The organism is Cronobacter turicensis, from assembly GCF_041222865.1.
GTDB lineage: Bacteria > Pseudomonadota > Gammaproteobacteria > Enterobacterales > Enterobacteriaceae > Cronobacter > Cronobacter turicensis.
This window is the reverse complement of sequence record NZ_CP165997.1, coordinates 4,004,169-4,234,854: the sequence shown is the minus strand read 5'-3', so window position 1 is coordinate 4,234,854 and position 230,686 is coordinate 4,004,169. Positions and strand designations below refer to the sequence as shown.

Below are 230,686 nucleotides of genomic sequence, written 5' to 3'. Positions count from 1 at the left end.
CGCGGTTGCCGCGCCTTTAGACTGCGCTTTCATATCCTGCATGCGACGGGTCGCGGCATCGATATCGTCTTCTTCTTTCACTTTGCTGGTTTTCAGCAGGATAGCGGCCACCACGAAGGAGACGGCCATCGCGGCGAAAATCGCCACCAGGTTTGCGAAGTACGCGCCTTTCGGCGTCATCGCCAGCACCGCCAGGATAGAGCCCGGAGACGCCGGAGAAACCAGGCCGCCGTTCAGTACGGTCAGGCAGAATACGCCGGTCATACCGCCCAGGATAACAGCGAGGATCAGACGCGGATTCATCAGCACATACGGGAAGTAGATTTCGTGGATACCGCCCAGGAAGTGGATGATAGCCGCGCCGCCCGCAGACTGTTTGGCGCTGCCGCGACCAAAGAACATGTACGCCAGCAGAATACCCATACCCGGGCCCGGGTTGGCTTCAATCAGGAAGAAGATCGATTTGCCCAGTTCATGCGACTGCTGAATGCCCAGCGGCGAGAAGATGCCGTGGTTGATGGCGTTGTTGAGGAACAGGATTTTCGCTGGTTCAACGAAAATCGACGCCAGCGGCAGCATGTCGTGAACCACCATGAAGTTCACGCCCGCGGCCAGCACTTTCGAGAGCACTTCTACCGCCGGGCCAATGCCGAGGAACGCCAGAATCGCGAGGATCATACCGATGATGCCCGCGGAGAAGTTGTTCACCAGCATTTCAAAGCCGGATTTGATTTTGCCGTCGACCGAGGCGTCGAATTTCTTGATGCAGAAGCCGCCCAGCGGGCCTGCAATCATCGCGCCCAGGAACATCGGGATGTCCGCGCCGACGATAACGCCCATGGTGGTAATCGCGCCCACCACGCCGCCACGCTCGCCGCCGACCAGCTTACCGCCGGTATAGCCGATAAGCAGCGGCAGCAGGTAGGTGATCATCGGACCAACCAGCTTCGCCAGCGTCTCGTTTGGCCACCACCCTGTGGGAATAAATAACGCGGTGATAATACCCCAGGCGATAAACGCGCCGATGTTAGGCATTACCATATTGCTGAGAAAGCGACCAAAGCTTTGCACTTTGATCTTGATATCGGATGACATAGAACACCCCTTCTTATGTTTACGCGCAGGCTTGCGGCCCGAGGTTTATTGTTAACGTGGCGGCAGAGGTAGCCGGACCCATGCTCTGATGACGCGAAATCTGGCACTGAATCGCGATGGTGTCCAGACAGACCCGTTAAGTGTGATCGTGATCACGTGATGTCGGGGTGATCAGGGTGTTGTGGCGTGATTTGAATCACAAAAAAGACGTGTAAAAAAAAGACAATGCGCAAAATGTCACCGTCACAACCTCTTAAATGTGAAGAGAATCACACTTTCATTCGGCATCTTTGTTATTCATTTGTGATGTGAATCACAAAATATTTCCCAGGAATAATCCGATCGGGCGTCGTACATTTTTCACTCACGTTAACAAGGATAGTCTGTAAGAAAGTTACAGCAGAGAAATGACGAAAAAAGGCGGCGGCCAGGCGCGTCTCGCCGTGCGTTTTAGCGCGCCGCCGCGCGTCCTTTTGGCGTATCCTGACCCATACTTATCTTTCTCTGGCGTTAACGTAAAAGGACCCGGCATGAAACTTATCGGTAGTTACACCAGCCCGTTTGTACGCAAAATCTCTGTGATGCTGCTCGAAAAAGGCATCGTGTTTGAGTTCGTAAATGAATCGCCCTATGCCGAACAGAACGGCATGGCGCAGTACAACCCGCTGGGGAAAGTGCCGGCGCTGGTGACCGATGAGGGCGAGACCTGGTTTGATTCGCCCATCATCGCGCAGTATATCGAGCTGCTGGATGCCCAACCGGCGCTGGTGCCGCAAGCGCCGCGCGCGGCGTTGAAAGTGCGCCAGCTGGAGGCGCTCGCCGACGGCATTATGGACGCGGCGCTGGTTTCGGTACGCGAGCAGGCGCGCCCGGCGGAGCAGCAGTCGGAAAGTGAACTGCTGCGCCAGCGGGAGAAAATCAACCGCGGCCTCGACGCGCTGGAAGGATATGTGGCTGACGGCACGCTGAAGGCCGACGAACTGACGCTCGCCACTATCGCAACGGCCTGCGCTATTGGCTATCTCAATTTCCGTCGCGTGGCGCCGGGCTGGTGCGCGCAGCGTCCGCATCTGGTGAAACTGGTGGAAGCGCTCTTTACCCGCGACAGCTTCGCGCGTACCGAGCCGCCCAGCGCCTGACCGGGCGCGAACCGCCCTTTATTGCGCTGACCGTGCGCGGGGACTGAACTGCCCCGCGTTTCCTGCTAAATTATCGCCACGTTTTATCCAGGTTTATTCACGTCATGACGACCGATTCCCGTCTGCTTTACAGCCAGCTTCCCGCTACCGACCGCCTGCTGCGCGACAGCGCGTTCCAGCCGTTGCTGGACACCTACGGCCATACTCGCGTGGTCAACACGCTTCGCGCGATGCAGGAGGAGGCGCGGCTTGCCATTCGCGAACGCCAGGCATTGCCGACGTGGTGCGACGACTGGGCCGCGGCGGCGGCTGACAGGCTGGCGCGCGGTTCGCAAAGCGCGCTGCGCCCGGTTTTTAACCTTACCGGGACGGTGCTGCACACCAACCTTGGCCGCGCGTTGCAGGCGGAAGAGGCCGTTGAGGCGGTCGCCCGCGCCATGCGCTCGCCGGTGACGCTGGAGTATGACGCCGACGGCGGCGAGCGCGGCCACCGCGACCGCGCGCTGGCGGCGCTACTCTGTGAACTCACCGGCGCGGAAGACGCCTGTATCGTCAATAACAACGCTGCGGCGGTGCTGCTGATGCTGGCGGCGCTGGGCGCAGGCAAAGAGGTAATTGTGTCGCGCGGCGAACTGGTGGAGATTGGCGGCGCGTTTCGCATTCCGGATGTGATGCGCCAGGCGGGCTGTCAGCTGGTGGAAGTGGGTACGACCAACCGCACGCACCTGCGCGATTATCTTGAGGCGACTGGCGAGCAGACCGCGCTGCTGATGAAAGTGCATACCAGTAATTATCAGATTGAAGGCTTTACCAAAACCGTTGACGCTGCCGAACTGGCGCAGGCGTCGTCTGTCCCGGTGATTGTCGATCTCGGCAGCGGTTCGCTTATCGATCTCAGCCAGTATGGCCTGCCGAAAGAGCCGATGCCGCAGGAGGCGCTGGCCGCCGGGGCGAGTCTCGTGAGCTTTTCCGGCGATAAACTGCCGGGCGGGCCGCAGGCGGGGATTATCGTCGGCAAAAAGGCGCTCATCGCAAAGCTTCAGAAACACCCGCTCAAGCGCGCCCTGCGCGCCGACAAAATGACGCTGGCGGCGCTCGACGCCACGCTGCGTCTCTACCTGCACCCGGAAAAACTTGCTGAGCGGCTGCCGACGCTGCGGCTGCTGACGCGTCAGGCGTCCGACATCAGCGAGCAGGCGCAGCGCCTGCGTCCTGCGCTGGAATCCCGCTACGGCGACGAATTTCAGATAGACGTAGCGCCCTGCCTGTCGCAGATTGGCAGCGGCTCGCTGCCGGTCGACCGGCTACCAGGTGCTGCGCTCACGTTCACTCCGCGCGACGGGCGCGGCAGCCGTCTTGAGGCGCTCGCCGCCCGCTGGCGCCGTCTGCCGGTGCCGGTTATCGGGCGCGTGGGCGACGGGCGGTTATGGCTCGATTTACGCTGCCTTGAAGATGAGGCAGGACTGATGGAGATGTTGTTGCAATGATTATCGCCACCGCCGGGCATGTGGACCACGGCAAAACCACGCTGCTTGAAGCGCTCACCGGTATTAACGCCGACCGTCTGCCGGAAGAGAAAAAACGCGGCATGACTATCGATCTCGGTTACGCCTACTGGCCGCAGCCGGACGGGCGCGTGATCGGTTTTATCGACGTGCCGGGCCATGAGAAATTCCTCGCCAATATGCTGGCGGGCGTGGGCGGCATCGATCATGCGCTGCTGATGGTGGCGTGCGATGACGGCGTGATGGCCCAGACCCGCGAGCACCTGGCGATTCTGCGCCTGACCGGCCAGCCGACGCTCACCGTGGCGCTCACCAAAGCCGACCGGGTGGATGAGGCGCGACTGGCGCAGGTGAAAGCAGATGTCCAGGCAACACTGAGCGACTATGGCTGGCACGACGCCACGCTGTTTGTGACGGCGGCCACCGAAGGCGTGGGCATTGAGGCGCTGCGCGACCACTTGCGCACGTTGCCCGAACGCACGCATCCCGCCGGGCAGCGCTTTCGCCTGGCGGTCGATCGCGCGTTTACCGTGAAAGGCGCGGGCCTGGTAGTGACCGGCACGGCGCTCTCCGGCGAGGTGAACGTCGGCGATACGCTCTACCTGACCGGCGCGAATACGCCGATGCGCGTGCGCGGCCTGCACGCGCAGAACCAGCCGACGGAGCGGGCGTTCGCCGGTCAGCGCATCGCGCTGAACATTAGCGGCGATGCGCAGAAAGCGGATATCCGACGCGGCGACTGGCTGCTCAGCGACGCGCCGCCGCAGGCCGCGGAGCGGGTCATCGTCACGCTCGACCGCCAGGCGCCGCTGCAACAGTGGCAGCCGCTGCATATTCATCATGCGGCAAGCCACGTCACCGGGCGCGTCTCGCTGCTGGAAGATAATCTGGCGGAGCTGGTGTTCGACACGCCGCTCTTCCTGGCCGATAACGACCGTCTGGTGCTGCGCGACATCAGCGCGCGCCAGACGCTGGCAGGCGCGCGCGTCGTCACGCTGGAAGCCCCGCGGCGCGGCAAACGCCAGCCGGAATTTCTCGCGTTTCTCACCGAACTTGCCGGCGCTAAAACCGACGCCGAAGCGCTGCGGCTTCACGCCTCGCGCGGCGCGGTCGCGCTCGTGACGTTTGGCTGGGCGCGCCAGCTCTCCACGGCGGCGCTCGACACGCTGGCGGGCGGCGAGGAGTTTCTGCAGGCGAACGGTTATCTGTTAAGCAGCAGTCTTGCGGCGCGCTGGCAGGAGAAACTGCTCGCCACGCTCGCCCGCTACCATGAAACGCACAGCGAAGAGCCCGGCCCTGGCCGCGAACGCCTGCGGCGCATGGCGCTCCCTTCCGAGCCAGAGCCGCTGGTGCTGGCGCTTATCGAACGGATGCGGCGCGACGGGCAGCTCGCGAGCCGCGAAGGCTGGCTGCATCTGCCGGGCCATAAGGCCGGTTTCAGCGAGCCTCAGCAGGCGCTGTGGGAGAAAATCCAGGGGCTGTTTGGCGACGAGCCCTGGTGGGTGCGCGATCTGGCGCGCGAAGCGGGCGAAGAAGAACAGGCGATGCGCCAACTGTTGCGGCTCGCCGCGCAGCAGGGCTTTATCACGGCGATCGTCAAAGATCGCTACTACCGTCACGATCGCATCGTGGCGTTCGCCGATCTGATCCGCACGCTCGATCGCGAAAAAGGCGCGACCGTCGCCGCTGATTTTCGCGACAGCCTGAACGTGGGCCGCAAGCTGGCGATTCAGATTCTGGAATATTTCGACCGCATCGGCTTTACCCGCCGTCGCGGTAATGAACATCTGCTGCGCGACAGCGCGCTGTTTAATTCCGCGCTGTAAAAACGATATCGAAACCGGGGAATATATATTGAGGAAATATATATTCCCCGTGTTTTAATTACCTCATGAATAATTCCAGGTGATTACGCTAACTGTTTTATTTTATGGTGCTTTCTGGGAACCAATTCGCCGTAATTCGCGGCATCTCGCTTTTTTACTCTGCCATGCGGTGTATTTTCTGAAGCTCATTTGATTCATTAAGGATAATGAGTATGACCGCGTCTGTTTTTTATATTCCCTCTATTAATATGATTGGCATGAATAGTCTCGACGAGGCGCTGAAAACGGCCTGTGAATATGGTTATCGCAACGCGCTGATTGTGACGGACGGTATGTTGTCAGCGCTGGGTATGGCGGGCCAGCTCAAGGAAATGCTGGCGCAGAAAGGCATGCAGAGCGTGATCTTCGACGGCACGCACCCGAACCCGACGACAGAAAATGTAGAAGCCGGATTAAGTATGTTGCGCGCTCACCGCTGCGACTGCGTGATTTCGCTGGGCGGCGGCTCGCCGCACGACTGCGCCAAGGGTATCGCGCTGGTGGCCGCCAACGGCGGCGATATCCGCGATTACGAAGGCGTCGACCGCTCCCGTAAACCGCAACTGCCAATGATCGCCATCAATACCACGGCGGGGACGGCGTCCGAGATGACGCGCTTTTGCATCATCACCGACCAGGAGCGGCACGTGAAAATGGCGATTGTCGATAAACACGTGACGCCGGTGATGTCGGTTAACGATCCGGCGCTGATGGTGGGGATGCCGAAATCGCTGACCGCCGCGACAGGCATGGATGCGCTGACGCACGCCATTGAAGCGTATGTCTCGACGGCCGCCACGCCGGTGACCGACGCCTGCGCGCTGAAAGCCATCGCCATGATTACGCGCTCGCTGCCGCAGGCGGTGGAAGAGGGGGATAACGTCGCGGCGCGCGAGGCGATGGCCTGGGCGCAGTTTATGGCGGGGATGGCGTTTAACAACGCCTCGCTCGGCTATGTTCATGCGATGGCGCATCAGCTGGGCGGCTTCTATGACCTGCCGCACGGCGTCTGTAACGCCATCCTGCTGCCGCATGTGCAGCGCTTTAACAGCGCCGTAGCGGCGCACCGCTTGCGCGACTGCGCGCAGGCGATGGGCGTGGATGTCAGCGCCATGAATGACGCCGAAGGGGCGGATGCCTGCATCGCCGCCATTTGCGCGCTGGCCCGCCGGGTGCATATTCCTGCAGGGTTGCGGGAGCTGAGAGTGCGTGACGAGGACATCTCTACACTTGCTGATAACGCGCTTAAAGACGCCTGCGGGTTTACCAATCCGGTGCAGGCAAACCACGCGGAAATCATGGCGATTTATCGCGCGGCGATGTAATGCGTAAGCCCCGTTGCGGCGGGGCTACTGTTTTTGTTTCGCGAGCCACACCGCGCCCAGCCGTCCGGCCTGGTTGCCGAGCTGGCACGGCTGAATGGGCACCTGCAACGCATCCCAGAAGTTATATTTTTCGAGGCTGCGCTCAAGCATCGGGTAGAGTTCTTTCTGCTGGCTGATTCCGCCGCCAATCAGCACCACCTGCGGATCGTAGAGCGACACCACGCTGTAAACGCCGCGCGCCAGATAACCGACCCAGCGCTCGACCACTTCACGCAGATGCACGTCGCCACCCATACGCTCAAAGATTTCTTTGCCATGCAGCGGGGCGTCGGACGGCAGCGACAGCGCCCGGCGGCTGGCTTCTACCAGCCCGCGCGCGGAGGCAATCTGGTGCATGTTTTCGCCGTTGTCGCCGACCGGGATCACCCCAAATTCGCCCGCACGGAAGTGCGCGCCGCGCATCAGCTCACGGTTGAGGATCAGGCCGCCGCCAATGCCGGTGCCGATGGTCATACAGATGAAGGAATCGTAGCGCTGCCCGGCGCCGCGCCACATCTCGCCAAGCGCCGCGCAGTTAGCGTCGTTCTCTACCGTGACCGGCAGCGAGGTCAGTTCGCCAAACAGCTCCAGCAGATTACAGCCGTCGAGGAATTCCAGCGCGCCCGCTTTTGGCACATGGCCGGTGCCGGGATTGATATAGCCCGGGAAACTGACGCCGATGCCCGCTATTTCGTCATTGTTCTGGTAACGCTCAACCGCCTCGCGCCAGGCGTTTTTGAACTCGTCGGGATCGTAGTGGGTGTCATATTCGTCGCTGGAAAGCTCCTCGCCTTCTTCGGTGATCAGGCCGTGTTTGATATGGGTGCCGCCAATGTCAAAGCCGATAAACTTACGCATGATCCTTCCTTCTGTGACAAACCGTGTTCCGCCTTTGAGTATGGCGCACCTGCGCAAACCCAACGTAAAGGAAGGTAATCCGCCGTCATTTCTGGTGAATACCGCGCGCGCCGTGATTGTGGTTAAGTAACGGCTGATATGAACAGAGGCGGCGGCGTGGATATTTCAGGTTTTATGCTGGCGATCGCGCCGGTGGCGCTCTCTCCCGGCGCCAGCTTTACGCTTGCGATGAATAACGTTATCCACCGTGGCATTACGGGCGTGTTCAGCGTTATCGCAGGCACGCTCATCGGGATTTATATTCACGCCTCGCTGGTGGGGCTTGGCGTCACGCAGCTGCTGGCGCGCTACCCGCCGGTGATGAAAACCTTACAGCTGACGGGCACGCTCTATTTGCTCTGGCTGGCGCTGCGGCTTGTCGCAAGCGGCATTCAGGCCTGGCGGCGTCCGCAGCAAAACACAGGCCACGGCGCGGGTATAAAAGAGGCGCTGCTGGCGAACCTTTTTAATATCAAAGCGATCCTGCTCTGGCTGACGGTGGCGCCCGCGTTCGCCGGAACGGCGTTCATGCACTATCTGCTGCTCGCCAGCATCCATGTCGCCATCATGGCATCGTGGTTGCTACTGTGCGGCGGCGCTATCGTGCTGACCACGCGCCGCTTTTCGGTGCGCTGGCTGAAAGTCGTCGTCGATACCGGCGGCGGGCTGTTCCTGTTTATCCTGACGCTCTCATCCGCCCTGGCGATGCTGAAATAAGCGTGGCCAACCACAGGCGCTGCGCCCCTCAATATTTATCCCGTTGATGTAATTGTATAAATGATTACGGAAGGGGGCTCGCAGAAGGGAAAAGTTCATTGATGCGGGCATTCTCGCTTCTGCCGACGGATGGTAATCTTGGCCTGTGCTGTTCTGTTTTTAGCCATTGTGAATTTATCAGGAGGATAGAAACTATGGTGATTAAGGAGATTGTTATGGACAGAATTTCTCATGAGCTGCCCGCTGAGCTGGTTCGTCGTCCTGAAGAGCGTAACATGTTACGGACGCTCCACGGATGCGACGCGGCGAAACTCTCTTCCAGCCTGCAAAACGTGGATATACTGCGCGACGCGCTGGGTCTGTGGGGCATTAACGCTGAGGATGGCCTGCGGTATGAACGCAGACTGCGTCGCGAGTGGTGACAGATGGGCGTGCTCGCTGTTTTTGACACCAATATCCTGATCGATCTTTTCAGGGGCCACGAGAAAGCGCGACAAACGCTGGCACGATTCCCGGAAAAGCGGGCCATTAGTCTGATTACCTGGATTGAAGTGATGGTCGGGGCGCGTAAGTATCATCAGGAAGCGCGAAAGCGTGAGGTTCTCGGCGCATTTACGGTTCTGCCGGTATCTCTATCCGTCGCGGAACGCAGCGTAGAGATTCGTCAGCAATGCGGAATGAAATTACCTGACGCCATCATTCTTGCCACTGCGCAGGTGCATTCACGCACGCTGCTCACTCGTAACAGCAAGGATTTTGGTGGAATAGCCGGGGCTGAGATACCTTATGTTCTGAATTAGCCCGCCCTGAACGAGCGGGCTACAGACAAGGTTTACTCACCCTCTCCCGGGAACAGGAACGGGTTGATGGAGCTTCTGGCAAAGCCTTCCTGCTCCATGCGGGCGTCGAGCACCAGCGAGGCGAGGTCATCCGCCACCGGCTCCACGTTCGGGTCTTTTTCCTGATACAGGATCTTCAGGTAAGTCCCGCAGTCGCCGCAGCTTTCAGCTTTGACTGGCGCCTGTTCGCTCTCCAGCGACCAGTAGTGCAAATCGCGCGTCTGCTCGCAGTTGCTGCATTTAATGCGCACCACATGCCACTCGGTTTCGCACAGGTTGCAGTGCAGGTAGCGCAGCCCCTGTTTTGAGCCGATATGCACCATGCTGGAGACCGGAATGCTGCCGCAGACCGGGCAGAACTGGCGCGATTCGCCATATTCCGCACGCGCCTTGCCGGGGATCAGGCTCGCCATCTGCGCCCAGTAGAGCGACAGCGCAGCCCAGATAAATGGCGCTTTATCGCTGCTCACCGCGCTGAAATCGGCGCTGAACAGGGCGCTTGCCATGGTTTCCAGCTCCTGCGCCGAGGCTTTTTCGAGATTCTCGATAACCGCCAGCGCCGGGCCGCTCATCTCCGGCTTCAGCTCGGCAATCAGCGATTGCAGGAGCTTCTGCCAGTGACCATCGCGCGGCATCACGTGGATATCCAGCGGGGGCTTGCCCTGTTCCGCCGCCTCTTTGATGCGGGCTGTTAAATCCATCTCCAGCGGGTGGTCATACAGCACCACTTCCTGAGCATGCGCGATAAGCGCGGCAAAACGCAGGAAATCGCCCAGCGGATTATTTTCAGCCAGCTCGCGCAGGCGTGCGGCGCGGCGGTTATAGAGGTTTTTCAGTCTGGGGAACAATAACGGCGGAATCACTTCCGCCGTACGTTTATCGCTCTTCTCCAGCTGGTCTTGCGGGATGATGCGAATACTCATTCAGATGATTTTTCCTGTTTCTCGCGCACTTCGCGATACCAGCGCGGGTGGTGTTTCTTCGCCCAGGTTTTGGTAACCCAGCCTTCCACCATGGCGGTAATGGTGCCTTTGACCCACAGGGCCGCGTAAATATGCACCATGATAACCACAATTAACGCCACTGCGGCAAATGAATGCGCCAGCAGCGCCAGGCGAATAACCGGGATGGGGAACATCGGCGCGAACCATGGACGCCAGATCACCACGCCGCTTGCCAGTAACAGCAGCAGCAGCAGGATAGCCGCCCAGAAGACGCACTTCTGACCAAAATTATAGCGTCCGGTGTCGCCCACTTCCTCGTTCATGGCGATTTTGTGGATATTTTTTGCCCACAGGATATCGTCACGGTTAATGAGGTTGTGGTGCCAGTAACGGAAAAACATCAGCATGAACGAGACGAACATCACCACCCCAACGAAGGGGTGGAGGATGCGCGCCAGCTGCGGCGTGCCGAGAATGTTCATCAGCCAGTTGAAGGAGGGGAAAAAGAACCCCAGCCCGCTCACCGCCGCCAGCACGAAGGCGAAGGCGGTGATCCAGTGGTTGATTCGCTCTGGCGCGCTGTAGCGCACGATGGTGTCACGTCTTTTCATTTACGCACCTCATCATCGTCATGGTGCAGATTGTCTTCATCTTCCTCGGCGCGGTTTGGACCGATACCGACGTAGTGGAAGACGCTGGCTGCGAAGGTCGCCGCAAAGCCGATAGCGGCGAGCGGTTTCCAGATGCCTTTCCAGAACTTAACGGCTTCGCTGATTTCCGGGTTCTCCGGCAGGCCGTGATACAGGTTCGGCTTGTCGTTGTGGTGCAGCACGTACATCACGTGCGTACCGCCAACGCCTGCCGGATCGTACAGGCCCGCGTTTTCGTAACCACGGGTTTTCAGCTCCGCCACACGCTCGCCAGCCAGCTGTTTCATATCCTCTTTGGAGCCAAAGTGGATAGCGCCGGTCGGACAGGTCTTCACGCACGCCGGCTCCTGGCCCACGGTCACGCGATCCACGCACAGGGTGCATTTGTAGACGCGGTTATCTTCCGGGTTCAGGCGCGGGACGTCGAACGGACAGCCCGCGATGCAGTAGCCGCAGCCGATGCATTGCTCAGACTGAAAATCGACGATGCCGTTGGCATACTGAATGATAGCGCCTTCCGACGGGCACGCTTTCAGGCAGCCCGGATCGGCGCAGTGCATACAGCCATCCTTGCGGATAAGCCATTCCAGTTTGTCGTTCTGCTCCACTTCCGAGAAGCGCATCACGGTCCACGACTTGGCGGTCAAATCCGCCGGGTTGTCATACACCCCGACGTTATGACCGACCTCATCACGCAGATCGTTCCACTCGGAACAGGCCACCTGACAGGCTTTACAGCCGATACAGGTGGTCACGTCGATAAGCTTCGCCACTTCCTGCTGGTGGTCCCGCGCCTGAGGCGCGGGCGTGAAACCGTTAGTCGCGGAACGACGGATAATGTCTTGCGATTGATAAGCCATAAGTCGTCTCCGTTACACCTTTTCCACGTTCACCAGGAACGCCTTAAATTCCGGCGTCTGGGTGTTGGCGTCGCCCACGAACGGCGTCAGCGTGTTGGCGATAAAGCCTTTTTTCGCGACTCCTTCGTAGCCCCAGTGGATTGGAATACCGATGGTATCCACTTGTTTGCCGTCCACGTTGAGCGTGCGAATACGCTTGGTCACCACCGCCTTGGCTTTGATATAGCCGCGGTTGGAGGAGACTTTCACGGTATCGCCCTGCGCGATGCCAAGCTTGCCGGCGAGTTTCTCGCCGATCTCCACAAACTGTTCCGGCTGCGCGATGGCGTTTAACAGCGCGTGTTTGGTCCAGTAGTGGAAATGCTCGGTCAGACGGTACGTGGTGCCGACATACGGGAACTTATCCGCTTTGCCCATCGCTTCCAGATCGCCTTTGAACACGCGCGCCGCCGGGTTAGACACCACGTTCGGGTGCAGCGGGTTGGTGCCAATCGGCGTCTCGAACGGCTCGTAGTGTTCCGGGAACGGGCCTTCCGCCATTTTGTCGATGGCGAACAGACGGCCCATGCCTTCCGGCTGCATGATAAACGGACCGACATCGCTGCCCGGAGGCGCGGTGTTGTAATCCGGAATATCGGCGCCGACCCACTTGCCGTTGGCGTAAGACAGAAGCTGACGTTTCGGGTCCCACGGTTTGCCCTGCGGATCCGCGGAGGCGCGGTTATACAGGATGCGGCGGTTCAACGGCCATGCCCATGCCCAGCCCAGCGTATTGCCAAGGCCCGACGGGTCGGCGTTGTCGCGACGCGCCATCTGGTTGCCGTTCGGCGTCCAGCTACCGGCGAAGATCCAGCAGCCGCTCGACGTGGTGCCGTCGTCGCGCAGGTGCGCGAAGGTGCTCAGCTGATCGCCTTTCTTCGCCAGCACGTTGCCGGTCACCGGATCGATGATATCCGCCAGCGCTTTCCCGTTGCTCTCCATGGCCACTTCTTCCGACGACGGGTTTTCCGGCGTCGAGTAATTCCAGGTCATATTGAGCACCTGTTCCGGGCACGCGCCGCCCTGCTCGGCGTACATTTTACGCAGGCGCAGGAAGATACCGGCCAGGATTTCGCCGTCGTTCAGCGCTTCGCCCGGCGCGTCCTGACCTTTCCAGTGCCACTGCAGCCAGCGGCCGGAGTTCACGATGGAGCCATTTTCTTCGGCAAAGCAGGTGGACGGCAGGCGGAACACTTCGGTCTGAATGCTCGCCGGATCAACATCGTTCTGCTCGCCGTGGTTCTGCCAGAAGGTAGAAGTTTCGGTGTTGAGCGGATCGATAGTCACCAGGAACTTCAGTTTGGACAGAGAAGCGACCACTTTGTTTTTATTCGGGAACGAGGCGACCGGGTTAAAGCCCTGGCAGATATAGCCGTTGACTTTGCCCTGGTGCATCATCTCGAAATATTGCAGGACGTCGTAGCCTTTATCCCATTTCGGCAGCCAGTCGAAGCCCCAGTTATTCTCCGCCGTCGCGTTATCGCCATAGAAGGCTTTCATCAGCGAGACGAAGAATTTCGGGTAGTTGCCCCAGTAGTTTACCTGGCCTTCCAGCAGCGGTTTCGGCGTGTTGGCCGTCAGGTACGTTTGCAGATCGGCTTGTTTTTCGCTTGGCAGCGTCATGTAGCCGGTCAGGCTCTGGGTCAGCAGGCCGAGGTCGGTCAGGCCCTGAATGTTGGAGTGTCCGCGCAGGGCGTTTACGCCGCCGCCCGCCATACCCATGTTGCCCAGCAGCAGCTGGATCATGGCCATGGTACGGATGTTCTGGGCGCCGACGGAATGCTGCGTCCAGCCGAGCGCATACAGGAACGACGCGGTTTTGTCGTGTACGCTGGTTTCGGCGATGTACTCGCACACCTTCAGGAAATCGGCTTTCGGCGTACCACAGATGTTCTCCACTACGTCCGGCGTGTAGCGGGAAACGTGCGTTTTCAGCAGGTTCCAGACGCAGCGCGGGTGAGAAAGCGTGGTATCGCGTTTCGCGAAGCCTTTTTCGTCCAGCTCATAGTGCCAGCTGGTTTTGTCATATTTGCGTTTGTCCGCATCGTAGCCGGTGAACAGGCCGTCATCGAAACCGTAATCTTCACGCACGATCAGGCTGGCGTTGGTGTAGGCCTCGACATACTCGCGGTTAAACTTGTTGTTGTTCAGCAGGTACAGCAGTACGCCTGACAGGAAAGCGATGTCAGTACCGGAACGGATAGGCGTATAGAAATCGGCCACCGACGCCGTGCGCGTAAAGCGCGGGTCAATCACGATAAGTTTCGCGCCATTGTGGATCTTGGCTTCCATCGCCCAGCGGAAACCCACCGGATGCGCTTCTGCCGCGTTCCCACCCATCACAACGATGAGGTTGGCGTTCTTCATATCAACCCAGTGGTTGGTCATCGCACCGCGACCAAATGTTGGAGCAAGACTTGCTACCGTTGGTCCGTGTCAGACACGCGCCTGGTTATCCACGGCTAACATGCCGAGGGCGCGGGTAAATTTCTGGGTTAAATAGCCGGTTTCGTTACTTGACGCGGAGGCGCACAGCATACCGGTGGAGAGCCAGCGGTTAACGGTAGTGCCTTCAGCATTTTGCGCGATGTAGTTAGCGTCGCGGTCTTCTTTCATCAGCTTCGCGATGCGATCGAACGCGTCTTCCCAGCTGATGCGCTGCCATTTATCGGAGCCTGGCGCGCGGTATTCAGGGTACTTAAGACGCGATTCGGAGTGGATGAAATCCACCAGACCTGCGCCTTTCGGGCAAAGCGCTCCGCGGTTAACCGGATGATCCGGGTCCCCTTCGATATGGAAAATCGAAGATTTCGCGTTTTTCGCGCCGTCGCCGAGGCTATACATCAACAGCCCACAGCCGACGGAGCAGTACGTACAGGTATTACGGGTTTCGCGGGCGCGCAGCAGTTTGTATTGCCGTGTTTCCGCCAGCGCGACGCCGGGAGCAAATCCCAGTGCGGCTGCCGTGGTGCCTGCCATACCGCCAGCGCAGATCTTAAAGAACTGCCTTCTGCTGACCTGCATGGATTGCTCCTTGTTCAGACATTGTCACAAAGTAAGTCGTATGGTTTTTCTTTTGCGGATGCCGCCGCAACGGTTCACAATCGTAATTCCCTTCTTTGCAAGGAGGGATTAGGCGCAACAGAATACCACAATGTTGCTGAGGCTGTTTCAGACGGTTAATAAAAAGTGAATAAGAACCATCCAGAACTGTTGCAAAACGTGAGCGACGTCACTGCCGCTCGTTCCCTTCCGCTCTGGAAAAGAGAGAATCTGACCACCACTGAGCCGGACTGGCTGGCGGAAGAAGTGCCGGTAGCGCTGGTCTACAACGGTATATCTCACGTCGTGATGATGGCGTCTCCCAAAGATTTGGAAATCTTCGCCCTTGGGTTTTCTTTATCGGAAGGAATTGTCGAATCTTCACACGAAATTTACGGCATGGATATTATCCATGGGTGTAATGGTATCGAAATTCAGGTGGAACTTTCCAGTCGTCGCTTCATGGGGCTTAAAGAGCGCCGTCGTAATCTGGCCGGGCGTACCGGTTGCGGCGTCTGCGGCGTGGAACAGCTTAACGACATCGTGCGTCCACTGGTCCCGCTGCCGTTCACGCAAACTTTCGCGCTCGCTAATCTCGACGGCGCGCTGCGTCAACTCGCTAGCGTACAGCCAGTCGGCGAACTCACCGGCTGCACGCACGCCGCCGCCTGGCTGACCCCGCAGGGCGATATCGCGGGCGGGCATGAAGATGTCGGACGTCACGTCGCGCTCGATAAACTGCTGGGCCGACGCGCGCGCGAAGCGTGGCAGCAGGGCGCGGTGCTGGTCTCCAGCCGCGCCAGTTATGAAATGGTGCAGAAAGCCGCGACCTGTGGCGTTGAGATCCTCTTTGCGGTTTCCGCCGCCACCACGCTCGCGGTGGAAGTGGCGGAGCGGTGCAACCTGACGCTGGTGGGCTTCTCGCGCCCCGGCCGCGCGACGATTTATACGCATCCGCAGCGCCTGATCGCAGGCGATACGAACGCATAATTATCGTTCAGTTTTTCTGACAAAGAATGGCAAATCCTTCCGCTTTTGGTTTGCGGTGTGCAGGTCTAGTATTACACACATCGAAGGCAGTGCGCCTTCTCACTTAAACCAGACCTGAAGGAATATTGCCATGAACACTATCAAATCTTTTGTTGCTGTTATGACCCTTGCCACCGCTTTCGGCGCTTTCGCTGGCCAGTCCGTGACCGCGACTGACACCACGCTCTCCGGCGCGGAAGCCAAAATCGCCGCACAGGCAGAACAGCTGGGCGCGACCTACACTATCACCGAAGCGTTCACCGGCAATCAGGTCCACATGACCGCCGAACTGAACAAATAAGCCAGACATTGTCGAAAGAGCGCCTGCGGGCGCTTTTTTTATGGCATACCCGCCAGACGCAGCAGCGCGGTGACGACCGCCGCCGCAAAAATCACCACGATCAACGGCGCCTTGCGCCAGGCCAGAAAGAGCGCGAACGCGACACCCAGCACCCTCGCCATACCCGCAAAATGCTCACCTTCGTAAAACGTCGCCGCCAGCGCCACGGCAAACAGCAACGTGGTTGCCGCATCGGAGAGTAGCGCCTGCGCGCGTTCGCTCAGCGCCAGCTTGTTACCGAGCTTCGCTCCGCCAAAGCGCATCAGATATGTGCCGACAGAGAGCACGCCGATCCCGGCAAGAATCATCATGGTGCTCGCCATTATTTCTTCCTCGTGAATAAGCCCGCCAGAGAGAGCAGCACCGGCAGCCCGACCGGCGCGAACGGTACGGCGGCAAGGGAGAGCGCCGCGCCGCTGCCCGCGCGAATCAGCGTGGTTTTATTTTTCAGGGCAGGCAGCACCAGCGCGAGCAAAATCGCCGGGAACACGGCGTCGAGACCGATGGTTTCCGGGGCGGGCAGCAGCGAGCCCATCGCCACGCCGATAACGACGCCAAGCGGCCAGCACAGCGCCACGCCAAGCCCACACAGCCAGTAGGCCGCTTTACGCGTCTCGGGCGTCGCCTGGGATAACCCAAACACCACACTCTCGTCGTTCATGATGTGCGAACCCAGCAGCCTTTTCGCGCCCCGGCCCACCAGATCCCGTACCGTGATGCCAAACGGCAAATGACGCGCGTTAACCAGCAGCCCCGCCGCCGCGGCGGCAAGCGGGCTACCGCCGCTCGCGACGATGCCGATAAAAATAAACTCCGACGCGCCCGCCAGCACTGCGATGGATAGCAGCAGCGGCACCCAGATCGCGAAGCCGTAAGCCATCGCCAGCGTGCCATAAGAAATACCCACTACGCCGACGGCCAGACAGACCAGCACAATAGCCTTTATAATGTCGCCTTTAAGACAGGCGAACCGGTGCAGAATCATACGTTTTTACCCATAACGAACGAATGAACATTATAATGAACAGGCCGCTGCCTATTTTCAACACGAACGTTCGTTCATTTTAACGAACCAGGGAACCCGACATGACACAGCCCATTACCGTGATCGCCAAAAGCCTGGTGCGTGAACGCACGCGCGCCGGGTTATCGCTGGCCGAAGTGGCCCGTCGCGCGGGGATCGCTAAATCCACGCTGTCCCAGCTGGAAGCCGGTAACGGCAATCCGAGTCTGGAGACGCTCTGGGCGTTATGCGTGGCGCTTGATATTCCTTTCGCCCGCCTGATGGAGCCGCAGGCCAATAAAACGCAGGTGATCCGCCGGGGCGAAGGGCCGAAAGTTGTGGCGGAACTCGCCAATTATCAGGCGATTTTGCTGGCGACCTGCCCGCCGGGCGCGCGTCGCGATATCTACTTACTGTTAACGCAGCCCGAAGGCGAGCGGCTGTCGCAGCCGCACCCGACGGGCTCAGTTGAACATATTATCGTGACGCAGGGCCGCGCGCTGGTGGGGCTCGCCGAGGCGCCGGAGGAACTGTGCGCCGGGGATTACATCTGCTACCCGGGCGAGCAGGCGCATATTTTCCGCGCGCTGGAGCCTGATACTCAGGCGATTCTGGTGGCGGAACAAAATTAAGCCTTACAGAATCTGTGGACGCCTGTAACACCTCAGGCGACACTCTCACGTATCAGGTAATCAGGCACTTCATTTATGTCGCTTAAAGCAATCGCTGCACAACTTGGCCTCTCCGTTACCACCGTCAGCCGCGCGCTGAACGGTTATGACGACGTTTCTCAGGAGACCCGCGCGCGGGTGGAGGCCGAGGCGGCGCGGCGCGGCTACCGGCCCAATACATTCGCGCGTCGCCTGAAAATGGGCAAAATCGACGCGGTCGGGCTGGTCTTCCCGGTACACCCGGTGCCGCTTAACAACAGCGTCTTTATGGAGATGGTGGGCGAGATAAGCCGCGAACTGGCGCAACATGAGGTCGATTTGCTGCTGATTGCCGATGACGATCTGGCGGACAGCCATAGCTATATGCGTCTGGTGCAAAGCCGCCGTGTGGATGCGCTGATCGTGGCGCACACGCTGGATAACGATCCGCGGCTGCAGCAGCTCCAGACGATGAATTTTCCTTTCCTGGCGCTCGGGCGCAGCCGGTTGCCGCAGCCCTACGCGTGGTTTGATTTTGACAACTATGCCGGTACGCATCAGGCCACCGCGCGGTTAATCGGGCTTGGCCACCGGCGCATCGCGATGCTTGGCGAGCACAACAGCCAGGCGTTTATCACCCAGCGCCGCGAAGGCTGGCGCGACGCGCTGAAAGCGCATCAGCTGGATGACAGCGGCCTGCGGATGCTGCCGCCCACCCGCCGCGCGGGCTACAAAGCCGTGCTTGAACTGATGGCGCAGTCCTCGCCGCCGACAGCCATTGTGACCGACTGCAACTCGCTCGGCGACGGCGCCGCCATGGCGCTGCAAACGCTTAATCGCTTGCAGGGCGATCGGGCGGTTTCTCTGGTGGTGTATGACGGCCTGCCGCCTGACAGCATTGTGGAGATGAACGTGGCTGCGGTAATTCAGTCCACCCGCGAAGGCGTAGGACGGCAAATCGTGGACATGGTGCAGCGCCTCATCGCGGGCGAACCCGCAGCGCAGCTTCAGGTCCTCTGGCAGCCCGATTTTCTCGAAGGCGACACGCTGCACCCCGCGGGCTAAAACCAGGCGTTTTCTTAAGCAAAATTCCGTACAGATCACACATCCGAAACGTTTTGGTTGGCATCCGAAACGTTTCGGATCAACAGTAAAAGCATTCTTTTTACCGGAGATGCTTTTATGGAAACCCGCCTTTATCGTCTGACCAGCCCCACAACCGATGTTGTTATCAAAACCCAGCCATTCGCCGAAATTCTCTACTGGGGGCCGCATCTTGCCCATTTTTCGCCGCAGGATTGCGCGAGCCTTATCCGCCCGGTCGCTAACGGCCGACTGGACGGCGATTCGCCCGTCACGCTGATGGCGGAGAACGGTCACGGGCTTTTCGGCGCACCGGGGCTGGAAGGGCACCGTAACGGGTTTGATGCCTCGCCGGTGTTCGCCACGCGGGAAGTGAGCCAGAACGGGCAAACGCTGGTGATCACCAGTGAAGACGCCACCGCCGGGTTGCGGCTTGTGAGCGAACTGGCGCTCAGCGACAGCGGCGTGCTGAAAGTGCGTCACGGGCTTACCAACCTGCGCGACGGGGCCTGGCAGGTGGATCGTTTCGCGGTCACGCTGCCGGTGGCGGAGCGGGCGTTTGAAGTGATGGCGTTTCATGGTCGCTGGACGCGCGAGTTCCAGCCGCACCGCGTGACGTTAAGCCATGATGGCTTTGTGCTGGAGAACCGCCGCGGGCGCACCTCGCACGAGCATTTTCCGGCGCTTATCGCCGGTACGCCGGGGTTTGGCGAGCAGCACGGCGACGTCTGGGGCGTGCATCTCGGCTGGAGCGGCAACCACCGGCTGAAGTGCGAAGCGAAAACCGACGGGCGGCGCTATCTCCAGGCCGAGGCGCTCTATCTGCCGGGCGAAATGGCGCTGGCGACCGGCGAGACGCTGCACACGCCCTGGCTCTACGCGAGCCATTCCTCGCGCGGCCTCAATGGCATGAGCCAGCAGTTCCACCGCTTTCTGCGCGATGAAATCATCCGTTTCCCCGGCAATAAACCGCGCCCGGTGCATCTCAACACCTGGGAGGGGATCTACTTCGACCACCAGCCGGAATACATCATGCGGATGGCGACCGAGGCTGCGGCGCTCGGCGTGGAGCGCTTTATCATCGACGACGGCTGGTTTAAGGGCCGCAACGACGATCACGCGGCGCTCGGCGACTGGTATCTCGATGAACAGAAATACCCGGACGGCCTGATGCCGGTGATCCACCACGTAAAAAACCTCGGCATGGAATTCGGCATCTGGGTGGAGCCGGAGATGATCAACCCCGATTCCGATCTTTACCGCGCGCACCCGGACTGGGTACTGGCGCTGCCGGGCTACCCGAAGACCACCGGGCGACATCAGTGGGTGCTCAACCTGAACATGCCTGACGCATTCGATTATCTGCTGGAACGCATGAGCTGGCTTTTGGGCGAGCATCCTGTCGATTACGTGAAGTGGGACATGAACCGCGAGCTGGTGCAGCCGGGCCACGCAGGCAAAGCGGCGGCGGACGCCCAGACGCGCCAGTTCTATCGTCTGCTGGATGTGCTGCGCGCGCGCTTCCCGAACGTCGAGTTTGAATCCTGCGCGTCCGGCGGCGGGCGTATCGATTTCGAGGTGCTGACGCGCACGCACCGCTTCTGGGCCTCCGACAACAACGACGCGCTGGAGCGCAATACTATCCAGCGCGGCATGAGCTACTTCTTCCCGCCGGAAGTGATGGGCGCGCATATCGGCAACCCGCGCTGCCACGCCACGTTCCGCCAGCACAGCATTGAATTTCGCGGCCTGACGGCGCTGTTCGGTCACATGGGGCTGGAGCTGGACCCGGTCAGCGCCGGGGCGCAGGAGGCCGCGGGATATCAGCGCTATGCCGCGCTCTATAAGGAATGGCGCGAGCTTATCCATACCGGCGACCTGTGGCGCGTGGAGATGCCGGACGCCGCCACGCAGGTGCAGGGCGTCGTCAGCCAGGACAAGACACAGGGGCTGTTTCTGGTAAGCCAGCTGGCGATGCCAGACTACACGCTGCCGGGCGCGCTGCGCGTGCCGGGGCTGGATCCGCAGGCCCGTTACCAGGTGCGTCTCGTGGATCATCCGAATATTCAGCTGACCGGCGCGGGCGGCCACACCATGCGCCAGTTGCCCGGCTGGATGAACGAGCCTGTCAGCGCCAGCGGCGAATGGCTGACGCAGGCGGGGCTGCAACTGCCGGTGCTTGATCCGGAAACCGCGATACTTATCGCGTTTGAGCGCGTGTAACAGAACGGCGCCGCGCAGGCGGCGCCTTAATGGGCTGGTCTTATAAGGGCGACAATAATGAATAATACCGTCTGTACCTACAAAAATAACCCGAACTTCTGGATCTTTGGTCTCTTCTTCTTTTTCTACTTCTTCATCATGGCCACCTGCTTTCCGTTTTTGCCTATCTGGCTGTCGGATGTGATTGGCCTGAACAAAACCGATACCGGTATCGTCTTCTCCTGCATGTCGCTGTTCGCGATCGCGTTTCAGCCGGTGCTGGGCGTGATTTCCGACAAGCTGGGCTTAAAGAAACATCTGCTGTGGATTATCACTACCTTGCTGGTGTTGTTCGCGCCGTTCTTCCTGTGGGTATTTGGGCCGCTTCTGAAGGTGAATATCTGGCTCGGCGCGCTGGCGGGCGGGCTGTATATCGGCTTTTGTTTCTCTTCAGGCGCCGGGGCGATTGAGGCTTATATTGAGCGCGTGAGCCGCAGCAGCGCCTTTGAATATGGTAAAGCGCGGATGTTCGGCTGTCTGGGCTGGGGGCTGTGCGCCTCAACGGCAGGCATGTTGTTTAACGTTAACCCGGCTATCGTGTTCTGGATGGGCTCCTGCGCGGCGCTGGTATTGATGGGGCTGTTGCTGGTGGCGCGTCCTCGCGCGAATCAGACGGCGCAGGTGATGAACGCGCTCGGCGCCAACCAGCCGCAGGTGACGGCCAAAATGGCGCTGGGCCTGTTCCGTCTGCCGAAGCTGTGGATGTTTATTCTCTATGTGGTGGGCGTGGCGTGCGTGTATGACGTGTTTGATCAGCAGTTCGCCACGTTTTTTAAATCGTTCTTCCCGACGCCGCAGGCGGGTACCCAGGCGTTTGGCTTCGCCACCACGGCGGGGGAGCTGTGTAACGCCATTATTATGTTCTGCTCGCCATGGATCATTAACCGCATCGGCGCGAAGAATACGCTGTTGATTGCGGGCACGATTATGGCCACGCGCATTATCGGCTCGGCGTTCGCCACGACCGTGTACGAAGTGGTGGCGCTGAAAATGCTGCACGCGCTGGAAGTGCCGTTCCTGCTGGTGGGCGCGTTTAAATACATTACCGGCGTGTTCGATACGCGCCTGTCGGCGACCATTTATCTGATTGGTTTCCAGTTTGCCAAGCAGATGGCGGCGATTTTCCTCTCCGCCTTCGCCGGTACGATGTATGACCGGATAGGGTTCCAGGATACCTATCTGATCCTCGGCAGTTTTGTGCTGGCGATAACGGTGGTATCGGCGTTTACGCTCTCCAGCCAGCGACAGGGCGTGGCGTTAAAAGCGACGGTGAAGGTTTAAGGCTGGCGTTTATCATTTATAACCGTAATTACGGCGGGTGCGCTTTGCTTACCCGCCCTACGTTTAACGGAAGGCTCTGTGTTATCCAGGGCGGGTAAGCAAAGCGCACCCGCCATTCATCCAACCCCACGTTCACTCCAGATAAAACACGCTTTTCAGCTCCTGACTCACCGGGCTGTTATCCGGGTTGGACGGCATAACCTCGCGCATATGCTTCCACCAGCGCTGGCACACCTCGGTTTGCGCCACGGCGTTCCAGCGCGCCTCGCTCTCTATCTCGACCGTGGCGAACAACAGGTGGCGCTGCGCATCAAGCCAGATAGCGTAATGGTGCGCGCCGTGCTGTTTCAGCACCGCCTCCAGCTCCGGCCAGATGGGCGAATGGCGGCGATGATATTCGTCGTGCGCGTCGGGGTTAACCTGCATCACAAACGCTTTGCGGATCATAATGCCTCCAGATAGAGCTCGCGGACCTCGTCGCGCGAGGCGACGCGCGGATTGCACGGCGCGCAGGGGTCAGCCAGCGCCTTATCCAGCCAGCCTTCGATATCCGCTTTCGTCACGCCAAGCTGGCTAAAACCGGAAGGAATGCCGACGCGGGCCGACAGCGCGCGGATAGCATTGATAGCTTCATGGCTCGCCTGTTCGTCGCTCATGTCGCGGGTATCGACGCCCATCGCCTGCGCCACGCGGGCGAACCGCTTCACGGCGCGCGGGCGGTTAAAATTTTCGATAACCGGCAGCAGGATAGCGTTGCAGACCCCGTGCGGCAGGTTATGGGTCGCGCCCGGTTGATGCGCCAGCGCGTGCACCAGGCCTAAGCCCGCGCTGTTAAACGCCATGCCCGCCAGATACTGACCGCACGCCATCTGCTCGCGCGCTTCCAGGTGGCGCCCGTCTTCCACCGCTTTCGGCAGCCACAGGTTAATCAGGCGAATCGCCTCCAGCGCGTTGGCGTCGGTCAGCGGATGCGCGCCCACCGAGACAAACGCTTCGACCGCGTGGGTCAGCGCGTCCATGCCGGTCGCGGCGGTAATGGTGGGCGGAATATCCAGCATCACGCTCGCGTCATCCACGGCGATATCCGGGATCAGATTGGGGTCAATAATCACCTCTTTGACCCGCCGTGCTTCGTTAGTGATAACCGCATTGCTGGTCATCTCCGCCGCGGTACCGGCCGTGGTGTTAATCGCCACCAGCGGCGCGCCGGGGTGTTTGACGTGGCCTACGCCCGCGTAATCGGTGGACGCGCCCGGATTGGCGGTAAGAATTTTAATCGCTTTGGCGGTATCGATGGGGCTGCCGCCGCCGAAGGCGATCAGGTAGTCGCACTGCGCGTTGCGCCAGGCCGTAAAGCCGCGCTGTACCAGCGCTTCGGTGGGGTTAGGGAAGACCTCGTCAAAAAGTTCGTAAGACATTTCCTGCGCATCGAGCGCGGCAAAGAGGCTATCAAGCAGGCCGAGTTTGACCAGTTGCCCGTCGGTGACGATCAGCGCCTTGCCCCAGTTTTTGTTCGCTACCAGCTTCACCATGTCTTCGATAGCGCCCGCGCCGTGCAGGCTGATTTTGGGTAGTGCCAGCATAAAGCTCATGCAGCTTCTCCTTGCTTTTACGGTAATGGCGGGTGCGCGTTGCTTACCCGCCCTACGGTTGTATTCACGCTGGCGGGTGCGCGTTGCTTACCCGCCTTACATTGAGGATGGGTAGGGTGGGTAAGCGCAGCGCACCCACCGTCTGTCTCCACGCGCGCGCCCGTTTAAAGCGCGATCGCGCCCGCGTGCGGCGTTACGCCAAAACGCTCGCCGAGCGCGATCAACTCCTCGCGCGTTATGGTCTGCTTCATGCCGCCCATCGACAGCACCTTGACCAGGATCTCGGCCGATTTCTCGGCGGTATCGATAAGCCCGAACGCCTCATCAAGCGTCGGCCCGGTGCCGAAAATGCCGTGATGCGGCCACAGCACCAGCGTGTGGGTTTTCATCTGCTCCGATGTGGCGCTGCCGATGCCGTCGGTACCCGGCACCATCCATGGCACGATGCCGATGCCGTCCGGGAATACCACCAGACACTCGGTGCTGCCTTCCCACAACAGGCGCGTAAAGCGCGCTTCATCGAGCTCCAGCACGAAACTCAGCGCAATCAGGTTGGTGGCGTGGCAGTGCATGATCACCCGGTCCTTGTCGGCGGAGACGGCTTTGCGCACCGCGTGCGACTGAAAATGCGACGCCAGCTCAGACGTCGGCAGGCCGCCATTGGCGAGCCCCCAGTGAATGTGGTACGCCATACCGTCATCGGTGATTTGCAGCAGCACCAGCGTGTCTGCCGGGTCGAGCTGCACGTTGCGGAAAAACTTCCCGGAACCGGTCACGAGAAACCAGCATCCCGCGAGCTCTGTACGCGGCTGGCTCAGCTCCACGCTGCGCGGCGCTGGGTAGAATTCGTCGCGGTAAGGCTCCACGTCGGCCGCGTCAAGGCGCAGGCTCACGTTGCCGCCGTTACGTTCGTCCCAGCCTTTCAGCCACATATCGCTGGTGGCTTTAACCATTCCCTGAACAAACCAGGAAGAAAGAATGCGTTGCATGAGTGCTCCTTAGCGCGTGCTTAAAACGTGTTGTTCATAATGACGGACGGCGGAGAGCCACGCCGCGTTGGCCGGGGTGTCGTGGCGCTCGCAGTACATTTCCCAGACGGCCTGCCACGGCAGCGATTTCTGCTCTTCGAGCAGCGCCAGACGGGCGGTGTAATCGCCGTCAAGCTCCAGCTGACGCAGTTGCGCGGTCGGTTCCAGCAGCGCGCGCAGCAGCGCTTTTTTCATGTTGCGGGTGCCAATCACCCACGCCGCGATGCGGTTGATGGAGGCATCGAAGAAATCGAGGCCGATATGCACGCGGTCAAACAGATCGTGGCGAATGATCTCCCCGGCGATGGCCTGCGTTTCATCATCCAGCAGTACGACATGATCGCTGTCCCAGCGCACCGGACGGCTCACATGCAGCAGCAGACGCGGCACGTAAAGTATCGCGGCGGAGATTTTGTCGGAGATAACTTCGGTCGGGTGGAAATGCCCGGCGTCGAGGCACAGCGCGGTCTGGCGACTGGCGGCATAGCCCAGGTAAAACTCGTTAGAGCCGACGGTGTAACTCTCAGCGCCAATGCCGAACAACTTGCTTTCTACCGCGTCGATATGGTGCGCCGGGTTGAGTTTCTCGCGGATAACGTCATCCAGCGCGGCGAGCAGGCGGCGTCGCGGCGCCAGACGGTCCACCGGCGTATCTTTCATGCCGTCCGGGATCCAGATGTTCATCACCGACGGCGTGCCGAGCTGTTCGCCGAACGACGCCGACACGCGGCGGCTTGCCTGACAGTGTTCAATCCAGAACTGGCGAATTTCCGGGTTAGGGTGCGAGAGCGTAAAGCCGTCGGCGCTCAGCGGGTGCGAGAAGCAGGACGGGTTAAAATCGAGCCCCAGCTGGCGCTCGCGCGCCCACGTTACCCAGTTTGCGAAGTGCGCCGGTTTGATTTCATTGCGGGCGACCGGCGTGTCGGATTCCAGATAGATGGCGTGCAGGTTGAGGCGTTTGGGGCCGGGGATCAGGCGCAGCGCCTGGTCGAGATCGGCGCGCAACTCTTCGGCGTTGCGCGCCTTGCCCGGATAGTTGCCGGTCGCCTGAATGCCGCCGGTAAGTTGCCCCTGCGGGTTTTCAAACCCGGCCACATCGTCGCCCTGCCAGCAGTGCATGGAAACCGGCAGGCGATCAAGCTGGCGCAGCGCGGCTTCGGCATCGACGCCAACGGCGGCGAAGCGTTGCTTCGCCAGTTCCCATGCCTGGTGAATGTGAGTGGTCATGCGTAAAGCTCCTTCCTGGTTTGACGACCCGGCGATAACCGCGCCGCCTGGCGCGCTATCTCGCTGTCAGTCTGAGGGTGAAAAGGGGTCAGCGTCTGGCTGGCGGTCACGACGCTGCGAAACGCGTCGACATCGGCAATCTCATCCAGCGCCATTAACTGGCAGCCGATGTTGCCGAGCGTGGAGGCTTCCACCGGGCCCGCCAGTACCGGGATGCCGCAGGCATCGGCGCAGAGCTGGTTCAACAGCGGGTTCTGGCTGCCGCCGCCGACGATATGCAGCACCGTAAACGGACGCCCGCGCAGGGCGGTCAGCTCTTCCAGCACGCGGGCGTAAAGCAGCGCCAGGCTGTCAAAGATGCAGCGCGCCAGTTCTGCCGCGCTTTGCGGCGCAGGCTGGCCGCGCTCAAGGCAGGCGGCCTGAATTTCGCGGCTCATGTTTTCGGGGTTGATAAAACGGTCATCGTTGGGGTTCACGACAAAGCGGCAGGGCGCAAGCGCGCGCGCCTCGTCGATAAGCGTGGGCAGGTCGTTAATCTGTTGCTCCTGGCAGACGCGCTGCAACAGCCACAGGCCCATGATGTTCTTCAGCACCCGGTATCGCCCTTCGGCGCCGCCTTCGTTAGTGATATTGGCCGCGAGCGCGCGGTCGTCGGTGTACGGCGTTTTGCTCTCAAAACCCATCAGCGACCAGGTGCCGGAGGAGAGCCAGGCCGCGTCCGGCGTCGCCAGCGGCGCGGCGATCACGGCGCTGGCGGTGTCGTGGGTCGCCACGGATACCACCGGCACCTCCACGCCCTGCGCGCTGCGCCAGCGGCCGATGACGTTGCCCGGATGCGTCGGCGCGCCGAGCCAGTGGCGCGGCACGCCCGCCCAGTCGAGCAGCGTCTCGTCCCAGTTATCGGTGTTGATGTTGATAAGCTGCGTGGTGGTCGCGTTGGTGTAATCCCAGTTCAGCGCGCCGGTCAGCCGGTAGCAGAGGTAATCGGGGATGAGCAGCGCGTGCGCCACGCGCCCGACCAGCTCCGGCTGCTGTTCCACCAGCGCGCGAAACTGATAGAGGGTATTGAACGGCAGGAACTGGATGCCGGTGCGGCGGTAAATCGCCTCGCGGCCCACCTGTTGCTCTGCGCGGGCCATGATGCCGTCGGTGCGGCTGTCGCGGTACGACACCGGCAGGCCGACGCGCTCGCCGCGTGCGTCCAGCAACACATAATCGACGCCCCAGGTGTCGATGCCGATGCTGTCGATAGCGACGCCGCGCGCGCAGGCTTTTTCAAGGCCCGCGCGCACTTCACGCTCCAGCGCGTCCACATCCCAGGTGTCGAAGCCGTCCACGCGGCGCAGGCCGTTGGCGAAACGGTGGATTTCTTCAAGCGTCAGGCGCTGTCCGTGGCTGTCGTAGCGGGCCAGCATTACGCGGCCGCTGGAGGCGCCCAGATCGACCGCGACGCTATGGCGAATAGTCATGGTTAGGGTCCTGTTGGAATCTCTGACGCCAGTCTAGGGAGCGGCACGGCGGCGCACCTTCACTCCACGGACAGCGTGTTCACCGCGCTGGCAAGGAAGCAAAGATGAACGTGAGGAAGTTCACAAAATGGCGTCTGGCCGCCCGGCAGGCAGGGGTGTGAGCCGCGCCGCATTTCCAGAAATTTCACGGTGTTTCTTAAAAAACCGACGGGCTTTGCGCGTTTTGGCGTCGAAAATTTAAGGTCTGAGTGAGAACCGTTATCTACTATCAGACAGGTTTTACAGAATGCGGGGGCGATGATGACGGTACTACAGGGCATTGATTTTTTCCCATCCGGCGCGGCGTCGGTCACTATTGAACCGCGTCTGCCGCAGGCAGCCTTTCCTGAGCATCATCATGATTTCTGGGAGATTGTTATCGTCGAGCACGGCACCGGCACGCATGTGTTTAATGGCCAGCCGTATACGCTCAGCGGCGGCTCCGTCTGTTTTGTGCGCGACCACGATCGCCATCTCTATGAGCACACCGAGAACCTCTGTCTGACCAATGTGCTGTATCGCTCTCCGCAGGCGTTCAGTTTCCTGTCGGGGCTTGAAAAGCTCCTGCCGCAGGAGCAGGACGGCCACTATCCGTCGCACTGGCGCGTCAGCCAGCAGACGCTGCATCAGGCCAGCCCGCTGGTGGAGAGGCTGGAAGCGCTGCGCGAATGCAGCGACGTACACGCCGTCGCCAGCATGGAGATGCTCTTTATGCAGCTGTTGATTTTGCTGCGAAGCGGCAGTCAGATGCAGGGTGGCGGCCATGCCGATGAGCGGCTGAACCAGCTTATCGCCTGGCTTGAGGATCACTACGCGGAAGAGGTCTGCTGGGAGCAGCTCGCCGACAAACACATGCTGTCGTTGCGCACGTTACACCGGCAGCTTAAGCAGCGCACCGGCCTGACGCCGCAGCGTTACCTTAACCGCCTGCGCCTCATGAAAGCGCGCTATCTGCTGCGCCATAGCGAAGAGAGCGTTACGGATATCGCCTACCAGTGCGGCTTTGGCGACAGCAACCATTTCTCCACGCTGTTCCGGCGTGAATTTTCGTGGTCGCCGCGCGACATTCGCCAGGGGCGCGACGAACAGATGCAGTAACGCGAAGGGAATCACCGTTTTCTGCGGCAAAAAAGGGGATACTTTGCAGCTATTTGCCCCGGAGATACGCTGTGGCCTCTCAGTTAATGCTCAGGAAAGCGGATTTCTTCGCGACACCTGCCCAGCCGGTCGTCGTGGCGGATCGCTACCCTCAGAATGTCTTTGCCGAGCATACCCACGAGTTCTGCGAACTGGTGCTGGTGTGGCGCGGCAACGGGCTGCATGTGCTGAATGACCGCCCGTATCGCATCACCTGCGGCGATCTCTTTTATATCCGCGCCGAAGACCGCCACAGTTATCAGTCGGTCAACGATCTGGTGCTGCACAACATCATCTATTGTCCTGAACGACTGCAACTGAACGTTAACTGGCGCGATCTGCTGGAAAACCCGCGCGGTGTGAACGGCGACCCGCGCTGGCGGCTCAGCAGCCAGGGTATGGTGCAGGCGCGTCAGGTCATCGACCAGCTGGAGCATGAGAGCCCGAAGCACGACGCGCTCTCGCACTGTTTAGCCGAAAGCCTCTTTTTACAACTGGCGATTACGCTGCGCCGTCATCGTTATCAGCCATCGGGCGGCACGGGGCCGGGCGAGGGCGAAACGCTGGATCTGCTGATGGCGGCGCTGGGCAACAGCCTTGAAGTGCCGTTTGATTTGCAGCACTTTTGCAGCCATTACCAGATTGCCGAACGCCCGCTGCGCCAGCTGTTCCGCCAGCAGACGGGCATGAGCATCAGCCAGTATCTGCGCCAGCTGCGCATCTGCCAGGCGCAGTACCTGCTGCGTCACTCCTCGTTGCTGATTAGCGATATCGCCGCGCGCTGCGGCTTTGAGGACAGTAACTATTTCTCGGTGGTGTTTACCCGTGAAACGGGCGTGACGCCACGGGTGTGGCGTCAGCAGTGGGGCGCAATGACAGGTTAGTTCGCCGCCATGCCCAGCCCGACGATATTCGCCGCCACGATAATCACCACGCAGCCCAGGCTCAGCACGCTGACCGGGCGACGCCCGGCGGCTTTCCACTCGCGCAGCACCAGCCCGACGATCCCGCCGCACAGCACGTAAAAGCTCATGTGCAGCATCCAGCTGATGTAGTCATACTGCGCCGGGATGCGCGCATGTCCCCAGGCGTAGAAGAAAAACTGCAAATACCACATCAGCCCGCCCAGCGCCGAGAGCAGCACGTTGCTGATAAGCAGCGGTTTCGCCAGCGAGAAATCGGCTTTCAGCGACAGCGTTTTCACCTTCGCGAGGCGAATAAAACAGAAGCCGAGGTTGATGAGCGCGCCGCCGCCCATGATAACGACATAGCTCGGCAGGCCGACATACAGCGGGTCGACGCCCAGCGCCGCGGCGGCTTCATGCATCGGTTTTGCGGCGTCCATCGCAAACGACATGCCCGCCGAGAACACGCCGCACATCACCGCCAGCACCAGCCCTTTCTTGAGGTTAAACTCTTCGGCCCTGATACCCATCTGGCGCTCTTTCAACTGGCCCGCGCGGGTGACGATGGCGACGCCAATCAGGGCGACGAACACGCCAAGCAGCGTCATCCGCCCGCCGGGTGTGCCGATGAGCAGCCCGAATTTACCGTTCAGCATCGGCGTCATTAGCGTGCCGACAATCAGCGTAATGCCAATCGCGATGCCGATGCCCATCGACATGCCGAGATAGCGCATGGTCAGGCCGTAGTTAATGTTGCCGATGCCCCACATCGCGCCGAATAAAAACACCGGCAGCAGCGTGGCGGCGCTGAACGAGCGGTAATAGGCCCAGAAATCGGGCAGCAGCAGAGCGCTGACTACCCACGGTAAAATCAGCCACGACACCACGCCGCCTACTGACCACATGGTTTCCCAGGACCAGTGCCGCACCTTCTTAAACGGCGCATAAAAGCAGGCGGCGCTCGCGGCGCCAATCAAATGCCACAGTATTCCCATGGTTATTGCGTTACTCATGCTGTCGTCCTCGTTTCCGTCATAAGGCCAGACGGGAGCGAAAGCCGCCCCCTAACCGAAACGAGTCTATTGAGGCGCTCAATCTTTCACCTTCGGGGCGCTGCCGCGAAGCGCAGGCGGATGGCAAAAAACAGGGGGTAAGCCGAACGGGGATCACACTTTGTGGTGAATTCAGACGATGCCTAAGACATGGAAATCTGTGTAAAAATCAGCGCCAGGTGTCCATTTTCAGCCATTATTGCGTTAAGTTATAACCATATAAAAACTGCGGCATTGATAAACATTTTCAATATCATTTAATTAACTATAATGAACCCACTGCTTACGCGGCGTTAACACCTCTGCCGCCCGATAATAATGGAGATGATGAATATGAGTTATACACTGCCATCCCTGCCGTACGCCTATGACGCGCTTGAACCGCATTTCGACAAGCAGACGATGGAAATCCATCACACCAAACACCACCAGACTTACGTCAACAACGCCAACGCGGCGCTGGAAAGCCTGCCGGAGCTGGCGAACCTGCCGGTTGAAGAGCTGATCGCGAAACTGGATCAGGTTCCGGCTGACAAGAAAACCGTTCTGCGTAACAACGCGGGCGGCCACGCGAACCACAGCCTGTTCTGGAAAGGCCTGAAAAAAGGCACCACCCTGCAGGGCGATCTGAAAGCGGCTATCGAGCGCGATTTCGGCTCCGTTGAGAAATTCAAAGAAGAGTTCGAGAAAGCGGCAGCGACCCGTTTCGGCTCTGGCTGGGCGTGGCTGGTGCTGAAAGGCGACAAACTGGCTGTCGTGTCCACCGCAAACCAGGATTCCCCGCTGATGGGCGAAGCTATTTCCGGCGCTTCCGGCTACCCGATCCTGGGCCTGGACGTGTGGGAGCATGCGTACTACCTGAAATTCCAGAACCGCCGTCCGGACTACATCAAAGAGTTCTGGAACGTGGTTAACTGGGACGAAGCCGCAGCGCGTTTCGCTTCTCAGAAATAAGGTTGCAACCTGACCTGTAAAAAGCGAGCCTGATGGCTCGCTTTTTTTATATCCGCAAAAGGAGGCGCGTATGTATTTCCCGGTGCAGGTTTATCTCGGCAAAATCCGCGACTATGAAGGCAGCAGGCCCAGCGCCATCGGCAAAGTGCAGGTGGAAGGCGAACTGTCGCTCACCAGCCGCGGGCTGGTTGGCGATCAGCAGGCGGAGAAGAAAATTCACGGCGGGGCGGACCGCGCGCTGTGCCATTATCCGCGCGAGCATTACGCCGTCTGGGCGCGTGAATACCCGGAACAGGCGGAGTGGTTCGCGCCGCCCGCGTTTGGCGAGAATCTCTCAACGCTGGGGCTTACCGAAGAAAACGCGTTTATCGGCGATATCTTTCGCTGGGGCGAGGCGCTTATCCAAATCACCCAGCCGCGTTCGCCGTGTTTTAAGGTCAATTTTCACTCTAGGATTAGCGAGCTTTCCGGCCGGATGCAGGATACCGCGCGCTGCGGCTGGCTGTACCGGGTGATAGGCGAGGGCAAGGTGTTCAGCGACGCGCCGCTGGAGCTGGTGTCGCGAGTGAGCGGCATTTCCGTGCGCGAGGCCGCCGCCATCGCGTGGCATACGCCGTTCGATGACGAGCAGTATCACCGGCTGCTGAGCGCAGGCGGCCTTTCCGCCAGTTGGGCGAAAACGCTGCAAAACCGGCGTCTTAACGGGAAGATCGAGGGTTTTTCGCGCAGGTTGTGGGGCCGGGGGTAGTGCGCGCGGTTACCCGAATGTAATTGGTGGGTGCGCTGCGCTTACCCACCCTACAGGAAATGGGGCGGTGCTTGCTGGTGGGTGCGCTTCGCTTACCCACCCTACGGGAAAACTTGTCTCTATGCGTTGTAGGGCGGGTAAGCGAAGCCGCACCCGCCATCGTCAATTAACCCGCCATCGTCACAACACCCACGATTTACGCTGCGTTATCCTGCTTAGGTTTCGCGCTGGCGGCGGGCAGGTCCGCTAAAACCGACGTAAATTCCGGGGACGGCACCAGCGATTCGCGGGTGATCTCCTTAATCGACTTCGCGCCGGTCAGCGTCATCGCCACCCGCATCTCCTTCTCAATCAAATTCAGCAGATTCGCCACGCCCTGCTCGCCGTGGGTCGCGAGCGCGTAAAGATACGCGCGGCCCAGCAACACGCTATCGGCGCCGAGCGCTATCATGCGCACCACATCCAGCCCGTTACGGATGCCGCTGTCAGCCAGGATTGTGATATCGCCTTTCACGGCATCGGCGATGGCGGGCAGCGCGCGGGCCGACGAGAGCACGCCGTCAAGCTGGCGGCCGCCATGGTTGGATACCACAATCCCGTCGGCGCCGAAGCGCACCGCGTCGCGGGCGTCTTCCGGGTCGAGGATCCCCTTGATAACCATCGGGCCATCCCAGAATTCGCGGATCCATTCCAGGTCCTTCCAGGAGATGGATGGGTCGAAGTTGTTCGCCAGCCAGCCGATGTAATCCTCAAGCCCGGTCGGCTTGCCGAGATAGGCGGAAATATTGCCGAGATCGTGCGGGCGGCCATGCAGACCCACGTCCCACGCCCACTGCGGGTGCGTCACCGCCTGCCAGTAGCGGCGCATGGCGGCGTTGGCGCCGCTCATGCCCGAGTGGGCATCGCGGTAGCGCGCGCCAGGCGTTGGCATATCAACGGTAAACACGAGCGTCGAACAGCCCGCCGCTTTGGCGCGCTCCAGCGCATTACGCATAAAACCGCGGTCGCGCAGTACATACAGCTGGAACCACATCGGGCGATTGATAGCGGGCGCGACCTCTTCAATCGGGCAGACAGACACCGTCGAGAGCGTAAAGGGAATGCCTTTCGCCGCCGCCGCACGCGCCGCCTGAACTTCGCCGCGTCGCGCGTACATGCCGCACAGCCCGACCGGGCCGAGCGCGACCGGCATCGAGAGCGTTTCGTTAAACAGCGTCGTCTCAAGACTTAAGTCCGACATATTTTTCAGCACGCGCTGGCGCAGCGCCACCTGTGAGAGATCGTCCACGTTGCGCTTAAGGGTATATTCCGCGTATGCGCCGCCGTCGATGTAGTGAAACAGAAACGGCGGCAGGATACGCTGCGCCGCTGCGCGATAGTCGCTGGCTGCGGAAATAATCATTCATCATTCTCCCTGGACGGTTTCATTAGGTCGTCGGGCAGGCGGGTGACACGCGCCTGGCGGGCGACATCTTCATCAAGCTGTTTAATCGTGGAGTGGACAAAGCCGAGGTGGCGCAGCGTCGCGTTGCGCGCCCGTTCGGCATCGCCGGTTTCTATCGCCTCCAGCATCTCGCGGTGCTGGCCGGTGAGCTGCGCGAAAATCGGCTGCTGCTGATACATCCGCTGACGGCTCTCCATCACGGACGACTGCAGCAGATCGAAAAAGCCGCGCATGGTCTGGAGCAGCACCACGTTGTGCGACGCCTCGGCAATCGCCAGGTGAAAGCGCACGTCGGCCTGCGAGGCGAGATCCGGGTCGTCGCGTTCGGTAAACTGCAACATCGCGTCGAAGCAGTAGCGCAGCTTTTCTTTATCCTGCGCGGTGGCGCGCAGCGCCGCATACCACGCGGTGCTGGCCTCAATGGCGTGGCGGGCTTCTAAAATGTCGTAGCGATAACCCGGATCGTCCGCCATCAGGTTGCGGATGGGCTGGACGATGCGCTGTTCCGACCACGGCTCCAGTTGATAGCGCACAAAGGTGCCGCCGCCGCGACGGCTTATCAGCAGTCCGTCGCGAATCAAAATCTGCAACGCTTCGCGCAGTGAATTGCGCGAGACGCCAAGCTCCTGCGCCAGCTGTCGCTCCGAAGGCAGGCGCATTCCGGCTTCCAGCCCGCGCTCGGCGATGAGCGCACGAATGCGCTCCACCAGATGGTCGGCCAGTCGCCGGGTCATTAATGTCATGGGATCATCCAGGTAAAGTAGTAAGCCTGAAGCAGCGTGATGAGCCCCACCATGCAGGTGAACGCCAGGCTGTGTTTCACGGTAAAGCGGAAGAGATCCGACTCTTTGCCCACCAGCCCCACCGCCGCGCAGGCGATAGCGATAGACTGCGGCGAAATCATCTTGCCGGTCACGCCGCCGGTGGTGTTCGCCGCCACCATCAGAATATCCGAGACGCCGGTCTGCTGCGCCGCCGTGGCCTGGAGCGCCGCGAACAGCGCGTTCGACGAGGTATCCGAACCGGTCAGGAACACGCCAAGCCAGCCGAGGAACGGCGAGAAGAACGGAAACGCGCTGCCGGTGTGCGCCAGCGCGAGCGCCAGCGTCGAGGAGAGCCCGGAGTAGTTAGAGATAAACGCGAACGCCAGCACCATGCCGATAGAGTAAATCGGCAGCGCCAGCTCTTTCATCGTCTGACCGAAGGTTTCCACGGCGGCTTTCGGCTTCATGCGCAGCCAGATAATCGAAATGACAGCCGCCACGAAAATCGCGGTGCCGGTGGCGGAGAGCCAGTCGAATTTGTAGACCGCCGCGTAGGAGGTGGCCTTTGCGACAACCGGCGGCATACGGGCCACGAGGCCATCCAGGAACGGCACGGAGAAGTTAAACACCAGATCTGACAGCGGGCCGCCTTTGGCGAACAGCGCTTTAAACGGCGGAATGCTCCAGAGCGTGACCGTGGCGGTCAGGAACAGGAACGGCGACCAGGCGCGCACCACCTGGCCTGCGGTATAGTTCTTGCGCGCCAGCGTCTGATCGACCACCGAGGCGCCCATATCGCCGAAGCGGAAAATACGCACCGGCTGCCAGCGTTTGAGAAACAGCGTCAGGCAGATCAGCGATACCAGTGAAGAGATAATGTCCGGCAGCTCCGGCCCGATAAAGTTCGAGCTCAAATACTGGGCGATGGCAAACGAGCCACCGGCGACCAGCACCGCGGGCCAGGTCTCTTTGATGCCGCGCCAGCCGTCCATAATCGCCATGATCCAGAACAGCACGATAATCGTCAGGAACGGCAATTGACGGCCCACCATCTGACCAATCTGGAAGCTGTCGAGCCCGGTCACCTGGCCTGCCACCAGAATCGGGATGCCCATCGCGCCAAACGCCACCGGCGCGGTGTTGACAATCAGGCACAGCCCAGCGGCGTACAGCGGGTTAAAGCCAAGTCCTACCAGCAATGCGGCGGTGATCGCCACCGGCGCGCCAAAACCCGCGGCCCCTTCCAGAAACGCCCCGAACGAGAAACCGACGATCAGCATTTGCAGGCGCTGGTCCGGCGTGATGGAGAGAATAGACGAGCGGATGATGTCGAACTGCCCGGTTTTCACCGAAATTTTATAGACGAACACCGCGGCGATGATAATCCACGCTATCGGCCACAGGCCGTAGAAGAAGCCGTAAATCACGGACGCGAATGCGCGTTCCGCCGGCATCTTGTAGAAAAAGAGCGCCACCAGCAACGCGATGACGACGGTAATGGTCGCCGCCAGATAGCCTTTCAGCTTGAGCTTAATCAGCGCGAAAAAGAAAAACAGGATCGGCAAAGCGGCAATCAGGCTTGAGAGCCAGATATTCCCTGCCGGGTCGTAATTCTGCTGCCAGAGGTGCATAGCGAATCTCCTGCGGGCCTTCATTCGTGCCGGAAGTCTGTGCTTCTGTTAGCGCGGATTTGTAAAAGTGGCCCAACCAATGTGTTGTTGTAGGGTGAATGACAACAAAAGGTTAACCATTTGTTAGGCGTCGGCAACACACTGGTTACGCTTTTTTGGGGTTTTGTGAGTGGGCGGTAAGTTTGCGAGGGAATTGGTAGGGCCAATTCAGGCGGTGTCTGGCGAGTCAGCGCCACTCCCTCTTCGAAACGAGAAATCGTGGAAGGCGTCTCGCAATAACCGCACATAAAACGTTTCGCTTTCGTTTACAGCAGTAAAATCATTTCCGATTTCATGGGCAGGAAGCCCGGAAGGTATGACAGAGAGTGATGCTGGAGAGTAATTCTGTGCAGGGAAGCGCGTCATGTTTGAATTAATTTTTCATCCAGGCGCCGTGGGAGAACTGTACGTGCTTGATCCCGCTATGCAGGCGAAGTGTTGAGAGGGCTGGAAAAGCTTGAACGAGAAAGTTTCCGGCTGCGTTATCCGGACACCCGCGTGTTAAGTGGGGGCTTGTACGAACTGCGGGTTGGCGCTAAAGATATCGCACGCACGTTTTTTGCTTTCGCGATGCGTACTCAGGCGGGACTGACAAAAGACGACGTTGCCGAAAGAATGGGCAACTCACCGCCAGAAATCACCCGCCTGGAAGATCACGCGCTATGCGCCAGCGCCGACACGCTTCAACGGTATGCGCAGGCGTGCGGCGTTAAATTAAAGCTTTCTTTCAGTTAACACGGCCGCCAGACGGCGGCCCGCCACGCTTAAAACTCGCTTTTCGCAAAGCCGGTCATCTCTTTGAGGCCCATTTCACGGCCAAGCTCGGTCATCGGGTGAACGACCACCAGCCCACGCACGCTTTTTTTCAGCTTGCCCATATCGGCCTGCTCTTTTTTAGTGATGGGGCGTTTAAACGGCATGGCCATCAGCTTCTGCGCTTCTTTGCTGAGCTTGTCGGTGCGCACATCTTTCAGGCGCGCGATTTCCGCTTCCAGCGTGGCGATTTCCTGCTCCAGCTCCGCGTATTTGTCGGCGGCTTCCGTCAGGGAAACGGCGGCCTGCTGGTGACGTACGGCATCAAGGCGGTCGCTCAGGCGTTTAATTTCAGCTTTTTCGATCTCTTTCATTCACACAAACCATCAGAAAAGGGGGTATTGCTGCAAAGGATACACTAATTGCGGGGGACGAATGAAAAAAGCGGGAAAAGTCTCCCGCCCGAAGGCGGGAGAAAAGGGGGAGACCAATGAGGTTAACGCTTACTCTTTGTCGTGCTCTTCCCAGGCCATGGCGCGTTTCACCGCTTTGCGCCAGCCTTCGTAGCGGTAGTTACGCTCGGTGGTTTCAATACCCGGGCGGAATTCACGCTCAATCACTGCTTTTTCCTGGAGTTCATCCAGGTTCTGCCAGTAGCCGACCGCAAGACCAGCCAGATAGGCTGCGCCCAGCGCGGTGACTTCACGCACTTCCGGGCGCTCCACGCGGGTGCCCAGAATGTCGGACTGGAACTGCATCAGGAAGTTGTTCGCCACGGCGCCGCCGTCCACGCGCAGCGCGTGCAGACGAATGCCGGAATCCGCCTGCATCGCTTCCAGCACGTCGCGGGTCTGGTAGGCGATGGATTCCAGCGTCGCGCGAATAATGTGGTTAGAGTTCACGCCGCGGGTAAGGCCGAAAATCGCGCCACGAGCGTACGGGTCCCAGTAGGGCGCGCCGAGGCCGGTAAACGCCGGTACTACATAAACGCCGTTGGTATCTTTCACTTTGGTCGCGAAATATTCGGAGTCAAACGCGTCGCTGATGAGCTTCATCTCGTCGCGCAGCCACTGAATCGACGCGCCCGCCATAAACACCGCGCCTTCCAGCGCATAGTTCACTTCACCGCGCGGGCCGCAGGCGATGGTGGTCAGCAGGCCGTGGGTCGAGGCCACCGCTTTTTCGCCGGTGTTCATCAGCATAAAGCAGCCGGTGCCGTAGGTGTTTTTCGCCATCCCTTCTTTCACGCAGAGCTGGCCAAACAGCGCCGCCTGCTGGTCCCCCGCGATACCGGCGATAGGAATACGGGTGCCGCCTTTACCGCCGATGTTGGTCTGGCCGTACACTTCAGATGACTTACGGACCTGCGGCAGCATGGCGCGCGGAATATCCAGCGCTTCCAGCATTCTGTCATCCCAGTCAAGCTCGTGGATGTTGAACAGCATGGTGCGCGAGGCGTTGGTGTAGTCGGTGACATGCACGCGGCCCTGGGTCATTTTCCAGATAAGCCAGGTATCGACGGTGCCGAACAGCAGTTCGCCGCGCTTAGCGCGCTCGCGGGCGCCCTCGACGTGGTCGAGGATCCACTTCACCTTGGTGCCGGAGAAATACGGGTCAATCACGAGGCCGGTCGACTGACGCACATAATCTTCCATGCCGTCGCGCTTCAGCTTCTCGCAAATCTCCGAGGTGCGGCGGCACTGCCAGACAATCGCGTTATGGATCGGTTTGCCGGTTTCACGCTCCCAGACCACCGCGGTTTCGCGCTGGTTAGTGATGCCGATTGCGGCAATCTGATCCGAACTGATATCCGCTTTCGCGAGGGCTTCCACCAGCGTGGAACTCTGGGAGGCCCAGATTTCCATCGGGTCATGCTCTACCCAGCCTGGACGCGGGTAGATTTGTTCAAATTCACGCTGGGAGACGCTGACGATGTTGGCGTCATGATCCAGCACGACGGCGCGGGAGCTGGTAGTGCCCTGGTCGAGCGCAACGATATATTTTTTTTCTGGAGTCATCATTTTTATCCCGTAAATCGGTTACAGCGAAGCTTTCTGTTGTGCGCTGGCGGCAGAAGGTTTATCCGCTTCTGGCTCACAGGTATCGCACGGTAAATGGCGGCCAATCAGTTTGCGGTAGCCAAACGCGCCAAGCGCCGCGCCGACGACCGGGCCCAGGGCCGGCACCAGGAAGTAAGGAATATCACGCCCGCCGGTAAAGGCCACGTTACCCCAGCCTGCAAGCCACGCGAACGCCTTCGGTCCTAAATCGCGCGCCGGGTTCATGGCGAAGCCGGTCAGCGGGCCCATTGACGCGCCGATAACCGCAATCAGCAGGCCAATCAGCAGCGGCGCCAGCGGGCCGCGCGGGATGCCGTTGCCGTCGTCGGTCAGCGCCAGGATAACGCCCATCAGAATGGCGGTAATGATCATTTCAACCGCAAACGCCTGAATCAGGTTGATGTGCGGGTTTGGATAGGTAGAGAAAATCCCGGCCAGATCGAGACTTTCGACGCTGCCGCGAACCATGTGGTGAGTCTGTTCGTAATCGAGGAAAAGATTGTAGTAAAGCCCGTAAACTAACGCCGCTGCGCAAAAGGCGCCGGCAAACTGAGAAATAATAAAAGGAACGACTTTGCGCCCGTCGAAACAGGCAAACAGCCACAACGCGATGGTTACCGCCGGGTTAAGATGCGCGCCGGAAACGCCTGCGGTCAGGTAGATGGCCATCGCCACGCCCAGACCCCAGATGATGCTGATTTCCCACTGTCCGAAACTGGCTCCTGCCACTTTCAGCGCCGCCACGCAGCCCACACCGAAGAAAATCAACAACCCGGTACCGAGGAATTCGGCGATGCACTCGCCTTTTAAGGTTGATGTTTGACTCATAATCGGGTCCTGAAGGCTAATTGATGATTATTGTAAGCATGGTGTCGAAGACGACCACGATGTCATGTAGACATGGTGTTAACTTATCGTTAACGAACAAAAACGAGAAATATCGAAATCAAAATGTGTGTGTCACGTCAAGAAAATGAGCGTTTTCGCGCTCGGAAGCGTGTTTTTCGGACAGAGGGAAGTGAGAGCTGAATCATTTCATTAACGCATATGTTAACAATTTACCGCAGTGTGAAGCGAATACACTCGGTTTAGACTGAAAAAGCGCGCAAACCGCAATCCGTGCGGGTTGTCGCTGGACAGGGGCACAAGGGCTTCATACAATCGGGACGAGTGTTGTGCGCACAGATTAATTTAAGGCGTCGCCGGGCACCGGGACGAGGATAGTTATCCATCAACGCCTTGCAATTCAGGAGAGGTAGGACGATGTCATTTGAAGTGTTTGAGAAACTGGAAGCCAAAGTACAGCAGGCTGTTGATACCATCACCCTGCTGCAGATGGAAATCGAAGAGCTGAAAGACAAGAATAATCAACTTGCTCAGGAAGTTCAGAACGCCCATGGCAGCCGCGAAGCGCTGGAGCACGAAAACCACCAGCTGCGCGAACAGCAGCATGTCTGGCAGGAACGCCTGCAGGCGCTGCTGGGGAAAATGGAAGAAGTGTGATTAACGCACATTGAACCAAAAAAGAACGGGCGCTCAGGGCGCCCGTTTTTGTTACTCGATATCCAGCGGATCTTCAGAAAGGATAATACCGGTATTGTCGGCGTAGAGATGGTCGCCGGAGAAGAAGGTCACGCCGCCGAAATTGACGCGCACGTCGCTTTCGCCAATGGCTTCACCTGCCGCGCCCACCGGGATCGCCGCCAGCGCCTGGATGCCGACATCCAGCTCCGCCAGATCGTCCACCTGACGCACCGCGCCGTAGACGACAATACCTTCCCACTCATTCTGCACCGCAAGGCGCGCCAGTTCCGCATCAATCAGGGCGCGGCGTACCGAACCGCCGCCATCGACCAGTAAAACGCGTCCGCGGCCATTTTCTTCGAGCAGCTCATACAGCAACCCGTTGTCCTCGAAACATTTCACCGTGATGATTTGCCCGCCAAAAGAAGAGCGACCGCCGAAGTTGGAGAACAGAGGCTCCACAACGTTGACCTCTTCCTGGTAGATGTCACAAAGCTCAGAAGTATCGTATTTCATAGGTTTAACGTTCAGTTGCTGCAAGAGTTGTCAGTATATCGCTTAACGCGCGCTGTTGGCAAAATCATCAATTGTTAATTGATGCGGGTCAGTTAACGCAGAGGCTGGCTGACGATAAGCCCGATGATAAACAGCAGATTAACCAGCAGCGCCGCTTTGACGGTACGTTCGAGCATCGGGCGCATCGCCGCAGGCTCGGTTTCGCGCAGCACGAAACGCGCCTGGCGCGCCAGCAACGGCGTGGCGAGCAGAAACAGCCAGCCCCAGAGACTATGCAGCCACAGCAGATTAAACGCCGCGAGACAGCCCAGCGCGCCGACTAACAGCCCCACGTGGTAACGGCGTGCGGCGACGGGGCCGAGGCGCACCGCCAGCGTGTTCTTGCCGTTGCGTCGGTCGCTGTCGATATCACGCAGATTATTGATATTGAGCACCGCTGCCGCCAGCAATCCGCAGGCGGTCGCGGGCAGCCAGACCGGCGCAATCAGCATATGCGCCTGGAGATACCAGCTGCCGAGCACGCTCAGCCAGCCGAAGAAGACCAGCACAGAGATATCGCCAAGGCCCATATAACCGTACGGGCGCGTGCCGACGGTGTAGGTAATGGCGGCGAGGATCGAGAGCGCGCCGAGCGCCAGGAACCCGAGCACATCCGCCATGCTGCGACAGGCGACATAGACCAGCGCCAGCCCGGAGACACAAATCAGCGCCACGGTGAGCTGGATGGCGCGCTTCATTTGCGGCGCGGTGATCGCCCCTTTTTGCATGCCGCGCAGCGGGCCGAGGCGGTCCGGTTGGTCACTGCCTTTGACGGCGTCGCCATAATCGTTGGCAAGATTAGACAGAATTTGCAGCAGCCCGGCGGTCAGCAGCGCCAGCAGCGTAATCACGGGATCGAAATAGCCCTGCCATCCGGCGAGCGCGCTGCCGACGAGAATGGCGGAAAAAGCCAGCGGCAGCGTGCGCGGACGCAGGCTTTCAAGCCAGGCCTGGGTACGGCTTACCGTGTGTGTCGATGTATTCATAAAGGGATCTGAGCCAATAAAAAATGAGGGCCTGCCTGCCTGATGAAGCTGCGGATGGCTGGCGTCGCCTTATCATCCCGGCGCATGAACGCCGGGAGCAGACTTACCGCCTTACCGCACTTCACCTCGGACAGGGCAAAAGCCCTCATCAAAAGTGATGAAAATGCGTTGAGCGCGATTATAAGATAAAACGGCTCAGATCTTCATCTGCGACCAGCGCATCCAGGTGCTTGCTCACATAATCCGCGTCGATAGTGATGGTCTGGCCGCCCAGATCGCTCGCGTCATAGGAGATATCTTCCATCAGACGCTCCAGCACCGTGTGCAGACGGCGCGCGCCGATGTTTTCGGTGGTTTCGTTCACCTGCCATGCCGCCTGGGCGATACGTTTGATGCCGTCGTCGGTGAATTCGATGTGCACGCCTTCGGTTTCCATCAGCGCTTTGTACTGGACGGTGACAGAGGCGTTTGGCTCGGTCAGGATGCGCTCGAAATCGTCGGCGGTCAGCGCCTGCAGCTCAACGCGGATCGGCAGACGACCCTGAAGCTCCGGGATAAGATCGGACGGGCTCGCCACCTGGAACGCGCCGGAGGCGATAAACAGGATGTGGTCGGTTTTCACCATGCCGTGTTTGGTGGAGACGGTGCAGCCTTCCACCAGCGGCAGCAGGTCGCGTTGTACGCCTTCACGAGAGACATCCGGGCCGGAAACGTTGCCGCCGCGCTTACAGATTTTATCAATCTCGTCGATAAACACGATGCCGTGCTGCTCAACGGCTTCGATAGCCTGTTCTTTCAGCTCTTCCGGGTTCACCAGCTTGGCGGCTTCTTCTTCCACCAGCAGTTTCATCGCATCTTTAATTTTCAGCTTGCGCGGTTTTTGCTTCTGGCCGCCCAGGTTCTGGAACATCGACTGCAACTGGCTGGTCATCTCTTCCATGCCCGGAGGCGCCATGATTTCAACACCCATTGGCGCGGCAGCGAGATTGATTTCAATCTCTTTGTCGTCGAGTTCGCCTTCGCGCAGTTTTTTGCGGAACGCCTGACGCGCCGCGGACGGCTCCTGCTGCTGTTCCGGCTGGCCCCAGTTGTTTTTGGCCGGCGGGATCAGCGCGTCGAGAATGCGCTCTTCTGCCATCTCTTCGGCGCGGTAGCGGTTCTTCTCGATCGACTGCATGCGCACCATTTTAATGGCGGAATCGGTCAGATCGCGGATGATGGAATCCACTTCTTTACCGACATAGCCCACTTCGGTGAATTTTGTCGCTTCTACTTTGATAAACGGCGCGTTGGCGAGCTTCGCCAGACGACGGGCGATTTCGGTTTTACCGACGCCGGTCGGGCCGATCATCAGGATGTTTTTCGGGGTCACTTCATGACGCAGTTCTTCGTTAAGCTGCATACGGCGCCAGCGGTTACGCAGGGCGATAGCGACAGAACGCTTCGCCGCGTCCTGACCGATAATGTGTTTGTCGAGTTCGCTGACAATCTCGCGTGGGGTCATTTCAGACATGTAGGGTCCTTACGCTTTGGAGTTCAATTCTTCGATGGTGAGGAAGTGGTTAGTGTAGATGCAGATATCGCCCGCAATCCCCAGCGACTTCTCGACGATGTCACGAGCGCCAAGCTCGGTGTTTTCCAGCAGCGCGCGTGCCGCAGCCTGCGCGTAAGGCCCGCCGGAACCAATGGCAATCAGATCGTTTTCCGGCTGCACGACGTCGCCGTTGCCGGTAATAATCAGCGAGGCGTTTTCGTCGGCTACCGCCAGCAGGGCTTCAAGGCGACGCAGCATACGGTCGGTACGCCAGTCTTTCGCCAGTTCCACGGCGGCTTTCACCAGATGGCCCTGGTGCATTTCCAGTTTGCGTTCAAAGAGTTCAAAGAGGGTAAAGGCGTCGGCGGTGCCGCCTGCGAAGCCCGCGATAACTTTATCGTTATACAGACGGCGGACTTTTTTCACGTTGCCTTTCATTACGGTGTTGCCCAGGGTGGCCTGGCCGTCGCCACCGATCACTACATGGCCGTTGCGGCGCACACTTACTATTGTTGTCACGAGCAAACCCCTTATTGCATAAGCTGAAGACAGCGCCCTGCAGGTTATGCAGGGCAGAATGCAATTATAGATGGGGGATGTTTTGGGGGTTTCAACCCCCGGAGGCGAGACGAATGCAGTTTGAGTGACCCGCCATCTTCAGGCGGTTGAGGGTGCCGTCGGCGTTATCTTTGCCTTTAATCGGGCCAATCACCACGCGGTTCCAGCCATTGTTGGACGTAATGCGTGAGTCAAACCCTTCAAACGCCAGCTGGGCGCGCACGGTTTCCGCCTGCTCGGTGCCTTTAAACGAGCCGCACTGCACCATCCAGCGGCGATCGTCTTTCTTCTCGGCCGGTTTCGCGGCTTCCGTCTCACGCGTCACCGGCGCGGTTTGCGCAGGCTTGCTCTGAGCGGTTTCACGCTGCGTAGTGGTATGCGGCGGCGTCTGGAGCAGATCCTGATACGGCGCGCTGTTCGCCTGCTGCTGGCGCGGCTGTTGCGCCGGTTGCGTGGCGGCGCGCGCGGGCTGCTGCGTCTGCACGGTGCGGGTCTGCGGCTGCTGATACCGCGTTTCTGTGCGCGGGGTTTCCGCACGCGGCGCGGTGCGCACTGGCTGCTGCGCCGTATTATTCCACTGCTGCATCTGCTGTTGTTGCTGAAGCTGTTTCTGGCGTTGCAGCGTCTGCTGACGCTGCGCCGGGGTCTGTTCGTTCCACGGCACTTCGTTAAGCTGCGTCGGCTGCTGGCGCATATCCGCCTGCATCTGATCGAGCAACTGACGCTGTTCGTTGGTCAGCTGATCCTGATTCATGATTTCACCGCCGGCGGAAGGCTCGGTCGGTTTCAGCACGCCAGGCTGGCGGCTCTCCAGCTCTTTAATATAGCGCCAGCGCTCTTCTGGCTTCGGCGGCAGGCCGTTGCCGGTGACTTTATGGCCCGGCAGGGTTTCTGACTCTTCTTTCTTGTGATGCGTAATAAAGTACAGACCGCCAATAAAGGCGACCAGCGCCGCCGCTGCGATAGCGACCATCGCCGGTGAAACAGCAGGCAGGTTACGTTGCTTTTTGCGGGGACTGGTTTTCTTGCGCCGCGCGGGTGTCGGCTGTCCGCGGCGTACATAATCTCGTTGTGCCACTATCGTTTCGCTGTATCCATTCGTTATCAGCCCGCCATGTTACTTAAGGGACGGGCCTTTGACCAGATAAGGAGTCTTAAAGGCGGTTAATTTCGCGGCTTCGGCGCGCGCGTGGTGCCGCGCAGCACCAGTTCGCAGTCCAGCAGACGCGAGCCGCTGCTGACGGTATGTCCGTTGAGCTGGCTGAGCAGTAACAGCATGGCTTCGCGGCCGATATCAAAACGCGGCTGCGCCACCGTGGTGAGCGGCGGATCGCAAAACTCCGCTAACGCGATGTTATCAAAGCCGATGATGGAGAGATCGTCCGGCACGCGGAAGCCGCGGCGTTTCGCCATCGACAGCGCGCCGAGCGCCATGACGTCGCTGTGGCAGAAAATCGCCGTCGGCGGGTGCGGCAGGCTTAACAGCTGTTCCAGCGCCTGCGCGCCCGCTTCAAAGGTGAAATCGCCGCGGGCGATATAGTGCGGGTCCACTGTCATGCCGCTGCGGCGCAGCGCCTGAACGTAGCCCTGAAGGCGGTAGTGGCACAGCGGCATCTCTTCCGGCCCGGCGATACAGGCGATGCGTTGATGCCCCAGCTCATGCAGATAGTTCACGGCGTTGAACGCGGCGGTGAGGTTGTCGATATGCACCGTCGGCAGCTCCAGCTCCGGCGCGAATTCGTTCGCCATCACCATCGGCGGCAGATTGCGCTGCTCCTCTTTACTGGCGTCGAACGGCAGACGCGAGCCCAGCAGCAGCATGCCGTCTATCTGTTTGGTGATGATGAGATCAATGAAGGTTTTTTCCTGCTGGTTCTGGTGCGCGCAGTCGCCAATCAGCACCAGATACCCCTGGTCCGCCGCGGTGACTTCAATACCACGAATGATTTCGCTGAAAAACGGATCGCAGATGTCCGGGACAATCACCAGAATGGTGCGCGATTCATTGCGCTTCAGGTTGCGGTTGAGCGATCCGGGCAGATAACCCACCTCAATGGCGGCCTGCTCCACGCGGTTGCGGGTGGCCTGTGACACTTTCTCCGGATTCATTAACGCACGGGATACCGTCGCGGTAGAGACCCTGGCGCGAACGGCGACATCTTTCATGGTTGCGGCGGCAACCTGCTTTTTGGACTTCACTTCATCTCCTCGTAGCGGTCCGCAGGCGCAGACTCGTCCTGTAATCTGACACGCCTCACATTCTTAGCAGATATTGGGCGCGCCAGTTACAAAAATTACATCGAAGATGTGACGGATATTAAATTTTACGATCCGTTTCGCAGAAGCGGGGCGGGCAGTCAGCCTTCGGTCGGGTCGACGTCGAGTGTCCATTTCACTTTACGGGCGGCGGGAAGCGTGCCTACCAGCGGCAGGCTGCCCGCGACAATGCGTTGCAACTGTAAGCGCGACGGGTGTTGTAGCAGCAACTGCCAGCGATAACGACCGCCACGCTTGGGTTGCAGCGCAGGCACCGGGCCGAGCAGCCAGAGTTTTTGATCGGCAAGCGGGCTTGCCTGGAGCAGATTACGCAGCTGCTGGAGAAACGCTGGCGCGTCCTGGTTATGGTGATCTTCGGCGCGAATCAAAATATGGCTGCTGTAGGGCGGAAGCGAGACGCTGCCGCGCTCCGCCAGCGCCTGATCGGCAAACGCGTCATAACCCTGATGCAGCAGCGTCTGTAACAGCGGATGTTCCGGGTGGTGCGTCTGGAGCACCACTTCGCCCTGTTTACCAGCGCGTCCGGCGCGGCCCGCCACCTGCGTATAGAGCTGGGCGAAACGCTCTGCCGAGCGGAAATCGGCGCAGAACAGCGCGCCATCGACATCCAGCAGCGCCACCAGCGTGACATCGGGGAAGTGATGGCCTTTGGCCAGCATCTGGGTGCCGATAAGAATGCGCGCGCCGCCGCGATGAACTTCCGCCAGTTGCTGTTCTAGCGCGCCCTTGCGGCTGGTGGTGTCGCGGTCGATACGCGACAGCGGCACGCCGGGGAATAGCGGCGCCAGGCTCTGTTCCAGCTGTTCGGTGCCAAGCCCCACCGGCACCAGATGCGTGGAGCCGCACTGCGGGCACTGGCGCGGCACGGGGCGCTGGCTGTCGCAATGGTGGCAGCGCAGCTGATGCTGTGACTGGTGCAGCGTGTAGAAGTGATCGCAGCGCGGGCATTCGGCTATCCATCCGCAGTCGTGGCACAGCAGCGCGGGCGCGAAGCCGCGGCGGTTAAGAAACAGAATCACCTGGTTATCCGCCTGCAAATGCTGGCGCATACGGGCGACCAGCGCAGGCGCGAGGCCCGCCTGTAACGGCTGGCCTTTCAGATCCAGCACGTGCTGCTGCGCCGGGCGCGCGTTGCCCGCGCGGTGCGTCAGCTTCAGCACGCGGTATTTACGCTGGCGCACGTTGTGCAGCGTCTCCAGCGCAGGCGTCGCAGAGCCTAAAATAATTGGGATCTGCTCGCTGTGCGCCCGGTAGACCGCCAGATCGCGCGCATGGTAGCGCCAGCCCTCATGCTGTTTATAGGAGCTGTCGTGCTCCTCATCGATAACGATCACCCCGAGGTTTTTAAAGGGTGTAAACAGCGCCGAGCGCGTGCCGATGACGATCGCCGCCTCGCCGCTTTTGGCTTTCAGCCAGGCCGCCAGCCGCTCGCTGTCGTTCAGCGCCGAGTGCAGCACTTCGACGGGCGCGTTGAAACGCTCGCGAAAGCGGGCGATGGTCTGGGGCGTCAGGCCGATCTCCGGCACCAGCACCAGCGCCTGTTTGCCCTGCGCGAGCGTGTTTTCGAGCACGCTTAAATAGACTTCGGTTTTCCCGGAGCCGGTCACGCCCGCCAGTAGCCAGGCGCAGAAGTTATCGGCTTCGCCGCGAATGGCACCGACCGCCGTCGCCTGCTCGGTGTTAAGCCGCAGCCTGTCGCCTGACACCGAAAACTGCCCGCGCCAGTCGGCGACTGGCGGCAGTTCGCTGCCCAGTTCGCAAAGCCCTTTAGCGCGCAGCGCCTGAAGCGCGGCGTCGTTAAACGCCATTTGCGCCACTTCATGCCGCCAGAGTCTGCCCTGACGCAGCGCCGCCAGCGCCTGCTGCTGCTTTGGCGAACGCTTTAGGGTGTTGAGATCGACCGCCTGGCCCTCTTCAGTGGCGAACCAGTACCAGAGCGGCGCGTGGCTGGCGGGTTTGCCCTGGCGCAACAGCACCGGCAGCGCGTGGAACAGCACTTCGCCAATCGGGTGATGATAGTAGTCGGCCGCCCACAGCAGCATGCGCCAGAGCACCGGCGGGTAGAGCGATTCGCTATCCAGCACCTCCACCACGCTTTTTAGCTCAGCAAGCGGCAGCTCGCTCTCATCGCCTACCGCCACGACCACGCCGACGCGCTGCTGGCGACCGAACGGCACGCGCACGCGACAACCCGCCGTCGCCGTCGCCGTCATCGCATCGGGCAGCAGATAGTCAAAGGTGCGGGCAAGCGGAACGGGCAGAGCGACGCGGGCGACAGGCATGAAGGCATCCGGGCTGAGAAAAGGAGCGTCATAGTGTACACTGTGTGTTCATCAATTTGCGGATCAGTTTGCATGGGGCGGTTATTTTCTGTATGATTCGCCGCCTTTGATGCCCTTTAAAAGTATCAAACCGACTTTATCAACATCGCGTGGTGTCTGGCGTAAGGGCTGGAAGAGCGACGCGGCCTTAACTGAGGTTTCCCATGAAAAAAGATATTCACCCGAAATATGTTGAAATCACCGCTACCTGTTCTTGCGGTAACGTGATCAAAACTCGCTCCACCGTTGGCCACGACCTGAACCTGGACGTGTGCGGCAACTGCCACCCGTTCTTCACTGGTAAACAGCGTGTTGTTGATACCGGTGGTCGTGTTGAGCGTTTCAACAAACGCTTCAGCATCCCGGGCAGCAAATAAGTTTCCCGAAAAAAGGCGCCAGACGGCGCCTTTTTTGTTGCTCTCGAGCATTAAACAAAGGCGCCGGTGGGCGCCTTTGTCGTTGATGCGAATCAGTATTCCCAGGTATCCGGGTCGATACCCATTTCACGCATGATTACCTTTGCCTCTTCCGGGATCTCATCGCTGCGCTCTTTGCGCAGGTCATCGTCATCCGGCAAGGGCTGGCCGGTAAAGGCGTGAAGGAAAGCCTCGCACAGCAGCTCGCTGTTGGTGGCATGGCGCAGGTTGTTCACCTGACGACGGGTGCGTTCATCGGTGAGGATTTTTAACACCTTCAGAGGAATGGAAACCGTAATTTTTTTGACCTGTTCACTCTTCTTGCCGTGCTCAGCGTAGGGGCTGATATATTCGCCGTTCCATTCAGCCATGAGATACCTTTAATCCTCTCAGTCATTAGAAAAAGATTAAAACCGGATAGGTCTCACGGTCTTAACCCGATAGTCTGTTGTGCAGCAGCGTAGAATAATACCGCGACTTCCGTATCGATGCTGCATCACTACCCTATAAAACACATGATTTTAACGGCTAATCCTGTTTTGCTCAATCTATACGCAAAGAAGTTTAGATGTCCAGATGTATTGACGTCTATATTGGCAATGTTTACTCTGTCACCTGACTTTTCTCCGATAATGCCAGGAAACGACTCATCATGACGCGTAAACAGGCCACCATCGCAGTGCGCAGCGGGCTCAATGACGACGAGCAGTACGGCTGCGTCGTCCCGCCGATTCACCTCTCCAGCACCTATAACTTCACCGGCTTTAATGAACCGCGCGCGCACGACTACTCCCGCCGCGGCAACCCGACGCGCGACGTGGTACAGCGTGCCCTGGCGGAGCTGGAAGGCGGCGCGGGCGCTGTGCTGACCAACACCGGCATGTCGGCGATTCATCTGGTCACCACCGTTTACCTGAAGCCCGGCGATCTGCTGGTGGCGCCGCACGACTGCTACGGCGGCAGCTATCGCCTGTTCGACAGCCTCGCGAAACGCGGCTGTTATCGCGTGAAATTCGTCGATCAGGGCGATGAGGCGGCGCTGAAAGCGGCGCTTGCCGAACAACCGAAACTGGTGCTGGTGGAAAGCCCGAGTAATCCCTTGTTGCGCGTGGTGGATATTGCGAAAATTTGCGAACTTTCGCGCGCGGCCGGAGCCATAAGTGTGGTGGATAATACGTTCATGAGCCCGGCGTTGCAGAATCCGCTGGCGCTGGGCGCCGATCTGGTTTTGCACTCCTGCACCAAATACCTCAACGGGCACTCCGATGTGGTGGCGGGCGTGGTGATTGCGAAAGATCCGGAGCAGGTTACGGAGCTTGCCTGGTGGGCGAATAACATCGGCGTGACCGGCGGCGCGTTCGACAGCTACCTGCTGCTGCGCGGCCTGCGTACATTGAGCCCGCGTATGGAAGTAGCGCAACGCAACGCCAGCGCGATTGTCGATTTCCTTAAGCAGCAGCCGCTGGTGAAAAAGTTGTATCATCCGTCGCTGCCGGAGAATGCGGGGCATGAGATAGCCGCCCGCCAGCAGAAAGGCTTCGGCGCGATGCTGAGTTTTGAACTGGATGGCGATGAAGAGACGCTGCGCCGTTTTCTCGGCGCGCTGGAGCTGTTCACGCTGGCGGAATCGTTAGGTGGGGTAGAGAGCCTGATTTCCCACGCCGCGACGATGACTCATGCCGGCATGGCGCCACAAGCGCGCGCCGCCGCGGGCATTTCCGAGACGCTGCTACGTATTTCGACCGGTATTGAAGATAGCGAAGATTTAATTGCCGACCTGGAAAAAGCATTCCAGGCGGCGAGCTAAGGGGTAAGCATGAGTGTTACAGCGCCTGCAGGGACGAACGGTCGTCAGCTGCACAAATTTGGCGGCAGCAGTCTCGCCGACGTGAAATGTTACCTGCGCGTGGCGGGTATCATGGCCGACTATTCCCGCGCCGGGGATATGATGGTGGTGTCAGCGGCGGGCAGTACGACCAACCAGCTGATCAGCTGGCTGAAGTTAAGCCAGAACGATCGCCTCTCTGCGCATCAGGTGCAACAGGCGCTGCGCCGTTATCAGAGCGAGCTTATCTCCGGGCTGTTGCCTGCCTCGGTCGCCGACGGCCTGGTCAGCGAATTTATCCGCGACCTGGAGCGTCTCGCGGCGCTGCTCGACGGCGCCATCACCGACGCGGTTTACGCGGAAGTGGTCGGCCATGGCGAGATCTGGTCCGCGCGCCTGATGGCCGCGGTGCTCAATCAGCAGGGCATCGACGCCGCCTGGCTCGATGCGCGCGATTTCCTGCGTGCAGAGCGCGCCGCGCAGCCGCAGGTGAACGAGGGTCTTTCCTTCCCGCTGTTGCAGCAGTTACTGGTTCAGCACCCGAATAAACGTTTAGTCGTCACCGGGTTTATCTGCCGCAACGACGCGGGCGAAACCGTGCTGCTCGGCCGTAACGGCTCCGACTACTCGGCAACACAAATCGGCGCGCTGGCGGGTGTGTCGCGCGTCACCATCTGGAGCGACGTGGCGGGCGTTTACAGCGCCGACCCGCGTAAAGTTAAAGACGCTTGCCTGCTGCCGCTGCTGCGCCTCGATGAAGCGAGCGAGCTGGCGCGGCTGGCCGCGCCCGTGCTGCACGCCCGCACATTGCAGCCGGTTTCCGGCAGCGATATCGATTTACAGCTGCGTTGCAGCTACAGCCCGGAGCAGGGCTCCACGCGCATTGAGCGCGTGCTGGCCTCCGGCACCGGCGCGCGTATCGTCACCAGTCATGACGACGTCTGCCTTATCGAATTTGAAGTGCCGTCGCACCAGGATTTCAAACTGGCGCATAAAGAGGTTGATGCGCTTTTAAGGCGCGCTCAGCTGCGTCCGCTGTCGGTGGGCGTACATCCCGATCGCCGCCTGCTGCAACTCTGCTATACCTCGGAAGTCGTCGGCAGCGCGCTCAAATTGCTGGAAGACGCCGCGCTGCCTGGCGAGCTGCGCCTGCGTGAAGGGCTCGCGCTGGTGGCGCTGGTGGGAGCGGGCGTCTGCCGCAATCCGCTGCACAGCCACCGCTTCTGGCAGCAACTGAAAGATCAGCCGGTAGAGTTTATCTGGCAGTCGGAAGACGCTATCAGTCTGGTGGCGGTGTTGCGCGCGGGCCCGACGGAGAGCCTGATCCAGGGGCTGCACCAGTCGCTGTTCCGCGCCGAAAAACGCATCGGGCTGGTGCTGTTCGGTAAAGGGAATATCGGCTCGCGCTGGCTGGAGCTGTTCGCGCGCGAGCAGGAGACGCTCTCTGCCCGCACCGGGCTTGAGTTTGTGCTGGCGGGCGTGGTGGACAGCCGCCGCAGCCTGCTGAATTACGACGGTCTGGACGCGAGCCGCGCGCTGGCGTTCTTTAATGATGAAGCGGTGGAGCAGGATGAAGAGTCGTTGTTCCTGTGGATGCGCGCGCACCCGTACGACGATTTAGTGGTGCTGGATGTAACCGCAAGCCAGGATCTGGCAGACCAGTATCTCGATTTCGCCAGCCACGGTTTTCACGTGATCAGCGCCAATAAACTGGCGGGCGCGAGCAACAGCCAGAACTACCGTCAAATCCGCGACGCCTTCGCCAAAACGGGCCGCCACTGGCTTTATAACGCGACCGTGGGCGCGGGCTTACCCGTGAACCACACGGTGCGCGATTTGCGCGACAGCGGCGACTCGATTCTCTCCATCAGCGGGATTTTCTCCGGCACGTTGTCGTGGCTGTTTTTACAGTTTGACGGTACGGTGCCGTTTACCGAGCTGGTGGATCAGGCCTGGCAGCAGGGCCTGACGGAGCCGGACCCGCGTGTAGATCTTTCCGGGAAGGATGTGATGCGCAAGTTAGTTATCCTGGCGCGCGAGGCGGGCTACGATATCGAGCCCGATCAGGTGCGCGTGGAGTCGCTGGTGCCCGCCGGGTGCGAAGAAGGGTCGGTGGACCATTTCTTTGAATATGGCGACGCGCTGAACGAGCAGATGGTGCAGCGTCTTGAAGCAGCGCGCGAGCTGGGTCTGGTGCTGCGCTATGTGGCGCGCTTTGACGCCAACGGCAAGGCGCGCGTCGGCGTCGAGGCGGTGCGTCCTGAGCATCCGCTGGCGTCGCTGCTGCCATGCGATAACGTGTTCGCCATTGAAAGCCGCTGGTATCGCGATAACCCGTTAGTTATCCGCGGGCCGGGCGCCGGGCGCGATGTGACCGCCGGCGCGATTCAGTCGGATCTTAACCGTCTGGCACAGTTGCTCTGATTTCACCGTGGTGGGTGCGCTGCGCTTACCCACCCTACGTAATGCCTGCGTTTTATTGAGTAGGGCGGGTAACACCCCACGCCACATCCCCTGTAGGGCGGGTAAGCGCCAGCGCACCCGCCATGCCAGATAACACCCACGCCTCTTTCTTCCGCTGTACAACCTTTGCGCGTTTCTCCGTCATGAACCTTTTTCATCTTCGCTGAAAAATACTCACATCAAGTGATGATTTACCTGTTGACGCCATCGGGCTTTTCCGTCATTTTTACATCTGGACGTCTAAACGTATAGAAGTCAACACACGCGACCACGACACAGCGATTGATGAGGTAAGGTATGAGCTTTTTTCACGCCAACCAGCGGGAGGCCCTGAATCAGAGCCTCGCAGAAGTGCAGGGACAGATTAACGTCTCGTTTGAGTTTTTCCCGCCGCGCACCAGTGAAATGGAGCAGACCCTGTGGTCCTCTATCGATCGCTTGAGCAGCCTGAAGCCAAAGTTTGTGTCGGTGACCTACGGCGCTAACTCCGGCGAGCGCGACCGCACCCACAGCATCATCAAAGGCATCAAAGACCGCACCGGTCTTGAGGCGGCGCCGCACCTTACCTGCATTGACGCCACGCCGGATGAGCTGCGCACCATCGCGCGCGACTACTGGAACAACGGCATTCGCCATATCGTCGCGCTGCGCGGCGACCTGCCGCCAGGCAGCGGCAAGCCGGAAATGTACGCCAGCGATCTGGTGGCGCTGTTAAGAGAGGTCGCCGATTTCGATATCTCCGTCGCCGCGTACCCGGAAGTGCACCCGGAGGCGAAAAGCGCGCAGGCGGATCTGCTGAATCTGCGCCGTAAAATCGACGCGGGCGCTAACCGCGCCATCACCCAATTCTTTTTTGATGTCGAAAGCTATCTGCGCTTTCGCGACCGCTGCGCGGCCACGGGCATTGATGTGGAAATCATCCCCGGCATTCTGCCTGTCTCCAACTTTAAGCAGGCGAAAAAGTTTGCCGACATGACCAACGTGCGCATTCCGTCCTGGATGTCGCAGATGTTTGCCGGGCTTGATGACGACGCCGAAACCCGCAAGCTGGTCGGCGCCAACATCGCGATGGACATGGTGAAGATTTTAAGCCGCGAAGGCGTAAAAGATTTCCACTTCTATACGCTCAACCGCGCGGAAATGAGTTACGCCATCTGCCATACGCTGGGCGTCCGGCCTGGGCTGGAACTGAAAACCGCATAACCCTGCGGGTTGATGAAGAGGAGGCGCAAGCCTCCTTTTTTTATCCATCGTAAACGTGATTGTTACAAAACTTATATTTCCGTTGTCCGGGGTACTTGTACAGTTGTGGATATCTCTGTACAGGATATCTCTCCTTAAGCCAAATCGAGATGTTTTTCCGCTTCCTTCCCGAGAGGTTTAAGCGTGCTGGTGCTATTTCTGACTGTTAGCAGACATATTATTAATCGTGATTTTTTATTATGAAAAATATCCGCGCTGGCAGCTATCGGAGCGATATAAAAATACACGTTATGTCTTATCTGTTATTGCCGATATGCTGTGTAAGAAACCTTCCTGGATAGCAATAATGATTAGCACGATAACCAATATTTTAAAAAATCACGCGGCGTTTGCTGCGATAAAAGAACATATGGCGGTTATTCTTTTCCGCCCCGATGGCACTATCGTGGAGGCGAATCCGGCTTTCCAGAATGCCATGGGATATTCGCTTAGCGAACTGGTGGGGAAGCACCACCGCATGTTCTGTTCGCCGGAATATGTCGCCAGCCCCGAATATAAACAGTTCTGGCACCGTCTCGGGCGCGGCGAAACCTTCAGCGATAAATTCCAGCGTTATAAAAAAGACGGCAGCGAAATGTGGCTGGAGGCGAACTACATTCCGGTCATCGGCAAAAACAATAACGTTGAGTATGTTCTTAAACTGGCGCGTGATATCTCAGGAAGGATCCATGACGCGCTGAACAAAGACGCTATCCTCAAGGCGGCGCACCGCTCGATGGCGATTATTGAATTTACGCCTGACGGGCATATCGTCTCTGCCAACGAGAACTTCTGTAAGGCTTCCGGGTACACGCTGAACGAAATCATCGGCAAGCACCACCGTATCTTCTGCGAGCGCGACTACGCGACGAGCGCGGAGTATGCCGATTTTTGGCGCAAGCTGAACCACGGCGAATTCGCCTCCGGGGATTTCCGCCGCGTCACCAAACACCGTCATGAACTCTGGCTACGGGCGAGTTACAGCCCGGTTTTTGACGATAAAGGCCGTCTTTATCGCGTGGTGAAATTCGCCTATGACGTGACGGCTGAAGTGCAAAAAAGCCGTGACGAGCGACAGGCGACGGAAAGAGCGGAAGCGGTTTCCCGCGAGACGCTGACCAAAACGGTCGAGATAAGAAAGACCTTAGATGACTGCGTCACCGCGATGGAGAATATCCAGCGCAATATGGAGCAGGTTATCGCTATCGTGACCAACCTGAAAAATGACTCTGAAAGCATTATGGATCTGTCGTCGGTCATCGCTCAGATAGCGACCCAGACCAAACTATTGTCATTAAACGCCTCGGTAGAAGCGGCGCGTGCAGGCGATGCGGGTAAAGGGTTCTCTGTCGTGGCGACGGAAGTTAAATCGCTGGCGGACCGTATCGATGACGCGACCGGAAAAATAACGCGTATTACCGAGCAGAACGATCACCTGACGAAAAGCGCGCTGGATTCCATCTGTCGCAGCGGTAAAGAAGTGGCGTCTACTACCGTTATTTCTCGCGAGGCGCTGATGCTGACCAAAGAGATTGAAGGCTACGCCAGAAATATTCTCGAAGCCGTCAACGCGATCGGTAAAGCCATTAATGCCTGACGACCTGCGGCATCATCGGGAATAATCGCAACGGCGGTAAGGGTTTTATGCGTGATATACCCGCTGCCGCCCGGTATAAAACCATTTTCGTGGATAGCCGGAAATGGCTGATTATTTTAAGGAAATGATTCGACGCTATTTACAGGATAGACGTGCGAAACGTCTGATATAACCGCACGCTCTTTGAGGTTGTTAATTTTTTGTTTTAATAATTTTAAAAATTTAATTGATGCGTTAAAATAATCAGCTAAATTTTCAATGATAGTTGATTGTGATGTCTAAAATGGGTTTCAGCAGAAAGCAGGCACCGGCTTTCTCTCTTATTGCTTTACTTGTCAGTTCAGCCGCTTATGCGGATAACTTCACGGAAAAAACCGATGTCCTGCTGATTGGCGGCGGCATCATGAGCGCGTCGCTCGGCACGGTCCTTCAGGAGATCCAGCCGGACTGGAAACAGCTGATGGTGGAAAAGCTTGATGGCGTGGCGCTCGAATCCTCAAACGGCTGGAATAACGCCGGGACCGGCCACTCCGCGAACATGGAGCTGAACTACACGCCAGAGCGTGAAGATGGCTCGATTGACGTCACCAAAGCGCTGGAAATCAATGAAGCGTTTATGATTTCTCGCCAGTTCTGGTCTTCTCAGGTGAAGCGCGGCGTGCTTAATGACCCCCACTCCTTTATTAACTCCACGCCGCACATGAGCTTTGTCTGGGGCGATAAAAATGTGGAGTACCTGACCAAACGCTACCAGGCGTTGCAGCAGACTACGCTGTTCCAGGGGATGCAGTTCTCCACCGATCAGCAGCAAATCAAAAAATGGGCGCCGCTGATTATCGAAGGCCGCGATCCGAAGCAGAAAGTCGCCGCCACCTGGACGCCGGTCGGCACCGACGTCAACTATGGCGAAATCACTCGCCAGCTGGTGGGCAGCCTGAAGAAAACCAGCAACTTCAAACTGGAAACCTCTTCAGAAGTTACCGATTTCAAACGCAACGCCGATAACTCCTGGCACGTGACGATCACCGACGTGAACAGCGGGAAAGAGCACGCCGTGGACGCGAAGTACGTGTTCATCGGCGCGGGCGGCGGCGCGCTGAAGCTGCTGCAAAAAACCGGCATTCCGGAAGCGGATAACTATGCAGGCTTCCCGGTTGGCGGCTCATTCCTGGTGTCTGAAAACCCGGAAATCGCCCGTCAGCATGGCGAGAAAGTCTATGGCCAGGCCTCCGTTGGCGCGCCGCCGATGTCCGTGCCGCACCTTGACGCCCGCTTCCTGGACGGCAAGCGCGTGGTGCTGTTCGGGCCGTTCGCCACGTTCTCTACCAAATTCCTGAAAAACGGTTCGTTCTTTGATCTGCTGAGCACCACCACCACCAGCAACTTTATGCCGATGACCGATGTGGGCCTTGATAACTTCGATCTGGTGAAATACCTGATTGGTCAGGTCATGCTGAGCGATGAAGACCGCTTCGACGCGCTGAAAGCGTACTACCCGACAGCGCGTAAAGAAGACTGGAAACTTATCCAGGCGGGCCAGCGCGTACAGATCATCAAGAAAGACCCGGAGAAAGGCGGCGTGCTGAAGCTGGGTACTGAAATCGTCACCGACCAGCAGAAAACCCTGGCGGCGCTGCTTGGCGCGTCTCCTGGCGCCTCCACCGCGGCACCGATTTCCATTAACGTTATCAAACAGCTGTTCCCGGAGCAGTACAAATCAGAAGCGTGGCAGAGCAAGCTGCGTGAGATTGTGCCGAGCTACGGTCAGAAGCTGAATGGCAATGTGGCGCTGACCCAGCAGGTATGGGATGAGACGGCGGCCACGCTGCAGCTCACCAAACCGCCGGTGATCCAGATGAAAGACGCGAAGCCCGCCACGCCGGAAGCCAAACCGGCGCAGGCGGCCAGCCCGCAGCACGATATGGCGCTGTAAGCACAACCGCGTGATACAAGAAAGGGGGCCACTGGCCTCCTTTCTTTTTTGTGCGGCGCTGGTGCTGTTAATGGTTAATGTAAGATAAATTCCTGACAAATCTTCCGCATCACCGCCACCACGGGATTGTCTTTCTGGTTTCCATTCAAATTAATGATAATAAATAAAGCAGTTTGCCACAGAGGTAATTATTCTGACTGGATTTTACTTATTGTCTTAATAATGAATTATTGTTGCTGATTTTCTCTTTTTACGTTTTCCTGATATTTAGGAAATAGCCCTGATCCTTTTCAGGTAATTATTTTTAAAGACGTTTTTTTAGAGATGTGCGTTTATTCATTGAAGCTGGTAAAGGTTCGTCTATTGTTCCGCAGATGATGATTTTTATAATGTGCGCATCATCGTGACGTTGTGAATAGCGCTTTCCAATAACGAGAAATCACCGCGTAGCAATCGGCACTGGCGGTAAATCATCACGTAGTCATAAACAATGGCGCGAAATATAACCGCAGATGAGAACCAGTTTTGTCCTGATACGCAGGGCGCATTCGGGGCGAAAATTATATTCACAGGCTGTGAATATAGTCCGGCTATTTTGATAAATAGCTTAACTTTTAATGTAATTAGGATGATATATGAAAAAGTTAGCACTTGGCCTTTCTTTAGCTGCGGCGATGGGATTTGCCGCGACCGCGCAGGCCGCTTCCACCGGCACAATTACCTTTGAAGGGGAACTGACGGCAACATCATGTGACGTAACCGTAGACGGTCAGGGCGCAGACGCGACAGTTACCCTGCCGACACTGGGTATCAACCAGCTCGAAGCCGCAGGTAAAACAGCAGGCCGTACCAATTTTCTGATGGAGCTTGCCAACTGTGAAGGCACGCTGAAAACCGTGGCGGCCTACTTTGAAGCGGGCGCCTCTGTCGATCCGGTAACGGGCCGCCTGAAAAACGCCACCGGTACGGACAATGCTAAAAACGTCAGCCTCCAGCTGCGTGATGCCTCCAGCACCTCCTACGCCGTGATTAAAGCGGGTAGCGCAAGCCAGGCGACAGACACGACCTATATCGCGTACGACACCACCGATGGCTCCGCCACGCTGCCTTACGCGGTGGAATATTACGCAGAAGATGCGACCACTGCCGGTAAGGTTAACAGCAGCGTCGTTTATTCACTGATGTATAAGTAAAAACGCGACAGGAAGGGGTAACCCTTCCTGTATTTCCTCAAGGGAGTGAATAGCATGGCGAATACCCTTTCCTGGAAGGGCGCTTTCTTTGCGCTGGCGACGTGGTTCGCCTGTCCGGCGACCATCGCCAGTATCGTGATTACCGGCACCCGCGTGATTTACCCGAGCGACGCGCCGGAAGTCAGCGTTAAGCTCGATAATAAAGGAACCTCGCCGGTATTAATTCAAAGCTGGATCGATAACGGCAATGCCGATGCCGCGCCAGAAACTATCCAGGTGCCATTTATTCTGACGCCGCCCATTAACCGGGTAGAGCCGGATAAAGGCCAGACGCTGCGTATTACTTTTACCGGTAAATTATTGCCAGCGGATCGTGAATCCGTTTACTGGCTTAACGTGCTGGAAATCCCTGCCAAAAAAGCGTCTACGGTCAACGATAACTATTTACAGGTCGCGTTTCGCTCACGCATTAAATTATTTCTTCGACCAAAAGGCCTTGAAGGCAATGCCAACCAGGCGGTAACTCAGGTGACCTGGCGGGCGAACGGCCAGACTATCGAGGCGATAAACCCTACGCCTTATTTTATCTCCCTGGTCAATCTGAAGGTTAACGGGAAAACCATTAATGCTGACATGATGTCGCCGAAATCCACCATGACGGTAAAACTGTCCGGCAGCCCGGGGAATAAACTCGCAGGCGTCTTTGTTAATGATTATGGCGCACTGAATGAATTCGAAGCGACGCTGAAATAAGTCGTCGCTCTGTTTATTCCACTATCACTCTAAAAGAGACGCGTGATGAAAAAGAGGTTGCGCCAGGGACATGCGGCGACGCGCACGCCCGGCATTATGGCTATGATGGTTTTTCTGCTGGCAGCGCCAGTTCAGGCGGAAAATGTGCCGGGAAAGCCTTCAGAAGCCCCCGTTGATATCGCAGAGCATGTCGAATTCGATAATATTTTCCTGAACCTGGAAAATAAAAATGCGGTGGATTTGAGTCGTTTCGCCAATGGCGCGACGGCGCTGCCGGGCCGCTATCGCGCGTTGATTTATATTAACGGGCAGGCGACGCTCACCAGTGAAATTGACGTGGTGGCGCAGCCGGATAAAACCAGCCGCGTCTGTCTGACGCCGGACCTGATTAAGACCATCCCCTTTAACTACGAAAAGTTGCCGAAGGATTTTCTGGCGTCTTTCCGGCAAGGCCAGCCATGTCTCGATCTTGAAAAGACACTGCCGCATTCGGAAATCGTATTTGATAGCAGCGAGCAGCGGCTCGATATTTCGGTCCCGCAAATTTACCTGCTGCATAACGCGCGCGGCAGCGTAAACCCTGAGCTGTGGGACAGCGGCATTCCGGCGCTGATGCTCGGATATAACATGAGCGGCTACTCCAGCCACGCCAACGGCGAAACGCTCGACTCTTTTTATTCAAGCCTTGAAGGCGGGTTGAATGTCGGCGCCTGGTATCTTCGCCATAATGGCTACTACAGCTATATGGAAAAAGGCGAGCGCCAGTACAGCAGCATCAGCACCTATCTGCAACGCGATATTCCCGTGATTAAAGGGCGGGCGCTGGTCGGGGAGACCAACACGCAGGGCCAGGTGTTCGATACGCTGCCTTTTAAAGGCGTTCAGGTTGCGAGCGACGAGCGGATGCTGCCGGAATCGCAGCGCGGCTATGCGCCTGATATTCGCGGCGTCGCCCGTACCAATGCCCGCGTCACGGTACGCCAGAGCGGGCAGACCATCTATGAAACCACCGTCGCGCCCGGCGAATTTGCGATTAACGATCTCTACCCGACGGGCTACGGCGGCAATCTTGACGTGACCGTCTATGAAGCGGACGGCAGCGAACAGCATTTCCAGGTGCCTTACGCCTCGGTGGCGCAACAGTTGCGCCCCGGCGCGCTGCGTTATTCCGTCGTGGCGGGGGAGTATCGCAATGATTCCCTGCGCAGCAAACCGGCGTTGTATCAGGCGACTTACCAGTACGGGATCTCCAACCGCCTGACGAGCTATGGCGGCGTGCAGGTGAGTCAGGGCTATTACGCGCTGCTGTTTGGGATGGCCTTCGGTACGCCGCTGGGTTCGCTGGCGCTGGATATCACGCAGGCGCGCACGCATCTGGATAACGGCACTTACGTGAATGGTCAGCGTCAGGCCGACAGCCTCAGCGGGCAGAGCTACAAACTCAGCTTCAGCAAGGATATCACGGAGACGCGCAGCAATATCTCGCTGGCGGCCTATCGCTTCGCAACCAGCCAGTACATGGATTTCCAGACTGCGATGCTGACGCGCGACGCGGTCGATCGCGGTGATTCGCCGGACAGCATTCTGCGCATGAAAAACCAGTTTGTGGCGACGGTCAGCCAGGGGCTGGATGACGGCTGGGGGCAGTTTTACCTCAGCGGCTCGCTACAGGATTACTGGAACAAAGCGGGGTCCGATAAACAGTTTCAGGTCGGCTATAACAACACCTATAAAAGCCTGACGTACGGCCTGACGGTGAGCCGCACCTACAGCAAAGAGAACGAAGGGCAGACCAACTATTTGCTGACCATGAGCTTCCCGCTGGGTCAGGACTTTGAGCAGCACACCCCCCATGCGCATATCGATTTAACGCGTGACAGCAACGGCCATGACGCACAGCAGCTTGGCATTTCCGGCTCGCTTGGCGAGTACAACCAGATGAACTACAGCATGACCGCGATGAACGGCGATCAGGGAGAAGGCACCAGCGGCTCCTTTAACGCCGATTACCGCAGCCAGGTCACATCACTGAGCGGCGGCTATAGCGTGGGCGATCACTACAGCAGCGTATCGCTCGGCGCCACCGGCACTATTCTTGGGCATGCAGGCGGGCTGACGTTTACGCCGTATACCTCAGATACCTTCGCGCTCGTAGAGGCAAAAGGCGCACGCGGCGCGGCGGTGTCGTCCTATCCCGGCGTGTTTGTGGATGGCCGTGGTTACGCCGCCGTGCCGTATCTCGATCCGTACCAGTTCAACGACATTACTATCGACCCGAAAACCGCGCCGGTAAATGTGGAGCTGGAGAACACCTCGCAGAAAGTGGCGCCTTATCTGGGGGCGGTCGTCAAACTCACCTACAAAGCCAATACCGGCACGCCGGTACTTATCGCCTCGCGCTATCAGGGCGAACCGGTGCCGTTCGGCGCGATGGTGTTTGACGCTGAAGGCAATCAGGTTGGCTCGGCAGGGCAAGGCGGTCTGGTCTATGCGCGCGTTGGCAATAACCAGGGCCAACTGACGGTTAAATGGGGCGAAAGCGTCGGTATGCAGTGCCTTATCAGCTATTTATTGATGCCGCAGGCGGAAGGGCAGCGCCAGTCTATTCAGCGCTTCGATACGCCGTGTCTGCCGCCTGCCGGGGGCGTGTCGCCCTCGTCGTCGCTACAGCTCTCCACCGATCGACGCCGCCAGGCTGCTTTTACGGCCGGATAACCCCGGCCTGACGGGCCGGGCAATAACACTTTCCTGTGACAGGAACGATGCACTGTAAAGAGGGAATTATGGCTGTAAGGAAAACGGTTTTAACTCTCCGGGCCGGCATGCTTTTACTGCTGGCATTCGGTGGCCACGCGCTGGCTTCAACGTCATGTTCTTATCACGCCGGCTCGCACGCGATGAGCGTGACGTTGCCGATTAACGGGACGATTTCAGTCGGCTCTGACGCCTCTGACGGGCGCACGCTCTACCGGCTGCATTACATGCCCAGCTCACCGGTCAAAATTGACTGTTTATCAACCGGCAGCACGCCTTATGAGGTCTCGTATGATTACCGCTGGACCAGCACGCCGCACGGGCTTTCACCCTGGAACGGGCCGCCGTATCCGGGCAAAGTCTGGGATACCAACCTGCCGGGTGTGGGCGTCGCGGTATGGGCGCAGGGCGCAAAAGATGTCGCCATTCCGGGGACGTATTACATCGACACCATTCATCCGCAGCCTAATCAGAACGTTAACCACACGGTGAATAGCGAGTTCTGGCTCTATCTCATTAAGACCGGCCCTGTACAGCCGGGATATGTGAACGGCCAGGATCTGCCGTCGATGGCGGTCGATTTCATCGCGTCGGGGGCCGCTGGCAGCCCGCTAAATGCGCTGAAAATCAACTTCACCGGGTCGGTGAATATCGCCGCGCTCTCCTGCACCACGCCGGATGTTAACGTGAAGCTCGGCACCTGGAGCGCGGAGAACGATTTCAGCGGCGTAGGCAGCGGGACGGAGTGGCGCGATGCGTCGATTACCCTGACCAACTGTCCACGCGCCTGGGGCATTCGCACTAATATCAACGCGAATGACAGCGGGATTACCTCGATGGGCAACGCCTCGCCGAACCCGGTGTGGATCACGATGAAGCCCTCCACCACGGTGATTGACGCGAATAACGGTATCTTCGCCGTGACGCCAGGTAACGACAGCGCCAGCGGGGTCGGCATTCAGATAGCCAAAGGCAACGTGTCGGATGCGACGCATGAGCCGATGGCGCTGAACACCTATACCAATAACTACTGGGATCTCAGCACCGACGATGTCTCCACGCACCGCATTCCGTTTGTGGCGCGCTATGTCCAGACGGAAGATCGGATGCGCCCCGGCAAGGCGAACGGCGCGATTACGTTTACGGTGCTCTATTACTGACGCATTATGTCGCGCCCATAAAAAAGCCCCGGCGTGCCGGGGCTTTTTACGTTGTGCGGCGTGGCATCAGCCGGTGTTGCGCATCCCCGCTGCGACGCCTGCGATGGTGACCATTAGCGCCTGTTCAACGCACGGGTCTGCCGGTTTGCCTTCTTCTTCCGCCTGGCGTGAACGGTGCAGCAGCTCTGCCTGAAGGACGTTCAGCGGGTCGGTGTAAATATTGCGCAGCTGGATGGACTCGGCAATCCACGGCAAGTCCGCCATCAGATGCGAGTCGTTGGCGATATCCAGCACCACTTTGATATCCGCTTCCAGCAGCTGGCGCAGCTCCTGGCCGAGCGGCCAGAGTTCCTTTTTCACCAGACGCTGATCGTAGTAGTCCGCCAGCCACAGATCCGCTTTGGCAAACACCATCTCCAGCATGCCGAGGCGCGTGGAGAAGAACGGCCAGTCGCGGCACATGGTTTCCAGCTCATCCTGTTTGCCATCTTCCACCACTTTTTGCAGCGCGGCGCCCGCGCCCAGCCAGGCGGGCAGCATCAGACGGTTTTGCGTCCAGGCGAAAATCCACGGAATGGCGCGCAGCGATTCGACGCCGCCGGTCGGACGACGTTTGGCCGGACGTGAACCGAGCGGCAGTTTGCCGAGCTCCTGCTCTGGCGTGGCCGAGCGGAAGTACGGCACGAAATCTTTGTTTTCGCGCACGTAGCCGCGGTACATGGCGCAGGAGATGTCGGAAAGTTCATCCATGATGTGACGCCAGGCGGCTTTCGGCTCCGGCGGCGGCAGCAGGTTGGCTTCCAGAATGGCGCTGGTGTAGAGCGACAGGCTGCTGATGGTGACTTCCGGCAGACCATATTTAAAGCGGATCATTTCGCCCTGTTCGGTCACGCGCAGGCCGCCTTTCAGGCTGCCCGGCGGCTGGGAGAGCAGCGCCGCGTGGGCTGGCGCGCCGCCACGGCCAATGGAGCCGCCGCGTCCGTGGAACAGCGTCAGCGCGATACCCGCTTTCTCGCAGGTTTTGATTAGCGCGTCCTGCGCCTGATACTGCGCCCAGGAGGCGGCCATCACGCCCGCGTCTTTCGCGGAGTCGGAATAGCCAATCATCACCATCTGTTTGCCCTGGATAAAGCCGCGATACCAGTCGATATTCAGCAACTGCGTCATCACGTCGTTGGCGTTGTTCAGGTCATCAAGCGTTTCAAACAGCGGCGCTACCGGCAGCGCGAAGCCAATACCCGCCTCTTTCAGCAGCAGGTGAACGGCCAGCACGTCAGACGGCGTTTTCGCCATGGAAATCACGTAAGCGGCGATCGAGCCTTTCGGCGCTTCGGCGATCACTTTGCAGGTTTCCAGCACTTCGCGGGTGTTGTCGCTCGGCTCCCACTGGCGCGGCAGCAGCGGACGTTTGGAGTTGAGTTCGCGGATCAGGAATGCCTGTTTGTCGGCTTCCGACCAGCTTTCGTAGTCGCCGATGCCGAGATAGCGGGTCAGCTCGCCCAGCGCTTCGGCGTGGCGGGTGCTCTCCTGACGGATGTCGATACGCACCAGCGGCACGCCGAAGGCTTTAACGCGGCGCAGGGTGTCGAGCAGTTCGCCATTGGCGATAATCCCCAGCCCACAGGCGACAAGCGATTCATAACAGGCGTAGAGCGGCTCCCAGAGCTGTTCGTTCTGGGTCAGCAGGCCCTGCGGCTTCGGCAGCTTCTGGCCTTTCAGGCGCGCTTCAAGCCAGGCCTGGGTCGCGAGCAACTGCGCGCGCAGCCCTTTCAGCAGATAACGGTAAGGCTCCTGCGCGCCCTCTGTGCCGACATAGTCGCGCAGCGCGTCGCTGCACTCCACCATGGAGAGTTCGGAAATCAGCACCTGAATATCTTTCAGGAACAGATCGGTCGCTTTCCAGCGGCTCAGCAGCAGGACGTGGCGGGTGATATCCGCAGTGACGTTCGGGTTGCCGTCGCGGTCGCCGCCCATCCAGGAGGTGAAACGCACCGGCACGAAATCCACCGGCAGTTTGTAATCGAGATGCGCTTCGAGCTGTTCGTTCAGTTCGCGCAGGTAATTCGGTACGCCTTCCCACAGGCTGTTTTCTACCACCGCGAAGCCCCATTTGGCTTCGTCCACCGGGCTTGGGCGGTTTTTACGGATTTCGTCGGTATGCCAGGACTGCGCGATAAGCTGGCGCAGGCGGCGCGTTATCTGGTTGCGTTCGTAGTCGGCGATATCTTTGTGGTCGAGCTGTTTTAAGCAGTTGTTCACTTCGACCATTTTATGGATCAGCGTACGGCGGGTGATCTCGGTCGGGTGCGCGGTCAGCACCAGCTCCAGCGACAGCGATTCCACGGCCTGACGAATCGCGGTTTCGTTGATGTCCGGCTGATCTTTGAGCTTACGCAGGGTGCGGGCGATAATTTCCGGGTTGCTGGCGGCTTCGCCTTTCGGCGAAATGCTGTGGTATTGCTCGGCGGTATTGGCCAGATTCAGGAACTGACTGAACGCGCGGGCCACCGGCAGCAGTTCATCATTGGAAAGATTTTGCAGCGTGGTTAACAGCGCCTGGCGGTCGGCCTCATTGCCAGCACGGGACGACTTCGACAATTTGCGGATTGTTTCTACGCGGTCAAGGATGTTTTCTCCCAGCGCATCCTTGATGGTATCCCCGAGCAACTTGCCGAGCATACTGACATTGCTTCGCAAAGCGGAATATTGTTCGTTCATATAACCCCAGACACCCCATCTCAATTATGTTTAATACCCGTCGTCTTTCGCGCCGCAGGCGCGTTGGCCGCGCCTGGCGACCCCGGTCACTTACCGATGTAAGCTCCCGGGGCTCACCAGGCTTGCCGCCTTCCTGCAACACGAAATCCTTGGGTATAGGTTCTGCAAAAAATCAGGACACCGAAAAGCGATAGCTTTTACTTACGTCCGAAAGTTCAGGCTTGAATGACTTCTTACTTTATAAAGCCACGTGAAATCCCGTTCGTCAATTGCTGCGAAATCGGTTCAGCAGGTGAATAAAGCGCGGCAATTTATGAAAGTTAATTCACGTTATTGCAGATAAGTAACGCTTATGAAAATAGCGTGCAGGCGCCAGGGGCGATATGCAGTCGCACGCGCTGCGTGAGAGTGTAAACGCAGTGGAATGGGCTGAGTTTGCCGGGTGAGCTGGCGGGTGCGTGTGGCTTACCCGCCCTACGGTAAAATGACTTGTAAGGTGGATAAGCGTAGCGCATCCACCATGACATTCAGGGCATTCAGTGCCAGCAGAAGTGGTGCACCACCTGCGAAATTAATTCGCGGGTCGGCTTGATAAACCGCGTTTCCAGATATTCATCCGGCTGGTGGGCCTGATTAATCGAACCGGGGCCGAGCACCAGCGTCGGGCAAATCGTCTGAATAAACGGCGCTTCGGTGCAGTAGTTCACCACATCGGTTTGCGCGCCGAGCAGCTTTTCCACCACCTGCACCAGTTTGTGATCCGGCGGACATTCGTAGCCCGGGATCGGCGGATGCAGATCGTAGACCGTCAGGCGGCCCGGCCAGCGCAGGCTCACCGGCTCCAGCGCCTCGTTCAGCAGGCCGCTCAAATCGTCAAGTGTCATGCCCGGCAGCGGACGAATATCCATATGCAGCTCGCAGCAGGCGCAGATACGGTTCGACGCGTCGCCGCCGTGAATATGGCCGAGGTTAAGCGTCGGGTAAGGCACCGTAAACGCGTCATAGTGATAACGCGCTTTGAGCGAATCGCGCAGTTGCATAATGCGCCCGATGGCGTCATGCATCAGCTCAATGGCGTTGATGCCGCGCTCCGGGTCGCTGGAGTGGCCGGATTGTCCCTCTACGCGGATAGCGCTGGAGATGTGGCCTTTATGGGCGCGGATCGGCTGTAGCGAGGTCGGCTCGCCGATGATGGCGCAGTCCGGACGAAGCCGGGTGGTTTCAGCGAAATAGCGCGCGCCCGCCATGCTCGTCTCTTCATCGGCCGTCGCCAGGATGTAGAGCGGTTTTTTCAGCTGCGTCACATCCACGTCACGCAGCGCATCGAGAATAAACGCGAAAAAGCCTTTCATATCGGCGGTGCCGAGCCCGAACAGTTTGTTGTCATGCTCGGTCAACGTGAAAGGATCGCGCGTCCAGCGTCCGTCGTCGAAAGGCACGGTATCGGTATGCCCGGCCAGCAACAGGCCGCCCGCGCCGCTGCCGGTGCTCGCCAGCATATTGAATTTATTGCGCGTACCGGGGACCGGCTGCACTTCGACCTGGAAGCCGAGATTGCCAAACCATTCCGCCAGCAAATTGATTAAAGTCGCATTGCTCTGATCGAGCGCGCTGTCGGTGGCGCTGATGGATGGCGTAGCGATAAGCGTGCGGTAAATCTCGATAAAAGGCGGTAATTTCATTTTCACTGTTGACAGACCTCAGGTCGTGATAGTATCAATATTCATGCAGTATTTGTGAATAAAAATACATTAACGTTGAGCGTAAGGGAACCGCCGGGTTCCGGTGAAGACGATACGCTCGCGGACGCGGCAACGGCCTGGAGGCCCGCGCCTGAAATACATGACGGTAAAAGGTATCCAGCCCCGATGTTGAACACGCTGATTGTTGGCGCCAGTGGTTATGCCGGCGCAGAGCTTGCGACCTACGTGAATCGCCACCCGCATATGAACATAACCGCATTGACGGTCTCAGCGCAAAGCAATGATGCGGGAAAGTTAATCTCCGATCTGCATCCGCAACTGAAAGGCGTGCTTGACCTGCCGCTGCAGCCGATGGGCGACATTCGCGAGTTCACCGACGGCGTGGATGTGGTGTTTCTCGCCACCGCCCATGAGGTCAGCCACGATCTCGCGCCGCAGTTTCTCGACGCGGGCTGCGTGGTGTTTGACCTCTCCGGCGCCTTTCGCGTTAACGACGCCGCGTTCTATGACAAATTTTATGGTTTCACGCATCAGCACCCGGAGTTGCTGGCGCAGGCAGTGTATGGCCTGGCGGAGTGGAACCACGAGGCGCTGAAAGACGCGACGCTGGTGGCGGTGCCGGGATGCTACCCGACCGCGGCGCAGCTCTCGCTGAAACCGCTGATTGATGCCGGTTTGCTGGATCTGAACCAGTGGCCGGTGATTAACGCCACCAGCGGCGTGAGTGGCGCGGGGCGTAAAGCGGCTATCTCCAACAGCTTCTGTGAAGTGAGCCTCCAGCCTTACGGCATTTTTACGCATCGTCATCAGCCGGAAATCGCGAGCCACCTGGGCGCGGAGGTGATTTTCACGCCGCACCTCGGCAGCTTCCCGCGCGGCATTCTGGAAACCATCACCTGCCGCCTGAAGCCGGGTGTGAGCGCGCAGCAAGTCGCTGCAACCTTCCAGGATGCTTACGGCGACAAACCGCTGGTGCGGCTGTATGACAAAGGCGTGCCCGCGCTGAAAAACGTGGTGGGCCTGCCGTTTTGCGATATCGGCTTCGCCGTGCAGGGCGAACATCTGATCGTGGTCGCCACGGAAGATAACCTGCTGAAAGGCGCCGCCGCGCAGGCGGTGCAGTGTATGAATATTCGTTTTGGCTTCGCCGAAACGCAGTCACTTATTTAACCGAGTCAGGTGTGATGATGAATCCGTTAATCATTAAGTTAGGCGGTGTGTTGCTCGACAGCGAAGAGGCGCTGGAGCGTCTTTTTACCGCCCTCGTTAACTACCGCAAGGAGCATCAGCGTCCGCTGGTTATCGTTCACGGCGGCGGCTGCCTCGTTGACGACCTGATGAAGCAGCTCAACCTGCCGGTGAAAAAGAAAGACGGCCTGCGCGTCACGCCTGCCGATCAAATCGACATCATTACCGGCGCGCTGGCGGGTACCGCCAACAAGACGCTGCTCGCGTGGGCGAAAAAACACTCTATCGCCTCCGTCGGCCTGTTCCTGGGCGACGGCGACAGCGTCAGCGTGACGCCGCTTGATGAAGCGTTGGGCCATGTGGGCCAGGCGCATCCGGGTTCGCCGAAGCTGATTAACACGCTGCTGGAAAACGGCTTTATGCCGGTGATTAGCTCGATTGGCGTCACGGACAACGGCGACCTGATGAACGTGAACGCTGACCAGGCGGCCACGGCGCTCGCGGCAACGCTCGGCGCGGATCTGATTCTGCTCTCTGATGTGAGCGGCATCCTGGACGGCAAAGGCCAGCGCATCGCCGAGATGACCTCCGCGAAAGCCGAGCAGCTTATCGCGCAGGGCATTATCACCGACGGGATGATTGTCAAAGTGCATGCGGCGCTGGACGCCGCCCGCACGCTGGGCCGCCCGGTGGACATCGCCTCCTGGCGCCACGCGGAGCAGTTGCCCGCTTTATTTAATGGCGTGTCTATCGGCACGCGCATTTTGGCCTAATTACAAGATTTTAAAGGAAACAGACAATGCAAAATCACGGCATCAAAAAAGTTGTTCTCGCTTACTCCGGCGGCCTCGATACCTCTGCCATCATTCCGTGGCTGAAAGAAAACTATGAAGGCTGCGACGTGGTCGCCTGCGTGGTCGATATCGGCCAGGATCGTGACGATCTGAAAGGCGTTGAGCAGAAAGCGCTGCGCTCTGGCGCGTCTGAGTGCTATGTGGTCGATGCGCGTGAAGAGTTCATCAAAGATTACGTTTACCCGGTGCTGCAAACCGGCGCGCTGTATGAAGGCAGCTATCTGCTGGGCACCTCAATGGCGCGTCCGCTGATCGCCAAAGCGCTGGTGGACGTGGCGAAGAAAGTCGGCGCCGACGCGCTGTGCCACGGCGCGACGGGTAAAGGCAACGACCAGGTGCGTTTCGAATCCGCCTGGGCGGCGCTGGCGCCGCACCTGAAAGTCATCGCCCCGTGGCGTGAGTGGAACCTGCGTTCCCGTGAAGCGCTGCTCGATTACCTGAAAGCGCGCGATATCCCGACCACCGCGTCGCTTGAGAAAATCTACAGCCGTGACGAGAACGCCTGGCATATCTCTACCGAAGGCGGCGTGCTGGAAAGCCCGTGGAATGCCCCGAACCAGGATTGCTGGGTCTGGACGGTCGATCCTAAAGACGCGCCGGATGAGGCGGAGCAGGTGACCGTGACCGTTGAGAAAGGCAATGTGGTGGCCGTCAACGGCGAACACCTGACGCCGTTTGGCTGCCTGGAAGTACTGAACAAGATCGGCGCGAAGCATGGCGTGGGCCGTATCGATATCGTGGAAAACCGCCTGGTGGGCATTAAATCCCGCGGCTGCTACGAAACCCCGGGGGGCACCATCATGATGGCGGCGCTGCGCGGCGTTGAGCAACTGGTGCTGGATCGCGATAGCTTTAAATGGCGTGAGCAGGTCGGTCTGGAGATGTCTTATGTCGTGTATGACGGTCGCTGGTTCGCCCCGCTGCGCCAGTCTCTGCAGGCGGCGGCGCAGTCGCTGGCCGAGCAGGTGAGCGGCGAAGTGGTGCTGGAGCTCTATAAAGGCCAGGTGACTGCGATTCAGAAGAAATCGACCAACAGCCTGTATAACGAAGAGTTCGCGACCTTCGGCGAAGACGAAGTGTACGATCACAGCCACGCGGGCGGCTTTATCCGTCTGTTCTCCCTCTCTTCACGCATCCGTGCGCTGAATGAGCTGAAGAAGTAATCTGCTGTTGCGTGGATGGCGGGTGGCGCTGACGCTTACCCGCCCTACGCGCGGTAAGCGGGTCACGGGGCAGCAAAGCGGTCCCGTCGCAGAAAAGCAGCACACTATTTGTAGGGCGGGTCACCCCGCCATTTAAGAGATAACCAGAACAGTCACAGGGCGGGTAAGCAAAGCGCACCCGCCATAGCAAGACAGATAACGGAGCGGATTATGGCACTTTGGGGCGGACGTTTTACTCAGGCGGCAGACGGGCGGTTTAAACAATTTAATGACTCTCTGCGCTTTGATTACCGACTCGCCGAGCAGGACATTATCGGTTCCGTGGCCTGGTCTAAAGCGCTGGTTACCGTCGGCGTGCTGACCGCGCAGGAGCAAAGCCAGCTCGAAGGCGCGCTCAATACGCTGCTGGAAGAGGTGCTGGAAAACCCGCACGCGATTCTGGAAAGCGACGCGGAAGATATTCACAGCTGGGTGGAAGGCAAGCTTATCGACAAAGTCGGCCCGCTCGGCAAAAAACTCCATACCGGACGCAGCCGTAACGATCAGGTCGCGACTGACCTGAAACTCTGGTGTAAAACCCAGGTGCATGCGCTGCTGAGCGCCACGCGTCAGCTCCAGCAGGCGCTGGTCGTCACCGCCGAAGAAAATCAGGACGCGGTGATGCCGGGTTACACCCACCTGCAACGCGCACAGCCGGTGACGTTCGCGCACTGGTGCCTGGCGTATGTCGAAATGCTGGCGCGTGATGAAAGCCGCCTGAAGGATACGCTGAAACGTCTCGACGTCAGTCCGCTCGGCAGCGGCGCGCTCGCCGGGACGGCGTATGAGATTGACCGTGAGCAACTGGCGGGCTGGCTCGGCTTCGCCAGCGCCACCCGCAATAGTCTGGACAGCGTTTCCGATCGTGACCATGTGCTGGAATTGCTGTCGGATGCCGCCATCAGCATGGTGCATCTGTCGCGCTTCGCGGAAGACCTGATTTTCTTTAACTCCGGCGAAGCGGGCTTTGTCGAGCTCTCCGATCGCGTGACGTCCGGCTCCTCGTTAATGCCGCAGAAGAAAAACCCGGACGCGCTGGAGCTGATTCGCGGCAAGTGCGGCCGCGTGCAGGGCGCGCTCACCGGCATGATGATGACGCTGAAAGGCCTGCCGCTCGCGTACAACAAAGATATGCAGGAAGATAAAGAAGGGTTGTTCGACGCGCTCGACACCTGGCTCGACTGTCTGCATATGGCGGCGCTGGTGCTGGACGGCATTCAGGTGAAACGTCCGCGCTGCCAGGAAGCCGCGCAGCAGGGCTACGCCAACGCCACGGAGCTGGCGGATTATCTGGTCGCCAAAGGCGTCCCGTTCCGCGAAGCGCACCACATTGTGGGCGAGGCGGTGGTGGAGGCGATTCGTCAGGGCAAACCGCTGGAAGATTTGACGCTCGCCGACCTGCAAAAATTCAGCCCGGTAATCAATGACGACGTTTACCCGGTGCTGTCGCTTCAGTCTTGTCTCGACAAGCGAGCAGCGCAGGGCGGCGTCTCGCCGGTACAGGTGGCGCAGGCGATTAGCGCGGCGAAAGCGCGACTGGCGTAAGCGTTACTGGCAGGAGAAAGCCCGGCGGATGTCGGGCTTTTTTTTATGGGCGCCCGAAATACATTCCCGAAAAATGGGCAAAAAAAAGCGGACTTACTGTCCGCTAAATAGTTCACGTTGGCTTTAGTTATACGGCTAACAGAGAGACTCTGTTTGCGGGTTATCACCCAGTGAGGGTAACGAGTGATGTTCTCCGCGGCTGAGGCTATTATTCACTTTCGGGCTTGATAGGGATAATCGTTGGTTGCTATGCTATCTATCGCCATGAACTATCATGGCGGCGGAGGATGAAGAATGAATATTCGTGATCTTGAATACCTGGTGGCCCTTGCCGAACATCGCCATTTCCGGCGTGCGGCGGACGCCTGCCACGTGAGTCAGCCAACCCTGAGCGGTCAAATCCGCAAGCTTGAAGATGAACTCGGCGTGATGCTGCTGGAACGCACCAGCCGCAAAGTGCTGTTCACACAGGCGGGACTGCTGCTGGTAGACCAGGCGCGTACCGTTTTACGTGAAGTCAAAGTGCTTAAAGAGATGGCGAGCCAGCAGGGCGAAACCATGTCCGGCCCGCTGCATATTGGCCTTATCCCGACCATCAGCCCCTATCTGCTGCCGCAAATCATCCCGATGCTGCATCAGACGTTCCCCAAACTCGAAATGTATCTGCACGAAGCGCAGACGCATCAGCTGCTGGCCCAGCTCGACAGCGGCAAGCTCGACTGCGCGATCCTGGCGCTGGTAAAAGAGAGCGAAGCCTTTATCGAAGTGCCGCTGTTTGACGAGCCGATGCTGCTGGCGGTCTATGAAGATCATCCGTGGGCCGGACGCGAGCGCGTGCCGATGGGCGAACTGGCCGGCGAAAAACTGCTGATGCTGGAAGACGGCCACTGCCTGCGCGATCAGGCGATGGGCTTCTGCTTCGAAGCGGGCGCGGACGAAGATACGCATTTCCGCGCGACCAGCCTTGAAACGCTGCGCAATATGGTGGCGGCAGGCAGCGGCATTACGCTTTTGCCTGCGCTCGCCGTACCGCCGGAACGCCATCGCGACGGCGTCGTTTACCTGCCCTGCGTGAAACCGGAGCCGCGACGCACCATCGGTCTGGTGTATCGTCCGGGCTCGCCGTTGCGTAGCCGCTATGAGCAGCTCGCAGAGGCCATCCGCAAACAGATGGATGGCCGTTTCGACAGCGCGTTAAAACAGGCGGTTTAAGCCGTTCAGCGCGGCGACCCGATAGGCTTCCGCCATGGTCGGGTAGTTAAAGGTGGTGTTAACGAAGTACTCAATGGTGTTACCGCCACCTTTCTGCTCCATAATCGCCTGGCCGATATGAATAATCTCGGCCGCGCGCTCCCCAAAGCAGTGAATGCCCAGAATCTCTTTGGTTTCGCGGTGGAACAAAATCTTCAGCGTGCCCACGTTCATCCCCACGATTTGCGCGCGCGCCAGATGCTTAAACTGCGCACGACCCACTTCGTAAGGCACTTTCATGGCGGTGAGCTGCTGTTCGGTTTTGCCGACGGAGCTGATTTCCGGAATGGTATAGATGCCGGTCGGAATATCTTCCACCAGATGCGCCGACGCCACGCCTTTCACCAGCGCCTGCGCGGCGATGCGGCCCTGATCGTAGGCGGCGGAAGCCAGGCTCGGATAACCGATGACATCGCCCACGGCGTAGATGTGCGGCAGCGCGGTCTGGTACATGCTGTTCACTTTCAGCAGCCCGCGGCCATCGGCCTCAAGACCGATATTCTCCAGCGCCAGCGAATCGGTGTTGCCGGTGCGTCCGTTCGCATAGAGCAGACAGTCGGCTTTCACTTTTTTGCCTGACTTCAGGTGCACAATCACGCCATCGTCCACGCCTTCGATGCGCTCATACTCTTCGTTGTGGCGAATCACCACGCCGCTGTTCCAGAAGTGGTATGAAAGCGAATCTGACATCTCCTGATCGAGGAACGCCAGCAGACGGTCGCGGGTGTTGATGAGATCCACCTTGACGTTCATGCCGCGGAAAATCGACGCGTACTCACAGCCGATGACGCCCGCGCCGTAAATAATCACGTGGCGCGGCTCATGATGCATGCTGAGAATGGAGTCGCTGTCGTAGATGCGCGAGTGGTTGAAATCCACATCGTCCGGGTGATAGGGACGCGAGCCGCAGGCAATCACAAATTTCTCGGCGGTGAGGGTCTCTATCGAGCCGTCCTGGCAGGTGAGCTCAATCGTGTGTTCATCAATAAAACGCGCGTCGCCCTGCAGGATCTGGCAGCGGTTGCGCTCATAAAAGCCCTGGCGCATGTTGGTCTGCTGATTGATCACGTTGTCGGCGTGGTTAAGGATGTCGGCGAAAGAGGAACGGAGAGGACGGGAGTGGGCGCTGTATAACGGGTTCTGGTTAAATTCAATGATACGGCTGACGGCGTGGCGTAGCGCTTTCGACGGGATGGTGCCCCAGTGGGTGCAACCGCCGCCGACATTATGGTAGCGCTCTATCACGGCTACCGTGGCGCCCTGTTTCACCAGGCCCATTGCAGCACCTTCGCCGCCGGGACCAGAGCCAATCACTATTACATCATAATCGTAGGTTTGTGGCATGGTAAGGCTTACCTTGTTCTTATACATAAAAGCAACAGAATAGTAACATCACCCAAAGAATAACCCAATTCTCGCTGTGCGTTTTGCCATCTCTGGTAGCCTGCATTTCGTAAACAATCATTCACAATCCGTTATAAACCCGGTAGTTTTAAAACTGGTATAGTGCCGTTTCAACAGGAAGGAAGCAGGCAAGGTGATGGGCGTCAGAGCGCAACAGAAAGAACGAACCCGGCGGTCGCTGGTGGAAGCCGCGTTTAGCCAGCTAAGCGCGGAAAGAAGTTTCGCCAGCCTGAGCCTGCGCGAAGTGGCGCGCGAGGCGGGCATTGCGCCGACCTCGTTTTACCGGCACTTTCGCGACGTGGATGAGCTGGGCCTGACGATGGTGGATGAAAGTGGTCTGATGCTGCGCCAGTTGATGCGCCAGGCGCGCCAGCGTATCGCCAAAGGCGGCAGCGTGATCCGCACGTCGGTTTCCACCTTTATGGAGTTTATCGGCAACAACCCGAACGCGTTCCGGCTGCTGCTGCGCGAGCGCTCCGGCACGTCAGCGGCGTTTCGCGCCGCGGTGGCGCGTGAAATCCAGCATTTCATCGCGGAACTTGCCGATTATCTGGAACACGAAAATCATATGCCGCGCGCGTTTACCGAGGCTCAGGCGGAGGCGATGGTGACCATTGTCTTTAGCGCTGGCGCAGAAGCGCTGGACGTGAGCCCGGAACAGCGCGGGCAATTAGAAGAGCGACTGGTCTTGCAGCTGCGCATGATTTCTAAAGGCGCTTACTACTGGTACCGTCGTGAGCAAGAAAAGATGGCGCAAAATTCCGATAAGTGAAGGACGAGCAATGAGAACCACGACACAAGAAAAGGGTACGCTGCTGCTGGCGCTGATCGCCGGTCTGTCGATTAACGGCACCTGTGCGGCGCTGTTTAGCTCCATCGTGCCTTTCTCGATTTTCCCGATTATTTCGCTGGCGCTGACGGTTTACTGTCTGCATCAGCGCTACCTTAACCGCACGATGCCGGTGGGCCTGCCAGGCATCGCCGCCGCCTGTTTTATTCTGGGCGTATTGCTTTATAGCGCCGTGGTGCGCGCCGAGTATCCGGCGATTGGTTCTAACTTCCTGCCGTCGGTGCTGTCGGTGGTGCTTCTGTTCTGGATTGGTTTTCGCCTGCGTCGGCGCAAAGCGCGCTACGAAGAGTGAAGAAAAGGGCGCCGCGGCGCCCTTTTTTATGAGCGACGCGTTAACAGTACGCCGCATTCCATATGGTGGGTGTAAGGGAACTGATCGAACAGCGCGAGGCGCTCGACGCGGTGCGTCTGGCTCAGCGTTTCGAGGTTTTCACAAAGCGTCTGCGGGTTGCAGGAGATATAAAGGATGCGCGGATACGCCTGCACCATTTTTACCGTCTCCTGATCCAGCCCGCTGCGCGGCGGATCGACGAAGATCGTCTCGCACTGGTAGCTTTTCAGATCAACTCCCTGCAGGCGGTTAAATTCACGCACGCCGTTCATCGCCTGAGTAAATTCTTCCGCCGCCATGCGGATAATCTGCACGTTGTCGATGTGGTTGGCCGCAATGTTGTACTGCGCGGCGGCGACGGACGGCTTGGCGATTTCCGTCGCCAGGACGCGGTTAAAGTTGCGCGCCAGCGCCAGCGAGAAGTTGCCGTTACCGCAGTAGAGCTCCAGTAGATCGCCTTTTGAACCCAGGGTGGCATCCAGCGCCCACTCCAGCATATGAATGTTCATCGCCGCGTTCGGCTGGGTAAAGCTGTTCTCCACCTGGCGATAAATCATCTCTGTGCCCGCCACCGGCAGGCGCTCGTCGATGTAGTCCTGATCGAGCATGATTTTGGTTTTCGTCGCGCGGCCGATGAAGTGCACGTCAAAACCGTCGGCGCGTAGCGCATCGCGAAGACGCGTCGCCTCTTCACGCCAGTCGTCACCCAGCGCGCGGTGATAAAGCAGCGAGACAACCGCCTGCTGGCTGCGGGTGGTCAGGTAGTCAATCTGGAACAGCTTATGGCGCAGCGTACGGTTGCCGCGAATTCCCTCGATCATGCGCGGCATCAGGGCGTTAATCAGCTCGCTCGCCGCCGGGAAACTGTCGACGCGAATGCGGCTGCGGGTCTCCTGATCGAAAATGATGTGGTAAAGGTCGTCGCCGTCATGCCAGAGGCGGAACTCGGCGCGCATGCGGTAGTGGCTTACCGGCGAGCGGAACACCTCCGGCGCTGGCGCAGCGAAAGGCGCCATCATGCTTTGCAGGCGCTCTGTTTTTTCGGCCAGCTGTGCGTCGTATTGATCGATAGGGAGATGTTCAGGGGTCATCATGCGTCCTGGGTGATAAAAATTTACGCCGGGATTGTAGGGAATGCGGGCGTGATGTCCAGCATTGATTGTTTTTGCATCATTACAGATGGAAGTCTGGACTTCTGTCCGGCGCACCATGTAGCATGCCGTCTCCGGTCTCCTGTGAGTGAAAAGGGAATCCAGTGCAAATCTGGAGCTGACGCGCAGCGGTAAAGACAGGTGGGATGAACGCGTTCGCAGACACTGCCGGCCTGCCGGTGGGAAGTCCTCATCCGTAACACACCTCCAAGCCCGAAGACCTGCCGGAGTCACGTCGCATCTCGCGCACTTATCGCGTTCTATCAAGTGCGCCTGCGGCATCCTACAAGTTAAGCGGATGCTTACGTTAATGATGATAAAAAAAATCTCGCTGCTGACGGCGCTTTCCGTCACGGCGTTTTCTGGCTGGGCGCAGGATAGCGGCTCAAATTCTCTGGTGGTGACCGCAAACCGTTTTCAGCAGCCGGTCAATACGGTGCTGGCGCCGATTGATGTTGTGACGCGCGAGCAAATTGATAAATGGCAGTCTAAAACGGTGCTGGATGTGTTGCGTCGTTTGCCGGGCGTGGATATTTCGCAAAACGGAGGAATGGGGCAACTCGCTTCCGTGTATGTCCGCGGTACGGATTCACGCCATGCGCTCATCTTGATGGACGGCGTACCGGTTTCTCGCCCAAACCTTTCTAACGACTCTAATCTTTATCAAATTCCGATCTCGCTGATTCAGCGTATTGAGTTTATTCGCGGGCCGCGTTCTGCGGTGTATGGCTCCGGCGCGATTGGGGGCGTGATTAATATCATCACGCAGAGTGATGATGAAGTGTCACGGATTGATGCTGGCGTCGGTTCTAAGGGCTATCAGGAATATTCGGGCACGTTGCGCCAGCGTTTTGGGGATACAGTCGTGACGGCGATGGGGGCGTATCAGACTACCCATGGATTTAACGTTCAGCCGGGATCGACATGGCGTCATGATAATGACCGCGACGGTTATCGTAATAAAACGTTTTTTGGCAGCCTTCAGCATCATTTCTCTGACAACGTAGACGGTTTCTTTCGCGGCTATGGCTATGCCAATAACGCCGATTACGATGTGGGCAGCCCACCGTTTTCCCCGGCGTACAGCGCGGATGAAAACCAGTATGACAATCAGTCATGGGACACCGGATTACGGTATAACGCCGACATCTACTCTTCTCAGCTCATCGCCAGTTTTCAGAAGCTGAAAAGCTATAACTACAGCAGCCTTTATGGTCGCTACCAGGATGGCACGACGCTTGATCGCATGGAGCAGCGTTATATTCAGTGGGGCAATAACCTGATTGTCGGTCACGGTTCCGTCAGCGCCGGGGTGGACTGGAAGCAGGAAAAACTCACCTCAGCAACGCAGGCTGATACTGACCGTTATAAACGCGATACCACGGGTATTTACCTTACCGGCCAGCAGCAGGTGCTTGAGCACGTCACGCTTGAAGCGTCAGGCCGGGAAGATCATGACGAGCAGTTTGGCTGGCATGGTACCTGGCAAACCGCGGCAGGGTGGGAGTTTGTTGATGGCTACCGCGCAACCCTTTCATACGGTACCGGTTTTCTGGCGCCAGGCCTGACCCAGCAGTTTGGGTCACCGCAGTATGGTATTGCGTCCAACCCGAATCTTCAGCCGGAAAAATCCAGACAGTGGGAAGTAGGGATTGAAGGAATCACCGGTCCGCTGGACTGGCGTTTGTCGACCTGGCGGTACAAGATTGATAACCTGATAAGCTACGACAATGACGCTTATTACAATGTCAAATCAGCCACGATTAAAGGGGTGGAGTGGACAGGCAATCTGACTACCGGGCCTGTAAGTCATCAGCTTACGTTGCAGTATATCGATCCGCGTGATGATGAAACCCATGAGCGCTTGCAGCGTCGCGCCAGACAACAAGTGAAATATAATCTCAGCGGTGAAGTCTCAGACTTTGGGTGGGATATCACTTACCAGTATATCGGCGAGCGCGAAGATACTAACTTTAATACTTTCCCATCAGAAAAAGTGAAGCTTGGCAGCGTCAGCCTGTGGGATGTCGCGGTTTCGTATCCGGTCACCTCTCACCTTACAGTTCGTGGTAAAATAGCTAATCTGTTCGATAAAGATTACGAGACGGCTTATGGCTACGCTACTGCAGGACGGGAGTACAACTTGTCAGGCAGCTACACCTTCTGAGGCTCGCCCAACCATACTGGTTTTTGACTCCGGTGTGGGTGGGCTCTCTGTTTATGATGAGATCCGGCATCTCCTGCCGGATCTGCATTACATTTACGCCTTCGATAACGTTGCATTTCCTTACGGCGAGAAGAGCGAAGTGTTTATCGTTGAGCGCGTCGTTGAGATTGTTACCGCCGTTCAGGCGCGCTACCCCCTGGCGCTCGCCGTTATCGCCTGCAACTCCGCCAGTACGGTTTCTCTCCCTGCTCTACGTGAAAAATTCGCGTTTCCTGTTGTGGGCGTGGTGCCTGCTATCAAACCAGCCGCGCGTCTGACGGCGAACGGCGTGGTGGGGCTGCTGGCGACCCGCGGAACGGTTAAGCGTCCTTATACGCATGAGCTGATTGCGCGCTTCGCCAATGAATGTCAGATAGAAATGCTGGGTTCTGCGGAACTGGTGGAAATTGCCGAGGCGAAGCTGCACGGCGAACCGGTTTCGCTGGAGGCGCTGCGCCGCGTGCTGCGTCCGTGGCTGCGCATGCCGGAGCCGCCAGATACCGTCGTCCTCGGCTGTACGCACTTTCCGTTGCTGGCGGATGAACTGTTGCAGGTTTTGCCGGAAGGCACCCGACTGGTGGATTCCGGCGCGGCGATTGCGAGACGTACCGCCTGGCTGCTGGAGCATGAAGCGCCGGATGCATGTTCTTTTGATGAGAATATTGCTTACTGCATGGCATTAACGCCTGAAGTTGCGCAGTTAATGTCCGTTTTGCAGCGTTATGGGTTTAATAAACTCGAAAAATTGCCAGTTTAAAGGCGTTTTGCGCAAAAAAGAGACGGTTGAAAACTTTTTTGAAATTAGGGGTTGTCAGGCGCAAAGAACTCCCTATAATGCGCCTCCACTGACACGGCACAACGGCGAATGAGCCGGCCCGTCAGGCAGACGAAAGCGAAAATAAACGCTTGACTCTGAAAGAGGAAAGCGTAATATACGCCACCTCGCGACAGCAGGCTGAAAGCCTTGCCGCACCGCTCTTTAACAATTTATCAGACAATCTGTGTGGGCACTCGGGGCACTGATATCTTAACGTCTTCGGACGATAAATGAATATCAAGTCTCAAGTGAACAACAGTTAATTCATTACGAACTAACAGTTTAATTCTTTGAGCATCAGACTTTTAATTGAAGAGTTTGATCATGGCTCAGATTGAACGCTGGCGGCAGGCCTAACACATGCAAGTCGAACGGTAACAGAGAGCAGCTTGCTGCTCTGCTGACGAGTGGCGGACGGGTGAGTAATGTCTGGGAAACTGCCTGATGGAGGGGGATAACTACTGGAAACGGTAGCTAATACCGCATAACGTCTTCGGACCAAAGTGGGGGACCTTCGGGCCTCATGCCATCAGATGTGCCCAGATGGGATTAGCTAGTAGGTGGGGTAAAGGCTCACCTAGGCGACGATCCCTAGCTGGTCTGAGAGGATGACCAGCCACACTGGAACTGAGACACGGTCCAGACTCCTACGGGAGGCAGCAGTGGGGAATATTGCACAATGGGCGCAAGCCTGATGCAGCCATGCCGCGTGTATGAAGAAGGCCTTCGGGTTGTAAAGTACTTTCAGCGAGGAGGAAGGGATTGTGGTTAATAACCGCAGTCATTGACGTTACTCGCAGAAGAAGCACCGGCTAACTCCGTGCCAGCAGCCGCGGTAATACGGAGGGTGCAAGCGTTAATCGGAATTACTGGGCGTAAAGCGCACGCAGGCGGTTTGTTAAGTCAGATGTGAAATCCCCGGGCTCAACCTGGGAACTGCATTTGAAACTGGCAAGCTTGAGTCTCGTAGAGGGGGGTAGAATTCCAGGTGTAGCGGTGAAATGCGTAGAGATCTGGAGGAATACCGGTGGCGAAGGCGGCCCCCTGGACGAAGACTGACGCTCAGGTGCGAAAGCGTGGGGAGCAAACAGGATTAGATACCCTGGTAGTCCACGCCGTAAACGATGTCGACTTGGAGGTTGTGCCCTTGAGGCGTGGCTTCCGGAGCTAACGCGTTAAGTCGACCGCCTGGGGAGTACGGCCGCAAGGTTAAAACTCAAATGAATTGACGGGGGCCCGCACAAGCGGTGGAGCATGTGGTTTAATTCGATGCAACGCGAAGAACCTTACCTGGTCTTGACATCCAGAGAATCCTGCAGAGATGCGGGAGTGCCTTCGGGAACTCTGAGACAGGTGCTGCATGGCTGTCGTCAGCTCGTGTTGTGAAATGTTGGGTTAAGTCCCGCAACGAGCGCAACCCTTATCCTTTGTTGCCAGCACGTAATGGTGGGAACTCAAAGGAGACTGCCGGTGATAAACCGGAGGAAGGTGGGGATGACGTCAAGTCATCATGGCCCTTACGACCAGGGCTACACACGTGCTACAATGGCGCATACAAAGAGAAGCGAACTCGCGAGAGCAAGCGGACCTCATAAAGTGCGTCGTAGTCCGGATTGGAGTCTGCAACTCGACTCCATGAAGTCGGAATCGCTAGTAATCGTGGATCAGAATGCCACGGTGAATACGTTCCCGGGCCTTGTACACACCGCCCGTCACACCATGGGAGTGGGTTGCAAAAGAAGTAGGTAGCTTAACCTTCGGGAGGGCGCTTACCACTTTGTGATTCATGACTGGGGTGAAGTCGTAACAAGGTAACCGTAGGGGAACCTGCGGTTGGATCACCTCCTTACCTGAAAGATACAACCTCGCGTGCTCACACAGATTGTCTGATAGAAAGTAAAGAAGCAAAACCTCTACAGGCTTGTAGCTCAGGTGGTTAGAGCGCACCCCTGATAAGGGTGAGGTCGGTGGTTCAAGTCCACTCAGGCCTACCAACTCCGCAGGAGTTGAAGAGGTTTAACTACGATGGGGCTATAGCTCAGCTGGGAGAGCGCCTGCTTTGCACGCAGGAGGTCTGCGGTTCGATCCCGCATAGCTCCACCATCACTTCAGAGTGTACTCACTGAGTATACTGCGAAGTATTTGCTCTTTAACAATCCGGAACAAGCTGAAAATTGAAACAGACATGCTGTTGCATTTCTCCGTAATAAGGAATGCGCGGTGTGTCAGAGTCTCTCAAACTCGCAGCACGAAGACTTCTTCGGGTTGTGAGGTTAAGCGAACAAGCGTACACGGTGGATGCCCTGGCAGTCAGAGGCGATGAAGGACGTGCTAATCTGCGAAAAGCGTCGGTAAGGTGATATGAACCGTTATAACCGACGATGTCCGAATGGGGAAACCCGGTGCACTCTGGTGCATCATCGTTTGATGAATACATAGTCAAACGAGGCGAACCGGGGGAACTGAAACATCTAAGTACCCCGAGGAAAAGAAATCAACCGAGATTCCCCCAGTAGCGGCGAGCGAACGGGGAACAGCCCAGAGCCTGAATCAGCTTGTGTGTTAATGGAAGCGTCTGGAAAGTCGCACGATACAGGGTGAAAGTCCCGTACATGAAAGCACACAGGTTGTGAGCTCGATGAGTAGGGCGGGACACGTGATATCCTGTCTGAAGATGGGGGGACCATCCTCCAAGGCTAAATACTCCTGACTGACCGATAGTGAACCAGTACCGTGAGGGAAAGGCGAAAAGAACCCCGGCGAGGGGAGTGAAACAGAACCTGAAACCGTGTACGTACAAGCAGTGGGAGCCTTCGTAAGAGGGTGACTGCGTACCTTTTGTATAATGGGTCAGCGACTTATATTCTGTAGCAAGGTTAACCGTATAGGGGAGCCGAAGGGAAACCGAGTCTTAATTGGGCGTTAAGTTGCAGGGTATAGACCCGAAACCCGGTGATCTAGCCATGGGCAGGTTGAAGGTTGGGTAACACTAACTGGAGGACCGAACCGACTAATGTTGAAAAATTAGCGGATGACCTGTGGCTGGGGGTGAAAGGCCAATCAAACCGGGAGATAGCTGGTTCTCCCCGAAAGCTATTTAGGTAGCGCCTCGTGAATTCATCTCCGGGGGTAGAGCACTGTTTCGGCTAGGGGGCCATCCCGGCTTACCAACCCGATGCAAACTGCGAATACCGGAGAATGTTATCACGGGAGACACACGGCGGGTGCTAACGTCCGTCGTGAAGAGGGAAACAACCCAGACCGCCAGCTAAGGTCCCAAAGTCATGGTTAAGTGGGAAACGATGTGGGAAGGCCCAGACAGCCAGGATGTTGGCTTAGAAGCAGCCATCATTTAAAGAAAGCGTAATAGCTCACTGGTCGAGTCGGCCTGCGCGGAAGATGTAACGGGGCTAAACCATGCACCGAAGCTGCGGCAGCGACACTATGTGTTGTTGGGTAGGGGAGCGTTCTGTAAGCCGTCGAAGGTGTGCTGTGAGGCATGCTGGAGGTATCAGAAGTGCGAATGCTGACATAAGTAACGATAAAGCGGGTGAAAAGCCCGCTCGCCGGAAGACCAAGGGTTCCTGTCCAACGTTAATCGGGGCAGGGTGAGTCGACCCCTAAGGCGAGGCCGAAAGGCGTAGTCGATGGGAAACAGGTTAATATTCCTGTACTTGGTGTTACTGCGAAGGGGGGACGGAGAAGGCTATGTTGGCCGGGCGACGGTTGTCCCGGTTTAAGCGTGTAGGCTGACTTTCCAGGCAAATCCGGAAAGTTAAGGCTGAGGCGTGATGACGAGGCACTACGGTGCTGAAGTGACAAATGCCCTGCTTCCAGGAAAAGCCTCTAAGCATCAGGTAACATTAAATCGTACCCCAAACCGACACAGGTGGTCAGGTAGAGAATACCAAGGCGCTTGAGAGAACTCGGGTGAAGGAACTAGGCAAAATGGTGCCGTAACTTCGGGAGAAGGCACGCTGACATGTAAGTGAAGCCCCTGCGGGTGGAGCTGAAGTCAGTCGAAGATACCAGCTGGCTGCAACTGTTTATTAAAAACACAGCACTGTGCAAACACGAAAGTGGACGTATACGGTGTGACGCCTGCCCGGTGCCGGAAGGTTAATTGATGGGGTTATCGCAAGAGAAGCTCCTGATCGAAGCCCCGGTAAACGGCGGCCGTAACTATAACGGTCCTAAGGTAGCGAAATTCCTTGTCGGGTAAGTTCCGACCTGCACGAATGGCGTAATGATGGCCAGGCTGTCTCCACCCGAGACTCAGTGAAATTGAACTCGCTGTGAAGATGCAGTGTACCCGCGGCAAGACGGAAAGACCCCGTGAACCTTTACTACAGCTTGACACTGAACATTGAGCCTTGATGTGTAGGATAGGTGGGAGGCTTTGAAGCGTGGACGCCAGTCTGCGTGGAGCCAACCTTGAAATACCACCCTTTAATGTTTGATGTTCTAACCTGGCGCCGTGATCCGGCGTGGGGACAGTGTCTGGTGGGTAGTTTGACTGGGGCGGTCTCCTCCCAAAGTGTAACGGAGGAGCACGAAGGTCAGCTAATCCTGGTCGGACATCAGGAGGTTAGTGCAATGGCATAAGCTGGCTTGACTGCGAGAGTGACGGCTCGAGCAGGTGCGAAAGCAGGTCATAGTGATCCGGTGGTTCTGTATGGAAGGGCCATCGCTCAACGGATAAAAGGTACTCCGGGGATAACAGGCTGATACCGCCCAAGAGTTCATATCGACGGCGGTGTTTGGCACCTCGATGTCGGCTCATCACATCCTGGGGCTGAAGTAGGTCCCAAGGGTATGGCTGTTCGCCATTTAAAGTGGTACGCGAGCTGGGTTTAGAACGTCGTGAGACAGTTCGGTCCCTATCTGCCGTGGGCGCTGGAGAATTGAGGGGGGCTGCTCCCAGTACGAGAGGACCGGAGTGGACGCATCACTGGTGTTCGGGTTGTCATGCCAATGGCACTGCCCGGTAGCTAAATGCGGAAGAGATAAGTGCTGAAAGCATCTAAGCACGAAACTTGCCCCGAGATGAGTTCTCCCTGAGACTATAAGTCTCCTGAAGGAACGTTGAAGACGACGACGTTGATAGGCCGGGTGTGTAAGCGCAGCGATGCGTTGAGCTAACCGGTACTAATGAACCGTGAGGCTTAACCTTACAACGCCAAAGAAGTCTGGCGTGTTGAGAGAGAGATTCAGCTTGTGACGGATAAATGTTCATGGCGAAAGCGGTGAACAGACAGAATTTGCCTGGCGGCTGTAGCGCGGTGGTCCCACCTGACCCCATGCCGAACTCAGAAGTGAAACGCCGTAGCGCCGATGGTAGTGTGGGGCCTCCCCATGCGAGAGTAGGGAACTGCCAGGCATCAAATTAAGCAGTAAGCCGGAACAATAATCCGGTGGTGTGAAGAAATTCGGTGGAGCGGTAGTTCAGTCGGTTAGAATACCTGCCTGTCACGCAGGGGGTCGCGGGTTCGAGTCCCGTCCGTTCCGCCACCCTATTTAGGGGCGTAGTTCAATTGGTAGAGCACCGGTCTCCAAAACCGGGTGTTGGGGGTTCGAGTCCCTCCGCCCCTGCCAGAAATTATCCTTAGCTTCGGCTAAGGATTTTTTTTATCTTTTATCCGCCGTAAAATCCCTCCTATTACCGTATCTTTCCCTTTGCAAAATTCTAAAAACCACACGTTAAGTAATTACCGGGATCTTAAGTAGATCTTTTATATTATTGTTTTTATCACTATTTTGCAGCCAGATAGCATAAAGCGGCCGGGAGAGCGTCGCGCTATCCAGTACCGGATGCAGCTCGCTTTTTTCTTTAGCCCAGTTAACCGGTAACCAGGTGCATCCCTGCAATTCCGGCAGCATTTTTCTGGCGATATCGGCCGAGCTGGTTGTCAGCACAGGAATATCCTCTGGCGTCACCAACCCTGCTTCGTGCTGCTGGAAGTCCGGTCCCCACTCAAGTCGAAGATAATTGAGGCTGGTCTTACTGCGCTCCGGCAACGCGCAATAAAGGCCAAGGGCAAAATGTCCCAGTAACTGGCTCGAAAACTCGTCCATTTTGGGCGCTTCAGTGGTGATAAGCAGATCTAACTGACGTTCATGCAGCTGTTTAACCAAAGACTGTCGCTGAGCAATACGTGCTTCAAATTGCATAGAGCCTTTGTCCTGGTAAAGCCTTGTCAGCCATCCGGAAAGCATACACTCCCAAAGAGATGCGCTTGCGCCAATAGAGAAAAGGTTATGGCGTGATGTCTGTGCGACATCTTTGCGCGCCGTCTGCCAGATATTCATTAGGTTTTCGGCATACGGTAACAATCTTTCACCTGCTGCCGTCAGACGTATGTTATTGCGGTGACGAGTAAAAAGATTAACACCCAGTTGGTTTTCCAGCTGACGGATACGAAAGCTCACCGCCGACTGTGTCAGATAAAGCGCTTCAGCCGCTCTGCCAAAATGGCGCGTTCGGCTGACTTCAAGAAAGGTTTTTAGCAAGTCGGTATCCACATCCCACTCCACAAAAAAATTTGTCGTAATGATTTAAATGTTTTGTTTTACACTCTGTCAAGCGTAACTAATACTCCGCGCCATAAATAGCTCGGCCAAGAGAATTAGGAGCGTGTAGGATGGCGGAAAGCTTTACGACGACTAATCGATTTTTCGACAACAAATATTATCCGCGCGGGTTCTCTCGCCATGGTGACTTCACCATTAAAGAAGCACAGCTGCTTGAGCGTCATGGCTATGCCTTTAATGAACTGGATCTGGGCAAACGTGAGCCTGTGACCGCTGAAGAAAAACAGTTTGTTGAAGTCTGTCGCGGTATTCGCGAACCTGCTACTGAAGCAGAGCGCGTGTGGTCCAAATATATGACCCGAATTAAGCGTCCCAAGCGTTTCCATACCCTGTCTGGCGGCAAGCCGCAAATGGAAGGGGTGGATGATTTCGTGGAAACGGATGACTAATTACAAATGGGGCGCAAGCCCCATTGTCTTATGTATCGCCTGCTGTCGGGTTAATGTGTGTATATGGCATTTCATTCACGCTATGCCATCATGTTCTGCAAATGCGCCAGCATCCTGTCTATTGCGCGGTAACTCAGCGCTTCCATCAGATGTTCACGACCAATTTTTTCTTTCTGCTCACTATCAGCAATAGTGCGCGCCACTTTAAGTAAACGCTGCCAGGCGCGAACAGATAGTCCCAGTTTAATTAACGCGGCTTCCAGCCACTGCGCATCTTCCGGGCTAAGTACACAGAACTGGCGTATCTCCTTGTTATCCAGCATGGCATTGAGCTTCCCCTGCCGTACAAACTGACGTTCGCGGCTTTGAATCACTCGCTCCCGCACGTGTGAACTGCTTTCGCCTGGCTGTCCCGCCTGACTAAGCATACCTGGCGGAGGAAGAGGAATTTCGAGCGAGATATCAAACCTGTCGAGAAAAGGACCTGAAAGCCGGCCAAGATAACGTAGCGTTTGCTCCGGCGTGCAGCGGTTATGGTTACCCTGGTAGTGTCCTGTCGGGCTGGGATTCATAGCGGCGATAAGCTGAAAGCGTGCCGGATAGGTCAGTTTCGCCCGCGTCCGTGAAAGATGAATTCGCCCGGATTCGATGGGCTCGCGTAATGCATCCAGCACGCGCCGCTCAAATTCAGGTAATTCATCCAGAAAAAGTACGCCGTTATGCGCGAGTGAAATCTCTCCAGGCGCAGGTATCGCTCCTCCACCCACCATGGCATTCAGCGAGGCGCTATGGTGAGGGGCTCTGAATGGCCGCTGACGCCACTGATGATGCAAGGAGACGGGATTGACCAGACTAAGTATTGCAGCGCTCTCCAGTGCCTCCTGGTCGCTCAGAGGCGGTAGTAACCCATTGAGTCTGCTTGCGAGCATCGTTTTACCGGTGCCGGGTGGCCCAATAAACAGCAGGTTATGCCCACCTGCTGCCGTCAACTCCAGCGCGCGTTTCCCTTGCGGTTGCCCGATCACTTCGTTCAGGTCTCCCGCAGGCTCTCTGAATTCAAAGCCGGAAGGCGTGGCTGGTTCCAGCGTGGTTTTCCCTTCCAGAAAAGCGCACACCTCCTGTAGATGATGAGCGACAAGACAGCCCTCCTTGTTAATGAGCCCGACTTCGGGTGCATTATCATGCGCGACGATAATTTTCCTTTGGCACCCAAGCGCCTCCATAGCAGCTGAAATTGCACCGGGTACGCCTCTCAGTGCGCCTGTGAGCGCGAGCTCTCCTACAAATTCATACTCACCAACATGCGATGCGCTCAGTTGCTCTGAAGCAGCGAGAAGCGCTATCGCAATCGGCAAATCATATCGTCCCCCTTCTTTTGGCAGATCGGCCGGAGCGAGGTTGATAGTGATCTTTTTAGCCGGGAAATCATAACCACTGTTGATAAGCGCGCTACGTACCCGGTCCCGGGCTTCTTTAACCGTGGTTTCCGGCAGGCCAACAATCGTCAGGCCGGGCAGCCCTGCGCTGATATGTACCTCGACTGTCACCAACGGCGCTTTAACGCCAAGCGCCGCTCGGGTATGAATAATTGATAGCGACATAATCCCTCCTCAGGCCTGAAGCATCGCCAGGATGAAGACGTTGATCGAGGTGTAATTCGCGATTTTTCGGCGCAGATAGCAATCTTTTGCTGCAAGAAAATGCAAACTCTCAATTTGCCCGAGACGTCTCGCAAAAGCGTAATAAGTTTTCGGAAAGGCATTGCGCCGCACAGCGCGATCGCTAAAAATCCTGAAAAAATTTCAGTTAACGCTACTGGTTGATTACGTTGGGTTTTAATAGATTTGCTGAATGTATTGCAGTGCCGCGTCATAAATATTTCTTGTCACAGCTTTGTTCTCTGTGATAACTCTTTAGGTATTCCTTCGAATATGACGTAAGTACATACAGAAATGACAACCCTTCTACTAGTGATTAGCCTGGTCGTGATTAGCGTGGTGGTGATTATTAACCCACCGTGCGGGGCTGCACTCGGAAGAAGAAAGGCTTAGAAATCAAGCCTGAATCATCGAAAACCCCCGCACCGAAAGGTCCGGGGGTTTTTTTATGACCTAAAACTTAAGCGAGGAACAGAAAATGAGTAGTAGCATAAAATTCTGTTGTCCGCATTGTAAGGCGGGGAACTAACTATGAATGGCGCACAGTGGGTGGTACATGCTTTGCGAGCTCAGGGAGTGGATACGGTTTTTGGCTATCCGGGCGGGGCAATAATGCCGGTTTATGATGCGTTATACGACGGCGGCGTGGAACACCTACTGTGTCGGCATGAACAGGGCGCAGCAATGGCTGCCATCGGCTATGCACGTGCCACGGGTAAAACCGGCGTGTGTATCGCTACCTCCGGGCCAGGCGCTACCAACCTGATCACGGGCCTTGCGGATGCGCTGCTGGATTCGGTTCCCGTTGTAGCTATCACGGGCCAGGTCGCGGCGCCACTTATCGGTACGGATGCTTTTCAGGAAGTCGACGTACTCGGTTTATCGCTCGCCTGTACCAAACACAGCTTTCTCGTGGAGTCACTGGAAGAGCTGCCGGAAATCATGGCGCATGCTTTTCATCTGGCGAGTTCGGGGCGCCCTGGGCCGGTCCTGATCGATATTCCTAAAGATATTCAACTGGCCAGCGGGGAACTCGAGCCATGGCTCTCCAGTGTAGAGGACACGTTTGTTGTGCCTCAGGCGGAGCTGGAGCAGGCGCGTACATTACTGAGCCAGGCTGAAAAACCGATGCTCTATGTGGGCGGTGGCGTGGGCATGGCGCAGGCGGTACCTGCGCTGCGCGAATTCATGGCACAAACGCAAATTCCCTGCGCAGTCACGCTTAAGGGGCTTGGTGCGGTCGAAGCGAGCTATCCGGGCTACCTGGGTATGCTGGGCATGCACGGCACCAAAGCCGCTAACCTGGCGGTGCAGGAGTGCGATTTGTTGATAGCGGTCGGCGCACGCTTTGACGATCGCGTCACTGGTAAGCTCAATACCTTTGCTCCCCACGCCAAAGTTATCCATATGGATATCGATCCGGCAGAGCTGAACAAGCTGCGTCAGGCGCATGTCGGGCTGCCGGGCGATCTCAACGCATTATTACCTGCGCTGCAACGCCCGATGGCGATCGACGCCTGGCGCGAACGCGTCGCGGCGCTGCGAAGTGAACATGACTGGCGTTACGATCATCCAGGCGAAGGTATTTTTGCGCCGTTGTTGTTAAAACAACTCTCGGACCGCAAGCCAGCGAACAGCGTTGTGACTACCGATGTAGGCCAGCATCAGATGTGGGCGGCGCAGCACATGCGCTTCAGCCGTCCGGAAAATTTCATTACTTCAAGCGGTCTCGGCACCATGGGATTTGGGCTGCCGGCCGCGGTAGGCGCACAAGTGGCGCGCCCGGAAGATACCGTTATCTGCGTGACCGGCGATGGTTCATTCATGATGAACATCCAGGAGCTGGGTACCGTAAAACGCAAGCAGCTGCCGCTGAAGATAGTCCTGCTGGATAACCAGCGCCTGGGAATGGTGCGCCAGTGGCAGCAGCTTTTCTTCTCGGAGCGTTACAGCGAGACGAATCTGTCCGACAACCCTGATTTTCTGACGCTGGCCAGCGCCTTTGGCATTGCCGGTCAGCGCATCACCCGTAAAGACCAGGTGGAAGCCGCGCTGGAAACGATGTTCAACAGCGAAGGCCCTTATTTGCTGCACGTTTCAATCGATGAAGCTGAAAACGTCTGGCCTCTGGTGCCTCCTGGCGCCAGCAACTCACAAATGCTGGAGAAAATATCATGATGCAACATCAACTCGCCGTACAGGCTCGCTTTCGCCCGGAAACCCTGGAACGTGTGCTGCGCGTGGTGCGTCACCGTGGCTTTCAAATTTGCGCCATGAATATGGCGGCGTGCGCTAATGCGCAAAATATAAATATTGAGCTGACCGTTGCCAGCCCGCGTCCAGTCGAATTACTGTTTAGTCAGCTAAGCAAACTGGTCGATGTCGCGTGCGTCGAGATCCAGCAACCAACATCACAACAAATCCGCGCCTGAGCGCAAAAGGAAGAAGAAAAATGACGACGAAAAAAGCTGATTACATTTGGTTCAACGGCGAAATGGTTCCCTGGGGCGAGGCGAAGGTTCACGTCATGTCTCATGCGTTGCACTACGGTACATCAGTCTTTGAAGGGATCCGTTGCTACGATTCGCACAAAGGTCCGGTCGTGTTCCGCCATCGTGAACATATGCAGCGCCTGCGTGATTCCGCCAAGATTTATCGCTTCCCGGTTAGCCAGTCTGTTGATGAGTTAATGGAAGCCTGCCGTCAGGTCATTCGCGAAAACAAACTCACCAGCGCGTACATCCGTCCGCTGGTGTTCGTGGGCGATGTCGGTATGGGGGTTAACCCGCCTGAGGGCTACAAGACAGACGTCATTATCGCCGCGTTCCCGTGGGGCGCGTATCTGGGAGCGGAAGCGCTGGATCAGGGCATTGACGCGATGGTTTCTTCATGGAACCGCGCGGCGCCAAATACCATTCCTACTGCTGCAAAAGCGGGCGGTAACTATCTTTCCTCCCTGTTGGTCGGCAGCGAAGCGCGTCGTCACGGTTATCAGGAGGGTATCGCTCTGGATGTTCACGGTTATATCTCTGAAGGCGCAGGCGAAAACCTGTTTGAAGTTAAAGATGGCGTGATTTATACCCCGCCGTTTACCTCTTCCGCGCTGCCAGGCATCACTCGTGACGCCATCATCAAGCTGGCCAAAGAGATGGGCATTGAAGTTCGCGAGCAGGTGCTCTCCCGTGAGTCCCTGTACCTGGCGGATGAAGTGTTTATGTCCGGCACCGCGGCGGAAATCACGCCGGTGCGTAGCGTTGACGGCATTCAGGTAGGCGAAGGCCGCTGTGGTCCGGTCACCAAACGCGTTCAGCAGGCATTCTTTGGCCTGTTCACGGGTGAGACCGAAGATAAATGGGGCTGGCTGGACCAGGTTAACCCGTAAGCACAATAACACCTGCACGGGCGGCATCAGCCGCCCGGCTTTTGTAGAGACTGGAGTGAAAAAGCATGCCTAAGTACCGTTCTGCCACCACCACGCACGGCCGCAATATGGCGGGCGCCCGCGCCTTATGGCGCGCCACGGGAATGACCGATGCCGATTTCGGCAAGCCAATTATCGCGGTTGTAAACTCCTTTACTCAGTTTGTGCCGGGCCATGTGCATCTGCGCGATCTGGGCAAACTGGTTGCGGAGCAAATCGAGGCAGCTGGCGGCGTGGCGAAAGAGTTCAACACCATCGCGGTGGATGACGGCATCGCCATGGGGCACGGCGGTATGCTCTATTCACTGCCGTCTCGCGAGCTTATTGCTGACTCCGTAGAGTACATGGTGAACGCCCACTGTGCGGACGCCATGGTTTGTATCTCGAACTGCGACAAAATCACCCCCGGGATGCTGATGGCTTCCCTGCGTCTGAACATCCCGGTGATTTTCGTCTCCGGCGGTCCGATGGAAGCCGGTAAAACTAAACTTTCCGATCAGATAATCAAGCTCGATCTGGTCGATGCGATGATTCAGGGCGCGAACCCGCACATCAGCGACGAGCAGAGCGACCAGGTAGAACGCTCCGCCTGCCCAACCTGCGGCTCCTGCTCCGGCATGTTCACCGCCAACTCCATGAACTGTCTGACCGAGGCGCTGGGCCTGTCGCAGCCGGGCAATGGCTCGCTGCTGGCGACCCACGCTGACCGTAAAGATCTCTTCATCAATGCGGGCAAACGCATCGTTTCGCTCACTAAACGCTATTACGAGCAGGATGACGCCAGCGTATTGCCGCGCAATATCGCGAACAAAGCGGCGTTTGAAAACGCCATGACGCTCGACATCGCGATGGGCGGCTCTACCAATACCGTCCTGCATCTGCTCGCCGCGGCGCAGGAAGCGGAAATCGACTTCACGATGAGCGATATCGACCGCCTTTCCCGCAAAGTACCGCAGCTGTGCAAAGTTGCGCCAAGCACCCAGAAATACCATATGGAAGATGTTCACCGCGCGGGCGGGGTTATCGGCATTCTCGGAGAACTGGATCGCGCAGGTCTTCTGAACCGCGACGTGAATAACGTACTGGGGCTGACGCTGCCGCAGACGCTTGAACAGTACGACGTCACGCTCACCCAGGATAATGCGGTGAAAGAGATGTACCGCGCAGGGCCTGCCGGTATTCGCACCACGCAGGCGTTTTCGCAATCCTGCCGCTGGGACTCGCTGGACGATGACCGTCAGGAGGGCTGCATCCGCTCGCTGGAACATGCCTACAGCCAGGACGGTGGTCTTGCGGTGCTGTATGGCAACTTCGCAGAAAACGGCTGCATCGTAAAAACGGCGGGCGTCGACGAAGGCAGTCTGGTTTTCCGCGGCCCTGCGAAAGTCTATGAAAGCCAGGACGACGCGGTAGAAGCGATCCTCGGCGGTAAAGTCGTCGCGGGCGATGTGGTGGTGATCCGCTACGAAGGGCCGAAGGGCGGTCCGGGTATGCAGGAGATGCTCTATCCGACCAGCTTCCTGAAATCGATGGGCCTCGGTAAAGCCTGCGCGCTTATCACCGATGGCCGTTTCTCGGGGGGGACTTCCGGGCTTTCCATCGGTCATGTCTCGCCGGAAGCCGCCAGCGGCGGCAACATCGCACTGATTGAAGACGGCGATATGATAGCGATTGATATCCCGAACCGTGGCATCCAGCTCGAAGTGAGCGATCAAGAACTTGCCGCGCGTCGTGAAGCGCAGGACGCCCGCGGTGCTGACGCCTGGACGCCGCGTAACCGTGAACGTCAGGTTTCCTTCGCGCTGCGTGCTTACGCAAGCCTCGCCACCAGCGCCGATAAAGGCGCCGTGCGCGATAAATCGAAGCTGGGAGGCTGATAATGGCCGAGTCGCAACCCTTTTCTGCCGCCCCTTGCGGGGCGGAATATCTGCGCGCCGTGCTGCGCTCTCCGGTTTATGAAGTGGCGCAGGTTACGCCGCTTCAAAAGATGGAAAAACTGTCGGCACGGCTGAATAACGTGGTGCTGGTAAAGCGCGAAGACCGCCAGCCGGTGCACAGCTTTAAGCTGCGCGGCGCTTACGCCATGATGGCGCATCTCACCGATGAGCAGAAAGCGCGCGGCGTCATTACCGCCTCTGCGGGCAACCATGCGCAAGGCGTGGCGCTCTCGGCATCACGGCTGGGTATTAAATCGCTCATTGTCATGCCGGTCACCACGGCGGATATCAAAGTGGATGCGGTACGCGGCTTTGGCGGTGAAGTGCTTCTGCATGGCGCGAACTTCGATGAGGCGAAAGCTCATGCGATTTCGCTCTCTCAGCAGGGATTTACTTACGTGCCGCCGTTCGATCATCCGGCTGTTATCGCCGGGCAGGGAACGCTGGCGCTGGAGCTGCTCCAGCAGGATGCGCATATCGATCGCGTATTTGTACCGGTCGGTGGCGGCGGTCTGGCGGCGGGTGTCGCGGTGTTGATCAAACAACTGATGCCGCAGATCAAAGTGATCGCCGTCGAAGCCGCCGACTCCGCCTGTCTGAAAGCGGCGCTGGAGGCCGGGCATCCTGTCGATTTGCCGCGCGTCGGGCTGTTTGCGGAAGGCGTGGCGGTAAAACGTATCGGCGATGAGACATTCCGAGTCTGTCAGGAGTATCTCGACGACATCATCACCGTAGACAGTGACGCTATCTGCGCGGCGATGAAAGATCTGTTTGAAGATGTCCGCGCCGTGGCGGAGCCTTCCGGCGCGTTGGCGCTGGCGGGCATGAAAAAGTACGTCGCGCAGCATGATATTCGCGGCGAGCGTCTGGCCCATGTGCTCTCTGGCGCCAACGTGAATTTCCACGGGCTGCGTTACGTCTCGGAACGCTGCGAGCTGGGCGAACAGCGCGAGGCGCTGCTGGCGGTGACGATCCCGGAAGAGAAAGGCAGTTTTCTTAAGTTCTGCCAGTTGCTGGGCGGACGTGCGGTCACGGAGTTTAACTACCGCTTCGCCGATGCTAAAGACGCCTGCATTTTCGTTGGCGTGCGGCTCAGCCGGGGGCTGGAAGAGCGGCATGAAATTATCGCGCAGTTAACCGGCGATGGTTATGGCGTGGTGGATCTCTCCGATGACGAAATGGCGAAGCTGCATGTGCGCTATATGGTCGGCGGGCGCCCTTCGCGGCCGTTGCGTGAGCGACTGTACAGCTTTGAATTTCCGGAGGCGCCGGGTGCGCTGCTGCGTTTTCTGCATACGCTCGGCACGCACTGGAACATTTCGCTGTTCCATTACCGCAGCCATGGCACCGACTACGGACGCGTGCTGGCGGCCTTTGAACTCAGCGAACATGAGCCGGATTTCGAAACCCGGCTTAATGAGCTTGGCTACGAGTGCCATGACGAAACCGGCAACCCGGCGTTTCGGTTCTTTCTCGCAGGTTAACGGTAGCCCGGCAGGAGTTTCCAGAAGGCTTCAACAAGCGGCTCATGCAGCCGCTTTTTTTGTGCGCAGACGCCAAGCTCGAACGGCGTTTTTTCATCGCTGCGCTCAAGTATCAGCACGCGGTTGCGCACCGGCTCCGGGCTATTTTCCAGCACCACTTCCGGTATCAGCGCCACGCCGCAGCCCAGCGCCACCATCGACACCATCGCTTCATGTCCGGCGACCGTCGCGTAAATAAACGGATTACTGATTTTATGGCGGCGAAACCAGAGTTCGATACGCCGCCGCACCGGGCCTTGATCCGGCATGATAAACGGCACCTGGGCCCAGTCCGGCTCCGGTGCGGAAACCTGCGCGCGCACCGGGCAAGGCAGGGCAGGCGCTATCAGCACCACGCTGAGGTTTTCCAGCATCGAAAACGCGACCGCGGCAGGCAGGGCTTGCGGCTTACCTGCGATGGCAATATCGGCCTCGCCGGAATTGACCTTTTCCACAGCGTCAGCGGCGTCACCCGTTGTCAGCTTAATTTCTACCGAAGGGTGTTCGGCGCGAAAGCGATCCAGGATTGGCGGAAGATGGCTGTATGCCGCTGTCACCGAGCAAAACAGATGCAGCTCGCCTGACAGTGTCGGCCCCTGCTGGTCGATAGCGTGACGCAACTGCTGATATTGCAGCAGCGTCTGTTGCGCGAACTGGCGCAGCGCTTCGCCCGCTTCGGTCAGCGTGACGGCGCGGTTATCGCGAATAAACAGCGGCTGGGCCAGATCCTCTTCCAGCCGCTGGATCTGGCGCGACAGCGTCGAAGGGCTGACATGCATAGCTCGTGCGCTGCGGCCAAAATGTCGGCTTTCCGCGAGGTGCAGGAACATTTTCAGATCGCGTAGATCCATGGAGGCGACTCCCTGAGATGGCGTTGCGGAAAACGCAACGTGATGTTGTCAATATATCAATTTCCGCAACGAATTTCCTGTCATATAGTGGTCTTAACCGGTTTCAGGTTACCGGTGTGCCGGCTTTCTCTGACCAGGCTCGCAACCCTGGCGCCCAGGGCTCGCGAAAACGCCGTCTTCCTGTAACCTGAAATCTGTACCGTCGCTTTTGACGACGCAATAAACCGAACAATAAGACAATACAACATCACGAGGTATCACCATGGCTAACTACTTCAATACTTTGAATTTGCGTCAGCAACTGGCGCAACTGGGTAAATGCCGCTTCATGGCGCGCGACGAATTCGCCGACGGGGCAGGCTACCTCAAAGGTAAAAAAGTAGTCATCGTGGGGTGCGGTGCGCAGGGCCTCAACCAGGGTCTGAACATGCGTGATTCCGGGCTGGACGTTTCCTATGCCCTGCGTAAAGAGGCTATCGCCGAGAAGCGTGCTTCCTGGCGCAAGGCGACAGAAAACGGTTTTCAGGTAGGTACTTATGAAGAGCTGATCCCGCAGGCGGATCTGGTGGTTAACCTGACGCCGGACAAACAGCACTCTGACGTTGTACGCGCTGTGCAGCCGCTGATGAAAGACGGCGCGGCGCTGGGCTATTCCCATGGTTTTAACATCGTTGAAGTGGGCGAGCAGATCCGTAAAGACATCACCGTGGTGATGGTGGCGCCGAAGTGTCCGGGTACTGAAGTCCGTGAAGAGTACAAACGTGGTTTCGGCGTGCCGACGCTTATCGCGGTACACCCGGAAAACGATCCGAAAGGCGAAGGCATGGCTATCGCAAAAGCGTGGGCGGCGGCAACCGGTGGTCACCGCGCGGGCGTGCTGGAATCGTCTTTCGTTGCGGAAGTGAAATCTGACCTGATGGGCGAGCAGACTATTCTGTGCGGTATGTTACAGGCTGGCTCTCTGCTGTGCTTCGACAAGCTGGTGGAAGAGGGTACCGACCCGGCTTATGCAGAAAAACTGATCCAGTTCGGCTGGGAAACTATCACGGAAGCGCTGAAGCAGGGCGGCATCACGCTGATGATGGATCGCCTCTCCAACCCGGCGAAACTGCGCGCTTACGCGCTCTCCGAACAGCTGAAAACGATTATGGCGCCGCTGTTCCAGAAACATATGGACGACATCATTTCCGGCGAATTCTCTTCCGGCATGATGGCGGACTGGGCGAATGACGATAAGAAATTGCTGACCTGGCGCGAAGAGACCGGCAAAACCGCGTTTGAAAACGCGCCGCAGTTCGAAGGCAAAATCAGCGAACAGGAGTATTTCGATAAAGGCGTGCTGATGATCGCGATGGTGAAAGCAGGCGTTGAACTGGCGTTCGAAACCATGGTGGCTGCTGGCATCATCGAAGAGTCTGCTTACTATGAGTCTCTGCATGAGCTGCCGCTTATTGCCAACACCATTGCCCGTAAGCGTCTGTACGAAATGAACGTGGTTATCTCGGATACCGCGGAATATGGCAACTACCTGTTTGCCAATGCAGCCGTGCCGCTGCTGAAAGACTTTATGACCAAACTGCAGCCGGGCGATCTGGGTAAAGCCGTAGAAGGCACCGCAGTGGATAACGCGCAACTGCGTGACGTTAACGATGCGATTCGCAGCCACGAGATCGAAAAAGTGGGGCATAAACTGCGCGGTTATATGACCGACATGAAGCGTATCGCGGTTGCTGATTAATCCGCATTGTTAAAAGGTGGGTGCCTTCCACTTACCCACCCTACGACGGGTGACCGCCCTTTTATAGGGCGGGTAAGCAACGCGCACCCGCCGTGAAGCGATGACACGTTTTTCGCAATCAACGCCAGAAAAAAGGCCTTCTCATGGAGAAGGCCTTTTTATCAGTTACGGTACAGCACTTTAATGATGTGGTAGCCAAACTGCGTATGCAGCGGGCCGGTCGGCTCCAGCACCGGGCAGGAGAACACCACTTTATCGAAAGCCGGCACCATCTGGCCCTGGCGGAATTCCCCTAAATGACCGCCTTTTTTGCCTGACGGGCAAATAGAGTGCTTTTTGGCCAGCTTTTCGAAATCGCCGCCGTTCTTAATTTGCTCCAGCAGATCCAGTGCCAGTTTTTCTTCTTTAACAAGGATATGCAGTGCTGCTGCTGTTTTTGCCATGATCGTGCCTTGAGTGGGGTTGATAACGCTGGCTATACTACCACGCGTTTTTCTCCCTTCGTACTCTCGTACCTGCTGTGGGGAGCCGCCTTCTCCTCTGACTTTCACTGAGTAATTTATGCGTCTGAACCCCGCCCAACAACAAGCCGTCGAATTCGTCACTGGTCCTTGCCTGGTGCTGGCGGGTGCTGGCTCCGGTAAAACCCGCGTCATTACCAACAAAATCGCGCACCTGATCCGCGGCTGCGGCTACCAGGCGCGTCATATCGCGGCGGTCACCTTTACCAACAAAGCCGCGCGTGAGATGAAAGAGCGTGTAGCCCAGACGATGGGGCGCAAAGAGGCGCGCGGGCTGATGATTTCGACCTTCCACACGCTGGGCCTGGAAATTATCAAGCGCGAGTACGTGGCGCTGGGCATGAAATCCAATTTTTCGCTGTTTGACGATACCGATCAGATGGCGCTTATCAAAGAGCTGACCGAAGGGTTAGTGGAAAACGATAAAGTGCTGTTACAACAGCTGATTTCCACTATCTCGAACTGGAAAAACGATCTGCTGAGCCCGCCGCAGGCCGCCGCCCGTGCTATCGGCGAGCGTGAGCGCATTTTCGCGCACTGCTACAGCCTGTACGACGCGCATCTGAAAGCCTGTAACGTGCTCGATTTCGACGATCTGATCCTGCTGCCGACGCTGTTATTGCAGCGTAATGAAGAGGTACGGGAGCGCTGGCAGAATCGCATTCGCTACCTGCTGGTGGATGAATATCAGGACACCAACACCAGCCAGTATGAGCTGGTGAAACTGCTGGTGGGCAGCCGCGCGCGCTTTACGGTGGTGGGCGACGATGACCAGTCGATCTACTCCTGGCGCGGCGCGCGTCCGCAGAACCTGGTGCTGCTAAGTCAGGATTTTCCGGCGCTTCAGGTGATTAAACTCGAGCAGAACTACCGCTCCTCAGGGCGTATTCTCAAAGCGGCTAACATTCTCATCGCCAATAACCCGCACGTTTTTGAGAAAAAACTCTTTTCCGAGCTGGGTTACGGCCCCGAGCTGAAAGTCCTTACTGCGAACCATGAAGATCACGAGGCGGAGCGCGTTACCGGCGAGCTTATCGCGCATCATTTTATCAATAAAACCCAGTATAAGGATTACGCCATCCTGTATCGCGGCAATCATCAGTCGCGGGTGTTTGAAAAGATGCTGATGCAAAACCGCATCCCGTATCGTATTTCCGGCGGTACGTCGTTCTTCTCTCGCCCGGAAATCAAAGATTTGCTGGCTTACCTGCGCGTGCTGACTAACCCGGGCGACGACAGCGCTTTTCTGCGCATCGTGAATACGCCGAAGCGTGAAATCGGCCCGGCAACGCTGCAAAAGCTCGGCGAGTGGGCGAATCAGCGTAATAAAAGCTTATTCACGGCCAGTTTTGATATGGGGCTTGCCCAGACGCTGAGCGGGCGCGGGTATGAATCGCTGACGCGCTTCACCAGTTGGCTTCAGGACGTGGCAGTACTCTCTGAGCGTGAACCGGTGGCGGCGGTACGCGATCTTATTCGCGGCATCGATTATGAAGCCTGGCTGTTTGAAACCTCGCCCAGCCCGAAAGCGGCGGAAATGCGCATGAAGAACGTCAACCAGCTCTTTAGCTGGATGACGGAAATGCTCGAAGGCACCGATCTCGACGAGCCGATGACGCTAACGCAGGTTGTCACGCGCTTTACGCTGCGCGACATGATGGAGCGCGGCGAAAGCGATGAAGAGCTCGATCAGGTACAGCTCATGACCCTGCACGCTTCGAAAGGGCTGGAGTTCCCCTATGTGTTCCTGGTCGGTATGGAAGAGGGGCTGTTGCCGCACCAGAGCAGCATCGATGAAGACAATATCGATGAAGAACGGCGTCTCGCCTATGTGGGCATCACGCGCGCGCAGAAAGAGCTGACCTTTACGCTGTGCAAAGAGCGCCGTCAGTATGGCGAGCTGGTGCGCCCCGAGCCGAGCCGCTTTCTGCTGGAACTCCCGCAGGACGATCTACACTGGGAGACCGAGCGTAAAGTGGTCACGCCGCAGGAGCGGATGCAAAAAGGCCAGGCGAATGTAGCGAATATCAAAGCCATGCTGGCGAAGGCGCGCGGCGGGTGACACCGCGGGCATTGTGCCGATAATAAAAAACCGCCCCTGGAGGCGGTTTTTTTATACGCTGAGCGTTATTGCACATCGAGCTGCCAGTGCACGTAGCTTTGCCAGAGCTGCTCCTGCCCTAACATTTCCGCCCCCAGCGGGTGAATGGAAAACCAGTCCTGCGGGAGCGTGGCCGTGAGCGTTTCATTGCGCGCGGTGAGGGTGACCTCAGGCAGCATATCGTCGCGCCGACGGCTGGCGAAGATAATCGCCAGACGCAACAGCCGACAAAGCCGTTCGGCCACGCGCAGCGGGACGGCGTTTTGCTGTTGCAGCGCAGAGAGATCGACCGTGCCGGTCTGGTTCAGCAGCAGCGTCGCCAGCAGCTTTTTCTGCGCGGGCGTAAAGCCCGGCAAATCCAGATTATTCACCAGATAAGCGGCGTGCTGGGGCGCGCGTTTGAAATCGACCGCCAGACCCACTTCATGCAGCAGGCTGGCGCTGTGCAGCAGCGCACGGCTGAGATCGTCAAGCGCCCATTCGCGCTCCACGCTGACGGCAAACCGTTCCGCGAGCTGCGCCACGCGCCCGGCCTGGGCAATATCCACCATAAAACGCCGCTGAATGTTTTTCAGCGTGCGGTTGCGAATATCCTGATCCACCGCCAGATGCAGCATGCCGTACACCAGCCCTTCGCGCAGCGCGCCGCCGGCAAGCGTCATGCATTCGATCTCAAGCTCGCTGAAAATGGCGATAAGAATGGCGAGCCCGCTCGGGAAAACCAGCGCGCGCTCCAGCGTCAGGCCCTCGATCTCAAGCTCCTCAAGACGACCGCAGTGGATAGCGCGCGCCTTGAGTTGCTGGAGTTTCGCAAGCGTGATGCGCTCGTCCATGCCCTGCGCCATCATGATTTCCTGCAGCGCCTGTACGGTGCCGGAGGCCCCGACGCAGATCTTCCAGCCCTGGCCGCGCAGCTGCGCGATAACCGGTTGCAGGATGTCGCGGGCGGCCTGTTCGGCGCTGGCGAAATGCTCCTGCGTCAGACTGCGGTCGGTAAAGAAGCGCTCAAGGAAGGTCACGCAGCCCATTGGCAGGCTAAAAAGCGAGGTTGCCCGCGCGCCGGTGCCGGTCACAAGCTCCGTACTGGCGCCGCCGATATCGACAACCAGACGCCTGTCGGCGCCGCCGGTGGTGTGCGCCACGCCCTGATAAATCAGGCGCGCTTCTTCTTCACCGGCAATGACCTGAACCGGGCAACCAAGAATTTCCTGGGCGCGGGCGACGAAAATATCGGCATTGGTGGCAAGGCGCAGCGTCGCGGTGGCGACCACGCGGATTTGCGATGGGGGAATATCCTGAAGGCGTTCCGCGAACAGGCGCAGGCATTGCCAGCCGCGCTCCATGGCGTCCGCCGAGAGGGCATTGTCGGCGCCGAGGCCCGCCGCGAGGCGGACCTTGCGTTTCACACGCGTGAGCGTCTGAATGCTCCCGGCCACCTCACGTACCACCAGCATATGAAAGCTGTTCGAACCGAGGTCGATTGCCGCATACAGTGAGGAGGTGCCGGGCATAGCGTTTATCCTGTACGACGACGGTTACGCGGCGCGCCGGAACGACGCGGGCCATTGCCGGTACGCGGACGCGACAGGCGCTTCGGCGGCGGCAGTTCGCTTAACAGCGCATCCGGGTTGTATTTACTTACCGGAATGGAGTGGCCGATATAGGTTTCAATCGCCGGCAGGTTCAGGGCGTACTCTTCACAGGCGAGGCTGATGGAGTGGCCGCTGGCGCCCGCACGACCGGTACGGCCAATGCGATGCACATAGTCTTCGCAGTCATCCGGCAGATCGTAGTTGAAGACGTGCGTTACGGCAGGAATATGCAGGCCGCGCGCCGCGACATCCGTTGCGACCAGAATATCGATATCGCCGCGGGTGAATTCATCCAGAATACGCAGGCGTTTTTTCTGCGCCACATCGCCCGTCAACAGGCCAACGCGATGACCGTCTGCCGCCAGATGGCCCCAGATGTCTTCGCAACGGTGTTTGGTATTGGCGAAAATAATGGCGCGATCCGGCCACTCTTCTTCAATCAGCGTCTGGAGCAGGCGCATTTTCTCTTCGTTAGACGGATAGAAAAGCTCTTCTTGAATACGGTGGCCCGTTTTCTGCTCCGGCTCAACTTCGACATATTCCGCGTTGTTCATCTGCTCGAACGCCAGTTCGCGCACACGGTAAGAGAGTGTAGCGGAAAACAGCATATTGAGACGCTGCGCGGCGGCTGGCATACGGCGGAACAGCCAGCGGATATCTTTGATAAAGCCCAGATCGTACATACGATCGGCTTCGTCGAGCACCACGACCTGAATCGCGCCCAGGTTGACGTGGTTTTGTTTGGTGTAATCGATAAGACGGCCGGTGGTGCCGATCAGAATATCGACGCCGCTTTCCAGCACTTTGAGTTGTTTGTCGTAGCCGTCGCCGCCGTAGGCGAGACCCAGCTTAAGACCGGTGGCTTTAGCCAGCGGCTCTGCGTCGGAGTGAATCTGCACCGCCAGTTCGCGGGTCGGCGCCATAATCAGGGCGCGCGGTTGATTCACCTGGCGATCTTCCGCCGCAGGGTGAGAGAGTAAATAGTGAAACGTTGACGTTAAAAACGCCATCGTTTTGCCGGTACCGGTTTGCGCCTGCCCTGCAACGTCACGGCCCGCGAGCGTTAACGGGAGTGCCAGAGCCTGGATAGGGGTGCAGTTATAAAACCCTTTTTTCTCAAGGGCTTGAACTACAACAGGGTGCAGGGCGAAGTCGGAAAACTTCTGTTCAGTCAAGTGTGTTTTGCTCATAGTGTGGTAGAATATCAGCTAACTATTGCTTTACGAAAGCGTATCCGGTGAAATAAAGTCAACCTTATGTTGGTTAATGCTACACCAACATGACAGGCCTAATCTTTGGAGTAAAACATGAGCGATAAAATTATTCACCTGACTGACGACAGTTTCGACACGGATGTACTTAAAGCGGACGGGTTGACGCTGGTTGATTTCTGGGCAGAATGGTGTGGTCCGTGCAAGATGATCGCCCCTATCCTTGATGAAATCGCTGATGAATATCAGGGCAAACTGACGGTTGCCAAGCTGAACATCGACCAGAACCCGGGCACGGCGCCGAAATACGGCATCCGCGGCATCCCGACTCTGCTGCTGTTCAAAAACGGTGAAGTAGCGGCGACCAAAGTGGGTGCGCTGTCTAAAGGCCAACTGAAAGAGTTCCTCGACGCCAACCTGGCGTAATGGTTCCCCGCCGGGGCGATCACGGTTCCTAAATACTCAGGACCGCTGGACGCCCGGCTTCAGTCATGCTAACTTAATTTTTGACTTCAATTTAAACTTACCTTTTAGTTTGAATCTTGTAATACCCGACGCTTCCCGCCCGTGACAATGTCAATACCGAGACCGGTAGGCGAGAAGAGCATTAACTCCGGGACTTATCACTCATTCCGTCTTGTCGTTTCAGTTCTGCGTTCCTTACCTGCAACCAGGCAACGAACAGACATGAGATGAAGCCCGTTAACAGGCATGGATGACCCTGCCATACCATTCACAACATTACGTTCGAGATTTACCCCGAGTTTAAGAACCCACCACTATGAATCTTACCGAATTAAAGAATACGCCGGTTTCTGAGCTGATTACTCTCGGCGAAAATATGGGACTGGAAAACCTGGCCCGCATGCGCAAACAGGATATTATTTTCGCCATCCTGAAACAGCATGCGAAGAGTGGCGAAGATATCTTTGGCGACGGTGTGCTGGAGATATTGCAGGATGGCTTCGGCTTCCTCCGTTCTGCAGACAGCTCCTACCTCGCCGGTCCCGACGACATCTACGTTTCTCCCAGCCAAATCCGCCGTTTCAACCTCCGTACAGGGGATACCATCTCCGGTAAGATTCGTCCGCCGAAAGAAGGCGAGCGCTACTTCGCGCTGTTGAAAGTGAACGAAGTCAACTTCGATAAACCGGAAAACGCACGTAATAAGATCCTGTTCGAAAACTTAACGCCGCTGCACGCCAACTCTCGTCTGCGCATGGAGCGCGGCAACGGGTCGACCGAAGATTTGACGGCGCGCGTACTGGATCTGGCATCCCCGATCGGCCGCGGTCAGCGTGGTCTTATCGTGGCGCCGCCGAAAGCGGGTAAAACCATGCTGCTGCAGAACATCGCGCAGAGCATCGCCTATAACCATCCGGATTGCGTCCTGATGGTACTGCTCATCGACGAACGTCCGGAAGAAGTAACCGAGATGCAGCGTCTGGTGAAAGGCGAAGTGGTTGCGTCCACGTTTGACGAACCGGCTTCCCGCCACGTTCAGGTCGCCGAGATGGTTATCGAGAAGGCCAAGCGCCTGGTCGAGCACAAAAAAGACGTTATCATTCTGCTCGACTCCATCACCCGTCTGGCGCGCGCTTACAACACCGTCGTGCCGGCCTCCGGCAAAGTACTGACCGGTGGTGTGGACGCGAACGCCTTGCATCGTCCGAAGCGTTTCTTCGGTGCGGCGCGTAACGTGGAAGAGGGCGGCAGCCTGACCATCATTGCGACTGCTCTGATTGATACCGGCTCGAAAATGGATGAAGTTATCTACGAAGAGTTTAAAGGCACCGGTAACATGGAACTGCACCTCTCTCGTAAGATCGCGGAAAAACGCGTCTTCCCGGCTATCGATTACAACCGTTCCGGTACCCGTAAAGAAGAGCTGCTGACGACTCAGGAAGAACTGCAGAAAATGTGGATCCTGCGTAAAATTATTCACCCGATGGGTGAGATCGACGCGATGGAATTCCTCATTAATAAACTGGCGATGACCAAAACTAACGACGAATTCTTCGACATGATGAAACGTTCGTAGTTAGCGGGAACTCGGGGAACGCCACGTCACGACGTGGCGTTTTTCTTTGTTGCTCTATACGATAGGCAGCAGGCGCGATCTTTACAGGATTTACAGTAAAGGCGCGTCAGTTTTGAGCTGGTCTGAGCTATGTTTATCTTACTGAATAATAATTAGTCTGTTCAGGGATGAGGGGCGGAGGAGTGCTTAGAAAGCCTGACTGCCGCAGTTATACTTCCTCCGGACTTAACGTTTGCAGAGAGCGCACACTGTGAATTTAGTTACCGTTGGTACTGAGCTAATCAGTATTTTTTTATTCACATTTGTTTTTCTTTTTTTTGCACGAAAGCTGGGCAAAAGAGTTGGTCTGGTCGATAAACCCAACTTCCGTAAGCGCCATCAGGGGCTTATCCCGCTCGTGGGCGGCATCTCCGTCTACGCAGGCATCTGCTTTACCTTTTTCATTGCGGACTACTACATTCCTCATGCGGCGTTATACCTGGCGAGCGCCGGGGTGCTGGTGTTTGTCGGCGCGCTGGATGACCGTTATGACATCAGCGTGAAAATCCGCGCCGTTATCCAGGCCGTTATCGGCGTGGTGATGATGACGGTAGGCGGGCTCTATCTGCGAAGCCTCGGGTATATTTTCGGCTCATGGGAGATGGTGCTGGGGCCGTTTGGGTATTTCCTGACGCTGTTTGCCGTCTGGGCGGCAATTAACGCTTTCAACATGGTCGACGGCATCGACGGTCTGCTGGGCGGGCTCTCGTGCGTCTCTTTCGCCGCCATCGGGATGATCCTGTGGTTCGACGGACAGACCAGCCTGTCAATGTGGTGCTTCGCCATGATAGCCGCCATCCTTCCTTATATCCTGCTCAATCTCGGCGCCTTCGGGCGGCGCTATAAAGTCTTTATGGGCGATGCGGGCAGTACGCTTATCGGTTTTACCGTTATCTGGATCCTGCTGGAAACCACGCAGGGGAAAACGCATCCGATAAGCCCGGTGACCGCGCTCTGGATCATCGCGATTCCTCTGATGGACATGATAGCCATCATGTACCGCCGCCTGCGTAAAGGTATGAGTCCGTTTTCACCGGACCGCCAGCACATTCATCATCTGATCATGCGCGCCGGTTTTACTTCTCGTCAGGCGTTTGTCCTGATTACGCTCGCCGCCGCGCTGTTGGCCGGTATTGGCGTGGCATCGGAATATGCGGCCCATATTATCCCTGAGTGGGTAATGTTGGCATTATTCTTGCTAGCATTTTTCTTCTACGGCTACTGTATCAAACGGGCATGGAAAGTGGCGCGCTTTATCAAACGCGTTAAGCGTCGCATTAAGCGCGGAAGCAACAAGCCCACCGCTAATTAAAGAAAAACGGGGACGTGATGAATCAAAAAGTGCCGGGCACTCCGCCAGGAGTGGCAGATAATGAGCTGGATATTCGTGGTCTGTTCCGAACGCTGTGGGCAGGGAAATTCTGGATAGTCGGCATGGCCGTGCTGTTTGCGCTGGTCGCGCTCACTTACACGTTCTTCGCGCGCCAGGAGTGGAGCGCGATGGCCATCACCGACCGACCCACCGTCAACATGTTGGGCGGCTACTACTCGCAGCAGCAGTTCCTGCGCAACCTGGATGCGAAAGCCAACCTGGTGCCGGCGGATCAGCCCTCGGTGATGGACGATGCTTATAAAGAATTCATCATGCAGCTCTCCGCCTGGGATACCCGCCGCGATTTCTGGTTGCAGACGGACTATTACAAACAGCGTCAGGTCGGCAACAGCAAAGCGGACGCTGCGCTGCTTGATGAGTTTATCGACAATATTCAGTTCACCGCAGGCGACGTGACCCGCAATCAAAACGATAATATTCGGTTGATCGCGGAAACCGCGCCGGACGCCAATAACCTGTTGCGTCAGTACATCGCGTTCGCCAGCCAGCGGGCCGCCAGCCATCTCAACGATGAGCTGAAAGGCGCCTGGGCGGCGCGCACCGTGCAGATGAAAGCGCAGGTGAAGCGTCAGGAAGCCGTCGCGAAATCCATTTTCGATCGTCGCGTGCACAACGTTCAACAGGCGTTGCAGGTGGCGGAACAACACAACATTTCTCGCAGCGAAACGGACGTCCCCGCAGATGAGCTGCCGGATTCTGAACTGTTCATGCTGGGTCGCCCGCTGTTGCAGGCGCGTCTGGAAAATCTCCAGGCGGTAGGGCCGACCTATGACATCGACTACGACCAGAACCGGGCGATGCTGGCGACGCTGAACGTGGGGCCGACGCTGGACCCGCGCTTTCAGACCTATCGCTATCTGCGCACGCCGGAAGAGCCGGTTAAACGCGACAGCCCACGTCGCGCGTTCCTGATGATCATGTGGGGAGCCGTTGGGGCGTTGACTGGCGCTGGCGTGGCTCTGGTCCGCCGCCGTCGCACCGCATAAGCACGCGTCCTGGATGAAGGCGCGCGTCGCCTTCATCGTCAACTGAAGAGAATCGTTGTGAGAGTACTAACCGTTTTTGGCACGCGACCAGAAGCCATCAAAATGGCGCCGCTGGTTCATGCGCTGGCACAGGATCCCGCGTTCGATACCCGGGTTTGCGTCACGGCTCAGCATCGCGAGATGCTGGATCAGGTGCTGCATCTTTTTTCCATTGTGCCGGACTACGACCTGAACATCATGAAGCCCGGACAGGGGCTCACCGAGATCACCTGTCGCATTCTGGAAGGGCTGAAACCGATTCTGACCGAATTCCGCCCGGATGTGGTGCTGGTGCATGGTGATACTACCACCACCATCGCCACCAGCCTGGCCGCGTTTTATCAGCGCATTCCGGTCGGTCACGTTGAGGCGGGGCTGCGCACCGGCGATCTCTACTCGCCGTGGCCGGAAGAGGCCAACCGCACGCTCACCGGTCATCTGGCCATGTACCACTTTGCGCCTACCGAACTGTCGCGCCAGAATCTGCTGCGTGAAAACATCCCTGAAGCGCGGATCTTCGTTACCGGCAACACGGTTATCGATGCGCTGATCGCCGTACGCGACCGCGTAATGGCGGATGAATCGCTGCGCCTGCGCCTTGAAACGCAATACCCGTTCCTGGACGGCGACAAGAAAATGATTCTGGTCACGGGCCATCGTCGCGAAAGTTTCGGTGAAGGATTCGAACAGATCTGCCGCGCGCTGGCGGATATCGCCGCGCAAAACCGCGATGTACAGATTGTCTATCCGGTCCACCTCAACCCCAATGTCACCGAGCCGGTAAACCGTATTCTGGGCCACGTCGAAAACGTCGTGTTGATCGAGCCGCAAGAGTACCTGCCGTTTGTCTGGCTGATGAATCACGCCTGGCTTATCCTGACCGACTCCGGCGGCATCCAGGAAGAGGCGCCGTCGCTGGGTAAACCGGTGCTGGTCATGCGAGAAACCACCGAGCGGCCGGAAGCGGTCGAAGCGGGCACGGTGCGTCTGGTGGGCACGGACACGCAGCGTATCGTCGCCGAAGTGACGCGCCTGTTGAACGACGAGGCGGCGTACCAGGCCATGAGCCACGCCCATAACCCTTATGGCGACGGCCAGGCATGCGAACGGATATTACATGCACTTAAAAATAATCGGGTATCACTATGAGTTTTAAAACCATTTCGGTGATTGGTCTGGGTTATATCGGTTTACCCACCGCGGCGGCCTTTGCGTCGCGAGAAAAACAGGTCATCGGCATCGACATCAATCAGCATGCGGTCGATACCATTAACCGGGGTGAAATTCATATTGTCGAGCCGGAGCTCGATAACGTTGTGAAAACCGCCGTGGAAGGCGGTTTCCTGCGCGCCAGCACTCAGCCTGTCGAAGCGGACGCGTATCTGATTGCCGTTCCTACGCCGTTCAAGGGCGATCACGAGCCGGATATGGCCTACGTACAGGCGGCGGCGGAGTCTGTCGCGCCGGTGCTGCGTAAAGGCGCGCTGGTCATTCTGGAATCCACATCGCCGGTCGGCGCGACTGAACAGATGGCCCAGTGGCTCGCGGCGCTGCGTCCGGATCTCAGCTTCCCGCAACAGGCGGGCGAGGCGGCGGATATTAATATCGCCTACTGCCCGGAGCGCGTGCTGCCAGGCCAGGTGATGGTCGAGCTGATTAAAAACGATCGCGTGATTGGCGGCATGACGTCGGTCTGCTCGGCGCGCGCCAGCGAGCTGTATAAAATCTTCCTGGAAGGCGAGTGTGTGGTGACCAACTCCCGCACCGCCGAGATGTGCAAACTCACCGAAAACAGCTTCCGCGATGTGAACATTGCGTTCGCCAACGAGCTGTCGCTCATTTGCGCCGATCAGGGCATTAATGTATGGGAGCTGATTCGCCTCGCGAACCGCCACCCGCGCGTAAATATTCTGCAACCGGGCCCTGGCGTCGGCGGCCACTGCATTGCGGTCGATCCGTGGTTTATTGTGGCGCAAAACCCGCAGCAGGCGCGTCTTATCCGCACCGCGCGCGAAGTGAACGACCACAAACCGCACTGGGTTATCCAGCAGGTGAAAAGCACGCTGGCCGACTGCCTTGCCGCAACCAACCGTCGCGCGAGCGAGGTGAAAATCGCCTGCTTTGGTCTGGCGTTTAAACCGAATATCGACGATTTACGCGAAAGCCCGGCGATGGAAATCGCTGAGCTTATCGCCGACTGGCACAGCGGCGAAACGCTGGTTGTCGAGCCCAATATCCATACGCTGCCGGCACGCCTTGAAGGCAAGTGCCGTCTGAGCTCGCTCGACGACGCGCTGGCGCAAGCCGACGTGCTGGTGATGCTGGTTGATCATCAGCAGTTCAAAGCCATTGACGGCTCGACGCTCAACCACGCCTGGGTCGTCGACACCAAAGGAGTCTGGCGATGAAACGCTTTCTGGTTACGGGCGGCGCCGGGTTTATCGGCTCCGCCGTTGTCAGACACCTCATCCAGAACACCGACCACGCCGTGCTGGTGCTCGATAAGCTGACCTACGCCGGGAACCTGGCGTCGCTGGCGCCGGTCGCGCAGGATTCACGCTTTGCTTTTGAACAGGTGGATATCTGCGACGCGCAGAGCCTTGACCGTCTGTTCACGCAGTTTAAGCCGGATGTCGTGATGCATCTGGCGGCGGAAAGCCATGTCGACCGCTCTATCGACGGCCCGGCGGCGTTTATCGAAACGAATATCGTCGGCACCTATACGCTTTTAGAGGCCGCGCGCCGCTACTGGAGCGAGCTGGCTGATGCTGAAAAAACAGCGTTTCGCTTTCACCATATCTCGACTGACGAAGTGTATGGCGATCTGCATGGTCTTGATGATTTCTTTACGGAAACCACGCCGTATGCGCCAAGCAGCCCGTACTCCGCGTCCAAAGCGGGCAGCGACCATCTGGTTCGCGCCTGGCGGCGCACCTATGGCCTGCCGACCCTCGTGACCAACTGCTCCAACAACTACGGGCCGTACCACTTCCCGGAGAAACTGATCCCGCTGACCATCCTTAACGCGCTGGCGGGTAAACCACTGCCGGTGTATGGCAATGGCCAGCAGATCCGCGACTGGCTGTATGTGGAAGACCACGCGCGCGCGCTCTGCCTGGTGGCGACCGAAGGCGTGGTGGGCGAAACCTACAACATCGGCGGCCATAACGAGCAGAAAAACCTCGACGTGGTGAAAACCATCTGCGCGCTGCTGGAAGAACTGGCGCCGCAAAAACCGGCGGGCGTGGATCAGTACAGTTCGCTTATTACGTTCGTCCAGGACCGTCCCGGCCACGATCTGCGCTACGCCATCGACGCCAGCAAAATCGAGCGCGAACTCGGCTGGCGCCCGCAGGAAACCTTTGAAAGCGGAATGCGTAAAACGGTGCAGTGGTATCTCGACAACGAGACCTGGTGGAAGCAGGTTCAGGACGGCAGCTATCAGGGCCAGCGTCTGGGGCTTGCGCGTTAAACACGACGGGAGACCGGTATGAAAGGCATTATTCTGGCGGGCGGCTCTGGCAGCCGCCTTCATCCTATTACTCGCGGCGTTTCCAAACAGCTTCTGCCCATCTACGACAAGCCGATGATCTACTATCCGCTGTCTGTATTGATGCTGGCGGGGATCCGCGAAGTGCTCATCATCACTACGCCTGAAGACCAGATCTATTTCCAGCGCCTGCTGGGTGATGGTTCCGCTTTTGGCATTTCGCTGGAGTACGCCGTGCAACCGAGTCCGGATGGCCTCGCGCAAGCGTTCATTATTGGCGAGCATTTTCTTGCGGGCGGTCCTTCCTGTCTGGTGCTGGGCGATAATATTTTCTTCGGGCAGGGATTTAGCCCGAAACTGCGCCATGTGGCGGCACGTACCGAAGGCGCAACGGTGTTCGGCTATCAGGTTATGGATCCTGAGCGCTTCGGCGTGGTCGAGTTTGACAACGATTTCCGCGCCATTTCTATTGAAGAAAAACCGACGCATCCGAAATCCCGCTGGGCCGTTACCGGGCTTTATTTCTACGACAGTAACGTAGTGGAGTACGCGAAGCAGGTTAAGCCCTCCAGCCGCGGCGAGCTTGAGATTACCTCCATTAATCAGATGTACATGGAGGCAGGCAAACTTAATGTCGAGTTGCTGGGCCGTGGTTTCGCCTGGCTTGATACTGGCACACATGACAGCTTGATTGAGGCCAGCACTTTCGTGCAGACCGTCGAAAAACGTCAGGGCTTTAAAATCGCATGTCTGGAAGAGATTGCCTGGCGCAACGGCTGGCTTAATGACGACGACGTCCGACGCGTCGCGCAGCAGCTTGCCAAAACCGGCTACGGCCAGTATTTGCTGGAGCTGCTCCGTGCACGTCCACGCCAGTATTGAGCCTCTTGAGTGGGAGAGCCGGTTTTTCGGCATCGACAGCGCGATTGTCCGTTTCTCCGATACCGCACCGGCGTTAGACGTGGCGCAATTAGACGCCTGGTCGCGCGTGCAGGCGAAAGTGCCCGCCGCGCGCGGCGATCTGCTGGATGGTCTGGCGCAGCTCGGCTTCCGGCTGGTCGAGGGCGACGTCGATTTCGCGCTGGCGCTGACGCCTGACGCGCCAGCGCGCGACGCGCAGATAACTTCCGCCACGTCCGACGATATTCCGCTGCTGCGCGACGCGGCGGCGGAGGCCTTCGCCATGAGCCGGTTTCGCGCGCCCTGGTATGCGCCTGACGCCAGCGGACGGTTTTACGCACAGTGGGTTGAAAACGCGGTAAAAGGCGCGTTCGACCACGAATGTCTTATCCTGCGCACGCCGCAGGGGGCGCTTCGCGGTTTCGTCACGCTGCGCGCGCTGAACGAACAAGAAGCCCGCATCGGCCTGCTGGCCGGTCGCGGCGCCGGAGAAGCCCTGATGCAGGCGGCGCGCCAGTGGTGCGTCACGCGCGGGCTTTACACCTTGCGGGTAGCGACGCAGGCGGGCAACCGCGCCGCGCTGCGCCGCTATATTGCCAGCGGCGGCAACATTGAAAGCACCGCTTATTGGTTATACAGGTAACTATCATGATCCCATTTAACGCACCGCCCGTGGTTGGCACGGAAATCGACTATATGCAGTCTGCGATGAGCAGCGGCAAGCTGTGCGGCGACGGCGGTTTTACCCGCCGCTGCCAGCAGTGGATGGAGCATCGTTTCGGCAGCCCGAAAGTGTTGCTGACGCCGTCCTGCACCGCGTCGCTGGAGATGGCGGCGCTGCTGCTGAACATCCAGCCGGGCGATGAAGTGATCATGCCGAGCTTTACGTTTGTCTCCACCGCTAACGCCTTTGTGCTGCGCGGCGCGAGAATCGTCTTCGTGGATGTCCGCCCGGACACTATGAATATCGACGAAACGCGGATCGAAGCGGCCGTCACCGACAAGACGCGCGCCATTGTGCCGGTGCATTACGCGGGCGTGGCCTGCGAGATGGACGTCATCATGGCGATTGCTGAAAAGCATCAGCTCTATGTGGTGGAAGACGCCGCGCAGGGCGTGATGTCGACGTATAAAGGCCGGGCGCTTGGCACCATCGGTCATATCGGCTGCTTTAGCTTCCATGAAACCAAAAACTACACCGCAGGCGGCGAAGGCGGCGCGACGCTGATTAACGATCCGGCGCTGATTGATCGCGCAGAAATCATTCGCGAAAAAGGCACTAACCGCAGCCAGTTTTTCCGCGGTCAGGTGGATAAATATACCTGGCGCGATATCGGCTCCAGCTATCTGATGTCTGATTTGCAGGCGGCTTACCTCTGGGCGCAGCTGGAAGCGGCAGACCGTATTAACCAGCAGCGCCTGACGCTGTGGCAGACTTATTACGACGCGCTTGCGCCGCTGGCGCGCGCCGGGCGCATCACGCTGCCGTCGATCCCTGACACCTGCCGCCACAATGCGCATATGTTTTACATCAAGCTTCGCGATATTGACGATCGCAGCAAGCTTATCGCCTACCTCAAAGAGGCGGAGATTCTGGCGGTGTTCCACTACATTCCGCTGCACGGCTGTCCGGCGGGTGAAAAATTCGGCGAGTTCCACGGCGAAGACCGCTTCACTACCACTGAGAGCGAACGCCTGCTGCGCCTGCCGCTGTTCTTTAACCTCGCGCCGGTCAATCAGCGCACGGTGATCAATACGCTACTGAGCTATTTCGGCTGATATGTCGCTCGCTAAAGCTTCCGTGTGGACCGCCGGGTCCACGCTTATCAAAATCGGCGCGGGGCTGGTGGTCGTCAAACTGCTGGCCGTCGCCTTCGGGCCGACGGGCGTCGGCCAGGCGGGGAACTTCCGTCAGCTAATTACGGTACTTGGCGTGCTGGCCGGGGCAGGCATTTTCAACGGCGTGACGAAACTGGTCGCGCAGCATCAGCATGACGCCGCCGGGCTTCAACGCGTCACGGGCACGGCATCGGCCATGGTGCTGGGCTTCTCGACCTTACTGGCGGTGATTTTTCTGCTGGCGGCAGGCCCGATTAGCGTGGGGCTGTTTGGCCACGATCGCTATGAAAACGTGGTGCGTATGGTGGCCTTCATCCAGATGGGGATCGCCTGGGCCAACCTGACGCTCGCGATTATCAAAGGCTTTCGCGACGCGGCGGGTAACGCGCTGGCGCTGATTATCGGCAGCCTTATCGGCGTGGCCGCGTATTACGCCTGTTTTCACTTTGGCGGGTATGAAGGCGCGCTGCTGGGCCTGGCGCTGGTGCCTGCGCTGGTGGCTATTCCGGCAGTCTGGATGCTGTTGCGGCGCGAGCATGTGCCGCTGCGCTACCTGAAACCCGCGTGGGACGGCCCGCTGGCGCGCCATCTCGGTAAATTCACGCTGATGGCCCTGATGACGGCGGTGACGCTGCCGGTCGCGTACGTGATGATGCGAAACCTGCTGGCTGCCCGTTACGGGTGGGAGGCCGTGGGCATCTGGCAGGGGGTGAGCAGCATCTCCGACGCCTATTTACAGTTTATTACCGCGTCGTTCAGCGTCTGGCTGCTGCCGACGCTGTCGCGCCTTGAGGCGAAGCGCGACATCACCCGCGAAATCGGGCGCGCGCTGAAGTTCGTGCTGCCTGCGGTGGCGACGGCGAGCCTCGCGGTGTATCTGCTGCGGGATGTCGCCATCTGGCTGCTGTTCTCGCCGCAGTTTACCGCGATGCGTGACCTTTTTGCCTGGCAACTGGTGGGCGACGTGCTGAAAGTGGGCGCTTACGTCTTCGGCTACCTGATTATCGCGAAAGCCTCGCTGCGCTTTTATATTTTGACGGAAGTCAGCCAGTTTGCTTTATTAACCGGCTTTTCATACTGGCTGATCCCGGCGCACGGCGCGGCGGGCGCGGCACAAGCCTATATGGCGACCTATATTGTCTATTTCGCCCTCTGTTGTGGCGTATTTTTACTCTGGCGCAGACAGACATGACAGCATTGATTCACGTTCTGGGGTCCGATATTCCCCATCATAACCAGACGGTACTGCGTTTCTTTAACGATGAACTGGCAGAGACTAACGACCAGGCGCGCCGCTTTATGGTGGTCAGCGCCGATGAACAACTCAGCCAGCCGTATCCGTCGCTTTCGCTGAGCATCTTTCCTGATAAAAAAACGCTCGCCCGCGCCGTAGTGGCGCTGGCGCGTGAAAATCGGCAGCAGCGCTTTTTCCTGCACGGCCAGTTTAATGTGCCGCTGTGGCTGGCATTGCTGAGCGGCGGGCTGAAACCCGCGCAGGTGAGCTGGCATATCTGGGGCGCCGATCTTTATGAAGCTTCGCGCAGCCTGAAGTTTCAGCTCTTTTACCGGCTGCGCCGACTGGCGCAGGGGCGCGTAGGCCAGGTGTTCGCCACTCGCGGCGATCTCAGCCACTTTGCGAAGCGCCACCCTGGCGTGCCGGGCGAGCTGCTCTATTTCCCGACGAAGATGGATGAAGGGTTAAACCAGCTGCCGCCGCCTGAGCGCGACGGGAAGCTGACGATTCTGGTAGGTAACTCCGGCGATCGGAGTAATGACCATATCGCGGCGTTGCAGGCGGTGCATCAGCAGTTCGGCGATAACGTTAACGTAATTGTGCCGATGGGGTATCCGGCGAATAACGAGGCGTGGATCGATGAAGTAACGCGGGCCGGACAGGCGTTGTTCAGCCCGGACAACCTCAACGTCCTGCGTGAAAAGCTTGATTTCGACGCCTATCTGGCGCTACTGCGCCAGTGCGATCTCGGTTATTTCATTTTTGCGCGCCAGCAGGGGATCGGCACGCTGTGCCTGCTTATCCAGGCGGGCGTGCCGTGCGTGCTGAGTCGTGAAAACCCGTTCTGGCAGGATATGGTGGAACAAAATCTGCCGGTACTGTTTACCGGCGATAAGCTTAACGAGGTGACGGTGCGCGAGGCGCAGCGTCAGTTGCAGATGGTCGATAAATCGCAAATCGCGTTCTTTAAACCTAATTACCTGACGGGCTGGCACCGCGCGCTGCGTATCGCTTCAGGAGAAGTGGCATGAGCTCATTGCAATTCAGCGGCCTGTTTATCGTCTGGCTGCTGGCGACGCTGTTTATCGGCACGCTGACCTGGTTTGAATTCCGCCGGGTGCGGTTCAACTTTAACGTCTTTTTCTCGCTGCTGTTCCTGCTGACGTTTTTCTTCGGTTTTCCGCTGACCAGCATTCTGGTGTTTCGCTTTGACGTGGCGGTGGTGCCTGCGGAGGTGTTATTGCAGGCATTGCTGTCGGCGGGCTGTTTCTACGCGGTCTACTACGTCACCTATAAAACGCGGTTGCGGGCGGCGCGCGCGCAGGCAGCGTCCTCCGGCGGCGGGCTGTTCACCATGAACCGCGTCGAAACCCATCTGGCGTGGCTGGTGATGATGGCGGTTGCCCTGGTGAGCGTCGGCATTTTCTTTATGCATAACGGCTTTTTGCTGTTCCGGCTGCACTCCTATAGCCAGATTTTCTCCAGCGAAGTCTCCGGCGTGGCGCTCAAGCGCTTTTTCTACTTCTTTATTCCGGCGATGCTGGTGGTCTATTTCCTGCGCCAGGACAGCCGCGCGTGGCTCTTTTTCCTCGTTAGTACCGTCGGGTTTGGCCTGCTGACCTATATGATTGTCGGCGGCACGCGCGCCAATATCATTATCGCATTCGCCATTTTCCTGTTTATCGGCATTATTCGCGGCTGGATCTCGCTTGGGATGCTGGCTGCGGCGGGCGTGATGGGGATCGTGGGGATGTTCTGGCTGGCGCTGAAGCGCTACGGGCTGAACGTCAGCGGCGACGAAGCGTTTTACACCTTTCTTTATCTCACGCGCGATACTTTCTCGCCGTGGGAAAACCTGGCGCTGCTGCTGCAACATTATGGCGATATCGAGTTTCAGGGGCTGGCGCCGATTGCGCGCGATTTCTACGTGTTCATTCCGTCGTGGATCTGGCCGGACCGGCCGCATATCGTTCTCAATACCGCCAACTATTTTACCTGGGAAGTGCTGAACAACCATTCGGGGCTGGCTATCTCCCCGACGCTGCTGGGCTCGCTGGTGGTAATGGGCGGCGTGTGGTTTATCCCTCTTGGCGCGGTGGCGGTCGGGCTTATCATCAAATGGTTCGACTGGCTGTATGAGCGCGGCAATCGTGAACCGAACCGTTATAAAGCCGCTATCCTGCACAGCTTCTGCTTTGGCGCCATCTTTAACATGATTGTGCTGGCCCGCGAGGGGCTGGATGCGTTTGTGTCGCGCGTGGTCTTTTTTATGGTGGTATTCGGCGCCTGTCTGGTGGTCGCGAAGCTGGTTTACTGGGTGCTGGACAATGCGGGGCTTATCCAGCGGCGCCGCCGTCGCGCGGTGCCGCTGTCGCCAACGGAAACGCTTTAAGGTTAAGGGAATATGATGTCTGAACAGGTCACCGCGCCAGTCTATACGCTTCGCGGGCTGCCGTTGCTGGGGTGGCGCGATATGCAACACGCGCTTGATTATCTCTATGCCGACGGCACGCTGCGCCACGGCACGCTGGTGGCGATTAACGCCGAGAAGATGCTGGCGCAGGAGGCGGACGCCGAAGTCCGCAGCCTGATTGAAGCGGCGGAATTTAAATATGCCGACGGCATCAGCGTCGTGCGCTCGGTTCGTAAAAAGTACCCGCAGGCGCAGGTGTCACGCGTGGCGGGCGCCGATCTCTGGGAGGCGCTGATGGCGCGCGCCGGACGCGAAGGCACGCCGGTCTTTCTGGTGGGCGGCAAACCGCAGGTGCTCGCGCAAACCATTGAAAAACTCAAACGCCAGTGGAATGTGAATATCGTCGACGCGCAGGACGGCTACTTTAAGCCGGAAGAGCGAGCGGCGCTGTTTACGCGCATCCGCGACAGCGGCGCGCAGATAGTCACGGTCGCGATGGGCTCGCCGCGCCAGGAGATTTTTATGCGCGACTGCCGTCTCGTTCATCCTGACGCCCTGTATATGGGGGTGGGCGGCACCTACGACGTCTTCACCGGCCATGTGAAACGCGCGCCGAAAGTGTGGCAGAACCTTGGGCTGGAATGGCTTTATCGTCTGCTTTCCCAGCCGAGCCGCCTCAAACGCCAGCTGCGCCTGCTGCGCTACCTTGGCTGGCACTACACCGGCAGGCTGTGATCCTCAGGCGGCGTCAGCCGACGCCGCCGTTTTTCTTCTGATGGTTTATTGCGCAGTAAGCGCATTTTTGCCACGCATTATTTGCCATTTCTCTCAAATTGCGGAACCATTCGCCCGCCCCTTGCCGGGACGCGGCAGGGTTACGCTACCCACAGGGGCTCACGCATTCACCATCACAATAACCAGGTTCACCTGGACGCACGTGAAACACAACACAGAGGATCTATGGCAGAGAATAAACCGGAACTACAGCGAGGGCTGGAGGCCCGACATATCGAGCTGATTGCGCTCGGCGGGACTATCGGGGTGGGGCTGTTTATGGGCGCCGCCAGTACGCTGAAATGGGCGGGGCCGTCGGTGCTGTTGGCCTATATCATCGCCGGGCTGTTCGTCTTTTTCATTATGCGCTCAATGGGCGAAATGCTGTTCCTTGAGCCGGTAACCGGTTCGTTCGCCGTTTACGCGCATCGTTACATGAGCCCGTTCTTCGGCTATCTCACCGCGTGGTCTTACTGGTTTATGTGGATGGCGGTGGGCATTTCGGAAATCACCGCCATCGGGGTCTACGTCCAGTTCTGGTTCCCGGAGATGGCGCAGTGGATACCCGCGCTGATTGCCGTAGGGCTGGTCGCGCTGGCGAACCTGGCGGCGGTGCGGCTGTATGGCGAAATCGAATTCTGGTTCGCGATGATCAAAGTCACTACTATTATCGTCATGATCGTGGTTGGGCTTGGCGTGATTTTCTTCGGCTTTGGCAACGGCGGTCATGCGATAGGCTTTGGCAATCTCACCTCGCACGGCGGTTTCTTTGCGGGCGGCTGGAAGGGCTTCCTGACGGCGCTCTGTATCGTGGTGGCGTCTTATCAGGGCGTCGAGTTGATTGGCATTACCGCGGGCGAAGCGAAAAACCCGCAGGTGACGCTGCGCAGCGCGGTCGGCAAAGTGCTGTGGCGCATCCTGATTTTCTACGTGGGCGCGATTTTCGTTATCGTGACTATCTTCCCGTGGGATGAAATCGGCAGCAACGGCAGCCCGTTTGTGCTGACCTTCGCCAAAATAGGGATCACCGCAGCGGCGGGCATTATCAACTTCGTGGTGCTGACCGCAGCACTTTCCGGCTGCAACAGCGGGATGTACAGCTGCGGGCGTATGCTCTATGCGCTGGCGAATAACCGCCAGTTACCGGCGGCGATGGGTAAAGTCTCGCGCAACGGCGTACCGGTGGCGGGCGTCGCGGTCTCGATTGTAATTCTGCTGGTGGGTTCGTGCCTCAACTACATTATTCCGAATCCGCAGCGCGTGTTCGTTTATGTCTACAGCGCCAGCGTATTGCCGGGGATGGTGCCGTGGTTCGTCATCCTGATTAGCCAGCTGCGCTTTCGCCAGACGCACCAGGCGGCGATTGCCGCGCATCCGTTCCGCTCCGTGCTGTTCCCGTGGGCGAATTACCTGACGATGGCGTTTCTGGTCTGCGTGCTGGTGGGCATGGGATTCAATGAGGATACGCGTATGTCACTCATTGTCGGGGCGATTTTCCTGGTGCTGGTAAGCGTTATTTATAAGCTTTTCGGGTTCGATCGCTACGGTTCGACCCCCAAAGTGGATGGATAACCGCCAGAGTGCGCAAAGCATAACCAAACGCGCATTTTCTTCAAAAAAGCACTAGACAGCAGGGCGCGAAGTCCGTAGTATCCCCACCCGCAACGGCGCTACGCGCCCGTAGCTCAGCTGGATAGAGCGCTGCCCTCCGGAGGCAGAGGTCTCAGGTTCGAATCCTGTCGGGCGCGCCATTTAAACGGCGCTTGAGCTGCGGTGGTTTTAATACCGCGTGAAAGAATACAGTGGTGGCTATAGCTCAGTTGGTAGAGCCCTGGATTGTGATTCCAGTTGTCGTGGGTTCGAGTCCCATTAGCCACCCCATTATTTAAGAGTTTGTGGCGATGCGAAGGTGGCGGAATTGGTAGACGCGCTAGCTTCAGGTGTTAGTGTCCTTCGGACGTGGGGGTTCAAGTCCCCCCCTCGCACCACTACTTGATTGAACAAAAAAGTCAAAAAGCAGTATACGGCGAGTAGCGCAGCTTGGTAGCGCAACTGGTTTGGGACCAGTGGGTCGGAGGTTCGAATCCTCTCTCGCCGACCACTTTTGAACCTCGCTTCGGCGAGGTTTTTTGTTTTCTGCCTCTCCACGTTTGCATTTCTCCGTTTTATTTCTTCGGCCAATCGCCTCGCGCTCTTCCTTTTCTGACGGTTTTAACAATACGACGCACTGTAATCCCGCTCACAAAATTCAGTTAGTATTATTAATCTATTTCTGTGCTAATCATTCCGGCTGCCGCTGCGCTTATATGCGCTTTTTTTATTTGAAAATGAGGCTTTTTTATCAGAAATGAGGTACTGCCATTGCTGGTCGACGAATCAACAGCGAGATTTATTATTTATGATGGCGAATCAATATTAACAATTTCTGTTTTATATAATATCTGGTAATGATCAGTTTAATTCAACTGTTTGATTTTTAAAGAATCAAACTTAAATGGTCATAAAATTTAGGCTGAAGTGTTTTCGCTAATAAATTTGTTTTTTTGCCAACACCCATTACACCTATTACATATCTGAAAATTAAACTGTCGGGACTGAATGCCTGGAAATTCCTTGCGTTGCCGTCTTCCCTGCGTTGTGCGCCTTTTCTGCGCACCGCCCATTTTTTCTCTTCCCGTTGTTTGCGGAATATTTCTGTTTTGACATGCGTGACAAGAATAAGTGAGGGGTTATGGCAACAATTCTCGATGGTAGCGCGACCACACAGGCAGTAACTATTCAAACGCTGGCGCGACACGGCGGCGAATTAATTACTACCGTACAGGCGCAGGGCACCCGAACATTAATTCTGTCGGAGCCTTCCGTGGTACGTATTCAGGCTTCGCCTGACGTGGTAATGCGTTATGAGCGGCAGGGCGATGACTTAATTCTGCACATGCAGGATGGCAGCACCGTCGTCTGTAAAAACTATTTTGTCGAACAGGAGGGGTATCACAGCGAATTACTGTTCGATGATGGCAAGAATCCGCCTGTCCACGCCGTTTTCCCGTCGAACGAAAGCCTGGCCGCCAGCGCGCCGGGGCTGACGCCGGAATATCAGGCGGTGGAGAGCATTGAGCCGCTGCTTATCGGTGACAATCATTCGATGACGGTTCTTGGGTCCATTCTCGGCGCGGTGGCGCTGGGCGGCGTCATTGCCGCGGCAGGCTCCGGCGGCGGTGGAGGCGGAGATGACGATAACGATCGGGGCGGTGAGGGCGGCGGAAACAGCGGCTCCATCAAGCTCAATACGCTTGCCGGCGACGGTATGCTGAATGCCCAGGAGGCGCAAAACGCGCTGGTGATTAGCGGGCAGACCGTCAACGTGGCACCTGGCACGACGGTCACGGTGACGATTAACGGCAAAACGTACACCACGACGGTGGGGGCCGATAACACCTGGTCGCTGACGGTTCCGGCCGCTGATGTGCAGGCCTTCCCGGACGGTCCGTTACCGGTGCGCGTCACCACGACCGATACCGCCGGCCATGCCATCAGCGCCGAATCCTCACTGGACGTTGCGGCAGAATTCCTGCCCGACCCGCAAATTGCCCCGGTATTTGGTGACGACATGCTGGTCCTGAGCGAAAGCCAGGGCAACCAGACCATTAGCGGCACGACGGGCATCACCGGCGACGGGCAGAGCGCAGTGGTGGTGATAAACAACGTCTCTTATCCGGTAAAGGTTGACAGTCAGGGCAACTGGAGCCTGACGTTAACGCCCGAACAGCTCAGCGCACTGCCGCAGGGCGAGCTGCCGATAAGCGTTATCGTCACCGACGCGGCGGGCAATACCGGCAGTAATACCGTGATTGCGACGGTAGATACCATTCCACCGCCGGTGACGGTGGCGGCGCTGACCGGCGATAACCTGGTGAATGCTATCGAAAGCAAAGTGCCGATTACGGTTAACGGCACTTCGGAACCCGGCGCGCAAATCACGGTGAGCTATAATAATCAGCAATATACCACCACGACAGGCGCCGACGGCACCTGGAGCGTGCAGATCCCTGCCGACGCGCTGAGCGGCATGGCGAACGGCAACTATCCGCTCACGGTGACCGCCAAAGACGCCGCCGGCAATACCGGTACTACCAGCGAAACCGTGACGATGGCGCTGACGCCGCCCGCGCCGACGCTTAATACCCCCTTCGGCGACGATCAGCTTAACGATAACGACACCAAAGTGACCCAGTTGCTTACCGGGAAAACCGGCGCGTTCGGCGAATCGCAAGGGGTCATTATCAACATCGGCGGGCTCGATGTGCTGTCCCACGCCACGCCGGTACGTGGCAGCGGCGGCAAATGGTCGCTGAATATCGATCCTGTGGCGGGCGGTAACAACTATCTGGCGACCGTCGATGAAAACGGCAACTGGCAACTGGCGTTGCCGCCCGACATTCTTCAGCAGTTTGCCGATGGCGAAATTACGATAACCGTGGTGGCGGTCGATGGCGCCGGTAACTTCGGCGCGGCGCCGCAGCAGACGTTTGACGTGGACACCACGCCGCCAACGCTCGCCGTCACGCCGGTCACCGGCGATGACATTATTACGGCGCTTGAGAGCGGCGCGGATGTGGTCGTCAGCGGCACCAGTAGTGGTCTGGAAAGCGGGCAGAGCGTCGATGTGCTGATTAACGGCGTGACCTATGTGACGGCCGCCGGGCCTGACGGCAGCTGGAGCGTCACTATCCCCGCAGCTCAGGTACAGGCATTGCCGCAGGGCGAGGTGCCCATTTCCGTGAGCGCCAGCGATGTCGCAGGCAACCGCGGCAATGAGGTGAGTCAAGTGACGGTCGATACTGAGGTCACGCTGACGGTCAATCCTGTCGCGACCGATGACATCATCAACTCGCTGGAAATTACCGGCGACGTGCCGGTAAGCGGCACCGCGTCGGTGGAAGACGCCGGGCAGACGGTGACCGTCACGCTCAACGGCCAGGACTACACCACGACCGTTCAGCTCGATGGCAGCTGGACCGTCAATCTGCCTGCCGCCGCGCTTCAGGCGTCTGGCGACGGGCAGCAACCGCTGACGGTGTCATTGAGCGACGCCGTGGGTAACAGCATCACGGTCAACCATCCGGTTACCATCGACGCCGACGCCGCAACGCTGCCGGTACTTTCCATCACCACGCTCTCCGGCGACGGTTACCTGAACGCGTTCGAACATACCCAGCCGCTTCTGTTGAGCGGCACCAGTGCTAACGTCGAGGCGGGGCAGACCGTCACGCTGACGCTGAACGGCAAAACGTATACCGCGACCACGCAAAGTGATGGGAGCTGGAGCGTGGAAGTCCCCGTCGCGGATGTGCTGCAACTGCCGGATCAAGTGTGGACCGTCAGCGCAAGCGTAACGGATACCAGCGGCAACCCGGCCGCCGCCAGTAGCGATCTTACCGTCGTCGCCCAGACGCATCCGACCATTTCCGTCGAACCGATAGCCGCAGATAACATCATTAACGCGACGGAAAAAGGCAGTGACCTGACCATTACGGGTGACAGCACCGCTATTGAAGCAGGCCAGCCAGTGACGGTGCTCTTTAATGGCGTAACCTATAACGCGCAGGTTAGCAGCGATGGTAGCTGGAGCGTGAACATACCGGCCTCGGCGATAGCTAATCTCACCGACGGGCCGCTGAGCGTGGTGGTCGGCTCTGAAGATATCGCGGGTAATCAGGCTTCCGTCGTGCAGGCGGTGACTGTTGACGCGACCATCGCGCTGGCGATAGACACCGTCGCGGTGGATGATTTCATCAGCGATGCGGAGTCGCAAAGCGACGTGACGATTTCCGGTACGGCGTCTGCCGCAGATGCGGGGCGTACCGTCACGGTGACGCTTGGCGGCAATGACTACAACGCCACGGTACAGTCGGATGGCACCTGGAGCCTTGATGTACCGGCGGCGGATGTCCAGGCGCTGAGCGATGGCGAGCTGACTGTTACCGCCTCGCTCACGGATACCGCGGGCAATGCGATTTCCATCGATCGCACCGTTACGCTAGATACCACTGCGCCGGTCGTTACCATCAACCCGATAGCGGCCGATGATATCGTAAGCCAGGCGGAAGCTGGCGCGCTGGTGACGCTGAGCGGCACGGCGGAGGCCAACAGCAGCGTGGTGATTACCATTGGCTCGCTGACCTTTAACGCCACCACCAACGCCAGCGGCGTCTGGACGACCGACGTCTCGCTTGCCGCCCTCGCTGATGGTGATTATACCGCAAGCGTGGTGGCCACCGACGCGGCGGGCAACAGCGGCGATGCAAGCCGCCCGTTTGAAATGCTGGTTACGCCGCCGGCGCCGACGGTTGAAGCGCTGCCCTTCGGCAATGCGTTTCTGTCACTGACGGAGTCGCAAACCGATCAAATCGTTACCGGCACAACAGGCACGGCTAACCCGGCGAGCGTGGATGTCGTCATTAACGGGATCACTTATCCCGCCACGTTCGATGCCAGCGGCAACTGGCAGATCACGATACCCGCCGCCGATTTGCAGGCGATGCCCGCCGACGGCTCGCAGATCCCCATCACCGTGACGGTCACCGATACCGCAGGCAATACCGGCAGCGGAGATAACAGCTTCAGCGCGGATTTTGTGCCGCCGTCGCTGACGGTAAATGACGTGACCGGCGACAACCTGATTAACCCTACCGAGGCGGCGGGCGTGATTGTCGTCTCGGGTACGTCAGAGCCGGGGAGCGTCATCACGTTTACCTTAAACGGTGAGAATTACGGTCCGGCCACGACCGCAGGCAACGGCAACTGGAGTATTAATATTCCCGCAGGTCAGCTGGCGTCGCTTGCCGATGACGTATATGACATGGTGGTGACCGCAGAAGATGACGCAGGCAACACCATTATCCAGACCGTGCCGCTGACCCTCGATTTTACCGCGCCGGTCGTGGCCATTGACGAGCCGCTGGCCCTTGATGGTTACATCAGTCAGGCGGAAGCGCAGAGCGGAGTGACAATTACCGGCACTGGCGAAGCCGATCTGCCGCTGACATTAACGCTTAACGGCATCCCCTATAACACCACGGTCCAGTCCAACGGCACCTGGAGCGTGCAGTTGCCTGCTAGTGCGCTCGGCGCCGTGCCGAACGGCGACTATACCCTCAGCGCAACCCAGACCGACGCCGCCGGTAACAGCGGCGGCGATACCGCGCCTGTCAGCGTGCTGAGAACACTGCCTGCGCCGACAATTACGCTGGCGTATGGAGATGGCTTCCTGAGCCAGGCGGAATCGTTAACCGAGCAGACCATCAGCGGTACGACGGGGCTTAGCGCCGGGTCGCTGGTGAAAACGGCGACGGTGACGATTGGCGGCGTGGGCTATACACCCACCATCAACAGCGACGGTACCTGGAGCGTGACGCTGACGCCAGAACAACTCCAGGCGCTGCCGCAGGGGTCGGTACCGATCCGTGTAGACGTAACCGACGTCGCGGGTAACGCGGGTACACGGCAGACCTTCTCGACCGTGGATACCCAGATCCCTACCATTAATGTCTTGCCGGTGACCGGCGACGACATTATCGATCAGACCGAAATCACGGGCGGTGGACTGACCATCAGCGGCGATTCCGAGCCGGGCGCGGAGGTGACGATTGTCTTTGGCGACGTGACGCTAAACACCACCGTGCTGGGGGATGGCAGCTGGAGTGTGGCGTTGACGGCTGACGCGCTTGCACAGCCGGCCGGTAGTTATACGCTGGATATTACGGCGCGTGACGATGCCGGTAATGAAGTCACCACCCAGCATATCGTGGAACTGCAGAACGGCGTTGCGGCGCCAGCGCTGATGTCCCTTTTCGCTGAGCCTTTGGTAAGCAACGAGATGGCGCTGACAGGTACTGACGGCAACGATCACTTTATTCTCAACAGTCTGGATTTCAGCCGACTGGACGGCGGCGCGGGCGTCGATACCTTAACCCTTGGCGACAAAGTGCCGACGCTTAATCTGGCGCAGCTCGGCTTTAAGGTGGCGCATATTGAGGTGCTCGATCTCGGTACCAGCGGGAAGGGCAGCCTGACGCTGGATCTTGATAATGCGCTCAACCTGAAAGACGAGCCGCAGGAGCCGCTGCGCATTACCGGCGATAACGGCGGCGAGGTGACGCTGCTCAATACGCCGGATGGTATCTGGTCAATGAGCGGCTTCGAGACGCTCGGCGGTCAGGTGTTTGATGTTTATCACAACAGCGCGCTCGGGGCAGCTAACACGCTGGGCGACCTGCTTATTCAGGACAATATTCACGTGAAAATGATGTAGCGGGCGGGTGACGGGATTTAGCGACATTCCGTATTATGCGTGTCGCTCACAGGAGACATATAAGTTTTTAATATCTATAGGGAAAACAGACAGGCTGCAAATCCTGTCGCTATTCGATGACACCTGATGGCTGCGCCTGCCGGGGAAATCAACATATGGCGCTGGTCACAGTGGCGATGAAACAAGGACTTAGGCGTTACAGACAAACGCTGCATACCTGGCACGATAAATGCTACAATAACGGTGTAGATGCTCATTCCATCTCTTATGTTCGCTTCGGCTTCATAAACCCAGGAATGACGCAGAGCCGTTTACGGTGCTTATCGTCCACAGACAGATGTCGCTTCGGCCTCATCAAACACCATGGACATAACGTTGAGTGAAGCACCACATTTGTTGTCAAACAGACCTGTTTTGATACCTGCCCTCGGGCAGGTATTTTTTTTCCTGTAGGTCATCTTTCGCGTTGTGGCTGTGTTAGCTGCGCGCACTCACCCCGGTCACTTACTAATGTAAGCTCCCAGGGATTCGCTTACTTGCCGCCTTGCCACATCACGAAATCTGACCCACAGACCGAAGGGCTTTCGCGTTGTGGTTGCCCTGGCTGCGCGCTCACCCTGGTCACTAACTGATGTAAGCTCCCGGGGCTCCCATTACTGCATAACAACATTTCTCAAACCGCGGAGTTAAAAAACCCCTCCGAAGAGGGGTGGGGATTATTGCGGGGTGTTCTGCTGTAGCGTCAGCAGCAGGCCGTCGCGGCGCATCGTGGCGGCCTCTTCGGGCTGATGCAGACGGTCGAGGACGTCAGCAAGCCAGGCGTAATCGAAGGCGTCCGGGCGCTGTTTAAGGGCGGCGCGAAACGCGAGGCTCGCCTCTTTCCATTCGCCGTGTGACATCAGCAACTGGCCTAACGTACTCCAGAGCAGCGGGCGATCGCCGTAGGTTTTAATCTGCTGGCGCAGCGCTTTTTCCAGCTGTTCCGGGTTACCGGCTTTCAGGCGCGGCATCAGCAATACCAGACGATCGTCATACTGGCGTTTCAGGCCGTCGAGGATAATCTCCTGCGCGGTCTGATGGTCGTCGCATTCAATAAGATGTTCCGCCATCGCCACCTGCAACGCCGGTTGATGGCGCGTTTTGCGGCTCTGGTTACGCCACCAGGTTTTCAGGCCGTCGCTGCCCTGATCGGCGCGCGCCTGATCCATCAGCCCGATCCAGGCCTGACGCGTCAGCGCGTCGCGGTGTTCGTCGTCGCCTACGCCCGCTTTCTGCATGGAAGGAATAATATCCAGCAGCGAACTCCAGGCGCCGGTGCGGATATACGCCTGTTCCGCCAGACGCAGCACTTCCGGGTGGCGCGGCGTAATTTCCAGCAGGCGATCGACGCCGTGGCGGGCGGCGTGGTTTTCATTGCGCGCCAGTTGCAGACGCACGCGGGTGATCTCAACCGGAATTTGATCGTTATCCGCCAGCTCCGCCGCGCGCTCAAGGTGCTGATTGGCGCGTGCTTCGTCGCCGCGCTGCTGGGCGGCTTCCGCGGCCAGCAGATAGTTAACCACCGGCTGTTCAGCGTGATCGGCGTTTTTTGACATCAGCTTTTCAACCTGCTGATAATCGCCCTCGGCAAGCTTAAGCAGCGCCAGTTTGGTTTGCTTACGCGCGCGGCTGCGCTTGCGGCCCGCGAACCAGCCGCGAGTACGCGCGCCGGTGTGGAACAGACGACGCAGTAGCCATTCGATGGCAAACAACACCACCAGCGAGAGGATCGCCATGATCGCAAGGCCGGTAACGCTGGTTTCAATATTCCAGGTATCGGTCTGGATCAGCACATAACCCTGATGACCGGCCACCATCGGGCCGACCACGATCCCGGCGATCAACAGCAGAAACAGCAATAAGACTTTCAGCATTACTGTTCTCCCTGCGTCGGCGCCGCGTCGGCCGGAGCTTGCGTGCGTGGGTCGTCAACCTGCGGGGCGGCGGCATCGCCCGGCACTGACGGCTGCGCCATCAGGTTGCGTACCCGCGTCTGCATCAGTTTTTCCAGAATCGCCTGGCTTTGCAGGGTTTCCGGGACGTCCATGCTGATATTTTGCTGGGCCAGGTTGTCGATAGATTCCAGAAACGCTTTGGTGCCCGCGTCACTGGTGTCGTAGTACGCGCGCACCCACGTGGAGACGTTATCGAGCGACTGCTTGTAGATCTCATCCTGATGGCGCGGCACAGCCTGGGCGGCGACCAGCAGACGCGAGCGGATATTCTCGCGCAGGTAAATGTCCTGATTCGGGGCCAGCAGCGGGACGGCGGTATCGTCGCGACGGCGGATAGTAATAAAGCTGTCCATAAAGTTGTGCCAGCTTTTCACCAGATTCTGACGCCATTCGCCAAGCGAGCTGGAGAGTTCGCTGCCGTCGCTGTCCATCGGCGCGTCGTCACTGTCGTTATCCGCAAGACGCAGGTTATCGACCTGGTTGGAGAGCTGGTTCAGCTTCAGAATGATGCCGTCGTAATCGACCTGCGTCACGCTTGCCAGCGCGGCGATGTCATCCGTCAGCGCGCGGCGGGCGGTGATAAGGCTCGGATCGTTCATGTCGGCGAGGCTCGCATCGGCGCTTTTTAACAGCGCGGCGGCGGTGGTGGCGTCCTGATCGCTCCAGAGCTTACGCCCGGCGAGTTTCACCAGGAAATCGGCCTGGGCGAGCTGCCAGGTTTTGGCGTCGCTGCCGGAAATGGTCGCGACTTTTTTCTGAACTTCGTCCAGTTCGCGCGCCATCGCTTCCTGCTGGCGGGTCGCGGTCGCGAGGGCATCAGACTGCGCCTTGAGGGTTTTCTCAAACTCAGCTTTCTGCGCCTGCTGCTGATTTTGCAACGAGGTTAACTGGGTGGCGAGGGTATCGGTGCTGGCATTCTGACTGTCGGCCTGCTTTTTACTCCAGGTCCACAGGCCCGCGCCCGTCGCCAGCGCAATGGCGATGGCCACCGCGCTGAGCACCAGCGCGGTTTTGCCGGAGCGGTCTTTTTTCGCGGTCGGTTCCGGCTGTGGCGTTGTCTCCACAACCTGCGGGGTTTCTTCAACCGTAGCAGGGGTGTGTTGTTGTTCCGTCATTGTGGCTTCCCGTTTAAAAGTTATTGCAACGCGCGCAGCAGCGCGTCGTTATCGGCGTTATCAGCGACCAGAATGTTCTGCCAGCCCAGTTCCCGGGCAAGCGTCGCCAGACGTTCGCTGACGACCACCAGCCGACAGCGCAGCAACCAGTTCGCGCGATACCATGGCGGCACGAGATCATGCAGCTGGCGCAGCATTTCGCCGCTGGTCACTACCAGCGTGGTAATGCCGCGCGTATGCCAGCGGTGCGCTTCCTGCGGGCCGTCGTAAATTTTCGCGCTACGTTGATAGCACTCGCAAAACGTCACTGCCGCGCCGCGTTCCGTTAAGGTTTCCCCTAATAGTTCGCGACCGCCGTTGCCGCGCAGGATGAGCGCGCGCTTACCGGCAACGTTTTGTAATTCAGGTAATTGTAGCAAGACTTCACTGATTTCCCGATCGCGCGGGTAATGGACGTGCAAACCGCTGACCTGATGCAGCGCCAGCGCGGTGGTGCGACCGATGGCGAATGCCTCGACGGTTCGCGGAAAGCGACGCCCCAGACGCTGCAAATGCGCGTTCGCAAAACTCACTGCGTGTTGCGAGAGCGCAAAAAGCAGATCGTCTGGCGCGAGCGCATCAAGCAGCGCAGGCAGTTGCGCCAGCTCCCGGCCAGGGCAGAATTCGATCAGCGGAAAACTCCAGGCCTCCTGCCCCAGTGCGCGCAGGCGGCTCACTAATTCCTCCCCGGCGGGAGAGGGGCGGGTGACCAGAATCGTCATGCGGGGCCATTCCCCTGGTAGACGTCGGCGAGGATCTCCCGCGCGCCGTGGTTTAACAGCTCTTCGGCAAGCGAGACGCCAAGCTGGCTGGCGTCCTGCGGGGCGCCGCGGCGTTCGCCGCGTACAATACGTGAACCGTCCGGCGCGCCGACCAGCGCGCGCAGCCACAGCTCGCCGTCTTTCAGCTCCGCATAGCTGCCGATAGGCACCTGACAGCCGCCTTCAAGGCGAGTGTTCATAGCGCGCTCCGCGCGCACGCGCACGGCGGTCTCTTCGTGGTTGAGCGGCGCGAGCAGTTCGCGGGTGCGCGTATCGTCAAGACGACACTCGATGCCCACCGCGCCCTGGCCTACGGCGGGCAGCGAAATTTCTGGCGCAAGCGGGCTTGTAATGCGCGCGTCGAGTTGCAGACGTTTGAGGCCCGCGACCGCCAGGATAATGGCGTCATAATCGCCGTTGTCGAGTTTGCTCAGGCGCGTCCCGACGTTCCCGCGCAGCGAGCGAATGATAAGATCCGGGCGGCGGGCGGCTATCTGGCACTGACGACGCAGGCTGGACGTCCCGACGATACTGCCAGCGGGCATCTCATCGAGGCTTTTATACCGGTTGGAGACAAAGGCGTCGCGCGGATCTTCGCGCTCGCAGATGGTGACCAGTCCAAGCCCTTCCGGAAATTCGACCGGCACATCTTTCATGGAGTGCACCGCGATATCGGCGCGGCCATCCAGCATGGCGAGTTCCAGCTCTTTAACGAACAACCCTTTGCCGCCCACTTTCGCCAGCGGCGTATCGAGGATCACATCGCCGCGCGTCACCATGGGCACCAGCTCGACGGTCAGCCCTGGATGACAGGCTTCCAGCCGCTGCTTCACATATTGTGCCTGCCAGAGCGCCAGTGGACTTTGCCGGGTGGCAATTCTTAATACATTGTCTAACATGCTTGATACCGTAAATGTCGTCTGCTAATCATCCTACCACTGTTAGCGGAAGGCTGTCAGGTCAAACGGCGGCGAGACGCGGCGCGCAGGCGCTATACAGAAAGACGTTAAGGGCAGGGGAACGGTGCTATAATTATCTGTAGCGCATCTTTCTTTACGGTCAATCTACAAGGTGTTAGATTGATCACGTTTTGAGCCATTTGTTTGCCCGTCACACCATAATCATAAGGGCGACATAACGGTGAATAGTGTTTACATTCTGTAACCATCAGGCGATACGTCTTGTACCTCTATATTGAGACTCTGAAGCAGAGACTGGATGCCATCAATCAATTGCGTGTGGATCGCGCGCTTGCTGCCATGGGGCCTGCTTTCCAACAGGTCTACAGTCTGCTGCCGACATTACTGCATTATCACCATCCGCTGATGCCGGGGTACCTTGAAGGTAACGTTCCCTACGGCATTTGCCTCTACACGCCTGATGAAACCCAACGCCACTACCTGAACGAGCTGGAAACGCAGCGCGGTATGCCTGCGCAGCTGACGGTGAAGGGCGAACTGCCGATTACCGGCATCTATTCGATGGGCAGCACCTCCTCCGTGGGGCAGAGCTGTTCGTCCGATCTCGACATCTGGGTTTGCCATCAGACCTGGCTTGATAACGACGAGCGCCAGTTACTGCAGCGTAAATGCAGTCTGCTGGAAAGCTGGGCGGCGTCGCTGGGCGTCGAGGTCAGTTTCTTCCTGATTGATGAAAACCGCTTCCGCCATAACGAAAGCGGCAGCCTCGGCGGCGAAGACTGCGGCTCGACGCAGCATATTTTGCTGCTGGACGAATTCTACCGCACCGCCGTACGCATGGCCGGCAAACGCATTCTCTGGAACATGGTGCCGTGCGACGAAGAAGAGCATTACGACGATTACGTCATGACGCTCTACGCGCAGGGCGTGCTGACGCCGAACGAGTGGATGGATCTGGGCGGGCTGAGCTCCCTGTCCGCCGAAGAGTATTTCGGCGCGAGCCTCTGGCAGCTCTATAAAAGCATCGACTCCCCGTACAAAGCCGTGCTGAAAACGCTGCTGCTGGAAGCCTATTCCTGGGAATATCCCAATACCCGTTTGCTCGCGAAAGATATCAAACAGCGTCTGCATGACGGCGAAATCGTCTCCTTCGGGCTTGATCCATATTGCATGATGCTGGAGCGCGTGACGCACTATCTGACGGCTATCGACGATAGCGCGCGTCTCGATCTCGTGCGCCGCTGCTTCTACCTGAAAGTGTGCGAAAAACTCTCCCGCGAGCGCGCCTGTGTGGGCTGGCGCCGCGAGGTGTTAAGCCAACTGGTGAAAGAGTGGGGCTGGGACGAAGCGCGCCTTACGATGCTCGATAACCGCGCTAACTGGAAAATCGATCAGGTGCGCGAAGCGCATAACGAACTGCTCGATGCGATGATGCAGAGCTACCGTAACCTGATCCGCTTCGCGCGCCGCAATAACCTGAGCGTCTCCGCGAGCCCGCAGGATATCGGCGTGCTGACACGCAAACTCTATGCCGCATTTGAAGCGTTGCCGGGTAAAGTGACGCTGGTAAACCCGCAGATTTCGCCGGATCTCTCCGAGCCGACGCTGACGTTTATCCATGTGCCGCCGGGCCGCGCCAACCGCACCGGCTGGTATCTTTACAACCGCGCGCCGAGCATGGATTCCATCATCAGCCATCAGCCGCTGGAATATAACCGTTATCTTAATAAGCTGGTGGCCTGGGCCTGGTTTAACGGCCTGCTGACGTCGCGCACTCGCCTGTTTATTAAGGGCAACGGCATTTGCGATCTGCCGAAACTGCAGGAGCTGGTGGCTGATGTGTCGCACCACTTCCCACTGCGGCTACCGGCGCCGACGCCGAAAGCGCTCTACAGCCCGTGTGAAATCCGTCATCTGGCGATTATCGTCAACCTGGAATATGACCCGACGACGGCGTTTCGCAATCAGGTGGTGCATTTCGATTTCCGTAAGCTCGACGTGTTCAGCTTCGGGGAGCAGCAGCAGTGCCTGGTCGGCAGTATCGACCTGCTGTATCGCAACTCGTGGAATGAAGTGCGTACGCTGCATTTCAACGGCGAGCAGGCGATGATCGAAGCGCTGAAAACGATTCTCGGCAAAATGCATCAGGACGCCGCGCCGCCGGACAGCGTCGAAGTCTTCTGCTACAGCCAGCATCTGCGCGGGCTTATCCGCACCCGCGTGCAGCAACTGGTGTCTGAATGTATTGAGTTTCGTCTCTCCAGCACCCGCCTTGAGCCGGGGCGCTTCAAAGCGCTGCGCGTGGCGGGCCAGACCTGGGGCCTGTTCTTCGAGCGTCTTAACGTCTCGGTACAGAAACTGGAAAACGCCATCGAGTTTTACGGCGCGATTTCGCATAACAAACTGCACGGTCTTTCCGTTCAGGTGGAAACCGACCACGTCGAGCTACCGTCAGTGGTGGATGGTTTTGCCAGCGAAGGGATTATTCAGTTCTTCTTTGAAGAGACCAACGACGACGGCTTTAACATCTATATTCTTGATGAAAGCAACCGCGCCGAGGTCTATCACCACTGCGAGGGCAGCAAAGAGGAGCTGGTGCGCGACGTCAGCCGGTTCTACTCGTCGTCGCATGACCGCTTTACGTACGGGTCAAGTTTCGTCAACTTCAACCTGCCGCAGTTCTATCAGATTGTGAAGGTGGACGGTCGCCAGCAGGTGATCCCGTTCCGCACGCAGACCATCAAAGCCGTGACGCCGCTCAACGATGACGACAGCGCCACGCCGCTGTTGCAACAATATCAGTCCTGATTAACGAAAGCTGACCGCCTCGCCCGCCTGCTGCGTGGCGGCGGTTTCCAGCAGATCCCAGAACCGCTCGCCGCTACGATCGCAAATCCATTCGTCGTTTTTATAATCGAAGTGATAACCGCCCTGTTTGGTGGCCAGCCACACCTGATGCAGCGGCTCCTGACGGTTAATAATGATTTTGCTGCCGTTTTCAAAGGAGAGGGTCAGCACGCCGCCGTTGATTTCGCAGTCGATATCGCTGTCGCCATCCCACGCGTCAAGACGCTCTTCAATGGTCATCCACAGGCCATCGGCCAGGCGGTGAAATTCACTGTCGTTCATGTTGGTTTCCTGTTGTACGCCGTGGCGGCAGTATAAAAGCAATAGCGGGGAATAGAAACCGGCGGGCGGAACGGCTTTTGTGTCGTCCGGCGTTACGCAAACTCTTGCTTTTGCATCTTCACCTGCGATGATAGAAAACAGATGAATGAACAACAGGCACCGATAAATGAAAACGATTTTTCGCTCTCTGGCAGTGATGCTAACCCTGTTTAGCCTCACCGGTTGCGGTCTGAAAGGCCCGCTTTACTTCCCGCCAGCAGACAGCAAAGCCCAGCCGCAAAAAGCGCCTGACCAGCAAACCGAGACGACTATCCCGGACACCAACAACCGTGGCGATACCGATGGCCCGACGCAGGTCAGCAGGCAGTAACCGACTCGTAACCGCGCAAACGGAGTACAACAATGCAGTTCTCTAAAATGCATGGCCTGGGTAACGACTTTATGGTCGTGGACGCGGTGACGCAAAACGTCTTCTTTTCGCCTGAGATGATCCGCCGTCTGGCGGACAGGCATCAGGGCGTGGGGTTCGATCAACTGCTGGTGGTCGAACCGCCTTACGATCCCGATCTTGATTTTCACTACCGCATTTTTAACGCCGACGGCAGCGAAGTGGCGCAGTGCGGTAACGGCGCGCGCTGTTTCGCTCGTTTCGTGCGACTTAAAGGGCTGACCAATAAGCGGGAAATCCGCGTCAGCACTGCGAACGGCCGCATGGTGTTAACGGTTAACGAAGACGAACTGGTGCGTGTGAACATGGGCGAGCCAGTGTTTGAGCCCTCGCTGGTGCCGTTTCGCGCCAACAAAGCTGAGAAGACGTACATCATGCGCGCCGCCGAGCAAACGGTGCTGTGCGGCGTGGTGTCGATGGGCAACCCGCACTGCGTGATTCAGGTGGATGACGTCGCCACCGCGCCCGTGGAGACGCTCGGGCCGCTGATGGAAAGCCATGAGCGCTTCCCGGAACGCGCCAACATCGGTTTTATGCAGATAATGAATACGGAACACATCCGGCTGCGCGTGTTTGAGCGCGGCGCCGGGGAAACACAGGCCTGCGGCAGCGGCGCCTGCGGCGCGGTCGCGGTCGGCATTCAGCAGGGGCTGCTGGCCGCTCAGGTGCGCGTCGATTTGCCTGGCGGCCGTCTTGATATCGCCTGGAAGGGGCCTGGCAATCCGCTCTTTATGACCGGCCCCGCCACCCACGTTTATGATGGATTTATTCACTTATGAGTAAGGCTGGAGAACAGCAGGAGACGCTGGCGGCGCTGGATGACGACGCGGTGCTCGACTATCTGCTGCGCCATCCCGATTTTTTTATCCGCAACGCCGCGATGGTTGAGCAGATCCGCGTGCCGCACCCGGTGCGCGGAACGGTCTCGCTGGTGGAGTGGCATATGGCGCGCGCGCGTAACCACATCAACGAACTGGAAGAAAACATGACGTTGCTGATGGAGCAGGCGAGCGCCAACGAAGGGTTGTTTTATCGCCTGTTGAAATTGCAGGGGCGGCTCGCCTGCGCCGGCAGTCTTCAGGAGATGCTGGAAAGACTTAACCGCTGGGCGCGCGATATGGGGCTGGCGGGCGCGAGCATTCGCCTGTTCCCGGAGCGCTGGCGGATTGGCGCGCCTTCCGGCTTTACGCATCTGGCGCTGTCACGGCAGGCGTTTGAGCCGGTGCGCATTCAGCGTCTCGGCCAGCAGACGCACTATCTGGGTTCGCTGAACGGCCCGGAACTGTTAGTCGTGCTGCCGGAGGCGAAAGCCGTCGGGTCAGTGGCGATGTCGCTGCTCGGCGAACATGGCGAGCTCGGCGTGCTGGTCTTCAGCAGCCGCGACCCGCAGCATTATCAGCAAGGTCAGGGTACGCAACTGCTGCATGAGCTGTCGCTGATGCTGCCCGATCTGCTTGCTCGCTGGATAGAACGCGTATGACCGACTCGCCGCTGCACCCGCCCATTGCGCGCTTCCTGCGTTATCTCAAAGTCGAGCGCCAGTTAAGCCCCGTGACGCTGCTTAATTATGAGCGGCAACTGGCGGCGATTGTCGGGCTGGCGGGTGAGGCGGGGCTTAAAAGCTGGGCGCAGTGCGACGCGGCGATGGTCCGAACGCTGGCGGTACGCAGCCGTCGCGCCGGGCTGGGGCCGTCGAGTCTCGCGTTGCGTCTTTCGGCGCTGCGCAGCTTTTTCGACTGGCAGGTGAGCCAGGGCGAGCTGAAAGCAAACCCGGCGAAAGGCGTCAGCACGCCGAAAACGCCGCGCCATCTGCCGAAAAACATCGACGTGGATGACGTTAACCGGCTGCTGGATATCGATCTTAACGATCCGCTGGCAGTCCGCGATCGCGCGATGCTGGAAATCATGTACGGCGCCGGGCTGCGTCTTTCCGAGCTGGTCAATATCGACTGTCGTCATCTTGATCTCGCCAGCGGCGAAGTCTGGGTGATGGGGAAAGGCAGCAAAGAGCGACGCCTGCCGATAGGGCGCAGCGCCGTTGCCTGGATTGACCACTGGCTTAACTTGCGTGAGCTGTTCGGGCCTGACGACGACGCGCTGTTTCTTTCAAAACAGGGCAAGCGCATCTCGGCGCGTAACGTGCAAAAACGCTTTGCGGAGTGGGGCATTAAGCAGGGCCTCAACAGCCATGTTCATCCCCATAAGCTGCGCCACTCTTTCGCGACACATATGCTGGAATCCAGCGGCGATCTGCGCGCGGTTCAGGAACTGCTGGGCCACGCTAATCTCTCGACCACCCAGATCTATACGCATCTCGATTTCCAGCATCTGGCTTCGGTCTACGACGCGGCGCACCCACGCGCCAGACGAGGAAAACCGTAATGTACTTTTACCGTCCGCTGGGCGCGATTACTGCCCTGACGTTCGATCTTGACGATACGCTTTACGATAACCGCCCGGTTATCGCCCGCACCGAGCAAGAGACGCTGGCGTTTATGCAGCGCTACCATCCGCGGCTCAACGCGTTCACCGCCGCTGATTTGCACCGCGCCCGCACGGCGCTGCGCCAGCAGGAGCCGGAGATTTATCACGACGTGACCGAATGGCGCCGACGCGCCATTGAACAGGTGATGCTGGAGGCCGGGCTTTCCGCGCATGAGGCCTCTGAAGGCGCGAACGAGGCGATGCTGAACTTCGCCCGCTGGCGTAGCCGCATTGAGGTGCCGACGGAAAATCTTGAGGCGTTGCAGCAGCTCGCGAAAAAATGGCCGCTGGTGGCCATCACCAATGGCAACGCCGAACCGGAACAGTTTGGCCTCGGCGGCCTGTTTCAGTTTGTGCTGCGTGCCGGGCCGCACGGCCGCGCCAAGCCTTACAGCGATATGTATCATCTGGCCGCGCAGAAGCTTGGCGTGGCGCCCGAGACTCTCCTGCATGTGGGCGACGACCTGACCACCGACGTGGCGGGCGCTATCCGTTCCGGCGTGCAGGCGTGCTGGATAAATCTGCTGGAGGGTGACCTGATGCAGATAGATGACAGCCGCTTGTTGCCGCATCTGGAGATTTCGCGGTTGGCATCCCTGACCTCGCTGATATAATCATCACTACTCTGTATATAATTCCAGGTTTTTCGGCGGGCGGCGCTTTACGTCGTCGCCTGCTATCGCATAAGCCTGGTCTGCGAGACGCCTGCGGGCGTTTTGTGTTTTCTTGTTTTCAACGCGGCGGTGCCAATTAATGGACGTTTCTTACCTGCTCGACAGCCTTAACGATAAACAGCGCGAAGCCGTAGCCGCGCCGCGCAGCAATATGCTGGTGCTGGCGGGCGCGGGCAGCGGAAAGACGCGCGTGCTGGTGCATCGTATCGCCTGGCTGATGATGGTAGAAAACTGTTCGCCGTACTCCATCATGGCGGTGACCTTCACCAACAAAGCGGCGGCGGAGATGCGCCACCGTATCGGTCAGCTCATGGGCACCAGCCAGGGCGGCATGTGGGTCGGCACGTTCCACGGACTCGCGCATCGCCTGCTGCGCGCGCACCATATGGACGCCAACCTGCCGCAGGATTTCCAGATCCTCGATAGCGAAGATCAGCTGCGTCTGCTTAAGCGTCTTATCAAAGCGATGAACCTCGACGAGAAGCAGTGGCCGCCGCGTCAGGCGATGTGGTACATCAACGGCAAAAAAGATGACGGCCTGCGCCCGCACCATATTCAGAGCTACGGCAACCCGGTAGAGCAAACCTGGCAGAAGGTGTATCAGGCGTATCAGGAAGCGTGCGACCGCGCGGGGCTGGTGGATTTCGCCGAGCTGCTGCTGCGCGCCCATGAGCTGTGGCTCAACAAACCGCACATTCTCAACCACTACCGCGAGCGCTTCACCAATATTCTGGTGGATGAGTTCCAGGACACCAACGGCATTCAGTACGCCTGGATCCGCCTGCTGGCGGGCGATACCGGTAAGGTGATGATTGTGGGCGACGATGACCAGTCGATTTACGGCTGGCGCGGCGCGCAGGTGGAAAATATTCAGCGCTTCCTGAACGATTTTCAGGGCGCGCAGACCATTCGTCTGGAGCAGAACTACCGCTCCACCAACAATATCCTCAACGCGGCGAACGCCCTGATCGCCAACAACGCGGGGCGTCTTGGCAAAGAGCTGTGGACCGACGGCAGCGACGGCGAGCCTATCTCGCTGTATTGCGCGTTTAACGAGCTGGACGAAGCGCGTTTTGTGGTCAACCGCATCAAGGTCTGGCAGGAGAACGGCGGCGCCTTGCAGGATTGCGCGATTCTCTATCGCAGCAACGCCCAGTCTCGCGTGCTGGAAGAGGCGCTGTTACAGGCCAGCATGCCGTATCGCATCTACGGCGGCATGCGATTCTTCGAACGCCAGGAAATCAAAGATGCGCTCTCTTACCTGCGTCTTATCGCCAACCGTAACGACGACGCGGCCTTTGAGCGCGTAGTGAACACGCCGACGCGCGGCATCGGCGACCGCACGCTGGATGTCGTGCGCCAGACCGCGCGCGATCGCCAGCTGACGCTCTGGCAGGCGTGCCGCCAGCTGTTGCAGGAAAAAGCGCTCGCCGGACGCGCCGCCAGCGCTCTGCAACGTTTCCTTGAGCTTATCGAAGCGCTGGCGCATGAAACCATCGATATGCCGCTGCATGTGCAGACCGACCGGGTGATTAAAGATTCCGGCCTGTGGCTGATGTACGAGCAGGAAAAAGGCGAGAAGGGCCAGGCCCGTATCGAAAACTTAGAGGAACTGGTCACGGCGACGCGCCAGTTCAGCTACAACGAAGAAGATGAAGATTTGATGCCGTTGCAGGCATTTTTGTCCCACGCGGCGCTGGAAGCGGGCGAAGGGCAGGCCGACGCCTGGCAGGACGCGGTGCAACTGATGACGCTGCACTCCGCCAAAGGACTGGAGTTCCCGCAGGTGTTTATTGTCGGCATGGAAGAGGGGATGTTCCCAAGCCAGATGTCGCTCGATGAAGGCGGCCGTCTGGAAGAGGAGCGACGCCTGGCCTATGTGGGCGTCACCCGCGCCATGCAGAAGCTGACGCTCACCTATGCGGAAACCCGTCGCCTGTATGGCAAAGAGGCGTATCACCGTCCGTCGCGCTTTATCGCCGAACTGCCGGAAGGCTGCGTGGAAGAGGTGCGCCTGCGCGCGAGCGTCAGTCGCCCGGTCAGCCATAAGCAGCTGGGCGCGCCGATGGCGCAGAACGACTCCGGCTATAAGCTCGGCCAGCGCGTGCGTCACCCGAAATTCGGCGAAGGCACTATCGTGAACCTCGAAGGCAGCGGCGAACACAGCCGGTTGCAGGTAGCGTTCACCGGTCAGGGCATCAAATGGCTGGTGGCCGCTTACGCGCGCCTCGAAACCGTCTGACCTGTTTTTGAGACGGCATATCAGGCCGCTGGCGCGTCGCGTCGGCGGCCTTTTTTATTTCTTCACGTCAGGCTGGATTTTCTGTCATCTCGCGCGGCGATAATCGCCCGGGAATGGCAGGAAGCGGAGCGTGAAAACGGCCCGGCAAAACGCGCCCGCAGGCACTATAATTCCTGTCAATCATTGAGGTGTTTTATCTTAAGTGTACGTGTTGACGCCTAATTTTTGGTGGCGTAACATGCGCCCACGATTACGCTAAGAGGACATTCGCCTTGGACACACCCAGTAGATGCTGGCTCAAAACCCTGTCAAACAGGAACAACTCCTAAGGCTATCCTCTTACGCTGATGGCCTTAGTGGTTGTCAGCGGCTGTTTTCTCTCCCGTCGCGCTGAGTCAGGCTGTTTAATGGTCTGAAACCCCATCTGTTTCTGTGTGCCCAACCGAACTGTCCAGAATTTGTTTTTTTGGGAGTCCCGGTCATGCTGAGCGCATTTCAACTGGAAAACAACAAACTGTCCCGCCTCGAAGTTGATGAGGCCGTCTCGCTGAAAGAGTCCATCTGGGTTGACCTGGTGGAGCCGGAAGAGAGCGAACGACAGCGCGTGCAAACGGAACTTGGCCAAAGCCTGGCGACACGCCCGGAACTGGAGGATATCGAAGCCTCCGCCCGCTTCTTCGAAGACGAAGACGGGCTGCACATTCACTCGTTTTTCTTTTATGAAGACGCAGAAGATCACGGCGGCAACTCCACTGTGGCGTTCACTATTCGTAACGGACGCCTGTTTACGCTGCGCGAGCGCGAGCTGCCTGCGTTTCGGTTGTACCGCATGCGCGCGCGCAGCCAGTCGATGATGGATGGCAACGCCTATGAACTGCTGCTCGATCTGTTTGAAACTAAAATCGAGCAGCTGGCGGATGAGATCGAAAACATCTACAGCGATCTCGAAAACCTGAGCCGCGTTATCATGGAAGGGCATCAGGGCGATGAATATGATGAGGCGCTCTCGACGCTGGCTGAACTGGAAGATACCGGCTGGAAAGTGCGCCTGTGCCTGATGGATACCCAGCGCGCGCTGAACTTCCTGGTGCGGAAAGCGCGTCTGCCGGGCGGTCAGCTGGAGCAGGCCCGCGAGATCCTGCGCGATATCGAATCCCTGCTGCCGCATAACGAGTCGCTGTTCCAGAAGGTGAACTTCCTGATGCAGGCGGCGATGGGCTTTATCAATATCGAGCAGAACCGCATCATCAAAATCTTCTCGGTGGTGTCCGTGGTCTTTCTGCCGCCGACGCTGGTGGCCTCCAGCTACGGGATGAACTTCGAGTTTATGCCTGAGCTGCACTGGAGCTATGGCTATCCCGCCGCGATTGTCGCGATGCTGCTGGCGGGGCTGGCGCCTTATCTCTACTTCAAGCGTAAGAACTGGTTATAAAAGCAAAAAAGCCTCTTCCATGAAGAGGCTTTTTTCATAGTGCGAGGCGTAAAGCCTTACAGGCTCCAGTCCTGCTTTCCTTTGACCTTCAGATCGTAATACCAGGTGTTGGTACGTAAGGCAAAATAGATTGGTACGATATAGATCAGTCCTTTTATCCCCAGCAGCACGGTAATAAAACCGACGATGAAAAAGGCTATCACGCAAATAATACTTTTCTTCCAAAGGCCGAGGATAGCCAGATAAATGAAGGAGAAAAAGTAAGTGAAGAAATTGATCATCACCTTAAGGCGTGGCATAAAGCCCATCTTTTTCAGCGCGCCACTCCACTCCGGCGTCGGGAAAAGAATGCCGGGATAACCATGCTCCTCAATGAACGCAAAGCGCGTTTTCCATTTATCGCTTAGCTTCTCGTCTGCCATAAAGTCGTACTGGTTTTTATTGTTTTCCATGCTGGACATCCTGAAGGCTCCTTAACGCCTGAAATTTTGCTGGGGTGAGCGACATTACCGCCCGATTTTATTGCGCTTTTTTTGCGACGGCAGGCGCCGGTGCGGCCAGCAGCAGTAGCGTCATCACAACCTGAAAACCGCCGCCGAGCGAAATGTATTCTTTGCTGCCTGGCTCGAAACCGCGCAGGTAAGCGATGACTATCCCGGCAATCCACATTGCCAGTGAATAGAACAGGTAATTCCGCGCTTTCAGACCGGCGTCACGGGCACGCAATGCGCCGGCGCGGTAATAGAGCAGGAGAGCAATTAAAAAGAGAGCAAGCGCCACATCGTCAGGCGCGATCGCAAGTATCAGGCCCAGGCCGAACAGCAAACCGAACAGCCATCCCAGATAAGGCAGGCGGCGCAGGCTGGCCGTGCGCGGCGGGAAAAAGAAAGCAAGCAGGGCTGACATGAAAATACCTTCTGCGCCTCTGTTATCGCGAAACAGCAGCGGGCGTAATGCATAAAGGTCGGATTATAAGTAAGGGCCATCGGGTTGCAAGGCGCGCCCCCGGCAAATATCAGTAGGTGAGAAACGTGATTATTTGGTGTAAGCGCCAGTAACAGGGCGTAAATAACGCCCTGTTATGACAGTTATTTCTTAACTACGGCGCAAACGCCGTTGGGTATACAGCGCGTCCATAATAAAAATCGCGAGCGCCAGCCAGATAAACCCAAAGGTCACCATTTTGTCCGGCCCAGGCACTTCGCCATAAAAGACGACGGCCAGCACGAACATGAGCGTCGGGCCGATGTACTGGAAAAACCCAAGCGTTGAGAGACGCAAGCGCGTCGCCGCGGCGGTAAAGCAGAGCAGCGGAATGGTCGTCACCACACCCGCCGCCATCAGCAGCAGATTCAGCGACCACGGGTTGCTGCCCATATGGCTGGTCGGGCTATCGGCGATGCCGAACAGGTAAATCGCCGCAACCGGCAACAGCCACAGGGTTTCCATCAGCATGCCGGTCTGGGCGTCGACCATGATCTTTTTACGCACGAGGCCATAGAACGCGAAGCTAAAGGCAAGGCCGAGCGCGATAACCGGCAGCGAGCCGAACGTCCAGAGCTGCACCAGCACGCCGCAGGCCGCCAGCAGCACCGCCAGCCACTGCATCCGGCGAAAGCGCTCGCCAAGGAAAATCATCCCCAGCAGCACATTCACCAGCGGGTTGATGAAATAGCCCAGGCTCGCTTCCAGCAGGTGATGATTATTCACCGACCAGATAAACAGCAGCCAGTTGCCTCCCACCAGCACGGCGCTGAGCGCCAGGCTGAATACCTTTTTCGGCATCGAAAACAGCCGCTTTACCGAGCCCCACTGGCGGCTCAGGCTGATAAGCGCCAGCATAAAAAAGAAGGACCAGATAACGCGGTGCGTCAGGATTTCATCGGCGGGAACCGCCTGAATCAGTTTGAAATACGCGGGGGCAATGCCCCAGATAAAATAAGCGGCAAGCGCAAATAACACGCCCTGACGCGTCTGTTTAGCATCCATGTAAAACTCTTGGCATGAGAAAAGTGTGAGCAGTTTATCAGTATTGCGCGGCTTACCCTACCATGTAGGTGGCCGTAGCACTGGCGATGTACACCTGCTCTTCGTTGTGTAATTCGACCCGCGCCACCGCCACTTTATTGCCCGCGCGCAGCAGCGTACTGGAGGCGGTAAAGCGCTGGCCGCGGCCGGGCCGCAAATAGTCGACGCGCATATCAATCGTGCCCATCCGGGAGAGCCGCTGGCGCAGCTCCTCTTCGCTGATGCTGTCATGGCGTGTGAGCGTACTGCCGACGCACACCAGGCCTGCCGCCACATCCAGCGCCGAGGCGATCGCCCCGCCGTGCAGAATGCTTTGCGCCCAGTTGCCTACCAGCATCGGCTGATTGTTAAAGGCGAGCTGAGCATATTCTTTCTCGTAGCGCTCAAGCTCCAGCCCCAGGGCACGGTTAAACGGCATATGATAAACAAAGATTTCGCCGACCAGTTGCAGAGCCGCTTCCGGAGTCAGCAGAGTTGCGGACATGATGGTTTCCTCGACCAAAAAGACAGGGCACATAAGGTTAAATGAATGTTGATTTTATGCTTCCCATTTGTTGCTTTCCAGTTTAAGAAAGCAGGACTAAGCAGACGCGAAATAAATATGTAGAATGTCTGCCGGATAATAATTCATCATCGAAATATTCGTTCAGGAGAACACTGCCAATGCGCACGTTTCTGGGTTGGTTTATGGCCGCAAGTTTGCTGCCATGCACAGCATTAGCACAGGAAGCGACTATAAAAGAGGTGCATGATGCGCCTGCCGTTCGCGGCAGCATCATCGCCAACCTGCTTCAGGATCACGATAACCCGTTTACGCTCTACCCTTATGAGAGCAACTATCTGCTCTATACCGTGACCGACGACCTGAATAAAGAGGCGATTAAGTCTTACGACTGGACCGATAACGCCCGTAAAGATGAAGTGAAATTCCAGCTGAGTCTGGCGTTCCCGTTCTGGCGCGGCATCATGGGCCCGAACTCTGTCCTGGGCGCGTCCTATACCCAAAAATCCTGGTGGCAGCTTTCCAACAGCGGGCAGTCGTCGCCGTTTCGTGAAACTAACTATGAACCGCAGCTTTTCTTAGGCTTCGCGACCGATTACGACCTGGCGGGCTGGACGCTGCGCGACGTGGAGTTTGGTTATAACCATCAGTCGAATGGCCGCTCTGACCCGACTTCCCGCAGCTGGAACCGCCTCTATACACGCCTGATGGCGCAGAACGGCGACTGGCTGGTGGAAGTGAAGCCGTGGTATGTGATTGGCGACACCGACGATAACCCGAACATCACCAAATACATGGGCTATTACCAGCTCAAGGTCGGGTATCAGTGGGGCGAGGCTATCTGGAGCGTGAAAGGCCAGTATAACTGGAACACCGGCTACGGCGGCGCGGAGCTTGGCCTGAGCTACCCGATCACGAAACACGTGCGTCTCTACACCCAGCTGTACAGCGGTTATGGCGAATCGTTAATTGATTACAACTTTAACCAGACTCGCTTTGGCTTTGGGGTTATGCTTAACGATCTCTTCTGAGGCATTGCAGTTTCCGACGCAGGCGCTGAAAATAGCGCCTGTTTTATTTTCAGTATCTGGAGTGAGTGTGGCGCAGGCGGAAGTTTACAGTCAGGAAACGCTGGCTAAGCAGGTTTTACAGGAAACCTTTGGCTATCAGCAGTTCCGTCCAGGCCAGGCCACCATTATCGACGCGGTGCTTGAAGGGCGCGACTGCCTGGTGGTGATGCCCACCGGCGGCGGCAAATCACTGTGTTATCAAATTCCGGCGCTGGTCAAAACCGGCCTGACCATCGTGGTTTCTCCGCTGATTTCCCTGATGAAAGACCAGGTCGATCAGCTTCTGGCGAACGGCGTGGCCGCGGCGTGTCTGAATTCGACGCAGAGCCGCGACGAGCAGCATGCGGTAATGGCGGGCTGTCGTACCGGAGAGGTGCGCCTGCTCTACATCGCGCCGGAAAGACTGATGATGGATAACTTCATCGACACCCTGGGCTACTGGGATCTGGCGATGGTGGCGGTGGACGAGGCGCACTGTATCTCCCAGTGGGGCCACGATTTCCGTCCGGAGTACGCGGCGCTCGGGCAGCTGCGCGCGCGTTTCCCGGCGGTGCCGTTTATCGCGCTCACCGCCACGGCGGATGACACCACGCGGCGCGATATCGTGCGCCTGCTGGGCCTTGACGATCCGCTGATTGAAATCAGCAGTTTTGACCGCCCGAACATCCGCTACATGCTGATGGAAAAATTCAAACCGCTCGATCAGCTGATGCGCTATGTCCAGGAGCAGCGCGGTAAATCCGGCATCATCTACTGCAACAGCCGCGCGAAAGTGGAAGACACCGCCGCTCGTCTGCAAAGCCGCGGCATCAGCGCCGCCGCCTACCACGCGGGCCTGGAACATGAGGTGCGCGCCTCGGTGCAGGAGAAATTCCAGCGCGACGATTTACAAATAGTGGTGGCGACCGTGGCGTTCGGCATGGGCATCAATAAGCCCAACGTGCGCTTTGTCGTGCACTTCGATATTCCGCGCAACATTGAATCCTACTATCAGGAGACGGGCCGCGCCGGGCGCGACGGCCTGCCTGCCGAAGCGATGCTGTTTTACGATCCGGCGGATATGGCGTGGCTGCGCCGCTGCCTGGAAGAAAAAGCGCCAGGCCCGCTTCAGGATATTGAGCGCCACAAGCTGAACGCGATGGGCGCGTTCGCCGAGGCGCAAACCTGTCGTCGTCTGGTGCTGCTGAACTATTTCGGCGAAGGGCGTCAGGCGCCGTGCGGCAACTGCGATATCTGTCTCGATCCGCCGCGCCGCTACGACGGACTGGTGGACGCGCAAAAAGCGCTGTCGGCTATCGCGCGCGTGGAGCAGCGCTTCGGGATGGGGTATGTGGTGGAGGTGCTGCGCGGCGCGAATAACCAGCGCATTCGCGAGCTCGGTCACGACAAGCTCAAGGTGTACGGCATCGGGCGCGACCAGAGCCAGGAGCACTGGGTCAGCGTTATCCGCCAGCTTATTCATCTGGGCGTGGTGACGCAGAACATTGCGCAGCACTCGGCCTTACAGTTAACCGAAGCCGCGCGTCCGTTCCTGCGTGGCGAAGCGCCACTGATGCTGGCGGTGCCGCGCGTCGCGGCGCTCAAACCGCGCGTGTCGCAAAAATCTTACGGCGGCAATTACGACCGTAAGCTATTCGCGAAACTGCGCAAACTGCGTAAAGCCATCGCCGATGAAGAAAACATCCCGCCGTATGTCGTTTTTAACGACGCGACGCTGATCGAAATGGCCGAGCAGATGCCGCTCAGCCCCGGCGAAATGCTTGGAATTAACGGCGTCGGCACCCGCAAACTGGAGCGCTTCGGCAGACCGTTTATGACGCTCATCCGCGAGCACGTCGACGGCGACGACGAAGAGTAGTCAGCCCCGCGCAAACATGCCAGGATGAATGTTCTCTGATTCTGACCTGGCAAACCTCTATGTTAACGCTGTTCTTTACCGTCGCGATGGTGCATCTGGTGGCGCTGGCAAGTCCTGGCCCCGACTTCTTTTTTGTCTCCCAAACGGCGGCCAGCCGCTCGCGCAAAGAGGCGCTGATGGGCGTACTGGGCATAACCGCGGGCGTCATGGTCTGGTCCGGCGTGGCGCTGCTCGGCCTGCATCTGATCCTCGAAAAAATGGCCTGGCTCCATAACATCATCGTGGTGGGCGGCGGGCTTTATCTGTGCTGGATGGGTTACCAGATGTTGCGCGGCGCGCTGAAGAAAAGCGCGCCGACGGGCGAAGCGCCGCAGGTTGAGCTGGCGGCGCGCGGGCGCAGTTTCCTGAAAGGGATGCTGACCAACCTGGCGAACCCGAAAGCGGTTATCTACTTCGGCAGCGTTTTTTCACTGTTCGTCAGCGACAGCGTCGGCACCAGCGCCCGCTGGGGGATTTTCGTGCTGATAGCGCTGGAGACCTTCGCGTGGTTTGCGCTGGTGGCGAGCGTCTTTGCACTGCCGAAAATGCGCCGGGGCTACCAGCGTCTGGCGAGGTGGATCGATGGCACCGCCGGGGCGCTGTTCACCGGCTTCGGCATCCATCTTATTATCTCTCGCTAATCAGGCGCGGCGCGCGGTGGCAAGCAGCGCGCCAATCAGCATAAACAGCGAACCAAAGACTTTATTCAAAGCCTTCATCTGATGCGGGCCTTTGATCCATCCGCGAATCCGCGTGGCAAGCGTCGCATAGCCAATCATCACGATAATATCCACGACAATGGTGGTCACCCCAAGCACCACATACTGCATCGCCTGTGGCTGATGCGGCACGATAAACTGTGGGAACAGCGCGGCGAGAAACACGATGCTTTTTGGGTTAGTGAGATTCACAAATACCGCGCGTTTAAACAGCCTGCTGCGCGGCTGGCTTTGCGCGAGCGCGTTGAGATCGATGGCGCCCGCGGCGCGCCACTGCTGAATGCCAAGCCAGATAAGATACGCCGCGCCCGCCCATTTCAGCACTTCAAAAGCCATCAGCGAACGGGAGAACAGCGCCCCTAACCCAATGCCGACCAGCATGATATGCAGCGCAAGACCGGTCTGTAACCCGGCGATGGAAGCCGCCGCGCCGCGATACCCGTGGCTGATGGCGGTGCTCATGGTGTTAATGGCGCCAGAACCCGGCGAGAGGCTGAGGATAAGGGTCGTCAGAAGGTAGGTACACCACCACTCGAAGGTCATGCGAAGCTCCCTGATTGCGCACTTTTATGCCACAATACGCTATTGTTGAGGTATGTGCTACGAATCACAAAAAAGCCCGGACAGGCGTGGATGCGGAGCAATAAGGACCATGACCAGACACAGGAACAGTTGGTTTTCACGGGAAGCCGGGTTCGCGGCGTTCACGATGGGCGCGCTGACGGATTTCTGGCAGCAGCGCGAAGAAGATGAGTTTTTGGGTGTTGATAACATTCCGGTGCGCTTTGTGCGTTTTCGTGCTGAAAAGCACGATCGCGTTATCGTCGTCTGCCCTGGTCGCATCGAAACCTACGTAAAGTATGCGGAACTGGCATACGATCTGTTTCACTGTGGGTTTGACGTGCTGATTATCGACCACCGCGGGCAGGGGCGTTCCGGCCGGCTGCTGGAAGATACGCATCGCGGCCATGTCGTGAATTTCAGCGACTATGTCGATGATTTCGAACGTTTCTGGCAGCAAGAAGTAGCGACTGGCCCATGGCGTAAACGCTATCTGCTGGCGCATTCGATGGGCGGGGCTATTGGGACGCTGTTTCAGTTGCGTAACCCGAACGCGTTTGATGCTGTGGCGCTCTGCGCGCCGATGTTCGGCATCATTATCCGCCTGCCGGACTGGATGCTGCGCTCGATCCTCGACTGGGCGGAAGAGTACCCGTCGCTGCGCGATGGTTACGCCATCGGCACCGGACGCTGGCGGCCACTGCCCTTTAGCCTCAACATGCTGACGCACAGCCACGAGCGCTACCGGCGCAATCTGCGTTTTTATGCCGACGAACCGCAACTGCGCGTCGGCGGACCTACGTATCACTGGGTGCGGGAAGGCATCCAGGCAGGAGAACAGGTGCTGGCGGGGGCCACCGACAGCACCACGCCGCTATTGTTACTCCAGGCAGAGCTGGAACGTGTGGTGGATAACCGCTCGCACGACCGCTTCTGTGAACTTCGCGCCGCGGCGGGCCACCCGTGTTGGGGGGGTAAACCTTACGTCATCAAAGGGGCGTACCATGAGATCCTGTTTGAGCAGGACGCTATGCGCGCCGAAGCGCTGAATGCCATTGTCGATTTCTTCGACGAGCATAACTGATTACTCGCGACCGGAGCGTTCGGTCGCTCCACCAGAGGTTGTTTTTATTATGTATCAGGTCGTTGCGTCTGATTTAGACGGCACACTCTTAGCCCCTGACCATGCACTGACGCCGTTTGCCAAACAAACGCTCAAATTACTGACCGCCCGCGGCGTGAACTTTGTCTTCGCCACCGGTCGCCACCATATCGACGTCGGCCAGATCCGCGACGGCCTTGAGATCAAGGCCTATATGATCACCTCCAACGGCGCGCGGGTGCACGACACCGACGGCAATCTGGTTTTTACCCATAATCTTGATACCGATATCGCCGCCGATCTGTTCGGCGTGGTGCGCGATAACCCCGATATCATCACTAATGTCTATCGTGACGACGAATGGTTTATGAGCCGCGAGCGGCCGGATGAGCTGAAATATTTTAAAGAAGCCGTCTTTAAATATTCGCTGTTCGAACCGGCCTTGCTGGAGCCGCAGGGCGTCAGCAAAGTCTTCTTCACCTGCGATATTCACGAAAAGCTGCTGCCGCTGGAGCAGGCCATCAACGCCCGCTGGGGCGATCGCGTTAACGTGAGCTTTTCCACGCTTACCTGCCTTGAAGTCATGGCGGGCGGCGTCTCCAAAGGCCACGCGCTGGAGGCGGTCGCCAAAGCGATGGGGTTTGGGCTGGACAGCTGCATCGCGTTCGGCGACGGAATGAACGACGCGGAGATGCTCTCCATGGCGGGCAAAGGCTGCATCATGGGCAATGCGCATCAGCGCCTGAAAGATTTGCTTCCCGAGCTGGAAGTGATCGGCACCAACGCCGAAGACGCCGTGCCGCACTACCTGCGTAAACTGTTTCTGGATTAATCACCAGGGTGACAAGTGGTTTATCGGTAACCACTTGTCAACCAAATAGTGCAACTTTTCACCAGCAGCTTCGCTACAATGCCCGTCTTTGTTTTCTGTTGAGATGATCATTGTGGCGTTACTCATCATCACCACGATCCTGTGGGCATTCTCTTTTAGCCTGATTGGCGAATACCTGGCGGGCCATGTGGACAGTACCTTCTCGGTGCTGATGCGCGTCGGGCTGGCGGCGCTGGTATTCCTGCCATTCTTGCGCACCCGCGGGCAAAGCCTGAAAACGCTGGCGCTCTATATGCTGGTGGGCGCGTTGCAGCTGGGCGTGATGTACCTGTTCAGCTTCCGGGCGTATCTCTACCTGACCGTCTCGGAATTCCTGCTGTTTACCGTACTGACGCCGCTCTATATCACGCTGATTTACGATCTGCTAAGCCGTCGTCGGCTGCGCTGGGGCTATGCGCTAAGCGCCGGGCTTGCGGTCATCGGCGCGGCGATTATTCGCTATGACAAAGTGAGCGAGCACTTCTGGACCGGGCTGCTGCTGGTACAGCTGGCGAATATCAGCTTCGCTATCGGAATGGTGGGCTATAAACGCCTGATGGAGACGCATCCGATGCCGCAGCACAGCGCGTTTTCGTGGTTCTATCTCGGCGCGTTCGTCGTGGCGGTTATCGCCTGGTTCGCGCTCGGCAATCCGCAAAAGCTGCCGACCACCGGCCTGCAATGGGGCATTCTGGTGTGGCTGGGCGTGGCGGCCTCGGGGCTCGGGTACTTTATGTGGAACTACGGCGCCACGCAGGTGGACGCCGGCACGCTTGGCATCATGAATAACATGCATGTGCCCGCCGGGCTGCTGGTTAACTTCGCCATCTGGCAGCAGCAGCCCCACTGGCCGAGCTTTATCATTGGGGGAGCGGTGATAGTGGCTTCTCTGTGGGTCCACCGACGCTGGGTCGCGCCGCGCTCCGCACAAACGGAAGGGAATCACAGGCGTGCTGACGCGCCTGCTGAATAAACGCCTCCGTTACCGGCTGACGCTGCTCGCCATCGCGCACCGCAGCGTACAGCCGGCTCCATAACCCTTCGCCCAGGGCACGCGTCACCACCAGGCCCTGACGCTCGAAATTCTCCACCACCCAGTGCGGCAGCGCAGCGATGCCCATGCGCGCCGACACCATCTGGATCAGCAGCAGCGTGTTATCGACGCTTTTCAGCGTCGGGCTGATGCCCGCCGGCTGTAAAAAGTGACGCCAGACGTCGAGGCGACTGCGCTGAACCGGATAAATCAGCAAGGTTTCGCTGGCGAAATCCTCCGGCGTTACCTGCGTTTTGGTCGCCAGCGGATGATCGGGCGCCACGACCAGACGCACTTCAAAATCAAACATCGGCGAATAGTGCAGGCCGCTGCGCGGCAGGATGTCAGACGTCAGCACCAGATCCAGTTCGTCCTGTTGCAGCGCAGGCTGCGGATCAAACGTCACGCCCGATTTGAAATCCATCTCCACCTGCGGCCAGCGGGCGCGGAACGCCTCCAGCGCCGGAGCCAGCCACTGAATACAGCTATGACACTCAATCGCGATGCGCAGACGGGTCTGTTGCGGTTCATTGCACGCCTGCAGCGCGCGGCTTATCTGCGGCAGCACCTGGGCTGCCAGCTGCAACAGGATCTCGCCCTGCGGCGTGAAGCGCAGCGGCTGGCTCTTACGCACGAATAACCGGAAGCCGAGACGCTGCTCCAGATCGCTGAACTGGTGTGAAAGCGCGGATTGGGTCTGATGCAGCGATGCCGCCGCCGCCGCCAGTGAGCCGCAATTACGCAGCGCCTGAAGCGTTCGCAGGTGTTTTATCTCGATCATGAATGTCCTTCACTTCAGCATGAATAATTTGCGCTTGAGGAATATACAGTAACTGCCAATTATGGATGTGTAAACATCTGGACGTCCAAATCCGACGTCTTTCGAATTTCTGGTGCGTTGGCTGCGCTGGCTCACCCCGGTCACTTACTTCAGTAAGCTCCCGGGGATTCCCCAGCTTGCCGCCTTCCCGAAATCCGAAATACATACGGATTAACTGAGCAGATTCATTTTCTGAAACTCGCGACTAAGCGGATTCATCCTGAAGAGAGGCAGAACACCATGACTATTCATAACCACACCCTCGGTTTTCCCCGCGTCGGCCTGCGTCGCGAGCTGAAAAAAGCGCAAGAGAGCTACTGGGCGGGTAAAAGCACCCGCGAAGAATTACTGGCGGTGGGCCGCGAGCTGCGCGCCCGTCACTGGGAGCAGCAAAAAGCGGCGGGCATCGACCTGCTGCCGGTGGGTGATTTCGCCTGGTACGATCATGTCCTGACCACCAGCCTGCTGCTCGGCAACGTACCGGCGCGCCACCAGAATGCTGACGGCACGGTGGATATCGACACCCTGTTTCGCATCGGCCGTGGCCGCGCGCCGACCGGCGAACCCGCGGCGGCGGCGGAAATGACCAAATGGTTCAACACCAACTATCACTACATGGTGCCGGAATTCACCAAAGGCCAGCAGTTCAGCCTCACCTGGACACAGCTGCTGGATGAAGTGGATGAAGCGCTGGCGCTCGGCCATCACGTTAAACCGGTACTGCTGGGGCCCGTCACTTATCTGTGGCTTGGCAAAGTGAAGGGCGAGCAGTTTGACCGTCTTTCCCTGCTCAACGACATTCTGCCCGTCTACCAGCAGGTGATCGCGGAGCTTGCGAAGCGCGGCATCCAGTGGGTGCAGATTGATGAACCCGCGCTGGTGCTTGAGCTGCCGCAGGCATGGCTGGACGCGTTCAAACCGGCCTACGAGGCGCTGAAAGGCCAGACCAAACTGCTGCTCACCACCTATTTTGAAGGCGTGAGCGATAACCTTGATACCATTACCGCGCTGCCGGTACAGGGGCTGCATGTCGATCTGGTTCACGGTCATGACGATGTCAACGAATTGCATCGCCGCCTGCCGCAGGAGTGGCTGCTCTCCGCGGGCGTTATCAATGGCCGCAACGTCTGGCGCGCCGATCTCACTGAAAAATATGCGCAGCTGAAAGCGATCGCCGGCCAGCGTGAACTGTGGGTGGGCTCCTCCTGCTCGCTGCTGCACAGCCCGATCGATCTGAGCGTTGAGACCCGTCTGGATGCGGAGGTAAAAAGCTGGTTTGCTTTCGCGCTGCAGAAATGCGAGGAGCTGGCGCTGCTGCGCGATGCGCTGAACAGCGGCGATACGGCGAAAATCGAGCAGTGGAGCGCGCCGATTCAGGCCCGTAAACATTCGGCCCGCGTACACAACCCGGCCGTGGAGCAACGTCTTCAGGCAATCACGGCGCAGGACAGCCAGCGCGCCCATGCGTATCCGGTGCGCGCCGAAGCCCAGCGCGCGCGCTTTAACCTGCCGGACTGGCCGACCACAACCATTGGCTCGTTCCCGCAGACGACCGAAATCCGCGGCCTTCGCCTGGATTTCAAAAAAGGCAATCTGGATGCGGCGAACTACCGTACCGGCATCGCAGAGCATATTAAGCAGGCGATCGCCGAGCAGGAGCGTCTGGGTCTCGATGTGCTGGTGCACGGCGAAGCCGAGCGTAACGACATGGTGGAGTATTTCGGCGAGCATCTTGATGGCTTCGTCTTCACCCAGAACGGCTGGGTGCAGAGCTACGGCTCCCGCTGCGTGAAGCCGCCGGTCGTTATCGGCGACATCAGCCGTCCGGCGCCGATAACCGTCGAGTGGGCGAAGTACGCGCAGTCGCTGACCGACAAACCGGTGAAAGGGATGCTGACCGGCCCGGTGACGATCCTCTGCTGGTCGTTCCCGCGTGAGGATGTCTCCCGCGAAACCATCGCCAAACAGATTGCGCTGGCGCTGCGTGACGAAGTGGCGGATCTCGAAGCCGCAGGCATCGGCATCATCCAGATTGACGAACCGGCGTTGCGCGAAGGGCTGCCGCTCAAACGCAGCGACTGGGACGCGTATCTCGCCTGGGGCGTGGAGGCGTTCCGCCTGAACGCGGCGGTTGCGAAGGACGACACCCAGATCCACACCCACATGTGTTATTGCGAGTTCAACGACATCATGGATTCTATCGCCGCGCTGGATGCGGACGTGATCACCATTGAAACGTCACGCTCAGATATGGAGCTGCTGGAGTCGTTCGAAGAGTTCGAATACCCGAACGAAATCGGGCCGGGCGTGTACGACATCCACTCGCCAAACGTGCCGGATGTGGCGTGGATCGAGGCGCTGCTGAAGAAAGCCGCGCAGCGTATTCCGCAGGAGCGTCTGTGGGTGAACCCGGATTGCGGCCTGAAAACCCGTGGCTGGCCGGAAACCCGCGCGGCGCTCGCCAACATGGTGAAAGCGGCGCAGAACCTGCGCCAGGCATAAGGGGTGCAGGTGGCGTGATGGCGGGTGTCGCTTCGCTAACCCGCCCGACAACCTTACGTAAGATGGTAAGCGCAGCGCACCCACCATGGCCCGGAGAAAACGGTGTGATGTGTTTTATGGTTTTGTAGGGTGGGTAAGCGTAGCGCACCCACCACGCCACCCGAAACACCGCTTAATAAAAAACGCCCGGTTTCCCGGGCGTTTTTTTATGCTTTCTTACTACCGTAGGCCTGGAACCATTCGAGCATGCGCTCCCAGCCATCTTTCGCCGACGCTTCGTGATAACTCGGTCGATAATCGGCGTTAAACGCATGGCCCGCGTCCGGGTAAACGATGATTTCCGCCTTCGCGTTGGCGGCGCGCAGCGCCTGACGCATCGTTTCCACGCTCTCCTGCGAAATGCCAGTATCCTGCGCGCCATACAGCCCCAGCACCGGCGCGGTGAGATCGGTGGCGATATCCACCGGATGCTTCGGCGAATTCAGCGTCTTATCGCCCATGAGCTTGCCATACCAGGCGACCGCGGCTTTCAGCTGCGGATTGTGCGCGGCATACAGCCACGCGATACGCCCGCCCCAGCAAAAGCCGGTCAGCATCAGACGATGCGCGTCGCCGCCGTTGCGTGACGCCCAGCTTGCTACATGATCCAGATCCGCCAGCACCTGCGCGTCCGGCACTTTCGACACCAGATTGCTCAGCAATGACGAAATATCGTCATACTCATTCGGGTCGCCCTGGCGAAAATAAAGTTCCGGCGCCACCGCCAGATACCCTTCCAGGGCCAGGCGACGGCAAATATCGCGGATATGTTCGTGCACGCCGAAAATCTCCTGCACCACAATCACCACCGGCAGCGGGCCATCGGCAGCGCGCGGGCGGGCGTGGTAAGCAGGCATATTTTCGCCCTGCGTAGGAATCGAGGTTTCGCCTGCGATAATGGCATCCTGCGGCGTATGAACTACCGTTGAAGCGACAGGTGAGACCGCAGCGGCAAAACCCGCTTTATTGTCAGTGTTGTTGTTCATGGCATTCTCCGTACCCGTTATTGTTTTAGCGCATCCCTAACTATAGTCTGCGTGCGACGGGAATGGGGGTGGCAAAAGCAGGCATCTGTCATGTGAGCTTTCACTTATCGGGTTGCATGTGTGATGGTCATCACGAAATAATGGAAAATTAATGCAACTCCTTTCTTTTGAAGTGAATCCGGTCACGAAAAATGCCGGAAAGGTTCTGTAAAGTACCGTTTTGCTTCTCCTGACAAACCGACCCACAGAGGAGTCACCTATGTCTGATGTTTTTCACCTCGGCCTTAAAAAAAGCGATCTTCAGGGCGCTGAATTAGCGATTGTCCCGGGCGACCCGGAGCGAGTGGAAAAGATCGCCGCGCTGATGGATAAGCCGGTCAAACTGGCCTCCCACCGTGAATTCACCTCCTGGCGCGCTGAGCTTGATGGCAAAGCGGTCATCATCTGCTCCACCGGCATCGGCGGCCCGTCGACCTCTATTGCAGTTGAAGAGCTGGCGCAACTGGGCATTCGCACGTTCCTGCGCGTGGGCACCACCGGCGCTATCCAGCCGCACATCAACGTCGGCGACGTGCTGGTGACGACCGCCTCCGTACGCCTTGATGGCGCTAGCCTGCACTTCGCGCCGATGGAATACCCGGCCGTGGCTGATTTCGCCTGCACCACCGCGCTGGTGGAAGCCGCCAAAGCGGTTGGCGCGACCACGCACATCGGCGTGACCGCCTCTTCCGACACCTTCTACCCAGGCCAGGAGCGCTACGACACCTTTTCCGGCCGCGTGGTCAGCCGCTTTAACGGCTCCATGAAAGAGTGGCAGGCGATGGGCGTGATGAACTATGAAATGGAATCCGCGACGCTGCTGACCATGTGTTCAAGCCAGGGCCTGCGCGCGGGCATGGTGGCGGGCGTTATCGTCAACCGCACCCAGCAAGAGATCCCGAACGCGGAAACCATGAAACAAACCGAAAGCCACGCGGTGAAAATCGTGGTGGAGGCGGCGCGCCGTCTTCTCTGATTGCTCCTTTCAGGCCGGCGCTCCGCCGGCCTTTTTGCGTAATGCCTCGCAGGAATAACGCTCCTTACAGAAAAACGCTTTTCCTCTGGAATTATGTACAGCACAATCCTCTCTGGCGTGATGAGCGGTTCAGGCAGGAGGCGTGGTGGAAATCTCATATCTGGTGTTAGCAGTGGTCGCGCTGGCGGGCGTAGCCGTAGGTTGGCTGGCGTCAGGCCTGCGAACCGCCCAGCAAAAAGCGGAGCTGCTGGCGGAACAGCGCGATATCTACGGCGAACTCAGCGCGGCCCGCGAGGCGCTGGCGCATAACCAGCACTGGCGTGATGAGTGCGATCTGCTTAATAACGAACTACGCAACCTGCGTGAAATCAACAGCTCGCTGGAGTCCGATCTGCGCGAAGTAACCACGCGGCTGGAAGCCACTCAGGTCCACGCCGAAGAAAAACTGCGCCAGATGATGAGCAGCGAGCAGCGTCTGAGCGAACAATTTGAAAACCTCGCCAATCGTATTTTTGAGCAGAGCCGTCGCCAGGTCGATGAGCAAAACCGCCAGAGCCTGAATGGTCTGCTTTCCCCGCTGCGCGAACAGCTCGACGGGTTCCGCCGCCAGGTGCAGGAGAGCTTCGGGCAAGAGTCGCGCGAGCGCCATACGCTGGCCCATGAAATCCGCAATCTTCAACAGCTGAATGCGCAAATGGCGCAGGAAGCCGTCAACCTGACGCGCGCCTTAAAAGGCGACAACAAAGCCCAGGGCAACTGGGGTGAAGTGGTGCTCGCCCGCGTGCTGGAAGCCTCGGGCCTGCGCGAAGGGCATGAGTATGAAACGCAGGTCAACATTCAACTGGCCGACCGTAGCCGTATGCAGCCGGATGTCATCGTGCGTCTGCCACAAGGCAAAGATGTAGTGATTGACGCCAAAATGACGCTGGTGGCCTATGAGCGTTACTTTAACGCTGAAGATGACTACAACCGCGAGATGGCGCTAAACGAGCATATCGCTTCTCTTCGCAATCATATTCGCCTGCTGGGCCGTAAGGATTACCAGCAGTTGCCGGGGTTGCGCACGCTGGATTACGTGCTGATGTTTATCCCGGTCGAACCCGCTTTCCTGCTGGCTATCGACAAGCAGCCGGAACTCATCACCGAGGCTTTAAAAAACAACATTATGCTGGTGAGTCCGACCACGCTCCTGGTGGCGCTGCGCACCATTTCCAACCTCTGGCGCTATGAGCATCAAAGCCGTAACGCCCAGCAGATAGCCGATCGCGCCAGCCGTCTTTACGACAAAATGCGGCTGTTCGTTGACGACATGAGCGCCATCGGCCAGAACCTCGACAAAGCCAGCGACAGCTACCGACAGGCGATGAAAAAGCTCGCCAGCGGGCGCGGCAACCTGCTCGCGCAGGCGGAGGCGTTCCGGGGCATGGGCGTTGAGGTAAAGCGCGAGATTAATCCGGATTTGGCCGAACAGGCGGTGCAGGACGACGAAGCGTTCGCGCTCTCCGATGCCGAAGCGCTTGCCACCGCCCCTGATGAAAACAGCCACTTAGCGGCGTTTCGCGTCGCGGGCGAGCGCTGAGCGGCGCGGCAATGCCGCCTTGAATCGTAGGGCAATTGCGGCCAATCTGTTACACTTCACAAACATTTCCTTGATAAGCAGGCACTGAGATGGTTGAAGATTCACAAGATACAACGCACTTTGGCTTTCAGACCGTAGCGAAAGAGCAAAAAGCGGATATGGTGGCGCAGGTCTTCCACTCCGTGGCGGCGAAATATGATGTCATGAACGATCTTATGTCGTTCGGCATTCATCGTCTGTGGAAGCGCTTCACTATCGATTGCAGCGGTGTGCGTCGCGGCCAGAAAGTCCTGGATCTCGCAGGCGGCACGGGCGATTTAACCGCTAAATTCTCCCGCCTGGTGGGCGAGAGCGGCAAAGTGGTGCTGGCGGATATCAATGATTCGATGCTGAAAATGGGGCGCGAGAAGCTGCGCAATACCGGCATCGTCGGCAACGTCGAATATGTTCAGGCGAACGCGGAAGCGCTGCCGTTCCCGGATAACACCTTTGACTGCATTACTATCTCTTTCGGTCTGCGTAACGTTACCGATAAAGAAAAAGCGCTGCGCTCCATGTTCCGCGTGCTGAAGCCTGGCGGTCGTCTGCTGGTGCTGGAATTCTCAAAACCGGTGTTTGAGCCGCTCAATAAAGCGTATGACGCTTACTCTTTCCATATTCTGCCGCGCGTCGGCGAGCTGGTGGCGAAAGACGCCGGCAGCTACCGCTATCTCGCTGAATCCATCCGTATGCATCCGGATCAGGAAACCCTGAAAGCGATGATGAACGATGCGGGCTTCGAAAACGTCAACTACTACAACATGACCGGCGGGATCGTAGCGCTGCATCGCGGCTACAAATTCTGAGGAGGTGCCGGATGCCTTTCACACCGCTAATGATGGCTGGTATTGAAGGCGCGCTGAACACGTTCCTGTACCGCGAAAGCGCGCTGAAAGCGCCGCGCCAGCGTTTACAGGGCAAAGTGCTGCGCGTCACGCTTGAAGAACTCTCCACGCCGCTGGTGCTGGTGTTCAGCGAGCAGCAACTGGACGTGCTCAGCAAATGGGAAGGCGAGGCGGACTGTACCGTTATCACGCGCCTCTCCGTTTTGCCGAAGCTACAGGACCGCCAGCAGCTGACCGCGCTTATCCGCAGCGGCGAGCTGGAAGTGCAGGGCGATCTGCAGGTGGTGCAAAATTTTGTGGCGCTGATGGATATGGCCGAGTTTGACCCCGCTGGGCTACTGGCGCCGTGGGTCGGCGATATCGCCGCGGAAGGCATCGGGCGCGTCATGCGTCGCGGCGGGCAACTGCTGCAAAAAGGCTTTACGCGCAACCAGCGCTACCTGGCGGAAGCCATTACCGAAGAGTGGCGCGTCGCGCCAGGCGCGCTGGAAATCGCCTGGTTTGCCGAAGAGATTTCGGCTGTCGAGCGCCGTCTGGAAGAATTAACCAAACGGTTGGATAAACTGGAGGGCAAATGACGCCAGGTGAAATTCGGCGCCTTTATTTCATCATTAAAACGTTCCTGAGCTACGGCCTGGATGAGCTTATTCCGCGCATGCGTCTCACGCTGCCGCTGCGGATTTGGCGTCGCGGGCTGTTCTGGATGCCGAACCGGCATAAAGATCTGGAGCTCGGCACACGTCTGCGACTGGCGTTGCAGGAACTGGGTCCCGTGTGGATCAAGTTCGGGCAGATGCTGTCGACACGTCGCGATCTGTTCCCGCCGGTTATCGCCGATCAACTGGCGTTGCTGCAGGATCGCGTCGCGCCCTTTGACGGCAGACTCGCGAAACAGCAGATCGAAAAATCGATGGGCGATCGCCCTGTCGACGAGTGGTTTGATGATTTCGATATTACGCCACTCGCTTCCGCGTCTATCGCACAGGTGCATACCGCCCGGCTGAAAGAGAGCGGCAAAGAGGTGGTCATTAAGGTGATCCGCCCCGATATCCTGCCGGTCATTAAGGCGGATATGAAGCTCATCTACCGTCTCGCGCGCTGGGTGCCGCGTCTGCTGCCGGATGGCCGCCGCCTGCGTCCGATGGAAGTGGTGCGCGAATATGAAAAAACGCTGCTGGATGAACTCGACTTGCTGCGCGAAGCGGCGAACGCCATCCAGCTGCGCCGTAATTTCGAAAACAGCCCGATGCTTTACGTGCCGGAAGTCTATTCGGACTATTGCAGCCCGACGATGATGGTCATGGAGCGCATTTATGGCATCCCGGTCAATGACGTCGCGGCGCTGGAAGCCAACGGCACGGACATGAAACTGCTGGCCGAACGTGGCGTCCAGGTGTTCTTCACCCAGGTGTTCCGCGACAGCTTTTTCCACGGCGACATGCATCCGGGTAATATCTTCGTCAGCCACGATCACCCGCATGACCCGCAATACATCGGCATTGACTGCGGCATCGTGGGCTCGCTGAATAAAGAAGATAAGCGTTATCTGGCGGAAAACTTTATCGCCTTCTTCAACCGCGACTACCGCCGCGTGGCGGAGTTGCACGTGGATTCTGGCTGGGTGCCGCCGGATACTAACGTGGAGGAGTTCGAGTCCGCTATTCGTACCGTTTGTGAGCCGATTTTTGAAAAGCCGCTTGCGGAAATCTCGTTTGGTCATGTGCTGCTCAATCTCTTTAACACCGCGCGCCGCTTTAATATGGAAGTGCAGCCGCAACTGGTGCTGCTGCAAAAAACGCTGCTGTACATTGAGGGCGTAGGGCGACAGCTCTATCCGCAACTCGATTTATGGAAAACGGCGAAACCTTTTCTGGAAAGCTGGATCAAAGATCAGGTGGGCTTCCCGGCGCTGGTGCGTTCCTTCAAGGAAAAAGCGCCGTTCTGGGCTGAGAAAATCCCGGAAATTCCTGAACTGGTCTACAACAGCCTGCGCCAAGGCAAACAACTGCAACAAAGTGTTGATAAGATTGCCCATGAGCTGCAGGAGCATCGTGTGAAGCAAGGGCAGTCGCGTTATCTGTTCGGCATTGGCGCCACGCTGATGCTTAGCGGCACGCTGCTCTTTATCTACCGTCCTGACTGGGGCACGTCGCCCGGATGGCTGATGGCAGGCGGCATTCTCGTCTGGCTTCTTGGCTGGCGGCGTACCGACTAGCGGGCATTGTTATGTAACGGCCACGGGTATACTGTGGCCAGATGAATACCATTATCACTGGTAACTGAGGAAATGTATGGGTGGCATCAGTATCTGGCAGTTAATGATTATCGCGGTTCTGGTTGTTCTGCTTTTCGGCACCAAAAAGCTACGCTCGCTGGGCTCTGATCTCGGCGAATCCATCAAAGGCTTTAAAAAAGCGATGGGTGACGACGACAAGCAAAAGCATAGCCAGGATGCGGATTTCACCGCGCCTTCCGCGCAGGATAAACAAATCGGCGAAACCAAAAGCGACGTCACCCCGGACGACGCCAAAAAACGTGATAAAGAGCAGGTGTAATCCGTGTTTGATATTGGTTTTGGCGAACTCCTGCTGGTTTTTGTTATCGGTCTTATCGTTCTGGGGCCGCAGCGTTTGCCTGTGGCCGTCCGCACCGTCGCAGGCTGGGTACGCGCGCTGCGCTCGCTTGCGACCACCGTGCAGAATGAACTGACCCAGGAGCTGAAGCTTCAGGAGTTTCAGGAAAGCCTGAAGAAAGTGGAAAAGGCGAGCGTTGATAACCTGACGCCGGAGCTGAAAGCCTCGATGGACGAACTACGCGAGGCGGCGGAATCGATGAAGCGCTCTTACAGCGTTAACGACCCGGAAAAAGCAAGCGACGACGCCCATACCATTCATAACCCGCTGGTTAAAGGCAACGAAGCACAGCACGAAGGCGTGACGCCAGCCAAAGCTGAGCATCAGGCCCAGTCGCCCGCGCAGAAGCCGGAAGTATCGCCAGCGGCAGAGAGCGACGCGCCGCAACCTGCAGCCTCTGCGGCCCCTGAGCCTGCAAACAACGTTGAAGCGTCGCCGGACGCGCCCGCCAGCGTGCGCAAACCTGAAGCCGCATCCACCGTGAGTGATAAACCCTGACATGGCTGTTGAAGATACCCAACCCCTAATCAGTCATCTGATTGAACTGCGTAAGCGGCTGCTGAACTGCATCATCGCGGTACTGCTGATTTTCCTGGCACTGGTCTATTTCGCCAACGACATCTATCAACTGGTCGCCGCGCCGCTTATCAGCCAGATGCCGCATGGCGCCAGCATGATTGCCACCGACGTGGCCTCGCCGTTTTTCACGCCTATCAAGCTGACCATGATGGTGTCGGTGATCCTCTCCGCGCCGGTTATCCTGTATCAGGTCTGGGCGTTTGTCGCCCCGGCGCTGTACAAGCATGAGCGACGCCTGATTATCCCGCTGCTGGTCTCCAGTACGTTGCTGTTTTATATCGGTATGGCGTTCGCCTATTTCGTGGTGTTCCCGCTGGCGTTCGGTTTCTTAACGAAAACCGCGCCTGTCGGCGTGGTCGTATCAACCGATATCACCAGCTATCTCGATTTCGTCATGGCGCTGTTTATGGCCTTCGGTGTGTCGTTTGAAGTGCCGGTCGCTATCGTCTTGTTGTGCTGGATGGGGGTGACCACCCCGCAGGATCTGCGTGCCAAACGCCCGTATGTGCTGGTTGGCGCGTTCGTTGTCGGGATGCTGCTCACGCCGCCGGATGTGTTCTCGCAAACGCTGCTGGCGATACCGATGTACTGCCTGTTTGAAGTCGGCATTTTCTTCTCGCGCTTCTACGTTGGTAAACGGCGTCCGCGCGAGCAGGATGCCGAAGAAGAAGCAGAAGAATAACGCTACCGCCCGTCAGGGCGGTTTTCATATGGAAAGCGCGATGTTTGATATTGGCCTGAATATTACCAGCTCCCAGTTTGACCACGACAGGGATGAGATGATCGCCCGCGCCCGTGCGGCTGGCGTCGACAGTATGCTATTTACCGGTACGTCGCTTGAGGAGAGCGATCGCGCCTGCGCGTTCGCCAGACGCTACGCAGGCTGCTGGTCGACGGCGGGCGTTCACCCGCATGACGCCAGCACGTGGAATGATGAGAGCGCTGCGCGGCTGCGCGCGCTGGCGAGCGAGCCGGAGGTCGTGGCGATTGGCGAATGCGGGCTCGATTTCAACCGTAATTTCTCAACGCCCGCGGAGCAGGAGCACGCCTTTACCGAACAGCTGCGGCTGGCGGCCGCGCTGGCGCTACCGGTGTTTTTACACTGCCGGGACGCCCATGCGCGCTTTCTCGCGCTGCTCGACCCGTGGCTCGATAAGCTGCCGGGCGCGGTATTGCATTGTTTTACCGGGACCGAACAGGAGGCGCGCGAGTGTCTGGCACGCGGTATGTATCTCGGCATTACCGGCTGGGTCTGCGATGAGCGCCGCGGGCTTGAGCTGCGCGCCTTGCTGCCGATTATCCCTGCCGATCGTCTGCTGCTGGAAACGGACGCGCCTTATCTGCTGCCGCGCGATCTCACTCCGAAACCCGCCTCGCGTCGCAACGAGCCATGCTGGTTGCCCCATATTCTGACGCAGGTGGCGCAGTGGCGCGGGGAAGACCCCGCCTGGCTTGAAGCCGCCACGGATGCCAACGCTGCCCGTCTGTTTCTGAAAAACGCGTCGCCTGCGTAACGCTGCCTGCTAAAACCCGCGGACTGTGGATTTTTGCACGCTCCCGGTTCATTTCGTCCTGAAAGCCTGGTGGTATGCTTCCCGCCGGGAAGGTTTCCCGGATTTACACAGCTGAGGGACGATAATGAAAAAGACGATAACGGGCATTGTGGCATTAATGCTGCTGACCAGCGCGCCGGTGATGGCAATGGATAAAACCGCGACCGGCGCCGTACTTGGCGCGACGGCGGGCGCTATCGCAGGCAAAGATGTCAAAAGCGCCGTGGGCGGCGCGGTCATTGGCGCGGGTACAGGCGCGATGCTGAAAAAAGGCGATAAAGGCAAAGCCGCGCGTAAAGGCGGCGTCGCGGGCGCGGTAGTCGGCGCGGGGGTTGCCGCAGCGACCGGAAAAAGCGTGCTGAAAGGCGCGGCGGTCGGCGCGGGCGCGGGCGGTGTCATCGGCGAAGCGACGCATTAATGACAAACGGCGGCCTCGGGCCGCCGTTTTGACTCCGCGCCATCGCGTCAGGCTTTACGGAATTCGGTATTCTTCACGCTTTGCAGCACCTGCTTATTCAGCAAATTCAGCAGCAACATGGAACGGGCTTCGCCATCGGGCTCGGTAAAAATCGCCTGCAACCCTTCAAACGCGCCTTCGGTAATCACCACCATATCGCCGGTATGCGGCGTATCCGGGTCGGTCACGTTTTCCGGATGCCAGTCGAGAAGCTGTTCGATGACCGTCTGCGGCACTACGGCCGGGTGCGATCCAAAGCGAACAAAATGACTGACGCCACGGGTGGAGCTTATCGTCGTGGTATGAATATCTTCCGGATCGAAGCGGACGAAAAGGTAGTTCGGAAACAGCGGCTCGCTGACGGAAGTGCGTCTGCCTCGTACCATTTTTTCAAGTGTAATCATTGGCGTAAGGCAGTTCACCGACTGTCGTTCAAGGTGCTCTTTGGCGCGCTGAAGCTGCCCGCGTTTACAGTACAGTAAATACCAGGATTGCATAATGACTCTTCTTACATGGCCGGACGCGCCAGCATAACAAAACCACCTCAGGATCGCTAAGGGCATTATACCGCGCAGTGCTATAGCCTGTGGTGATGATTCACGTTAATTTAACAAAATTACGGCATGCCTGCGGCGAACACCGTATAATAAAAAGCTTATTTTAAAGCCACGAATAACTGCATGAAATACCACGACCTACGCGATTTTCTGGCGCTGCTCGAGCAGCAAGGCGAACTCAAGCGCATTACATTGCCTGTCGATCCTTACCTGGAGATGACGGAAATTGCTGACCGCACATTGCGCGCGGGCGGCCCGGCCTTGCTGTTTGAAAACCCGAAAGGCCATACCATGCCGGTACTGTGCAACCTGTTTGGCACGCCGAAACGCGTGGCGATGGGCATGGGGCAGGAGGATGTCTCTGCGCTGCGTGAAGTCGGCAAGCTGCTGGCGTTTCTGAAAGAGCCGGAGCCGCCGCGCGGTTTCCGCGATCTCTTCGATAAACTGCCGCAGTTTAAGCAAGTGCTGAATATGCCGACGAAACGGCTGCGTAATGCGCCTTGTCAGGAGAAAGTATGGCAGGGCGACGAGGTCGATCTGAACCGCATTCCCATCATGCAATGCTGGCCTGACGACGCCGCGCCGCTCATTACCTGGGGCCTGACGGTCACCCGCGGCCCGCATAAAGAGCGCCAGAATCTGGGCATCTACCGCCAGCAGTTAATCGGCAAAAACAAACTCATTATGCGCTGGCTGTCGCACCGCGGCGGCGCGCTTGACTTCCAGGAGTGGTGCCAGGCGCATCCGGGCGAACGCTTCCCGGTCGCCGTGGCGCTGGGCGCCGATCCGGCGACCATTCTCGGCGCGGTAACGCCGGTGCCGGATACACTATCTGAATACGCGTTCGCTGGGCTGCTGCGCGGCACTAAAACCGAAGTGGTGAAGTGTCTGTCAAACGACCTTGAGATCCCGGCCAGCGCCGAAATTGTGCTGGAAGGGTATATTGAACCTGGCGAAATGGCGCCGGAAGGCCCGTATGGCGACCACACCGGTTACTATAATGAGATAGACAGTTTCCCGGTCTTTACCGTGACGCACGTGACGCAGCGTGAAGATGCGATTTACCACTCGACGTATACGGGCCGCCCGCCCGATGAGCCTGCCGTACTGGGCGTGGCGTTGAATGAAGTGCTGGTGCCGATTCTGCAAAAGCAGTTCCCGGAAATCGTGGATTTTTATCTTCCGCCGGAAGGGTGCTCGTACCGGCTTGCCGTCGTGACCATGCGCAAGCAGTACGCGGGCCACGCGAAGCGCGTGATGATGGGCGTCTGGTCGTTCCTGCGCCAGTTCATGTACACCAAGTTCGTGATCGTTTGTGATGATGACATTAACGCGCGCGACTGGAACGATGTGATTTGGGCGATTACCACGCGCATGGATCCGGCGCGCGACACGGTCATGGTGGAAAACACGCCGATCGATTATCTGGATTTCGCCTCGCCGGTGTCGGGCCTGGGCTCCAAAATGGGGCTCGACGCGACCAATAAATGGCCGGGTGAAACGCAGCGCGAATGGGGCACGCCCATTAAGAAAGACCCCAACGTGACGGCGAGAATCGACGCCATCTGGGATGAGCTCGCAATTTTTCATGACGGAAAAGGCGCCTGACGCGCCGCCGTTGCAGTTGCATTATTGACCCGACAGAGGGAACGCATGACAACCTTAAGCTGTAAAGTGACCTCGGTAGAAGCCATCACCGATACCGTTTATCGCGTTCGTTTAGTGCCGGAAGCGGCCTTTTCGTTTCGCGCAGGTCAGTACCTGATGGTGGTAATGGATGAGCGGGACAAGCGCCCTTTTTCTATGGCCTCCACGCCGGATGAGCAGGGCTTTATCGAACTGCATATCGGCGCGTCGGAACTTAACCTCTATGCGATGGCGGTGATGGACCGTATTCTCAAAGAGCGTGAAATCGTGGTCGATATTCCGCATGGCGACGCCTGGCTGCGCGATGACGAAGAGCGCCCGCTGATCCTGATCGCAGGGGGGACGGGATTCTCTTACGCGCGCTCGATTCTGCTGACGGCGCTTGCGCGCAATCCGGATCGCGATATCACGATTTACTGGGGCGGACGCGAAGAGAAGCATCTCTACGATCTGTCCGAACTGGAAGCGTTGTCGGTTGACCATCCCAATCTCAACATTGTACCGGTGGTTGAGCAACCCGATGAGACGTGGCGCGGTCGCAGCGGCACGGTGCTGACGGCGGTCATGCAGGATTTCGGTACGCTTGCCGGGCACGATATCTATATCGCCGGACGTTTCGAGATGGCGAAAATCGCCCGCGACCTGTTCTGTAACGAGCGAGCCGCGCGCGAAGACCGCCTGTTCGGCGACGCCTTCGCGTTTATCTGAGCCATTCCCCGTTCCCGCATAACGCCAGCCCGGTACTACGGGCTGGCGGCAATTTCCTTCCCTGACCAGACATACAACGGCCGATCGTTTTCCAGCAGACAGAGCAGCGTAATATTTTTGCGCGCCGGGTGATCAAGCTTTGCCGTGAGCTGGGTCGCGATATGCTGTTGCCCCACGTTTTCGTCATACCGTTCCACGACAACGCTTTCCGGCACAATGCGGGACTCATTAAGCACCTGCTGCATAAACGCGTGATCCTGCGACGCGCCGATAAGCGACGTCAGACAGCGCTGCGCCAGCGTCTCTTCCGACAGCTGTGCCTGTGCGGAAGCCGTAAAAAAAAACGCAGCGGCAAGCGGTGCGAAGATAAAGCATCCCTTCATGTTTTTCCCTGAGGTGTGGGGTCGATAAAAGAGCCTGGCACAAACGCGGAAAATAAAAAACCCGCCCCTGACAGGCGGGAAGAACGGCAACTAAACATTGATCGCTTCGCCCTTGATGCCATACCGGCATTGGCGGCTTTCACTTGCCGCCTTGCTCTGACATCAAGGGTATGGGATTGCACGGTCATTGAGCCTGATAGTATGGCGGCGTTGGCTGCCTCACACCCGTTCAAAAACCGTCGCGATGCCCTGACCCAGGCCGATACACATAGTGGCGAGCCCCAGCTCCGCGTCGCGGCGCTCCATCAGGTTAATCAGCGTGGTGCTGATACGCGCGCCAGAACAACCGAGCGGGTGGCCGAGCGCTATCGCGCCGCCGTTGAGGTTGATCTTCTCGTCGATCTGCTCCATCAGGCCCAGATCTTTAATGCACGGCAGGATCTGCGCGGCAAAGGCTTCGTTCATCTCAAACAGATCGATATCGCTCGCGGTCAGACCGGCTTTTTTCAGCGCCAGCTTTGAGGCGGGCACCGGGCCGTAACCCATAATCGACGGATCGCAGCCCACCACCGCCATTGAGCGGATACGAGCGCGCGGCGTCAGGCCGAGTTCGCGGGCGCGCGATTCGCTCATCACCAGCATCGCCGCCGCGCCATCGGAGAGCGCCGACGAAGTGCCCGCGGTAACCGTGCCGCTTGCCGGGTCGAACGCTGGTTTCAGCTGCGACAGCCCTTCGACGGTGGTTTCCGGGCGGATCACTTCGTCAAAGTCATAGCGCTTGAGTACGCCGTCGGCGTCGTGCCCGCTGGTCGGAATGATTTCCTGTTTAAAATGCCCGGCCTGCGTGGCGGCCCAGGCGCGCTGGTGAGAGCGGGCGGCGAAAGCATCCTGCATTTCACGGCTGATGCCGTGCATGCGCGAGAGCATCTCTGCCGTTAACCCCATCATGCCTGCCGCTTTCGCCACGTTACGGCTTAAGCCAGGATGAAAATCGACGCCGTGGTTCATCGGCACATGGCCCATATGCTCCACGCCGCCCACGAGACAAACGCTGGCGTCGCCGGTCATGATCATCCGCGCGGCGTCGTGCAACGCCTGCATCGACGAGCCGCACAGGCGGTTGACCGTCACCGCGGGCACGCTGTGCGGAATTTCCGCCAGCAGCGCGGCGTTGCGGGCGATGTTAAAACCCTGCTCCAGCGTCTGTTGCACACAGCCCCAGTAGATGTCGTCGATAGCGCTGCCTTCCAGTTGCGGGTTACGCGACAGCAGGCTGCGCATCAGGTGCGCGGAGAGATCTTCCGCCCGCACGTGACGGAACGCGCCGCCTTTGGAACGGCCCATCGGGGTGCGGATAGCATCAACAATTACAACCTTTTCCATTCGTCACTCCTTAAGCCGTTTGCAGTTCGCCCACCGGTTGGGCGGGTTCAACCTGGGGATAATAAGGCGCATTGTGGCTCGCTTTTTCGCGAAGCCCGGCAGGCGCTTCATAGAGCGGGCCGAGATGCTGATAGCGCTGCGCCATATCGAGATAAGCCGCGCTGCCCTGGGTATCCAGCCAGCGGAACGCGCCGCCGTGGAACGGCGGGAAGCCGAGGCCGTAGACCAGCGCCATATCCGCCTCGGCGGGGCTTGCGATAATGCCTTCTTCCAGACAGCGCACCACTTCGTTGACCATCGGGATCATCATGCGCGCCACGATCTCTTCATCGCTGAACGCGCGCTTTGGCTGACTTACTTCCGCCAACAAGCTGTCCACTGCGTCATCCGGCACTTTGCGCGGTTTACCTTTGCTGTCTTCCTGATAGGCATAGAAGCCTTTGCCGTTTTTCTGTCCGAAGCGGCCAGCCTCAAACAGCGCGTCGATCGCATCGCGGTAATCTTTTTGCATGCGTTGCGGGAAGCCTGCCGCCATGACGGCCTGCGCATGGTGCGCGGTATCGATGCCCACCACATCCAGCAGATACGCCGGGCCCATCGGCCAGCCGAACTGTTTCTCCATGACTTTATCGATCTGGCGGAAATCGGCGCCGTCGCGCAGCAGCTGACTGAAACCGGCGAAGTAGGGGAACAGTACGCGGTTAACGAAGAAGCCAGGGCAGTCGTTCACCACGACAGGCGTTTTGCCCATTTTGCTGGCCCAGGCCACCACTTTCGCGATCGTGGCGTCGGAGGTTTTCTCGCCGCGGATCACTTCAACCAGCGGCATACGGTGCACCGGGTTAAAGAAGTGCATACCGCAGAAGTTTTCCGGACGTTTCAGCACGCTCGCCAGTTCGCTGATAGGAATGGTGGAGGTATTGGAGGCAATCACGGTATCCGGGCGCACCTTGTCTTCGGTTTCCGCCAGCACCGCTTTTTTCACTTTCGGGTTTTCCACGACGGCTTCGACGACCACATCGGCGCGCTCAAACCCGGCGTAATCCAGCGTTGGATGGATGGTGGCGATGACCCCTGCGAGCTTCAGCCCGTCGATTTTGCCGCGCTCCAGCTGTTTATTCAGTAGTTTACTGGCTTCGTTGATGCCGAGCGCCAGCGATTTCTCGTTGATGTCTTTCATGATGACCGGCACGCCTTTCCAGGCTGACTGGTAAGCGATGCCGCCGCCCATAATGCCCGCGCCCAGCACCGCCGCCTGCTTCGGCATTTCGGTCTCTTTGGTCAGCTTTTTCGCGAGGCCTTTGACGTACTGGTCATTTAAGAAGATACCGACCAGCGCGCGCGCTTCGCTGGATCGCGCCAGCGGAACAAAGCTTTTGTTCTCCAGCGCCAGCGCCTCGTCACGGCCCAGCCCTGCGGCGGCTTCAATGGTTTTCACCGCCGTCATCGGCGCCGGGTAGTGTTTGCCGGCGGTTTGCATCACCATGCCTTTGGCGATGGTAAAGCTCATGGCGGCTTCGATTTTACTTAAGTGCAGCGGTTCAAGTTTCGGCTGGCGGCGCGCTTTCCAGTCGAGTTCGCCGTCGATGGCCTGGCGCAGCATACGCAGCGCCCCTTCAGTCAGTTTTTCCGGTTTAACGACCGCGTCGACCAGGCCCACTTTCAGCGCCGCGTCGGCGGTGATGTCTTTACCGGCCGCGATGATTTCCAGCGCGCTGTCGGCGCCCAGCAGGCGAGGCAGGCGTACCGAGCCGCCAAAGCCCGGCATGATGCCAAGTTTGGTTTCCGGCAGGCCGATGCGGGCATCCGGCGTGGCGAGACGGAAATCGGTCGCCAGCACGCACTCGCAGCCGCCGCCTAACGCGTAGCCATTAATGGCGCACAGCGTCGGCACCGGCAGATCTTCAAGACGGTTAAACACGCTGTTGGCAAAGTGCAACCACTGGCTTAACTGCTCAGCGGGCACCTGGAACAGCGAGAGGAATTCGGTAATGTCGGCGCCGACGATAAACGCGGCTTTTTCCGAGCGCAGCAGCAGGGCTTTGAGATCGTGTTGTTTTTCCAGCACATCCAGCGCATGGCCCAGGCTTGCTACGGTCGCGGTATCAAGCTTGTTCACCGAGCCGGGGGCATCGAACACCAGTTCGGCAATGCCGTCTTCCAGCCAGTTAAGGTACAGGGTGTCGCCTTTGTAGAGCATGTCGGTCTCCTGAATCCAGCAAGGGGATCTGGTCATACCAGATGAAGCGGAGTGTGGGGTTGATGTTAATGAAATGCAAATTACTGTTTAAATATTTGCAAACACGATCACGGAAGGTGGAAAACGCTCAGGGAATAAACCGGTGTGCTAAGATGCCGGAGTTGAGAGCTCAAACTTTAAAGGTAAAGTATGGATTCGCTGACCACCCTCTATAAAAATCATCTCGATACGCTTCAGGAGCGTACCCGCAACGTGCTTGCCCGCTTTAATCTGGACGCGCTGCTTATCCACTCCGGCGAACTGCTTAACGTCTTTTTAGACGATCACGCCTATCCGTTTAAGGTTAATCCGCAGTTCAAGGCATGGGTGCCGGTCACGCAGGTGCCGAACTGCTGGCTACTGGTGGACGGCGTGAATAAGCCGAAGCTGTGGTTTTATCTGCCGGTGGATTACTGGCATAACGTCGAGCCGCTGCCGAGCGCGTTCTGGACGGACGAGATAGACATTATCGCGCTGCCGAAAGCCGATGATATTGGCGGTCAGTTGCCTGCCGCGCGCGGCAATATCGCGTACATCGGCCCGGTGCCGGAGCGCGCGCTGAAGCTGGACGTCCCGGCGGATAAAATTAACCCGAAAGGCGTTATCGACTATCTGCACTTCTACCGCGCGTATAAGACGGATTACGAGCTGGCCTGTATGCGCGAAGCGCAGAAGACGGCGGTTAACGGCCATCGCGCCGCGCATGAAGCGTTTTTATCCGGCATGAGCGAGTTCGATATTAACCTCGCGTATCTGACCGCGACCGGCCATCGCGATACCGATGTGCCTTACAGCAATATCGTGGCGCTGAATGAACACGCCGCCGTGCTGCACTACACGCGCCTTGATCACCGCGCGCCGTCTGAGATGCGCAGCTTTTTGCTGGATGCAGGGGCGGAATATAACGGCTATGCCGCCGATTTAACCCGTACCTGGGCGGCTGACAGCGACAGCGATTTCGCGGCCCTGATTAAAGATGTTAATGAAGAGCAGCTGGCGCTGATTGGCACCATGAAAGCGGGCGTCAGTTACATCGATTACCATATTCAGTTCCATCAGCGCATCGCGAAGCTGCTGCGTCGTCACCAGATTGTCACCGACATCAGTGAAGAAGCGATGGTGGAAGCGGATATCACCGGGCCGTTTATGCCGCATGGTATCGGACATCCGCTGGGCTTACAGGTGCACGACGTCGCGGGCTTTATGCAGGATGACACCGGCACGCACCTGGCCGCGCCTGGCAAATACCCGTATCTGCGCTGCACGCGTGTGATGCAGCCGCGCATGGTGCTGACCATTGAGCCGGGGATTTATTTTATTGAGTCGCTGCTGGCGCCATGGCGTGAAGGCCAGTTCAGCAAGCACTTCAACTGGCAGAAAATCGAGGCGCTGAAGCCGTTCGGCGGGATCCGCATTGAGGATAACGTGGTCATTCATGAGCACGGCGTGGAAAACATGACCCGGGATCTGAAGCTCGCCTGATGGAGAGCTGGCTTGTTCCGGCGTCGCCGGTGATCGTGACGGAAGAGATCAAAAAGAGCCGCTTTATTACGTTGCTCGGCCATACCGAGGGCGTGGACGCGGCGAAAGCGTTTGTCGCGCAGGCGCGCGCCGATTATCCGGACGCCCGGCATTATTGTCAGGCGTGGGTGGCGGGCGCGCCCGATGATTCTCAGCAACTGGGATTCTCGGATGACGGCGAACCGGCGGGCACGGCAGGGAAACCGATGTTGGCGCAGCTGATGGGCAGCGGCGTCGGCGAAGTAACCGCCGTCGTGGTTCGCTACTTCGGCGGCATTAAGCTTGGCACCGGCGGGCTGGTGAAAGCTTACGGAGGGGGCGTGCAACAGGCGTTAACGTTGCTTGAAACCGCCCTCAAAGTGCCGCTGACGGAATATACTTTGCTGTGCGATTATGCACAGCTTGCGGGCGTGGAAACGCTGCTCGGCCAGTTTAATGGCCGGGTAGTGGAGAGCGAGTTTCAGGCGAACGTGGCGTTGCGAGTGGCGCTTCCGTATACGCAGGTGACGGCTTTTTCGGCAAAGCTTGCCGACTTTAGCCGTGGCGCATTGCATTTGTTGTCGGTTGAATAATAATCCTCTCCTTCATTTTGATTCCAAAGGAAACGGCAGATGCATTTTCGCGCCATTACCCGAATCGTTGGTTTACTGGTTATCCTGTTTTCCGGGACGATGATTATTCCCGGCCTGGTGGCCCTGCTATACCGCGACGGCGCGGGACGCGCTTTCACACAAACCTTTTTTGTCGCGCTGGCTATCGGCGCGACGCTCTGGTGGCCGAACCGTCATCAGAAGCGCGAGCTGAAATCGCGTGAAGGGTTTCTTATTGTCGTGCTCTTCTGGACGGTGCTGGGCAGCGTCGGGGCCCTGCCGTTTATCTTCTCCGAGCGGCCTAACCTCACCGTTACTGACGCCTTTTTCGAATCCTTTTCGGGGCTGACGACCACGGGCGCGACGACGCTGGTGGGGCTTGATTCCCTGCCGCATGCCATTCTTTTCTATCGTCAGATGCTGCAATGGTTCGGCGGTATGGGAATCATCGTGCTGGCGGTGGCGATTCTGCCGATTCTTGGCGTCGGTGGGATGCAGCTGTACCGCGCTGAAATGCCGGGGCCGCTGAAAGACAACAAAATGCGCCCGCGTATCGCCGAAACGGCGAAAACGCTGTGGCTGATTTATGTCTTATTGACGGTGGCGTGCGCGCTGGCGCTGTGGTTTGCCGGAATGCCCGCGTTTGATGCGATTGGCCACAGCTTTGCCACTATCGCTATCGGCGGGTTTTCCACCCACGATGCGAGCGTGGGGTATTTCGCCAGCCCGACCATTAACACCATTATTGCTATCTTTCTGCTGATCTCCGGCTGTAACTACGGGCTGCACTTCTCGCTGCTCAGCGGGCGTAGCCTGAAGGTCTATTCCCGCGACCCGGAATTTCGCATGTTTATCGGCGTGCAGCTGACGCTGGTCTTCATTTGTACGCTGGTGCTCTGGTTCCACGATACGTATGATTCGGCGGTGACCACGCTCAACCAGGCGTTTTTCCAGGTGGTGTCGATGGCGACGACGGCGGGCTTTACCACAGACAGCATCGCGAAATGGCCGCTTTTCCTGCCGGTGCTGTTGCTCTGCTCGGCATTTATTGGCGGCTGTGCGGGTTCAACCGGCGGGGGGCTTAAAGTCATTCGCATTCTGCTGCTCTTTAAACAGGGCAACCGCGAACTGAAAAGGCTGGTGCACCCGAACGCCGTCTACAGTATTAAACTTGGCAACCGCGCGTTGCCGGAACGTATCCTCGAAGCGGTGTGGGGATTTTTCTCAGCGTATGCGCTGGTGTTCCTGGTCAGCATGCTGGCGATTATCGCAACCGGCGTGGATGACTTTTCCGCTTTCGCCTCTGTGGTGGCGACGCTCAATAACCTCGGCCCTGGTCTTGGCGTCGTGGCGGATAACTTCGCCAGTATGAACCCCATTGCTAAGTGGATACTGATTGCCAACATGCTTTTCGGGCGTCTGGAAGTGTTTACGCTTCTGGTGCTGTTCACCCCGACTTTCTGGCGCGAATAACAGGGAGATAATTGTGAAAACCTTAATTCTGTTTTCCACCCGTGACGGACAAACGCGCGAAATCGCTTTTTATATCGCGTCTCAGCTACAGGAAATGGGTGAGGCGGTGGATGTGGTCAATCTGCATCGCGCCGAAGAGCCAGACTGGACGCAATATAAGAAGGTGGTGATAGGCGCGTCGATTCGCTACGGTCATTTCCATCCGACCCTGGACGCATTTGTGAAACAACATCAGCAGGCGCTGAATGCTGTGCCGGGCGCGTTCTTCTCGGTTAACCTTGTGGCGCGTAAACCCGAGAAGCGAACGCCGCAGACTAATAGCTATACCCGGAAGTTTCTGTTGAACTCGCCGTGGCAGCCCGATCATTGCGCCGTCTTTGCAGGCGCGCTGCGTTATCCGCGTTATCGCTGGTTTGACCGCTTCATGATTCGCCTGATTATGAAAATGACGGGCGGCGAAACCGATACTTCAAAAGAAGTGGTCTACACGGATTGGCCCCAGGTAGCCCTGTTTGCGCAGGAAATCGCCCATCTGACCCGTGATTAGTATCATTTTTCGGCGCATTGCCTGGAAATTAAGCGAACGAAAACTTTTTTGAAATTAGGGGTTGTCAGCGCAGAAGAACTCCCTATAATGCGCCTCCACTGACACGGCACAACGGCGAACGAGCCGGCCCGTCAGGCAGACGAAAGCGAAAATAAACGCTTGACTCTGAAAGAGGAAAGCGTACTATACGCCACCTCGCGACAGCAGGCTGAAAGCCGCGTCGCACCGCTCTTTAACAATTTATCAGACAATCTGTGTGGGCACTCGGGGCACTGATATCTTAACGTCTTCGGACGATAAACGAATATCAAGTCTCAAGTGAACAACAGTTAATTCATTACGAACTAACAGTTTAATTCTTTGAGCATCAGACTTTTAATTGAAGAGTTTGATCATGGCTCAGATTGAACGCTGGCGGCAGGCCTAACACATGCAAGTCGAACGGTAACAGAGAGCAGCTTGCTGCTCTGCTGACGAGTGGCGGACGGGTGAGTAATGTCTGGGAAACTGCCTGATGGAGGGGGATAACTACTGGAAACGGTAGCTAATACCGCATAACGTCTTCGGACCAAAGTGGGGGACCTTCGGGCCTCATGCCATCAGATGTGCCCAGATGGGATTAGCTAGTAGGTGGGGTAAAGGCTCACCTAGGCGACGATCCCTAGCTGGTCTGAGAGGATGACCAGCCACACTGGAACTGAGACACGGTCCAGACTCCTACGGGAGGCAGCAGTGGGGAATATTGCACAATGGGCGCAAGCCTGATGCAGCCATGCCGCGTGTATGAAGAAGGCCTTCGGGTTGTAAAGTACTTTCAGCGAGGAGGAAGGGGTTGTGGTTAATAACCGCAGTCATTGACGTTACTCGCAGAAGAAGCACCGGCTAACTCCGTGCCAGCAGCCGCGGTAATACGGAGGGTGCAAGCGTTAATCGGAATTACTGGGCGTAAAGCGCACGCAGGCGGTTTGTTAAGTCAGATGTGAAATCCCCGGGCTCAACCTGGGAACTGCATTTGAAACTGGCAAGCTTGAGTCTCGTAGAGGGGGGTAGAATTCCAGGTGTAGCGGTGAAATGCGTAGAGATCTGGAGGAATACCGGTGGCGAAGGCGGCCCCCTGGACGAAGACTGACGCTCAGGTGCGAAAGCGTGGGGAGCAAACAGGATTAGATACCCTGGTAGTCCACGCCGTAAACGATGTCGACTTGGAGGTTGTGCCCTTGAGGCGTGGCTTCCGGAGCTAACGCGTTAAGTCGACCGCCTGGGGAGTACGGCCGCAAGGTTAAAACTCAAATGAATTGACGGGGGCCCGCACAAGCGGTGGAGCATGTGGTTTAATTCGATGCAACGCGAAGAACCTTACCTGGTCTTGACATCCAGAGAATCCTGCAGAGATGCGGGAGTGCCTTCGGGAACTCTGAGACAGGTGCTGCATGGCTGTCGTCAGCTCGTGTTGTGAAATGTTGGGTTAAGTCCCGCAACGAGCGCAACCCTTATCCTTTGTTGCCAGCACGTAATGGTGGGAACTCAAAGGAGACTGCCGGTGATAAACCGGAGGAAGGTGGGGATGACGTCAAGTCATCATGGCCCTTACGACCAGGGCTACACACGTGCTACAATGGCGCATACAAAGAGAAGCGAACTCGCGAGAGCAAGCGGACCTCATAAAGTGCGTCGTAGTCCGGATTGGAGTCTGCAACTCGACTCCATGAAGTCGGAATCGCTAGTAATCGTGGATCAGAATGCCACGGTGAATACGTTCCCGGGCCTTGTACACACCGCCCGTCACACCATGGGAGTGGGTTGCAAAAGAAGTAGGTAGCTTAACCTTCGGGAGGGCGCTTACCACTTTGTGATTCATGACTGGGGTGAAGTCGTAACAAGGTAACCGTAGGGGAACCTGCGGTTGGATCACCTCCTTACCTGAAAGATACAACCTCGTAGTGCTCACACAGATTGTCTGATAGAAAGTAAAGAAGCAGGGTTGTCTGCGAAAGCGAAGTCCCTTTCGTCTAGAGGCCCAGGACACCGCCCTTTCACGGCGGTAACAGGGGTTCGAATCCCCTAAGGGACGCCACCTGCTGGTAATGAGTGAAAGGCGTTACCGATTAATATCTCAAAACTGACTGTAAAGTCATGTTTGAGATATTTGCTCTTTAACAATCCGGAACAAGCTGAAAATTGAAACAGACATGCTGTTGCATTTCTCCGTAATAAGGAATGCGCGGTGTGTCAGAGTCTCTCAAACTCGCAGCACGAAGACTTCTTCGGGTTGTGAGGTTAAGCGAACAAGCGTACACGGTGGATGCCCTGGCAGTCAGAGGCGATGAAGGACGTGCTAATCTGCGAAAAGCGTCGGTAAGGTGATATGAACCGTTATAACCGACGATGTCCGAATGGGGAAACCCGGTGCACTCTGGTGCATCATCGTTTGATGAATACATAGTCAAACGAGGCGAACCGGGGGAACTGAAACATCTAAGTACCCCGAGGAAAAGAAATCAACCGAGATTCCCCCAGTAGCGGCGAGCGAACGGGGAACAGCCCAGAGCCTGAATCAGCTTGTGTGTTAATGGAAGCGTCTGGAAAGTCGCACGATACAGGGTGAAAGTCCCGTACATGAAAGCACACAGGCTGTGAGCTCGATGAGTAGGGCGGGACACGTGATATCCTGTCTGAAGATGGGGGGACCATCCTCCAAGGCTAAATACTCCTGACTGACCGATAGTGAACCAGTACCGTGAGGGAAAGGCGAAAAGAACCCCGGCGAGGGGAGTGAAACAGAACCTGAAACCGTGTACGTACAAGCAGTGGGAGCCTTCGTAAGAGGGTGACTGCGTACCTTTTGTATAATGGGTCAGCGACTTATATTCTGTAGCAAGGTTAACCGTATAGGGGAGCCGAAGGGAAACCGAGTCTTAACCGGGCGTTAAGTTGCAGGGTATAGACCCGAAACCCGGTGATCTAGCCATGGGCAGGTTGAAGGTTGGGTAACACTAACTGGAGGACCGAACCGACTAATGTTGAAAAATTAGCGGATGACCTGTGGCTGGGGGTGAAAGGCCAATCAAACCGGGAGATAGCTGGTTCTCCCCGAAAGCTATTTAGGTAGCGCCTCGTGAACTCATCTCCGGGGGTAGAGCACTGTTTCGGCTAGGGGGCCATCCCGGCTTACCAACCCGATGCAAACTGCGAATACCGGAGAATGTTATCACGGGAGACACACGGCGGGTGCTAACGTCCGTCGTGAAGAGGGAAACAACCCAGACCGCCAGCTAAGGTCCCAAAGTCATGGTTAAGTGGGAAACGATGTGGGAAGGCCCAGACAGCCAGGATGTTGGCTTAGAAGCAGCCATCATTTAAAGAAAGCGTAATAGCTCACTGGTCGAGTCGGCCTGCGCGGAAGATGTAACGGGGCTAAACCATGCACCGAAGCTGCGGCAGCGACACTATGTGTTGTTGGGTAGGGGAGCGTTCTGTAAGCCGTCGAAGGTGTGCTGTGAGGCATGCTGGAGGTATCAGAAGTGCGAATGCTGACATAAGTAACGATAAAGCGGGTGAAAAGCCCGCTCGCCGGAAGACCAAGGGTTCCTGTCCAACGTTAATCGGGGCAGGGTGAGTCGACCCCTAAGGCGAGGCCGAAAGGCGTAGTCGATGGGAAACAGGTTAATATTCCTGTACTTGGTGTTACTGCGAAGGGGGGACGGAGAAGGCTATGTTGGCCGGGCGACGGTTGTCCCGGTTTAAGCGTGTAGGCTGACTTTCCAGGCAAATCCGGAAAGTTAAGGCTGAGGCGTGATGACGAGGCACTACGGTGCTGAAGTGACAAATGCCCTGCTTCCAGGAAAAGCCTCTAAGCATCAGGTAACATTAAATCGTACCCCAAACCGACACAGGTGGTCAGGTAGAGAATACCAAGGCGCTTGAGAGAACTCGGGTGAAGGAACTAGGCAAAATGGTGCCGTAACTTCGGGAGAAGGCACGCTGACATGTAGGTGAAGCCCCTGCGGGTGGAGCTGAAGTCAGTCGAAGATACCAGCTGGCTGCAACTGTTTATTAAAAACACAGCACTGTGCAAACACGAAAGTGGACGTATACGGTGTGACGCCTGCCCGGTGCCGGAAGGTTAATTGATGGGGTTATCGCAAGAGAAGCTCCTGATCGAAGCCCCGGTAAACGGCGGCCGTAACTATAACGGTCCTAAGGTAGCGAAATTCCTTGTCGGGTAAGTTCCGACCTGCACGAATGGCGTAATGATGGCCAGGCTGTCTCCACCCGAGACTCAGTGAAATTGAACTCGCTGTGAAGATGCAGTGTACCCGCGGCAAGACGGAAAGACCCCGTGAACCTTTACTACAGCTTGACACTGAACATTGAGCCTTGATGTGTAGGATAGGTGGGAGGCTTTGAAGCGTGGACGCCAGTCTGCGTGGAGCCAACCTTGAAATACCACCCTTTAATGTTTGATGTTCTAACCTGGCGCCGTGATCCGGCGTGGGGACAGTGTCTGGTGGGTAGTTTGACTGGGGCGGTCTCCTCCCAAAGTGTAACGGAGGAGCACGAAGGTCAGCTAATCCTGGTCGGACATCAGGAGGTTAGTGCAATGGCATAAGCTGGCTTGACTGCGAGAGTGACGGCTCGAGCAGGTGCGAAAGCAGGTCATAGTGATCCGGTGGTTCTGTATGGAAGGGCCATCGCTCAACGGATAAAAGGTACTCCGGGGATAACAGGCTGATACCGCCCAAGAGTTCATATCGACGGCGGTGTTTGGCACCTCGATGTCGGCTCATCACATCCTGGGGCTGAAGTAGGTCCCAAGGGTATGGCTGTTCGCCATTTAAAGTGGTACGCGAGCTGGGTTTAGAACGTCGTGAGACAGTTCGGTCCCTATCTGCCGTGGGCGCTGGAGAATTGAGGGGGGCTGCTCCCAGTACGAGAGGACCGGAGTGGACGCATCACTGGTGTTCGGGTTGTCATGCCAATGGCACTGCCCGGTAGCTAAATGCGGAAGAGATAAGTGCTGAAAGCATCTAAGCACGAAACTTGCCCCGAGATGAGTTCTCCCTGAGACTATAAGTCTCCTGAAGGAACGTTGAAGACGACGACGTTGATAGGCCGGGTGTGTAAGCGCAGCGATGCGTTGAGCTAACCGGTACTAATGAACCGTGAGGCTTAACCTTACAACGCCAAAGAAGTCTGGCGTGTTGAGAGAGATATTCAGCTTGTGACGGATAATGTTCATGGCGAAAGCGGTGAACAGACAGAATTTGCCTGGCGGCTGTAGCGCGGTGGTCCCACCTGACCCCATGCCGAACTCAGAAGTGAAACGCCGTAGCGCCGATGGTAGTGTGGGGCCTCCCCATGCGAGAGTAGGGAACTGCCAGGCATCAAATAAAGAACCCCTCAGCGCCGCTGAGGGGTTTTTGCTTTTATATACCTCGTTGTTCTTTATTCATAAATAACCTCGATCTTTCCTCCTTTTGCGTGCTCCGCCAATGCCAGAGAAGCTATCAAACTGCTAATCGGTTAAACTGTCCGGGTTTCGACCTCAGGACTAATGGCATGAATAACTCCCTTAAACCTTACAATACATTCGGTATTGATAAACGCGCGCAGCAGATCGTGACGGCGCACACTGCCAACGCGCTGTCTGAAGCCTGGCAGCAGGCGCATGCGGCTTCCCAAACGGTTTTGATTCTGGGGGAGGGGAGCAATGTGCTGTTTCTTGATGATTTCAGCGGCACGGTTATTCTGAACCGCATTATGGGCATACAGGTCGAGGAACAGCCTGACGCCTGGTTAATACATGCCGGGGCGGGTGAGAACTGGCATCGTCTTGTCGAGTTCACGCTGGACCATAATATTGCCGGTCTTGAGAATCTGGCGCTTATTCCGGGTTGTGCTGGCTCTTCCCCTATCCAGAATATTGGCGCTTATGGCGTAGAGTTTAAACAATTCTGTCTGTATGTAGATTGTGTCGATCTGCATTCTGGCGAGTCGGTTCGTCTTGGTAACAGTGATTGTCACTTTGGTTATCGCGACAGCATCTTCAAACATGATTATCAGAATCGCTATGCCATTACAGGTATTGGTCTGCGTCTGCCCAAACAGTGGTCGCCGGTGCTTACCTATGGTGATTTAACGCGTCTGTCTCCTGATACGGTCACGCCACGTCAGGTATTTAATGCGGTATGCCATATGCGTCGTACGAAGCTGCCCGACCCAAAAGAATATGGTAATGCTGGCAGCTTCTTTAAAAACCCGGTAATCACGGCGCAAGAAGCCAGTGCACTGTTTATACATTATCCGGATGCGCCGCGTTACCCGCAAATTGACGGGCAGGTAAAACTGGCGGCAGGCTGGCTTATTGATCGCTGCGATATGAAAGGGCATCGTGTCGGTGGCGCAGCCGTACATCGCCATCAGGCGCTTGTGCTTATCAATGAGAATAATGCGACCAGTCAGGATATCGTAAAACTTGCGCATGAAGTCCGTCGGCGTGTTGGCGAAAAATTTAATGTCTGGCTGGAGCCTGAAGTCCGTTTTATTGGTTCGGTAGGCGAGGTGAATGCTGTGGAGACGATTGCTTGAAAGATAACACTATTCCGTTAACGCTCATTTCATTTCTTGCTGACGGCGAATTTCACTCTGGCGAACAGCTTGGCGAAAGGCTGGGGATGAGTCGGGCAGCGATTAACAAGCATATCCAGACGCTACGTGACTGGGGCATCGACGTGTTTACGGTTCCGGGCAAAGGATATAGCCTGCCAGGCCCCATACAGTTACTTAACGAGTCTTTTATCCATTCTCATATCAAAACCGGATCGGTGACGGTGCTTCCGGTGATTGACTCTACAAACCAGTATTTACTGGACAGGCTTTCTGAGCTCGAATCGGGCGACGTCTGTATTGCTGAATACCAGCAGGCTGGGCGAGGGCGTCGTGGGCGTAAATGGTTTTCACCGTTTGGCGCGAATTTATATCTTTCCATGTACTGGCGTCTTGAACAGGGACCAGCCGCGGCCGTCGGTTTAAGCCTGGTTATCGGCATTGTGATGGCTGAAGTGCTTCACGAACTCGGCGCCGATCAGGTGCGGGTAAAGTGGCCTAACGATCTCTACCTTAATGACAGAAAACTGGCCGGTATTCTTGTAGAGCTTACAGGTAAAACGGGCGATGCGGCGCAGATTGTCATTGGTGCGGGTATTAATCTGGCGATGCGTCAGGTTGAAAGTGACATCGTGAACCAGGGCTGGATTAATCTTCAGGAAGCCGGGGTAAAGATCGACAGAAACGAGCTGGCCGTCAGGTTGATTGAAAAGCTGCGCGCGTCTTTGTGGGAATTTGAGCAGGAAGGGCTGGCTCCCTTTTTAACCCGTTGGGAAAAGCTCGATAACTTTATTCACCGTCAGGTGAAACTGATCATCGGTGAACGAGAAATATACGGCATTTCACGTGGGATTGATAATCAGGGGGCGTTACTGCTGGAGCAAAACGGCATTATAAAGCCTTGGGTCGGCGGCGAGATTTCATTACGTCGCGCAGAATGAAAAAAGGGAGCCTGGCTCCCTTTTTTATTGTTGCACTATTTTCGTAAGCGAACACACTCCACCGCATGGTTAGCGCTTTTGGTCATTATGAGGCTTGCACGCTCGCGTGTAGGCAAAATGTTTTCTTTAAGGTTCAACCAGTTAATCTCTTCCCATAACTGTGTGGCGATATTAATCGCTTCATCTTCACTCAGTTTGGCATAGTTATGGAAATAAGAGTCAGGGTCTGTGAACGCGCCCTCACGGAATTTCAAAAAGCGGTTAATATACCAGCGTTGCAGTAAGTCTTCTGGTGCATCCACATAAATGGAGAAATCCACGAAGTCGGAAACAAATACATGATGCGGGTCATGAGGATAATCCATACCGCTTTGCAGGACATTGAGCCCTTCAAGAATAAGGATATCGGGTTGATTCACGACTTTATCGCCGTCGGGGATCACATCATAAATTAAATGTGAGTAAACCGGCGCGGTGACGTCCGGCACGCCTGATTTAATGTCAGAAACAAACTTCACGAGTCGGTGCATATCGTACGACTGCGGAAAGCCTTTCTTCTTCATCAAATTACGTTCTTTTAAAACAGCGTTCGGATGAAGGAAGCCATCGGTCGTGATCAGTTCAACGCGACGGTGCTCAGGCCAGCGGCTCAACAATGCCTGCAATACACGAGCAGTAGTACTTTTACCGACCGCCACGCTACCCGCTATGCTAATGATATAAGGTATGCGCTGGCCATTGGTGCCGAGAAATTGTTCAAGCACCGCCTGGCGACGTAAGTTAGAGCTAATATAAAAATTGAGCAAGCGCGACAGCGGCAGATAAATTTCCGCCACTTCTTCCAGAGAAAGGTCTTCGTTAATGCCCTTCAGGCGCGCTATTTCGCCTTCGGTTAGCGTCATCGGCACTGAATCGCGCAGGGCAGCCCACTGGCTCCGGTTAAACTGGAGATAAGGGGACGTTAAGGTTTGATCTTTATTACTCATAAGCATGCTTCTGCCTGTCATTCAGGACAAAATGAAAACCCTTTGCTCAGCGCTGTGATGCTTTCATCTTAGACCGCTTAATGGCACGCCGGGTAAGCGAGAATTTCACAATGGGCAGGAGGGTAACATCAGATTAAAAGGAATAATAAGAAAAAATCTTCCTCGCTTTCCTTTCTCCGAAAAGCATCACGCTTCTTAGCTTTAATTGTATAAAGCTTGTTCGCATCTGTGACGTTATCTTTTCCATAGAGTAAAACAAAGCGTTAAGAGAGACGTCGCGCCGTTTCCCCGCAAGCCATAAATCAAAAATATTGCTGACGCAGGCAGGGCATCAATACGTGATTATGTCGAGTTGAGGTTGGCCGATAGCATGATGTCTTGGTTGGTTTTCTCTCAGATGCCGCCCGCAGGTGTGGATTATTTCATCATGAGTGGCTGAAAAGGCATCAGAAATGCGCGTTAATGCGCAAAATGTGAGCAAGAGAGCGGATTAAGCAATTTTTTTGTTGCATGCGCGCGCCGCTATTCCTAGAATGCGCGCTACTTGATGCCGGCTTAGCTCAGTAGGTAGAGCAACTGACTTGTAATCAGTAGGTCACCAGTTCGATTCCGGTAGCCGGCACCATCAAGTTCAGGTGGGGTTCCCGAGCGGCCAAAGGGAGCAGACTGTAAATCTGCCGTCACAGACTTCGAAGGTTCGAATCCTTCCCCCACCACCACTTTTGGCTTCGCAACAGCGATGCCAGAGTTGGTCGGTAAGCCTGCCAGCTCAAGCAAGAAAGAATTTCTTTTTTGTACAGAAAGAACTGGGTAGCCGAGTTTCAGGATGCGGGCATCGTATAATGGCTATTACCTCAGCCTTCCAAGCTGATGATGCGGGTTCGATTCCCGCTGCCCGCTCCAGGATGTGCTGATATAGCTCAGTTGGTAGAGCGCACCCTTGGTAAGGGTGAGGTCGGCAGTTCGAATCTGCCTATCAGCACCACTTCTCAATCTCCTCCCTGTTTCTCTTCTGTAGATGTATTCAACAAATTCAGGCAAACGCCTGGTTGATGTGGTGATACCACCGATTTATCCGTGTCTTAGAGGGACAATCGATGTCTAAAGAAAAGTTTGAACGTACAAAACCGCACGTTAACGTCGGTACTATCGGCCACGTTGACCATGGTAAAACAACGCTGACCGCTGCCATCACTACCGTTCTGGCGAAAACCTACGGTGGTTCTGCTCGTGCATTCGATCAGATCGATAACGCGCCGGAAGAAAAAGCTCGTGGTATCACCATCAACACCTCTCACGTTGAATATGACACCCCGACTCGCCACTACGCGCACGTTGACTGCCCGGGCCACGCCGACTATGTGAAAAACATGATCACCGGTGCTGCTCAGATGGACGGCGCTATCCTGGTTGTTGCTGCGACTGACGGCCCGATGCCGCAGACCCGTGAGCACATCCTGCTGGGTCGTCAGGTAGGCGTTCCGTACATCATCGTGTTCCTGAACAAATGCGACATGGTTGATGACGAAGAGCTGCTGGAACTGGTTGAGATGGAAGTGCGCGAGCTGCTGTCTCAGTACGATTTCCCGGGCGACGACACGCCGATCGTGCGTGGTTCTGCACTGAAAGCGCTGGAAGGCGATGCAGAGTGGGAAGCAAAAATCATTGAACTGGCAGGCTTCCTGGATTCCTACATCCCGGAACCGGAACGTGCGATTGACAAGCCGTTCCTGCTGCCGATCGAAGACGTATTCTCCATCTCCGGTCGTGGTACCGTTGTTACCGGTCGTGTAGAGCGCGGTATCATCAAAGTGGGTGAAGAAGTTGAAATCGTGGGTATCAAAGACACCGCGAAATCCACCTGTACCGGCGTTGAAATGTTCCGCAAACTGCTGGACGAAGGCCGTGCTGGCGAGAACGTAGGTGTTCTGCTGCGTGGTATCAAACGTGAAGAAATCGAACGTGGTCAGGTGCTGGCTAAGCCGGGCTCCATCAAGCCGCACACCAAGTTCGAATCTGAAGTGTACATTCTGTCCAAAGACGAAGGCGGCCGTCACACTCCGTTCTTCAAAGGCTACCGTCCGCAGTTCTACTTCCGTACCACTGACGTGACCGGTACCATCGAACTGCCGGAAGGCGTTGAGATGGTAATGCCGGGCGACAACATTAAAATGGTTGTCACCCTGATCCACCCGATCGCGATGGACGACGGTCTGCGTTTCGCAATCCGCGAAGGCGGCCGTACCGTTGGCGCGGGCGTGGTTGCTAAAGTTCTCGGCTAATCGCTGATAACATTTGACGCAATGCGCAATAAAAGGGCATCATTTGATGCCCTTTTTGCACGCTCTCGGCCCAGAACCTGGCTCATCAGTGATTTATTCCACATAATCATTGCTGAGACAGGCTCTGCAGATAGCGTAACTCCGAAGCGCAATGTAAAAAGAGCAATTCGGTCTGGCTTGCCTCGCTTGTGCGGGGCAAAAATGTTTGTCTGATTTACTATGACAGGTTGGTTTATGAGTGCGAATACCGAAGCTCAAGGAAGCGGGCGCGGCCTGGAAGTGATGAAGTGGTTGGTTGTCGCTGCGCTGCTGATTGTAGCTATCGTAGGCAACTTTCTTTACCGTGAGATTACCCTGCCGCTGCGTGCTCTTGCGGTAGTAATTCTGATTGCTGCAGCGGGTGGTGTCGCGCTGTTGACGACTAAAGGTAAAGCTACCGTCGCCTTTGCCCGTGAAGCGAGAACCGAAGTCCGTAAGGTTATTTGGCCGACTCGCCAGGAAACGTTGCACACCACATTAATCGTGGCTGCAGTGACCGCTGTTATGTCACTGATCCTGTGGGGGCTGGATGGTATTCTGGTCCGCCTGGTATCCTTTATCACTGGCCTGAGGTTCTGAGATGTCTGAAGCACCTAAAAAGCGCTGGTACGTCGTTCAGGCGTTTTCCGGTTTTGAAGGCCGCGTAGCTACCTCGCTGCGCGAGCATATCAAATTACACAACATGGAAGAGTTGTTTGGCGAAGTCATGGTTCCTACCGAAGAGGTAGTGGAAATCCGTGGCGGCCAGCGTCGCAAAAGCGAACGCAAATTCTTCCCCGGTTATGTGTTAGTTCAGATGGTTATGAACGACGCAAGTTGGCACCTGGTACGTAGCGTGCCTCGCGTGATGGGCTTTATCGGTGGTACCTCTGACCGTCCTGCGCCAATCAGCGACAAAGAAGTGGACGCTATTATGAACCGCCTGCAGCAGGTTGGCGACAAACCGCGTCCGAAAACGCTGTTTGAACCAGGTGAGATGGTTCGTGTTAACGACGGTCCGTTTGCTGACTTTAACGGCGTGGTGGAAGAAGTCGATTACGAGAAGAGCCGCCTGAAAGTGTCGGTTTCTATCTTCGGTCGTGCTACCCCGGTTGAGCTTGACTTCGGCCAGGTAGAAAAAGCGTAATCTGAGTTCGAAAAACCAGCGGTTAACCGTTGCACAGGGCGCGAGATTGGAATACAATTTCGCGCCTTTTGTTTTTATGGGGTCAACCCATAAAACGTTTTAATCACGGGGAGCCTCTTCGAGGCGTTAGACCCAACTGAGGAAATTTTCATGGCCAAGAAAGTACAAGCCTACGTTAAGCTGCAGGTTGCAGCTGGTATGGCTAACCCGAGCCCGCCGGTCGGTCCGGCTCTGGGTCAGCAGGGTGTTAACATCATGGAATTCTGTAAAGCGTTCAACGCGAAGACGGATTCCATGGAAAAAGGTCTGCCGATTCCGGTTGTCATCACCGTTTATGCTGACCGTTCTTTCACCTTCGTTACCAAAACCCCGCCGGCAGCTGTCCTGCTGAAAAAAGCGGCTGGTATCAAGTCTGGTTCCGGTAAGCCGAACAAAGACAAAGTGGGTACTATTACCCGCGCTCAGCTGCAGGAAATTGCACAGACCAAAGCTGCTGACATGACTGGCGCCGACGTAGAAGCGATGACTCGCTCCATCGAAGGTACTGCACGTTCCATGGGCCTGGTAGTGGAGGATTAAGAAATGGCTAAACTGACCAAGCGCATGCGTGTGATCCGTGACAAAGTTGATGCGACCAAACAGTACGACATCAACGAAGCCATCACTCTGCTGAAAGAACTGGCTACCGCTAAGTTCGTAGAAAGCGTTGACGTTGCTGTTAACCTTGGCATCGACGCTCGTAAATCTGACCAGAACGTACGTGGCGCGACTGTACTGCCGCACGGTACCGGCCGTTCTGTTCGCGTAGCCGTATTTGCCCAAGGCCCGAACGCTGAAGCTGCTAAAGCAGCTGGCGCAGAGCTGGTAGGTATGGAAGATCTGGCTGACCAGATCAAAAAAGGCGAAATGAACTTTGACGTTGTTATTGCTTCCCCGGATGCAATGCGCGTTGTTGGCCAGCTGGGCCAGGTTCTGGGTCCGCGTGGCCTGATGCCGAACCCGAAAGTGGGTACTGTAACGCCGAACGTTGCTGAAGCGGTTAAAAACGCTAAAGCGGGTCAGGTTCGTTACCGTAACGACAAAAACGGCATCATTCACACTACCATCGGTAAAGTGGACTTCGACGCTGACAAACTGAAAGAAAACCTGGAAGCGCTGCTGGTTGCTCTGAAAAAAGCAAAACCGTCTTCTGCTAAAGGCGTGTACATCAAGAAAGTTAGCCTGTCCACCACCATGGGCGCAGGTGTTGCGGTAGACCAGTCTGGTCTGAGCGCAGTGGCGAACTAATTCGTCTCTTTACGTGGGCGTCGGATTTGTCTACAATCTTACGCCCATTGTTCTGCTAAGCAGAGCATAAAAGATTTTCGGTTGGAGCCTGGCCTTATCCAGGCCTCCGTCCAAGACCGCAGGTGTTTCGCAAGAGACTTAATTCCCTGCGTAGACGGTGACAGAACCTGAAGAATATTTTTTAAGTAGTCTTTGGCTTGTTTCTGCTCACCGTATTTCGACGCTCTTTCGTACGATTGAGTGAAGTGAGTTCCGGGACTTGTCCCGGCTAAAATCCAGGAGCAAAAGCTAATGGCTTTAAATCTTCAAGACAAACAAGCGATTGTTGCTGAAGTCAGCGAAGTAGCCAAAGGCGCGCTGTCTGCAGTAGTTGCGGATTCCCGTGGCGTTACTGTAGACAAAATGACTGAACTGCGTAAAGCAGGTCGCGAAGCCGGCGTATACATGCGTGTTGTTCGTAACACCCTGCTGCGCCGTGTTGTTGAAGGTACTCAGTTTGAGTGCCTGAAAGACGCGTTTGTTGGTCCGACCCTGATTGCATATTCTATGGAACACCCGGGCGCTGCTGCTCGTCTGTTCAAAGATTTCGCGAAAGCGAATGCAAAATTTGAGGTTAAAGCCGCTGCCTTTGAAGGCGAGCTGATCCCGGCGTCGCAGATCGACCGCCTGGCAACTCTGCCGACTTACGAAGAAGCAATTGCACGCCTGATGGCAACCATGAAAGAAGCCTCTGCTGGCAAACTGGTTCGCACTCTGGCTGCTGTTCGCGATGCGAAAGAAGCTGCGTAATCGCGTATTTGCTTACGTACAAAACTTATTCTGATATTCAGGAACAATTAAATGTCTATCACTAAAGATCAAATCATTGAAGCAGTATCCGCTATGTCCGTAATGGACGTTGTAGAGCTGATTTCTGCAATGGAAGAAAAATTCGGTGTTTCTGCTGCTGCCGCTGTAGCTGTTGCTGCTGGCCCGGCTGCTGAAGCTGCTGAAGAGAAAACTGAATTCGACGTTATTCTGAAAGCCGCTGGCGCTAACAAAGTTGCTGTTATCAAAGCAGTACGTGGCGCAACTGGCCTGGGTCTGAAAGAAGCTAAAGACCTGGTAGAATCTGCTCCGGCCGCTCTGAAAGAAGGCGTGAGCAAAGATGACGCTGAAGCTCTGAAAAAATCTCTGGAAGAAGCTGGCGCTGAAGTTGAAGTTAAATAAGCCAACCCTTCTGGTGGCAGCCTGAGAAATCAGGCTGATGGCTGGTGACTTTTTGGTCACCAGCCTTTTTGCGCTAGGGGACCAGTAGCGTTTCACACTGTTTTACTGCTGGTTACCCGTCAATGCTTGTTTCTATCGACGACTTAATATACTGCGACAGCGTTTCGGCACTGTGTAAATCGCAATGAAATGGTTTAAGCGTGATAGCAACAGGTATTGCGAAAAGTGTTCCACTTTTCGGTCAACAAAATGGTGTTGCATAAACTGTCCCTTCGATGGACAGAGTGGGTCGACTTGTCAGCGAGCTGAGGAACCCTATGGTTTACTCCTATACCGAGAAAAAACGTATTCGTAAGGATTTTGGTAAACGTCCACAAGTTCTGGATGTTCCCTATCTCCTTTCTATCCAGCTTGACTCGTTCCAGAAATTTATCGAGCAAGATCCTGAGGGTCAGTACGGTCTGGAAGCAGCTTTCCGCTCCGTATTCCCGATTCAGAGCTACAGCGGCAATTCGGAACTGCAATACGTCAGCTACCGTCTTGGCGAACCGGTGTTTGATGTTAAAGAATGCCAGATCCGTGGCGTGACCTATTCGGCACCGCTGCGCGTTAAGCTGCGTCTGGTGATCTACGAGCGCGAAGCGCCGGAAGGCACCGTTAAAGACATCAAAGAGCAAGAAGTTTACATGGGCGAAATTCCGCTCATGACCGATAACGGTACCTTTGTTATCAACGGTACTGAGCGCGTTATCGTTTCTCAGCTGCACCGTAGCCCGGGCGTGTTCTTTGACAGCGACAAGGGTAAAACTCACTCCTCTGGTAAGGTGCTGTATAACGCACGCATCATTCCTTACCGTGGCTCCTGGCTGGACTTTGAGTTCGATCCGAAAGACAACCTGTTTGTCCGTATCGACCGTCGTCGTAAGCTGCCGGCAACGATCATCCTGCGCGCGCTGGATTACACCACTGAGCAGATCCTTGACCTGTTCTTTGAGAAAGTGGTTTTCGAAATCCGCGACAACAAGCTGCAGATGGAGCTGATTCCGGAACGCCTGCGTGGTGAGACCGCCTCTTTTGATATCGAAGCAAACGGCAAAATTTACGTAGAAAAAGGCCGTCGTATCACTGCGCGTCACATCCGCCAGCTCGAAAAAGACGAAATCAAACTCATCGAAGTTCCGGTGGAATACATCGCGGGCAAAGTGGCGGCGAAAGATTACGTGGATGCTTCCACTGGCGAGCTGATCTGCCCGGCCAACATGGAGCTGTCCCTGGATCTGCTGGCGAAACTGAGCCAGTCTGGTCACAAACGTATCGAGACGCTGTTCACCAACGACCTCGATCACGGCCCGTACATGTCTGAGACCGTACGCGTCGACCCGACGACCGATCGCCTGAGCGCGCTGGTTGAAATCTACCGCATGATGCGTCCTGGCGAGCCGCCGACGCGTGAAGCGGCGGAAAGCCTGTTTGAGAACCTGTTCTTCTCTGAAGATCGTTACGATCTGTCTGCGGTTGGCCGCATGAAGTTCAACCGTTCTCTGCTGCGTGATGAGATCGAAGGTTCCGGTATCCTGAGCAAAGCTGACATCATCGACGTGATGAAGAAGCTCATCGATATCCGTAACGGTAAAGGCGAAGTGGATGATATCGACCACCTCGGCAACCGTCGTATCCGTTCCGTTGGCGAAATGGCGGAAAACCAGTTCCGTGTTGGTCTGGTGCGTGTAGAGCGTGCGGTAAAAGAACGTCTGTCTCTGGGCGATCTGGATACCCTGATGCCGCAGGATATGATCAACGCCAAGCCTATCTCCGCTGCGGTAAAAGAGTTCTTCGGCTCCAGCCAGCTGTCTCAGTTTATGGACCAGAACAACCCGCTGTCTGAGATTACGCACAAGCGTCGTATCTCTGCACTGGGCCCGGGCGGTCTGACGCGTGAGCGCGCAGGCTTCGAAGTTCGAGACGTACACCCGACCCACTACGGTCGCGTATGTCCTATCGAAACGCCGGAAGGTCCGAACATCGGTCTGATCAATTCCCTGTCCGTGTACGCACAGACTAACGAATATGGCTTCCTTGAGACGCCGTATCGTAAAGTTACCGACGGTGTGGTTACCGATGAAATTCATTACCTCTCCGCTATCGAAGAAGGTAACTACGTTATCGCTCAGGCGAACACCAACCTGACCGAAGAAGGCCGCTTCGCCGACGATTTGGTCACCTGCCGCAGCAAAGGCGAATCCAGCCTCTTCAGCGCAGACCAGGTTGACTATATGGACGTTTCCACCCAGCAGGTGGTTTCCGTCGGTGCGTCCCTAATCCCGTTCCTTGAACACGATGACGCCAACCGTGCATTGATGGGTGCGAACATGCAACGTCAGGCGGTTCCGACTCTGCGCGCTGATAAGCCGCTGGTTGGTACCGGTATGGAACGTGCTGTTGCCGTTGACTCCGGCGTAACCGCCGTGGCGAAACGTGGCGGTACCGTTCAGTACGTGGATGCCTCCCGTATCGTTATCAAAGTTAACGAAGACGAGATGTACCCGGGCGAAGCAGGTATCGACATCTATAACCTGACTAAATACACCCGTTCTAACCAGAACACCTGCATCAACCAGATGCCGTGCGTGTCTCTGAATGAACCGGTTGAGCGCGGCGACGTGCTGGCAGACGGTCCGTCCACCGACCTCGGTGAACTGGCGCTCGGTCAGAACATGCGCGTAGCGTTCATGCCGTGGAACGGCTACAACTTCGAAGACTCCATCCTCGTTTCCGAGCGTGTGGTTCAGGAAGACCGTTTCACTACGATTCACATCCAGGAACTGGCGTGCGTATCTCGCGATACCAAGCTGGGGCCGGAAGAGATCACCGCTGACATCCCGAACGTGGGTGAAGCTGCGCTCTCCAAACTGGATGAATCCGGTATCGTCTACATCGGCGCGGAAGTGACCGGCGGCGACATTCTGGTGGGCAAGGTAACGCCGAAAGGTGAAACCCAGCTGACGCCGGAAGAGAAACTGCTGCGTGCTATCTTCGGTGAGAAAGCGTCTGACGTTAAAGACTCTTCTCTGCGTGTGCCGAACGGTGTTTCCGGTACGGTTATCGACGTTCAGGTCTTTACCCGCGATGGCGTGGAAAAAGACAAACGTGCGCTGGAAATCGAAGAAATGCAGCTCAAGCAGGCCAAAAAAGACCTGTCTGAAGAACTGCAGATCCTCGAAGCGGGTCTGTTCAGCCGTATTCGCGCTGTCCTGATCGCAGGCGGCGTCGAAGCTGAGAAGCTCGACAAGCTGCCGCGCGACCGCTGGCTGGAACTCGGCCTGACCGACGAAGAGAAACAGAATCAGCTGGAACAGCTGGCTGAGCAGTACGACGAACTGAAGCACGAGTTTGAGAAGAAACTCGAAGCGAAACGCCGCAAAATCACCCAGGGCGACGATCTGGCGCCGGGCGTGCTGAAAATCGTTAAGGTGTATCTGGCCGTTAAACGTCAGATCCAGCCGGGCGATAAAATGGCAGGCCGCCACGGTAACAAAGGTGTTATCTCCAAGATCAACCCGATCGAAGATATGCCTTACGATGAAAACGGCACGCCGGTAGACATCGTACTGAACCCGCTGGGCGTACCGTCTCGTATGAACATCGGTCAGATCCTGGAAACCCACCTGGGTATGGCGGCGAAAGGTATCGGCGACAAGATCAACGCCATGCTGAAGCGTCAGGAAGAAGTCGCGAAACTGCGCGAATTCATCCAGAAAGCTTACGACCTCGGTCAGGATGTTCGTCAGAAAGTTGACCTGAACACCTTCAGCGACGAAGAAGTACTGCGTCTGGCTGAAAACCTGCGTAAAGGTATGCCGCTCGCCACGCCGGTATTCGACGGCGCGAAAGAAGCTGAGATTAAAGAGCTGCTGCAGCTGGGCGACCTGCCGACTTCCGGTCAGATCACCCTGTTCGACGGCCGTACGGGTGAACAGTTCGAGCGTCCGGTAACCGTAGGTTACATGTACATGCTGAAACTGAACCACCTGGTCGACGACAAGATGCACGCTCGTTCCACCGGTTCTTACAGCCTCGTTACTCAGCAGCCGCTGGGTGGTAAGGCGCAGTTCGGTGGTCAGCGCTTCGGTGAGATGGAAGTATGGGCGCTGGAAGCTTATGGCGCCGCCTATACCCTGCAGGAAATGCTTACCGTTAAGTCTGATGACGTGAACGGCCGTACCAAGATGTATAAGAACATCGTGGATGGCAACCATCAGATGGAACCGGGCATGCCGGAATCGTTCAACGTACTGTTGAAAGAGATTCGTTCGCTGGGCATCAACATCGAACTGGAAGACGAGTAACTCTCGCTCAAACAGGTCACTGGTGCCGGGGTAACACCCGGCGCCAGATTGTGCTAACTCCGACGGGAGCAAATCCGTGAAAGACTTATTAAAGTTTCTGAAAGCGCAAACTAAAACCGAAGAGTTTGATGCGATCAAAATTGCTCTGGCCTCGCCAGACATGATCCGTTCATGGTCTTTCGGTGAAGTTAAGAAGCCGGAAACCATTAACTACCGTACCTTCAAGCCGGAGCGCGATGGTCTGTTCTGCGCCCGTATCTTTGGGCCGGTAAAAGACTATGAGTGCCTGTGCGGTAAGTACAAGCGCCTGAAACACCGCGGTGTGATTTGTGAGAAGTGCGGCGTTGAAGTGACCCAGACTAAAGTGCGTCGTGAGCGCATGGGCCACATCGAACTGGCTTCCCCGACCGCGCACATCTGGTTCCTGAAATCACTGCCGTCCCGTATCGGTTTGCTGCTGGATATGCCGCTGCGCGATATCGAACGCGTACTGTATTTCGAATCTTACGTGGTTATCGAGGGTGGCATGACCAACCTCGAGCGCAGCCAGATCCTGACTGAAGAGCAGTACCTGGACGCGCTGGAAGAGTTCGGTGACGAATTCGACGCGAAAATGGGCGCCGAAGCTATTCAGGCTCTGCTGAAAAGCATGGATCTGGAAGCCGAGTGCGAGCAGCTGCGCGAAGAGCTGAACGAAACCAACTCCGAAACCAAGCGTAAAAAGCTGACCAAGCGCATCAAGCTGCTGGAAGCGTTCGTACAGTCTGGCAACAAGCCGGAGTGGATGATCCTGACCGTTCTGCCGGTTCTGCCGCCAGATCTGCGTCCGCTGGTTCCGCTGGACGGCGGTCGTTTCGCAACGTCGGATCTGAACGATCTGTATCGTCGCGTTATCAACCGTAACAACCGTTTGAAACGCCTGCTGGATCTGGCGGCGCCGGACATCATCGTACGCAACGAAAAACGTATGCTGCAGGAAGCGGTAGACGCCCTGCTGGATAACGGCCGTCGCGGTCGTGCGATCACCGGCTCTAACAAGCGTCCGCTGAAATCCCTTGCCGACATGATCAAAGGTAAGCAGGGTCGTTTCCGTCAGAACCTGCTCGGTAAGCGCGTGGACTACTCTGGTCGTTCCGTAATTACCGTAGGTCCGTACCTGCGTCTGCATCAGTGCGGCCTGCCGAAGAAAATGGCGCTGGAACTGTTCAAACCGTTCATCTACGGCAAGCTGGAACTGCGTGGCCTCGCGACCACCATCAAAGCCGCCAAGAAAATGGTTGAGCGTGAAGAAGCGGTCGTTTGGGATATCCTGGATGAAGTTATCCGTGAGCACCCGGTACTGCTGAACCGTGCGCCGACCCTGCACCGTCTGGGTATTCAGGCGTTCGAACCGGTACTGATCGAAGGTAAAGCTATCCAGCTGCACCCGCTGGTTTGTGCGGCATATAACGCCGACTTCGATGGTGACCAGATGGCTGTTCACGTACCGCTGACGCTGGAAGCCCAGCTCGAAGCGCGTGCGCTGATGATGTCTACCAACAACATCCTGTCTCCGGCGAACGGCGAACCAATCATCGTTCCGTCTCAGGACGTTGTACTGGGTCTGTACTACATGACCCGTGACTGTGTTAACGCCAAAGGCGAAGGCATGGTGCTGACTGGCCCGAAAGAAGCTGAGCGTATTTATCGCGCAGGCCTGGCCTCTCTGCATGCGCGCGTTAAAGTGCGTATCACCGAATACGAAAAAGATGCAAACGGCGAATTCGTTGCGAAAACCAGCCTGATCGACACTACCGTAGGTCGTGCGATTCTGTGGATGATCGTGCCGAAAGGTCTGCCTTTCTCCATCGTCAACCAGGCGCTGGGTAAGAAAGCAATCTCCAAAATGCTGAACACCTGTTACCGCATTCTGGGCCTGAAGCCGACCGTTATCTTTGCTGACCAGACCATGTACACCGGTTTTGCCTATGCAGCGCGCTCTGGTGCGTCCGTAGGTATCGACGACATGGTCATCCCGGAGAAGAAACACGAGATCATCTCCGAAGCGGAAGCCGAAGTTGCTGAGATCCAGGAGCAGTTCCAGTCTGGTCTGGTTACCGCGGGCGAACGCTACAACAAAGTTATCGATATCTGGGCTGCGGCGAACGATCGTGTATCCAAAGCGATGATGGATAACCTGCAAACCGAAACCGTGATTAACCGTGACGGCGTAGAAGAGCAGCAGGTTTCCTTCAACAGCATCTACATGATGGCCGACTCCGGTGCGCGTGGTTCTGCAGCACAGATTCGTCAGCTGGCAGGTATGCGTGGTCTGATGGCGAAGCCGGATGGCTCCATCATCGAAACGCCGATCACCGCGAACTTCCGTGAAGGTCTGAACGTACTCCAGTACTTCATCTCGACCCACGGTGCTCGTAAGGGTCTGGCGGATACCGCACTGAAAACCGCGAACTCCGGTTATCTGACGCGTCGTCTGGTTGACGTTGCGCAGGATCTGGTCGTAACCGAAGACGATTGTGGCACGCTGGAAGGTATCACCATGACCCCGGTTATCGAGGGTGGTGATGTTAAAGAGCCGCTGCGCGATCGCGTACTGGGTCGTGTTACCGCGGAAGACATTCTGAAGCCGGGTACCGCAGATATTCTGGTTCCACGCAACACGCTGCTGCACGAGCACTGGTGTGACCTGCTGGAAGCCAACTCTGTTGACTCTGTGAAAGTGCGTTCCGTTGTATCCTGTGACACCGACTTTGGTGTATGTGCGCACTGCTACGGTCGAGACCTCGCGCGTGGCCACATCATCAACAAAGGTGAAGCCATCGGCGTTATCGCGGCACAGTCCATCGGTGAGCCGGGTACTCAGCTGACGATGCGTACGTTCCACATCGGTGGTGCGGCATCCCGTGCGGCTGCTGAATCCAGCATCCAGGTGAAAAACAAAGGTAGCATCAAGCTCAGCAACGCGAAGTCGGTTGTTAACTCCAGCGGTAAGCTGGTGGTGACTTCCCGTAACACCGAGCTGAAACTGATCGACGAATTCGGTCGTACCAAAGAGAGCTATAAAGTGCCTTACGGTGCTGTTATGGCGAAAGGTGATGGCGAGCAGGTTGCCGGCGGTGAAACCGTTGCAAACTGGGATCCACACACCATGCCGGTTATCACCGAAGTAAGTGGTTTCATCCGCTTCACTGACATGATCGACGGCCAGACCATTACTCGTCAGACCGACGAGCTGACCGGTCTGTCTTCTCTGGTGGTTCTGGATTCTGCTGAACGTACCGCGGGCGGTAAAGATCTGCGTCCGGCGCTGAAAATCGTTGATGCTCAGGGTAACGACGTTCTGATCCCGGGTACCGACATGCCGGCACAGTACTTCCTGCCGGGTAAAGCGATTGTACAGCTGGAAGATGGCGTACAGATCAGCTCTGGTGACACCCTGGCGCGTATTCCGCAGGAATCCGGCGGTACCAAGGACATCACCGGTGGTCTGCCACGCGTTGCTGACCTGTTCGAAGCACGTCGTCCGAAAGAGCCTGCAATCCTGGCTGAAATCAGCGGTATCATCTCCTTCGGTAAAGAGACCAAAGGTAAACGCCGTCTGGTTATCACCCCAGTAGATGGCAGCGAGCCGTACGAAGAGATGATTCCTAAGTGGCGTCAGCTCAACGTGTTCGAAGGTGAACGTGTAGAACGTGGTGACGTGGTTTCCGACGGCCCGGAAGCGCCGCACGACATCCTGCGTCTGCGTGGCGTTCACGCTGTGACCCGTTACATCGTTAACGAAGTACAGGACGTATACCGTCTGCAGGGCGTTAAGATTAACGATAAACACATCGAAGTTATCGTTCGTCAGATGCTGCGTAAAGCAACCATCGATAACGCGGGTAGCTCTGAGTTCCTGGAAGGCGAGCAGGTTGAATACTCACGCGTCAAGATTGCTAACCGCGATCTGGAAGCGAACGGCAAAATCGGTGCGACCTTCTCGCGCGATCTGCTGGGTATCACCAAAGCGTCTCTGGCTACCGAGTCCTTCATCTCCGCGGCCTCGTTCCAGGAGACCACTCGCGTGCTGACCGAAGCAGCCGTTGCGGGCAAACGCGACGAACTGCGCGGTCTGAAAGAGAACGTTATCGTGGGTCGTCTGATCCCGGCCGGTACCGGTTACGCGTACCACCAGGATCGTATGCGCCGTCGCGCTGCGGGTGAACTCCCGGCAGCACCGCAGGTCACTGCGGAAGACGCGTCTGCAAGCCTGGCAGAACTGTTGAATGCAGGTCTGGGCGGCAACGACAACGAGTAATCGTTCTTAGCCTGACTAAAAACCCGCTTCGGCGGGTTTTTTTATGCCTGAAACCCACTAAAAAGACCTCGATCGCGTTTCAGGACGCCCGCGCGCCGCCCCGATGCTACAAATCCGTGACCTGTAAACGGAGAGCATCACCATGTATCGACTCATCACCTTTATTACCCTGCTGTTGTTAAACGCCGCCGCGTCGGCAGCTATCGGGTTCCATCAGTTCACTATCGACTCGCCTGCAACGCGTCCGCTGGATATCGCCGTCTGGTATCCCACGCTCGATAACCGCCCGTCGGAGACGGTAGGCGATAACATCGTATTCACGGGCGTTAAGGCGCAACGCGACGCCTCACCTGCGCCGGGCGCGCACCCGGTACTGTTACTCTCGCATGGTTTTGGCGGCAACTGGCGCAATCTGAACTGGTTGGCACAGGCGATGGCAGAGCAGGGGTATATCGTCGCCGCGGTAGACCATCCGGGCACCACGACCCGTAATAAACAACCCGCTCAGGCACAGGCGCTCTGGCAACGCCCGCACGATCTGACCCGTGTCCTGGATGCGCTTATCGCCAGCCCGGAAAAAACCGGGACACCCGATGAACAGCGTATTGCCGCGGCAGGGCATTCACTGGGTGGCTGGACGGTTCTGGAACTGGCGGGTGGGCGGTTCTCCGCATCGCGTTTTATGACTGACTGTGAAAGTCGCCTGCAGCTTGGCGGATGCAAGGTTGCCCGTACGCTTGGCATCGATTTACCAGAAGCGGAGCACAAGCTGGCGGAAAGCCAGCGAGATAGCCGAATCAGGGCCGTGGTGTCGTTAGATCTGGGGCTCGCGCGCGGCTTTACGCCACAAAGCCTGACGAAAGTGGGAATTCCTGTGCTGGTGATGAGCGCCAGTGCCGACAGCGACGATGTGCCCGCCGCGCTGGAGTCTGGCTATCTGGTCCACGGCCTGCCCGGCAGGCTTGTCCGTGCCGTGAGCGTTGCCGGTGCTACGCACTTTAGCTTTATGCAGCTCTGTAAGCCGGGCGCGGCAGCCGTTATCGACGCGCAGGAGCCGGGAGAAGGGATTGTGTGCCTTGATGGCGCAGGCTTCAGTCGCGCGGCAATCCACCAGCAACTCACGGCGCAGATAAGCGCGTTCCTGAATCAGGCGCTGGGGTATCAGCCGCCGCGCGACGATATTCCATCGGGCTCATCCCCACAATCCGCGCGAACTCGCGATTGAAGTTCGATTTCGTGTTAAAGCCCGATTCCAGCATCACGGCGGTGACGGGCTCGCGGGTCTGGCGCAGCAACTGTTGCGCGTGAGCGATGCGAAAGCTGTTAATCCACTGCGAAACATTACAGCCGCGCGTTGCGTTGACCGTCTTTGAAATGTGGCGGGCGGGCGTGCCGGTTTTTCTCGCCAGCAGATCCAGCGTGAGATCGGGATTCAGGTAAAGCGACTGCGCGCGCAGCATCTCTTCGAGCCGCGCGCAGCATTGCGCATCCTGCGCGGTGTCGCTCACGGTGTCACTCGCGGGTAGCGCCGGTACGGCGACAGGCGCAGGCCGCGCTGGTTTTCTGGCGGGCCATAAAATGGCGAGGCACATAAACGGCAGCAGTATTGCCTGCGACACGGCGACCAGCAGCGGCGCCTGCTGGCCCTGAAAAAACTGGAAATCAAAAGCGATAGCGATGTCAGTCAGCGCGGAAAAACAGAGAAAGGCGCCCGAGACGAAAGCGAGCTTTGCCGCCGTCGGCGCATCGCTCAGGCGGCTTCGCGAAAAAGCATCCGATCCCTTGTGAGCGGTACGCAGCAGAGCGATGCCATAACCGAGATAAAGCGCCGCGAGCGCGCAGTCTGTCGCGGCAGGAAAGGCCAGATTAACGAGAAGCGCCACGGCGACGGGCGCGACTATCATCAGAACTCGTCGTAACGGCTGCGAAGAGGCGAGCCCGCAAAAGCAGTACCAGGCAAGCGGCGGCAGCGCCATGGCTGCAAATGATTGCAGCTGGCGTAACGCCGGGAAATCGAACGCCCAGCGCAACGCGGTGAGCAGCACCAGCAGCGCGCATCCGGCGAGGAACATCGCGCCCCGTTGGTCACGACGGCTGCCCGATAACGAGACTTTCGCCAGCAGCATCAGAAGGATGGCGAGGGTCAACAACGGAATGGGGATAGAGGGCATGGCAAAACCTGCATGAACATTAACGGGCCTGAGACATCTGAGAACCTTGTTGTGCCATAAAGCGTGAATAAAAGACACCGCCCGGTTTAGCGGCTTGCAAACAGGAGGGAGGCGTGGAGATGAAAAAGCCCGGTCAAACCGGGCATGATGGGATAACAGCAGCGTCTGGAGGCGCTATTTGACCAGCGGCAGACGGCGGTAAAGCTCGATCAGGTCACCCGCCAGATCCTGGATAACCATCGCATTCATCAGATGATCCTGAGAGTGAACGGTAATAAGGTTGACCGGCAGTTTGCCGCTGCCTTCATCGAGCCCGATAAGCTGCGTCTGGATTTTATGCGCATGCTTCACAAACTCGTGGGATTCTTCCATCGCTTTTTCGGCGCCATCGAAATCGCCTTTCCGGGCCAGCTGGAGCGCAGTCAGCGCCTGGCTGCGCGCGCTACCGGCGTTGACCAGCAGCTCCATGATAATCGACTCTAAATCTTCCATTGAATTATTGCTCCAGCATTTTAAGGGCTTTATCCAGCACCACATCGCCTTTCATCATGCCGTAATCCATCATGTCGATAACGGCGACTTTTTTACCCAGCGGATCGGCGATTTCCTGGAATTTAGGCTGTTCATATTTGACCTGCGGGCCAAGCAGCACGATGTCGGCGGTGCCGATAATATCTTTAAACTCCGCGACCGGAACGGCCTTGATAGCCACCTCGATGCCTTTTTTCTGGGCGGCGTCTTTCATCCGTTGAACCAGCATGCTGGTGGACATACCTGCGGCACAGCATAAAACGATATTTTTCATAATCCGCTCTCTGTGACTGTTGTTTCATTGATATTTATCCCCCACCTTCGCTCGCAACAACCGCTTTGGTGTGATTGTGTGTTACCCATCACAAAGAAAGCCTCAAAAACGGAAACCGGTTACCAAAGGTCTTTTCTATCGCTTAATGGTAAAAGTGATGAGGCGGGGCGGCAGAGAGAGAGCATCAGGAACCGCCCCGGCCAGCCATCCCGGGCCGGCAAGAGCAGAGTAAAGCCGCAGGCGTTTTCCCTCAAACGACAAAAATCCATTTTGCGTACTATGCCGAAAGATATCGCCCGGTTTGCGTTTGGTTTCAGATATTTTGCGCGCTTCTTCCCAGATACCCGTCCCAGTCTTTCCACACCGGTTGCAGCCCTCGTTCTATAAGGCTGGCCGCGACCTCTTCCGGACGACGTCCGTCATGGGGCGCGAACTGTTCCAGCTCGGTATGCCCGTCGGCGTAGCCGCCTGGCTGGGTGCGGGAAAACGCGCTGACGGCGTTGATCGCAATCGGCACCACGTTATCGCGAAAGTGCGGCGATTCACGGGTGGAGAGCGACAGCTCCGCCTCGGGCGCGAACAGGCGAAACGCGCAGATAAGCTGCACCAGCTGGCGCTCATCCATCACCGACGCGGGCTGAATGCCGCCCGCGCAGGGCCGCAGGCGCGGGAACGCCACGGAATAGCGGCTCTGCCAGTAACGCTGTTGCAGCCAGAGCAAGTGCTCCGCCACCATATAGTTATCGGTGCGCCAGCAGTCAGACAGCCCGGTTAGCGCCCCAAGCCCGATGCGGTCGATGCCCGCGCGCCCGAGCCGGTCCGGCGTCTCCAGCCGCCAGAAGAAATCCTGCTTGTTGCCGCGCAGGTGGTGCCGGGCATAAACCGCTTCGTGATACGTCTCCTGATAAACCAGCACGCCGTCGAGTCCGAGCGCTTTCAGTTCGGCATACTCCGCCTGCCCGAGCGGCTGCACTTCCATTTGCAGCGACGCAAACTGGCGGCGGATCGCTGGAACGTGGCGGCGGAAATAGTCCATACCCACCTTATTCTGGTGCTCACCCGTCACCAGCAGCAGATGCTCAAACCCCATCGCTTTAATGGCGGCGCACTCGCGCGCAATCTCCTCGTCATCCAGCGTTTTGCGTTTGATGCGGTTGCTCATGGAGAAGCCGCAATAGGTGCATTCGTTGGCGCACAGATTAGAAAGATAGAGCGGGAGATAAAAACTGACGGTGTTGCCAAAGCGCTGGCGGGTGAGCTGCTGCGCGCGCTGCGCCAGTGGTTCGAGATAATCCAGCGCGGCCGGGGAGAGCAGCGCCATCATATCTTCCCTGTCGGGATGCGCGGCAGCGAGCGCGCGCTCCACATCGCGCCCGGTTTTGCTGTGGATGCGCAGCCGGATATCATCCCAGTTCAGCGTGCGCCAGCGGTCGGTAAAAGTGTTCATGCCTGTGCCTCCAGAAAACCGGTGAGCGGGCTGGTGGCCTGCGCCTGAAACGCGCGTGCGCCGAGCCCGGCTTCATACCCGGTACGGCCCGCCTCGACAGCCAGGCGGAACGCGCGCGCCATCGCGACCGGATCGCGCGCCACGGCGATGGCCGTATTCACCAGCACCGCATCGGCCCCCATTTCCAGCGCCTCGGCGGCATGGCTGGGCGCGCCGATGCCCGCATCCACCACCACCGGCACGCTCGCCTGGGCGATGATGATTTCCAGCAGCGCCCGCGTCTGAAGTCCCTGATTAGAGCCTATCGGCGCGCCCAGCGGCATCACCGCCGCGCAGCCCGCCTCTTCAAGGCGTTTGCAGAGCACCGGATCCGCGCCGCAATAGGGCAGTACCACAAAACCCTGCGCGACCAGTTTTTCCGCCGCCCGCAGCGTTTCTATCGGGTCCGGCAGCAGCCAGCGCGCGTCCGGGTGGATCTCCAGTTTGATCCAGTGAGTGCCCAGCGCCTCGCGGGCGAGCTGCGCGGCGAAAATCGCCTCCTCGGCGGTTTTGGCGCCGGACGTGTTCGGCAACAGCGCAACGCCGGACGCCTGCAACGGCGCCAGCAGCGCGTCGTCGCGGCGCAGCAGATCCACGCGTTTCATGGCGAGCGTCGCCATCTCGCTGCCGCTTTCGCGTATCGCTTCCAGCATCAGCGACGGCGACGCGAACTTACCGGTGCCGGTAAACAAGCGTGATTGAAAGGTTTTATCCGCGATTCGTAACATCTCAGCCTCCTGCGATAACCTGAAACAGCAGCAGGCTGTCGCCTTCCTGCAGGGTATAGTCGGGCCACTGGCTGCGCGGGAGAATGGTCTGATTGACCGCGAGCGCCGTACCGGGCCTGTCGAGTTTTAACTGCGCCAGCAGCCGCGCCGCGCTCAACCCCTCGACGCACTGTATGGCTTCATCGTTGAGTTCAATGCGCATGTTCGCCTCCGCAAACCGGGCAGTCCGCCGCGCGCTGGAGCGTCAGGGTGCGCCACTGGCTGGCGCGGGCGTCAAAGAGGCGCAGCTCGCCGTGGCCGGGCGTGATGCCGCACAACAGCTTGATGGCCTCCAGCGCCTGAAGCGTGCCCATCAGGCCGACCACCGGGCCGAGTACGCCAGCGGTGCGGCAGTTGCGCTCAGGCTCGCTGTCGTCCGGCCACAGGCAGCGGTAGCAGCCGTAATCAAAGGGCGGCGCGAAGGTGGCGATTTGTCCGCCCATGCCGACCGCGCTGGCGGTAATGAGCGGCGTGCCGTGCGCCACGCAGGCCGCGTTGATGGCTTGCCGGGTGGTCATGTTGTCGCTGCAATCCAGCACCAGATCGACGCCCTCGACCGCTTCACGTAACGCATCGCCTTCCAGCCGCTGATGCAGCGCCACGCTTTCAATCGCCGGGTTGAGCGCCTGTAAACGACGCGCCGCCGCCCGCGATTTCGGCTGTTCGATATCACTCACGCCAAAGAGGATCTGGCGCTGAAGATTGCTCAGATGCACCGCGTCGTCATCGGCAAGCCACAGCGTGCCCACGCCCGCGCCCGCCAGATAGAGCGCGGCGGGCGAGCCCAGGCCGCCGAGGCCGACAATCAACACGCGGCTTGCCAGCAGCTTTTGCTGGCCGTCAATGGCGATATCCTCCAGCAGCAGCTGGCGGCTGTAACGCATAAAATCGGCGTCATTCATCGCCCGCCCCCGCCAGTTCAAGTAACCGTTGCGTGGCGGCGCGCCAGTCAGGCGCGTGCGTGATGGCGCTTACCACTGCGATACTGCCGACGCCGGTTTCCAGCACCGCGGGCGCGCGCTCAAGACTGATGCCGCCGATAGCGACCGTCGGATAGTCACCGAGCCTTTCGACATGCGCGGCCAGTTGCGCAAGCCCCTGCGGGGCGGAGGGCATCTGTTTAGTCTGCGTGGGAAAAACATGGCCGAGCGCGATATAAGAAGGGCGCACCGCCAGCGCCACATCGATTTCCATATCGTCATGCGTGGAGACGCCAAGCCGCAGGCCAGCGCGGCGGACGGCGTCGGGGTCGGCTGTTTCCAGATCTTCCTGCCCGAGATGAACGCCATACGCCTGATGTTTTATCGCAAGACGCCAGTAGTCGTTGATAAACAGCCGGGCGTGGTAGCGCTGCCCCAGCGCAATGGCGGCGGCGACATCGGCTTCCACCTCAGCCTCGCTTTTATCTTTAATGCGCAGCTGCAGCGTGCGCACGCCAGCCTCCAGCAAGCGCGTTATCCACCCGACGCTGTCCACAACCGGATAAAGCCCGAGGCGGCGCGGTACGGGCGCGAACAAGGGCTTCATCATTCCACCTCCTCCTGGCGCAGATAAATATCGCCGCCGCGCGCCTGAAAGCGGTGGGACATTTCCGTCATGCCCGCGTCGATAGCCTGCTTCGCGGCGTAGTCGCGCACCTCCTGGGTGATTTTCATCGAGCAGAATTTCGGGCCGCACATGGAGCAGAAGTGCGCGACTTTACCGGACTCCTGCGGCAGCGTTTCATCGTGGTACGCGCGGGCGGTGAACGGGTCGAGCGCCAGATTGAACTGATCTTCCCAGCGGAATTCAAAGCGCGCTTTGGACATGGCGTTATCGCGGATCTGCGCGCCCGGATGTCCTTTAGCGAGATCGGCGGCGTGGGCGGCAATCTTGTAGGTGATGAGCCCCTGTTTCACGTCCTCTTTATTCGGCAGGCCGAGATGCTCTTTTGGCGTCACGTAGCAGAGCATCGCGCAGCCGAACCAGCCAATCATCGCCGCGCCGATACCGGAGGTGAAGTGATCGTAGCCGGGCGCGATATCGGTCGTGAGCGGCCCGAGCGTGTAGAAGGGCGCTTCGTGACAGTGCTCCAGCTCTTCGGTCATGTTGCGGCGGATCATCTGCATCGGCACATGGCCGGGGCCTTCTATCATGACCTGAACGTCATATTCCCACGCGATTTTCGTCAGCTCGCCGAGCGTGTGAAGTTCGGCGAATTGCGCCTCGTCGTTGGCGTCCTGAATGGAGCCAGGGCGCAGACCATCGCCAAGCGATAGCGAGACGTCATAGGCGGCGCAGATCTCGCAGATCTCGCGGAAATGGTCGTAGAGGAAGTTCTCCTGATGATGCGACAGGCACCATTTGGCCATGATCGAGCCGCCGCGCGAGACGATGCCCGTCAGACGGCCTGCGGTCATCGGCACATAGCGCAGCAGCACGCCCGCGTGAATGGTGAAGTAATCGACGCCCTGTTCAGCCTGCTCAAGCAGCGTATCGCGAAACATCTCCCAGCTCAGATCTTCGGCGATCCCGTTGGCCTTCTCCAGCGCCTGGTAGATCGGCACCGTACCGATCGGCACCGGGCTGTTGCGCAGGATCCATTCGCGGGTTTCGTGGATATAGCGCCCGGTGGAGAGATCCATCACCGTGTCCGCGCCCCAGCGGGTGGCCCAGACCAGTTTTTCGACTTCCTCTTCGATGGACGACGTCACCGCCGAGTTGCCGATATTGGCGTTCACCTTCACTAGGAAGTTACGGCCGATAATCATCGGCTCCGATTCCGGGTGATTGATATTGGCAGGAATGATGGCGCGCCCGGCGGCGACTTCGTCACGCACGAACTCCGGCGTGATGTTGTCCGGCAGGCGCGCGCCAAAGCCGTGGCCCGGATGCTGCTGGCGCAGCACCGCCGTGCGAATGCGTTCGCGGCCCATGTTTTCGCGCATAGCGATAAATTCCATCTCGGGCGTCACGATGCCCTGGCGCGCGTAGTGCAACTGAGTAACGCGCTTGCCCGCCTTTGCGCGCTTTGGCGTCAGCAGCCCGCGAAAGCGCAGCTCGTCCAGCCCGTCATCGGCCAGGCGCTCGCGGGTATAGGCTGAGCTGCGCGCATTCAGGGTTTCCGTGTCGTTACGTGCCTCTATCCAGGCGCTGCGCAGTTTGGCCAGCCCTTCGCGGACGTCGATACGCACCGCCGGATCGCCGTAAGGGCCCGAGGTGTCATAAACCGGCACCGGCTCGTTAGGTTCATAGCGTGGATTCTCTTTGCTGCCGCCAGCAAGCGTCGGACTCAGGCGGATTTCGCGCATCGGCACGCGGATATCCTCGCGTGAGCCCGTAAGATAAATGCGGTGAGAATTGGGGAAAGCGGTGCCTTCCAGCGTGTCGATAAAGTGTTGTGCGGCGGCGCGCTGTTCGCGGCGGCCAGGTTTGTTTGATACAGACATAGCGCATTCCAGTTAACGGTCAGGAAGTGGCTTGTCAGAACAACGGAGGAGTAATGGCGTGCGCCCGCGCACCCTGGAGAGGGTCTCAGGGCGAAACAGCACCCTGAGCGGGGCAAATTGGAATTACTCTTGTTCCCTTCGCAGGTATTAACCTGATCAGGTTCCGCGGATCCCGAATTAACGGTCTCAGCCCGTGCTCGCGCACTGGGCACTCCGACAAGATAAACCCCGCTATAGCGGCGGGGACGTGATTAAACTACCCGGTAATACTGTCGAACTCAAGCGGGTCGGGCGAGACCTGCTTCATCATTGGCGCTTTGACCAAGGTTGTTGTCATAAGCCAGCATGATGAGTTTATCTTCCAGCGCGAAGCGGGCGGCGAGCGCCTCGCCGATGCCGGAAAGCGCTTCCTGAAACTCCAGGCAGTTATCGTGGTCGATGGCGCTTTCCAGATGCGTGTCGTAGAAATCCATGATTTGCTGGGTGTTGGATTCCAGCTGAGGATAGATTTGCGTGGCGGCGACCAGCGGGCTGGTGCCTTCCATTTCGCTGATGACGCGTTCATAAATATTGAAATGTCCGGCGGAGAGGTAATCCACCAGGCAGTGGCAAAATTCGTCCAGCGCCTGTTCATCAAGCGCAGTCATCGGCTCCTTGCCGGGTTTGATGCCGACCATCTTGTAATAAGTGACTAACAGATGGTTGCGGGCGCCAAGCCAACGATCAACTAATTCATTACTCCCGCCAACGCGTTCCGTCAGACTTTTTAGCTGGTTTAGCATGATCGACTCCATGAGATATAAGATGTAAAAACGCAAATGACCCAAAATATGTAAGAACTATGTTAATAACGTGCCAGTGAAGCAGAGGTAGTGCAATCAATTATGGAACGTACATTAGAAAATTTAGACCATGGCTGGTGGATAGTCAGCCATGAACAGAAATTATGGCTGCCAAAAGCAGAATTACCTTACGGCCAGGCTGCGGATTTTGGTCTTACGGGCGAAAAGGCGCTGCAAATCGGCATCTGGGAAGACGCGCCGGTCTGGCTGGTGCTGCAAAAGCGCGAGGATGAGATGGCCTCGGTGCGACAGCTTATCGACCAGGACGCCGGGCTGTTTCAGCTGGCAGGACGGGGCGTGCAGCTCGCCGAGTTTTACCGCTCGCATAAATATTGCGGCTACTGCGGTCATGAGATGCACCCGAGCAAAACCGAATGGGCGATGCTCTGCGGGCACTGTCGCGAGCGTTACTACCCGCAAATCGCGCCGTGCATCATCGTGGCTATCCGGCGTGACGATAAAATCCTGCTGGCGCAGCATACCCGGCACCGCAATGGCGTTTACACCGTCCTGGCCGGGTTTGTGGAAGTGGGCGAAACGCTGGAACAGGCGGTAGCGCGCGAGGTGATGGAAGAGAGCAACATTCGCGTGAAGAATCTGCGCTACGTGACGTCTCAGCCCTGGCCGTTCCCGCAATCGTTAATGACCGCGTTTACGGCGGACTACGACAGCGGCGACATCCGGATAGACACCAAAGAGCTTATCGATGCGGGCTGGTATCGCTACGACCAGCTGCCGCTGCTGCCAGCGCCAGGCACCGTGGCGCGCCGCCTGATAGAAGATACGGTGGCGCGCTGCCGGGCAGACGATGAATGACGTGATACAATGGCGGCCTGTCGCTTGAGGAATAAGAAAAAATGACCGAACTGAAAAACGATCGTTACCTGCGCGCCCTGCAACGTCAGCCCGTGGATGTCACCCCGGTGTGGATGATGAGACAGGCGGGGCGTTATCTGCCGGAATATAAGGCCACCCGCGCGCAGGCGGGCGATTTTATGTCGCTTTGCAAAAACGCCGAGCTGGCGTGCGAAGTGACGCTACAGCCGCTGCGTCGCTATCCGCTCGATGCGGCGATCCTCTTTTCGGACATTCTGACGATTCCGGATGCGATGGGGCTGGGGCTCTATTTTGAAGCGGGCGAAGGCCCACGCTTTACGTCGCCGATTACGGGCAAAGCGGACGTAGAAAAACTGCCGGTGCCGGATCCGGAACAGGAGCTCGGCTATGTCATGAACGCGGTGCGCACGATCCGCCGCGAGCTGAAAGGCGAAGTGCCGCTGATCGGCTTCTCCGGCAGCCCGTGGACGCTCGCCACTTACATGGTGGAAGGCGGCAGCAGCAAAGCGTTTACCGTTATTAAGAAAATGATGTATGCCGAGCCGCAGACGCTGCATTTGCTGCTCGATAAGCTCGCGAAAAGCGTCACGCTCTATCTGAACGCGCAGATCCGCGCGGGCGCCCAGTCGGTGATGATTTTCGATACCTGGGGCGGCGTGCTGACCGGACGCGACTACCAGCAATTCTCGCTTTACTACATGCATAAAATCGTCGACGGGCTGCTGCGCGAAAACGAAGGCCGACGCGTGCCGGTGACGCTGTTTACTAAAGGCGGCGGCCAGTGGCTGGAAGCGATAGCGGAGACCGGCTGTGACGCGCTCGGACTCGACTGGACGACCGATATCGCCGATGCGCGCCGTCGCGTGGGACACAAGGTCGCGCTGCAGGGCAATATGGATCCCTCGATGCTTTACGCATCGCCTGCCCGTATCGAAGAGGAAGTGGCGTCTATACTTGCTGGTTTCGGCCACGGTGAAGGCCATGTGTTCAACCTGGGGCATGGCATTCATCAGGATGTGCCTCCGGAACACGCGGGGGCCTTCGTCGAGGCGGTTCACCGCTTATCGGCGCCTTATCACCTGTAAGGAGAAATTATGGATCTCGCGACGCTTCGCGCACAACAAATCGAACTGGCATCAAATGTGGTCCGCGAGGACCGGTTAAATGTCTCTCCGCCGACGATTATCGGTGGGGCGGATGTCGGGTTTGAACAGGGCGGCGAAGTGACGCGGGCGGCGATGGTGCTGCTGAAGTATCCGTCTCTGGAGCTGGTGGAGTACCAGGTGGCGCGCATTCCAACCACCATGCCGTACATCCCCGGCTTTCTGTCGTTTCGCGAATACCCGGCGCTGCTTGCCGCCTGGGAGATGCTCTCCAGAAAGCCGGATTTGCTGTTTGTCGACGGGCACGGTATTTCGCATCCGCGCCGCCTCGGCGTGGCGAGCCATTTCGGGATGCTGGTGGATGTGCCGACGATTGGCGTCGCCAAGAAACGGCTGTGCGGCAAGTTTGAACCACTCTCCGACGAACCCGGCGCGGTTTCGCCGCTGATGGATAAAGGCGAGCAACTGGCGTGGGTGTGGCGCAGCAAAGCGCGCTGCAATCCGCTCTTTGTCTCGACAGGACATCGCGTCAGCATTGATACCGCGCTCGGCTGGGTACAGCGCTGCACGAAAGGCTACCGGCTACCGGAACCGACGCGCTGGGCGGATGCCGTCGCGTCCGGGCGTCCCGCCTTTCTACGATGGCAGGAAATTCAGGGGTGATTGAGGTACACTGCCGCTAATTTTCGGTCTGTGAGACGCCACTATGTTACAAAACCCTATTCACCTGCGGCTGGAAAAGCTGGAAGCCTGGCAGCATGTGACCTTCATGGCCTCGCTGTGCGAGCGGATGTACCCCAACTACGCCATGTTCTGCGAGCAGACCGGTTTCGGCGATGCGCAGCTGTATCGCCGTATTCTCGATCTCATCTGGGAAACGCTGACGGTCAAAGACGCCAAAGTGAATTTCGACAGCCAGCTCGAAAAGCTCGAAGAAGCGATCCCAGCGGCGGAAGATTATGACCTTTACGGCGTCTACCCGGCTATCGATGCCTGCGTCGCGCTGAGCGAGCTGGTGCATTCGCGCCTGAGCGGCGAGACGCTGGAGCACGCGATTGAAGTCAGCGAGACCTCCATCACGACCGTCGCCATGCTGGAGATGACCCAGGCGGGCCGTGAAATGACGGACGATGAGCTGAAAGCGAACCCGGCTGTAGAGCAGGAATGGGATATTCAGTGGGAAATTTTCCGTTTACTGGCCGCCTGCGAAGAACGCGATATTGAACTGATAAAAGGCCTGCGCGCAGACCTGCGCGAAGATGGAACCAGTAATATCGGTATAAATTTGCAGCAATGAGACAACAAAACGTGATTTACAGCCTGTTTTGTCTCACCTGAAGGCTTCCAATTAGCCCCCCGTCTGGTCTACATTTGGGAGGCGAAAAAAAGTGGCTATCGGTGCGTGTATGCAGGAGAGTGCTTTCAAGGCATTTCCGTCGCACTCGATGCTTAGCAAGCGATAAACACATTGTAAGGATAACTTATGAACAAGACTCAACTGATTGATGTAATTGCAGACAAGGCTGACCTGTCTAAAGCGCAAGCGAAAGCTGCTCTGGAATCCACTCTGGCTGCGATTACTGAGTCTCTGAAAGAAGGCGATGCTGTACAGCTGGTTGGTTTCGGTACCTTCAAAGTGAACCACCGCGCTGAGCGTACTGGCCGCAACCCGCAGACCGGTAAAGAAATCAAAATCGCTGCAGCTAACGTGCCGGCTTTCGTTTCTGGCAAAGCACTGAAAGACGCTGTTAAGTAAACCGCGTGGCAGTGAAAGGTTTTAACGAAGGGGCGAAATCGCCCCTTTTGTTTGGCTGGCGTATGCTGGCGCTGACGGGTGCGCTGTTCCTTTCCGCCTGTCGTTCCACCCCGGACATTCCCCCCTTTACCGCCAGCGGCTATCTGGCCGATGACGGCGTTTTGCGTCTGTGGCGCAAAGACAATAACGATGGCTCCGTACACCTGCTGGCGGCGTTCAGCCCCTGGTCTGGCGATAAGACCTCGACCAGCGATTATCGCTGGCAGAAGGACGCGCTCACGTCCGTGGATTATCGGCTTGAGGGTAAGCAGCCCGAGCAAGTAAAAGTGCGGTTCGACGATCGCGGTGGGCTGAGCTTTATGCAGCGCGACGTTAACGGACAGAAACAGCAGCTTTCCAGCGATCAAATCGCGCTGTGGCAATATCGCGCCACGCAGATGCGCAATACCAGCGACGCGCTACGCGTCGGACGCGTGGTGCTGCGACAGGGGCGCTGGAACACGGATGGCACCATGACGACCTGTGAAGGACAGATTGTGCAGCCTGAGTTCGACAGAAGGGCGCAGGAGCGTCTCTCAGAGCGCCAGCGTCATGCGAAGGCGCGCGTCAGCGCCGCCTGGCTGGAGGCGCCGGAGGGTACCCAGCTGTTGCTGGTGGCGAATGAAGATTTTTGCGCCTGGCAGCCGAAGCCTGACAGTTTCTGAATCCAATAAAAAAAAGCGACGGGATTAACCGTCGCTTTTACGTTTAAGCCGCTCCGACGTACGGGCGCTTATTTCGCCTGCTCGCGCGCGATAGCGCGATAGCCGATATCTTTACGGCAGAAGCAGTCATCCCAGTGAATATCTTCCGCTAAGCGGTAAGCGCGCGCCTGCGCCTGCGCGACGCTGTCGCCCAGCGCGGTCACGCACAGCACGCGCCCGCCGCTGGTCACGACGCGGTCGTCGTCGCGCAGCGTCGTGCCGGCATGGAAGACTTTGCCATCACCGTTTGCAATCTCTTCAATCGGCAGGCCGTGGATCACATCGCCGGTGCGGTAGTCGCCCGGATAGCCGCCTGCGGCCATGACCACGCCCAGTGACGGGCGCGGATCCCATTGCGATTTCACCGTATCGAGTTTGCCGTCGCAGGCGGCAAGGCAAAGCTCAACCAGATCGGACTGCAAGCGCATCATGATCGGCTGCGTTTCCGGGTCGCCAAAGCGGCAGTTGAATTCGATAACTTTCGGGTTGCCCTGTTTATCGATCATCAGGCCCGCATACAGAAACCCGGTGTAGGTGTTGCCTTCCGCCGCCATGCCGCGCACGGTTGGCCATATGATACGTTCCATGGTGCGCTGGAAGACGTCATCAGTGACGACAGGGGCCGGAGAGTAAGCGCCCATACCGCCGGTGTTCAGGCCGGTGTCGCCATCGCCGACGCGCTTATGATCCTGGCTGGTGGCCATCGGCTCCACATGCTCGCCATCCACCATGACGATAAAGCTGGCCTCTTCGCCATCCAGAAACTCTTCCACCACGATGCGGTGGCCTGCGTCGCCAAACGCATTGCCCGCCAGCATGTCCAGCACCGCCGCTTCGGCTTCGGCAAGCGTCATCGCCACGATAACGCCTTTGCCCGCCGCCAGGCCGTCGGCCTTGATAACGATCGGCGCGCCTTTTTCACGGATATACGCCAGCGCCGGTTCGGTCTCGGTAAAGTTCTGGTATTCCGCCGTCGGGATGCGATGGCGCGCCAGGAAATCTTTCGTGAAGGCTTTGGAGCCTTCGAGCTGCGCCGCGCCTTTCGTCGGCCCGAAGATTCTCAGGCCGGCGGCGCGAAACGCGTCCACCACGCCGATAACCAGCGGCGCTTCCGGCCCGACAATCGTCAGATCGATGTTTTCAGCCCGCGCAAAGCTCAGCAGCGCCGGAATGTCGGTCGGGTTTATCGCGACGTTTTGCAGCGCGGGCTCAAGCGCCGTACCGGCGTTGCCCGGCGCCACAAAAACGGTTTCAACGTGCGGCGACTGGACGGCTTTCCAGGCCAGCGCGTGCTCGCGCCCGCCATTACCAATAACTAATACTTTCATCGTAGCTCCGTGATTAATGGCGGAAATGGCGCATGTCGGTGAAGATCATGGCGATGCCGTGCTCGTCGGCGGCGGCGATCACTTCGTCATCGCGAATCGAACCACCCGGCTGGATAACACAGGTGATGCCCACGGCCGCGGCGGCGTCAATACCGTCGCGGAACGGGAAGAACGCGTCGGAAGCCATCGCCGAACCTTTAACTTCCAGTCCTTCGTCGCCTGCTTTAATACCGGCGATTTTAGCGGAATAGACGCGGCTCATCTGGCCTGCGCCGATGCCGATGGTCATGTTATCGCGAGCGTAAACAATGGCGTTGGATTTCACGAATTTCGCCACTTTCCAGCAGAAGAGCGCGTCGCGCAGCTCTTGTTCGGTCGGCTGGCGCTTCGTCACCACGCGTAGATCGCCTTCGGTCACCATGCCCAGATCGCGGTCCTGAACCAGCAGGCCGCCATTAACGCGTTTGAAATCCAGGCCCGGTGCGCGAGACTGCCATTCGCCACACACCAGGACGCGCACGTTTTGCTTCGCGGCGGTGATTTTCAGGGCGTCGTCACTGGCGGACGGCGCGATAATGACTTCAACGAACTGGCGAGAAATGATCGCCTGCGCGGTTTCGGCGTCCAGCTCGCGGTTAAAGGCGATGATGCCGCCAAAGGCGGACGTCGGGTCGGTTTTGTAAGCGCGGTCATAGGCGTCGAGAATCGAGCTGCTGACGGCAACGCCGCACGGGTTGGCATGCTTCACGATGACGCAGGCCGGTTCGCTAAACGCTTTTACGCATTCCAGCGCGGCGTCGGTATCAGCGATGTTGTTATAAGAGAGCGCTTTACCCTGGACCTGCCTGGCAGTTGCGACAGACGCTTCTTTAATTTCTTCTTCTATATAGAAGGCGGCCTGCTGATGGCTGTTCTCGCCATAACGCATATCCTGCTTCTTAATGAAGTTCAGGTTGAGGGTGCGCGGGAAGCGGCCAGCAGGCGCACTGGTTTCGCCATGATAGGCAGGCACCAGGCTTCCGAAGTAGTTGGCGATCATGCTGTCATACGCGGCGGTGTGTTCGAAGGCTTTAATCGCGAGATCGAAACGCGTCGTAAAGGTCAGCGAGCCGTGGTTCGCATCCAGCTCTTCAATAATGGCGGTGTAGTCGCTGCTCTTTACCACAATGGCGACATCTTTATGGTTCTTGGCGGCGGAGCGGACCATCGTCGGGCCGCCGATATCGATATTCTCAACCGCGTCTTCCAGCGTGCAGCCTTCGCGCGCGACCGTCTGGGCGAACGGGTAGAGGTTAACTACCACCATATCAATCGGGGAGATAGCATGCTGCGCCATAATCTCGTCATCCTGGCCGCGGCGACCCAGAATGCCGCCGTGGACTTTCGGGTGCAGGGTTTTGACGCGGCCATCCATCATCTCCGGAAAGCCCGTATAGTCGGAGACTTCCGTCACTGGCAGTCCAGCCTCCGCCAGCAGACGAGCCGTACCGCCCGTAGAGAGAAGCTCAACACCACGCGAAGAAAGTGCGCGGGCGAAGTCGACGATACCGGCTTTGTCAGAAACGCTGAGCAGAGCGCGGCGTACAGGACGAGGTTGTTGCATGTATAAATCCCCTGGATTTGATCATTACAGAAGAGCGTTAGCTAAATACCAGCCATTTTTTACTGAAATGTAGCTCACGCTCCTGAAAAAGCGCGTGTTGTTAACAGGGCCGCATTGTAGCGAAAACGTTTGCGTGGCGCTCGCAAAATTTCGGGTGATAGGCGGTTTGTGGATAACTCTGTGTGCAAAAGGGTATAAACCGGGGTTTTGCTGGGGAATGCAGCAGTCAGTCATTTTTCTGCGATTTTTGTGTTGCGGCCTGAAGAGAACTCCCTATAATGCGCCTCCATCGACACGGCGCTGATGAAAAACATCACACAGCGACGGTGAGTCGGAAAGAGAAAAATCCTGAAATTAAGGGTTGACTCTGAAAGAGGAAAGCGTAATATACGCCACCTCGCGACAGCAGGCTGAAAGCCGCGTCGCACCGCTCTTTAACAATTTATCAGACAATCTGTGTGGGCACTCGGGGCACTGATATCTTAACGTCTTCGGACGATAAATGAATATCAAGTCTCAAGTGAACAACAGTTAATTCATTACGAACTAACAGTTTAATTCTTTGAGCATCAGACTTTTAATTGAAGAGTTTGATCATGGCTCAGATTGAACGCTGGCGGCAGGCCTAACACATGCAAGTCGAACGGTAACAGAGAGCAGCTTGCTGCTCTGCTGACGAGTGGCGGACGGGTGAGTAATGTCTGGGAAACTGCCTGATGGAGGGGGATAACTACTGGAAACGGTAGCTAATACCGCATAACGTCTTCGGACCAAAGTGGGGGACCTTCGGGCCTCATGCCATCAGATGTGCCCAGATGGGATTAGCTAGTAGGTGGGGTAAAAGCTCACCTAGGCGACGATCCCTAGCTGGTCTGAGAGGATGACCAGCCACACTGGAACTGAGACACGGTCCAGACTCCTACGGGAGGCAGCAGTGGGGAATATTGCACAATGGGCGCAAGCCTGATGCAGCCATGCCGCGTGTATGAAGAAGGCCTTCGGGTTGTAAAGTACTTTCAGCGAGGAGGAAGGGGTTGTGGTTAATAACCGCAGTCATTGACGTTACTCGCAGAAGAAGCACCGGCTAACTCCGTGCCAGCAGCCGCGGTAATACGGAGGGTGCAAGCGTTAATCGGAATTACTGGGCGTAAAGCGCACGCAGGCGGTTTGTTAAGTCAGATGTGAAATCCCCGGGCTCAACCTGGGAACTGCATTTGAAACTGGCAAGCTTGAGTCTCGTAGAGGGGGGTAGAATTCCAGGTGTAGCGGTGAAATGCGTAGAGATCTGGAGGAATACCGGTGGCGAAGGCGGCCCCCTGGACGAAGACTGACGCTCAGGTGCGAAAGCGTGGGGAGCAAACAGGATTAGATACCCTGGTAGTCCACGCCGTAAACGATGTCGACTTGGAGGTTGTGCCCTTGAGGCGTGGCTTCCGGAGCTAACGCGTTAAGTCGACCGCCTGGGGAGTACGGCCGCAAGGTTAAAACTCAAATGAATTGACGGGGGCCCGCACAAGCGGTGGAGCATGTGGTTTAATTCGATGCAACGCGAAGAACCTTACCTGGTCTTGACATCCAGAGAATCCTGCAGAGATGCGGGAGTGCCTTCGGGAACTCTGAGACAGGTGCTGCATGGCTGTCGTCAGCTCGTGTTGTGAAATGTTGGGTTAAGTCCCGCAACGAGCGCAACCCTTATCCTTTGTTGCCAGCACGTAATGGTGGGAACTCAAAGGAGACTGCCGGTGATAAACCGGAGGAAGGTGGGGATGACGTCAAGTCATCATGGCCCTTACGACCAGGGCTACACACGTGCTACAATGGCGCATACAAAGAGAAGCGAACTCGCGAGAGCAAGCGGACCTCATAAAGTGCGTCGTAGTCCGGATTGGAGTCTGCAACTCGACTCCATGAAGTCGGAATCGCTAGTAATCGTGGATCAGAATGCCACGGTGAATACGTTCCCGGGCCTTGTACACACCGCCCGTCACACCATGGGAGTGGGTTGCAAAAGAAGTAGGTAGCTTAACCTTCGGGAGGGCGCTTACCACTTTGTGATTCATGACTGGGGTGAAGTCGTAACAAGGTAACCGTAGGGGAACCTGCGGTTGGATCACCTCCTTACCTGAAAGATACAACCTCGCGTGCTCACACAGATTGTCTGATAGAAAGTAAAGAAGCAGGGTTGTCTGCGAAAGCGAAGTCCCTTTCGTCTAGAGGCCCAGGACACCGCCCTTTCACGGCGGTAACAGGGGTTCGAATCCCCTAAGGGACGCCACCTGCTGGTAATGAGTGAAAGGCGTTACCGATTAATATCTCAAAACTGACTGTAAAGTCATGTTTGAGATATTTGCTCTTTAACAATCCGGAACAAGCTGAAAATTGAAACAGACATGCTGTTGCATTTCTCCGTAATAAGGAATGCGCGGTGTGTCAGAGTCTCTCAAACTCGCAGCACGAAGACTTCTTCGGGTTGTGAGGTTAAGCGAACAAGCGTACACGGTGGATGCCCTGGCAGTCAGAGGCGATGAAGGACGTGCTAATCTGCGAAAAGCGTCGGTAAGGTGATATGAACCGTTATAACCGACGATGTCCGAATGGGGAAACCCGGTGCACTCTGGTGCATCATCGTTTGATGAATACATAGTCAAACGAGGCGAACCGGGGGAACTGAAACATCTAAGTACCCCGAGGAAAAGAAATCAACCGAGATTCCCCCAGTAGCGGCGAGCGAACGGGGAACAGCCCAGAGCCTGAATCAGCTTGTGTGTTAATGGAAGCGTCTGGAAAGTCGCACGATACAGGGTGAAAGTCCCGTACATGAAAGCATACAGGCTGTGAGCTCGATGAGTAGGGCGGGACACGTGATATCCTGTCTGAAGATGGGGGGACCATCCTCCAAGGCTAAATACTCCTGACTGACCGATAGTGAACCAGTACCGTGAGGGAAAGGCGAAAAGAACCCCGGCGAGGGGAGTGAAACAGAACCTGAAACCGTGTACGTACAAGCAGTGGGAGCCTTCGTAAGAGGGTGACTGCGTACCTTTTGTATAATGGGTCAGCGACTTATATTCTGTAGCAAGGTTAACCGTATAGGGGAGCCGAAGGGAAACCGAGTCTTAATTGGGCGTTAAGTTGCAGGGTATAGACCCGAAACCCGGTGATCTAGCCATGGGCAGGTTGAAGGTTGGGTAACACTAACTGGAGGACCGAACCGACTAATGTTGAAAAATTAGCGGATGACCTGTGGCTGGGGGTGAAAGGCCAATCAAACCGGGAGATAGCTGGTTCTCCCCGAAAGCTATTTAGGTAGCGCCTCGTGAATTCATCTCCGGGGGTAGAGCACTGTTTCGGCTAGGGGGCCATCCCGGCTTACCAACCCGATGCAAACTGCGAATACCGGAGAATGTTATCACGGGAGACACACGGCGGGTGCTAACGTCCGTCGTGAAGAGGGAAACAACCCAGACCGCCAGCTAAGGTCCCAAAGTCATGGTTAAGTGGGAAACGATGTGGGAAGGCCCAGACAGCCAGGATGTTGGCTTAGAAGCAGCCATCATTTAAAGAAAGCGTAATAGCTCACTGGTCGAGTCGGCCTGCGCGGAAGATGTAACGGGGCTAAACCATGCACCGAAGCTGCGGCAGCGACACTATGTGTTGTTGGGTAGGGGAGCGTTCTGTAAGCCGTCGAAGGTGTGCTGTGAGGCATGCTGGAGGTATCAGAAGTGCGAATGCTGACATAAGTAACGATAAAGCGGGTGAAAAGCCCGCTCGCCGGAAGACCAAGGGTTCCTGTCCAACGTTAATCGGGGCAGGGTGAGTCGACCCCTAAGGCGAGGCCGAAAGGCGTAGTCGATGGGAAACAGGTTAATATTCCTGTACTTGGTGTTACTGCGAAGGGGGACGGAGAAGGCTATGTTGGCCGGGCGACGGTTGTCCCGGTTTAAGCGTGTAGGCTGACTTTCCAGGCAAATCCGGAAAGTTAAGGCTGAGGCGTGATGACGAGGCACTACGGTGCTGAAGTGACAAATGCCCTGCTTCCAGGAAAAGCCTCTAAGCATCAGGTAACATTAAATCGTACCCCAAACCGACACAGGTGGTCAGGTAGAGAATACCAAGGCGCTTGAGAGAACTCGGGTGAAGGAACTAGGCAAAATGGTGCCGTAACTTCGGGAGAAGGCACGCTGACATGTAGGTGAAGCCCCTGCGGGTGGAGCTGAAGTCAGTCGAAGATACCAGCTGGCTGCAACTGTTTATTAAAAACACAGCACTGTGCAAACACGAAAGTGGACGTATACGGTGTGACGCCTGCCCGGTGCCGGAAGGTTAATTGATGGGGTTATCGCAAGAGAAGCTCCTGATCGAAGCCCCGGTAAACGGCGGCCGTAACTATAACGGTCCTAAGGTAGCGAAATTCCTTGTCGGGTAAGTTCCGACCTGCACGAATGGCGTAATGATGGCCAGGCTGTCTCCACCCGAGACTCAGTGAAATTGAACTCGCTGTGAAGATGCAGTGTACCCGCGGCAAGACGGAAAGACCCCGTGAACCTTTACTACAGCTTGACACTGAACATTGAGCCTTGATGTGTAGGATAGGTGGGAGGCTTTGAAGCGTGGACGCCAGTCTGCGTGGAGCCAACCTTGAAATACCACCCTTTAATGTTTGATGTTCTAACCTGGCGCCGTGATCCGGCGTGGGGACAGTGTCTGGTGGGTAGTTTGACTGGGGCGGTCTCCTCCCAAAGTGTAACGGAGGAGCACGAAGGTCAGCTAATCCTGGTCGGACATCAGGAGGTTAGTGCAATGGCATAAGCTGGCTTGACTGCGAGAGTGACGGCTCGAGCAGGTGCGAAAGCAGGTCATAGTGATCCGGTGGTTCTGTATGGAAGGGCCATCGCTCAACGGATAAAAGGTACTCCGGGGATAACAGGCTGATACCGCCCAAGAGTTCATATCGACGGCGGTGTTTGGCACCTCGATGTCGGCTCATCACATCCTGGGGCTGAAGTAGGTCCCAAGGGTATGGCTGTTCGCCATTTAAAGTGGTACGCGAGCTGGGTTTAGAACGTCGTGAGACAGTTCGGTCCCTATCTGCCGTGGGCGCTGGAGAATTGAGGGGGCTGCTCCCAGTACGAGAGGACCGGAGTGGACGCATCACTGGTGTTCGGGTTGTCATGCCAATGGCACTGCCCGGTAGCTAAATGCGGAAGAGATAAGTGCTGAAAGCATCTAAGCACGAAACTTGCCCCGAGATGAGTTCTCCCTGAGACTATAAGTCTCCTGAAGGAACGTTGAAGACGACGACGTTGATAGGCCGGGTGTGTAAGCGCAGCGATGCGTTGAGCTAACCGGTACTAATGAACCGTGAGGCTTAACCTTACAACGCCAAAGAAGTCTGGCGTGTTGAGAGAGAGATTCAGCTTGTGACGGATAAATGTTCATGGCGAAAGCGGTGAACAGACAGAATTTGCCTGGCGGCTGTAGCGCGGTGGTCCCACCTGACCCCATGCCGAACTCAGAAGTGAAACGCCGTAGCGCCGATGGTAGTGTGGGGTCTCCCCATGCGAGAGTAGGGAACTGCCAGGCATCAAATTTAGTGTGCTGATATGGCTCAGTTGGTAGAGCGCACCCTTGGTAAGGGTGAGGTCCCCAGTTCGACTCTGGGTATCAGCACCAGTTTTTCGGTTAAAGTTCGGCATTTAAAAAGAATTTGTCTGGCGGCTGTAGCGCGGTGGTCCCACCTGACCCCATGCCGAACTCAGAAGTGAAACGCCGTAGCGCCGATGGTAGTGTGGGGTCTCCCCATGCGAGAGTAGGGAACTGCCAGACATCAATTAAAGAACCCCTCAGCACTGCTGAGGGGTTTTTGCTTTTATATAATCCATGATTTACTTTACCCCTCAATATTCTTCCTGAACCTGAATATCCTCTCCTGTCCTCAACGCAATTCTTCACCTGCGGCGAAAACCGCGTGGTTCATGTCTTATCCAGAGTACAAAGCATATAACAATAAGCGCCCCACCGAACCGGCGGGGCGAAAGGACGATCAGTGAATAACCTGAGAGAGAAAGGCGCGGGTACGTTCTGACCGGGGATTTGAGAAAAACGCCTGCGGCGGCGCCTCCTCTACAATTTCGCCGCGATCCATAAAGATAACCCGGTCTGCCACCGTACGCGCAAACCCCATTTCATGGGTAACGCATAACATCGTCATACCGGATTCCGCGAGTCCAATCATCGTGTCGAGCACCTCTTTGACCATTTCCGGATCGAGCGCCGACGTCGGCTCATCAAACAGCATAATTTTCGGTTTCATGCACAGCGAGCGGGCAATCGCCACGCGTTGTTGCTGTCCACCGGAGATCTGCCCCGGAAATTTATGCGCATGTTCTGCAATACGCACCCTTTCCAGATAATGCATCGCCAGCGCTTCCGCCTCTTTTTTGGGGAGCTTACGCACCCAAATCGGCGCCAGCGTACAGTTCTGCAATACGGTCAGGTGAGGAAACAGATTAAAATGCTGAAATACCATGCCTACTTCGGTACGCACCTTTTCGATATTGCGCAGGTCGTCGTTCAGCTCAATGCCGTCGACCACAATGCGCCCCTGCTGATGTTCTTCCAGATGATTGATACAGCGGATCGTGGTTGATTTCCCGGAGCCCGATGGCCCGCACAACACGATGCGCTCTCCCTGTTTCACCTTCAGGTTAATATCTTTAAGCACATGAAACTGACCATACCATTTATTGACGTTTTCCAGCGTAATCATCGCGTCGGCAGGCTGCAGTGTTATTTGACTCATGGTTATCCTCAGTGCGGCGTACGCCCGGTGTGAAAGCGCTTTTCCAGATGCTGGCTATAGCGCGACATGCTAAAGCAGAAGATCCAATAGATCAGTGCGGCAAAAACATAGCCCTCCGTCGACATCCCGAGCCAGGCGGGATCGACAGTCGCCTGTTGCACGCTGCTGAAAAGATCGAAAAGCCCGATGATAATCACCAGACTGGTGTCTTTAAAAAGGGCGATGATGGTATTGACCAGGCCCGGAATCACAAGCTTCAATGCCTGTGGCAGGATCACCAGCCCTTGTGTTTTCCAGTAGCCCAGCGCCAGCGATTCCGCTGCTTCGTACTGACCTTTGGGCAGCGCCTGCAAGCCGCCGCGAACCACTTCCGCCACATACGCGGACTGGAACAGAATCACCCCGACCAGCGCGCGGATAAGCTTGTCGATGCTGGTTCCTTCCGCCATAAACAGCGGCAGCATCACGGATGACATAAACAGCACCGTGATGAGCGGTACGCCGCGCCAGAACTCAATAAAAATCACCGAGAGCACCCGCACTACCGGCATTCCGGAACGACGCCCCAGCGCCAGGAGAATACCCAGCGGCAGCGCGCCGGCTATCCCCACCGAGGCGATAATCAGCGTCAACGTCAGGCCGCCCCACTGGCGGGTTTCGACGCGCTCAAGCCCCAGAAAACCGCCATACAGCAGCCACCACACCACAACGGGATACGCGACGGCCCAGCAGGCGATATAGCGTCCGCGTCGCGGCAGCGCGTGCCAGAACATCGGCGCAATGGACAGCAGGCCAATAATCAGCGCCAGATTAATGCGCCAGCGCTCGTCGTGTGGATAGAGCCCATACATAAACTGGCCGAAGCGGGCGTGAATAAATACCCAGCAGGCGCCTTCTTTGGTGCAGTCGGCGCGTGTGCTGCCCACCCAGTTGGCCTGAAAAAAGGCCCAGTTCAGCAGCGGTGGGATAAGCTCCCACATCATCCAGAGGCAAAACAGTGTCAGCAGGCTGTTGCCCCAGCTGGAGAACAGGTTTTTACGCATCCAGACCAGCGCGCCGCGGTTAACCGGACGCGCAGGAGCAGGCGATATCGCATTCGTCGTCATGGTTTAGCGCTCCACCAGGGCTATACGTCGGTTATAAAGGTTCATCAGCAGCGAAATCGACAGGCTGATAATCAGGTATACCGACATCGTAATAGCGATCGTTTCAATCGCCTGTCCGGTCTGGTTCAGCACCGTACCGGCAAACAGCGACACCATATCGGGGTAACCGATGGCGGCCGCGAGCGATGAGTTCTTCACGATGTTCAGATACTGGCTGGTTAATGGCGGGATAATGACGCGCATCGCCTGCGGAATGATCACCTGGCGCAGCGTGACCGGGTTCGGCAGGCCTAACGAGCGGGCCGCCTCATGCTGGCCGTACGGGACGGATAAAATCCCGGCGCGAATAATCTCAGCGATAAACGCGGAGGTATAAACGGAAAGCGCCAGCGTGAGCGCCGCCAGCTCGGGGATCAGCGCCAGCCCGCCGCGGAAGTTAAACCCGCGCAGCGCAGGCACATCCCAGCGCAACGCAGGGCCGAACGCCAGATGCGCCAGTAATGGCAGCACGATGATAAGCAGCAGCAGCGTCGGCCAGGTACGCCGCAGCTGGCCCGTCTTCATCTGGTGTTTTTTATTAAAGCGATATAACCCGGCGGAAAGCGTCAACGCGATAACCAGCGCGGCCACAAAGGCCAGCGCGCCTTCTCCCGCCTCGGGCGACGGCAGATAAAGCCCGCGGTTGCTTAAAAACGCCAGATCGAACGCGCTGACCGCCTGCCGGGGACCCGGCAAATTACGCAGCACCGCGAAATACCAGAAGAAGATCTGCAACAGCGGCGGAATGTTGCGGAAGGTCTCGATATAAACCGTAGAGAGTTTACGCAGCAGCCAGTTATCGGAGAGCCGCGCAAGACCGATAAAAAAACCGAGAAAAGAGGCGAAAACGATACAGAGCGCGGAGACCAGCAGTGTATTCATCAGACCGACCAGGAAAACGCGGCCATACGTGTCGCCTTCCTGGTAATCAATCAGATGCTGAACGATGCCAAACCCGGCGCTGCGGTCGAGAAACGCAAACCCTGAGGTAATACCCCGGCTGTTCAGGTTGGTAATAGTGTTATGAATTAAATACGCGGCGATGCCAAGCACGACAGCAATCGCCACAATCTGGTACAGCCACGCGCGAACCGCAGGGCTGGAAAGGGAAAGAGGTCCTTTCACGCCAGGGCGTCGATGCAACATAGGTAAACCTCAGGCAACCATAACTCTGGGCTGGGCGCCGCGACAGCGACGCCCGTAACGGCATAATGCTTAACGCACCGGCGGCGCGTACTGAATACCGCCTTTATTCCAGAGGTTGTTCTGGCCGCGTTTGATCTTCAGCGGGCTTTCCTGGCCGACGTTACGCTCGAAAATCTCGCCATAGTTACCGACCTGCTTAATGATGTTATATGCCCACTTGTTATCAAGCTTCAGGTCTTTACCGTAGTCGCCTTCTTTCCCTAACAGATGCGCCATATCCGGCGTGGAAGGATTAGCCGCTTTGGCGTCCACGTTTTTGGAGTCGATACCCATCTCTTCGGCGTTCAGCATGGCGAACAGCGTCCAGCGCACAATGGAGAACCACTCCTCATCGCCACGGCGAACAACCGGGCCCAGCGGTTCTTTAGAGATAACTTCCGGTAGCACAATCCATTCGGCAGGGTTGCTGAGCTTAATGCGCAGTGCGTAGAGCTGGGACTGGTCGGAGGCCAGCGTATCGCAGCGCCCGGATTCCAGCGCCTTGGCTGACTCATCGGAGCGATCGAAGGTCACCGGCGTATATTTCATATTGTTGGCTTTAAAGTAATCCGCCACGTTCAGCTCGGTATCAGTACCGGCCTGGATACACACGGTTGCGCCATCCAGCTCTTTAGCGCTTTTCAGACCCGCTTTATTATGGGTCAGGAAGCCGATGCCGTCGTAATAGGTCACGCCAGTGAAAGACATGCCCATGCCCGCATCGCGTGATGACGTCCACGTGGTGTTACGGGAAAGTACGTCCACTTCGCCGGATTGCAGCGCAGTGAAGCGCTCTTTCGCGGTCAGCGGGGTATATTTCACTTTTGACGCGTCGCCAAAGACAGCAGCAGCCACGCCGCGGCAGACATCAACGTCAATACCGGTAAACTTGCCGCCGGCATCCGCATAGGAAAAGCCCGGCAAACCGTCACTGATGCCGCACTGCACAAAACCTTTCTTTTTCACACTGTCCAGCGTGGCGCCCGCATGGGCCTGGTTAGCAACGGCGAACAGCGTGCCTGCGGCGGCCAGAGTGGCGATCATCATCTTCTTCATAATGCATCCTGTGTGGCGAGAATTATCGTTATAGATATAAGGCGACCGGGAGGCGCCAGTTTGCTGTCTGTGGCATAAGCCATAGGGGGTAAAGCAAAGGGAGTGCCAGGTTTACATCAGGCTTAAAAAGCCATGTTCAGATGTATTAAGCGAAGTGTAGACATAAAAGAAATAAATAAGCGCACTGAAAAAGTGCAAAAAGAGTATGCACGCCACATTTTGGAGCAAAATAATCAGCGTTTTATTCAGAAGGCAGGAAGATGATTTACTGCGTTAATATTGCAGGAACAATCAACGAAGAAACCTGTAAGATAACTCACGTGGGGATTTAAAATAACAAAGCAGCGACGCTAAAAAAGAACATGCTTTTAAGGCTGCTTTTTTATTATGCGCCAAAGCAATGCCAAAATTTTACCTTATGACAAAAATCTGCACCGTTTTAAAGCAGCGAGGCGGGCGCAGAGGCCCGCCGGTGTCCGCTTATTTACTCAGCGCGATAATGCCCATCGTTAACCCGGCGAGCGCAGCGGCACCGCCAGCGACAGCGCCTGCGGTTTCCCAGTTATCCTGCGTGGTGCCTTTCATGCATGTGTTGGTATGCACCAGACGGCCCTGATCGTCATAAACCGGCACGCAAGGGGAATCATGGGCGCAACCAGCCAGTAACGTACAAAGCAGCGCGGCGGGAATTACTTTTTTCATCATTCACCTCTACAGAATAAATCGCCGTCCCGAAACGATTCGAATACATTAATCATTTATCGGCAGCGGCCAGTAAAGGAAGGTTATCACGCGTCTGGCCCTGCGTTGAGAGGACAATAATTGCAATTCATGTGAAATGTAAAAATGATGGATAAGCGGGGTGCAAATCAGGATCAATGTGAAGGAATTATGGAGGATAAAAATTAACAACATCGCGCGCCGTAATGACGTCTTAATAATAATGTAATGCTGGTAAGGGCTTGCGGTGATTTTGATGATAATCGACTATGGCAAATCAGGAAAAGAAAATAAAAGAGGGCGCCGTTAAGGCGCCCGTTAATTACGGCTTACGCATTGCCGTTTGGCTTCATAAAGCGTCGGCGGATCACCACGAAAAAGACCGGCACGAAGAAAATCGCCAGTAGCGTGGCGCTGAGCATACCGCCCATCACGCCGGTGCCGACCGCGTTCTGGGCGCCGCTGCCCGCCCCGCGATTAAGCACCAGCGGCAGTACGCCGAGAATAAACGCCAGCGATGTCATCAGAATCGGACGCAGGCGTAAGCGCACCGCTTCAAGCGTCGCGTCCGTCAGGCTCCGCCCCTCTTTTTCCATCAGATCCTTCGCGAACTCGACAATCAAAATGGCGTTTTTCGCCGACAACCCGATCGTCGTCAACAGGCCCACCTGGAAATAAACGTCGTTATTGAGCCCGCGCAGCGACGCTGCCAGCAGCGCGCCGATAATCCCCAGCGGCACCACCAGCATCACTGAAAACGGAATCGACCAGCTTTCATAAAGCGCCGCCAGACACAGAAACACCACCACCAGCGAAATGGCGTATAACGCGGGCGCCTGGTTGCCGGAAAGGCGTTCCTGATAAGAGAGCCCGGTCCAGTCGTAGCCGATGCCAGAAGGCAGTTTCGCGGCGAGGCTTTCCATGAGCGCCATCGCTTCGCCGGTACTTCTGCCGGGCGCCGCCTCCCCCAGAATTTCCATGGACGGCATCCCGTTGTAACGCTCCAGACGTGGTGAGCCGTAGATCCAGTGCGACGTGGTAAATGCAGACAGCGGCACCATATCGCCGCCGCTGCCGCGCACGTAAATAGCGCCGATATCAGACGGCAACATACGGAACGTCGCATCGGCCTGGACGTAGACTTTTTTCACACGGCCCCGGTCGATAAAGTCATTGACGTAGGTGCCGCCCAGCGCCGTCATAATCGTCTGGTTAATGTCCGGAATCGACACGCCCAGCGCCTGCGCTTTCTCCTGATCGACATCCAGTTTGAACTGAGGCGTATCTTCAAGGCCATTCGGGCGTACGCGCGTCAGTACGTCCGGATGCTCATGAACCATGCCCAGCAGCTGATTGCGCGCCTGCGTCAGCGCGTCATGCCCCAGGTTGGCCTGATCTTTCAGCTCGAAGTCAAAGCCGGTGGCGGTGCCCAGTTCAAGAATGGCCGGGAGGTTAAACGGAAAAACCAGCCCGTCCTGGAGCTTGCCGAATGCATGGCTTGCGCGGGAAACAATCGCCCCGACGCTGTTTTCATGACCGGGGCGCTCCTCCCACGGCTTAAGGCTGATAAACGCAATCCCGGCGTTTTGCCCCTGACCGCTGAAGCTAAAGCCGCTGACGGTAAATACCGAGTCCACATTGGCTTTCTCATCGTTGAGATAGTAATGCGTCACCTGGTCGAGCAGTTGCTGAGTGCGCGCCTGCGTCGCGCCCGACGGCAGCTGCACCATCGTCATAAAGACGCCCTGATCTTCTTCCGGCAGGAAGGATGTCGGCAGGCGGACAAAGAGTACCGTCATACCCGCCACAATCAGCAGATAGAGTAAAAGATAGCGCCCGGTTTTATGCAGAATACCGCCCACGCTCTGGGTGTAGTGGTTTACGCTCAGATCAAAGCGCGCATTAAACCAGACGAAAAA

The 230,686-nt window shown here is 57.5% G+C and carries 186 protein-coding genes, 15 tRNA genes, 10 rRNA genes and 2 riboswitches (2 of these 213 only partly in view); of the genes, 138 read left to right on the top strand and 73 right to left on the bottom strand.

What is annotated here, in order from left to right:
- On the bottom strand, positions 1 to 1,095 hold the 5' portion of the coding sequence (locus AB8W27_RS20160) for a PTS mannitol transporter subunit IICBA (RefSeq protein WP_012814808.1). 825 nt of this gene lie to the left of the window's left edge; only the first 1,095 of its 1,920 coding nucleotides appear in the window; its start codon is at positions 1,093 to 1,095; its stop codon lies off the left edge, out of view.
- Between the two features lie 530 nt (positions 1,096 to 1,625).
- On the opposite strand from AB8W27_RS20160, the gene AB8W27_RS20155 reads away from it, so the two are divergent.
- The 4 genes from AB8W27_RS20155 (at position 1,626) to yiaY (ending at position 6,929) form a co-directional block, all read left to right on the top strand.
- On the top strand, positions 1,626 to 2,234 hold the full coding sequence (locus AB8W27_RS20155; protein ID WP_012814809.1) for a glutathione S-transferase: 609 nt from the start codon (positions 1,626 to 1,628) through the stop codon (positions 2,232 to 2,234).
- Between the two features lie 104 nt (positions 2,235 to 2,338).
- Positions 2,339 to 3,721 carry an L-seryl-tRNA(Sec) selenium transferase gene (gene selA / locus AB8W27_RS20150; RefSeq protein ID WP_041923055.1) on the top strand — a complete coding sequence of 461 codons (1,383 nt, stop codon included), beginning with the start codon at positions 2,339 to 2,341 and terminating at the stop codon, positions 3,719 to 3,721.
- Positions 3,718 to 5,565, top strand: a complete 1,848-nt coding sequence (gene selB, locus AB8W27_RS20145) for a selenocysteine-specific translation elongation factor (protein ID WP_012814811.1) — start codon at positions 3,718 to 3,720, stop codon at positions 5,563 to 5,565. The genes selA and selB overlap by 4 nt, the downstream gene beginning before the upstream one ends.
- Before the next feature lie 212 nt (positions 5,566 to 5,777).
- Entirely contained in the window at positions 5,778 to 6,929 is a 1,152-nt protein-coding gene (yiaY, locus tag AB8W27_RS20140; protein ID WP_012814813.1) for an L-threonine dehydrogenase, read from the top strand.
- Positions 6,930 to 6,953: 24 nt separating this feature from the next.
- Here yiaY and AB8W27_RS20135 read toward each other — a convergent pair whose 3' ends face one another.
- Positions 6,954 to 7,826: an ROK family protein gene (locus tag AB8W27_RS20135; RefSeq protein ID WP_041923056.1), complete on the bottom strand. Its 873-nt coding sequence runs from the start codon at positions 7,824 to 7,826 to the stop codon at positions 6,954 to 6,956.
- A 156-nt stretch (positions 7,827 to 7,982) separates the two neighbouring features.
- Between AB8W27_RS20135 and AB8W27_RS20130 the strand changes: the two genes are divergently transcribed.
- The 3 genes from AB8W27_RS20130 to AB8W27_RS20120 all read left to right on the top strand — a co-directional run bounded on the left by AB8W27_RS20130 (position 7,983) and on the right by AB8W27_RS20120 (position 9,382).
- Complete coding sequence (locus AB8W27_RS20130) at positions 7,983 to 8,582, top strand: LysE family translocator (protein WP_041924092.1); 600 nt, start codon at positions 7,983 to 7,985, stop codon at positions 8,580 to 8,582.
- Between the two features lie 215 nt (positions 8,583 to 8,797).
- Positions 8,798 to 9,004: a hypothetical protein gene (locus AB8W27_RS20125; RefSeq protein WP_369832986.1), complete on the top strand. Its 207-nt coding sequence runs from the start codon at positions 8,798 to 8,800 to the stop codon at positions 9,002 to 9,004.
- Between the two features lie 3 nt (positions 9,005 to 9,007).
- A complete protein-coding gene (locus AB8W27_RS20120) occupies positions 9,008 to 9,382 on the top strand; it encodes a type II toxin-antitoxin system VapC family toxin (protein WP_012814817.1) in 375 nt (124 codons plus the stop codon).
- Between the two features lie 32 nt (positions 9,383 to 9,414).
- Here AB8W27_RS20120 and fdhE read toward each other — a convergent pair whose 3' ends face one another.
- The 4 genes from fdhE to fdnG are packed head-to-tail and all read right to left on the bottom strand — an operon-like array spanning position 9,415 to position 14,938.
- Complete coding sequence (gene fdhE, locus AB8W27_RS20115) at positions 9,415 to 10,344, bottom strand: formate dehydrogenase accessory protein FdhE (protein ID WP_012814818.1); 930 nt, start codon at positions 10,342 to 10,344, stop codon at positions 9,415 to 9,417.
- Positions 10,341 to 10,976 carry a formate dehydrogenase cytochrome b556 subunit gene (fdoI, locus tag AB8W27_RS20110; RefSeq protein WP_004385165.1) on the bottom strand — a complete coding sequence of 212 codons (636 nt, stop codon included), beginning with the start codon at positions 10,974 to 10,976 and terminating at the stop codon, positions 10,341 to 10,343. The genes fdhE and fdoI overlap by 4 nt, the downstream gene beginning before the upstream one ends.
- Entirely contained in the window at positions 10,973 to 11,875 is a 903-nt protein-coding gene (fdxH, locus tag AB8W27_RS20105) for a formate dehydrogenase subunit beta (RefSeq protein WP_007766109.1), read from the bottom strand. Before fdxH ends, fdoI begins: the two co-directional genes overlap by 4 nt.
- A 12-nt stretch (positions 11,876 to 11,887) precedes the next feature.
- Entirely contained in the window at positions 11,888 to 14,938 is a 3,051-nt protein-coding gene (fdnG, locus tag AB8W27_RS20100; RefSeq protein WP_108695605.1) for a formate dehydrogenase-N subunit alpha, read from the bottom strand.
- 165 nt (positions 14,939 to 15,103) lie between these two features.
- On the opposite strand from fdnG, the gene fdhD reads away from it, so the two are divergent.
- A complete protein-coding gene (gene fdhD / locus AB8W27_RS20095) occupies positions 15,104 to 15,946 on the top strand; it encodes a formate dehydrogenase accessory sulfurtransferase FdhD (RefSeq protein WP_012814820.1) in 843 nt (280 codons plus the stop codon).
- A gap of 130 nt (positions 15,947 to 16,076) precedes the next feature.
- Positions 16,077 to 16,286, top strand: coding sequence for a DUF1471 domain-containing protein (locus AB8W27_RS20090; RefSeq protein WP_007766117.1), 210 nt, complete (start codon positions 16,077 to 16,079; stop codon positions 16,284 to 16,286).
- Between the two features lie 38 nt (positions 16,287 to 16,324).
- On the opposite strand, the gene AB8W27_RS20085 is transcribed toward AB8W27_RS20090, so the two are convergent.
- Both AB8W27_RS20085 and AB8W27_RS20080 read right to left on the bottom strand, forming a co-directional pair.
- The gene (locus AB8W27_RS20085) at positions 16,325 to 16,648 is read right to left on the bottom strand and encodes an AzlD domain-containing protein (RefSeq protein ID WP_007766119.1); all 324 of its coding nucleotides are present in this window, start codon (positions 16,646 to 16,648) and stop codon (positions 16,325 to 16,327) included.
- Positions 16,648 to 17,307 carry an AzlC family ABC transporter permease gene (locus AB8W27_RS20080; protein ID WP_161578344.1) on the bottom strand — a complete coding sequence of 220 codons (660 nt, stop codon included), beginning with the start codon at positions 17,305 to 17,307 and terminating at the stop codon, positions 16,648 to 16,650. The genes AB8W27_RS20085 and AB8W27_RS20080 overlap by 1 nt, the downstream gene beginning before the upstream one ends.
- A 104-nt stretch (positions 17,308 to 17,411) precedes the next feature.
- On the opposite strand from AB8W27_RS20080, the gene AB8W27_RS20075 reads away from it, so the two are divergent.
- The 4 genes from AB8W27_RS20075 (at position 17,412) to AB8W27_RS20060 (ending at position 22,604) form a co-directional block, all read left to right on the top strand.
- A complete protein-coding gene (locus AB8W27_RS20075; RefSeq protein ID WP_012814822.1) occupies positions 17,412 to 17,960 on the top strand; it encodes a helix-turn-helix domain-containing protein in 549 nt (182 codons plus the stop codon).
- Between the two features lie 75 nt (positions 17,961 to 18,035).
- On the top strand, positions 18,036 to 19,043 hold the full coding sequence (locus AB8W27_RS20070) for a LacI family DNA-binding transcriptional regulator (protein WP_012814823.1): 1,008 nt from the start codon (positions 18,036 to 18,038) through the stop codon (positions 19,041 to 19,043).
- Between the two features lie 117 nt (positions 19,044 to 19,160).
- Positions 19,161 to 21,284 carry an alpha-galactosidase gene (locus AB8W27_RS20065; RefSeq protein WP_041923058.1) on the top strand — a complete coding sequence of 708 codons (2,124 nt, stop codon included), beginning with the start codon at positions 19,161 to 19,163 and terminating at the stop codon, positions 21,282 to 21,284.
- Positions 21,285 to 21,341: 57 nt separating this feature from the next.
- Entirely contained in the window at positions 21,342 to 22,604 is a 1,263-nt protein-coding gene (locus AB8W27_RS20060; RefSeq protein ID WP_012814825.1) for an MFS transporter, read from the top strand.
- Between the two features lie 132 nt (positions 22,605 to 22,736).
- On the opposite strand, the gene rhaM is transcribed toward AB8W27_RS20060, so the two are convergent.
- The 5 genes from rhaM to rhaB form a co-directional block, all read right to left on the bottom strand.
- Positions 22,737 to 23,051: an L-rhamnose mutarotase gene (gene rhaM / locus AB8W27_RS20055; RefSeq protein WP_012814826.1), complete on the bottom strand. Its 315-nt coding sequence runs from the start codon at positions 23,049 to 23,051 to the stop codon at positions 22,737 to 22,739.
- Complete coding sequence (gene fucO, locus AB8W27_RS20050) at positions 23,048 to 24,196, bottom strand: lactaldehyde reductase (protein ID WP_041923059.1); 1,149 nt, start codon at positions 24,194 to 24,196, stop codon at positions 23,048 to 23,050. Before fucO ends, rhaM begins: the two co-directional genes overlap by 4 nt.
- A gap of 164 nt (positions 24,197 to 24,360) precedes the next feature.
- The gene (gene rhaD / locus AB8W27_RS20045) at positions 24,361 to 25,185 is read right to left on the bottom strand and encodes a rhamnulose-1-phosphate aldolase (RefSeq protein WP_012814828.1); all 825 of its coding nucleotides are present in this window, start codon (positions 25,183 to 25,185) and stop codon (positions 24,361 to 24,363) included.
- Between the two features lie 9 nt (positions 25,186 to 25,194).
- Entirely contained in the window at positions 25,195 to 26,451 is a 1,257-nt protein-coding gene (locus tag AB8W27_RS20040; RefSeq protein ID WP_012814829.1) for an L-rhamnose isomerase, read from the bottom strand.
- Entirely contained in the window at positions 26,448 to 27,920 is a 1,473-nt protein-coding gene (rhaB, locus tag AB8W27_RS20035) for a rhamnulokinase (RefSeq protein WP_012814830.1), read from the bottom strand. The genes AB8W27_RS20040 and rhaB overlap by 4 nt, the downstream gene beginning before the upstream one ends.
- 300 nt (positions 27,921 to 28,220) lie before the next feature.
- On the opposite strand from rhaB, the gene rhaS reads away from it, so the two are divergent.
- Positions 28,221 to 29,057 (top strand): HTH-type transcriptional activator RhaS, encoded by an 837-nt coding sequence (rhaS, locus tag AB8W27_RS20030; protein WP_041924093.1) that lies wholly within the window; start codon positions 28,221 to 28,223, stop codon positions 29,055 to 29,057.
- Between the two features lie 71 nt (positions 29,058 to 29,128).
- On the top strand, positions 29,129 to 29,980 hold the full coding sequence (gene rhaR, locus AB8W27_RS20025; RefSeq protein ID WP_041923060.1) for an HTH-type transcriptional activator RhaR: 852 nt from the start codon (positions 29,129 to 29,131) through the stop codon (positions 29,978 to 29,980).
- Here rhaR and rhaT read toward each other — a convergent pair.
- Positions 29,977 to 31,014 (bottom strand): L-rhamnose/proton symporter RhaT, encoded by a 1,038-nt coding sequence (rhaT, locus tag AB8W27_RS20020; protein WP_012814833.1) that lies wholly within the window; start codon positions 31,012 to 31,014, stop codon positions 29,977 to 29,979. The genes rhaR and rhaT overlap by 4 nt on opposite strands.
- A gap of 372 nt (positions 31,015 to 31,386) precedes the next feature.
- Between rhaT and sodA the strand changes: the two genes are divergently transcribed.
- Entirely contained in the window at positions 31,387 to 32,007 is a 621-nt protein-coding gene (sodA, locus tag AB8W27_RS20015; protein WP_012814834.1) for a superoxide dismutase [Mn], read from the top strand.
- Positions 32,008 to 32,077: 70 nt separating this feature from the next.
- Positions 32,078 to 32,755 carry a 6-hydroxyaminopurine reductase gene (yiiM, locus tag AB8W27_RS20010; protein ID WP_012814835.1) on the top strand — a complete coding sequence of 226 codons (678 nt, stop codon included), beginning with the start codon at positions 32,078 to 32,080 and terminating at the stop codon, positions 32,753 to 32,755.
- Positions 32,756 to 32,951: 196 nt separating this feature from the next.
- On the opposite strand, the gene lldD is transcribed toward yiiM, so the two are convergent.
- The 3 genes from lldD to lldP are packed head-to-tail and all read right to left on the bottom strand — an operon-like array spanning position 32,952 to position 36,594.
- Positions 32,952 to 34,157 (bottom strand): FMN-dependent L-lactate dehydrogenase LldD, encoded by a 1,206-nt coding sequence (gene lldD, locus AB8W27_RS20005; RefSeq protein ID WP_012814836.1) that lies wholly within the window; start codon positions 34,155 to 34,157, stop codon positions 32,952 to 32,954.
- On the bottom strand, positions 34,154 to 34,942 hold the full coding sequence (gene lldR, locus AB8W27_RS20000; RefSeq protein WP_012814837.1) for a transcriptional regulator LldR: 789 nt from the start codon (positions 34,940 to 34,942) through the stop codon (positions 34,154 to 34,156). Before lldR ends, lldD begins: the two co-directional genes overlap by 4 nt.
- On the bottom strand, positions 34,939 to 36,594 hold the full coding sequence (gene lldP / locus AB8W27_RS19995) for an L-lactate permease (RefSeq protein ID WP_012814838.1): 1,656 nt from the start codon (positions 36,592 to 36,594) through the stop codon (positions 34,939 to 34,941). The genes lldR and lldP overlap by 4 nt, the downstream gene beginning before the upstream one ends.
- A gap of 474 nt (positions 36,595 to 37,068) precedes the next feature.
- Here lldP and AB8W27_RS19990 point away from each other — a divergent pair, with 474 nt between their 5' ends.
- On the top strand, positions 37,069 to 37,368 hold the full coding sequence (locus tag AB8W27_RS19990) for an XRE family transcriptional regulator (protein ID WP_012814839.1): 300 nt from the start codon (positions 37,069 to 37,071) through the stop codon (positions 37,366 to 37,368).
- 29 nt (positions 37,369 to 37,397) lie between these two features.
- Here AB8W27_RS19990 and AB8W27_RS19985 read toward each other — a convergent pair whose 3' ends face one another.
- The 3 genes from AB8W27_RS19985 to AB8W27_RS19975 form a co-directional block, all read right to left on the bottom strand.
- Positions 37,398 to 37,760: a YibL family ribosome-associated protein gene (locus AB8W27_RS19985; protein ID WP_012814840.1), complete on the bottom strand. Its 363-nt coding sequence runs from the start codon at positions 37,758 to 37,760 to the stop codon at positions 37,398 to 37,400.
- Between the two features lie 129 nt (positions 37,761 to 37,889).
- Positions 37,890 to 39,407 (bottom strand): glycerol kinase GlpK, encoded by a 1,518-nt coding sequence (glpK, locus tag AB8W27_RS19980; protein ID WP_369832985.1) that lies wholly within the window; start codon positions 39,405 to 39,407, stop codon positions 37,890 to 37,892.
- 18 nt (positions 39,408 to 39,425) lie between these two features.
- Positions 39,426 to 40,274 (bottom strand): MIP/aquaporin family protein, encoded by an 849-nt coding sequence (locus AB8W27_RS19975; RefSeq protein WP_012814842.1) that lies wholly within the window; start codon positions 40,272 to 40,274, stop codon positions 39,426 to 39,428.
- A gap of 435 nt (positions 40,275 to 40,709) precedes the next feature.
- On the opposite strand from AB8W27_RS19975, the gene zapB reads away from it, so the two are divergent.
- Complete coding sequence (gene zapB / locus AB8W27_RS19970; RefSeq protein ID WP_007766190.1) at positions 40,710 to 40,949, top strand: septal ring assembly protein ZapB; 240 nt, start codon at positions 40,710 to 40,712, stop codon at positions 40,947 to 40,949.
- A gap of 51 nt (positions 40,950 to 41,000) precedes the next feature.
- On the opposite strand, the gene rraA is transcribed toward zapB, so the two are convergent.
- The 7 genes from rraA to priA form a co-directional block, all read right to left on the bottom strand.
- Positions 41,001 to 41,486, bottom strand: coding sequence for a ribonuclease E activity regulator RraA (gene rraA / locus AB8W27_RS19965; protein WP_012814843.1), 486 nt, complete (start codon positions 41,484 to 41,486; stop codon positions 41,001 to 41,003).
- Positions 41,487 to 41,578: 92 nt separating this feature from the next.
- Positions 41,579 to 42,511 carry a 1,4-dihydroxy-2-naphthoate polyprenyltransferase gene (gene menA / locus AB8W27_RS19960; protein ID WP_041923061.1) on the bottom strand — a complete coding sequence of 311 codons (933 nt, stop codon included), beginning with the start codon at positions 42,509 to 42,511 and terminating at the stop codon, positions 41,579 to 41,581.
- A 178-nt stretch (positions 42,512 to 42,689) separates the two neighbouring features.
- Positions 42,690 to 44,024: an HslU--HslV peptidase ATPase subunit gene (gene hslU, locus AB8W27_RS19955; protein WP_012814845.1), complete on the bottom strand. Its 1,335-nt coding sequence runs from the start codon at positions 44,022 to 44,024 to the stop codon at positions 42,690 to 42,692.
- Positions 44,025 to 44,033: 9 nt separating this feature from the next.
- Entirely contained in the window at positions 44,034 to 44,564 is a 531-nt protein-coding gene (hslV, locus tag AB8W27_RS19950; protein ID WP_007704206.1) for an ATP-dependent protease subunit HslV, read from the bottom strand.
- 91 nt (positions 44,565 to 44,655) lie between these two features.
- The gene (ftsN, locus tag AB8W27_RS19945; protein ID WP_041923062.1) at positions 44,656 to 45,681 is read right to left on the bottom strand and encodes a cell division protein FtsN; all 1,026 of its coding nucleotides are present in this window, start codon (positions 45,679 to 45,681) and stop codon (positions 44,656 to 44,658) included.
- An 86-nt stretch (positions 45,682 to 45,767) separates the two neighbouring features.
- Positions 45,768 to 46,802, bottom strand: coding sequence for a DNA-binding transcriptional regulator CytR (gene cytR, locus AB8W27_RS19940; RefSeq protein ID WP_012814847.1), 1,035 nt, complete (start codon positions 46,800 to 46,802; stop codon positions 45,768 to 45,770).
- Positions 46,803 to 46,960: 158 nt separating this feature from the next.
- On the bottom strand, positions 46,961 to 49,162 hold the full coding sequence (gene priA, locus AB8W27_RS19935) for a primosomal protein N' (RefSeq protein WP_012814848.1): 2,202 nt from the start codon (positions 49,160 to 49,162) through the stop codon (positions 46,961 to 46,963).
- A gap of 203 nt (positions 49,163 to 49,365) precedes the next feature.
- Here priA and rpmE point away from each other — a divergent pair, with 203 nt between their 5' ends.
- Positions 49,366 to 49,578 (top strand): 50S ribosomal protein L31, encoded by a 213-nt coding sequence (gene rpmE, locus AB8W27_RS19930; protein ID WP_004385728.1) that lies wholly within the window; start codon positions 49,366 to 49,368, stop codon positions 49,576 to 49,578.
- A gap of 92 nt (positions 49,579 to 49,670) precedes the next feature.
- Here rpmE and metJ read toward each other — a convergent pair whose 3' ends face one another.
- Positions 49,671 to 49,988: a met regulon transcriptional regulator MetJ gene (metJ, locus tag AB8W27_RS19925; RefSeq protein WP_004385727.1), complete on the bottom strand. Its 318-nt coding sequence runs from the start codon at positions 49,986 to 49,988 to the stop codon at positions 49,671 to 49,673.
- Between the two features lie 281 nt (positions 49,989 to 50,269).
- Between metJ and metB the strand changes: the two genes are divergently transcribed.
- The 9 genes from metB (at position 50,270) to AB8W27_RS19880 (ending at position 64,537) form a co-directional block, all read left to right on the top strand.
- Positions 50,270 to 51,424, top strand: coding sequence for a cystathionine gamma-synthase (gene metB, locus AB8W27_RS19920; RefSeq protein WP_041923063.1), 1,155 nt, complete (start codon positions 50,270 to 50,272; stop codon positions 51,422 to 51,424).
- A gap of 9 nt (positions 51,425 to 51,433) precedes the next feature.
- Complete coding sequence (locus AB8W27_RS19915; protein WP_012814850.1) at positions 51,434 to 53,866, top strand: bifunctional aspartate kinase/homoserine dehydrogenase II; 2,433 nt, start codon at positions 51,434 to 51,436, stop codon at positions 53,864 to 53,866.
- Between the two features lie 336 nt (positions 53,867 to 54,202).
- Positions 54,203 to 55,108, top strand: a complete 906-nt coding sequence (gene metF, locus AB8W27_RS19910) for a methylenetetrahydrofolate reductase (protein WP_012814851.1) — start codon at positions 54,203 to 54,205, stop codon at positions 55,106 to 55,108.
- Between the two features lie 346 nt (positions 55,109 to 55,454).
- Entirely contained in the window at positions 55,455 to 56,744 is a 1,290-nt protein-coding gene (locus AB8W27_RS19905; protein WP_041923064.1) for a PAS domain-containing methyl-accepting chemotaxis protein, read from the top strand.
- 274 nt (positions 56,745 to 57,018) lie between these two features.
- Positions 57,019 to 58,677, top strand: a complete 1,659-nt coding sequence (gene mqo, locus AB8W27_RS19900; RefSeq protein WP_041923065.1) for a malate dehydrogenase (quinone) — start codon at positions 57,019 to 57,021, stop codon at positions 58,675 to 58,677.
- 635 nt (positions 58,678 to 59,312) lie between these two features.
- Complete coding sequence (locus tag AB8W27_RS19895; protein ID WP_041923066.1) at positions 59,313 to 59,870, top strand: fimbrial protein; 558 nt, start codon at positions 59,313 to 59,315, stop codon at positions 59,868 to 59,870.
- 54 nt (positions 59,871 to 59,924) lie between these two features.
- The gene (locus AB8W27_RS19890) at positions 59,925 to 60,623 is read left to right on the top strand and encodes a molecular chaperone (RefSeq protein WP_041923067.1); all 699 of its coding nucleotides are present in this window, start codon (positions 59,925 to 59,927) and stop codon (positions 60,621 to 60,623) included.
- Between the two features lie 45 nt (positions 60,624 to 60,668).
- Positions 60,669 to 63,338, top strand: a complete 2,670-nt coding sequence (locus AB8W27_RS19885) for a fimbria/pilus outer membrane usher protein (RefSeq protein WP_012814857.1) — start codon at positions 60,669 to 60,671, stop codon at positions 63,336 to 63,338.
- Positions 63,339 to 63,445: 107 nt separating this feature from the next.
- On the top strand, positions 63,446 to 64,537 hold the full coding sequence (locus AB8W27_RS19880) for a fimbrial protein (RefSeq protein ID WP_041923068.1): 1,092 nt from the start codon (positions 63,446 to 63,448) through the stop codon (positions 64,535 to 64,537).
- A gap of 66 nt (positions 64,538 to 64,603) precedes the next feature.
- Here AB8W27_RS19880 and ppc read toward each other — a convergent pair whose 3' ends face one another.
- On the bottom strand, positions 64,604 to 67,255 hold the full coding sequence (ppc, locus tag AB8W27_RS19875; RefSeq protein ID WP_012814859.1) for a phosphoenolpyruvate carboxylase: 2,652 nt from the start codon (positions 67,253 to 67,255) through the stop codon (positions 64,604 to 64,606).
- Positions 67,256 to 67,791: 536 nt separating this feature from the next.
- Positions 67,792 to 68,943, bottom strand: coding sequence for an acetylornithine deacetylase (gene argE / locus AB8W27_RS19870; protein ID WP_041923069.1), 1,152 nt, complete (start codon positions 68,941 to 68,943; stop codon positions 67,792 to 67,794).
- Between the two features lie 180 nt (positions 68,944 to 69,123).
- Between argE and argC the strand changes: the two genes are divergently transcribed.
- The 5 genes from argC to oxyR all read left to right on the top strand — a co-directional run bounded on the left by argC (position 69,124) and on the right by oxyR (position 74,959).
- A complete protein-coding gene (argC, locus tag AB8W27_RS19865; RefSeq protein WP_012814861.1) occupies positions 69,124 to 70,128 on the top strand; it encodes an N-acetyl-gamma-glutamyl-phosphate reductase in 1,005 nt (334 codons plus the stop codon).
- A 14-nt stretch (positions 70,129 to 70,142) separates the two neighbouring features.
- Complete coding sequence (gene argB, locus AB8W27_RS19860; RefSeq protein WP_105582538.1) at positions 70,143 to 70,919, top strand: acetylglutamate kinase; 777 nt, start codon at positions 70,143 to 70,145, stop codon at positions 70,917 to 70,919.
- 26 nt (positions 70,920 to 70,945) lie between these two features.
- On the top strand, positions 70,946 to 72,163 hold the full coding sequence (locus tag AB8W27_RS19855; RefSeq protein ID WP_012814863.1) for an argininosuccinate synthase: 1,218 nt from the start codon (positions 70,946 to 70,948) through the stop codon (positions 72,161 to 72,163).
- Between the two features lie 210 nt (positions 72,164 to 72,373).
- Positions 72,374 to 73,747 (top strand): argininosuccinate lyase, encoded by a 1,374-nt coding sequence (gene argH / locus AB8W27_RS19850; protein ID WP_007766270.1) that lies wholly within the window; start codon positions 72,374 to 72,376, stop codon positions 73,745 to 73,747.
- Positions 73,748 to 74,041: 294 nt separating this feature from the next.
- The gene (gene oxyR, locus AB8W27_RS19845) at positions 74,042 to 74,959 is read left to right on the top strand and encodes a DNA-binding transcriptional regulator OxyR (RefSeq protein ID WP_007766273.1); all 918 of its coding nucleotides are present in this window, start codon (positions 74,042 to 74,044) and stop codon (positions 74,957 to 74,959) included.
- Here oxyR and sthA read toward each other — a convergent pair.
- Positions 74,942 to 76,342: a Si-specific NAD(P)(+) transhydrogenase gene (gene sthA / locus AB8W27_RS19840; RefSeq protein WP_007766278.1), complete on the bottom strand. Its 1,401-nt coding sequence runs from the start codon at positions 76,340 to 76,342 to the stop codon at positions 74,942 to 74,944. The genes oxyR and sthA overlap by 18 nt on opposite strands.
- Before the next feature lie 193 nt (positions 76,343 to 76,535).
- Between sthA and fabR the strand changes: the two genes are divergently transcribed.
- Both fabR and AB8W27_RS19830 read left to right on the top strand, forming a co-directional pair.
- Complete coding sequence (gene fabR, locus AB8W27_RS19835) at positions 76,536 to 77,174, top strand: HTH-type transcriptional repressor FabR (protein WP_007766280.1); 639 nt, start codon at positions 76,536 to 76,538, stop codon at positions 77,172 to 77,174.
- A gap of 10 nt (positions 77,175 to 77,184) precedes the next feature.
- A complete protein-coding gene (locus AB8W27_RS19830; protein WP_007766281.1) occupies positions 77,185 to 77,544 on the top strand; it encodes a YijD family membrane protein in 360 nt (119 codons plus the stop codon).
- A 26-nt stretch (positions 77,545 to 77,570) separates the two neighbouring features.
- Here the strand turns inward: AB8W27_RS19830 and trmA are convergent, their stop codons facing one another.
- Positions 77,571 to 78,674, bottom strand: a complete 1,104-nt coding sequence (trmA, locus tag AB8W27_RS19825) for a tRNA (uridine(54)-C5)-methyltransferase TrmA (RefSeq protein WP_012814865.1) — start codon at positions 78,672 to 78,674, stop codon at positions 77,571 to 77,573.
- A gap of 118 nt (positions 78,675 to 78,792) precedes the next feature.
- A riboswitch (cobalamin riboswitch) is annotated at positions 78,793 to 78,978 on the top strand.
- A gap of 69 nt (positions 78,979 to 79,047) precedes the next feature.
- Between trmA and btuB the strand changes: the two genes are divergently transcribed.
- From btuB to AB8W27_RS19780, 9 genes are all read left to right on the top strand, one after another.
- Entirely contained in the window at positions 79,048 to 80,901 is a 1,854-nt protein-coding gene (gene btuB, locus AB8W27_RS19820; protein ID WP_041924096.1) for a TonB-dependent vitamin B12 receptor BtuB, read from the top strand.
- Positions 80,846 to 81,697 carry a glutamate racemase gene (murI, locus tag AB8W27_RS19815; RefSeq protein ID WP_041923071.1) on the top strand — a complete coding sequence of 284 codons (852 nt, stop codon included), beginning with the start codon at positions 80,846 to 80,848 and terminating at the stop codon, positions 81,695 to 81,697. The genes btuB and murI overlap by 56 nt, the downstream gene beginning before the upstream one ends.
- Before the next feature lie 366 nt (positions 81,698 to 82,063).
- Positions 82,064 to 83,606: ribosomal RNA gene (locus AB8W27_RS19810) — 16S ribosomal RNA — on the top strand.
- A gap of 68 nt (positions 83,607 to 83,674) precedes the next feature.
- A tRNA-Ile gene (locus tag AB8W27_RS19805) sits at positions 83,675 to 83,751 on the top strand.
- Positions 83,752 to 83,784: 33 nt separating this feature from the next.
- Positions 83,785 to 83,860: transfer RNA gene (locus AB8W27_RS19800), tRNA-Ala, on the top strand.
- Positions 83,861 to 84,028: 168 nt separating this feature from the next.
- Positions 84,029 to 86,930: ribosomal RNA gene (locus AB8W27_RS19795) — 23S ribosomal RNA — on the top strand.
- A gap of 91 nt (positions 86,931 to 87,021) precedes the next feature.
- Positions 87,022 to 87,137: ribosomal RNA gene (gene rrf / locus AB8W27_RS19790) — 5S ribosomal RNA — on the top strand.
- Together the 16S, 23S and 5S rRNA genes with 4 tRNA genes alongside form the textbook arrangement of a ribosomal RNA operon.
- A gap of 54 nt (positions 87,138 to 87,191) precedes the next feature.
- Positions 87,192 to 87,268 (top strand) — tRNA-Asp (locus tag AB8W27_RS19785).
- Positions 87,269 to 87,276: 8 nt separating this feature from the next.
- Positions 87,277 to 87,352, top strand: a tRNA-Trp gene (locus tag AB8W27_RS19780).
- 105 nt (positions 87,353 to 87,457) lie between these two features.
- Here AB8W27_RS19780 and hdfR read toward each other — a convergent pair.
- Positions 87,458 to 88,291 carry an HTH-type transcriptional regulator HdfR gene (gene hdfR, locus AB8W27_RS19775; RefSeq protein ID WP_282914022.1) on the bottom strand — a complete coding sequence of 278 codons (834 nt, stop codon included), beginning with the start codon at positions 88,289 to 88,291 and terminating at the stop codon, positions 87,458 to 87,460.
- A gap of 107 nt (positions 88,292 to 88,398) precedes the next feature.
- Here hdfR and AB8W27_RS19770 point away from each other — a divergent pair, with 107 nt between their 5' ends.
- The gene (locus AB8W27_RS19770; protein WP_012814869.1) at positions 88,399 to 88,737 is read left to right on the top strand and encodes a DUF413 domain-containing protein; all 339 of its coding nucleotides are present in this window, start codon (positions 88,399 to 88,401) and stop codon (positions 88,735 to 88,737) included.
- A gap of 80 nt (positions 88,738 to 88,817) precedes the next feature.
- Here the strand turns inward: AB8W27_RS19770 and AB8W27_RS19765 are convergent, their stop codons facing one another.
- Positions 88,818 to 90,338, bottom strand: a complete 1,521-nt coding sequence (locus AB8W27_RS19765) for a YifB family Mg chelatase-like AAA ATPase (protein WP_012814870.1) — start codon at positions 90,336 to 90,338, stop codon at positions 88,818 to 88,820.
- A gap of 351 nt (positions 90,339 to 90,689) precedes the next feature.
- Between AB8W27_RS19765 and ilvL the strand changes: the two genes are divergently transcribed.
- From ilvL to ilvA, 6 genes are all read left to right on the top strand, one after another.
- Positions 90,690 to 90,788 (top strand): ilv operon leader peptide, encoded by a 99-nt coding sequence (gene ilvL, locus AB8W27_RS19760; RefSeq protein WP_071601137.1) that lies wholly within the window; start codon positions 90,690 to 90,692, stop codon positions 90,786 to 90,788.
- A gap of 138 nt (positions 90,789 to 90,926) precedes the next feature.
- The gene (gene ilvG / locus AB8W27_RS19755; protein WP_012814872.1) at positions 90,927 to 92,573 is read left to right on the top strand and encodes an acetolactate synthase 2 catalytic subunit; all 1,647 of its coding nucleotides are present in this window, start codon (positions 90,927 to 90,929) and stop codon (positions 92,571 to 92,573) included.
- Positions 92,570 to 92,827 carry an acetolactate synthase 2 small subunit gene (gene ilvM, locus AB8W27_RS19750; protein WP_012814873.1) on the top strand — a complete coding sequence of 86 codons (258 nt, stop codon included), beginning with the start codon at positions 92,570 to 92,572 and terminating at the stop codon, positions 92,825 to 92,827. The genes ilvG and ilvM overlap by 4 nt, the downstream gene beginning before the upstream one ends.
- Before the next feature lie 20 nt (positions 92,828 to 92,847).
- Positions 92,848 to 93,777, top strand: a complete 930-nt coding sequence (locus AB8W27_RS19745) for a branched-chain amino acid transaminase (RefSeq protein ID WP_007766320.1) — start codon at positions 92,848 to 92,850, stop codon at positions 93,775 to 93,777.
- 65 nt (positions 93,778 to 93,842) lie between these two features.
- Entirely contained in the window at positions 93,843 to 95,693 is a 1,851-nt protein-coding gene (ilvD, locus tag AB8W27_RS19740; protein ID WP_012814874.1) for a dihydroxy-acid dehydratase, read from the top strand.
- Positions 95,694 to 95,695: 2 nt separating this feature from the next.
- Entirely contained in the window at positions 95,696 to 97,237 is a 1,542-nt protein-coding gene (gene ilvA / locus AB8W27_RS19735) for a threonine ammonia-lyase, biosynthetic (RefSeq protein ID WP_012814875.1), read from the top strand.
- On the opposite strand, the gene ilvY is transcribed toward ilvA, so the two are convergent.
- Positions 97,234 to 98,127: an HTH-type transcriptional activator IlvY gene (gene ilvY / locus AB8W27_RS19730; RefSeq protein WP_012814876.1), complete on the bottom strand. Its 894-nt coding sequence runs from the start codon at positions 98,125 to 98,127 to the stop codon at positions 97,234 to 97,236. The genes ilvA and ilvY overlap by 4 nt on opposite strands.
- Positions 98,128 to 98,389: 262 nt before the next feature.
- Between ilvY and ilvC the strand changes: the two genes are divergently transcribed.
- Entirely contained in the window at positions 98,390 to 99,865 is a 1,476-nt protein-coding gene (ilvC, locus tag AB8W27_RS19725; RefSeq protein ID WP_012814877.1) for a ketol-acid reductoisomerase, read from the top strand.
- A 161-nt stretch (positions 99,866 to 100,026) separates the two neighbouring features.
- Here the strand turns inward: ilvC and ppiC are convergent, their stop codons facing one another.
- Positions 100,027 to 100,308, bottom strand: coding sequence for a peptidylprolyl isomerase PpiC (gene ppiC / locus AB8W27_RS19720; protein ID WP_001140255.1), 282 nt, complete (start codon positions 100,306 to 100,308; stop codon positions 100,027 to 100,029).
- 118 nt (positions 100,309 to 100,426) lie between these two features.
- Here ppiC and rep point away from each other — a divergent pair, with 118 nt between their 5' ends.
- Positions 100,427 to 102,448 carry a DNA helicase Rep gene (gene rep / locus AB8W27_RS19715; protein ID WP_012814879.1) on the top strand — a complete coding sequence of 674 codons (2,022 nt, stop codon included), beginning with the start codon at positions 100,427 to 100,429 and terminating at the stop codon, positions 102,446 to 102,448.
- A gap of 65 nt (positions 102,449 to 102,513) precedes the next feature.
- Here the strand turns inward: rep and gppA are convergent, their stop codons facing one another.
- Together gppA and rhlB are read right to left on the bottom strand one after the other, a co-directional pair.
- The gene (gene gppA / locus AB8W27_RS19710) at positions 102,514 to 103,998 is read right to left on the bottom strand and encodes a guanosine-5'-triphosphate,3'-diphosphate diphosphatase (RefSeq protein ID WP_041923073.1); all 1,485 of its coding nucleotides are present in this window, start codon (positions 103,996 to 103,998) and stop codon (positions 102,514 to 102,516) included.
- Positions 103,999 to 104,003: 5 nt separating this feature from the next.
- The gene (rhlB, locus tag AB8W27_RS19705) at positions 104,004 to 105,269 is read right to left on the bottom strand and encodes an ATP-dependent RNA helicase RhlB (protein ID WP_012814881.1); all 1,266 of its coding nucleotides are present in this window, start codon (positions 105,267 to 105,269) and stop codon (positions 104,004 to 104,006) included.
- A 117-nt stretch (positions 105,270 to 105,386) separates the two neighbouring features.
- On the opposite strand from rhlB, the gene trxA reads away from it, so the two are divergent.
- The 20 genes from trxA to AB8W27_RS19605 all read left to right on the top strand — a co-directional run bounded on the left by trxA (position 105,387) and on the right by AB8W27_RS19605 (position 128,752).
- Positions 105,387 to 105,716 carry a thioredoxin TrxA gene (gene trxA / locus AB8W27_RS19700; RefSeq protein ID WP_004386384.1) on the top strand — a complete coding sequence of 110 codons (330 nt, stop codon included), beginning with the start codon at positions 105,387 to 105,389 and terminating at the stop codon, positions 105,714 to 105,716.
- Positions 105,717 to 106,071: 355 nt separating this feature from the next.
- Positions 106,072 to 107,331 carry a transcription termination factor Rho gene (rho, locus tag AB8W27_RS19695; RefSeq protein ID WP_004386383.1) on the top strand — a complete coding sequence of 420 codons (1,260 nt, stop codon included), beginning with the start codon at positions 106,072 to 106,074 and terminating at the stop codon, positions 107,329 to 107,331.
- A 250-nt stretch (positions 107,332 to 107,581) separates the two neighbouring features.
- Positions 107,582 to 108,682, top strand: coding sequence for a UDP-N-acetylglucosamine--undecaprenyl-phosphate N-acetylglucosaminephosphotransferase (gene wecA / locus AB8W27_RS19690; protein ID WP_007766338.1), 1,101 nt, complete (start codon positions 107,582 to 107,584; stop codon positions 108,680 to 108,682).
- Between the two features lie 17 nt (positions 108,683 to 108,699).
- A complete protein-coding gene (wzzE, locus tag AB8W27_RS19685; protein ID WP_032807042.1) occupies positions 108,700 to 109,749 on the top strand; it encodes an ECA polysaccharide chain length modulation protein in 1,050 nt (349 codons plus the stop codon).
- Positions 109,750 to 109,806: 57 nt separating this feature from the next.
- The gene (wecB, locus tag AB8W27_RS19680; RefSeq protein ID WP_041923074.1) at positions 109,807 to 110,937 is read left to right on the top strand and encodes a non-hydrolyzing UDP-N-acetylglucosamine 2-epimerase; all 1,131 of its coding nucleotides are present in this window, start codon (positions 109,807 to 109,809) and stop codon (positions 110,935 to 110,937) included.
- Complete coding sequence (wecC, locus tag AB8W27_RS19675; protein WP_012814884.1) at positions 110,934 to 112,196, top strand: UDP-N-acetyl-D-mannosamine dehydrogenase; 1,263 nt, start codon at positions 110,934 to 110,936, stop codon at positions 112,194 to 112,196. The genes wecB and wecC overlap by 4 nt, the downstream gene beginning before the upstream one ends.
- The gene (gene rffG, locus AB8W27_RS19670) at positions 112,193 to 113,260 is read left to right on the top strand and encodes a dTDP-glucose 4,6-dehydratase (RefSeq protein ID WP_041923075.1); all 1,068 of its coding nucleotides are present in this window, start codon (positions 112,193 to 112,195) and stop codon (positions 113,258 to 113,260) included. Before wecC ends, rffG begins: the two co-directional genes overlap by 4 nt.
- An 18-nt stretch (positions 113,261 to 113,278) precedes the next feature.
- Positions 113,279 to 114,160 (top strand): glucose-1-phosphate thymidylyltransferase RfbA, encoded by an 882-nt coding sequence (rfbA, locus tag AB8W27_RS19665; RefSeq protein ID WP_012814886.1) that lies wholly within the window; start codon positions 113,279 to 113,281, stop codon positions 114,158 to 114,160.
- The gene (gene rffC / locus AB8W27_RS19660; RefSeq protein WP_012814887.1) at positions 114,138 to 114,821 is read left to right on the top strand and encodes a dTDP-4-amino-4,6-dideoxy-D-galactose acyltransferase; all 684 of its coding nucleotides are present in this window, start codon (positions 114,138 to 114,140) and stop codon (positions 114,819 to 114,821) included. The genes rfbA and rffC overlap by 23 nt, the downstream gene beginning before the upstream one ends.
- A 5-nt stretch (positions 114,822 to 114,826) precedes the next feature.
- A complete protein-coding gene (gene rffA / locus AB8W27_RS19655) occupies positions 114,827 to 115,957 on the top strand; it encodes a dTDP-4-amino-4,6-dideoxygalactose transaminase (RefSeq protein WP_041923076.1) in 1,131 nt (376 codons plus the stop codon).
- A gap of 1 nt (position 115,958) precedes the next feature.
- Positions 115,959 to 117,209: a lipid III flippase WzxE gene (gene wzxE, locus AB8W27_RS19650; RefSeq protein ID WP_012814889.1), complete on the top strand. Its 1,251-nt coding sequence runs from the start codon at positions 115,959 to 115,961 to the stop codon at positions 117,207 to 117,209.
- Positions 117,206 to 118,282: a TDP-N-acetylfucosamine:lipid II N-acetylfucosaminyltransferase gene (locus tag AB8W27_RS19645; protein WP_041923077.1), complete on the top strand. Its 1,077-nt coding sequence runs from the start codon at positions 117,206 to 117,208 to the stop codon at positions 118,280 to 118,282. Before wzxE ends, AB8W27_RS19645 begins: the two co-directional genes overlap by 4 nt.
- Positions 118,279 to 119,643: an ECA oligosaccharide polymerase gene (wzyE, locus tag AB8W27_RS19640; protein WP_041923078.1), complete on the top strand. Its 1,365-nt coding sequence runs from the start codon at positions 118,279 to 118,281 to the stop codon at positions 119,641 to 119,643. Before AB8W27_RS19645 ends, wzyE begins: the two co-directional genes overlap by 4 nt.
- A gap of 15 nt (positions 119,644 to 119,658) precedes the next feature.
- Entirely contained in the window at positions 119,659 to 120,399 is a 741-nt protein-coding gene (gene wecG / locus AB8W27_RS19635) for a lipopolysaccharide N-acetylmannosaminouronosyltransferase (protein ID WP_041923079.1), read from the top strand.
- Between the two features lie 225 nt (positions 120,400 to 120,624).
- Positions 120,625 to 122,010: an amino acid permease gene (locus AB8W27_RS19630; protein WP_041923080.1), complete on the top strand. Its 1,386-nt coding sequence runs from the start codon at positions 120,625 to 120,627 to the stop codon at positions 122,008 to 122,010.
- A 102-nt stretch (positions 122,011 to 122,112) separates the two neighbouring features.
- Positions 122,113 to 122,189 (top strand) — tRNA-Arg (locus AB8W27_RS19625).
- A gap of 54 nt (positions 122,190 to 122,243) precedes the next feature.
- Positions 122,244 to 122,319 (top strand) — tRNA-His (locus tag AB8W27_RS19620).
- A 22-nt stretch (positions 122,320 to 122,341) separates the two neighbouring features.
- Positions 122,342 to 122,426, top strand: a tRNA-Leu gene (locus tag AB8W27_RS19615).
- A 36-nt stretch (positions 122,427 to 122,462) separates the two neighbouring features.
- A tRNA-Pro gene (locus AB8W27_RS19610) sits at positions 122,463 to 122,539 on the top strand.
- A 630-nt stretch (positions 122,540 to 123,169) separates the two neighbouring features.
- A complete protein-coding gene (locus AB8W27_RS19605; RefSeq protein WP_041923081.1) occupies positions 123,170 to 128,752 on the top strand; it encodes an Ig-like domain-containing protein in 5,583 nt (1,860 codons plus the stop codon).
- A 716-nt stretch (positions 128,753 to 129,468) separates the two neighbouring features.
- On the opposite strand, the gene hemY is transcribed toward AB8W27_RS19605, so the two are convergent.
- Genes hemY through hemC form a run of 4 tightly spaced genes read right to left on the bottom strand, consistent with a single transcriptional unit; the run spans position 129,469 to position 133,560 of the window.
- On the bottom strand, positions 129,469 to 130,665 hold the full coding sequence (hemY, locus tag AB8W27_RS19600; protein ID WP_041923082.1) for a protoheme IX biogenesis protein HemY: 1,197 nt from the start codon (positions 130,663 to 130,665) through the stop codon (positions 129,469 to 129,471).
- Positions 130,665 to 131,861: a uroporphyrinogen-III C-methyltransferase gene (hemX, locus tag AB8W27_RS19595; protein WP_041923083.1), complete on the bottom strand. Its 1,197-nt coding sequence runs from the start codon at positions 131,859 to 131,861 to the stop codon at positions 130,665 to 130,667. The genes hemY and hemX overlap by 1 nt, the downstream gene beginning before the upstream one ends.
- Before the next feature lie 20 nt (positions 131,862 to 131,881).
- Complete coding sequence (hemD, locus tag AB8W27_RS19590) at positions 131,882 to 132,622, bottom strand: uroporphyrinogen-III synthase (RefSeq protein WP_012814897.1); 741 nt, start codon at positions 132,620 to 132,622, stop codon at positions 131,882 to 131,884.
- Entirely contained in the window at positions 132,619 to 133,560 is a 942-nt protein-coding gene (gene hemC, locus AB8W27_RS19585; protein WP_012814898.1) for a hydroxymethylbilane synthase, read from the bottom strand. Before hemC ends, hemD begins: the two co-directional genes overlap by 4 nt.
- Positions 133,561 to 133,842: 282 nt before the next feature.
- Between hemC and cyaA the strand changes: the two genes are divergently transcribed.
- Entirely contained in the window at positions 133,843 to 136,389 is a 2,547-nt protein-coding gene (gene cyaA / locus AB8W27_RS19580) for a class I adenylate cyclase (protein WP_012814899.1), read from the top strand.
- On the opposite strand, the gene cyaY is transcribed toward cyaA, so the two are convergent.
- Entirely contained in the window at positions 136,390 to 136,710 is a 321-nt protein-coding gene (gene cyaY / locus AB8W27_RS19575; protein WP_007704482.1) for an iron donor protein CyaY, read from the bottom strand. It abuts the gene before it with no gap.
- Between the two features lie 166 nt (positions 136,711 to 136,876).
- Here cyaY and AB8W27_RS19570 point away from each other — a divergent pair, with 166 nt between their 5' ends.
- The 8 genes from AB8W27_RS19570 to corA all read left to right on the top strand — a co-directional run bounded on the left by AB8W27_RS19570 (position 136,877) and on the right by corA (position 143,990).
- A complete protein-coding gene (locus AB8W27_RS19570; protein ID WP_007766443.1) occupies positions 136,877 to 137,080 on the top strand; it encodes a lipoprotein in 204 nt (67 codons plus the stop codon).
- Between the two features lie 32 nt (positions 137,081 to 137,112).
- The gene (dapF, locus tag AB8W27_RS19565; protein WP_012814901.1) at positions 137,113 to 137,937 is read left to right on the top strand and encodes a diaminopimelate epimerase; all 825 of its coding nucleotides are present in this window, start codon (positions 137,113 to 137,115) and stop codon (positions 137,935 to 137,937) included.
- On the top strand, positions 137,934 to 138,638 hold the full coding sequence (locus AB8W27_RS19560; RefSeq protein ID WP_041923084.1) for a DUF484 domain-containing protein: 705 nt from the start codon (positions 137,934 to 137,936) through the stop codon (positions 138,636 to 138,638). The genes dapF and AB8W27_RS19560 overlap by 4 nt, the downstream gene beginning before the upstream one ends.
- On the top strand, positions 138,635 to 139,540 hold the full coding sequence (gene xerC, locus AB8W27_RS19555; RefSeq protein ID WP_041923085.1) for a tyrosine recombinase XerC: 906 nt from the start codon (positions 138,635 to 138,637) through the stop codon (positions 139,538 to 139,540). Before AB8W27_RS19560 ends, xerC begins: the two co-directional genes overlap by 4 nt.
- Positions 139,540 to 140,256, top strand: coding sequence for a 5-amino-6-(5-phospho-D-ribitylamino)uracil phosphatase YigB (gene yigB, locus AB8W27_RS19550; RefSeq protein WP_012814904.1), 717 nt, complete (start codon positions 139,540 to 139,542; stop codon positions 140,254 to 140,256). The genes xerC and yigB overlap by 1 nt, the downstream gene beginning before the upstream one ends.
- A gap of 139 nt (positions 140,257 to 140,395) precedes the next feature.
- Positions 140,396 to 142,558 (top strand): DNA helicase II, encoded by a 2,163-nt coding sequence (gene uvrD, locus AB8W27_RS19545; RefSeq protein WP_041923086.1) that lies wholly within the window; start codon positions 140,396 to 140,398, stop codon positions 142,556 to 142,558.
- Positions 142,559 to 142,830: 272 nt separating this feature from the next.
- Positions 142,831 to 142,887, top strand: a complete 57-nt coding sequence (gene ysgD / locus AB8W27_RS19540; protein ID WP_366927576.1) for a YsgD/CorL family protein — start codon at positions 142,831 to 142,833, stop codon at positions 142,885 to 142,887.
- Between the two features lie 152 nt (positions 142,888 to 143,039).
- The gene (gene corA / locus AB8W27_RS19535; RefSeq protein ID WP_012814907.1) at positions 143,040 to 143,990 is read left to right on the top strand and encodes a magnesium/cobalt transporter CorA; all 951 of its coding nucleotides are present in this window, start codon (positions 143,040 to 143,042) and stop codon (positions 143,988 to 143,990) included.
- Between the two features lie 56 nt (positions 143,991 to 144,046).
- Here the strand turns inward: corA and AB8W27_RS19530 are convergent, their stop codons facing one another.
- The 4 genes from AB8W27_RS19530 to yigI all read right to left on the bottom strand — a co-directional run bounded on the left by AB8W27_RS19530 (position 144,047) and on the right by yigI (position 146,502).
- Positions 144,047 to 144,451, bottom strand: coding sequence for a DUF2628 domain-containing protein (locus AB8W27_RS19530; protein WP_012814908.1), 405 nt, complete (start codon positions 144,449 to 144,451; stop codon positions 144,047 to 144,049).
- A gap of 58 nt (positions 144,452 to 144,509) precedes the next feature.
- The gene (locus AB8W27_RS19525) at positions 144,510 to 144,896 is read right to left on the bottom strand and encodes a hypothetical protein (protein WP_012814909.1); all 387 of its coding nucleotides are present in this window, start codon (positions 144,894 to 144,896) and stop codon (positions 144,510 to 144,512) included.
- A 189-nt stretch (positions 144,897 to 145,085) separates the two neighbouring features.
- Positions 145,086 to 145,979: an EamA family transporter RarD gene (gene rarD / locus AB8W27_RS19520; protein WP_007766458.1), complete on the bottom strand. Its 894-nt coding sequence runs from the start codon at positions 145,977 to 145,979 to the stop codon at positions 145,086 to 145,088.
- Positions 145,980 to 146,031: 52 nt separating this feature from the next.
- A complete protein-coding gene (gene yigI / locus AB8W27_RS19515; RefSeq protein ID WP_004388411.1) occupies positions 146,032 to 146,502 on the bottom strand; it encodes an acyl-CoA thioesterase YigI in 471 nt (156 codons plus the stop codon).
- A 179-nt stretch (positions 146,503 to 146,681) separates the two neighbouring features.
- Between yigI and pldA the strand changes: the two genes are divergently transcribed.
- The 3 genes from pldA to rhtC all read left to right on the top strand — a co-directional run bounded on the left by pldA (position 146,682) and on the right by rhtC (position 150,128).
- Positions 146,682 to 147,551 carry a phospholipase A gene (pldA, locus tag AB8W27_RS19510; protein WP_012814910.1) on the top strand — a complete coding sequence of 290 codons (870 nt, stop codon included), beginning with the start codon at positions 146,682 to 146,684 and terminating at the stop codon, positions 147,549 to 147,551.
- A 67-nt stretch (positions 147,552 to 147,618) separates the two neighbouring features.
- Positions 147,619 to 149,448 (top strand): ATP-dependent DNA helicase RecQ, encoded by a 1,830-nt coding sequence (recQ, locus tag AB8W27_RS19505; RefSeq protein ID WP_041923087.1) that lies wholly within the window; start codon positions 147,619 to 147,621, stop codon positions 149,446 to 149,448.
- Positions 149,449 to 149,507: 59 nt separating this feature from the next.
- A complete protein-coding gene (rhtC, locus tag AB8W27_RS19500) occupies positions 149,508 to 150,128 on the top strand; it encodes a threonine export protein RhtC (protein ID WP_041923088.1) in 621 nt (206 codons plus the stop codon).
- On the opposite strand, the gene rhtB is transcribed toward rhtC, so the two are convergent.
- Entirely contained in the window at positions 150,129 to 150,749 is a 621-nt protein-coding gene (rhtB, locus tag AB8W27_RS19495) for a homoserine/homoserine lactone efflux protein (protein ID WP_041923089.1), read from the bottom strand. It abuts the gene before it with no gap.
- Positions 150,750 to 150,858: 109 nt separating this feature from the next.
- On the opposite strand from rhtB, the gene pldB reads away from it, so the two are divergent.
- The 3 genes from pldB (at position 150,859) to AB8W27_RS19480 (ending at position 153,713) form a co-directional block, all read left to right on the top strand.
- A complete protein-coding gene (gene pldB, locus AB8W27_RS19490) occupies positions 150,859 to 151,851 on the top strand; it encodes a lysophospholipase L2 (protein WP_012814914.1) in 993 nt (330 codons plus the stop codon).
- A gap of 49 nt (positions 151,852 to 151,900) precedes the next feature.
- Positions 151,901 to 152,701 carry a sugar/pyridoxal phosphate phosphatase YigL gene (gene yigL / locus AB8W27_RS19485; RefSeq protein ID WP_007766466.1) on the top strand — a complete coding sequence of 267 codons (801 nt, stop codon included), beginning with the start codon at positions 151,901 to 151,903 and terminating at the stop codon, positions 152,699 to 152,701.
- A gap of 112 nt (positions 152,702 to 152,813) precedes the next feature.
- Positions 152,814 to 153,713, top strand: coding sequence for a carboxylate/amino acid/amine transporter (locus tag AB8W27_RS19480; RefSeq protein ID WP_041924097.1), 900 nt, complete (start codon positions 152,814 to 152,816; stop codon positions 153,711 to 153,713).
- Here the strand turns inward: AB8W27_RS19480 and metR are convergent.
- Positions 153,601 to 154,554 (bottom strand): HTH-type transcriptional regulator MetR, encoded by a 954-nt coding sequence (metR, locus tag AB8W27_RS19475; RefSeq protein ID WP_007766467.1) that lies wholly within the window; start codon positions 154,552 to 154,554, stop codon positions 153,601 to 153,603. The genes AB8W27_RS19480 and metR overlap by 113 nt on opposite strands.
- A gap of 279 nt (positions 154,555 to 154,833) precedes the next feature.
- Here metR and metE point away from each other — a divergent pair, with 279 nt between their 5' ends.
- Positions 154,834 to 157,095 (top strand): 5-methyltetrahydropteroyltriglutamate--homocysteine S-methyltransferase, encoded by a 2,262-nt coding sequence (gene metE / locus AB8W27_RS19470; RefSeq protein WP_041923090.1) that lies wholly within the window; start codon positions 154,834 to 154,836, stop codon positions 157,093 to 157,095.
- Positions 157,096 to 157,301: 206 nt separating this feature from the next.
- Here metE and AB8W27_RS19465 read toward each other — a convergent pair whose 3' ends face one another.
- Entirely contained in the window at positions 157,302 to 158,120 is an 819-nt protein-coding gene (locus AB8W27_RS19465; protein ID WP_161578368.1) for a dienelactone hydrolase family protein, read from the bottom strand.
- A 259-nt stretch (positions 158,121 to 158,379) separates the two neighbouring features.
- On the opposite strand from AB8W27_RS19465, the gene udp reads away from it, so the two are divergent.
- The 10 genes from udp to AB8W27_RS19415 all read left to right on the top strand — a co-directional run bounded on the left by udp (position 158,380) and on the right by AB8W27_RS19415 (position 166,781).
- Positions 158,380 to 159,135 carry a uridine phosphorylase gene (udp, locus tag AB8W27_RS19460; protein ID WP_004385520.1) on the top strand — a complete coding sequence of 252 codons (756 nt, stop codon included), beginning with the start codon at positions 158,380 to 158,382 and terminating at the stop codon, positions 159,133 to 159,135.
- 145 nt (positions 159,136 to 159,280) lie between these two features.
- Positions 159,281 to 160,714 (top strand): DNA recombination protein RmuC, encoded by a 1,434-nt coding sequence (rmuC, locus tag AB8W27_RS19455; RefSeq protein WP_041923091.1) that lies wholly within the window; start codon positions 159,281 to 159,283, stop codon positions 160,712 to 160,714.
- Positions 160,715 to 160,803: 89 nt separating this feature from the next.
- On the top strand, positions 160,804 to 161,559 hold the full coding sequence (ubiE, locus tag AB8W27_RS19450; RefSeq protein ID WP_007704556.1) for a bifunctional demethylmenaquinone methyltransferase/2-methoxy-6-polyprenyl-1,4-benzoquinol methylase UbiE: 756 nt from the start codon (positions 160,804 to 160,806) through the stop codon (positions 161,557 to 161,559).
- Positions 161,560 to 161,570: 11 nt separating this feature from the next.
- A complete protein-coding gene (locus AB8W27_RS19445) occupies positions 161,571 to 162,176 on the top strand; it encodes an SCP2 domain-containing protein (protein ID WP_012814921.1) in 606 nt (201 codons plus the stop codon).
- Positions 162,173 to 163,813, top strand: coding sequence for a ubiquinone biosynthesis regulatory protein kinase UbiB (ubiB, locus tag AB8W27_RS19440; RefSeq protein ID WP_012814922.1), 1,641 nt, complete (start codon positions 162,173 to 162,175; stop codon positions 163,811 to 163,813). The genes AB8W27_RS19445 and ubiB overlap by 4 nt, the downstream gene beginning before the upstream one ends.
- 76 nt (positions 163,814 to 163,889) lie before the next feature.
- Positions 163,890 to 164,153 (top strand): Sec-independent protein translocase subunit TatA, encoded by a 264-nt coding sequence (tatA, locus tag AB8W27_RS19435; RefSeq protein WP_012814923.1) that lies wholly within the window; start codon positions 163,890 to 163,892, stop codon positions 164,151 to 164,153.
- Between the two features lie 3 nt (positions 164,154 to 164,156).
- Entirely contained in the window at positions 164,157 to 164,729 is a 573-nt protein-coding gene (tatB, locus tag AB8W27_RS19430; protein WP_012814924.1) for a Sec-independent protein translocase protein TatB, read from the top strand.
- A 1-nt stretch (position 164,730) separates the two neighbouring features.
- Positions 164,731 to 165,492 carry a Sec-independent protein translocase subunit TatC gene (tatC, locus tag AB8W27_RS19425; protein ID WP_007766482.1) on the top strand — a complete coding sequence of 254 codons (762 nt, stop codon included), beginning with the start codon at positions 164,731 to 164,733 and terminating at the stop codon, positions 165,490 to 165,492.
- Positions 165,493 to 165,520: 28 nt separating this feature from the next.
- Complete coding sequence (gene tatD, locus AB8W27_RS19420; protein WP_049787136.1) at positions 165,521 to 166,324, top strand: 3'-5' ssDNA/RNA exonuclease TatD; 804 nt, start codon at positions 165,521 to 165,523, stop codon at positions 166,322 to 166,324.
- Positions 166,325 to 166,448: 124 nt separating this feature from the next.
- Positions 166,449 to 166,781 carry a glycine zipper family protein gene (locus tag AB8W27_RS19415; RefSeq protein WP_012814926.1) on the top strand — a complete coding sequence of 111 codons (333 nt, stop codon included), beginning with the start codon at positions 166,449 to 166,451 and terminating at the stop codon, positions 166,779 to 166,781.
- Positions 166,782 to 166,828: 47 nt separating this feature from the next.
- On the opposite strand, the gene rfaH is transcribed toward AB8W27_RS19415, so the two are convergent.
- Entirely contained in the window at positions 166,829 to 167,317 is a 489-nt protein-coding gene (rfaH, locus tag AB8W27_RS19410) for a transcription/translation regulatory transformer protein RfaH (RefSeq protein WP_041923092.1), read from the bottom strand.
- Between the two features lie 183 nt (positions 167,318 to 167,500).
- On the opposite strand from rfaH, the gene ubiD reads away from it, so the two are divergent.
- Together ubiD and fre are read left to right on the top strand one after the other, a co-directional pair.
- Complete coding sequence (gene ubiD, locus AB8W27_RS19405; RefSeq protein WP_012814928.1) at positions 167,501 to 168,985, top strand: 4-hydroxy-3-polyprenylbenzoate decarboxylase; 1,485 nt, start codon at positions 167,501 to 167,503, stop codon at positions 168,983 to 168,985.
- A 45-nt stretch (positions 168,986 to 169,030) separates the two neighbouring features.
- Positions 169,031 to 169,732, top strand: coding sequence for an NAD(P)H-flavin reductase (fre, locus tag AB8W27_RS19400; RefSeq protein WP_041923093.1), 702 nt, complete (start codon positions 169,031 to 169,033; stop codon positions 169,730 to 169,732).
- A 35-nt stretch (positions 169,733 to 169,767) separates the two neighbouring features.
- On the opposite strand, the gene AB8W27_RS19395 is transcribed toward fre, so the two are convergent.
- From AB8W27_RS19395 to fadB, 3 genes are all read right to left on the bottom strand, one after another.
- Positions 169,768 to 170,115: a hypothetical protein gene (locus AB8W27_RS19395; RefSeq protein ID WP_012814930.1), complete on the bottom strand. Its 348-nt coding sequence runs from the start codon at positions 170,113 to 170,115 to the stop codon at positions 169,768 to 169,770.
- A 219-nt stretch (positions 170,116 to 170,334) separates the two neighbouring features.
- A complete protein-coding gene (fadA, locus tag AB8W27_RS19390; protein ID WP_007766505.1) occupies positions 170,335 to 171,498 on the bottom strand; it encodes an acetyl-CoA C-acyltransferase FadA in 1,164 nt (387 codons plus the stop codon).
- 10 nt (positions 171,499 to 171,508) lie between these two features.
- Positions 171,509 to 173,698, bottom strand: coding sequence for a fatty acid oxidation complex subunit alpha FadB (fadB, locus tag AB8W27_RS19385; protein ID WP_012814931.1), 2,190 nt, complete (start codon positions 173,696 to 173,698; stop codon positions 171,509 to 171,511).
- Positions 173,699 to 173,887: 189 nt separating this feature from the next.
- Here fadB and pepQ point away from each other — a divergent pair, with 189 nt between their 5' ends.
- From pepQ to birA, 10 genes are all read left to right on the top strand, one after another.
- Positions 173,888 to 175,219: a Xaa-Pro dipeptidase gene (gene pepQ, locus AB8W27_RS19380; protein WP_012814932.1), complete on the top strand. Its 1,332-nt coding sequence runs from the start codon at positions 173,888 to 173,890 to the stop codon at positions 175,217 to 175,219.
- Positions 175,219 to 175,830 (top strand): IMPACT family protein, encoded by a 612-nt coding sequence (locus tag AB8W27_RS19375; RefSeq protein WP_041923094.1) that lies wholly within the window; start codon positions 175,219 to 175,221, stop codon positions 175,828 to 175,830. The genes pepQ and AB8W27_RS19375 overlap by 1 nt, the downstream gene beginning before the upstream one ends.
- Before the next feature lie 39 nt (positions 175,831 to 175,869).
- Positions 175,870 to 177,321 carry a Trk system potassium transporter TrkH gene (trkH, locus tag AB8W27_RS19370; RefSeq protein WP_012814934.1) on the top strand — a complete coding sequence of 484 codons (1,452 nt, stop codon included), beginning with the start codon at positions 175,870 to 175,872 and terminating at the stop codon, positions 177,319 to 177,321.
- 13 nt (positions 177,322 to 177,334) lie between these two features.
- Complete coding sequence (gene hemG / locus AB8W27_RS19365; protein ID WP_041923095.1) at positions 177,335 to 177,868, top strand: menaquinone-dependent protoporphyrinogen IX dehydrogenase; 534 nt, start codon at positions 177,335 to 177,337, stop codon at positions 177,866 to 177,868.
- Positions 177,869 to 178,244: 376 nt separating this feature from the next.
- Positions 178,245 to 179,787, top strand: a 16S ribosomal RNA gene (locus AB8W27_RS19360).
- Positions 179,788 to 179,866: 79 nt separating this feature from the next.
- A tRNA-Glu gene (locus tag AB8W27_RS19355) sits at positions 179,867 to 179,942 on the top strand.
- A 201-nt stretch (positions 179,943 to 180,143) separates the two neighbouring features.
- A 23S ribosomal RNA gene (locus AB8W27_RS19350) occupies positions 180,144 to 183,045 on the top strand.
- 90 nt (positions 183,046 to 183,135) lie between these two features.
- A 5S ribosomal RNA gene (rrf, locus tag AB8W27_RS19345) occupies positions 183,136 to 183,251 on the top strand.
- A 176-nt stretch (positions 183,252 to 183,427) separates the two neighbouring features.
- Entirely contained in the window at positions 183,428 to 184,456 is a 1,029-nt protein-coding gene (gene murB / locus AB8W27_RS19340) for a UDP-N-acetylmuramate dehydrogenase (protein ID WP_012814936.1), read from the top strand.
- Positions 184,453 to 185,415, top strand: a complete 963-nt coding sequence (gene birA, locus AB8W27_RS19335; protein ID WP_012814937.1) for a bifunctional biotin--[acetyl-CoA-carboxylase] ligase/biotin operon repressor BirA — start codon at positions 184,453 to 184,455, stop codon at positions 185,413 to 185,415. The genes murB and birA overlap by 4 nt, the downstream gene beginning before the upstream one ends.
- A 35-nt stretch (positions 185,416 to 185,450) precedes the next feature.
- Here birA and coaA read toward each other — a convergent pair whose 3' ends face one another.
- The gene (gene coaA / locus AB8W27_RS19330; protein WP_282899887.1) at positions 185,451 to 186,401 is read right to left on the bottom strand and encodes a type I pantothenate kinase; all 951 of its coding nucleotides are present in this window, start codon (positions 186,399 to 186,401) and stop codon (positions 185,451 to 185,453) included.
- Positions 186,402 to 186,950: 549 nt separating this feature from the next.
- Here coaA and AB8W27_RS19325 point away from each other — a divergent pair.
- The 14 genes from AB8W27_RS19325 to AB8W27_RS19260 all read left to right on the top strand — a co-directional run bounded on the left by AB8W27_RS19325 (position 186,951) and on the right by AB8W27_RS19260 (position 202,215).
- Positions 186,951 to 187,026 (top strand) — tRNA-Thr (locus tag AB8W27_RS19325).
- Positions 187,027 to 187,035: 9 nt separating this feature from the next.
- Positions 187,036 to 187,120, top strand: a tRNA-Tyr gene (locus AB8W27_RS19320).
- Between the two features lie 109 nt (positions 187,121 to 187,229).
- Positions 187,230 to 187,304 (top strand) — tRNA-Gly (locus AB8W27_RS19315).
- A 6-nt stretch (positions 187,305 to 187,310) separates the two neighbouring features.
- Positions 187,311 to 187,386, top strand: a tRNA-Thr gene (locus AB8W27_RS19310).
- A gap of 112 nt (positions 187,387 to 187,498) precedes the next feature.
- Positions 187,499 to 188,683: an elongation factor Tu gene (tuf, locus tag AB8W27_RS19305; RefSeq protein WP_175573005.1), complete on the top strand. Its 1,185-nt coding sequence runs from the start codon at positions 187,499 to 187,501 to the stop codon at positions 188,681 to 188,683.
- A 234-nt stretch (positions 188,684 to 188,917) separates the two neighbouring features.
- Positions 188,918 to 189,301, top strand: coding sequence for a preprotein translocase subunit SecE (gene secE, locus AB8W27_RS19300; protein ID WP_007727302.1), 384 nt, complete (start codon positions 188,918 to 188,920; stop codon positions 189,299 to 189,301).
- 1 nt (position 189,302) lies between these two features.
- Positions 189,303 to 189,848 carry a transcription termination/antitermination protein NusG gene (nusG, locus tag AB8W27_RS19295; RefSeq protein ID WP_007665882.1) on the top strand — a complete coding sequence of 182 codons (546 nt, stop codon included), beginning with the start codon at positions 189,303 to 189,305 and terminating at the stop codon, positions 189,846 to 189,848.
- A gap of 150 nt (positions 189,849 to 189,998) precedes the next feature.
- Positions 189,999 to 190,427, top strand: a complete 429-nt coding sequence (rplK, locus tag AB8W27_RS19290) for a 50S ribosomal protein L11 (RefSeq protein ID WP_007766545.1) — start codon at positions 189,999 to 190,001, stop codon at positions 190,425 to 190,427.
- A gap of 3 nt (positions 190,428 to 190,430) precedes the next feature.
- Positions 190,431 to 191,135, top strand: coding sequence for a 50S ribosomal protein L1 (gene rplA, locus AB8W27_RS19285; protein ID WP_007766548.1), 705 nt, complete (start codon positions 190,431 to 190,433; stop codon positions 191,133 to 191,135).
- 291 nt (positions 191,136 to 191,426) lie between these two features.
- Positions 191,427 to 191,924, top strand: a complete 498-nt coding sequence (rplJ, locus tag AB8W27_RS19280; protein ID WP_007704673.1) for a 50S ribosomal protein L10 — start codon at positions 191,427 to 191,429, stop codon at positions 191,922 to 191,924.
- A 51-nt stretch (positions 191,925 to 191,975) separates the two neighbouring features.
- Complete coding sequence (gene rplL, locus AB8W27_RS19275; protein WP_007727297.1) at positions 191,976 to 192,344, top strand: 50S ribosomal protein L7/L12; 369 nt, start codon at positions 191,976 to 191,978, stop codon at positions 192,342 to 192,344.
- Between the two features lie 317 nt (positions 192,345 to 192,661).
- Positions 192,662 to 196,690: a DNA-directed RNA polymerase subunit beta gene (gene rpoB / locus AB8W27_RS19270; RefSeq protein ID WP_041923096.1), complete on the top strand. Its 4,029-nt coding sequence runs from the start codon at positions 192,662 to 192,664 to the stop codon at positions 196,688 to 196,690.
- Positions 196,691 to 196,766: 76 nt separating this feature from the next.
- A complete protein-coding gene (rpoC, locus tag AB8W27_RS19265; RefSeq protein WP_012814943.1) occupies positions 196,767 to 200,990 on the top strand; it encodes a DNA-directed RNA polymerase subunit beta' in 4,224 nt (1,407 codons plus the stop codon).
- A 142-nt stretch (positions 200,991 to 201,132) separates the two neighbouring features.
- Positions 201,133 to 202,215, top strand: coding sequence for an alpha/beta fold hydrolase (locus AB8W27_RS19260; protein ID WP_012814944.1), 1,083 nt, complete (start codon positions 201,133 to 201,135; stop codon positions 202,213 to 202,215).
- Here the strand turns inward: AB8W27_RS19260 and AB8W27_RS19255 are convergent.
- The 10 genes from AB8W27_RS19255 to AB8W27_RS19210 form a co-directional block, all read right to left on the bottom strand.
- A complete protein-coding gene (locus AB8W27_RS19255) occupies positions 202,109 to 203,161 on the bottom strand; it encodes an AraC family transcriptional regulator (RefSeq protein ID WP_041923097.1) in 1,053 nt (350 codons plus the stop codon). The two genes, AB8W27_RS19260 and AB8W27_RS19255, sit on opposite strands and share 107 nt — an antisense overlap.
- A 174-nt stretch (positions 203,162 to 203,335) precedes the next feature.
- Positions 203,336 to 203,653, bottom strand: a complete 318-nt coding sequence (locus AB8W27_RS19250) for a PTS lactose/cellobiose transporter subunit IIA (RefSeq protein WP_007704695.1) — start codon at positions 203,651 to 203,653, stop codon at positions 203,336 to 203,338.
- Positions 203,654 to 203,657: 4 nt separating this feature from the next.
- Positions 203,658 to 203,966: a PTS sugar transporter subunit IIB gene (locus AB8W27_RS19245; protein ID WP_007766555.1), complete on the bottom strand. Its 309-nt coding sequence runs from the start codon at positions 203,964 to 203,966 to the stop codon at positions 203,658 to 203,660.
- A 313-nt stretch (positions 203,967 to 204,279) separates the two neighbouring features.
- On the bottom strand, positions 204,280 to 205,413 hold the full coding sequence (gene thiH / locus AB8W27_RS19240; RefSeq protein WP_012814947.1) for a 2-iminoacetate synthase ThiH: 1,134 nt from the start codon (positions 205,411 to 205,413) through the stop codon (positions 204,280 to 204,282).
- Positions 205,410 to 206,180, bottom strand: a complete 771-nt coding sequence (gene thiG, locus AB8W27_RS19235; protein WP_012814948.1) for a thiazole synthase — start codon at positions 206,178 to 206,180, stop codon at positions 205,410 to 205,412. Before thiG ends, thiH begins: the two co-directional genes overlap by 4 nt.
- Before the next feature lies 1 nt (position 206,181).
- Positions 206,182 to 206,382, bottom strand: coding sequence for a sulfur carrier protein ThiS (gene thiS, locus AB8W27_RS19230; protein ID WP_012814949.1), 201 nt, complete (start codon positions 206,380 to 206,382; stop codon positions 206,182 to 206,184).
- Positions 206,372 to 207,121: a HesA/MoeB/ThiF family protein gene (locus tag AB8W27_RS19225; protein WP_041923098.1), complete on the bottom strand. Its 750-nt coding sequence runs from the start codon at positions 207,119 to 207,121 to the stop codon at positions 206,372 to 206,374. The genes thiS and AB8W27_RS19225 overlap by 11 nt, the downstream gene beginning before the upstream one ends.
- Complete coding sequence (gene thiE, locus AB8W27_RS19220; protein WP_012814951.1) at positions 207,114 to 207,749, bottom strand: thiamine phosphate synthase; 636 nt, start codon at positions 207,747 to 207,749, stop codon at positions 207,114 to 207,116. The genes AB8W27_RS19225 and thiE overlap by 8 nt, the downstream gene beginning before the upstream one ends.
- The gene (gene thiC / locus AB8W27_RS19215) at positions 207,746 to 209,647 is read right to left on the bottom strand and encodes a phosphomethylpyrimidine synthase ThiC (protein WP_012814952.1); all 1,902 of its coding nucleotides are present in this window, start codon (positions 209,645 to 209,647) and stop codon (positions 207,746 to 207,748) included. The genes thiE and thiC overlap by 4 nt, the downstream gene beginning before the upstream one ends.
- 116 nt (positions 209,648 to 209,763) lie before the next feature.
- Positions 209,764 to 209,873, bottom strand: a riboswitch (TPP riboswitch).
- A gap of 52 nt (positions 209,874 to 209,925) precedes the next feature.
- Positions 209,926 to 210,429 (bottom strand): Rsd/AlgQ family anti-sigma factor, encoded by a 504-nt coding sequence (locus tag AB8W27_RS19210; protein WP_007766582.1) that lies wholly within the window; start codon positions 210,427 to 210,429, stop codon positions 209,926 to 209,928.
- Between the two features lie 102 nt (positions 210,430 to 210,531).
- Between AB8W27_RS19210 and nudC the strand changes: the two genes are divergently transcribed.
- The 6 genes from nudC (at position 210,532) to AB8W27_RS19180 (ending at position 214,889) form a co-directional block, all read left to right on the top strand.
- Positions 210,532 to 211,305: an NAD(+) diphosphatase gene (gene nudC / locus AB8W27_RS19205; RefSeq protein WP_012814954.1), complete on the top strand. Its 774-nt coding sequence runs from the start codon at positions 210,532 to 210,534 to the stop codon at positions 211,303 to 211,305.
- A gap of 41 nt (positions 211,306 to 211,346) precedes the next feature.
- A complete protein-coding gene (gene hemE / locus AB8W27_RS19200; protein WP_007766585.1) occupies positions 211,347 to 212,411 on the top strand; it encodes a uroporphyrinogen decarboxylase in 1,065 nt (354 codons plus the stop codon).
- A gap of 9 nt (positions 212,412 to 212,420) precedes the next feature.
- Positions 212,421 to 213,092, top strand: coding sequence for a deoxyribonuclease V (gene nfi, locus AB8W27_RS19195; RefSeq protein ID WP_007766586.1), 672 nt, complete (start codon positions 212,421 to 212,423; stop codon positions 213,090 to 213,092).
- 43 nt (positions 213,093 to 213,135) lie between these two features.
- Entirely contained in the window at positions 213,136 to 213,726 is a 591-nt protein-coding gene (locus AB8W27_RS19190) for a YjaG family protein (protein WP_007766587.1), read from the top strand.
- A 186-nt stretch (positions 213,727 to 213,912) separates the two neighbouring features.
- Positions 213,913 to 214,185: a nucleoid-associated protein HU-alpha gene (gene hupA / locus AB8W27_RS19185; RefSeq protein ID WP_002884342.1), complete on the top strand. Its 273-nt coding sequence runs from the start codon at positions 213,913 to 213,915 to the stop codon at positions 214,183 to 214,185.
- Between the two features lie 5 nt (positions 214,186 to 214,190).
- A complete protein-coding gene (locus AB8W27_RS19180) occupies positions 214,191 to 214,889 on the top strand; it encodes a DUF1481 domain-containing protein (RefSeq protein WP_282914052.1) in 699 nt (232 codons plus the stop codon).
- Positions 214,890 to 214,957: 68 nt separating this feature from the next.
- Here AB8W27_RS19180 and purD read toward each other — a convergent pair whose 3' ends face one another.
- Positions 214,958 to 216,256, bottom strand: a complete 1,299-nt coding sequence (gene purD / locus AB8W27_RS19175) for a phosphoribosylamine--glycine ligase (protein ID WP_041923099.1) — start codon at positions 216,254 to 216,256, stop codon at positions 214,958 to 214,960.
- Positions 216,257 to 216,269: 13 nt separating this feature from the next.
- Positions 216,270 to 217,859: a bifunctional phosphoribosylaminoimidazolecarboxamide formyltransferase/IMP cyclohydrolase gene (gene purH, locus AB8W27_RS19170; RefSeq protein ID WP_012814957.1), complete on the bottom strand. Its 1,590-nt coding sequence runs from the start codon at positions 217,857 to 217,859 to the stop codon at positions 216,270 to 216,272.
- 578 nt (positions 217,860 to 218,437) lie between these two features.
- Between purH and AB8W27_RS19165 the strand changes: the two genes are divergently transcribed.
- The 6 genes from AB8W27_RS19165 to rrf (AB8W27_RS19140) all read left to right on the top strand — a co-directional run bounded on the left by AB8W27_RS19165 (position 218,438) and on the right by rrf (AB8W27_RS19140) (position 223,685).
- Positions 218,438 to 219,980: ribosomal RNA gene (locus AB8W27_RS19165) — 16S ribosomal RNA — on the top strand.
- A 78-nt stretch (positions 219,981 to 220,058) separates the two neighbouring features.
- Positions 220,059 to 220,134, top strand: a tRNA-Glu gene (locus AB8W27_RS19160).
- Positions 220,135 to 220,335: 201 nt separating this feature from the next.
- Positions 220,336 to 223,235, top strand: a 23S ribosomal RNA gene (locus tag AB8W27_RS19155).
- Positions 223,236 to 223,326: 91 nt separating this feature from the next.
- Positions 223,327 to 223,442 (top strand): 5S ribosomal RNA (gene rrf / locus AB8W27_RS19150).
- 14 nt (positions 223,443 to 223,456) lie between these two features.
- Positions 223,457 to 223,532 (top strand) — tRNA-Thr (locus AB8W27_RS19145).
- A gap of 37 nt (positions 223,533 to 223,569) precedes the next feature.
- A 5S ribosomal RNA gene (gene rrf / locus AB8W27_RS19140) occupies positions 223,570 to 223,685 on the top strand.
- Positions 223,686 to 223,902: 217 nt separating this feature from the next.
- Here rrf (AB8W27_RS19140) and AB8W27_RS19135 read toward each other — a convergent pair.
- From AB8W27_RS19135 to AB8W27_RS19110, 6 genes are all read right to left on the bottom strand, one after another.
- Entirely contained in the window at positions 223,903 to 224,661 is a 759-nt protein-coding gene (locus AB8W27_RS19135) for an amino acid ABC transporter ATP-binding protein (RefSeq protein ID WP_012814958.1), read from the bottom strand.
- A gap of 8 nt (positions 224,662 to 224,669) precedes the next feature.
- Positions 224,670 to 225,767, bottom strand: coding sequence for an amino acid ABC transporter permease (locus AB8W27_RS19130; RefSeq protein WP_012814959.1), 1,098 nt, complete (start codon positions 225,765 to 225,767; stop codon positions 224,670 to 224,672).
- A 3-nt stretch (positions 225,768 to 225,770) separates the two neighbouring features.
- Positions 225,771 to 226,952, bottom strand: coding sequence for an amino acid ABC transporter permease (locus AB8W27_RS19125; RefSeq protein WP_012814960.1), 1,182 nt, complete (start codon positions 226,950 to 226,952; stop codon positions 225,771 to 225,773).
- Positions 226,953 to 227,021: 69 nt separating this feature from the next.
- A complete protein-coding gene (locus tag AB8W27_RS19120; RefSeq protein ID WP_041923100.1) occupies positions 227,022 to 228,047 on the bottom strand; it encodes an amino acid ABC transporter substrate-binding protein in 1,026 nt (341 codons plus the stop codon).
- 480 nt (positions 228,048 to 228,527) lie between these two features.
- The gene (locus AB8W27_RS19115; protein WP_007766599.1) at positions 228,528 to 228,749 is read right to left on the bottom strand and encodes a hypothetical protein; all 222 of its coding nucleotides are present in this window, start codon (positions 228,747 to 228,749) and stop codon (positions 228,528 to 228,530) included.
- 347 nt (positions 228,750 to 229,096) lie between these two features.
- A protein-coding gene (locus AB8W27_RS19110; protein ID WP_012814963.1) for an efflux RND transporter permease subunit crosses the window boundary here: on the bottom strand, positions 229,097 to 230,686 show its 3' portion. Its footprint extends 1,530 nt past the window's final position; 1,590 of the gene's 3,120 nt are visible here — the last part of the coding sequence; its start codon lies off the right edge, out of view — the gene reads right to left on this strand; it ends in the stop codon at positions 229,097 to 229,099.

What these genes read in the sequence shown, in the direction of transcription:
- rhaM (WP_012814826.1), bottom strand. Translation starts at nt 23,051, where the DNA reads ATGATCCGCAAAGCGTTTGTGATGCAGGTTAACCCCGACGCGCACGAC.
- AB8W27_RS19645 (WP_041923077.1), top strand. Translation starts at nt 117,206, where the DNA reads ATGACAGCATTGATTCACGTTCTGGGGTCCGATATTCCCCATCATAAC.
- AB8W27_RS19745 (WP_007766320.1), top strand. Translation starts at nt 92,848, where the DNA reads ATGACGACGAAAAAAGCTGATTACATTTGGTTCAACGGCGAAATGGTT.
- rpmE (WP_004385728.1), top strand. Translation starts at nt 49,366, where the DNA reads ATGAAAAAAGATATTCACCCGAAATATGTTGAAATCACCGCTACCTGT.
- rep (WP_012814879.1), top strand. Translation starts at nt 100,427, where the DNA reads ATGCGTCTGAACCCCGCCCAACAACAAGCCGTCGAATTCGTCACTGGT.
- mqo (WP_041923065.1), top strand. Translation starts at nt 57,019, where the DNA reads ATGTCTAAAATGGGTTTCAGCAGAAAGCAGGCACCGGCTTTCTCTCTT.
- AB8W27_RS19855 (WP_012814863.1), top strand. Translation starts at nt 70,946, where the DNA reads ATGCAAAATCACGGCATCAAAAAAGTTGTTCTCGCTTACTCCGGCGGC.
- argH (WP_007766270.1), top strand. Translation starts at nt 72,374, where the DNA reads ATGGCACTTTGGGGCGGACGTTTTACTCAGGCGGCAGACGGGCGGTTT.
- ilvY (WP_012814876.1), bottom strand. Translation starts at nt 98,127, where the DNA reads ATGGATCTACGCGATCTGAAAATGTTCCTGCACCTCGCGGAAAGCCGA.
- metR (WP_007766467.1), bottom strand. Translation starts at nt 154,554, where the DNA reads ATGATCGAGATAAAACACCTGCGAACGCTTCAGGCGCTGCGTAATTGC.
- rplJ (WP_007704673.1), top strand. Translation starts at nt 191,427, where the DNA reads ATGGCTTTAAATCTTCAAGACAAACAAGCGATTGTTGCTGAAGTCAGC.
- oxyR (WP_007766273.1), top strand. Translation starts at nt 74,042, where the DNA reads ATGAATATTCGTGATCTTGAATACCTGGTGGCCCTTGCCGAACATCGC.
- AB8W27_RS19525 (WP_012814909.1), bottom strand. Translation starts at nt 144,896, where the DNA reads ATGTCAGCCCTGCTTGCTTTCTTTTTCCCGCCGCGCACGGCCAGCCTG.
- AB8W27_RS19245 (WP_007766555.1), bottom strand. Translation starts at nt 203,966, where the DNA reads ATGAAAAATATCGTTTTATGCTGTGCCGCAGGTATGTCCACCAGCATG.
- rhaD (WP_012814828.1), bottom strand. Translation starts at nt 25,185, where the DNA reads ATGCAACGCATTCTTTCTTCCTGGTTTGTTCAGGGAATGGTTAAAGCC.
- AB8W27_RS19260 (WP_012814944.1), top strand. Translation starts at nt 201,133, where the DNA reads ATGTATCGACTCATCACCTTTATTACCCTGCTGTTGTTAAACGCCGCC.
- rhaT (WP_012814833.1), bottom strand. Translation starts at nt 31,014, where the DNA reads ATGAGTAACGCAATAACCATGGGAATACTGTGGCATTTGATTGGCGCC.
- tatA (WP_012814923.1), top strand. Translation starts at nt 163,890, where the DNA reads ATGGGTGGCATCAGTATCTGGCAGTTAATGATTATCGCGGTTCTGGTT.
- hslU (WP_012814845.1), bottom strand. Translation starts at nt 44,024, where the DNA reads ATGTCTGAAATGACCCCACGCGAGATTGTCAGCGAACTCGACAAACAC.
- AB8W27_RS19415 (WP_012814926.1), top strand. Translation starts at nt 166,449, where the DNA reads ATGAAAAAGACGATAACGGGCATTGTGGCATTAATGCTGCTGACCAGC.
- sodA (WP_012814834.1), top strand. Translation starts at nt 31,387, where the DNA reads ATGAGTTATACACTGCCATCCCTGCCGTACGCCTATGACGCGCTTGAA.
- hemD (WP_012814897.1), bottom strand. Translation starts at nt 132,622, where the DNA reads ATGACGATTCTGGTCACCCGCCCCTCTCCCGCCGGGGAGGAATTAGTG.
- AB8W27_RS19115 (WP_007766599.1), bottom strand. Translation starts at nt 228,749, where the DNA reads ATGAAAAAAGTAATTCCCGCCGCGCTGCTTTGTACGTTACTGGCTGGT.
- hemY (WP_041923082.1), bottom strand. Translation starts at nt 130,665, where the DNA reads ATGCTGAAAGTCTTATTGCTGTTTCTGCTGTTGATCGCCGGGATCGTG.
- AB8W27_RS19255 (WP_041923097.1), bottom strand. Translation starts at nt 203,161, where the DNA reads ATGCCCTCTATCCCCATTCCGTTGTTGACCCTCGCCATCCTTCTGATG.
- AB8W27_RS19560 (WP_041923084.1), top strand. Translation starts at nt 137,934, where the DNA reads ATGAGTAAGGCTGGAGAACAGCAGGAGACGCTGGCGGCGCTGGATGAC.
- tatD (WP_049787136.1), top strand. Translation starts at nt 165,521, where the DNA reads ATGGAAAGCGCGATGTTTGATATTGGCCTGAATATTACCAGCTCCCAG.
- ubiB (WP_012814922.1), top strand. Translation starts at nt 162,173, where the DNA reads ATGACGCCAGGTGAAATTCGGCGCCTTTATTTCATCATTAAAACGTTC.
- fdoI (WP_004385165.1), bottom strand. Translation starts at nt 10,976, where the DNA reads ATGAAAAGACGTGACACCATCGTGCGCTACAGCGCGCCAGAGCGAATC.
- zapB (WP_007766190.1), top strand. Translation starts at nt 40,710, where the DNA reads ATGTCATTTGAAGTGTTTGAGAAACTGGAAGCCAAAGTACAGCAGGCT.
- AB8W27_RS19570 (WP_007766443.1), top strand. Translation starts at nt 136,877, where the DNA reads ATGAAAACGATTTTTCGCTCTCTGGCAGTGATGCTAACCCTGTTTAGC.
- yigI (WP_004388411.1), bottom strand. Translation starts at nt 146,502, where the DNA reads ATGTCCGCAACTCTGCTGACTCCGGAAGCGGCTCTGCAACTGGTCGGC.
- AB8W27_RS19465 (WP_161578368.1), bottom strand. Translation starts at nt 158,120, where the DNA reads ATGAACAACAACACTGACAATAAAGCGGGTTTTGCCGCTGCGGTCTCA.
- AB8W27_RS20120 (WP_012814817.1), top strand. Translation starts at nt 9,008, where the DNA reads ATGGGCGTGCTCGCTGTTTTTGACACCAATATCCTGATCGATCTTTTC.
- AB8W27_RS19225 (WP_041923098.1), bottom strand. Translation starts at nt 207,121, where the DNA reads ATGAATGACGCCGATTTTATGCGTTACAGCCGCCAGCTGCTGCTGGAG.
- gppA (WP_041923073.1), bottom strand. Translation starts at nt 103,998, where the DNA reads ATGCCCGGCACCTCCTCACTGTATGCGGCAATCGACCTCGGTTCGAAC.
- AB8W27_RS19445 (WP_012814921.1), top strand. Translation starts at nt 161,571, where the DNA reads ATGCCTTTCACACCGCTAATGATGGCTGGTATTGAAGGCGCGCTGAAC.
- rfbA (WP_012814886.1), top strand. Translation starts at nt 113,279, where the DNA reads ATGAAAGGCATTATTCTGGCGGGCGGCTCTGGCAGCCGCCTTCATCCT.
- rplA (WP_007766548.1), top strand. Translation starts at nt 190,431, where the DNA reads ATGGCTAAACTGACCAAGCGCATGCGTGTGATCCGTGACAAAGTTGAT.
- nudC (WP_012814954.1), top strand. Translation starts at nt 210,532, where the DNA reads ATGGAACGTACATTAGAAAATTTAGACCATGGCTGGTGGATAGTCAGC.
- argB (WP_105582538.1), top strand. Translation starts at nt 70,143, where the DNA reads ATGATGAATCCGTTAATCATTAAGTTAGGCGGTGTGTTGCTCGACAGC.
- AB8W27_RS19125 (WP_012814960.1), bottom strand. Translation starts at nt 226,952, where the DNA reads ATGTTGCATCGACGCCCTGGCGTGAAAGGACCTCTTTCCCTTTCCAGC.
- coaA (WP_282899887.1), bottom strand. Translation starts at nt 186,401, where the DNA reads ATGAGTAATAAAGATCAAACCTTAACGTCCCCTTATCTCCAGTTTAAC.
- AB8W27_RS20090 (WP_007766117.1), top strand. Translation starts at nt 16,077, where the DNA reads ATGAACACTATCAAATCTTTTGTTGCTGTTATGACCCTTGCCACCGCT.
- rhaB (WP_012814830.1), bottom strand. Translation starts at nt 27,920, where the DNA reads ATGACTATTCGCCATAGCGTCGCGGTCGATCTGGGCGCCTCCAGCGGC.
- pepQ (WP_012814932.1), top strand. Translation starts at nt 173,888, where the DNA reads ATGGATTCGCTGACCACCCTCTATAAAAATCATCTCGATACGCTTCAG.
- lldD (WP_012814836.1), bottom strand. Translation starts at nt 34,157, where the DNA reads ATGATTATTTCCGCAGCCAGCGACTATCGCGCAGCGGCGCAGCGTATC.
- pldB (WP_012814914.1), top strand. Translation starts at nt 150,859, where the DNA reads ATGACCAGACACAGGAACAGTTGGTTTTCACGGGAAGCCGGGTTCGCG.
- selA (WP_041923055.1), top strand. Translation starts at nt 2,339, where the DNA reads ATGACGACCGATTCCCGTCTGCTTTACAGCCAGCTTCCCGCTACCGAC.
- hemE (WP_007766585.1), top strand. Translation starts at nt 211,347, where the DNA reads ATGACCGAACTGAAAAACGATCGTTACCTGCGCGCCCTGCAACGTCAG.
- trmA (WP_012814865.1), bottom strand. Translation starts at nt 78,674, where the DNA reads ATGACCCCTGAACATCTCCCTATCGATCAATACGACGCACAGCTGGCC.
- dapF (WP_012814901.1), top strand. Translation starts at nt 137,113, where the DNA reads ATGCAGTTCTCTAAAATGCATGGCCTGGGTAACGACTTTATGGTCGTG.
- cyaY (WP_007704482.1), bottom strand. Translation starts at nt 136,710, where the DNA reads ATGAACGACAGTGAATTTCACCGCCTGGCCGATGGCCTGTGGATGACC.
- AB8W27_RS19530 (WP_012814908.1), bottom strand. Translation starts at nt 144,451, where the DNA reads ATGTCCAGCATGGAAAACAATAAAAACCAGTACGACTTTATGGCAGAC.
- AB8W27_RS19975 (WP_012814842.1), bottom strand. Translation starts at nt 40,274, where the DNA reads ATGAGTCAAACATCAACCTTAAAAGGCGAGTGCATCGCCGAATTCCTC.
- yiaY (WP_012814813.1), top strand. Translation starts at nt 5,778, where the DNA reads ATGACCGCGTCTGTTTTTTATATTCCCTCTATTAATATGATTGGCATG.
- nfi (WP_007766586.1), top strand. Translation starts at nt 212,421, where the DNA reads ATGGATCTCGCGACGCTTCGCGCACAACAAATCGAACTGGCATCAAAT.
- AB8W27_RS19885 (WP_012814857.1), top strand. Translation starts at nt 60,669, where the DNA reads ATGAAAAAGAGGTTGCGCCAGGGACATGCGGCGACGCGCACGCCCGGC.
- AB8W27_RS20155 (WP_012814809.1), top strand. Translation starts at nt 1,626, where the DNA reads ATGAAACTTATCGGTAGTTACACCAGCCCGTTTGTACGCAAAATCTCT.
- hupA (WP_002884342.1), top strand. Translation starts at nt 213,913, where the DNA reads ATGAACAAGACTCAACTGATTGATGTAATTGCAGACAAGGCTGACCTG.
- ppiC (WP_001140255.1), bottom strand. Translation starts at nt 100,308, where the DNA reads ATGGCAAAAACAGCAGCAGCACTGCATATCCTTGTTAAAGAAGAAAAA.
- fucO (WP_041923059.1), bottom strand. Translation starts at nt 24,196, where the DNA reads ATGAGCTTTATGCTGGCACTACCCAAAATCAGCCTGCACGGCGCGGGC.
- thiH (WP_012814947.1), bottom strand. Translation starts at nt 205,413, where the DNA reads ATGAACACTTTTACCGACCGCTGGCGCACGCTGAACTGGGATGATATC.
- AB8W27_RS20125 (WP_369832986.1), top strand. Translation starts at nt 8,798, where the DNA reads ATGGACAGAATTTCTCATGAGCTGCCCGCTGAGCTGGTTCGTCGTCCT.
- AB8W27_RS19905 (WP_041923064.1), top strand. Translation starts at nt 55,455, where the DNA reads ATGATTAGCACGATAACCAATATTTTAAAAAATCACGCGGCGTTTGCT.
- AB8W27_RS20070 (WP_012814823.1), top strand. Translation starts at nt 18,036, where the DNA reads ATGTCGCTTAAAGCAATCGCTGCACAACTTGGCCTCTCCGTTACCACC.
- secE (WP_007727302.1), top strand. Translation starts at nt 188,918, where the DNA reads ATGAGTGCGAATACCGAAGCTCAAGGAAGCGGGCGCGGCCTGGAAGTG.
- rffA (WP_041923076.1), top strand. Translation starts at nt 114,827, where the DNA reads ATGATCCCATTTAACGCACCGCCCGTGGTTGGCACGGAAATCGACTAT.
- murB (WP_012814936.1), top strand. Translation starts at nt 183,428, where the DNA reads ATGAATAACTCCCTTAAACCTTACAATACATTCGGTATTGATAAACGC.
- btuB (WP_041924096.1), top strand. Translation starts at nt 79,048, where the DNA reads ATGATAAAAAAAATCTCGCTGCTGACGGCGCTTTCCGTCACGGCGTTT.
- corA (WP_012814907.1), top strand. Translation starts at nt 143,040, where the DNA reads ATGCTGAGCGCATTTCAACTGGAAAACAACAAACTGTCCCGCCTCGAA.
- rhaS (WP_041924093.1), top strand. Translation starts at nt 28,221, where the DNA reads ATGACGGTACTACAGGGCATTGATTTTTTCCCATCCGGCGCGGCGTCG.
- argC (WP_012814861.1), top strand. Translation starts at nt 69,124, where the DNA reads ATGTTGAACACGCTGATTGTTGGCGCCAGTGGTTATGCCGGCGCAGAG.
- tuf (WP_175573005.1), top strand. Translation starts at nt 187,499, where the DNA reads ATGTCTAAAGAAAAGTTTGAACGTACAAAACCGCACGTTAACGTCGGT.
- yiiM (WP_012814835.1), top strand. Translation starts at nt 32,078, where the DNA reads ATGTATTTCCCGGTGCAGGTTTATCTCGGCAAAATCCGCGACTATGAA.
- thiG (WP_012814948.1), bottom strand. Translation starts at nt 206,180, where the DNA reads ATGTTACGAATCGCGGATAAAACCTTTCAATCACGCTTGTTTACCGGC.
- AB8W27_RS19895 (WP_041923066.1), top strand. Translation starts at nt 59,313, where the DNA reads ATGAAAAAGTTAGCACTTGGCCTTTCTTTAGCTGCGGCGATGGGATTT.
- yigL (WP_007766466.1), top strand. Translation starts at nt 151,901, where the DNA reads ATGTATCAGGTCGTTGCGTCTGATTTAGACGGCACACTCTTAGCCCCT.
- menA (WP_041923061.1), bottom strand. Translation starts at nt 42,511, where the DNA reads ATGAATACATCGACACACACGGTAAGCCGTACCCAGGCCTGGCTTGAA.
- metJ (WP_004385727.1), bottom strand. Translation starts at nt 49,988, where the DNA reads ATGGCTGAATGGAACGGCGAATATATCAGCCCCTACGCTGAGCACGGC.
- metF (WP_012814851.1), top strand. Translation starts at nt 54,203, where the DNA reads ATGAGCTTTTTTCACGCCAACCAGCGGGAGGCCCTGAATCAGAGCCTC.
- xerC (WP_041923085.1), top strand. Translation starts at nt 138,635, where the DNA reads ATGACCGACTCGCCGCTGCACCCGCCCATTGCGCGCTTCCTGCGTTAT.
- AB8W27_RS20075 (WP_012814822.1), top strand. Translation starts at nt 17,412, where the DNA reads ATGACACAGCCCATTACCGTGATCGCCAAAAGCCTGGTGCGTGAACGC.
- fre (WP_041923093.1), top strand. Translation starts at nt 169,031, where the DNA reads ATGACAACCTTAAGCTGTAAAGTGACCTCGGTAGAAGCCATCACCGAT.
- uvrD (WP_041923086.1), top strand. Translation starts at nt 140,396, where the DNA reads ATGGACGTTTCTTACCTGCTCGACAGCCTTAACGATAAACAGCGCGAA.
- rhlB (WP_012814881.1), bottom strand. Translation starts at nt 105,269, where the DNA reads ATGAGCAAAACACACTTGACTGAACAGAAGTTTTCCGACTTCGCCCTG.
- AB8W27_RS19630 (WP_041923080.1), top strand. Translation starts at nt 120,625, where the DNA reads ATGGCAGAGAATAAACCGGAACTACAGCGAGGGCTGGAGGCCCGACAT.
- AB8W27_RS19135 (WP_012814958.1), bottom strand. Translation starts at nt 224,661, where the DNA reads ATGAGTCAAATAACACTGCAGCCTGCCGACGCGATGATTACGCTGGAA.
- lldR (WP_012814837.1), bottom strand. Translation starts at nt 34,942, where the DNA reads ATGACATTAATGACCCGGCGACTGGCCGACCATCTGGTGGAGCGCATT.
- wzxE (WP_012814889.1), top strand. Translation starts at nt 115,959, where the DNA reads ATGTCGCTCGCTAAAGCTTCCGTGTGGACCGCCGGGTCCACGCTTATC.
- udp (WP_004385520.1), top strand. Translation starts at nt 158,380, where the DNA reads ATGTCTGATGTTTTTCACCTCGGCCTTAAAAAAAGCGATCTTCAGGGC.
- selB (WP_012814811.1), top strand. Translation starts at nt 3,718, where the DNA reads ATGATTATCGCCACCGCCGGGCATGTGGACCACGGCAAAACCACGCTG.
- metE (WP_041923090.1), top strand. Translation starts at nt 154,834, where the DNA reads ATGACTATTCATAACCACACCCTCGGTTTTCCCCGCGTCGGCCTGCGT.
- rplK (WP_007766545.1), top strand. Translation starts at nt 189,999, where the DNA reads ATGGCCAAGAAAGTACAAGCCTACGTTAAGCTGCAGGTTGCAGCTGGT.
- AB8W27_RS20065 (WP_041923058.1), top strand. Translation starts at nt 19,161, where the DNA reads ATGGAAACCCGCCTTTATCGTCTGACCAGCCCCACAACCGATGTTGTT.
- AB8W27_RS19210 (WP_007766582.1), bottom strand. Translation starts at nt 210,429, where the DNA reads ATGCTAAACCAGCTAAAAAGTCTGACGGAACGCGTTGGCGGGAGTAAT.
- ilvC (WP_012814877.1), top strand. Translation starts at nt 98,390, where the DNA reads ATGGCTAACTACTTCAATACTTTGAATTTGCGTCAGCAACTGGCGCAA.
- AB8W27_RS19250 (WP_007704695.1), bottom strand. Translation starts at nt 203,653, where the DNA reads ATGGAAGATTTAGAGTCGATTATCATGGAGCTGCTGGTCAACGCCGGT.
- AB8W27_RS19830 (WP_007766281.1), top strand. Translation starts at nt 77,185, where the DNA reads ATGAGAACCACGACACAAGAAAAGGGTACGCTGCTGCTGGCGCTGATC.
- lldP (WP_012814838.1), bottom strand. Translation starts at nt 36,594, where the DNA reads ATGCACCTCTGGCAGCAGAATTACGACCCGGCAGGGAATATCTGGCTC.
- wzzE (WP_032807042.1), top strand. Translation starts at nt 108,700, where the DNA reads ATGAATCAAAAAGTGCCGGGCACTCCGCCAGGAGTGGCAGATAATGAG.
- AB8W27_RS19770 (WP_012814869.1), top strand. Translation starts at nt 88,399, where the DNA reads ATGGCGGAAAGCTTTACGACGACTAATCGATTTTTCGACAACAAATAT.
- ppc (WP_012814859.1), bottom strand. Translation starts at nt 67,255, where the DNA reads ATGAACGAACAATATTCCGCTTTGCGAAGCAATGTCAGTATGCTCGGC.
- rfaH (WP_041923092.1), bottom strand. Translation starts at nt 167,317, where the DNA reads ATGCAATCCTGGTATTTACTGTACTGTAAACGCGGGCAGCTTCAGCGC.
- thiC (WP_012814952.1), bottom strand. Translation starts at nt 209,647, where the DNA reads ATGTCTGTATCAAACAAACCTGGCCGCCGCGAACAGCGCGCCGCCGCA.
- AB8W27_RS19375 (WP_041923094.1), top strand. Translation starts at nt 175,219, where the DNA reads ATGGAGAGCTGGCTTGTTCCGGCGTCGCCGGTGATCGTGACGGAAGAG.
- AB8W27_RS19120 (WP_041923100.1), bottom strand. Translation starts at nt 228,047, where the DNA reads ATGAAGAAGATGATGATCGCCACTCTGGCCGCCGCAGGCACGCTGTTC.
- AB8W27_RS19605 (WP_041923081.1), top strand. Translation starts at nt 123,170, where the DNA reads ATGGCAACAATTCTCGATGGTAGCGCGACCACACAGGCAGTAACTATT.
- AB8W27_RS19915 (WP_012814850.1), top strand. Translation starts at nt 51,434, where the DNA reads ATGAGTGTTACAGCGCCTGCAGGGACGAACGGTCGTCAGCTGCACAAA.
- rffG (WP_041923075.1), top strand. Translation starts at nt 112,193, where the DNA reads ATGAAACGCTTTCTGGTTACGGGCGGCGCCGGGTTTATCGGCTCCGCC.
- rraA (WP_012814843.1), bottom strand. Translation starts at nt 41,486, where the DNA reads ATGAAATACGATACTTCTGAGCTTTGTGACATCTACCAGGAAGAGGTC.
- yigB (WP_012814904.1), top strand. Translation starts at nt 139,540, where the DNA reads ATGTACTTTTACCGTCCGCTGGGCGCGATTACTGCCCTGACGTTCGAT.
- ilvL (WP_071601137.1), top strand. Translation starts at nt 90,690, where the DNA reads ATGACAACCCTTCTACTAGTGATTAGCCTGGTCGTGATTAGCGTGGTG.
- hemX (WP_041923083.1), bottom strand. Translation starts at nt 131,861, where the DNA reads ATGACGGAACAACAACACACCCCTGCTACGGTTGAAGAAACCCCGCAG.
- priA (WP_012814848.1), bottom strand. Translation starts at nt 49,162, where the DNA reads ATGCCTGTCGCCCGCGTCGCTCTGCCCGTTCCGCTTGCCCGCACCTTT.
- fdhE (WP_012814818.1), bottom strand. Translation starts at nt 10,344, where the DNA reads ATGAGTATTCGCATCATCCCGCAAGACCAGCTGGAGAAGAGCGATAAA.
- metB (WP_041923063.1), top strand. Translation starts at nt 50,270, where the DNA reads ATGACGCGTAAACAGGCCACCATCGCAGTGCGCAGCGGGCTCAATGAC.
- nusG (WP_007665882.1), top strand. Translation starts at nt 189,303, where the DNA reads ATGTCTGAAGCACCTAAAAAGCGCTGGTACGTCGTTCAGGCGTTTTCC.
- AB8W27_RS19130 (WP_012814959.1), bottom strand. Translation starts at nt 225,767, where the DNA reads ATGACGACGAATGCGATATCGCCTGCTCCTGCGCGTCCGGTTAACCGC.
- thiE (WP_012814951.1), bottom strand. Translation starts at nt 207,749, where the DNA reads ATGATGAAGCCCTTGTTCGCGCCCGTACCGCGCCGCCTCGGGCTTTAT.
- rpoB (WP_041923096.1), top strand. Translation starts at nt 192,662, where the DNA reads ATGGTTTACTCCTATACCGAGAAAAAACGTATTCGTAAGGATTTTGGT.
- ilvD (WP_012814874.1), top strand. Translation starts at nt 93,843, where the DNA reads ATGCCTAAGTACCGTTCTGCCACCACCACGCACGGCCGCAATATGGCG.
- purH (WP_012814957.1), bottom strand. Translation starts at nt 217,859, where the DNA reads ATGCAACAACCTCGTCCTGTACGCCGCGCTCTGCTCAGCGTTTCTGAC.
- ubiD (WP_012814928.1), top strand. Translation starts at nt 167,501, where the DNA reads ATGAAATACCACGACCTACGCGATTTTCTGGCGCTGCTCGAGCAGCAA.
- AB8W27_RS20085 (WP_007766119.1), bottom strand. Translation starts at nt 16,648, where the DNA reads ATGGCGAGCACCATGATGATTCTTGCCGGGATCGGCGTGCTCTCTGTC.
- ilvG (WP_012814872.1), top strand. Translation starts at nt 90,927, where the DNA reads ATGAATGGCGCACAGTGGGTGGTACATGCTTTGCGAGCTCAGGGAGTG.
- sthA (WP_007766278.1), bottom strand. Translation starts at nt 76,342, where the DNA reads ATGCCACAAACCTACGATTATGATGTAATAGTGATTGGCTCTGGTCCC.
- rplL (WP_007727297.1), top strand. Translation starts at nt 191,976, where the DNA reads ATGTCTATCACTAAAGATCAAATCATTGAAGCAGTATCCGCTATGTCC.
- trxA (WP_004386384.1), top strand. Translation starts at nt 105,387, where the DNA reads ATGAGCGATAAAATTATTCACCTGACTGACGACAGTTTCGACACGGAT.
- rarD (WP_007766458.1), bottom strand. Translation starts at nt 145,979, where the DNA reads ATGGATGCTAAACAGACGCGTCAGGGCGTGTTATTTGCGCTTGCCGCT.
- glpK (WP_369832985.1), bottom strand. Translation starts at nt 39,407, where the DNA reads ATGATGACTCCAGAAAAAAAATATATCGTTGCGCTCGACCAGGGCACT.
- trkH (WP_012814934.1), top strand. Translation starts at nt 175,870, where the DNA reads ATGCATTTTCGCGCCATTACCCGAATCGTTGGTTTACTGGTTATCCTG.
- AB8W27_RS19880 (WP_041923068.1), top strand. Translation starts at nt 63,446, where the DNA reads ATGCTTTTACTGCTGGCATTCGGTGGCCACGCGCTGGCTTCAACGTCA.
- fadB (WP_012814931.1), bottom strand. Translation starts at nt 173,698, where the DNA reads ATGCTCTACAAAGGCGACACCCTGTACCTTAACTGGCTGGAAGACGGC.
- ubiE (WP_007704556.1), top strand. Translation starts at nt 160,804, where the DNA reads ATGGTTGAAGATTCACAAGATACAACGCACTTTGGCTTTCAGACCGTA.
- wzyE (WP_041923078.1), top strand. Translation starts at nt 118,279, where the DNA reads ATGAGCTCATTGCAATTCAGCGGCCTGTTTATCGTCTGGCTGCTGGCG.
- AB8W27_RS19890 (WP_041923067.1), top strand. Translation starts at nt 59,925, where the DNA reads ATGGCGAATACCCTTTCCTGGAAGGGCGCTTTCTTTGCGCTGGCGACG.
- AB8W27_RS20040 (WP_012814829.1), bottom strand. Translation starts at nt 26,451, where the DNA reads ATGACCACTCACATTCACCAGGCATGGGAACTGGCGAAGCAACGCTTC.
- AB8W27_RS20060 (WP_012814825.1), top strand. Translation starts at nt 21,342, where the DNA reads ATGAATAATACCGTCTGTACCTACAAAAATAACCCGAACTTCTGGATC.
- thiS (WP_012814949.1), bottom strand. Translation starts at nt 206,382, where the DNA reads ATGCGCATTGAACTCAACGATGAAGCCATACAGTGCGTCGAGGGGTTG.
- rhtC (WP_041923088.1), top strand. Translation starts at nt 149,508, where the DNA reads ATGTTAACGCTGTTCTTTACCGTCGCGATGGTGCATCTGGTGGCGCTG.
- rhtB (WP_041923089.1), bottom strand. Translation starts at nt 150,749, where the DNA reads ATGACCTTCGAGTGGTGGTGTACCTACCTTCTGACGACCCTTATCCTC.
- wecG (WP_041923079.1), top strand. Translation starts at nt 119,659, where the DNA reads ATGTCTGAACAGGTCACCGCGCCAGTCTATACGCTTCGCGGGCTGCCG.
- murI (WP_041923071.1), top strand. Translation starts at nt 80,846, where the DNA reads ATGGCTACGCTACTGCAGGACGGGAGTACAACTTGTCAGGCAGCTACA.
- rho (WP_004386383.1), top strand. Translation starts at nt 106,072, where the DNA reads ATGAATCTTACCGAATTAAAGAATACGCCGGTTTCTGAGCTGATTACT.
- AB8W27_RS19985 (WP_012814840.1), bottom strand. Translation starts at nt 37,760, where the DNA reads ATGAAAGAGATCGAAAAAGCTGAAATTAAACGCCTGAGCGACCGCCTT.
- ilvM (WP_012814873.1), top strand. Translation starts at nt 92,570, where the DNA reads ATGATGCAACATCAACTCGCCGTACAGGCTCGCTTTCGCCCGGAAACC.
- fdxH (WP_007766109.1), bottom strand. Translation starts at nt 11,875, where the DNA reads ATGGCTTATCAATCGCAAGACATTATCCGTCGTTCCGCGACTAACGGT.
- AB8W27_RS19395 (WP_012814930.1), bottom strand. Translation starts at nt 170,115, where the DNA reads ATGAAGGGATGCTTTATCTTCGCACCGCTTGCCGCTGCGTTTTTTTTT.
- pldA (WP_012814910.1), top strand. Translation starts at nt 146,682, where the DNA reads ATGCGCACGTTTCTGGGTTGGTTTATGGCCGCAAGTTTGCTGCCATGC.
- ilvA (WP_012814875.1), top strand. Translation starts at nt 95,696, where the DNA reads ATGGCCGAGTCGCAACCCTTTTCTGCCGCCCCTTGCGGGGCGGAATAT.
- AB8W27_RS19765 (WP_012814870.1), bottom strand. Translation starts at nt 90,338, where the DNA reads ATGTCGCTATCAATTATTCATACCCGAGCGGCGCTTGGCGTTAAAGCG.
- AB8W27_RS19190 (WP_007766587.1), top strand. Translation starts at nt 213,136, where the DNA reads ATGTTACAAAACCCTATTCACCTGCGGCTGGAAAAGCTGGAAGCCTGG.
- tatC (WP_007766482.1), top strand. Translation starts at nt 164,731, where the DNA reads ATGGCTGTTGAAGATACCCAACCCCTAATCAGTCATCTGATTGAACTG.
- wecC (WP_012814884.1), top strand. Translation starts at nt 110,934, where the DNA reads ATGAGTTTTAAAACCATTTCGGTGATTGGTCTGGGTTATATCGGTTTA.
- fadA (WP_007766505.1), bottom strand. Translation starts at nt 171,498, where the DNA reads ATGGAAAAGGTTGTAATTGTTGATGCTATCCGCACCCCGATGGGCCGT.
- purD (WP_041923099.1), bottom strand. Translation starts at nt 216,256, where the DNA reads ATGAAAGTATTAGTTATTGGTAATGGCGGGCGCGAGCACGCGCTGGCC.
- hemC (WP_012814898.1), bottom strand. Translation starts at nt 133,560, where the DNA reads ATGTTAGACAATGTATTAAGAATTGCCACCCGGCAAAGTCCACTGGCG.
- AB8W27_RS20135 (WP_041923056.1), bottom strand. Translation starts at nt 7,826, where the DNA reads ATGCGTAAGTTTATCGGCTTTGACATTGGCGGCACCCATATCAAACAC.